The organism is Gordonia hydrophobica NBRC 16057 (assembly GCF_001592365.1).
GTDB classification, from domain to species: domain Bacteria; phylum Actinomycetota; class Actinomycetes; order Mycobacteriales; family Mycobacteriaceae; genus Gordonia; species Gordonia hydrophobica.
In genome coordinates this window covers 1-214,502 of sequence record NZ_BCWU01000009.1, presented here as the reverse complement: position 1 = coordinate 214,502, position 214,502 = coordinate 1, and the positions used below count along the sequence as shown (strand labels likewise).

201 protein-coding genes, 3 tRNA genes, 3 pseudogenes and 1 riboswitch are annotated in these 214,502 nt (G+C 67.0%); of the genes and pseudogenes, 110 read left to right on the top strand and 97 right to left on the bottom strand.

The annotated features are described in order from the left end of the window. The 5 genes from GH2_RS16040 to dnaB all read right to left on the bottom strand — a co-directional run. Nucleotides 1-541, bottom strand: a 541-nt coding sequence (locus GH2_RS16040) for a MaoC family dehydratase (RefSeq protein ID WP_244885403.1), incomplete at its 3' end; no start/stop codon positions are given. Nucleotides 542-564: 23 nt separating this feature from the next. Next, complete coding sequence (locus tag GH2_RS22195; protein WP_066170119.1) at nucleotides 565-810, bottom strand: AMP-binding protein; 246 nt, start codon at nucleotides 808-810, stop codon at nucleotides 565-567. A gap of 32 nt (nucleotides 811-842) precedes the next feature. Next, nucleotides 843-1,031: a hypothetical protein gene (locus tag GH2_RS21900; protein ID WP_204701025.1), complete on the bottom strand. Its 189-nt coding sequence runs from the start codon at nucleotides 1,029-1,031 to the stop codon at nucleotides 843-845. After that, on the bottom strand, nucleotides 965-1,672 hold the full coding sequence (locus GH2_RS22190) for an AMP-binding protein (RefSeq protein ID WP_066170114.1): 708 nt from the start codon (nucleotides 1,670-1,672) through the stop codon (nucleotides 965-967). Before GH2_RS22190 ends, GH2_RS21900 begins: the two co-directional genes overlap by 67 nt. 259 nt (nucleotides 1,673-1,931) lie before the next feature. Further along, a complete protein-coding gene (gene dnaB / locus GH2_RS16025; RefSeq protein WP_066170111.1) occupies nucleotides 1,932-4,145 on the bottom strand; it encodes a replicative DNA helicase in 2,214 nt (737 codons plus the stop codon). Between the two features lie 416 nt (nucleotides 4,146-4,561). Here dnaB and GH2_RS16020 point away from each other — a divergent pair, with 416 nt between their 5' ends. Both GH2_RS16020 and GH2_RS16015 read left to right on the top strand, forming a co-directional pair. Beyond that, on the top strand, nucleotides 4,562-5,125 hold the full coding sequence (locus GH2_RS16020) for a hypothetical protein (protein ID WP_066170108.1): 564 nt from the start codon (nucleotides 4,562-4,564) through the stop codon (nucleotides 5,123-5,125). A gap of 126 nt (nucleotides 5,126-5,251) precedes the next feature. Continuing rightward, nucleotides 5,252-5,839: a TetR/AcrR family transcriptional regulator gene (locus tag GH2_RS16015; RefSeq protein ID WP_066170106.1), complete on the top strand. Its 588-nt coding sequence runs from the start codon at nucleotides 5,252-5,254 to the stop codon at nucleotides 5,837-5,839. A 114-nt stretch (nucleotides 5,840-5,953) separates the two neighbouring features. Here GH2_RS16015 and rplI read toward each other — a convergent pair whose 3' ends face one another. The 4 genes from rplI to rpsF all read right to left on the bottom strand — a co-directional run bounded on the left by rplI (nucleotide 5,954) and on the right by rpsF (nucleotide 7,697). Continuing rightward, a complete protein-coding gene (rplI, locus tag GH2_RS16010) occupies nucleotides 5,954-6,403 on the bottom strand; it encodes a 50S ribosomal protein L9 (protein ID WP_066170103.1) in 450 nt (149 codons plus the stop codon). 20 nt (nucleotides 6,404-6,423) lie between these two features. Next, entirely contained in the window at nucleotides 6,424-6,681 is a 258-nt protein-coding gene (rpsR, locus tag GH2_RS16005; protein WP_066170101.1) for a 30S ribosomal protein S18, read from the bottom strand. 40 nt (nucleotides 6,682-6,721) lie between these two features. Further along, nucleotides 6,722-7,282: a single-stranded DNA-binding protein gene (locus GH2_RS16000; RefSeq protein ID WP_066170098.1), complete on the bottom strand. Its 561-nt coding sequence runs from the start codon at nucleotides 7,280-7,282 to the stop codon at nucleotides 6,722-6,724. Between the two features lie 133 nt (nucleotides 7,283-7,415). Then, on the bottom strand, nucleotides 7,416-7,697 hold the full coding sequence (gene rpsF / locus GH2_RS15995; protein WP_066170096.1) for a 30S ribosomal protein S6: 282 nt from the start codon (nucleotides 7,695-7,697) through the stop codon (nucleotides 7,416-7,418). Between the two features lie 161 nt (nucleotides 7,698-7,858). Between rpsF and GH2_RS15990 the strand changes: the two genes are divergently transcribed. Further along, nucleotides 7,859-9,868 carry a GNAT family N-acetyltransferase gene (locus GH2_RS15990; RefSeq protein ID WP_066170093.1) on the top strand — a complete coding sequence of 670 codons (2,010 nt, stop codon included), beginning with the start codon at nucleotides 7,859-7,861 and terminating at the stop codon, nucleotides 9,866-9,868. 60 nt (nucleotides 9,869-9,928) lie between these two features. Here the strand turns inward: GH2_RS15990 and GH2_RS15985 are convergent, their stop codons facing one another. The 3 genes from GH2_RS15985 to GH2_RS15975 form a co-directional block, all read right to left on the bottom strand. Further along, the gene (locus GH2_RS15985) at nucleotides 9,929-11,404 is read right to left on the bottom strand and encodes a glycosyltransferase family 87 protein (protein WP_066170210.1); all 1,476 of its coding nucleotides are present in this window, start codon (nucleotides 11,402-11,404) and stop codon (nucleotides 9,929-9,931) included. Between the two features lie 8 nt (nucleotides 11,405-11,412). After that, nucleotides 11,413-13,677, bottom strand: a complete 2,265-nt coding sequence (locus GH2_RS15980; protein ID WP_066170090.1) for a transglycosylase domain-containing protein — start codon at nucleotides 13,675-13,677, stop codon at nucleotides 11,413-11,415. A gap of 90 nt (nucleotides 13,678-13,767) precedes the next feature. Beyond that, nucleotides 13,768-14,160 carry a DUF5318 family protein gene (locus tag GH2_RS15975; protein ID WP_066170087.1) on the bottom strand — a complete coding sequence of 131 codons (393 nt, stop codon included), beginning with the start codon at nucleotides 14,158-14,160 and terminating at the stop codon, nucleotides 13,768-13,770. Nucleotides 14,161-14,311: 151 nt separating this feature from the next. Here GH2_RS15975 and GH2_RS15970 point away from each other — a divergent pair, with 151 nt between their 5' ends. Together GH2_RS15970 and GH2_RS15965 are read left to right on the top strand one after the other, a co-directional pair. Beyond that, on the top strand, nucleotides 14,312-14,968 hold the full coding sequence (locus GH2_RS15970; RefSeq protein ID WP_066170085.1) for a PadR family transcriptional regulator: 657 nt from the start codon (nucleotides 14,312-14,314) through the stop codon (nucleotides 14,966-14,968). After that, nucleotides 14,961-16,055: an inositol-3-phosphate synthase gene (locus tag GH2_RS15965; RefSeq protein ID WP_066170083.1), complete on the top strand. Its 1,095-nt coding sequence runs from the start codon at nucleotides 14,961-14,963 to the stop codon at nucleotides 16,053-16,055. Before GH2_RS15970 ends, GH2_RS15965 begins: the two co-directional genes overlap by 8 nt. 61 nt (nucleotides 16,056-16,116) lie before the next feature. On the opposite strand, the gene GH2_RS22020 is transcribed toward GH2_RS15965, so the two are convergent. Then, nucleotides 16,117-16,818 (bottom strand): helix-turn-helix transcriptional regulator, encoded by a 702-nt coding sequence (locus GH2_RS22020; RefSeq protein WP_239589038.1) that lies wholly within the window; start codon nucleotides 16,816-16,818, stop codon nucleotides 16,117-16,119. A 173-nt stretch (nucleotides 16,819-16,991) separates the two neighbouring features. Between GH2_RS22020 and GH2_RS15955 the strand changes: the two genes are divergently transcribed. Both GH2_RS15955 and GH2_RS15950 read left to right on the top strand, forming a co-directional pair. Beyond that, nucleotides 16,992-17,726, top strand: coding sequence for an MSMEG_1198 family transcriptional regulator (locus GH2_RS15955; protein ID WP_066170076.1), 735 nt, complete (start codon nucleotides 16,992-16,994; stop codon nucleotides 17,724-17,726). 49 nt (nucleotides 17,727-17,775) lie between these two features. Further along, nucleotides 17,776-18,957, top strand: coding sequence for a cation:proton antiporter (locus GH2_RS15950; protein ID WP_066170073.1), 1,182 nt, complete (start codon nucleotides 17,776-17,778; stop codon nucleotides 18,955-18,957). Nucleotides 18,958-18,975: 18 nt separating this feature from the next. Here the strand turns inward: GH2_RS15950 and GH2_RS15945 are convergent, their stop codons facing one another. Beyond that, nucleotides 18,976-19,614 carry a hypothetical protein gene (locus tag GH2_RS15945; RefSeq protein ID WP_066170069.1) on the bottom strand — a complete coding sequence of 213 codons (639 nt, stop codon included), beginning with the start codon at nucleotides 19,612-19,614 and terminating at the stop codon, nucleotides 18,976-18,978. Beyond that, nucleotides 19,611-20,465, bottom strand: a complete 855-nt coding sequence (locus GH2_RS15940; protein WP_157086116.1) for a hypothetical protein — start codon at nucleotides 20,463-20,465, stop codon at nucleotides 19,611-19,613. The genes GH2_RS15945 and GH2_RS15940 overlap by 4 nt, the downstream gene beginning before the upstream one ends. A 337-nt stretch (nucleotides 20,466-20,802) precedes the next feature. On the opposite strand from GH2_RS15940, the gene GH2_RS15935 reads away from it, so the two are divergent. The 10 genes from GH2_RS15935 (at nucleotide 20,803) to GH2_RS15890 (ending at nucleotide 32,057) form a co-directional block, all read left to right on the top strand. Next, the gene (locus GH2_RS15935; protein WP_066170067.1) at nucleotides 20,803-21,378 is read left to right on the top strand and encodes a TerD family protein; all 576 of its coding nucleotides are present in this window, start codon (nucleotides 20,803-20,805) and stop codon (nucleotides 21,376-21,378) included. 72 nt (nucleotides 21,379-21,450) lie between these two features. After that, a complete protein-coding gene (locus GH2_RS15930) occupies nucleotides 21,451-22,536 on the top strand; it encodes a DUF475 domain-containing protein (protein ID WP_066170066.1) in 1,086 nt (361 codons plus the stop codon). A 55-nt stretch (nucleotides 22,537-22,591) separates the two neighbouring features. After that, entirely contained in the window at nucleotides 22,592-23,197 is a 606-nt protein-coding gene (locus tag GH2_RS15925) for a TerD family protein (RefSeq protein WP_066170063.1), read from the top strand. 177 nt (nucleotides 23,198-23,374) lie between these two features. Then, entirely contained in the window at nucleotides 23,375-24,451 is a 1,077-nt protein-coding gene (locus tag GH2_RS15920; protein WP_066170060.1) for a hypothetical protein, read from the top strand. Between the two features lie 74 nt (nucleotides 24,452-24,525). Continuing rightward, on the top strand, nucleotides 24,526-25,689 hold the full coding sequence (locus GH2_RS15915; RefSeq protein WP_066170058.1) for an HpcH/HpaI aldolase/citrate lyase family protein: 1,164 nt from the start codon (nucleotides 24,526-24,528) through the stop codon (nucleotides 25,687-25,689). After that, the gene (locus GH2_RS15910) at nucleotides 25,686-28,076 is read left to right on the top strand and encodes a phosphoribosyltransferase (protein ID WP_084247549.1); all 2,391 of its coding nucleotides are present in this window, start codon (nucleotides 25,686-25,688) and stop codon (nucleotides 28,074-28,076) included. The genes GH2_RS15915 and GH2_RS15910 overlap by 4 nt, the downstream gene beginning before the upstream one ends. Beyond that, a complete protein-coding gene (locus GH2_RS15905) occupies nucleotides 28,073-28,918 on the top strand; it encodes an HAD family hydrolase (RefSeq protein ID WP_066170050.1) in 846 nt (281 codons plus the stop codon). Before GH2_RS15910 ends, GH2_RS15905 begins: the two co-directional genes overlap by 4 nt. A 7-nt stretch (nucleotides 28,919-28,925) precedes the next feature. Continuing rightward, nucleotides 28,926-30,383, top strand: coding sequence for a TerD family protein (locus GH2_RS15900; protein WP_066170047.1), 1,458 nt, complete (start codon nucleotides 28,926-28,928; stop codon nucleotides 30,381-30,383). Nucleotides 30,384-30,439: 56 nt separating this feature from the next. Beyond that, nucleotides 30,440-31,018, top strand: coding sequence for a TerD family protein (locus GH2_RS15895; RefSeq protein ID WP_066170045.1), 579 nt, complete (start codon nucleotides 30,440-30,442; stop codon nucleotides 31,016-31,018). Between the two features lie 22 nt (nucleotides 31,019-31,040). After that, the gene (locus GH2_RS15890; protein WP_066170040.1) at nucleotides 31,041-32,057 is read left to right on the top strand and encodes a BadF/BadG/BcrA/BcrD ATPase family protein; all 1,017 of its coding nucleotides are present in this window, start codon (nucleotides 31,041-31,043) and stop codon (nucleotides 32,055-32,057) included. 10 nt (nucleotides 32,058-32,067) lie between these two features. On the opposite strand, the gene GH2_RS15885 is transcribed toward GH2_RS15890, so the two are convergent. Continuing rightward, nucleotides 32,068-32,850 carry a 2-keto-4-pentenoate hydratase gene (locus tag GH2_RS15885; RefSeq protein ID WP_066170037.1) on the bottom strand — a complete coding sequence of 261 codons (783 nt, stop codon included), beginning with the start codon at nucleotides 32,848-32,850 and terminating at the stop codon, nucleotides 32,068-32,070. Nucleotides 32,851-32,970: 120 nt separating this feature from the next. Between GH2_RS15885 and GH2_RS15880 the strand changes: the two genes are divergently transcribed. Then, nucleotides 32,971-33,537 carry a hypothetical protein gene (locus GH2_RS15880; protein WP_157086115.1) on the top strand — a complete coding sequence of 189 codons (567 nt, stop codon included), beginning with the start codon at nucleotides 32,971-32,973 and terminating at the stop codon, nucleotides 33,535-33,537. A gap of 192 nt (nucleotides 33,538-33,729) precedes the next feature. Here GH2_RS15880 and argG read toward each other — a convergent pair whose 3' ends face one another. From argG to GH2_RS15860, 4 genes are all read right to left on the bottom strand, one after another. Further along, nucleotides 33,730-35,145, bottom strand: a complete 1,416-nt coding sequence (gene argG, locus GH2_RS15875) for an argininosuccinate synthase (protein ID WP_066170032.1) — start codon at nucleotides 35,143-35,145, stop codon at nucleotides 33,730-33,732. Between the two features lie 77 nt (nucleotides 35,146-35,222). Next, nucleotides 35,223-36,500 (bottom strand): ATP-binding protein, encoded by a 1,278-nt coding sequence (locus tag GH2_RS15870; protein ID WP_084247548.1) that lies wholly within the window; start codon nucleotides 36,498-36,500, stop codon nucleotides 35,223-35,225. A 219-nt stretch (nucleotides 36,501-36,719) separates the two neighbouring features. Next, nucleotides 36,720-38,168 (bottom strand): NADP-dependent phosphogluconate dehydrogenase, encoded by a 1,449-nt coding sequence (gene gnd / locus GH2_RS15865; protein ID WP_066170030.1) that lies wholly within the window; start codon nucleotides 38,166-38,168, stop codon nucleotides 36,720-36,722. A 169-nt stretch (nucleotides 38,169-38,337) separates the two neighbouring features. Then, nucleotides 38,338-39,639 (bottom strand): TrpB-like pyridoxal phosphate-dependent enzyme, encoded by a 1,302-nt coding sequence (locus tag GH2_RS15860; protein WP_066170027.1) that lies wholly within the window; start codon nucleotides 39,637-39,639, stop codon nucleotides 38,338-38,340. Between the two features lie 36 nt (nucleotides 39,640-39,675). On the opposite strand from GH2_RS15860, the gene GH2_RS15855 reads away from it, so the two are divergent. Beyond that, complete coding sequence (locus tag GH2_RS15855) at nucleotides 39,676-40,614, top strand: quinone oxidoreductase family protein (RefSeq protein ID WP_066170024.1); 939 nt, start codon at nucleotides 39,676-39,678, stop codon at nucleotides 40,612-40,614. A gap of 25 nt (nucleotides 40,615-40,639) precedes the next feature. Here GH2_RS15855 and GH2_RS15850 read toward each other — a convergent pair whose 3' ends face one another. Continuing rightward, nucleotides 40,640-41,548 carry a diacylglycerol/lipid kinase family protein gene (locus GH2_RS15850; RefSeq protein ID WP_084247547.1) on the bottom strand — a complete coding sequence of 303 codons (909 nt, stop codon included), beginning with the start codon at nucleotides 41,546-41,548 and terminating at the stop codon, nucleotides 40,640-40,642. Beyond that, the gene (locus tag GH2_RS15845; RefSeq protein ID WP_066170021.1) at nucleotides 41,545-43,143 is read right to left on the bottom strand and encodes an FAD-binding oxidoreductase; all 1,599 of its coding nucleotides are present in this window, start codon (nucleotides 43,141-43,143) and stop codon (nucleotides 41,545-41,547) included. Before GH2_RS15845 ends, GH2_RS15850 begins: the two co-directional genes overlap by 4 nt. A gap of 40 nt (nucleotides 43,144-43,183) precedes the next feature. On the opposite strand from GH2_RS15845, the gene GH2_RS15840 reads away from it, so the two are divergent. After that, the gene (locus GH2_RS15840; protein WP_066170018.1) at nucleotides 43,184-43,801 is read left to right on the top strand and encodes a TetR/AcrR family transcriptional regulator; all 618 of its coding nucleotides are present in this window, start codon (nucleotides 43,184-43,186) and stop codon (nucleotides 43,799-43,801) included. Continuing rightward, nucleotides 43,798-45,384, top strand: coding sequence for a glycerol-3-phosphate dehydrogenase/oxidase (locus tag GH2_RS15835; protein ID WP_066170013.1), 1,587 nt, complete (start codon nucleotides 43,798-43,800; stop codon nucleotides 45,382-45,384). Before GH2_RS15840 ends, GH2_RS15835 begins: the two co-directional genes overlap by 4 nt. A gap of 12 nt (nucleotides 45,385-45,396) precedes the next feature. Here GH2_RS15835 and dinB read toward each other — a convergent pair whose 3' ends face one another. Then, nucleotides 45,397-46,608: a DNA polymerase IV gene (dinB, locus tag GH2_RS15830; protein ID WP_066170202.1), complete on the bottom strand. Its 1,212-nt coding sequence runs from the start codon at nucleotides 46,606-46,608 to the stop codon at nucleotides 45,397-45,399. A 143-nt stretch (nucleotides 46,609-46,751) separates the two neighbouring features. Here dinB and GH2_RS15825 point away from each other — a divergent pair, with 143 nt between their 5' ends. The 7 genes from GH2_RS15825 to GH2_RS15795 all read left to right on the top strand — a co-directional run bounded on the left by GH2_RS15825 (nucleotide 46,752) and on the right by GH2_RS15795 (nucleotide 52,527). Next, on the top strand, nucleotides 46,752-48,302 hold the full coding sequence (locus tag GH2_RS15825; protein ID WP_066170010.1) for an HNH endonuclease signature motif containing protein: 1,551 nt from the start codon (nucleotides 46,752-46,754) through the stop codon (nucleotides 48,300-48,302). Between the two features lie 48 nt (nucleotides 48,303-48,350). Beyond that, complete coding sequence (locus GH2_RS15820) at nucleotides 48,351-48,623, top strand: Ada metal-binding domain-containing protein (RefSeq protein ID WP_066170005.1); 273 nt, start codon at nucleotides 48,351-48,353, stop codon at nucleotides 48,621-48,623. 128 nt (nucleotides 48,624-48,751) lie between these two features. Continuing rightward, nucleotides 48,752-49,033, top strand: coding sequence for a hypothetical protein (locus tag GH2_RS15815; protein ID WP_066170002.1), 282 nt, complete (start codon nucleotides 48,752-48,754; stop codon nucleotides 49,031-49,033). Then, complete coding sequence (locus tag GH2_RS15810; protein ID WP_066170200.1) at nucleotides 49,033-49,986, top strand: ABC transporter ATP-binding protein; 954 nt, start codon at nucleotides 49,033-49,035, stop codon at nucleotides 49,984-49,986. Before GH2_RS15815 ends, GH2_RS15810 begins: the two co-directional genes overlap by 1 nt. Then, on the top strand, nucleotides 49,983-50,786 hold the full coding sequence (locus tag GH2_RS15805; RefSeq protein ID WP_066169999.1) for an ABC transporter permease: 804 nt from the start codon (nucleotides 49,983-49,985) through the stop codon (nucleotides 50,784-50,786). Before GH2_RS15810 ends, GH2_RS15805 begins: the two co-directional genes overlap by 4 nt. Continuing rightward, nucleotides 50,783-51,910: a sensor histidine kinase gene (locus GH2_RS15800; protein ID WP_066169996.1), complete on the top strand. Its 1,128-nt coding sequence runs from the start codon at nucleotides 50,783-50,785 to the stop codon at nucleotides 51,908-51,910. The genes GH2_RS15805 and GH2_RS15800 overlap by 4 nt, the downstream gene beginning before the upstream one ends. Beyond that, a complete protein-coding gene (locus GH2_RS15795; RefSeq protein WP_066169991.1) occupies nucleotides 51,907-52,527 on the top strand; it encodes a response regulator transcription factor in 621 nt (206 codons plus the stop codon). The genes GH2_RS15800 and GH2_RS15795 overlap by 4 nt, the downstream gene beginning before the upstream one ends. Before the next feature lie 3 nt (nucleotides 52,528-52,530). Here GH2_RS15795 and GH2_RS15790 read toward each other — a convergent pair whose 3' ends face one another. Beyond that, a complete protein-coding gene (locus tag GH2_RS15790; protein ID WP_066169987.1) occupies nucleotides 52,531-53,160 on the bottom strand; it encodes a class I SAM-dependent methyltransferase in 630 nt (209 codons plus the stop codon). A 97-nt stretch (nucleotides 53,161-53,257) separates the two neighbouring features. Between GH2_RS15790 and GH2_RS15785 the strand changes: the two genes are divergently transcribed. Further along, on the top strand, nucleotides 53,258-54,055 hold the full coding sequence (locus GH2_RS15785) for an LLM class F420-dependent oxidoreductase (protein ID WP_066169984.1): 798 nt from the start codon (nucleotides 53,258-53,260) through the stop codon (nucleotides 54,053-54,055). 3 nt (nucleotides 54,056-54,058) lie between these two features. Here GH2_RS15785 and GH2_RS15780 read toward each other — a convergent pair whose 3' ends face one another. Continuing rightward, a complete protein-coding gene (locus GH2_RS15780) occupies nucleotides 54,059-55,468 on the bottom strand; it encodes a phytoene desaturase family protein (protein ID WP_066169981.1) in 1,410 nt (469 codons plus the stop codon). A 150-nt stretch (nucleotides 55,469-55,618) separates the two neighbouring features. Between GH2_RS15780 and GH2_RS15775 the strand changes: the two genes are divergently transcribed. The 4 genes from GH2_RS15775 (at nucleotide 55,619) to GH2_RS15760 (ending at nucleotide 59,871) form a co-directional block, all read left to right on the top strand. After that, a complete protein-coding gene (locus tag GH2_RS15775; RefSeq protein ID WP_066169978.1) occupies nucleotides 55,619-57,343 on the top strand; it encodes a TPM domain-containing protein in 1,725 nt (574 codons plus the stop codon). 115 nt (nucleotides 57,344-57,458) lie between these two features. Beyond that, entirely contained in the window at nucleotides 57,459-57,899 is a 441-nt protein-coding gene (locus tag GH2_RS15770) for a MarR family winged helix-turn-helix transcriptional regulator (protein WP_066169975.1), read from the top strand. Continuing rightward, complete coding sequence (locus GH2_RS15765) at nucleotides 57,896-59,134, top strand: MFS transporter (protein WP_066169973.1); 1,239 nt, start codon at nucleotides 57,896-57,898, stop codon at nucleotides 59,132-59,134. Before GH2_RS15770 ends, GH2_RS15765 begins: the two co-directional genes overlap by 4 nt. Nucleotides 59,135-59,184: 50 nt before the next feature. Beyond that, the gene (locus GH2_RS15760) at nucleotides 59,185-59,871 is read left to right on the top strand and encodes an SDR family oxidoreductase (RefSeq protein ID WP_066169970.1); all 687 of its coding nucleotides are present in this window, start codon (nucleotides 59,185-59,187) and stop codon (nucleotides 59,869-59,871) included. Between the two features lie 19 nt (nucleotides 59,872-59,890). On the opposite strand, the gene GH2_RS15755 is transcribed toward GH2_RS15760, so the two are convergent. Further along, complete coding sequence (locus GH2_RS15755) at nucleotides 59,891-60,286, bottom strand: nuclear transport factor 2 family protein (protein WP_066169966.1); 396 nt, start codon at nucleotides 60,284-60,286, stop codon at nucleotides 59,891-59,893. Between the two features lie 103 nt (nucleotides 60,287-60,389). Here GH2_RS15755 and GH2_RS15750 point away from each other — a divergent pair, with 103 nt between their 5' ends. Further along, nucleotides 60,390-60,737 (top strand): YnfA family protein, encoded by a 348-nt coding sequence (locus tag GH2_RS15750; RefSeq protein WP_066169963.1) that lies wholly within the window; start codon nucleotides 60,390-60,392, stop codon nucleotides 60,735-60,737. A 58-nt stretch (nucleotides 60,738-60,795) separates the two neighbouring features. Here the strand turns inward: GH2_RS15750 and GH2_RS15745 are convergent, their stop codons facing one another. Beyond that, on the bottom strand, nucleotides 60,796-61,986 hold the full coding sequence (locus tag GH2_RS15745; protein WP_066169960.1) for an acyl-CoA dehydrogenase family protein: 1,191 nt from the start codon (nucleotides 61,984-61,986) through the stop codon (nucleotides 60,796-60,798). Between the two features lie 94 nt (nucleotides 61,987-62,080). Between GH2_RS15745 and GH2_RS15740 the strand changes: the two genes are divergently transcribed. Together GH2_RS15740 and GH2_RS21790 are read left to right on the top strand one after the other, a co-directional pair. Continuing rightward, a complete protein-coding gene (locus GH2_RS15740; RefSeq protein ID WP_066169957.1) occupies nucleotides 62,081-63,139 on the top strand; it encodes a DUF2804 family protein in 1,059 nt (352 codons plus the stop codon). 59 nt (nucleotides 63,140-63,198) lie between these two features. Continuing rightward, entirely contained in the window at nucleotides 63,199-63,369 is a 171-nt protein-coding gene (locus tag GH2_RS21790; protein WP_169802468.1) for a glycine zipper domain-containing protein, read from the top strand. A gap of 149 nt (nucleotides 63,370-63,518) precedes the next feature. On the opposite strand, the gene GH2_RS15735 is transcribed toward GH2_RS21790, so the two are convergent. Further along, entirely contained in the window at nucleotides 63,519-66,443 is a 2,925-nt protein-coding gene (locus GH2_RS15735) for a leucine--tRNA ligase (protein ID WP_066169954.1), read from the bottom strand. Between the two features lie 37 nt (nucleotides 66,444-66,480). Then, nucleotides 66,481-66,642, bottom strand: a complete 162-nt coding sequence (locus GH2_RS21660; RefSeq protein WP_157086114.1) for a hypothetical protein — start codon at nucleotides 66,640-66,642, stop codon at nucleotides 66,481-66,483. A 104-nt stretch (nucleotides 66,643-66,746) separates the two neighbouring features. Here GH2_RS21660 and GH2_RS15730 point away from each other — a divergent pair, with 104 nt between their 5' ends. Genes GH2_RS15730 through GH2_RS15720 form a run of 3 tightly spaced genes read left to right on the top strand, consistent with a single transcriptional unit; the run spans nucleotide 66,747 to nucleotide 68,760 of the window. Further along, nucleotides 66,747-67,277 carry an SdpI family protein gene (locus tag GH2_RS15730; protein WP_066169952.1) on the top strand — a complete coding sequence of 177 codons (531 nt, stop codon included), beginning with the start codon at nucleotides 66,747-66,749 and terminating at the stop codon, nucleotides 67,275-67,277. Nucleotides 67,278-67,283: 6 nt separating this feature from the next. After that, a complete protein-coding gene (locus GH2_RS15725; protein WP_066169949.1) occupies nucleotides 67,284-68,270 on the top strand; it encodes a bile acid:sodium symporter family protein in 987 nt (328 codons plus the stop codon). Nucleotides 68,271-68,316: 46 nt separating this feature from the next. Next, complete coding sequence (locus GH2_RS15720; protein WP_066169946.1) at nucleotides 68,317-68,760, top strand: hypothetical protein; 444 nt, start codon at nucleotides 68,317-68,319, stop codon at nucleotides 68,758-68,760. On the opposite strand, the gene GH2_RS15715 is transcribed toward GH2_RS15720, so the two are convergent. Continuing rightward, nucleotides 68,685-70,001, bottom strand: a complete 1,317-nt coding sequence (locus GH2_RS15715; RefSeq protein WP_157086113.1) for an MFS transporter — start codon at nucleotides 69,999-70,001, stop codon at nucleotides 68,685-68,687. The two genes, GH2_RS15720 and GH2_RS15715, sit on opposite strands and share 76 nt — an antisense overlap. A gap of 71 nt (nucleotides 70,002-70,072) precedes the next feature. Between GH2_RS15715 and GH2_RS15710 the strand changes: the two genes are divergently transcribed. Further along, nucleotides 70,073-70,663, top strand: coding sequence for a YqgE/AlgH family protein (locus GH2_RS15710; RefSeq protein WP_066169943.1), 591 nt, complete (start codon nucleotides 70,073-70,075; stop codon nucleotides 70,661-70,663). Between the two features lie 12 nt (nucleotides 70,664-70,675). On the opposite strand, the gene GH2_RS15705 is transcribed toward GH2_RS15710, so the two are convergent. The 3 genes from GH2_RS15705 to GH2_RS15695 are packed head-to-tail and all read right to left on the bottom strand — an operon-like array spanning nucleotide 70,676 to nucleotide 73,913. Beyond that, nucleotides 70,676-71,290, bottom strand: coding sequence for a DedA family protein (locus GH2_RS15705; protein WP_066169941.1), 615 nt, complete (start codon nucleotides 71,288-71,290; stop codon nucleotides 70,676-70,678). Between the two features lie 42 nt (nucleotides 71,291-71,332). Further along, nucleotides 71,333-72,424: an aminotransferase class V-fold PLP-dependent enzyme gene (locus tag GH2_RS15700; protein WP_066169936.1), complete on the bottom strand. Its 1,092-nt coding sequence runs from the start codon at nucleotides 72,422-72,424 to the stop codon at nucleotides 71,333-71,335. A gap of 34 nt (nucleotides 72,425-72,458) precedes the next feature. Continuing rightward, nucleotides 72,459-73,913 carry a CCA tRNA nucleotidyltransferase gene (locus GH2_RS15695; RefSeq protein WP_066170195.1) on the bottom strand — a complete coding sequence of 485 codons (1,455 nt, stop codon included), beginning with the start codon at nucleotides 73,911-73,913 and terminating at the stop codon, nucleotides 72,459-72,461. A 104-nt stretch (nucleotides 73,914-74,017) separates the two neighbouring features. Between GH2_RS15695 and GH2_RS15690 the strand changes: the two genes are divergently transcribed. From GH2_RS15690 to GH2_RS15675, 4 genes are all read left to right on the top strand, one after another. Continuing rightward, nucleotides 74,018-75,172 (top strand): NUDIX hydrolase, encoded by a 1,155-nt coding sequence (locus GH2_RS15690; protein WP_066169934.1) that lies wholly within the window; start codon nucleotides 74,018-74,020, stop codon nucleotides 75,170-75,172. Continuing rightward, nucleotides 75,063-77,819 (top strand): DUF6049 family protein, encoded by a 2,757-nt coding sequence (locus GH2_RS15685; protein ID WP_239589035.1) that lies wholly within the window; start codon nucleotides 75,063-75,065, stop codon nucleotides 77,817-77,819. The genes GH2_RS15690 and GH2_RS15685 overlap by 110 nt, the downstream gene beginning before the upstream one ends. Then, nucleotides 77,806-81,381 carry a murein biosynthesis integral membrane protein MurJ gene (locus GH2_RS15680; protein ID WP_066169931.1) on the top strand — a complete coding sequence of 1,192 codons (3,576 nt, stop codon included), beginning with the start codon at nucleotides 77,806-77,808 and terminating at the stop codon, nucleotides 81,379-81,381. Before GH2_RS15685 ends, GH2_RS15680 begins: the two co-directional genes overlap by 14 nt. Before the next feature lie 101 nt (nucleotides 81,382-81,482). Further along, a complete protein-coding gene (locus GH2_RS15675; RefSeq protein ID WP_066169927.1) occupies nucleotides 81,483-82,175 on the top strand; it encodes a TetR/AcrR family transcriptional regulator in 693 nt (230 codons plus the stop codon). A 16-nt stretch (nucleotides 82,176-82,191) separates the two neighbouring features. Here GH2_RS15675 and GH2_RS15670 read toward each other — a convergent pair whose 3' ends face one another. Next, nucleotides 82,192-82,506: a hypothetical protein gene (locus GH2_RS15670; protein WP_066169922.1), complete on the bottom strand. Its 315-nt coding sequence runs from the start codon at nucleotides 82,504-82,506 to the stop codon at nucleotides 82,192-82,194. A gap of 201 nt (nucleotides 82,507-82,707) precedes the next feature. Between GH2_RS15670 and sigM the strand changes: the two genes are divergently transcribed. The 5 genes from sigM (at nucleotide 82,708) to GH2_RS15645 (ending at nucleotide 86,491) form a co-directional block, all read left to right on the top strand. Continuing rightward, entirely contained in the window at nucleotides 82,708-83,271 is a 564-nt protein-coding gene (gene sigM, locus GH2_RS15665) for an RNA polymerase sigma factor SigM (protein ID WP_066169919.1), read from the top strand. A gap of 136 nt (nucleotides 83,272-83,407) precedes the next feature. Continuing rightward, complete coding sequence (locus tag GH2_RS15660; protein WP_066169916.1) at nucleotides 83,408-83,692, top strand: RsmA family anti-sigma factor; 285 nt, start codon at nucleotides 83,408-83,410, stop codon at nucleotides 83,690-83,692. Nucleotides 83,693-83,835: 143 nt separating this feature from the next. Continuing rightward, nucleotides 83,836-84,780, top strand: a complete 945-nt coding sequence (trxB, locus tag GH2_RS15655) for a thioredoxin-disulfide reductase (RefSeq protein WP_066169913.1) — start codon at nucleotides 83,836-83,838, stop codon at nucleotides 84,778-84,780. 32 nt (nucleotides 84,781-84,812) lie between these two features. After that, nucleotides 84,813-85,169 (top strand): thioredoxin, encoded by a 357-nt coding sequence (gene trxA / locus GH2_RS15650; protein WP_341264540.1) that lies wholly within the window; start codon nucleotides 84,813-84,815, stop codon nucleotides 85,167-85,169. Nucleotides 85,170-85,339: 170 nt separating this feature from the next. Then, on the top strand, nucleotides 85,340-86,491 hold the full coding sequence (locus GH2_RS15645) for an N-acetylmuramoyl-L-alanine amidase (RefSeq protein ID WP_066169910.1): 1,152 nt from the start codon (nucleotides 85,340-85,342) through the stop codon (nucleotides 86,489-86,491). On the opposite strand, the gene GH2_RS15640 is transcribed toward GH2_RS15645, so the two are convergent. The 9 genes from GH2_RS15640 to rpmH all read right to left on the bottom strand — a co-directional run bounded on the left by GH2_RS15640 (nucleotide 86,481) and on the right by rpmH (nucleotide 95,805). Then, nucleotides 86,481-87,206, bottom strand: coding sequence for a hypothetical protein (locus GH2_RS15640; RefSeq protein ID WP_066169907.1), 726 nt, complete (start codon nucleotides 87,204-87,206; stop codon nucleotides 86,481-86,483). The genes GH2_RS15645 and GH2_RS15640 overlap by 11 nt on opposite strands. Before the next feature lie 107 nt (nucleotides 87,207-87,313). After that, entirely contained in the window at nucleotides 87,314-88,378 is a 1,065-nt protein-coding gene (locus tag GH2_RS15635) for a ParB/RepB/Spo0J family partition protein (RefSeq protein ID WP_066169904.1), read from the bottom strand. Continuing rightward, a complete protein-coding gene (locus tag GH2_RS15630; protein WP_084247545.1) occupies nucleotides 88,375-89,322 on the bottom strand; it encodes a ParA family protein in 948 nt (315 codons plus the stop codon). Before GH2_RS15630 ends, GH2_RS15635 begins: the two co-directional genes overlap by 4 nt. 69 nt (nucleotides 89,323-89,391) lie before the next feature. Then, complete coding sequence (rsmG, locus tag GH2_RS15625) at nucleotides 89,392-90,099, bottom strand: 16S rRNA (guanine(527)-N(7))-methyltransferase RsmG (RefSeq protein ID WP_066169901.1); 708 nt, start codon at nucleotides 90,097-90,099, stop codon at nucleotides 89,392-89,394. Between the two features lie 2,973 nt (nucleotides 90,100-93,072). Further along, complete coding sequence (locus tag GH2_RS15620) at nucleotides 93,073-93,627, bottom strand: Jag family protein (protein ID WP_066169898.1); 555 nt, start codon at nucleotides 93,625-93,627, stop codon at nucleotides 93,073-93,075. Nucleotides 93,628-93,675: 48 nt separating this feature from the next. After that, nucleotides 93,676-94,899 carry a membrane protein insertase YidC gene (yidC, locus tag GH2_RS15615; protein WP_066169895.1) on the bottom strand — a complete coding sequence of 408 codons (1,224 nt, stop codon included), beginning with the start codon at nucleotides 94,897-94,899 and terminating at the stop codon, nucleotides 93,676-93,678. A 3-nt stretch (nucleotides 94,900-94,902) separates the two neighbouring features. Then, nucleotides 94,903-95,220: a membrane protein insertion efficiency factor YidD gene (gene yidD, locus GH2_RS21375; RefSeq protein ID WP_084247544.1), complete on the bottom strand. Its 318-nt coding sequence runs from the start codon at nucleotides 95,218-95,220 to the stop codon at nucleotides 94,903-94,905. Next, on the bottom strand, nucleotides 95,217-95,636 hold the full coding sequence (gene rnpA / locus GH2_RS15610) for a ribonuclease P protein component (protein WP_066169893.1): 420 nt from the start codon (nucleotides 95,634-95,636) through the stop codon (nucleotides 95,217-95,219). Before rnpA ends, yidD begins: the two co-directional genes overlap by 4 nt. Nucleotides 95,637-95,661: 25 nt before the next feature. Continuing rightward, on the bottom strand, nucleotides 95,662-95,805 hold the full coding sequence (rpmH, locus tag GH2_RS21370) for a 50S ribosomal protein L34 (RefSeq protein WP_006337454.1): 144 nt from the start codon (nucleotides 95,803-95,805) through the stop codon (nucleotides 95,662-95,664). 321 nt (nucleotides 95,806-96,126) lie between these two features. Between rpmH and dnaA the strand changes: the two genes are divergently transcribed. From dnaA to GH2_RS15565, 9 genes are all read left to right on the top strand, one after another. After that, complete coding sequence (dnaA, locus tag GH2_RS15605) at nucleotides 96,127-97,743, top strand: chromosomal replication initiator protein DnaA (protein ID WP_066169890.1); 1,617 nt, start codon at nucleotides 96,127-96,129, stop codon at nucleotides 97,741-97,743. Nucleotides 97,744-98,300: 557 nt separating this feature from the next. Next, a complete protein-coding gene (gene dnaN / locus GH2_RS15600) occupies nucleotides 98,301-99,503 on the top strand; it encodes a DNA polymerase III subunit beta (RefSeq protein ID WP_066169888.1) in 1,203 nt (400 codons plus the stop codon). An 89-nt stretch (nucleotides 99,504-99,592) separates the two neighbouring features. Continuing rightward, nucleotides 99,593-100,858: a DNA replication/repair protein RecF gene (gene recF / locus GH2_RS15595; RefSeq protein WP_066169885.1), complete on the top strand. Its 1,266-nt coding sequence runs from the start codon at nucleotides 99,593-99,595 to the stop codon at nucleotides 100,856-100,858. Then, nucleotides 100,851-101,453, top strand: a complete 603-nt coding sequence (locus tag GH2_RS15590; RefSeq protein WP_084247543.1) for a DUF721 family protein — start codon at nucleotides 100,851-100,853, stop codon at nucleotides 101,451-101,453. The genes recF and GH2_RS15590 overlap by 8 nt, the downstream gene beginning before the upstream one ends. A gap of 186 nt (nucleotides 101,454-101,639) precedes the next feature. Next, nucleotides 101,640-103,694, top strand: a complete 2,055-nt coding sequence (gene gyrB, locus GH2_RS15585; RefSeq protein ID WP_066169883.1) for a DNA topoisomerase (ATP-hydrolyzing) subunit B — start codon at nucleotides 101,640-101,642, stop codon at nucleotides 103,692-103,694. 98 nt (nucleotides 103,695-103,792) lie between these two features. Then, nucleotides 103,793-106,312 carry a DNA gyrase subunit A gene (gene gyrA / locus GH2_RS15580; RefSeq protein ID WP_066169880.1) on the top strand — a complete coding sequence of 840 codons (2,520 nt, stop codon included), beginning with the start codon at nucleotides 103,793-103,795 and terminating at the stop codon, nucleotides 106,310-106,312. Between the two features lie 49 nt (nucleotides 106,313-106,361). Further along, complete coding sequence (locus GH2_RS15575; protein WP_244885402.1) at nucleotides 106,362-107,489, top strand: DUF3566 domain-containing protein; 1,128 nt, start codon at nucleotides 106,362-106,364, stop codon at nucleotides 107,487-107,489. A 60-nt stretch (nucleotides 107,490-107,549) separates the two neighbouring features. Further along, a tRNA-Ile gene (locus GH2_RS15570) sits at nucleotides 107,550-107,626 on the top strand. Between the two features lie 28 nt (nucleotides 107,627-107,654). Further along, a tRNA-Ala gene (locus GH2_RS15565) sits at nucleotides 107,655-107,727 on the top strand. A 135-nt stretch (nucleotides 107,728-107,862) separates the two neighbouring features. On the opposite strand, the pseudogene GH2_RS21655 reads toward GH2_RS15565, so the two are convergent. Continuing rightward, nucleotides 107,863-107,988: pseudogene (locus tag GH2_RS21655) on the bottom strand (IS256 family transposase); the annotation flags it as partial. Next, nucleotides 107,989-108,102 (bottom strand): annotated as a pseudogene (locus GH2_RS22265) (transposase-like zinc-binding domain-containing protein); the annotation flags it as partial. It lies immediately after the preceding pseudogene. A 241-nt stretch (nucleotides 108,103-108,343) separates the two neighbouring features. Here GH2_RS22265 and GH2_RS15560 point away from each other — a divergent pair. Continuing rightward, nucleotides 108,344-109,213, top strand: a complete 870-nt coding sequence (locus GH2_RS15560) for an SGNH/GDSL hydrolase family protein (protein ID WP_066169876.1) — start codon at nucleotides 108,344-108,346, stop codon at nucleotides 109,211-109,213. A 126-nt stretch (nucleotides 109,214-109,339) separates the two neighbouring features. On the opposite strand, the gene GH2_RS15555 is transcribed toward GH2_RS15560, so the two are convergent. From GH2_RS15555 to GH2_RS15540, 4 genes are all read right to left on the bottom strand, one after another. After that, nucleotides 109,340-109,654, bottom strand: coding sequence for a hypothetical protein (locus GH2_RS15555; RefSeq protein ID WP_066169873.1), 315 nt, complete (start codon nucleotides 109,652-109,654; stop codon nucleotides 109,340-109,342). A 22-nt stretch (nucleotides 109,655-109,676) separates the two neighbouring features. After that, entirely contained in the window at nucleotides 109,677-111,032 is a 1,356-nt protein-coding gene (locus tag GH2_RS15550; protein WP_066169870.1) for a dihydrolipoyl dehydrogenase family protein, read from the bottom strand. An 89-nt stretch (nucleotides 111,033-111,121) separates the two neighbouring features. Further along, a complete protein-coding gene (locus GH2_RS15545) occupies nucleotides 111,122-112,525 on the bottom strand; it encodes an MFS transporter (RefSeq protein WP_066169867.1) in 1,404 nt (467 codons plus the stop codon). Beyond that, the gene (locus tag GH2_RS15540; RefSeq protein ID WP_066169864.1) at nucleotides 112,522-112,968 is read right to left on the bottom strand and encodes a MarR family winged helix-turn-helix transcriptional regulator; all 447 of its coding nucleotides are present in this window, start codon (nucleotides 112,966-112,968) and stop codon (nucleotides 112,522-112,524) included. The genes GH2_RS15545 and GH2_RS15540 overlap by 4 nt, the downstream gene beginning before the upstream one ends. Nucleotides 112,969-113,260: 292 nt before the next feature. Here GH2_RS15540 and GH2_RS15535 point away from each other — a divergent pair, with 292 nt between their 5' ends. Continuing rightward, nucleotides 113,261-113,785, top strand: a complete 525-nt coding sequence (locus tag GH2_RS15535; RefSeq protein WP_066169861.1) for an LppP/LprE family lipoprotein — start codon at nucleotides 113,261-113,263, stop codon at nucleotides 113,783-113,785. 15 nt (nucleotides 113,786-113,800) lie between these two features. On the opposite strand, the gene GH2_RS15530 is transcribed toward GH2_RS15535, so the two are convergent. From GH2_RS15530 to GH2_RS15520, 3 genes are read right to left on the bottom strand one after another with little or no spacing between them, the layout of a single operon-like run. Next, entirely contained in the window at nucleotides 113,801-114,628 is an 828-nt protein-coding gene (locus tag GH2_RS15530; protein ID WP_066169859.1) for a hypothetical protein, read from the bottom strand. Nucleotides 114,629-114,671: 43 nt separating this feature from the next. Beyond that, a complete protein-coding gene (locus GH2_RS15525) occupies nucleotides 114,672-115,496 on the bottom strand; it encodes a PIG-L family deacetylase (protein ID WP_066170178.1) in 825 nt (274 codons plus the stop codon). Between the two features lie 20 nt (nucleotides 115,497-115,516). Beyond that, a complete protein-coding gene (locus GH2_RS15520) occupies nucleotides 115,517-116,449 on the bottom strand; it encodes a LysR family transcriptional regulator (RefSeq protein ID WP_084247541.1) in 933 nt (310 codons plus the stop codon). Between the two features lie 129 nt (nucleotides 116,450-116,578). On the opposite strand from GH2_RS15520, the gene GH2_RS15515 reads away from it, so the two are divergent. The 7 genes and pseudogenes from GH2_RS15515 (at nucleotide 116,579) to GH2_RS15485 (ending at nucleotide 124,870) form a co-directional block, all read left to right on the top strand. Then, complete coding sequence (locus GH2_RS15515) at nucleotides 116,579-118,123, top strand: CoA-acylating methylmalonate-semialdehyde dehydrogenase (RefSeq protein ID WP_239589032.1); 1,545 nt, start codon at nucleotides 116,579-116,581, stop codon at nucleotides 118,121-118,123. Then, nucleotides 118,120-119,232: a zinc-binding dehydrogenase gene (locus GH2_RS15510; protein WP_066169856.1), complete on the top strand. Its 1,113-nt coding sequence runs from the start codon at nucleotides 118,120-118,122 to the stop codon at nucleotides 119,230-119,232. Before GH2_RS15515 ends, GH2_RS15510 begins: the two co-directional genes overlap by 4 nt. Nucleotides 119,233-119,340: 108 nt before the next feature. Continuing rightward, nucleotides 119,341-120,594 carry an MFS transporter gene (locus GH2_RS15505; RefSeq protein ID WP_204701015.1) on the top strand — a complete coding sequence of 418 codons (1,254 nt, stop codon included), beginning with the start codon at nucleotides 119,341-119,343 and terminating at the stop codon, nucleotides 120,592-120,594. Beyond that, a complete protein-coding gene (locus GH2_RS15500) occupies nucleotides 120,591-121,739 on the top strand; it encodes an NAD(P)-binding domain-containing protein (protein ID WP_066169851.1) in 1,149 nt (382 codons plus the stop codon). The genes GH2_RS15505 and GH2_RS15500 overlap by 4 nt, the downstream gene beginning before the upstream one ends. 11 nt (nucleotides 121,740-121,750) lie before the next feature. Then, a complete protein-coding gene (locus tag GH2_RS21650; protein ID WP_066169845.1) occupies nucleotides 121,751-122,221 on the top strand; it encodes an OsmC family protein in 471 nt (156 codons plus the stop codon). Beyond that, nucleotides 122,211-123,939: pseudogene (locus GH2_RS15490) on the top strand (tetratricopeptide repeat protein). Before GH2_RS21650 ends, GH2_RS15490 begins: the two are co-directional and overlap by 11 nt. 4 nt (nucleotides 123,940-123,943) lie before the next feature. Next, nucleotides 123,944-124,870 (top strand): AEC family transporter, encoded by a 927-nt coding sequence (locus GH2_RS15485; protein ID WP_066169838.1) that lies wholly within the window; start codon nucleotides 123,944-123,946, stop codon nucleotides 124,868-124,870. Nucleotides 124,871-124,932: 62 nt separating this feature from the next. Here GH2_RS15485 and GH2_RS15480 read toward each other — a convergent pair whose 3' ends face one another. The 5 genes from GH2_RS15480 to GH2_RS15460 form a co-directional block, all read right to left on the bottom strand. Beyond that, on the bottom strand, nucleotides 124,933-126,327 hold the full coding sequence (locus tag GH2_RS15480; protein WP_084247539.1) for an MFS transporter: 1,395 nt from the start codon (nucleotides 126,325-126,327) through the stop codon (nucleotides 124,933-124,935). Between the two features lie 97 nt (nucleotides 126,328-126,424). Next, nucleotides 126,425-128,128 (bottom strand): tetratricopeptide repeat protein, encoded by a 1,704-nt coding sequence (locus GH2_RS15475; protein ID WP_066170170.1) that lies wholly within the window; start codon nucleotides 128,126-128,128, stop codon nucleotides 126,425-126,427. 290 nt (nucleotides 128,129-128,418) lie between these two features. After that, nucleotides 128,419-129,465, bottom strand: a complete 1,047-nt coding sequence (locus GH2_RS15470; protein ID WP_066169835.1) for a YeiH family protein — start codon at nucleotides 129,463-129,465, stop codon at nucleotides 128,419-128,421. Between the two features lie 101 nt (nucleotides 129,466-129,566). Next, entirely contained in the window at nucleotides 129,567-130,232 is a 666-nt protein-coding gene (locus GH2_RS15465) for a GntR family transcriptional regulator (RefSeq protein WP_066169830.1), read from the bottom strand. Between the two features lie 117 nt (nucleotides 130,233-130,349). Continuing rightward, a complete protein-coding gene (locus GH2_RS15460) occupies nucleotides 130,350-131,456 on the bottom strand; it encodes an FUSC family protein (protein WP_066169827.1) in 1,107 nt (368 codons plus the stop codon). 154 nt (nucleotides 131,457-131,610) lie between these two features. On the opposite strand from GH2_RS15460, the gene GH2_RS15455 reads away from it, so the two are divergent. The 4 genes from GH2_RS15455 to GH2_RS15440 all read left to right on the top strand — a co-directional run bounded on the left by GH2_RS15455 (nucleotide 131,611) and on the right by GH2_RS15440 (nucleotide 136,234). After that, nucleotides 131,611-132,843: an MFS transporter gene (locus tag GH2_RS15455; RefSeq protein WP_066169822.1), complete on the top strand. Its 1,233-nt coding sequence runs from the start codon at nucleotides 131,611-131,613 to the stop codon at nucleotides 132,841-132,843. A 129-nt stretch (nucleotides 132,844-132,972) separates the two neighbouring features. Next, nucleotides 132,973-133,623, top strand: coding sequence for a DUF1326 domain-containing protein (locus tag GH2_RS15450; protein WP_084247537.1), 651 nt, complete (start codon nucleotides 132,973-132,975; stop codon nucleotides 133,621-133,623). Between the two features lie 63 nt (nucleotides 133,624-133,686). Continuing rightward, nucleotides 133,687-134,682, top strand: a complete 996-nt coding sequence (locus tag GH2_RS15445) for a DUF2182 domain-containing protein (protein WP_066169817.1) — start codon at nucleotides 133,687-133,689, stop codon at nucleotides 134,680-134,682. Nucleotides 134,683-134,863: 181 nt separating this feature from the next. Further along, complete coding sequence (locus tag GH2_RS15440) at nucleotides 134,864-136,234, top strand: NADP-dependent succinic semialdehyde dehydrogenase (RefSeq protein WP_372434587.1); 1,371 nt, start codon at nucleotides 134,864-134,866, stop codon at nucleotides 136,232-136,234. Between the two features lie 46 nt (nucleotides 136,235-136,280). On the opposite strand, the gene GH2_RS15435 is transcribed toward GH2_RS15440, so the two are convergent. Continuing rightward, nucleotides 136,281-137,315, bottom strand: coding sequence for a CopD family protein (locus GH2_RS15435; RefSeq protein WP_066169812.1), 1,035 nt, complete (start codon nucleotides 137,313-137,315; stop codon nucleotides 136,281-136,283). 215 nt (nucleotides 137,316-137,530) lie between these two features. Between GH2_RS15435 and GH2_RS15430 the strand changes: the two genes are divergently transcribed. Together GH2_RS15430 and GH2_RS15425 are read left to right on the top strand one after the other, a co-directional pair. Next, nucleotides 137,531-138,205: a YcnI family copper-binding membrane protein gene (locus GH2_RS15430; protein ID WP_066169809.1), complete on the top strand. Its 675-nt coding sequence runs from the start codon at nucleotides 137,531-137,533 to the stop codon at nucleotides 138,203-138,205. 29 nt (nucleotides 138,206-138,234) lie between these two features. After that, nucleotides 138,235-138,768, top strand: a complete 534-nt coding sequence (locus GH2_RS15425; protein ID WP_066169807.1) for a copper resistance CopC family protein — start codon at nucleotides 138,235-138,237, stop codon at nucleotides 138,766-138,768. Nucleotides 138,769-138,795: 27 nt separating this feature from the next. On the opposite strand, the gene GH2_RS15420 is transcribed toward GH2_RS15425, so the two are convergent. Both GH2_RS15420 and GH2_RS15415 read right to left on the bottom strand, forming a co-directional pair. Then, nucleotides 138,796-139,800, bottom strand: coding sequence for an isopenicillin N synthase family dioxygenase (locus GH2_RS15420; RefSeq protein ID WP_066169804.1), 1,005 nt, complete (start codon nucleotides 139,798-139,800; stop codon nucleotides 138,796-138,798). A 148-nt stretch (nucleotides 139,801-139,948) separates the two neighbouring features. Beyond that, the gene (locus GH2_RS15415) at nucleotides 139,949-140,335 is read right to left on the bottom strand and encodes a PLD nuclease N-terminal domain-containing protein (protein ID WP_066170167.1); all 387 of its coding nucleotides are present in this window, start codon (nucleotides 140,333-140,335) and stop codon (nucleotides 139,949-139,951) included. A 143-nt stretch (nucleotides 140,336-140,478) separates the two neighbouring features. Here GH2_RS15415 and GH2_RS15410 point away from each other — a divergent pair, with 143 nt between their 5' ends. Next, the gene (locus tag GH2_RS15410) at nucleotides 140,479-141,465 is read left to right on the top strand and encodes a diaminopimelate dehydrogenase (RefSeq protein ID WP_066169801.1); all 987 of its coding nucleotides are present in this window, start codon (nucleotides 140,479-140,481) and stop codon (nucleotides 141,463-141,465) included. Nucleotides 141,466-141,567: 102 nt separating this feature from the next. Beyond that, complete coding sequence (locus GH2_RS15405) at nucleotides 141,568-142,437, top strand: universal stress protein (protein WP_066170164.1); 870 nt, start codon at nucleotides 141,568-141,570, stop codon at nucleotides 142,435-142,437. Between the two features lie 63 nt (nucleotides 142,438-142,500). On the opposite strand, the gene GH2_RS15400 is transcribed toward GH2_RS15405, so the two are convergent. The 3 genes from GH2_RS15400 to GH2_RS21785 all read right to left on the bottom strand — a co-directional run bounded on the left by GH2_RS15400 (nucleotide 142,501) and on the right by GH2_RS21785 (nucleotide 145,081). Continuing rightward, on the bottom strand, nucleotides 142,501-143,928 hold the full coding sequence (locus GH2_RS15400; RefSeq protein WP_066169798.1) for an aldehyde dehydrogenase family protein: 1,428 nt from the start codon (nucleotides 143,926-143,928) through the stop codon (nucleotides 142,501-142,503). Nucleotides 143,929-144,053: 125 nt separating this feature from the next. Continuing rightward, nucleotides 144,054-144,305: a DUF4190 domain-containing protein gene (locus tag GH2_RS15395; protein WP_157086111.1), complete on the bottom strand. Its 252-nt coding sequence runs from the start codon at nucleotides 144,303-144,305 to the stop codon at nucleotides 144,054-144,056. A 602-nt stretch (nucleotides 144,306-144,907) separates the two neighbouring features. After that, nucleotides 144,908-145,081, bottom strand: a complete 174-nt coding sequence (locus GH2_RS21785; RefSeq protein ID WP_169802467.1) for a hypothetical protein — start codon at nucleotides 145,079-145,081, stop codon at nucleotides 144,908-144,910. Between the two features lie 68 nt (nucleotides 145,082-145,149). On the opposite strand from GH2_RS21785, the gene GH2_RS15390 reads away from it, so the two are divergent. Next, complete coding sequence (locus tag GH2_RS15390) at nucleotides 145,150-145,680, top strand: peptidylprolyl isomerase (protein WP_066169792.1); 531 nt, start codon at nucleotides 145,150-145,152, stop codon at nucleotides 145,678-145,680. 124 nt (nucleotides 145,681-145,804) lie between these two features. After that, entirely contained in the window at nucleotides 145,805-146,548 is a 744-nt protein-coding gene (locus GH2_RS15385; protein ID WP_066169789.1) for a rhomboid family intramembrane serine protease, read from the top strand. Between the two features lie 5 nt (nucleotides 146,549-146,553). Here the strand turns inward: GH2_RS15385 and GH2_RS15380 are convergent, their stop codons facing one another. After that, nucleotides 146,554-146,997, bottom strand: a complete 444-nt coding sequence (locus GH2_RS15380) for a PH domain-containing protein (RefSeq protein ID WP_066169785.1) — start codon at nucleotides 146,995-146,997, stop codon at nucleotides 146,554-146,556. Between the two features lie 88 nt (nucleotides 146,998-147,085). Continuing rightward, the gene (gene crgA / locus GH2_RS15375; RefSeq protein WP_066169780.1) at nucleotides 147,086-147,364 is read right to left on the bottom strand and encodes a cell division protein CrgA; all 279 of its coding nucleotides are present in this window, start codon (nucleotides 147,362-147,364) and stop codon (nucleotides 147,086-147,088) included. A gap of 55 nt (nucleotides 147,365-147,419) precedes the next feature. On the opposite strand from crgA, the gene GH2_RS15370 reads away from it, so the two are divergent. Next, nucleotides 147,420-148,082, top strand: a complete 663-nt coding sequence (locus tag GH2_RS15370; protein WP_066169778.1) for an aminodeoxychorismate/anthranilate synthase component II — start codon at nucleotides 147,420-147,422, stop codon at nucleotides 148,080-148,082. Nucleotides 148,083-148,161: 79 nt separating this feature from the next. Here GH2_RS15370 and pknB read toward each other — a convergent pair whose 3' ends face one another. The 7 genes from pknB to GH2_RS15335 all read right to left on the bottom strand — a co-directional run bounded on the left by pknB (nucleotide 148,162) and on the right by GH2_RS15335 (nucleotide 157,745). Further along, nucleotides 148,162-150,087 carry a Stk1 family PASTA domain-containing Ser/Thr kinase gene (pknB, locus tag GH2_RS15365; RefSeq protein WP_066169775.1) on the bottom strand — a complete coding sequence of 642 codons (1,926 nt, stop codon included), beginning with the start codon at nucleotides 150,085-150,087 and terminating at the stop codon, nucleotides 148,162-148,164. Nucleotides 150,088-150,093: 6 nt separating this feature from the next. Further along, nucleotides 150,094-151,440 (bottom strand): serine/threonine-protein kinase, encoded by a 1,347-nt coding sequence (locus GH2_RS15360; RefSeq protein ID WP_066169773.1) that lies wholly within the window; start codon nucleotides 151,438-151,440, stop codon nucleotides 150,094-150,096. Continuing rightward, a complete protein-coding gene (locus GH2_RS15355; RefSeq protein WP_066169771.1) occupies nucleotides 151,437-152,942 on the bottom strand; it encodes a peptidoglycan D,D-transpeptidase FtsI family protein in 1,506 nt (501 codons plus the stop codon). Before GH2_RS15355 ends, GH2_RS15360 begins: the two co-directional genes overlap by 4 nt. Beyond that, nucleotides 152,939-154,363: an FtsW/RodA/SpoVE family cell cycle protein gene (locus tag GH2_RS15350; protein WP_066169768.1), complete on the bottom strand. Its 1,425-nt coding sequence runs from the start codon at nucleotides 154,361-154,363 to the stop codon at nucleotides 152,939-152,941. Before GH2_RS15350 ends, GH2_RS15355 begins: the two co-directional genes overlap by 4 nt. Next, nucleotides 154,360-155,790, bottom strand: a complete 1,431-nt coding sequence (locus GH2_RS15345) for a PP2C family protein-serine/threonine phosphatase (protein ID WP_066169763.1) — start codon at nucleotides 155,788-155,790, stop codon at nucleotides 154,360-154,362. Before GH2_RS15345 ends, GH2_RS15350 begins: the two co-directional genes overlap by 4 nt. Next, the gene (locus GH2_RS15340) at nucleotides 155,787-156,251 is read right to left on the bottom strand and encodes an FHA domain-containing protein FhaB/FipA (RefSeq protein ID WP_066169759.1); all 465 of its coding nucleotides are present in this window, start codon (nucleotides 156,249-156,251) and stop codon (nucleotides 155,787-155,789) included. The genes GH2_RS15345 and GH2_RS15340 overlap by 4 nt, the downstream gene beginning before the upstream one ends. Before the next feature lie 102 nt (nucleotides 156,252-156,353). Beyond that, entirely contained in the window at nucleotides 156,354-157,745 is a 1,392-nt protein-coding gene (locus GH2_RS15335) for an FhaA domain-containing protein (protein ID WP_066169756.1), read from the bottom strand. Between the two features lie 260 nt (nucleotides 157,746-158,005). Between GH2_RS15335 and GH2_RS15330 the strand changes: the two genes are divergently transcribed. Both GH2_RS15330 and GH2_RS15325 read left to right on the top strand, forming a co-directional pair. Then, nucleotides 158,006-158,088 (top strand) — tRNA-Leu (locus tag GH2_RS15330). 191 nt (nucleotides 158,089-158,279) lie between these two features. After that, complete coding sequence (locus tag GH2_RS15325; protein ID WP_084247534.1) at nucleotides 158,280-159,761, top strand: AMP-binding protein; 1,482 nt, start codon at nucleotides 158,280-158,282, stop codon at nucleotides 159,759-159,761. Between the two features lies 1 nt (nucleotide 159,762). Here GH2_RS15325 and GH2_RS15320 read toward each other — a convergent pair whose 3' ends face one another. Genes GH2_RS15320 through GH2_RS15310 form a run of 3 tightly spaced genes read right to left on the bottom strand, consistent with a single transcriptional unit; the run spans nucleotide 159,763 to nucleotide 162,324 of the window. Then, nucleotides 159,763-160,374 (bottom strand): hypothetical protein, encoded by a 612-nt coding sequence (locus GH2_RS15320; RefSeq protein ID WP_157086109.1) that lies wholly within the window; start codon nucleotides 160,372-160,374, stop codon nucleotides 159,763-159,765. Next, nucleotides 160,371-160,964, bottom strand: coding sequence for a hypothetical protein (locus GH2_RS15315; protein WP_066169749.1), 594 nt, complete (start codon nucleotides 160,962-160,964; stop codon nucleotides 160,371-160,373). Before GH2_RS15315 ends, GH2_RS15320 begins: the two co-directional genes overlap by 4 nt. Beyond that, nucleotides 160,945-162,324 carry a trimethylamine monooxygenase gene (locus GH2_RS15310; protein WP_280513288.1) on the bottom strand — a complete coding sequence of 460 codons (1,380 nt, stop codon included), beginning with the start codon at nucleotides 162,322-162,324 and terminating at the stop codon, nucleotides 160,945-160,947. Before GH2_RS15310 ends, GH2_RS15315 begins: the two co-directional genes overlap by 20 nt. A gap of 281 nt (nucleotides 162,325-162,605) precedes the next feature. Here GH2_RS15310 and GH2_RS15305 point away from each other — a divergent pair, with 281 nt between their 5' ends. Beyond that, nucleotides 162,606-163,646: an NAD(P)-dependent alcohol dehydrogenase gene (locus tag GH2_RS15305; RefSeq protein ID WP_066169744.1), complete on the top strand. Its 1,041-nt coding sequence runs from the start codon at nucleotides 162,606-162,608 to the stop codon at nucleotides 163,644-163,646. A gap of 89 nt (nucleotides 163,647-163,735) precedes the next feature. Continuing rightward, nucleotides 163,736-164,245: a hypothetical protein gene (locus tag GH2_RS15300; RefSeq protein WP_066169742.1), complete on the top strand. Its 510-nt coding sequence runs from the start codon at nucleotides 163,736-163,738 to the stop codon at nucleotides 164,243-164,245. Nucleotides 164,246-164,252: 7 nt separating this feature from the next. On the opposite strand, the gene GH2_RS15295 is transcribed toward GH2_RS15300, so the two are convergent. Beyond that, nucleotides 164,253-164,825, bottom strand: coding sequence for a PadR family transcriptional regulator (locus GH2_RS15295; protein WP_066169739.1), 573 nt, complete (start codon nucleotides 164,823-164,825; stop codon nucleotides 164,253-164,255). Nucleotides 164,826-164,937: 112 nt separating this feature from the next. Here GH2_RS15295 and GH2_RS15290 point away from each other — a divergent pair, with 112 nt between their 5' ends. Beyond that, nucleotides 164,938-165,396, top strand: coding sequence for a nuclear transport factor 2 family protein (locus GH2_RS15290; protein ID WP_372434591.1), 459 nt, complete (start codon nucleotides 164,938-164,940; stop codon nucleotides 165,394-165,396). A 12-nt stretch (nucleotides 165,397-165,408) separates the two neighbouring features. Here GH2_RS15290 and GH2_RS15285 read toward each other — a convergent pair whose 3' ends face one another. After that, nucleotides 165,409-166,191, bottom strand: coding sequence for an SGNH/GDSL hydrolase family protein (locus tag GH2_RS15285; protein WP_244885400.1), 783 nt, complete (start codon nucleotides 166,189-166,191; stop codon nucleotides 165,409-165,411). Further along, entirely contained in the window at nucleotides 166,188-168,224 is a 2,037-nt protein-coding gene (locus GH2_RS15280) for an NADPH-dependent 2,4-dienoyl-CoA reductase (RefSeq protein WP_066170156.1), read from the bottom strand. The genes GH2_RS15285 and GH2_RS15280 overlap by 4 nt, the downstream gene beginning before the upstream one ends. 159 nt (nucleotides 168,225-168,383) lie before the next feature. Between GH2_RS15280 and GH2_RS15275 the strand changes: the two genes are divergently transcribed. From GH2_RS15275 to GH2_RS15215, 13 genes are all read left to right on the top strand, one after another. After that, entirely contained in the window at nucleotides 168,384-169,055 is a 672-nt protein-coding gene (locus tag GH2_RS15275) for a TetR/AcrR family transcriptional regulator (protein ID WP_066169733.1), read from the top strand. Nucleotides 169,056-169,243: 188 nt separating this feature from the next. Then, entirely contained in the window at nucleotides 169,244-170,461 is a 1,218-nt protein-coding gene (locus tag GH2_RS15270; protein WP_066169730.1) for a beta-ketoacyl-[acyl-carrier-protein] synthase family protein, read from the top strand. 32 nt (nucleotides 170,462-170,493) lie between these two features. After that, entirely contained in the window at nucleotides 170,494-172,059 is a 1,566-nt protein-coding gene (locus tag GH2_RS15265; protein WP_066169727.1) for a class I adenylate-forming enzyme family protein, read from the top strand. A gap of 56 nt (nucleotides 172,060-172,115) precedes the next feature. Further along, nucleotides 172,116-173,270 (top strand): ABC transporter substrate-binding protein, encoded by a 1,155-nt coding sequence (locus tag GH2_RS15260; RefSeq protein WP_066169724.1) that lies wholly within the window; start codon nucleotides 172,116-172,118, stop codon nucleotides 173,268-173,270. After that, entirely contained in the window at nucleotides 173,252-174,088 is an 837-nt protein-coding gene (locus tag GH2_RS15255; RefSeq protein WP_204701011.1) for an enoyl-CoA hydratase/isomerase family protein, read from the top strand. Before GH2_RS15260 ends, GH2_RS15255 begins: the two co-directional genes overlap by 19 nt. A 24-nt stretch (nucleotides 174,089-174,112) precedes the next feature. Further along, nucleotides 174,113-174,958: a branched-chain amino acid ABC transporter permease gene (locus GH2_RS15250; protein ID WP_066169721.1), complete on the top strand. Its 846-nt coding sequence runs from the start codon at nucleotides 174,113-174,115 to the stop codon at nucleotides 174,956-174,958. A gap of 1 nt (nucleotide 174,959) precedes the next feature. Then, nucleotides 174,960-176,036 carry a branched-chain amino acid ABC transporter permease gene (locus GH2_RS15245; protein ID WP_066169717.1) on the top strand — a complete coding sequence of 359 codons (1,077 nt, stop codon included), beginning with the start codon at nucleotides 174,960-174,962 and terminating at the stop codon, nucleotides 176,034-176,036. Further along, the gene (locus tag GH2_RS15240) at nucleotides 176,033-177,538 is read left to right on the top strand and encodes an ATP-binding cassette domain-containing protein (RefSeq protein ID WP_066169714.1); all 1,506 of its coding nucleotides are present in this window, start codon (nucleotides 176,033-176,035) and stop codon (nucleotides 177,536-177,538) included. The genes GH2_RS15245 and GH2_RS15240 overlap by 4 nt, the downstream gene beginning before the upstream one ends. A 19-nt stretch (nucleotides 177,539-177,557) precedes the next feature. After that, the gene (locus GH2_RS15235; RefSeq protein WP_084247531.1) at nucleotides 177,558-178,700 is read left to right on the top strand and encodes a CaiB/BaiF CoA transferase family protein; all 1,143 of its coding nucleotides are present in this window, start codon (nucleotides 177,558-177,560) and stop codon (nucleotides 178,698-178,700) included. Between the two features lie 42 nt (nucleotides 178,701-178,742). Then, a complete protein-coding gene (locus GH2_RS15230) occupies nucleotides 178,743-179,519 on the top strand; it encodes an enoyl-CoA hydratase/isomerase family protein (RefSeq protein ID WP_066169711.1) in 777 nt (258 codons plus the stop codon). Between the two features lies 1 nt (nucleotide 179,520). Next, complete coding sequence (locus GH2_RS15225; protein ID WP_239589030.1) at nucleotides 179,521-181,212, top strand: carboxyl transferase domain-containing protein; 1,692 nt, start codon at nucleotides 179,521-179,523, stop codon at nucleotides 181,210-181,212. 46 nt (nucleotides 181,213-181,258) lie between these two features. Further along, nucleotides 181,259-182,011, top strand: a complete 753-nt coding sequence (gene fabG, locus GH2_RS15220; RefSeq protein ID WP_066169708.1) for a 3-oxoacyl-ACP reductase FabG — start codon at nucleotides 181,259-181,261, stop codon at nucleotides 182,009-182,011. 258 nt (nucleotides 182,012-182,269) lie between these two features. Beyond that, nucleotides 182,270-182,953 carry a TetR/AcrR family transcriptional regulator gene (locus GH2_RS15215; protein WP_066169705.1) on the top strand — a complete coding sequence of 228 codons (684 nt, stop codon included), beginning with the start codon at nucleotides 182,270-182,272 and terminating at the stop codon, nucleotides 182,951-182,953. 49 nt (nucleotides 182,954-183,002) lie between these two features. On the opposite strand, the gene GH2_RS15210 is transcribed toward GH2_RS15215, so the two are convergent. From GH2_RS15210 to GH2_RS21645, 6 genes are all read right to left on the bottom strand, one after another. Continuing rightward, nucleotides 183,003-184,208: an amidohydrolase gene (locus GH2_RS15210; RefSeq protein WP_066170143.1), complete on the bottom strand. Its 1,206-nt coding sequence runs from the start codon at nucleotides 184,206-184,208 to the stop codon at nucleotides 183,003-183,005. Between the two features lie 156 nt (nucleotides 184,209-184,364). After that, nucleotides 184,365-185,438 (bottom strand): ABC transporter substrate-binding protein, encoded by a 1,074-nt coding sequence (locus GH2_RS15205; RefSeq protein WP_084247529.1) that lies wholly within the window; start codon nucleotides 185,436-185,438, stop codon nucleotides 184,365-184,367. Next, complete coding sequence (locus tag GH2_RS15200; protein WP_066169703.1) at nucleotides 185,435-186,250, bottom strand: ABC transporter ATP-binding protein; 816 nt, start codon at nucleotides 186,248-186,250, stop codon at nucleotides 185,435-185,437. Before GH2_RS15200 ends, GH2_RS15205 begins: the two co-directional genes overlap by 4 nt. Continuing rightward, on the bottom strand, nucleotides 186,247-187,350 hold the full coding sequence (locus GH2_RS15195) for a FecCD family ABC transporter permease (RefSeq protein WP_157086107.1): 1,104 nt from the start codon (nucleotides 187,348-187,350) through the stop codon (nucleotides 186,247-186,249). Before GH2_RS15195 ends, GH2_RS15200 begins: the two co-directional genes overlap by 4 nt. A 115-nt stretch (nucleotides 187,351-187,465) precedes the next feature. Beyond that, entirely contained in the window at nucleotides 187,466-188,224 is a 759-nt protein-coding gene (locus GH2_RS21355) for a class I SAM-dependent methyltransferase (protein ID WP_084247527.1), read from the bottom strand. 394 nt (nucleotides 188,225-188,618) lie between these two features. After that, complete coding sequence (locus GH2_RS21645) at nucleotides 188,619-188,783, bottom strand: hypothetical protein (RefSeq protein ID WP_157086106.1); 165 nt, start codon at nucleotides 188,781-188,783, stop codon at nucleotides 188,619-188,621. Nucleotides 188,784-188,959: 176 nt separating this feature from the next. Continuing rightward, nucleotides 188,960-189,089, bottom strand: a riboswitch (cobalamin riboswitch). Between the two features lie 102 nt (nucleotides 189,090-189,191). Here GH2_RS21645 and GH2_RS15190 point away from each other — a divergent pair. Continuing rightward, nucleotides 189,192-189,809 carry a TetR/AcrR family transcriptional regulator gene (locus GH2_RS15190; RefSeq protein WP_066169700.1) on the top strand — a complete coding sequence of 206 codons (618 nt, stop codon included), beginning with the start codon at nucleotides 189,192-189,194 and terminating at the stop codon, nucleotides 189,807-189,809. On the opposite strand, the gene GH2_RS15185 is transcribed toward GH2_RS15190, so the two are convergent. From GH2_RS15185 to GH2_RS15165, 5 genes are all read right to left on the bottom strand, one after another. Continuing rightward, entirely contained in the window at nucleotides 189,760-190,989 is a 1,230-nt protein-coding gene (locus GH2_RS15185; RefSeq protein WP_084247526.1) for an SRPBCC family protein, read from the bottom strand. The two genes, GH2_RS15190 and GH2_RS15185, sit on opposite strands and share 50 nt — an antisense overlap. Before the next feature lie 7 nt (nucleotides 190,990-190,996). Next, nucleotides 190,997-192,220, bottom strand: coding sequence for an oxygenase MpaB family protein (locus GH2_RS15180; RefSeq protein ID WP_066169698.1), 1,224 nt, complete (start codon nucleotides 192,218-192,220; stop codon nucleotides 190,997-190,999). A 15-nt stretch (nucleotides 192,221-192,235) separates the two neighbouring features. After that, nucleotides 192,236-193,171 (bottom strand): crotonase/enoyl-CoA hydratase family protein, encoded by a 936-nt coding sequence (locus tag GH2_RS15175; protein ID WP_066169695.1) that lies wholly within the window; start codon nucleotides 193,169-193,171, stop codon nucleotides 192,236-192,238. A gap of 8 nt (nucleotides 193,172-193,179) precedes the next feature. After that, nucleotides 193,180-194,382 (bottom strand): CaiB/BaiF CoA transferase family protein, encoded by a 1,203-nt coding sequence (locus GH2_RS15170; RefSeq protein ID WP_066170134.1) that lies wholly within the window; start codon nucleotides 194,380-194,382, stop codon nucleotides 193,180-193,182. A gap of 77 nt (nucleotides 194,383-194,459) precedes the next feature. After that, nucleotides 194,460-195,281, bottom strand: a complete 822-nt coding sequence (locus tag GH2_RS15165) for a sigma-70 family RNA polymerase sigma factor (protein ID WP_066169692.1) — start codon at nucleotides 195,279-195,281, stop codon at nucleotides 194,460-194,462. Nucleotides 195,282-195,368: 87 nt separating this feature from the next. Here GH2_RS15165 and GH2_RS15160 point away from each other — a divergent pair, with 87 nt between their 5' ends. Further along, on the top strand, nucleotides 195,369-195,827 hold the full coding sequence (locus GH2_RS15160; protein ID WP_066170131.1) for a carboxymuconolactone decarboxylase family protein: 459 nt from the start codon (nucleotides 195,369-195,371) through the stop codon (nucleotides 195,825-195,827). 8 nt (nucleotides 195,828-195,835) lie between these two features. Here the strand turns inward: GH2_RS15160 and GH2_RS15155 are convergent, their stop codons facing one another. Then, entirely contained in the window at nucleotides 195,836-196,351 is a 516-nt protein-coding gene (locus GH2_RS15155) for a DUF309 domain-containing protein (RefSeq protein ID WP_066169690.1), read from the bottom strand. A gap of 162 nt (nucleotides 196,352-196,513) precedes the next feature. On the opposite strand from GH2_RS15155, the gene GH2_RS15150 reads away from it, so the two are divergent. Next, entirely contained in the window at nucleotides 196,514-196,798 is a 285-nt protein-coding gene (locus GH2_RS15150; protein WP_066170128.1) for a DoxX-related protein, read from the top strand. A 25-nt stretch (nucleotides 196,799-196,823) separates the two neighbouring features. On the opposite strand, the gene GH2_RS15145 is transcribed toward GH2_RS15150, so the two are convergent. Next, complete coding sequence (locus GH2_RS15145) at nucleotides 196,824-197,984, bottom strand: glycerate kinase family protein (RefSeq protein ID WP_066169686.1); 1,161 nt, start codon at nucleotides 197,982-197,984, stop codon at nucleotides 196,824-196,826. Nucleotides 197,985-198,028: 44 nt separating this feature from the next. After that, a complete protein-coding gene (locus GH2_RS15140) occupies nucleotides 198,029-199,537 on the bottom strand; it encodes an SLC13 family permease (protein WP_239589029.1) in 1,509 nt (502 codons plus the stop codon). 131 nt (nucleotides 199,538-199,668) lie between these two features. Between GH2_RS15140 and GH2_RS21855 the strand changes: the two genes are divergently transcribed. Genes GH2_RS21855 through GH2_RS15125 form a run of 3 tightly spaced genes read left to right on the top strand, consistent with a single transcriptional unit; the run spans nucleotide 199,669 to nucleotide 202,170 of the window. Then, nucleotides 199,669-200,058, top strand: coding sequence for a hypothetical protein (locus GH2_RS21855; RefSeq protein ID WP_066169683.1), 390 nt, complete (start codon nucleotides 199,669-199,671; stop codon nucleotides 200,056-200,058). Next, on the top strand, nucleotides 200,048-201,517 hold the full coding sequence (locus GH2_RS15130) for a sensor histidine kinase (RefSeq protein WP_244885399.1): 1,470 nt from the start codon (nucleotides 200,048-200,050) through the stop codon (nucleotides 201,515-201,517). Before GH2_RS21855 ends, GH2_RS15130 begins: the two co-directional genes overlap by 11 nt. Further along, a complete protein-coding gene (locus tag GH2_RS15125) occupies nucleotides 201,514-202,170 on the top strand; it encodes a response regulator transcription factor (RefSeq protein WP_066169677.1) in 657 nt (218 codons plus the stop codon). Before GH2_RS15130 ends, GH2_RS15125 begins: the two co-directional genes overlap by 4 nt. 398 nt (nucleotides 202,171-202,568) lie before the next feature. On the opposite strand, the gene GH2_RS15120 is transcribed toward GH2_RS15125, so the two are convergent. The 4 genes from GH2_RS15120 to GH2_RS15105 all read right to left on the bottom strand — a co-directional run bounded on the left by GH2_RS15120 (nucleotide 202,569) and on the right by GH2_RS15105 (nucleotide 206,232). Further along, nucleotides 202,569-203,432, bottom strand: coding sequence for an SCO6745 family protein (locus GH2_RS15120; protein ID WP_066169674.1), 864 nt, complete (start codon nucleotides 203,430-203,432; stop codon nucleotides 202,569-202,571). Between the two features lie 69 nt (nucleotides 203,433-203,501). Continuing rightward, a complete protein-coding gene (locus tag GH2_RS15115; protein ID WP_066169672.1) occupies nucleotides 203,502-205,043 on the bottom strand; it encodes an MFS transporter in 1,542 nt (513 codons plus the stop codon). Nucleotides 205,044-205,051: 8 nt separating this feature from the next. Next, complete coding sequence (locus GH2_RS15110) at nucleotides 205,052-205,591, bottom strand: TetR/AcrR family transcriptional regulator (RefSeq protein WP_066169670.1); 540 nt, start codon at nucleotides 205,589-205,591, stop codon at nucleotides 205,052-205,054. 83 nt (nucleotides 205,592-205,674) lie between these two features. Beyond that, a complete protein-coding gene (locus GH2_RS15105; RefSeq protein ID WP_066169668.1) occupies nucleotides 205,675-206,232 on the bottom strand; it encodes a TetR/AcrR family transcriptional regulator in 558 nt (185 codons plus the stop codon). A 49-nt stretch (nucleotides 206,233-206,281) separates the two neighbouring features. Between GH2_RS15105 and GH2_RS15100 the strand changes: the two genes are divergently transcribed. The 8 genes from GH2_RS15100 (at nucleotide 206,282) to GH2_RS15070 (ending at nucleotide 213,250) form a co-directional block, all read left to right on the top strand. Next, nucleotides 206,282-207,097, top strand: coding sequence for an acyl-CoA thioesterase (locus GH2_RS15100; RefSeq protein WP_066169665.1), 816 nt, complete (start codon nucleotides 206,282-206,284; stop codon nucleotides 207,095-207,097). 226 nt (nucleotides 207,098-207,323) lie between these two features. Beyond that, nucleotides 207,324-207,506 (top strand): hypothetical protein, encoded by a 183-nt coding sequence (locus tag GH2_RS15095; RefSeq protein WP_066169662.1) that lies wholly within the window; start codon nucleotides 207,324-207,326, stop codon nucleotides 207,504-207,506. Then, nucleotides 207,499-208,911, top strand: coding sequence for an amidase (locus tag GH2_RS15090; RefSeq protein WP_066169658.1), 1,413 nt, complete (start codon nucleotides 207,499-207,501; stop codon nucleotides 208,909-208,911). The genes GH2_RS15095 and GH2_RS15090 overlap by 8 nt, the downstream gene beginning before the upstream one ends. Before the next feature lie 334 nt (nucleotides 208,912-209,245). Next, complete coding sequence (locus tag GH2_RS15085) at nucleotides 209,246-209,956, top strand: energy-coupling factor ABC transporter permease (RefSeq protein ID WP_066169656.1); 711 nt, start codon at nucleotides 209,246-209,248, stop codon at nucleotides 209,954-209,956. A 4-nt stretch (nucleotides 209,957-209,960) separates the two neighbouring features. Further along, nucleotides 209,961-210,299 carry an energy-coupling factor ABC transporter substrate-binding protein gene (locus GH2_RS21345; protein WP_239589028.1) on the top strand — a complete coding sequence of 113 codons (339 nt, stop codon included), beginning with the start codon at nucleotides 209,961-209,963 and terminating at the stop codon, nucleotides 210,297-210,299. A 31-nt stretch (nucleotides 210,300-210,330) separates the two neighbouring features. Further along, on the top strand, nucleotides 210,331-211,080 hold the full coding sequence (cbiQ, locus tag GH2_RS15080) for a cobalt ECF transporter T component CbiQ (protein ID WP_169802466.1): 750 nt from the start codon (nucleotides 210,331-210,333) through the stop codon (nucleotides 211,078-211,080). Next, complete coding sequence (locus GH2_RS21340; protein ID WP_307825463.1) at nucleotides 211,005-211,958, top strand: energy-coupling factor ABC transporter ATP-binding protein; 954 nt, start codon at nucleotides 211,005-211,007, stop codon at nucleotides 211,956-211,958. The genes cbiQ and GH2_RS21340 overlap by 76 nt, the downstream gene beginning before the upstream one ends. Nucleotides 211,959-212,176: 218 nt before the next feature. Beyond that, nucleotides 212,177-213,250 (top strand): substrate-binding domain-containing protein, encoded by a 1,074-nt coding sequence (locus GH2_RS15070; protein ID WP_084247522.1) that lies wholly within the window; start codon nucleotides 212,177-212,179, stop codon nucleotides 213,248-213,250. 24 nt (nucleotides 213,251-213,274) lie between these two features. Here GH2_RS15070 and GH2_RS15065 read toward each other — a convergent pair whose 3' ends face one another. Beyond that, nucleotides 213,275-214,369, bottom strand: coding sequence for an ArsB/NhaD family transporter (locus GH2_RS15065; protein WP_169802465.1), 1,095 nt, complete (start codon nucleotides 214,367-214,369; stop codon nucleotides 213,275-213,277). Between the last annotated feature and the right edge of the window lie 133 nt (nucleotides 214,370-214,502).

The following is a 214,502-nucleotide window of genomic DNA, read 5'->3' as shown; positions in this document are numbered from 1 at the left end:
GACCGGCGTCGGGCCGTGACTTCGATTCGCGAGCGCTGATGACCTCGATCGCCACGCGGATCGTGTCGCCTTGGAAGACCGGTGCCGGGAATGCGGCATCGGAGACGCCGAGTTGAGCGACGATCGTGCCCAAGGTCAGTTCCGGCACCGAGATCCCCACGACCAGCGCCATGGTGAACCTACTGTTCACCAGTGGTCTTCCGAATTCGGTGCCGGCGGCATAGTCGGCGTCGAGATGAAGCAGTGCCGGGTTCATTGTCATCGTCGTGAACAGGATACTGTCGGTCTCGGTGGCTGTGCGTCGCACAGCGTGCGCGCAACCAGTCCCGGCTCGAGTTGCTCGAACCACATTCTGGTGGCCGGTCGTCGGGTAGTCGTCATGGTGGCCCTTCGAAGTCGATCGGGTGTTGTTCACTTGAGTGACGATCTGGTCCAGCACGGCCGTGTCTTCCACTGCACTAGTGTCGCCGTGCGGTTCGCCGTCTGCTGCCACGTCGCGCAGCAGACGGCGCATCGTTTTGCCGGTGCGGGTGCGGGGCATCGCTTTTACGACGTACACCTCCCCTAGTGGCCAGGAGCAGGTAGACCGGCCGAGCCGGCCTTGAGCGCGTCGACCCCGTGTATCGGATACGACCACGTTGAACCGGTCTCAGTCTGCCCGTATGCATTCACCACCGGGACACCACCGCCGATGTTCTCGAGTGTCCAGGTGAAAGTCTCACTGTCGAGCGGTTCGCCTTGCACCGTGATCAACCGCAGACCGGGTAGCGGGTGCGCCCGGTTCAGCTCCCCGCCCCAGCCGCGGAGCATTCGTAGCACAGTCGGAGCAACCAATATCTTGGTCACCCCGTAGCGCTCGCAGATTGGTAGAAGCGTTCATTCGTTGGCGTATCGAACGCTCCCTCGTAACAGACGATCGTCATGCCATTGGCCAGTCCGCCGATCACGGCCTGAATGGGAAAGGTCAACCAACCGACATCTGCGGCCACCCAGTAGACGTCATCCGGCTCGGGGCCGACCTGCCAGCGCACATTCGCCCATGTTCCGACGAGGAATCCCCCGACGCTGTGGACCACCCCCTCGGTTTGGCCGACGTTCCGCTCGTGAAGATCAAGAAGGCCGCATCGTTCGGATCCAGCTCAGCCATGGGCGCGGGTTCAGGATGAGCGGACAACACCTCGTGGTACCAGAATTCGTTGATCATCAACGGTTCTCGACCACCGGTCCAGTCGACCACAATTGTGACCGGCTGCTCAGTGAGACCTGTTCGCGCGGCACGCACGGTGTGCAACAGAGGGACTGTCCGGCCTCGCCGGTAGCTTGCATCAGCGACCACCAACGCCTTCGGGTTCGCCTGCACGAGACGTGATCGGACCGCCTCCTCGCTGAACCCGGAGAACAAGATGGTGTAGACAGCGCCGATCCGGTTGCAGGTGTGGACCGCAACGAATGCCTCGACCATGTTTGGCGGGTAAAGTGCGACGACGTCTCCGCGACCGACGCCCGCAGCGACGAGTGCAGCCGCGAAACGGCCCACCTCGTCGGCGAGTTCGACAAAGGTGACGGTGCGCCGGTCACCGGGTTCGCCTTCCCAAATGATCGCGGGTTTGTCCCGCGTAGTGGGATTCTCGGCCCGACGATCGACGCAGCGGAAGACCCACACGACTGACATCCAGCCCGGAAACTGGCAACATCAAGCGGAATGTTCGGATTGCGAACTGACATTCAGCTCGGAAAACTAACACCCTCAGCAGAATGTCTGAATTGCGAATTGACACGTAACCCGGAATTTCGGCGATCGACTGGAATCTCTGCAGGTTTACTGACAACCAGCCCGGAAAACACCCCGTCTACCGACAAATCCACTGAAAACTAGCCTGGAAACTGACAAACCTCAGCGGAATCGACAGCGCGTCGGCGCTACATCCCGCCTAACCCCGCGCCATGTCCACGAATCGAGATAAATGGAGTTGATGTGCCACCGTGATCGTGGCCGTCGGACCGTTGCGGTGCTTACCCACGATGATGTCGGCTTCGCCTGCGCGGGGGTCATCACGCTCGGTCGAATCCGGGCGGTGCAGTAGGATGACCATATCCGCATCCTGCTCGAGCGACCCAGATTCGCGCAGGTCAGAGACCTGCGGGCGCTTATCGGTACGCTGCTCGGGGCCACGGTTCAGCTGGCTGATCGCCACCACCGGAACTTCGAGTTCCTTAGCCAACAGCTTGATCGACCGGGAGAACTCCGAGACCTCCTGCTGACGTGATTCGACCTTCTTGCCCGAGGTCATCAGCTGCATGTAGTCGATCACGACGAGCTTCAGATCGTGCTTCTGTTTGAGGCGACGCGCCTTGGCCCGGATCTCCATCATCGTCAGGTTCGGCGAGTCGTCGATGAACAGCGGTGCATCGGTGATCTCGCCCATGCGGCGCGCCAGTCGGCTCCAGTCGTCGTCGGACATCTTGCCCGAGCGCATGTCGCCGAGCTTGACCTTCGCCTCCGCCGACAGCAGTCGCATGACGATCTCGGTCTTGCTCATCTCCAACGAGAACATCGCGGAGGTGAGGCCGTGATGGATCGACGCCGACCGCAGCCAGTCCATCGCGAGGGTGGAATTGTGCGTGGGGACCATCGCCTCACCGGCGAGGTAGAGGTGGCTGCTGTTGTCGACCTGGACGCAGCGCACCGGCACGGACGGAACGGCCCGGACCGAGACCACGCGCCGCGCGCGCACGCTGCCGCGCATCTCCTTGTGTCGTTGCGCCTTGTCGAAGACGGTGAAGACGTCGTCGGGCGCGTTGACGCGCACCCAGCCGCTGCTTGCCCGTCGGAACGAGTAGCCGAGTCCGGCGGCGAGGTCGCCGACGACCGTCGACATGTGGTTGGTGGCGGCGGGCACGGTGATCCAGCCGTCGTCGTCGACCCGCGCCCGGGAGTCGAGGATTCCTGCGAGCAACGCGCGACGCTGCGATACCGAGCCGCGCAGGTACTCGTGCGGAATCCGACCGCCGAGATCGGTCATCAGCGTCATCACGTCGACTGGGCCCTCGGCGTCGATGCGCGCGCCGATCTCCGGGTCGTCGTACGCCATCCCGGCGAGGGCGCCCACGGTGTAGGGGCCGTACGCGAGAGGCCGGTACGGCAGCTCGAGGGGCTTGGTGTTGGCGATGCTGGCACGACCGCCGTACAGCTGCAGTTGATCGGTGGTGACGACCCGGATCTCGTCGTCGATCTCCACCGTCCACTGGTGCTGTTCGTCGGCGACGATGACGGCGCCGTCGTCGAACTCCACCTGGAAGCAGGGGCGACGCGTCATCACGTCGGTGGTCTCGACGACGGTGGTCGGACGCCCGTCCGGGCCGAGCAGTTTGGTTCCCGTCGCGACGTGCCCCATCGTCGTCCAGCCGGTGGGCGTCGGGAGCGGGGTGTCGAGCGCGAGCGCCTTGCCGACACCGGGGCGGGCGGCGACGATGATCATCTGCCCCGGGTGCAGCCCGTTGGTGAGCTCGTCGAAGTCCTTGAATCCGGTCGGCACGCCGAGCGAGAGGCCGCCGCGCGAGGCGATCGAGTCCAGCTCGTCGAGCGTCGGCTGCAGCAGTTCTTCCAGCGCCACATAGTCTTCGGTCGTCCGGCGTTCGGTGACCTCGTAGATCTCGGCCTGCGCGCGGTCCACCACCTCGGCCACGTCCTGACCGTCGGCGCCCGCGTAACCGTATTGGACGATGCGGGTGCCCGCTTCGACGAGGCGACGCAGGATGGACTTCTCGCCGACGATTTCGGCGTAGTACCCCGCGTTGGCGGCCGTCGGGACGGTCGAGATCAGCGTGTGGAGATACGGCGCACCGCCGACTTTGCGAAGCTCGCCCTTGCGTTCGAGTTCGGCGGCGACGGTGACGGCGTCCGCGGGCTCACCCCGGCCGTACAACTCCAGGATCGCGTCATAGACCGCCTGGTGTGCCGGCTTGTAGAAGTCGCCGGGCCGGATGCGCTCCAGCACGTCGGCGATCGCGTCCTTCGACAGCATCATGCCGCCGAGGACGGACTGCTCTGCCTGCTGGTCCTGCGGTGGCTGCCTGCCGAACTCTTCGGTGGGTGGCTCCGGTGGCAAGTCTGGCTCGCGCCCGAGATCGGCCTCAATAGCCACGCACGTACCCCCTGAGTCCAGCAAGTCCTACTCGTCGGTTTCCAAACGGCAAACCGAACCCTTCAGAAAGGTTAGGGCGAGAAACCCAGCCCTGCCAAACGCGGCCTGTGGACAACTCTGTGGACACCGTGTGGACAGTTTTCGCCGCCGCAGGAGCGAATGTGCACAACCCTGTGGAGGATCTGGGGAATTCTTGCCCAAGTTGCCAACTCTTCGCAGGTCAGAGCCTGTTGACGATATCCACAGAAAATTGATTTCCCGTCGTCGGCGTGTTGTCTTGCGCCACGCCGAGAAGGCGATCTCAGCCCTGTCGGCGTCGTCCGATTCGCCGTTTCTCCACAACCGATCGTCCGCCCCAGCGGCACCGATCCGGTGAACGCCCTCAGCGCGGCTGCGCGACGTGCTGCAATGGGTGCATGCGTGCATCGAGACTGGCGCGAGCGAGCGCCACCGCGATCGTCCTCATCGCCGCTGCGCTGATCGCGGTGACGCTTCCCGGAAACGTCGGCCCGGTCGACGCCGCCCCGCGGTCCGACGCGTTCGACCTGTCCCGCTACCGACCCGTGAATCCCGACACCTACCGCTCGCTCTCGTACGCGAATCGGGGTCGGCACTTCTTCGTCTCAGGCACCGTGCGCTGCCAGATCGGTCCGCAACCGAACGCCGCCGCGTGCCGCGTGAAGCCACGGACAGCGTCACCCGGCGTCATCGGCGTCGCATTGCCCAGCGAGAGCCAGGGCCCGTACTGGGTGCGCCGGGGAAGCAGCTACCAACTGGGCCCCGTCAGCCCCTTCCGGACGCCGACGCTGAAGGCCGGCACTCGAGTCACCGTCGCGAACATCACCTGCGCAGCGCCGAAGACCGGGGTGGTGATCTGTCGGAACTGGAACCGCGGGTTCAAGGTCAGCCGCTCCGCACACACGTTCCGGTATCCGCACGGCGATCGCGCTCACGACCGCAACCCGCGGGTCCGTCGCTGAGCGATGGTGCCCGGTGAGCACCCGGTAGACCCACTTTTCTAATGAAACGGTAGGTTCTAGGGAACAGCGAGACCCCTGGAGAGTTCCATGCCTGCCAACGAGACGACAGATCCCGCACGGTCGCGCATGTCCAAATCCGAGGCCACCCGCGCACGGATCATCGACGCCGCAGCCAAGGTCCTGGCAGAGACCGGCTACCAGCACACGCGACTGTCGGCGATCGCCGACGCCGCGGGCATGCAGGCGGGCAGCCTGTACTACTACTTCGACTCCAAGGACACCCTCGTCGAAGAGGCGCTCGCCGGCGCCACCCATGCCGTCCACACGGCCATCCGCGGCGCGGTGGACGCGTTGCCCGCCGACGCGACCGCGGGGGAGCGGCTGTTCGCCGCCATGCGCACGTTCATCGCCACCCGCTTGGAGTTGGGCGCCGTCTCCCCGGCCCACATCCGGAACTACCGCGACCTCCCCGGCGAGATGCGTGAGCGACTGCGCCCCGAGATGGAGGAGGTCGCCGACCTCTGGATCCGGTTGGTGCGCGACGCCATGGCGTCCGGCGAGATCCGCAGCGACGTCGATCCCCACACACTGCACCAGTTCGTCTTCCACACGTCCGAACAGATCGCGAAATGGCCTCCGGCGCTGCGGGAATCAATACCGGAGACCACCGACGTGATGCTCCGGCTGATGATCAACGGAGTCGTCGGACCGTAGACGTCGCGCCCGGCACCGACCGCGGCTCCACTGACGGCGCCCACCGACGTCGCAGGAAGAGAAGCGTGGCCGGTCATCCCTGAGGATGACCGGCCACGCTTCTCGTACTGTGTGTCAGCTGACGACGGCGAGGCTCAGCTTGGCCTCCACCTTCGGGTGCAGCTTGACGACGACCGGGTACTCGCCAAGAGCCTTGATGTGGCCCTTGGGGAGCTCCACGTTGCGCTTGTCGACGGCCGGGCCGCCCGCAGCGCGGATGGCGCCGGCGACGTCGGCGACCGAGACCGAGCCGAACAGCTTGCCCGAGCTCTGGGTCTTGACGGTCAGCGAGACGTTCTCGAGGCCTTCGATGGCCTGCTTGATCTCGTTGGCGTGGTCGAGGTCGCGGACAGCGCGAGCCTCCTTCGAGCGGCGGATGCCGTCGACCTGCTTCAGCGCGCCGCGGGTGGCGACGATCGCCAGTCCGCGAGGCAGCAGGAAGTTGCGGCCGTACCCGTCGCGCACCTCAACGGCGTCGCCGGCTTCGCCGAGGTTCTCAACGTCAGCAGTCAGGATCAGCTTCATTGTTGTTCTGTCCTTCCCGCTCAGCGTCCGGTCGACGTGAACGGCAGCAGAGCCACCTCACGCGAGTTCTTCACAGCCACGGCGATGTCACGCTGGTGCTGCACGCAGTTACCGGTGACTCGACGCGAACGGATCTTGCCGCGGTCCGACAGGAAACGACGCAGCAGCGCGGTGTCCTTGTAGTCGATAGCGGCGGGCTTCTTGTCCTTGCAGAAGGTGCAGGCCTTGGCCTTCGTAACCTTCTCTACGCGGGGCTTGCGGCCCTTTTGCTTTGCCATGTATTGCTCCAGTTAATGGTCTCCGGGTAGCAGCCCGGAATCAGAAAGGTGGTTCGTCGTCCCCGCCACCGAAGCCGCCGCCCGCAGCGGGCGCACTGCCCCACGGGTCGTCGGCCGGCTGGCTGGCGGCCTGCTGGGGGCGTCCCTGCGGCGCGCCGTAGCCGCCGGAGTTTCCACCACCCTGATTGCCGCCGTATCCGCCGCCCTGGTTTCCGCCGAAGTTGCCGCCGCCGTTGTTGCGCGGCGTGCGGGTGACCTTGGCGGTCGCGTATCGGAGCGAGGGACCGATCTCGTCCACTTCGAGCTCCACAACGGTGCGACGCTCCCCTTCACGGGTTTCGTACGACCGCTGCTTGAGCTTGCCCTGAACCACGACACGGGTGCCCTTCTGAAGGGACTCGGTCACGTTCTCTGCGGCGTCGCGCCAGATGCTGCAGCGAAGGAACAGCGCTTCGCCGTCCTTCCACTCATTGGTCTGGCGATCGAATGTCCGCGGAGTGGATGCCACCGTGAAGTTCGCCACCGGTGCACCGGATGCGGTGAACCGCAGTTCCGGGTCGGCAGTGAGATTTCCGACGACCGTGATGACCGTGTCCGTCATGAGACTCCCCTAATCGTGTCGAGGAACGCCGAGTGTGTGCGCACCTGGAATGGTTGCCACCACCCTATGTGCCATCACCGACAATGTCAGTGATCAATCCACACCGTCTGCAGCGTCCTCGCGGGCCTGTGGATTACTTGCGCAGGACCTTGGTGCGAAGCACCGATTCGTTCAGCTTCAGCTGACGATCGAGCTCGCTCACGGTCGCCGGAGTCGCGTTGATCTGAACGACGGCGTAGATGCCCTCGCTGTTCTTCGCGATCTCGTAGGCCAAGCGGCGCTTGCCCCAGATCTCGACGTCGTCCACCTTGCCGCCATCGTTGCGAACAACGTTGAGGAAGGTATCCAGGGATGGGGCGACGGTGCGTTCGTCCAGGCTCGGATCGAGGATCACCATCAGTTCGTAATGACGCATAAGACCACATCACCTCCTATGGGCTTTCGGCCACGGACGTTCCGTGGCAGGAGGGTCGCCTGCGTCGGCAACCTGTCAAAGATACATGACCGCCGATTGACCTGCGAAATCCTCGGCGACCGGTCCGGGCGGGCCGTACCGGGCTGGACTACTCTGCTCCCATGCCATCGGCTCGCAATCCCCACGCCGCCAAGCGGCTTCACTTCGGCGAGACCACGCTGATCCTCGTCGTCGTCATGCTGTTCACCGCGGCGTCGTCGGCTCTCGCCTACGCGACGAAGGTCGGTTGCACCACGCCGAGCGAGCCCGGCGCGAAGCGGGAATGGCTGTACGCGCATTCCGGCGACATCGTTCCCTGCTATTCGGACCTGATGACGATGTGGCACGGCCGCGGCCTGGCCAGCCACGTGTTCCCCTACGTGCACGGCGGCATCACGCCCGACGGCCACCTGTTCGGCGGCGTCGTCGAGTACCCGGTGCTGTCCGGACTGCTGATGTGGCTGTCCGGACTCGGCGCCGACACCGATCGCGAATTCCTCTGGCACAACCTCCTGATCCTGGCGCCCTTCGCCTTCATCACCGCGATCCTGCTGGCGCTGTTGACCCGCTGGTGGTCGTTGCTGTGGGCGGCCACCCCGCCCCTGATGTTGTATGCGCTCCACAACTGGGAACTGCCGGTGGTGTGCGCGGCCGTCGCCGGCGTCGCGGTGATGGCGTGGGGCGGTTCGGCCGATCCGACCACGGGGCTTCGCCGCTGGTCGGTGCGGACGACGGCGATCATCGCCGCGATACCCCTCGGGATCGGATTCTCGCTGAAGATCTACCCGGGCTTGTTCGTCCTGCCGCTGATGCTGTGGGTGCTCACCCGCGGCGAGGCGACCGACCAGCGGCGCGATCCGCGGCGGGGCGCACGCGACTGGCTGGGTGCCGGCGGCGTGGCGGTGTCGGCGATCGCCACCGTCGTTGTGACGCAGGCGCCGTTCATGATCGCCGGTTACGAGGGCTGGAAAGCGGCGATCGACTTCCAGACCAAACGCGAGGCCAACCTCTCCACCAACTCGATCTGGTACTGGGGTCTGCGCATGGTGACCGGCGGCGAGACGCCGACCTACAACAGCATCGTCGACGTCGCATCGCCGCTGCTGATCATCCTCGCCTTCGCGGTGGCCTGCTTCCTCGGATGGCGCGTCTATCAGCGCGACGGCGTGTTCCCCTGGCTCGGCGTGAGCGGCGCGATGCTGGCCGGGTTCATGGTCTTCCACAAGGTCCACTCACCGCAGTACACGCTCTGGATCCTCCCGTTCTTCATCCTGCTCCGCGTGCGGTGGCCGATCATCGCGCTGTATCTGCTCGCCGACACGGTGCTCGATCTGACGATCTTCCACCTGCTGCTGAACTACTCCCCGACCACGCACGCCTGGGTCATCGGCGGAGTCGTGTTCGGCGTCTGGACGCACGCGGTGCTGCTGGTGGTGCTCATCGTGCACTTCGTCCACGCCGCACCGCGCGAGCCGCTCGCCTCCTATCTGCGGGGCACGGTCCCGCCCTCCGGGCCGCTCACCCGGCTCGCCGCGACCGATGCCGCGGACGCGCGCACCTGGCTCGGCGCGCCGACTCTCGTCGCGGACGGCGTCACCCTCCGACCGCTCGAGCTCTCCGACGCCCAGGATCTCGGCGCAGTGGCGGGCGACGCGGAGCTCTACCAGTGGACCAGCGGTGTCCCACACGGCACCGACGAGGCGATCGGGTGGATCCAGTCCGCACTCGCGAATCCGCATCGGGTGGCGTTCGCCGTCATCGACGCCGACGGCCAGCTCGTCGGAAGCACCAGCTTCTACGACGTCGACGCCGCTGATCAGACCCTCGCCATCGGTTACACCTTCTACGGTCCCGCCGCGATGGGGACCGCGGTCAATCCCGCGGCCAAACTCGCGCTGTGCGAGTACGCCTTCACGGTGTGCGACGCGGTCCGCGTGGTCTGGCACACGCATGCGAGCAACACCCGCTCGCGAGCGGCGATCACCAAGCTCGGCGCGCTCGAGGAGGGCGAACTCCGCAAGCACCGCCGGTTCCGCGACGGTTGGCGGACCACCGCACAGTTCGCGATCGTCGACGACGACTGGCCTGCCTCCCGAGCAACGCTCGAGGCACGACTGGCCGCTCGTAAATGAATCCCCGATCGACCCGATTTCGGCCGCTGCGGGCGGGTAGTCGAGCTATCGGGGATTGATTTACGTCGGGACCGCTGATCGCGGTGATCGGAGCAGCCGTTCGGACGCCGGTTCGTCGTCGTCGCGGCGGACCAGTTGCCACACGACCACCGCGCACAGGCCGACGAGGACCGCTCCGCGCAGAGTGTTGAGCGCGTAGAAGACCTCCGGCGGCAGCCATTTGCGGTCGGCGTCGAGGAACAGGGCCATCCGCGGGATCCAGATCAACGCGTCGAACGTCATCCACGCCAGCACCGCGCGCGGATACGGCACGGCCAGCACCGCGAGCGGCACCAGCCACAGCGACGACTGCGGCGTCCATTCCTTCCCGAACAGCAGCAGACCCGCCACCAGCAGGAACATCAACTGTGCGAGCGTCGGTTCGACGTCGGCGCGCAGCCCGATGTAGATGACCGCGGCGACGACCGCGATGACCAGGAGGACGGCCAGTCCGCCGACCAGCGTCGGTCCCGGGTCCCAGCCGGTCGCCATGGAGATCAGTCGATAGAGGGTGTCGGGTTCCACTCCCCGGTCCCGCCACGTCCGGAACGCCGCGCTCCAGCCGGACGGATACAAGATGAGCAGGGGCAGATTCACAAGCAGCCAGCCACCGACCAGGGCGGCGACGACGACCAGGAAGTCGCGAAGTCGCCTATTGCGGACGCAGAGCACCGCGACGGCGGGAATCAGCAGCAGCGGGTACACGGCGGCCGACGCGGCGAGGCCGGCGAAGAAGCCCGTCCAGCCGAGCTTCCTGCGCGACCAGCACAGCATGCTGACCGCCAGCAGTGCGATCGGCAGCGGCTCGGTCGAGGTGAAGGCGTGGAAGAAGACGATCGGCGAGAGCGCCATCAACGCGCCCAGCCAAAGCCGGCGACGGTCGGTCATCATCGTCGCCCAGACTGCGAGCAGCCAGAACAACGACAGCAGCAGGGCACTGATGTTGAAGTAGTTGACGACGTCGAGGGTCGACGGAAGCCCCACGGCGTCGGCCAGGTTCGCCCATCCGCGCGCCGCCTGCGCGCTCACGTACATGAACAGGCCGGTCAGCGCGGGCTGGGCGAGGTAGGCCTTGACCTGCTCGCCGTCGCCGTTCTGCACCTTCCAGTACGTGCGGTACGGGAGCGCTCCGGCGGCGAGATCGGTCGGAGTCAGCTTGTCGCTGCTGTACGACGCGATCAGGTCCGAATAGCAGAGGCCGACGAACTGCCGCTGGTTGTCCCAGTTGAGCCGGACCTGACCCGGCTGGTTCTCGACCGGCGCCTGCTGGATGCAGCCGGACTTGCCGAACCAACTGAGCGAGAGCCCAACCAACGCCAGTAGCAGGACCACGCGCAGCGGAGTCCACAGTCGACTCCGGCCGACGGCGGCATGGAGTCCCACGGGCCCTCCGATGCTGTCGCTGGCGGTCCGCAACGACGGGCTCGCCCACGAGGGGAGAACGCGTTCGGTGTCGGTGCGCAGATCATCGGAGAGCGGTTCCGGGGAGTCCGTCATCGAGGTCACTAGCGTGTGGGTACCGGTCTCGTCGACTGTCCGTACAAGTTGGTGCCCCGACCACCGGTGTTCCCGGTGTCGCCATTATCAGTCCCGCCGGTCCCGTCCCCGTTTCCGGTTCCATCGCCGTTGCCGGTCCCGCCGTTGCCGTTCCCGTTCCCCTGCGTCGGCCCGTCGCCGCCGCCGAGCGGAATGGTGACGCCCGGCGCGACGACGATGTCGCCGTTGTCGTTGGTTCCCGGCAGACGCGGGCGGCTCCGCTGACGCGTCGTCTCGTAGGTGTCGGTCGGCGTGTACGTGGTGGGCGGCGGCTCGTACGGAACGCCGGCCTGGCCGCCGACGGCGTCGGGGGTCGGGAACTGCTCGATCGGCTGTCCCTCCAGCGCACCGTCCATCACGGACTTCCAGATCTGTGCGGGAAGCCCACTGCCGTAGATCATGCTGCCCGCATAGTTGCGCAACGCGGTGCCCTTGTCGGTGCCGACCCAGGTCGCGGTCGAGAGCTGCGGCGTGTAGCCGGCCATCCACGCGTCCTTGTTGTCACCGGTGTCGCCCAGCTGGGCGGTACCGGTCTTGGCGGCGGACGGACGCGCGCCGTAGGTCGAGTCGTACAGCGAGTTGCCGTTCGAGTACGCCGCGATCGGCTCCATCGCCGCGGTCACGTTGTCGGCGACCGCCGCGGAGACCACGCGCTTACCCTTGTCCTTCTCCCGCTCGAACAGGACGTCGCCGGTCGAGGTCTCGACCTTCTCGACGAAGTACGGCTTGCGGTAGATGCCCGACGCCGCCAGGGTCGCGTAGGCCGAGGCCATGTCCAGGACGCGCGACGGGTACTGGCCCAGGACGACGCCGCCCTCGCTGTGGCCGTTCGACTCCTGCAGGGTGTGCTTGATGCTGCCGAAGCTCTCCGCGATGCCGAGGCTGTGCGCCGTCTTGGCGACGGCGTCGGCCTGACCGTTCAGGTCCATCATCAGCCGGTAGTAGACGGTGTTGAGCGACATCTTGAGCGCGGTGGCCAGGTTGCACGTGCCGCAGCTCTCGCCGTCGGAGTTCTCAACGGTGAGCCCGCCCGGCGCCTGGTACGGATCGGAGCTGTACCGCTGCGACAGCGGGATGTCCTGCTCCAGACCCGCGACCAGCGCGAAGACCTTGAAGATCGACCCCGTCTGCAACCCGGCGGAGGCGTAGTCCCAGCCCGAGCCGTCTTCGCCGCCGTAATAGGCCTTGACGCCGCCGGTCGCCGGATCGATCGAGACCGATGCGGTCCGCAGCTTCTTGGGTTCGCCGTCGAGCTTGCCCCGCGACGCCGACACGGCAGCCTTCTGCATCTTCGGATCGATGGACGTGGTGATCTTCAGACCGGAGGTCTGGACCTCCTGCTCGGAGATGCCCAGCTCTTCCAGCTCGGCGAGCACCTGCCGCTTGATCAGCCCGTTGGGGCCGTCGTTCTCGCTCGACGAGGTGTCGTCCTTGACCTTGGCGACGTCCGGGAACTTCTGGGCGGCGCGGTCGGACTGGCTGAGTGCGCCGGTCGAGACCATGCCGTTCAGCACGTACTCCCACCGGCTGACGGCCAGTTCCGGGTTGACGGCCGGATCGTAGATCGACGGCCCGCGGATCACACCGGCGAGCAGCGCCGACTCGGCGACGGTGAGCTTCTTGAGCGACTTGTTGAAGTATGCCTTCGCTGCGGCGTCGACGCCGTAGGCGCCACGACCGAAGTAGATGGTGTTCAAGTACGCCGCCATGATCTCTTCCTTGGACCACTGGCGGGACATCTTGGTGGCGATCGCGAGTTCCTTGAACTTGCGCTTGTAACTGACCTCGTCGCCGACGATCGTCTTCTTCACATACTGCTGCGTGATCGTCGAACCGCCGCCCGCGCCTTCCCGGCCGAACACCTTGCCGAGCGCGGCACGGGTGAAGCCGCTGGTGGAGAAACCGGTGTTCGAGTCGAAGTCACGGTCCTCGGCGGCCTTGACCGCGTCGATCATCGACGCGGGGATGTCCTCGTACTTGACGTCGGTGCGGTTGCCCTCCGGCGGAACGATCCGCGCGATGGTGCCACCCTTGCTGTTCATGATCGTGGCGACCTGGTTCTGCTTGAGGTCGCCCGGCGACGGCACGTCGACGGTCAGGTAGGTGAACAAGAACGCCACCACCACGGCGACGGCCACCAGCGGGACTGCTCCGGCAAGAAGTCCCAGCACCCATGCCGCGGCCTTCACCGGCGTCGACTTGTCCGACGTCGCAGCACCCTTACTGCTGGTCATCGCTCACCCACTTCTCTGCGCTCCTGCGCGATGTGAAAATTCCACTTCCAACTGTGACGCATGACTGCGGTGCAGCCAACTCCTGTCACATCACTTCGCAACCCGACGACGCCGACGATCGACGTCTCCGGGCAACCCGGCAACGTACGACTGAACGAGATAGTTCCAGCGGCAGGTCCGGCACACCTCGACCACATGCACGGTGAACTCGCGCGCACTCGCGTCGAGCGCGGTGATCTCCGTTGCCGAGCGCGCCGAGCCATGGATTCGTCCGAGGTGCTCGCCGAACACCCACGACACCCAGGTGACCTGCTCTTTTCGGCAGATCGGGCACACCTGCGAGGTCGCTCGCCCATGGAACTTCGCCGCCCGGACCAGATAGGTGTCGGCGTCGCACACCGACGCCACCGACGTCTGGCCCGTCCGCACACGCGACAGGCACTCGCGTCGCGCGAGTGCGAAGTCCACGATCTGGCGGTTCACGACCCCCAGCCTAGACGTGCGCACCTGAAGACTCGCCGTGTGATGGAAATCAATCGGAGCACACTACCGATGAGTTTCGACCGAGTTATATCGATGCGATACATTGGATGCTGCATCAAGGCGCGATAACGCAGCGAAAGGGGGCCGGATCATGCTCGAAATGGCGATTCTCGGCCTTCTGCTCGAATCGCCCATGCACGGGTATGAACTTCGCAAACGACTGACCGGACTGCTCGGAGCATTTCGCGCGTTCTCGTACGGTTCGCTGTACCCGACCCTGCGTCGGATGCAGACCGACGGCCTCATCGCCGAGGACGAGCCCGAGCGCCTCACCGCCACCAAGGTTCGACGCGCTCGCCGCGTGTATCGCCTGACGCCCGCAGGCGAAGAACGTTTCGCCGAGTTGGTGGCCGACACCGGGCCGCAGAACTACACCGACGACGGCTTCGGCGTGCACCTGGCGTTCTTCAGCCGCACCCCCGCCGTCGCGCGGATGCGCATCCTGGAGGGTCGTCGCCGCCAGGTGGAGGAACGTCGCGAGGGGCTGCGCGAGCTGATCGGCCGCACCACCCGGTCGACCGATCAGTACTACACCCGGCAGATGCACGAGCTCAGCCTGGAGACCTCCGAACGCGAGGTCCAGTGGCTCAACAAATTGATCGCCGACGAGGCCTCGGGCTCGGCCGGCACCCAAGAACATCGCTCCGCATCGCCCGAACCGGCGCCGCGGGACGACGGAAGTAAGAACTCGGCGGCACAGCAACCCGCCGTACCGCTGCAACAAGAAGGAGATCCCGACCATGGGTGATACCAACAAAGTGCGCGTGGCCATCGTTGGCGTGGGTAACTGCGCCTCATCCTTGGTTCAGGGCGTGCACTACTACAAGGATGCCGATCCGACCGCTGAGATCCCCGGTCTCATGCACGTCAAGTTCGGCGACTACCACGTCGGCGACGTCGAGTTCGTCGCGGCCTTCGACGTCGACGCCAAGAAGGTCGGCTTCGACCTCTCCGAGGCGATCAACAACAGCGAGAACAACACGATCAAGATCACTGACGTTCCCCCGCTGAACGTGCCGGTCCAGCGCGGCCACACCCTCGACGGTCTCGGCAAGTATTACAAGGAGACCATCACCGAGGCCGACGGCGAGGGCGTCGACATGGTCCAGACGCTGAAGGACCTCGAGGTCGACGTCCTGGTCAGTTACCTCCCCGTCGGTTCGGATCAGGCCGACAAGTTCTACGCGCAGTGCGCCATCGACGCCGGCGTCGCCTTCGTCAACGCGCTCCCCGTCTTCATCGCCTCCGACCCCGAGTGGGCCGAGAAGTTCCGCGCCGCCGGTGTTCCGATCGTCGGCGACGACATCAAGAGCCAGGTCGGCGCCACCATCACGCACCGCGTCATGGCCAAGCTGTTCGAGGACCGCGGCGTAGCCCTGGATCGCACGTACCAGCTGAACGTCGGCGGCAACATGGACTTCAAGAACATGCTCGAGCGTGAGCGCCTGGAGTCCAAGAAGGTCAGCAAGACGCAGGCCGTCACCAGCAACCTGCACGGCAGCCTGGCGAACAAGGTGTACGACAAGAACGTGCACATCGGCCCGTCCGACTACGTCGCATGGCTCGACGACCGCAAGTGGGCCTACGTCCGCCTCGAAGGTCGTGCTTTCGGCGACGCCCCGCTGAACCTGGAGTACAAGCTCGAGGTCTGGGACTCCCCGAACTCGGCAGGCATCATCATCGACGCGGTTCGCGCCGCGAAGATCGCCAAGGACCGCGGCCTCGGCGGCCCGATCCTCCCGGCATCGGCCTACCTGATGAAGAGCCCGCCCGAGCAGGTCGCCGACGACCTCGCGCGCCAGCAGCTCGAGGCCTTCATCATCGGTGCCGACTAGTCACCGACTGAGCCACTTCCGACGCCCGTCCCGGATCTGTTCCGGGACGGGCGTCGTCGTGTCACTCCAGACCGTCGACTCGGCCCAGCGAGCCGTCGAGCCGCAACCAGCCGTCCGAGACCATGGCCAGGAGCAGTTGCGCCTTGTTGGTGACCGGGCGACCGGCGTCGTCGTACCGCCGCGTCACCCGACGGTAGTGGGTCCGCACCGTGCATTCGGCGATGAAGTGGATCTCCGCGGTCTCTGCGACGGTCGCGCCGAGGACATACGTGGCAAGCACTTCCTGTTCCCGCGGCGAGAGCGGCACCGGCTGCGGCGCAGGCGGTACGCCGAGCAGTTCGGCGATCGCGGTGCGGATCTCCTCTCCCGCGCGGTGGTCGTTCCGGATCACCCGCACCGTTCTCGGCACGGTGACCGATTCGGCGCCGTCGACCAGCACGACGACCCGCATCCGCTTCAGTGCCGTCGGCGCCAGCCCCGACAGCGCCTCGGTGCCGCGTACGAGCAGGACACGCGGCAGAACGGTCCGCGCACCGACGCAGCGCGCATCGATCCGCTCCGCGTCGTAGCCCAGCGTCCGAATCCAGGCCACGGTCACGTCGCCGTCGAGCACTGAGGCGGAGACGACCCCGATCGAATCCACCAGCAGCACTGCTCGTTCGGGGAGCGGCCGCCGGAGTGAGCGGGCACTGCGCTTCGACGCCGCCGACTGGACTCGAGACCGATGGTCCCGACCGCGCGCGGAGGTGTCAGTGATCGTCATGTGGTCATCGCTCCCGTTCTCCTGTCCCGACTCGAACAAGCATCGACGGTCGGCACGCCCGATACAGCCGGGTAGACATCCTTTCGGAGGACGATCGGTAGGGATCCGCGCACGATCTCAGCGCGTGCATGCGCGATTACACATGAACAGGGTTTCGAACGTATTCTTCTCCCGTGTCAACCGGACTGCGTATTCTGATCGCCTCACCACTCGGGCGCATCGTCGCGGCCCCGCTGGAGGCGAACTTCCCCGACGTGACGGTCACCGTCGCCGCCACCGAGTCCGAGTTCGACCGCGCCATCACCGGACGCGTCCGCTACGACGTGGTGTGTGCCGATCTGATCTGGAATCAGCCGCAGACCGAGTGGACCTTCGACGGTCTCGACGCGATCGACCGTCTCCGTGCGGTGGACCGGCTGGCGCCGGTCCTCCTCGCGACGCAGGGCCACAGCATGGAGCGCGACCACCTCGATGAGGCGCAGCTCCGCGACGAGGTCTGGGGCGTGTTCCCCAAGTCGAAGGGCCTGCATCCCTTCATGGACTCGATCCGTGCGGTCGCGCTCGGCAACCGACTGCAGACCATCCCGCCCGCCCACGGTGATGAACCCCTGTACACCCATCTGCAGGGCCGCCGCGGTTCGACGGCCGGTCGTCTCGCCGGCGCCATCGCCGCCGGCCGAGCCAGCGACAACGCCTCCCTCGCCGCGGCCGCACGCGTCGCGCCGAGCACCGCGAACAAGGTCACCAGCCACTACCTCGGGCCGATCATGATCGCCCGCGGTGAGCATGACCCGGCGCTGCCGCTCACGCAGGGGTCGGTCTACCGGTGGTGCGGCGTACACGCCCGGTACCTCGTCAGTTGGTGCCGCAGGCACGGGCACGCGGACGTGCTCGACGCCGCGGCCTGACTGACGAGGTCGCGCCGCGCAGGCGGAAGCCCCGGTTTACGCTCAGCACATGTCGACGTCGACGACCGCACTGCTGGTGGTTCCGCTCCTCGTGCTGATCGCACCGATCCTCTCCCGTGGACTGGGGCGCTGGGTCACGATCCCGGTCGTGGTCTTCGAGCTGGTGCTCGGCATCCTCGCGGGGCCGGCGCTGCTCGGGTGGGTCGACGAGGCGGAGTTCATCAGCAAGCTGTCGGAGTTCGGCGTCACCCTGCTCTTCTTCGTCGCGGGAACCGAACTGACCGCGTCCGCCGTGCGCGGACGTACCGCCAGACGTGCGTGGCTCGGCTGGCTGATCAGCATCGGCGTCGGCGTTGCCGCCGGATTCGCCGTCTCACCGGGGCTCGGTGCCATCATCATCGGGATCAGCCTGGCGTCGACGGCGCTGGGCACGCTGCTGCCGATCCTGCGCGACTCCGGGGATCTCGGAACTCCGTTCGGCGATTCGATCGGCGCGCTCGGCGCGGCAGGCGAGTTCGGGCCGATCGTCGCGATCTCGCTCTTCCTCGGCGGCCGGTCGCTCGGCGCCGCGAGCCTGGTGCTGGTGCTCTTCGGCGTCATCGCCGTCGTCGCGATCGTGCAGGCGGGTCGCCGACCGCATCAGCGGCTCCACCGCTTCGTCGAATCGACCCTGCACACCTCGGCGCAGTTCGCGGTGCGCGCCGTCCTGGCCGTGCTGGCGATCCTGGTGTTCCTGACGCTGCAGCTCGAGATCGACATGCTGCTCGGCGCGTTCACCGCGGGCATCGTGTGGAAGCTGCTGATCCGCGACGCCGACGAGAGCACTCAGCGTTCGGTGGAGGCCAAGGTCGACGCGGTCGCGTTCGGTTTCCTTGTGCCGATCTTCTTCGTCTACACGGGCGTGAAGTTCGACCTTGCGGCCCTGCTCGACGCCCCCGCCTCGTTCCTGTGGATCCCCGCCGTTCTGGTCGCGCTGCTGCTGGTCCGTGGGCTGCCCTCGATGCTCGCCGCACCCGCGGGCGCCTCGCGTCGCGAGCAGATCGCGACCGGCTTGTTCGGCGCCACCGGCCTGCCGATCATCGTCGTCGTCACCGACATCGGCGTCCGGCAGGAGGTCCTCACCTCGACGCAGGCGGCGATTCTCGTGGGCTCCGGACTCCTGTCGGTGCTGATCTTTCCGCTGGTGGCGGCCGCTCTGCGGGAGACGCCGAGGGCGTCAGTCGGCGACTGACGCCCTGTTCACCTGCGATCAGTACGGCGCGAACGCCGTCGCGACGGGTTCCGGTCGCCGGTCGTCGAGCAGCGTCGAGATCGCCTGCCAGGCGTTCAGCAGGAAGATGACGGTCAAGACCGCGGCGGGGAGATACAGCCCGGCGCCGATCGAGAAGTCGAGGTCGCCGGTGCCCCCGCTCGTCGTCTGTGAGTCCATGTCGCCGAATTCCCCCGAACCGCTGACCACGATCGACGGCTTGATGGTGGTGAAGGCGAGCACGGCGAGCGCGCTCAGGCTCGCCAGCGAGACGAAGCCGAACACCCGACTGTCCTGCACGCGCCAGGCGGACAGGGCGCCGATTGCGACGGCGAGCGCGAGCGCGACGGGAACGATCGCGCTGACCGCGACGCCTGACGCGATCAGGTCGTAGGCGTTGACGTCGAGCTGTCCGCTGCTCTGACCGGGGCACCGCTCCTGGTACTGCTTGCACAGGAAGTCCCAGTTCTCCTCGACCGTCGCGCCGTCGATCCAGTACCGCCAGAAGGTGTCCTCGTCGAACAACAGGCGCAGCAGCCGTTCACTGGCGCTCACGGTGACCAGCGGTAACAGCGTGAGACCGAGACCGAGCAGGCCGAGCAGGCCGGTCGCCGCGGCGACGATCCGTGCGCGGCTCACTGCGGCCCCGCAGGTCCGCCCCAGCCCTGCTGACCGGGCTGCTGCAGACCGGGCTGCTGCAAACCGGGCTGGGGCTGCGCCACCTGCGTCGGCATCGGGGCGCTGGGCATCCCGGGCACCGTCTGCTGGTCGGGGTGCGGAACGAAGCCGCCGGTCGGCGGGGCGACGGGCGGCTGCGCCACCCAGCCGCGGGGCGCCGACTCACCGCGCGCGTCGTCGCTCCGGATGTACACGAACACCGCGGCCGCCGAGGCGAGAAGGCCGAACACGAACGCGATGATCAGCCCCGCGCCGGGACCGACGTCGACCACGCGGTCGACGAACTCGTCCACCGAGGAGATGCCGAACTCGTTCTGCAGGCTGTCGTTCGCCTCCCGCGCCAGGTCGCCGGTGAGCGCGACCTCGGGCAGCGGGCTCACGAACATCATGACCAGGGCGAGCAGAGTCGCCGAGATCGCGCTGACCGCGGAGACGAGGACGCCCTGCCGACGCCCGAGCACACCCGGCAGCGCCGTCGCCGCCGCAACGACCATCAGCAGCGGGATCGCCATGCCGATGATCGGGGCGTTGAACGGCACCATGGTGTAGAAGCCGATGCCGACGTCGACGGTGCCGTTGACGTCATTACTGACCTTCCCCGGCATCACAGTGACGGTGTAGAGGTTGAGCAGCGTGCAGAACAGGACGACGACACCTGCGACGGCGACCACGATCGACGCGGCACGGCCGAGGTCGAGCGGTGTGCGCTGCGGCTGCGGCGGGTAGCCCGGCATCGGTCCGGGCTGCGCCGGCCCATAGTTTCCGACCGGCCCCTGCGGCGCGGGACCCGGTCCCGGATTGTATGGATTCACTGGCTGTTCCCCTCAGTCGTACCTCGTTGCGGCGCCCACCCCGCATGGCTCTCGGGAACACCGTGGATGGAACGATAGGCGACCGGAATGTCCGTCGCAGTGGGCAGGACCCTCAATTCGGCGTTCTGGCACACGGATTTCAGTCATTCGCATGACGGCGCGGGCGGTGCGGCCCGCGCGCTCGTCGACGACGAGGCCCCTCGAGATCCGTCGTCTGAACGATCGTGGACGTGCGCAGATGTCCGATGTCACGGATAGTGTGGTGGTGCGTCCGATCAGCAGCGGCTGCGCACACAAACGACCCGGGTGACTTCCCGACGACGAAAGCGAGAACAGCATGGGTGTGAGCCTTACCAAGGGCGGCAACGTCTCCCTGACCAAGGAGGCTCCCGGCCTCACCGCCGTGACCATGGGCCTGGGCTGGGACGCCCGGACCACCACCGGCACCGACTTCGACCTCGACGGCAGCGCCATCGCGCTCGGCGCAGACAAGAAGGTCGTCTCCGACCAGCACTTCGTCTTCTTCAACAACCTGCGTTCGCCGGACGGCTCCATCGAGCACACCGGCGACAACCTGACCGGTGAGGGCGACGGCGACGACGAGCAGATCAACGTCGACCTCGCTGCCGTTCCCCCGGAGATCGACTCCATCGTGTTCCCCGTCTCGATCTACGACGCGGACGCCCGCTCGCAGTCGTTCGGCCAGGTCCGCAACGCGTACATCCGCGTCGTGAACAAGAACGGCGGCGCCGAGATCGCCCGCTACGACCTCAGCGAGGACGCTTCCACCGAGACCGCCATGGTGTTCGGCGAGCTGTACCGCAACGGTGCCGACTGGAAGTTCCGCGCCGTCGGTCAGGGCTACGCTTCGGGTCTCGCGGGCATCGCTCGCGACTACGGCGTCAACGTTTAATCAGTTCCACCGCCCCGGTGCGCACCCGCGTACCGGGGTGCATCGTCACTTCAAGAAGGGCCGTCCCGAAACGTGATATTGCGCATCTTCGGCATGTCATTTGTCATCACCATCGCAGCGTTGATCGCTGCCTTCTTCTACGGCGGCCCCACCGCAGTCGTTCTGACCCTGATCCTCGGCGTGCTGGAAGTCTCGCTGTCGTTCGACAACGCGGTGATCAACGCGACCGTCCTGCGGCGGATGAGCGAGTTCTGGCAGAAGATGTTCCTGACCGTCGGCATCGTGATCGCGGTGTTCGGCATGCGTCTGGTGTTCCCGCTCGCGGTGGTGTGGCTGGCCTCGGGTCTCAACCCGATCCAAGCTCTCGACCTGGCGCTGAACCCGCCCGCGAACGGCGCGGAGTACTTCGCCGACGGCTCCCCGTCGTACGAGACGATCATCACCGACGCGCACCCGCAGATCGCGGCGTTCGGCGGCATGTTCCTGCTGATGCTGTTCCTCGGCTTCATCTTCGACGACAAGGAGATCACCTGGTTGTCGTGGATCGAGCGGCCGCTGATCCGTATCGGCAAGCTGGAGCAGCTTCCGGTGATCATCGCGACCGGACTGCTCGTCATCACGGCGACGTTCATCGCCCACGAGGACGAGACCGCGACCGTCATGATCGCCGGCGCCCTCGGCATGATCACCTACATCGCCGTCAATGGACTGGGCGAGATGTTCCACACCGACGACGAGGCGGACGATGACACCCGCTCCGGGCCGTCGGACCTGGCGAAGGTGGCGGGTAAGGCGGGCTTCTTCCTGTTCCTGTACCTGGAGGTGCTGGATGCGTCGTTCTCATTCGACGGCGTCATCGGCGCCTTCGCGATCACCGCGGATCCGATCATCATCGCGCTCGGCCTCGGTTTGATCGGTGCGATGTTCGTTCGTTCGCTCACCGTGTTCCTGGTCCGCCAGGGCACCCTGTCCGACTACGTCTACCTCGAGCACGGCGCGCACTGGGCGATCGGCGCTCTGGCCGTCATCCTGATGTACTCGATCGGCACCCCGGTTCCGGAGATCGTGACCGGTCTGGTCGGCGTCGTCCTCATCCTCGCGTCGTTCCTCAGCAGCGTGCTGCGCCTGCGCCGCGCGAAGGCCGTCGAGACGGTCTGACGTCGAACCGCCGCGGCCCGCGATCGACCCCGCACCCACCACCCAAGGAGCCACCATGGCTGTGAACATGAACAAGGTCACCCTCGACAAGAGCCGTCCGACCGTCTCCCTGACCAAGCGCGGCGAGGTCCAGGGCAACATGCGGATCAACCTGAACTGGACGCAGGGCGCCACCGGCGGCTTCTTCCGGAAGAAGAAGGGGATCGATCTCGATCTCGCCGCGATGTACGAGCTCGCCGACGGCACCAAGGGCATCGTCCAGGCGCTGGGGAACTCGTTCGGCAACCTCCAGCAGGCGCCGTTCATCTTCCTCGACGGCGACGACCGCAGCGGCACCAGCGAAGGCGGGGAGAACCTCTTCATCAACCTCGGCCAGGTCAACGCCTTCCGCCGCATCCTGATCTTCGCGTACATCTACGAGGGTGCGCCGAACTGGAGCAGCGCCAACGGCGTCGTCACCCTCGTCCCGACGAGTGGTCCGCAGGTGGAGGTGCTGCTGGACTCCGCCGACGACCGCGCCATCTCGTGCGCCGTCGCCATGCTCACCAATGTGAACGGTGAGATGCAGGTCAGCCGCGAGGTCCGCTATATCCAGGGCGCCCAGCGCGAGGTCGACGAAGCTTACGGCTTCGGCATGCGCTGGACCGCCGGGCGCAAGTAGCACGATCGGTTGCGGCGTCGGAGTCGGAAGACCGACCCCGGCGCCGTCGATCGCTAGCATCGAATCGTGCCCAGCAATCCTCGCCGCGGCCTCTTCAGTCGACGTCCCGCCGTCGTCCGAGCCTCTGCGGACCAGCTCGCTGGGCTGACGGCTGCCTTATTCGAGTGCGAGCGACGGATGACCGAGATCGACCCGGCGGTCCAAGCGGCTCGCGCCGCTCGGATCCCCGGCGATCCGAGCGCGGACTGGGATCGTCTCCGGGAACAGTACGACGCGATCCTCGGCGTGTACCTGCGCGTCTCGGTAGCCGACTCCGACGACGCGACCCCGCAGGCCGTGAACGGGTGCCTGAACTCGTTCCGGGCGCTCGCCGCCGACATCGATCGGTTCGCGGCACGGCACGGTCGCACGCTCGAGGCGGGTCGGACCGCGATGGCGGGATCGGCCCATGCCGAGCGCGAGGCGCGGACGGCGGCGACCCGCGCGACGGCGGCGCTCGACGCCGCACCCGTCCAGTTCGCGACCCTGGTCACCGTGCGCCGGGCCGCGGACGAGTTGAGCCGACGGATCGGTGTCTTCGACGCCGCGCACGGACTGTCCGAGCGGCAGGCGGCGGCCGACGCGGTCAACGAGGCGGCTCGCGATCTCGAAGCCCGGCTCGCCGCGGCTCCCGGCCTCGCGGACGACGCCGACCGCACCGTCCGCTCGCTGACCACCCGCATCCAGGCACTCGAGAACCGCGTCGAGACGGTCCCCGCGATCATCTCGTCGCTGCTCCGCGAGTTCAGTGCGGGGTGCTCAGCCGATCTCGTCGACGCCGAGGCCGGTGCCCGCACCGCCATCGACGCGGGCCGGGAACTCCTCGCGCAGGCGGCGCCGCTCGCCGCGACCTCGCCCGACGAGTCCCTCGCGATCTCGGAGCGGGCCCGCGAACAGCTCACCGCTGCCAGCGAGATCCTCGACAGCGTGCACGACCGCCAGGTGGAGCTGCGCGAGGTGAAGGCCGACCCGCAAGCCGAGGCGACGCGCGTGCGCTTCCGTCTCCGCGACGCCCAACTGCTCGCCACCAACCGCGGCCTGGTGCGCGAGTGGGGCTCGGTGCTCGATGCGCAGTCCGATCGGATCGACCGCGCGATGACCGAGCTGGAGAGCATCCATCCCGACTACTGGTCGTATCTCGGCCGACTGCGGCGCATCGACGCCCGGATCACCGAGGTGGTCGACCGCATGCGGCACCAGATCGCCAACCCCTGACCCTGCACCATCCCCCGACCTGCCCTGACCGCCCTGAGCTCATCGAGGAAGCCATTGTGCTAGACGCCCACACCATGTCCGGTGTATCGCATTTCCGTCATCTACCCGACGACGTGCTCGACGACTTGTTCCTGCGCCGGCCGCAGACCCTCACCGTCGACTCGTCCCCGCGCCGCATCGCCTTCGCCCTCGGCGCGACGCTGTACGTCCCCGCAACGCGCAGCGATCTGACCTCGGTGATCCGTCGCCGCGCCGACAGCGGTGTCACATCGATGGTGATCGACCTCGAGGACGCGGTCGACGACGATCACCAGCACGCCGCGCTCGAATCGGCGATCACCGCCGTCAACGAGCTCGCCGAGCAGCGGTGGAGCGCCCTGCTGCTCTTCATCCGGATCCGCACCCCGGACCAGATCGCGACGATCGTGGAGCGGCTCGCGCCCGGCCATGCGCTCGCCGGTTTCGTCCTGCCGAAGTTCGAGGCCGCCACCGGGGAGGTCGCCCTCGCGGCCGTCGCCCAGGCGGCACGACAGACCGGCCACCGCCTCTACGCGATGCCCGTGCTCGAGACCGCCGCCGTCGTGCATCGAGAGACGCGCGACGACGAACTGGTCCGGGTCCGGGAGATCCTCAACCGCTACCGCGACCTGGTGCTGGCGGTCCGCATCGGCGCCACCGACATCTGCGGGCTGTTCGGCATCCGCCGCGACCGCGACGTCACCATCTACGACGTCCGCGTGGCCGCCGACGTGATCGCGAGCATCGTCAACATGCTCGGTCGCAGCGACCGCACCGGGTTCGTGATCACCGGACCGGTGTGGGAGTACTTCGCGAACCACGAGCGGATGTTCGCTCCCACGCTGCGCCACACGCCGTTCCGCAACAACGACGCCGTCGTCTTCCGCAAGCAACTGGTCAACCGCGACCTCGACGGACTGCTCCGCGAGATCGCCCTCGACCACGCCAACGGGATCTCCGGCAAGACCGTCATCCACCCCGCGCACGTGGGGATCGTCCACGCACTCTCGTGCGTCACCGAAGAGGAGTACCGGGATGCCCTCGACATCGCCGACCACGAAGGCGGCGGCGCGCAGCCGTCGGCGTTCAGAAACAAGATGAACGAGTTGAAACCACACCGCAACTGGGCACTCGACGTGCTGGACCGCGCCGCCGTCTTCGGCGTCACGAGGCACGACGTGAACTTCGTCGACCTCCTCACCGCATGGAGCGGCGAATGACCGCGCCGAGCTGGGTCTGCGACTCCCTGGGCGTGGAGCTCGCCGCCGCGTCCGCCGACGTCCCGATCGACAGCCTGGTGCAGCTGGGCCTGCGACGCAATCCCAAACGCGCGCACCTGCTGGTGTCGACCGTGCTGGGCAAGCATCTGCCGACGCCGCCGGCCGAGGTCCGCGGCAGCGCCGACGCACTCGGCGACGCCGTCCTCGAACACCTCGGTCCGCGTGCCGCGGCCGCCACCGTCCTCGGTTTCGCCGAGACCGCGACCGGTCTCGGTCACTGCGTCGCCGCCCGCATCGGCGCCGCGCGGTATCTGCACTCCACCCGCCGCGCCGTCGCCGGGGCCCAGATCAGCGGCTCGTTCGAGGAGGGACATTCGCACGCGACCACCCACCTGCTGCAGCCGACGGACACCGCGTTCCTGGCCACCGCCCGCACAGCGCCGGTGGTGCTGGTCGACGACGAGATCAGCACCGGCCGCACCGCGGTGGAGGCGATCGCGTCGCTGCACGCGCTCGCGCCGCACGACGAGTACCTGGTGGCGTCGCTCGTCGACATGCGCGACGAGCAGCGTGAGGCCGAGTGCGGTGCCGCGGCCGCCGAGCTCGGTGTCGTCATCGCGTTCGTCTCGCTCAGTCGCGGCCGGATCCGCCTCCCTGACGATCTGGTCGAGCGCGTCCATGCGCTCGACGCCGCCCCGTTGAATCCGACCGGTCCGCGCGGCGACGTCGTCTTCGCGCCGGCGCCGTGGCCCGCGCACGTCCCCGACGGCGGGCGCCACGGATTCCTCGCCGCCGACGAAGCGCCGTTCGACGCGGCCGTCGACGACCTGGCCGAGCACGTCGCCGGGTTCCTCGCCGCCGACGAAGCGGTCACGGTCGTCGGCCATGAGGAACTGATGTATCTGCCGCTGTGCCTGGCCGAGCGGCTCGCCGCGTCCGGGCGCGACGTCCGCTATCAGACCACCACCCGATCGCCCGCGCACGTGCGGGACGAACCCGGCTATCCGCTCCGCCGCGGCTTCACGTTCCCCTCGCCCGAGGGCCCGGATCCGGCCGCTCGGTTCGTCTACAACCTCGCGGCGCCCGGTGCGGCGGTCCTGCCGACGGTGCTCCTGGTTCTCGATTCCCCCGCGGACACCGACCGACTGCGGGCGGCGGGCGGTCTGGTCGACGTCCTCGCCGCGGCCGGTCATCGCGTCGTCGCCGTGACCGTGCCGGCGACCGACCCGAAACGGTTGGCCGATGCCCGCGCCGGCGCCTCCACGCGGCTCCGTCCCGCCCTCGGCGCGCTGCGCGGCCCACGGTTCGGCTCCTACCTGCCGCACGAGGCGGCGTGGCTGGTCAAGGACCTCTCGGCCGAGCAGTTGGAGGCCGACATCGCGGTCCGGGAGAAGCAGATCCAGGCCGGTCGTGCCCACTACGCGGAGTCGTTGCCGGTGGAGTTCCAGCCCGGTCCCGAGTACCGCGAGCTGTTCGACGAGACGCTCCGGCAGTCCGCGGCGCGGTTGGCGACCGCCGTCGGGACGGTCGCCGAGCTGATCCTGACCGAGCGGACGGCCACTCCGACGCTGGTCTCCCTGGCGCGCGCGGGGACGCCGATCGGCGTCCTCATCGGCCGGTGGATCGAGCAGTTCCACGGTGTGCGGCCGCCGCACTACAGCGTGTCGATCGTGCGCGACCGCGGCATCGACGCCGTCGCGCTCGATCACATCACCGCACGTCACGACCCTGCGTCGGTGGTCTTCGTCGACGGGTGGACCGGCAAGGGTGCGATCACCCGCGAGCTCGCCGACGCCCTCGACGAGTACGCCGCGGCCGGCGGCGTCCGCTTGGATCCGGAACTCGCGGTGCTCGCGGACCCGGGGTCGTGCACGCCGCTGTACGGCACGCGCGACGACTTCCTGATCGCCTCGGCCTGCTTGAACTCCACCGTGTCCGGGCTGGTGTCGCGGACCGTGCTCAACGCAGAGCTGATCGGTCCGGGCGATTTCCACGGCGCCAAGTTCTATCGGGACCTGGCGTCGGCCGACGTCTCCAATCGCTTCCTCGACGCGATCTCCGACCGGTTCGACGACGTCGCGCAGACCGCACGCAGCCGGGCCGTCGAGCTCCGCGGCGCCGATCGCGCACCGTCGTGGGCGGGGTGGCGTTCGGTGGAGCGGATGCAGGAGCGCTACGGCCTCTCGTCCATCAACTTCGTGAAACCGGGGATCGGCGAGACCACCCGCGTGCTGCTGCGCCGCGTGCCGTGGCGGATTCTGATCCGCGACGACGATCTGCCCGAGCACGCGCACATCCGGATGCTCGCCGCCGAACGCGGCGTCCCCGTCGACGTGGTGCCCGATCTCGCGTACTCGTGCATCGGGCTGATCAAGGAGTCGGTGTGAGCGCGCTCGTGGCGACCGATCTGGATCGGACGATGATCTATTCGCGGGCGGCGGGTGCGCGGGACGTCGACCGCTGCGTGGAGGTGTACGACGGCGCCCCGCTGTCGTACATGACCGAGGCTGCGGCCGGTCTGCTCGCCGCGCTCGCCGACCGCACGCCGGTGGTGCCGGTGACCACCCGGACGCGCGGGCAGTTCGAGCGCATCGAGTTGCCGGGCGGCCCGTTCCGGTTCGCCGTCGTCAGCAACGGCGGCCGCATCCTCCACGCCGGTGAGAACGACGATCCGTGGCGGCGACGCGTCGTGGCCGCCGCTGCCACGTCGGCGACCCTCGCCGAGGTGCACGCCGATCTGTTGACCCGCATCCACACCGACTGGGTCGGCAAGGTCCGCGTTGCCGACGACCTCTTCTGCTACCTGGTGGTGGAGCCGAGCCGTCAGCCTGCCGACTTCCTCGCGCAGTGGCACGCCTGGTGCGAGCCGCGCGGTTGGTCGGTGTCGCAGCAGGGACGCAAGATCTACGCGATGCCGCACGCGGTCACCAAGTCGGCGGCGGTCGCCCATGTGCGTGACCGCCTGATCGACGACGGGCTGCTGCGCCCCGATGCGCCGGTCCTCGCCGCGGGTGACGGCCGTCTCGACGCCGATCTGCTGACGTACGCCGACCGCGCCATCCGACCGCGTCACGGTGAACTGGAGGAATCGGGCTGGACCACCGACAACCTCCGCATCACCGATTCTTCCGGCATCATGGCCGGCGAGGAGATCTTGCGTTGGTTCGCCGATCGGTCCACCGAATCGTCTGCTCCAGACGCACCCGTCGTTGTCCACTCCGAGCCATGAGGAAACCATGACATCACTCTCCAAAGGCCAGAACGCGCCGCTGCCCGTCGCCGACGTCGTCATCAGCGTGGACCTGTCCGCGCCCGCCGACGTGTCCGGCCTGCTCGTGACCGCCGACGGCAAGGTCCGCACCGACGCCGACTTCATCTTCTTCAATCAACCGAACGGCCCCGGCGTCGCCCTGCGCGACGGCCGGTTGCACATCTCGACGGCGCAGATCCCCAGCGGGATCGACGCCGTCCGGACCGTCATCACGCTCGACGACGCCTCCCGCAGCTTCGGACAGTTCGCGCCGCCGGTCACCCGCGTCACCGACGCGAACGGCGCACCGCTGTTCGAGTACGTGATCGGCGAGCTCTCCAGCGAGTCCGTCGTGATCGCGGTCGAGATCTATCAGCGCGCCGGAGCCTGGAAGGTCCGCGCCGTCGGCCAGGGATACGCCGGCGGCTTCGCCGACCTGGTCCGCGACCACGGGGTGTCCGTCGACGACGAACCCGCACCTCCGGCGGCGCCCCCGGCCGCACCGCCTGCGCCCCCGGCTGCACCGCCTGCGCCGCCGCAGGCCCCTGCACCCTCGTACACCCCGCCGAGCACCACCGCGCCGTCGTACACCCCACCCAACCCTGACGCGCCGTCGTACACCCCACCCAACCCCGACGCGCCGTCGTACACCCCGCCGGGCAGCACGCCGTCGTACGCTCCGCCTGCAGCGGCTCCCATGTACGACGCGCCGACCTACAACCAGCCGAACTACAACCAGCCGACGTATAACCAGCCCACGTACAACCAGCCGCCGCCCAGCGCGCCGGCCCACCATCAGATGCCTGCCTACAATCAGCCGCCCGCGGCACCCGCCGCGCCGGCCGAGATCAGCTTGAGCAAGAACCGGCCCGTCTCCCTGGTCAAGGGCCAGAAGGTGTCGCTCCGCAAGGACGGCGGGGTGGCGCTGACCCGCATCCTGATGGGCCTCGGCTGGGATCCGATCCGCAAGCGCGGCATGTTCGGCGGAAAGAGTTCCGGCAGCATCGACCTGGACGCCTCGGTGCTGATGTTCTCCGGCGGCCAGTGCGTCGAGGTGGTCTACTTCGGCCAGCTGCGCTCGGGCAACGGCTCCATCGTGCACTCGGGCGACAATCTGACCGGCGAAGGCGACGGTGACGACGAGGTGGTGGCTGTCGACCTGCCCGCCGTTCCCCCGCACATCGACAACCTCGTCTTCATCGTCACGTCCTATCGCGGCCAGACGTTCGCCGAGGTCGAGAACGCCTACTGCCGCTTGATCGACCAGACCACCAACGCCGAGCTGGCCCGCTACACGCTGGCCGGCGGCATGCCCTTCACCGGCGTCACGATGGCCGTGGTCAATCGTGAGGGCGGTGACTGGAAGCTGCGCGCCATCGGCGAGGGCTTCAACGCCAAGACCCCGAAGAAGGCTCTGCCCTTCGTCGTTCCCCACCTGGGCTGACCGAACTCGGCCCGGGGATCCACCCCGCGTGAACATCGATATGAAAGGAGCACTACATGAGTGTCAGTTTGAGCAAGGGCGGAAACGTCTCACTCACCAAGGAGGCCCCCGGACTGACGGCGGTCACGGTCGGACTCGGCTGGGACGTGCGCACCAGTACCGGCGCGGACTTCGACCTTGACGGCAGCGCGCTCATCGTCGGCGCCGACCAGCGGGTGCTGTCGGACGCGCACTTCGTGTTCTTCAACAACCTGCGGTCGCCCGACGGCAGTGTGGAGCACACCGGCGACAACCTGACCGGTGAGGGCGAGGGCGATGACGAGTCGATCAACGTCGATCTCATGGCGCTGCCCCCGAACGTCGCGGGCGTCGTCTTCCCGGTCTCGATCTACGACGCCGATGCCCGCGGCCAGTCGTTCGGGCAGGTCCGCAACGCGTTCATCCGCGTCGTGAACCGTGCCACCGGACAGGAGATCGCGCGCTTCGACCTCACCGAGGACGCGTCGACCGAGACCGCAATGGTCTTCGGCGAGCTGTACCGGCACAACGGCGACTGGAAGTTCCGCGCCATCGGTCAGGGTTACGCGTCCGGCCTGGGCGGCATCGCCCGTGACTACGGGGTGAACGTCGGCTGACGTCGACGGGGTCGGCCGACCCATGACCGACGTCTGCGTCGCCGTCGACTCCGGCGGTACGCACAGCACCGTCGCATTGACTTCCGACGGCGCGCCCGGTCAGGACGCTCGCTTCGAGTGCGACCCTTCGCTCTCCGGCTACCTGCGTCCTGACCGGATCCCGGCGACGCTCCGCGAGATCCTCGGCGAGGTCGAGGCGTTCTACCGGAACGCGGGGCTCGCCGGTTCACCGGTCACCGTCTTCGTCGCCGCGGCCGGATTCACCGAGGCCACCCGCGACGCGTATGCCGCCGCGTTCGACGCGGTCCTCGGCACCGCGTTCGGCGGACACGTGGTCGTCGCCGCGGCCGCGAACGACGCGACCGCCCTGTTGCTGGGACACGACGCCGACGTCGTCGTGGTCGCGGGCACCGGGTCGAACGTCGTGGTGCGGATGTCCGAGCAGGAGATCGTCTCGGCCGGCGGCCATGACTGGGTGGCGGCCGATCAGGGCTCCGCGTTCTGGATCGGCCTCGACGCCATCCGTCAGGTGGCGCACCACCTCGAGGTCGGTACCGCGAGCGAGCTGTCGGATCGCTTCGCCGAGCACTACGACGCGTCGACCGAGTCGGAGGTCATCGCCACGTTCCGCAGACTCAGCATCAGCGACGACGGCACCAAATCGCGCATCGCGGGTTTCGCCCGCGCCGTCTGTGCTGCCGCAGAACGCGGCGACGCCGCCGCGACACGCATTGTGACGTCGCAGGCCGAGGCACTCGCCGACCTGACCGCTCGCGCCCTCGGGCGCCGCGCGCCGTCGACAGCGACACTTCGGGCGGTGGAGTGCGGCGGCGTCATGTCGAGCCCGTTCTTCCGCGAAGTGTTCGAGTCGCGGGTGTCGACACTGCTGACCGCCGCCGGACACGGCCCGATCGCATGGCATCGGGTCGACTCCGGATCAGATGCGGCGACGATCCTCGCGCATCGCCTCGCCGCGCGCTCGGGCGACTGGACCGCCCTCCCGCGTCGATTCCGGCCGATCGTCTGCCGCTACCGCTGATGGCCCGGCCTCACGCTCCCGTGATGGTCAGCTCACCCAAACTGGCGAAGTCGATGCGGACGACGTCCCCGGCGACGAGGTGAACGGCGTCGGTCATGCCACCGGTGAGGACGATCCAGCCCGGTTCAATGGCGAGTCCGCGTTCGGCGAGGACGTTGGCAGCCAGCGCGAGCGCCGCTGCGGGGTCGCCCATCACGTCGGCGCCGGTCGCTGTGGCCACTTGCTTCCCGCCGTGCGACAGGGTGCAGGCCTCGGCTACGGCGTCGACTTCGGCCGCCGGGCGTCCGGCGAGGTTCATCACGAACTTCCCCGACGACGAGTTGTCCGCGACCACGTCGGGCAGGGTGAAGCGGAAGTCGCGGTACCGGCTGTCGATCACCTCGAGACCACCGTGCACCTGAGCGACGGCGGCGCGCGCCTCATCGGCGGTGACGCCCGGTCCGGCCAGCCTGGCACCCATCACGAAGACGATCTCCGGCTCCACCCGCGGGTGAATCAACTCGTCGATGGGTACCGGTTCGTCGGGATCGAGGATCATGGCGTCGGTCAGCCACGCCACGAGCGGGACGTCGATCCCCATCCGCTGCTGTTTCGCTTTCGAGGTGAGGCCGAGTTTGACACCGACGATCTTCTCGCCGCGCTCCTGTCGCCGCCGCAGGGTCTCGTCCTGGATGCGATAGGCGGTCGATAGATCGAGCTCCGGCCACTCGTCCGTGAGCGGCTCGCGGTCAGCGCGTCGGTCCTCCGCGTCGAGCAGGACCGTCGCCGCTCTGTCGATGTTCCATGTCGTCATTCTTCGACCTCTCGACAGACTGTGACCGAATGGTGTCCCTCACCATTCTGACATCCGAAATCTGCGCTCGGCCGTCGTCACATCCCTTGCGGTGAGGCGCGATTGTGCAAGAGTTGTCACATGAGTAGCGAACCGTCCGATGTGACTCCGGAATTCACCGAGCCGACCGACGATGCGGGCAAGACGAGTCGCTGGCCGACGCTCTCGACCAAGACCAAAGTGATCATCGGCGTCGTCACCCTCGTGATCGTCGTGATCGGCTATTTCTTCCTGCAGCGATTCCTCCCCGAGTGGTGGGCGCGGTCGATGGCGCATCGGATCGACGGCAGCTTCGTGAGCGGAACATCGTACGGACTGCTGTTCGGCATCCTCGGCTCCGCAGTGCCGCTGATCCTGGGATTGCTCGCCGTCCTCTCCATCGGCGTCGGTCCCAAGAACGCGCTCTCCTGGGGCCTCGGCGTGATCGCCTTGGCGTTTCTGATCCCGAACCTCCTGACGCTCGGCGTGGTGATCGGGGACGGCAACGGCGCGACCATCGGACGTCGCAACCTCGACGTCTTCGCGCCCGCCTTCCGCGGCGCCACGTTGATCGGCGTGATCGTGGGCATCGCGATCGGCATCGCCGCCGACTTCTATCTCATCGGCAGGCGTCGCGAGAAGCGCAAACAAGCGAAGCTGGCCGCTTAGCGCCGCTCTCCGGCCGTCAGAATCCCGGCCAGTCAGACACCAGGTCGACGAAGCGGCCGTAATGGAGTTGCTGCGCGACCGTCGTCTCGATCGACGACCCGACCTCGTCGCCAGGCCAACCTGGTGAAACGCGACGCAGCCCGGACCCTCACGGGTCCGGGCTGCTTCGTCAGTGTCTGGCTAGGGCGTGCCCTAGTCGACGCCGGAGTCGATTGCCGCGCGGTCGAGTGATTCGGATGCGGCGTCCTCGGGCTGGCCACCTGCGATGGCCTGCGCGCCGCCCGCGGACAGCTCGCCGATCAGATCGGCAGTGGCGCCGCCGACGATGCCGAGCGTCGCGTACTGCTCCAGACGGGCACGCGAATCGGCGATGTCGAGGTTGCGCATGGTCAGCTGGCCGATACGGTCGGCCGGACCGAACGCGGCGTCGCCGACGCGCTCCATCGACAGCTTGTCCGGGTGGTACGACAGCGCGGGTCCGGTGGTGTTCAGGAAGTGGTAGTCGTCGCCGCGACGGAGGCGGACGGTGACCTCGCCGGTGATCGCGGAACCGACCCAGCGGACCAGCGCCTCACGCAGCATCAGCGCCTGCGAGTCCATCCACCGGCCCTCGTACATGAGGCGACCGAGGCGACGGCCCTCGTTGTGGTAGTTGGCGACGGTGTCCTCGTTGTGGATCGCGTTCACCAGGCGCTCGTAGCCGATGTGCAGCAGCGCCATGCCGGGCGCCTCGTAGATGCCGCGCGACTTCGCCTCGATGATGCGGTTCTCGATCTGGTCGGAGACGCCGAGTCCATGGCGGCCGCCGATCTCGTTGGCCTTCAGGACCAGCGCGACGGCGTCGTCGAAGACCTCGCCGTTGATCGCGACGGGGCGCCCCTGCTCGTAGCGAATGGTGACGTCTTCGGTGGCGACCTCGACGTCGTCGCGCCAGGCTGCGACGCCCATGATCGGCTCCACCACGTCCAGGCCGTGATCGAGGTGCTCGAGGGTCTTGGCCTCGTGCGTGGCGCCCCAGATGTTGGCGTCGGTGGAGTAGGCCTTCTCCTGCGAGTCGCGGTAGGGCAGGTCGCGCTCCACGAGCCACTGGCTCATCTCGTGCCGGCCGCCGAGCTCGTCGACGAACTGGGTGTCGAGCCACGGCTTGTAGATCCGCAGGTTCGGATTCGCCATCAGGCCGTAGCGGTAGAACCGCTCGATGTCGTTGCCCTTGTAGGTGGAACCGTCGCCCCAGATGTCGACGCCGTCCTCCTTCATGGCGCGCACCAGGAGCATGCCGGTCACGACGCGGCCGAGCGGCGTGGTGTTGAAGTAGGTCTTGCCGGAGCTGCGGATGTGGAAGGCGCCGCACTGCAGGGCGACGAGGCCTTCTTCGACGAGGGCGGCACGGCAGTCGACGAGACGAGAGATCTCGGCGCCGTACTGACCTGCGCGACCGGGGACCGAAGCGATGTCCGGCTCATCGGCCTGACCGAGATCGGCAGTGTATGTGCAAGGGATGGCACCCTTTTCGCGCATCCATGCAACAGCGACAGACGTATCCAGACCACCCGAGAACGCGATTCCGACGCGCTCTCCCTTCGGCAATGAGCTCAGCACCTTCGACATATGTCCAGCTTAAACAGTACTTCGGCGTCTGACGAAACCCGGTCGCACACTGGTCCGTCGACCGTGGCGGAACTCGCTTACGGAGCCAACGCACGCAGGGGCGCCGTCACGGTCCCGTTGTCCGTCACCAAGGTGGGCCCAGTGCCGGTGACGACCAGGCGGAATGACGGTTCACCGACGGAGTCGGTGTCGATCTGAGAGATTACCGAATCCAGCGACGCCACACCGATGTCCAGCTGACCGCCACCGAGTTTCACTTCGACAGCGCCCCACCGCCCGTCGGGAAGTGTGATGACAGCGTCGATCTCCCGACCGTTCGAATCACGGTAGTGACGAACCTCCCCGTCCAACGCATCGGCGAAGACCGTCAGGTCGTGGACGACCGCGCTCTCGAACAACACCCCGAGCCCCTGCAGATCGGACATGAGATGCGCAGGCCCGGCGCCGAGCGCTGCTGCAGCGAGTGCCGGGTCGACCAAGTGCAGCTTCGGCGACATTCTGACTCTGGCTCGCGACCTCAATGCCGGCGCCCAGGGATTCTGGGGCTCGACGACAAAGAGCCGTTGGAGCAAGTGCACGTACCGACTAACGGTTGCGGCGTCAATGTTCGGCGCCACAGTGCGCACGTCAGATGCGAGCGTCCGATGGGTGACATCCGTAGCCACCGATCGAGCGAGCGCGACGACCAGCTGCCTGATCACGGCCGGCTCGTGACGGACGTCGGCCAGTCGCCTGACGTCGGAACGGGACACATCGTCGATGTAGCCACGCAGCCGCGCGGCTGACTGTCCAAGGGTCAAGTCAGTCATCGCTGGAAAGCCTGGAGTGAGGATTCCAGTTATCACCTCGTCGAGGCCGTCTGCTTGATCAAAAACTGTCGATGGTGTCCGCCCGGCGAACAGGCCCGCGACACTCACTCGCTCACGGTCCTCGTCAAATTTCTCCGACCATGTCATGGTCCGCTGCCGGAGTCTGAGGAACCGGCCGGCCCCGGTGTGCCTGGTGATGTCGTCAGCAGGAACGGCAGAACCCGTCAGGATGAACCTGCCGGCCAGCTGGGCTGCGTCGACTTCCCGCCGCACCAGGTTCCACAACTCGGGTGCGAGCTGCCATTCGTCCAAAAGACGGGGAGCTTCGCCGGAGAGTAAGGAACGCGGCGCGATTCCGAGTAACTGTTGCGGCTCGGGATCGTCCATGAAGACGTACGACTCGGCAGCATGCAGGGCCGTCATGGTCTTGCCGGTGGCACGCGCGCCCTCCACCAGCACGGCACCAGCCGCTTCCAAAGCGCGGACCAATGCGGCGTCCACGATTCTCGGGCGATAGTCGCGCCCCACGACGTCCCTGGTGTCCATACCAGGCGATTCTATCCCTACGCCCCACTTTGCAGTACTTGTACGCCATACTCTGCAGGACTACTAAGCCCTTCTTTGCAGAAGATCTACGCCACTCTCCGCAGACCTCGATGGCGGCGATCTGCGACGCATGCCGAGGAAGGAATCAGACAATAGAACCGCGGGCCGTCGACGGATCAAATTCCCTCGACGGCCCGTGAACGCTGGTGTCTGGCGGCGCTACGCCTCCACCTCGCTGCGGTCCCCGCCCCAGAGGGTGTGGAAGCTGCCGGGCTTGTCGACCCGCAGGTAGGTGTGGGCGCCGAAGTAGTCGCGCAGGCCCTGCGTCAGTGCGGCGGGCAGCCGCTCGGCGCGCAGCGCGTCGTAGTACGACAGCGACGAGGCGAACGACGGCACCGGGACGCCCGCAGCGGTCGCGGTGATGATGACGCGACGCCAGCTCTCGACGGACGTCTCGACGGCGTCGCGGAAGTACGGCGCGAGGAGCAGCGCGGGGAGCTCCGGGTTCTCGTCGTACGCCTCGCGGATGCGGTCGAGGAACTTGGCGCGAATGATGCAGCCGCCACGCCAGATGGTGGCGAGCTTGCCGGGCTGCACGTTCCAGCCGTACTCCTCACTGCCCGCCTTGATCTGATCGAAGCCCTGCGAGTAGGCGACGACCTTCGACGCGTAGAGCGCCTTGCGAATGTCCTCGACGAACGCGGCCTTGTCCTCCGGGGTCTGGGCGCCTGCGGTGCCTGCGACGAGCCCCTGGGCGTTCTTCCGCTGCTCGGTGGAGCTGGAGAGCGCGCGCGCGAAGACGGCTTCGGCGATGCCGGTGGTGGGGATGCCCAGGTCGAGCGCGGACTTGACGGTCCAGCGGCCGGTGCCCTTCTGGCCTGCGGCGTCGACGATGACGTCGACGAGCGGCTTGCCGGTCTCGGCGTCGACCTGCGAGAGGACCTCGGCGGTGATCTCGATGAGGTAGCTGTCCAGGACGCCTGTGTTCCAGTCGCGGAACACGTCGGCGATCTCGGTGACCTCCATGCCGAGGACGTTGCGCATGAGGTCGTAGGCCTCGCCGATCAACTGCATGTCGGCGTACTCGATGCCGTTGTGCACCATCTTCACGAAGTGGCCCGAGCCGTCGGGACCGATGTGCGTGCAGCAGGGGATGCCGTCGACATGCGCGGAGATCGACTCGAGCAGCGGGCCGACGGACTCGTACGACTCGGCGGGGCCGCCCGGCATGATCGACGGGCCGTTGAGCGCGCCCTCTTCGCCGCCGGAGATGCCTGCGCCGACGAAGTTGAGGCCGCGGGCGGCCATCGCCGCTTCGCGACGAATGGTGTCGGTGTACAGCGAGTTTCCGCCGTCGATGATGATGTCGCCTGGCTCCATGAGATCGGCGAGCTCGTTGATCACCGCGTCGGTGGCGTCGCCCGCCTTGACCATGATGAGGACGCGGCGCGGGCGTTCCAGCGCGGCGACGAACTCGGCGGTGGTCTCGGTGCGAATGAAGTCGCCGTCTCCGCCGTGCTCGGCGATGAGTGCGTCGGTCTTGCCGATGCTGCGGTTGTGGAGCGCGACGGTGTGCCCGTGGCGCGCCAGGTTGCGGGCGATGTTCGAGCCCATCACTGCCAGACCGGTGACGCCGATCTGTGCGAGGTGCTGTCCTGCTTCGGCCATGACTCTCCTTGTCCGCCGCCCGCATGTTCGGCGTGCGGCACGGTTCAACAACCAGTTTTCGGTTCTACCGGTTCGATTCTCCCCGTATCGAGTGATCCTCGCGACACGCGGGGGGCACCCGGCGCTGAACTCCGGCGGAGGGGCGCGCGGCGCCCGTGATTCCGCTGACTCAGAAGCCGCCGTCGAGGAACTCGGCGTAGGCGGGCAAGTCGAGTTGGCCGTGCCCGGACAGCCCGATCACCACGACCTCTTCCTTGTCGCTGTTGGCGACGTGTGCGGCGCAGGCGGCGATGGCGTGGGTCGATTCCGGTGCGGGCACGATGCCCTGGGTGCGCGCGAAGGTGATGCCGGCGTCGAACGCGCTGTGCTGGTCGATAGCAACGCCCTCGACCAGCCCGAGCTCCACCGTGTGACTCAGCGCGGGCGCCATGCCGTGGTAACGCAGGCCGCCGGAGTGGATCGGGTCGGGGACGAAGTCCATGCCGAGGGTGTGCATCTTGAGCAGCGGAGTCAGGCCTGCGACGTCGCCGTGGTCGTAGCGGTACTCGCCCTGCGTGATGGACGGGCAGGCCGACGGCTCGGCGGCGACGATGCGCGGCGTCGACCGCCCCTGCAGCTTCTCGCGAATGAACGGGAACGAGAGGCCCCCGAGGTTGGATCCGCCTCCGGCGCAACCGAAGACCACATCGGCACCGCCCGGCTCGACGGCGTACAACTGCTCGACGGCTTCCTGGCCGATCACGCTCTGGTGAAGCACGACGTGGTTGAGGACGCTGCCGAGTGCGTAGCGGGTGTCGTCGTTCTGCGCGGCCACCTCGACGGCCTCCGACACGGCCATGCCGAGGCTGCCGGTGGTGTTCGGATCCTTGGCGAGCATGGCGCGGCCCGCTTCGGTGAGGTCGGACGGGCTGGGGTGCAACGTGCCACCGTAGGTGCGGATCAGGAAGCCGCGGTAGGGCTTCGAATCGTACGACGCGCGGACCTGCCACACTTCGACGTCGATCCCGAACTGGGCGCCGGCGAAGGCGAGCGCACTGCCCCACTGGCCGGCACCGGTTTCGGTCGTCAGCTTCTTGACGCCGTCGATGCTGTTGTAATAGGCCTGCGCCACAGCCGAATTCGTCTTGTGGCTGCCGACGGGGCTCACGCCCTCGTACTTCACATAGATGTGCGCGCGGGTGTTCAGCGCCTCTTCGAACCGGCGGGCGCGGAAGAGCGGCGACGGCCGCCACATCCGGTAGATCTCGCGGACCGGCTCCGGGATCTCGATGTAGGCCTCGGTGGAGACCTCCTGCGCGATCAGACCGGCCGGGAACAGCGCCGCGAGATCGTCCGGACCCACCGGCTCCTTGGTGCCGGGATGCAGGTGCGGCGGGATCGGCTCGTCGAGTTCTGCGGCCAGGTTGTACCAGTGAGTCGGGACGTCGACAGTGACCAGATCGGGGTTCGAAGCATCAACATTGCTTGTCATGCAGGTCACAGTAACCCGCGACGTATTCTGCGTCACATGACAGGCATCAAGTGGGTGGCGAACGGTCTCGGCGGACTCGACGACTTCGCGGCGGTGCCGTGCGAACCGGCAGATCCGGGACCCGGCGAACTGACGGTGCGGATCACCGCGGCGGGGGTGAATCCGGCCGACCTGAAACACGTCGCGCGGATCACCGATCCCTCCGGGTTCCCCGCACCGATCGGCTACGAGTTGGCTGGCGTCGTGACGGCGGTCGGCCCGGACACCCGCGCGGCGAGCGGACGCGTGTCGATCGGCGATCGGATCGCCGCGTTCCGCGTGCACGGGGCGTACGCGACCGCGATGACGATCCCCGCCGAGAAGGCCCTGGTCCTGAGCCCCGACGCGCCCGACGATCAAGCGGCGGGCCTGCTGCTCGCCGGCTGCACCGCGGCCGAGATGCTGACTCGATCGGGCGCCCGGGCGGGCGACACCGTCCTGCTGCACGGGGCGTCGGGCGCGGTCGGCGCCGTCTTCCTCCAGTTGGCGGCGCTGTCCGACGTGGCGGTCGTGGGGACGGCGGGCCCCGACCGGCTCGGCGCCGTCGAGCAGTTCGGCGGCATCCCCGTGGTCTACGGCCCCGGCCTCACCGAGCGCATCCGGGAGGCGGCACCCGCGCCGGTGGTCGCGGCGCTCGACGCCGCCGGTACCTCCGAGGCGACGCAGACCTCGTTGACGCTGGTCGACGACCGGTCGCGCATCGTCACGGTGGTGGACCGTCAGGCCGCCGCCGAGCACGGTTTCATCGCGCTGTCCGGCGCGGCGCCCGCGAGCGCTGCCTATCGCGACGGGGTGCGCGGCGAACTGCTGAAGCTGCTGGGGGCCGGCGAACTCGTCGTGCCGATTGCACAGCGATTTCCGCTCGCCGACGCCGTGGATGCGCTCCGATTGGTGTCGTCGGGCCGGGCGCACGGCAAAGTGGTGCTGATTCCCTGAGCCGTCATCGGGCCCGTTGGTGTCGCTACGCCACCAGGATGGGCAACGCCGCCGACCGCACCGACACCGTGACCGGCGATTCGCCGAGATAGTCGCCGTCGGAGTGCACCGGCACCGGCCGGTCGATGGAGAGTTCCACGCGCTGCCCGGTCAGGACCTGGACGTCGTCGCGGTCGAGGTGCGCACCCGCCTTGGCCTGACCCATCAGGTTGGTGAGACTCAGCCGGGACGACCGCCCGTCGACGACGAGGACATCGAGGTGCCCGCTGTCGACAGAGGCGGTCGGCACCATCCGCAGGCCGTGCCCGTAGTCGCCGGAGTTGGCGATCACCACGAAGTGCGCCGACAGGTCGCGCGACGCGCCGTCGACGGAGAGTGCGATCCGCATCGGCTTCCACGTGACCGCGGCCAGGACCGGTGCGACGCGGTACGCCAGCGGGCCCATCCACCGCAGGTCGTTGATCAACTCGGTGGCCTCGGAGTCCAGTCCCGCGTACACGTTGCCCACCGCGAGGGCGGTGGTCCCGTCGGCGCGGGTCACCTCCAGGACGTCGATCCGGCGGATCTTTCCCGCAGCAAGGACCGCGGCGATGGAGGCCGGCGTCGACGGCAGTCCCAGATGGCGGACGAGGTCGTTGCCGCGGCCCGCCGCGGCGATGCCCAGCCGGGCTCCGTCGACGGTGAGCACGCCGCGCGCGACGTCCCGGACATGACCGTCCCCGCCGACGGCGACGGTGAGTGCCCCGCGGTCGGCGGCTGCGGCCGCGGCCTCGGTCGCATGCTCGGACGACTGCGATTCGACGACCGAGACGTCGTGCACGCCCAGACGTGCCAGCTCTGCGGCGACGGCCGGCCACTGTCGGTGCGAGGCGCCGCCGCCGGAGATGGGGTTCACCACCGCCACGACGGCCGACGTGCCTGGAGACGAGGTCACGGCAGCAGAATTCCCGGGTTCAGCAGGCCCTTCGGGTCGAGCGCGCCTTTGACGGCGCGGAGGGCCGCCTGCTGCACGTCGCCGATCTCCTCCAGGTAGGTGCCCCGGTGGTCGGTGCCGACAGCATGGTGATGGGTGATGGAGGCGCCCGCCGCACGGATCGCCGCGTTCGCGGCGGATTTCGCGGCAGCCCACTGGCCCTGCGGATTCGGCAACGCCTTGGCGATGACCGTGAAGTACAGCGACGCGCCGGTCGGGTAGACGTGCGAGATGTGGCACATGACGACCGCCGGGGTGCCCTGGTCGCCGAGCGCGCGGGTGATCGCTGCGGTGACATCGGCCTTGAGTCTGTCCAGGTTGCTCCAGAAAGTGACCGTCTCCAACGTCTCCACCAGCGCGCCGGCGTCGAGCAGCGGGTCGCGCAGGTAGGGACCGCGGAAGCGTCCGATCCGCCAGGCCTCGCCGGGTTCGGCGCCGAGCGCGGTGCCGCCGAGTTTCTCGAGCTGTGCCGTGACGTAGGTGTCGCGGCACTCGACGTCGGCCTCGTCGCCCTCGAAGCCGACGACCATGAGACAACCGCCGACCGGGCCCGCCGAGGCGCTGCCCGCGCTGGACGGGTTCGCGAGGTTGAGCCCAGTCTCGGCCTCATCCGAGAGGCGCAGGACGGTCGGCTTCACAGCGCTCTGGGCGAGCGTGCGCATGGCCGCGGAACCGGCGGGGAAGTCCGGAAAGTGCCAGCCGTAGAAGCGGCGGACCGTCGGCAGCGGATGCACGCGCACGCGGACCGTGGTGACCACGCCGAACGCACCTTCGCTGCCGAGGATCAGCTGGCGTAGGTCGGGGCCGGCGGCCGACTTGGGCGCGGTGCCGATCTCGGCGAGACCGATGGGCGTCGCGATGGTCAGTCCCACCACCATCTCGTCGAAGCGACCGTAGCCGATCGACGACTGTCCCGCCGAGCGGGTCACCGCACAGCCGCCGATGGTCGCGCCCTCGTACGACTGCGGGAAGTGGCCGAGTTCGAAGCCGCGCTCGGCGAGGAGTCGTTCGGCGTCGGGAAGGCGAGTGCCCGCGGCGAAGGTTGCGATCTGAGAGATCTCGTCGAGATCGATCAGACCGGTGAGTCGACGCAGGTCCAGGCTGAGGACCGGTCGCGCGCGGTCCGGCGCCATGCCGCCGGTCACCGAGGTGCCACCGGAGAAGGGGTTCAGCGAGAGGTCGAAGCGATCGGCGGCGGCGAGGACCGCCCCGACCTGGTCCGGCGTGGTCGGTACGACCACCGCGTCGGGCGCGTCGCTGCCGTCGCCCTCCCGGAACTTCAGCAGGTCGGGCGTCGAGTAGCCACGCATCCGCGACCGTCGAGTCGCGTCGTCGGTGGCGACCGCGGCACCGGTCTCAATCAGTGCGGCCACTGCGTCGGGCCCGATCCGGGTCGGCGGGATCGCCACGTCGACGGCGGCGGGTGCCGGCTCGTCGATGCCGAGCATCGTCAATGCGCCGATCACCGAGTCCGACAAGTGCATCGGGTCTGCGGGGTTGCCCCAGCGGCCGGGGACGAAGTCGACCACCTCGACCGTGGTTTCGCTCTGCGTCATCTCTCGCCTTCCGTTGAGTCTTGCTGATACAGTTATACACATGGTGTCGCAGCAGATCAACGACGACGAGACGGACGCGCCGAGGCGCACGGCCCCGAACGCGATCAGCGAGGACGTGATCCTCGACGCTGCAACGCAATTGATGTCGGCCATCGGCATCCGTCGGACGACGATGGCCGACGTCGCGCGCGCCGCGAACGTCTCCCGAGCCACGCTGTACCGGCGGTTTCCCAACGTGGAAGCCATCGCCGCGACCGTCACGACCCGCGAGTTCGAGAAGGTGGTGGCGCGGGCGCCGATCGCCGACGGCGCCGTCGATCGCGCGTCCCTCGTCCAGACCGTCGTCTATCTGGTCCGCGAAGCGCGCGCACACCCGCTGCTGCGGCGAATCATCGAGCTCGATCCCGAATTCCTGATGCCGTACCTGCTGCACCGCTCGGGACGGACCTCCCGCGGCCAACTCGCGGTGATCACCGGTTTCATCACCGCCGGCCAGGCTGCGGGCGAAGTCCGCGACGGGGTCCCGGCCCGACTCGCGACCACCGTGCTGCAGATGGCGTGGTCGTTCACGCTCACCGGCCCAGTCTTCGCCGACGGCGATCTCGACGCGCTCGACACCGAACTCTCCGACCTGCTCGAAAGGTACCTGCGCCCATGACTGTGAATCACACGGAACTGCTTGCCGCACAATCGGTCATCGATCCGAAGACAATGCTGTCCGCCACGCGCCGCACCGCCGACATCACGGAGCTCGCCGCGTCGCCGTCGGCCGATCTCGTCGTCATCGGCGGCGGCGTCACGGGTGCAGGCGTCGCGCTCGACGCCGTCTCCCGCGGACTGAAGACGGTGTTGATCGAACGTCGGGATCTAGGTTTCGGCACCAGCCGCTGGTCGTCGAAGCTGGTGCACGGCGGACTCCGTTACCTCGCTTCGGGCGCCGTGGGCATCGCGTATGAGAGTGCGGTGGAACGGGATTCGTTGATCTGCCGGATCGCTCCGCATCTGGTCCGGCCGCTCCCGCAGGTCGTCGCACTGCTGCCCGGCATGAAGGCCGCCGACACCGCTCTCACCCGCGTCGGCTTCCTCGCGGGCGACGCCCTCCGCATCGCGGCACGCACCCCGTCGTCCGCGTTGCACCGGTCTCGCCGCATCGACGCCGCCGAGGTGGTCGCTCTGGCGCCGACCGTGCAGCGCGACGGGCTCCGGGGTGGGCTCCTCAACTGGGACGGACAACTGAACGACGACGCCCGCCTCGTCATCGACATCGCCCGCACCGCAGCAGGATTGGGCGCGACGGTGCTCACCCATGCGAGCGCGACCGAGGTCACCGGTACCGGTGTCCGCGTGACCGACGAGCTCACCGGCCAGACCTTCGAGGTGAAGGCCAAGGCCGTCGTGAACGCCACCGGCGTGTGGGCCGCAGAGGTCGATTCGGCGATCGCCCTGCGCCCGAGCCGCGGCACCCACCTGGTGTTCAGTCAGGAGACCTTCGGCGGGCTCCGCGCCGGTCTCACCGTCGCCGTACCCGGCCACTTCGGCCGCTACGTCTTCGCGCTGCCGCAGCCGGACGGCCGCGTGTACGTCGGACTGACTGACGAAGAGACCTCCGGCGAGATCCCCGATGTGCCCCAGGCAGACCAGAGCGAGATCGATTTCCTGTTGGACACCATCAATCTCGCGCTCGGCACACCGCTGACGCGCGACGACGTCCTCGGCACCTTCTCCGGCCTGCGCCCGCTGCTCGACTCGGGTTCGGGCGAGACGTCAGACGTATCGCGCAAGCACGCCGTGCTGACCCGCGACGACGGGCTCGTCACCGTGGTCGGCGGCAAACTGACCACCTACCGTCGGATGGCGCAGGACGCGGTCGACGCTGCTCTCGCCGCCTCCGGACAGACCGCGGCTCCCTGCCGAACCCGCACCCTGCCGCTGGTCGGAGCGCCGACCGGGAAGAATCCGACCGCCGCGCTGCTGCGCGTGGCCACGCCTGACCGCCTGGTCGCCAAGTACGGCACCGAGGCGCCCGCCGTCCTCGCTCTCGCCGAGGCCGACCCGACGTTGGCCGACCCCGTCGCTGCGGGCACCGAGATCACCGGCGCCGAGGTGGTCTTCGGCGCGTTGGCCGAGGGAGCCGTGGACTCCAACGACTTGCTGGAGCGACGCACGCGGCTGTCGTTGACGCCGTTGGTCGCCGAAGCGGCGAAGCCGGTGGCGGAGAAGGTGATTGCGGCGCACCTCTAGCGCGCCGCATTCTCAGTCCGGCAGCATCGGCGTGTCCGGCATGGCGCGACGACCGACCAGCACACCGCGCGTCACCGCTCCTTTTCCGTAGCGAGTGCGCAACGAGTCGATCGCCACGTCGAGCTCGCCGGCGTGGTCGTCGCCGTCGAACGGGATCGCGAGTTGCACGGCGCTGTGGTCGGAGAGATTGGTCAACGACAGTCCGATCAGTGTGCAGCCGCGTTCGCGGATCAGCGGCATCGCCTCATCAAGAAGGCCCCGGCCGACCGCGAGGATCGTCTCGGTGCCGTCCGTCGGTTCGAACAGGGTGCGCGACCGGGTGACGCGCTCGAAGTCCTGAAAGCGCAAGCGCAGCACAATGGTTCGAGTCAGGCGGTCTGCCGATCGCAGTCGCCTGCCCAGTCCGTCGACGATGGCCACGAGCGTCGCTTCGATGTCTGCTTCGGACTTCACTCGCCGGCCGAGCGCTCGCTGCGCTCCGATCGAGCTGCGTCGCCTACCGGTCGTCACCCGGCGCGGGTCGTGCGCCATCGCCAGCGAGTACAGGTGCCGACCCGCACCGCGGCCGAGGAGGGCGCCGAGCCGTTCCTCGCCAAGCGAGGCCATCTGCCCGACGGTCTCGATCCCGGCGTCGTGCAGTCGCTCCTCGGTCTTGGCCCCGACTCCCCACAGTCGACGCACCGGCAGCGGATGCAGGAAGTCGATCTCCATGCCCGCCGTGACGTGCAGCAACCCGTCGGGTTTGCCGACGGCACTGGCCACCTTCGCAACGAACTTGCTGGTCGCGACACCCACGGTGATCGGCAGACCGACGTCCTCGCGGACCCGTGCGCGCAGTCGATGGGCGATGGAGACCGGCGTGCCGCTGATCTTCCCGAGTCCGACGACGTCCAGAAAGGCCTCGTCGACGGAGATGCCCTCGACCAGCGGAGTCACATCGTGAAAGATGTCGAACACTGCTCGACTGGCGTCGGTGTACGCCTGGAATCGAGGGCTCACGGTCACAGCGCGCGGGACCAGAGCCCGAGCCCGGTGGCCGGGCATCGGACACGTGACGCCCAGCGCTTTGGCCTCATAACTGGCGGCGACCACCACCCCGCCGCCCACCAGCACCGGGCGGCCACGCAACGACGGATCGTCACGCTGCTCCACCGAGGCATAGAAGGAGTCGAGGTCGGCGTGCAGAATCGACGCCTGCTGACGTTCACCCGTCTCGATCCTCATGCCTCGCATGGTGCCATCCGGGTATGACATTCCGCGTCCGAAATTCTCGAAAGTATTTTCGATCAAACTCTTGACTGCACCTCAAATTGGAGTAGCGTAAAGCACATCAACAACGAACACACGTTCCCAAGGAGGTAGAGCCGATGTCCACCCCAGCCCCCGCCGACGTCTCGGTCGATCTCCCCGACGACCCGCTCGCCCTGGCTCGCCTCCTCGTCGGCGTCACCGACGCACTCCGCACCGCGAACCTCGACGCCCTCACCGAGAACGACCTGCTCACCGTCACCGAGACCGTGGAGCAGGCCCGCCGGAAGGCCGACTCCACCGACGCGGTCCTGATCACCGCGGTCTCCGACCGCCAGGCCTTCCGCAAGGCGGGCTGGGTCCGCCTGTCCCAGTACCTCGGCTTCGGCCTGCGCCTGGCGCCCGGCGACGTCAAGCGCCGCACCCTCGCCGCCTCCAAGGTCGCGTGCCTCAGCAACATCCGCGGCGAGGTGCTCGACCCCGTCCTGCCCGCCTCGGCCGCGGCCCTGGCCGACGGGGCGATCTCCGACGCCCACGTCCTCGTGGTCAACGATGTCCTGCGTCGCATCCCGGACCGCGTGCCCGCCGACGTCGTCGCCGATGCCGAGGCCCACCTCGCCGACGCGGCCCGCACCCTCGCGCCCGACCAGCTCAGGAAGGTCGGCATCCGACTCCTGGCCCACCTCGACCCCGACGGTCAGCTCACCGATGACCGGGACCGCGCTCGGACTCGCGAGTTGACTCTCGCCCACCAGGACGTCCGGCTGATGTCCCGGCTCACCGCCTGCCTGACCCCGCAGGTGCGCGCCAAGCTCGACGTCATCCTCGCCGCCTGGGCCGCGCCCGGGTTCAACAACCCCGAGGACCCCGAATCGCTGCGCGGGGCCTCCGATGCTCCTGGCGTCGATCTCGACGCCCGCGCGGCCGCCGCATCCCGCGACCAGCGGTCGCCCGGGCAGCGCAACCACGACGCCCTCGAGGCGCTCCTGGACTTCGTCCTGGCCCACGGCGCCCTCGGCGCCCCGGGCAAGCTCTCCTCGTCGCTGGTGATCACCGCAGACGTCACCGACCTCGCCGCAGGCACCGGCATCGCCACCACCGCCACCGGCACTCGGCTGCCCGTCAGCGCGCTGGTCGACCTCGCCGCCGACGCCGTCCCCTACCTCGAAGTGTTCGCCGGCGCGACTCGCGAGATCCTCTACTTCGGCCGCGGCCGCCGCCTGGCATCCAAGGCCCAGCGTCTGGCCCTGTTCGGCCGCGATCGCGGATGCACTGCGCCCGGCTGTGACCGGCCGTTCTCCATGACCGAAGCCCACCACATGCCCGACTGGCAGTACGGCGGCCCCACCGATATCGACCACCTCGGCGCCGCGTGCGGCGCTCACAACCGGGCCGCCAGCACCGGCCACGCCCGCTGGGACACCACCGTCCTGGGCGACGACGCCGGCGAGAACGCCGGGCGCGTGGGCTGGAAGCCGGCCGACCGCGACGTCGCTCCCGCGGTCAACCCGATCCACCACGCCGACCGCCCGCTCCGGCGGCCACCACCCGCCTCTCACCCGCCCACCGGGCGGACCTCCCGGGCGGAGTACCACCTCCTCGGTCTCCTCGCCGCCCACCCCGCCACGCCTCTCGGTGCGACGGACCTGCGGTTCCCACCCGCTGCCTGACTTCTCGTCGGGCAGCGGGCAGGAGCCGTGCGCGCGCATGATGGAACCGTGACCGCCACGACGTACCTGCTCCTGGACGAGAATCGGCAGCCGCTCGTGAGTGCAACGCCCGGGACTCTCGGCGGCCACCATGCCGGACGCATCTACGGGCGGTTGGACTGCCCGTCGGCGCTGCGCGCCATCGCGAAGGGCGGGTACCTCGAGAACCGCGTCTTCTTCGCCGACGAAGCCACCGCGATCGCCGCCGGATTCCGCCCCTGCGCCGTGTGTCTCCCGGAGAAGTACACCGCGTGGAAACGCGCGAACCAGCCCGATCGGTGACCCCGGACCGCGCGACTCTCTGCAAGCTCTCGTGATGACATTTGTCATGCCGAAGCTGTGCAGAACTCACGTGAAGTCATGACTGCGCGCACTACAGGAGGCCGGCGGATCCCGCGAGAGTGAGAAGCATGAACTCCACGGCACAGCACCCCGGCACCGACCACCCCCGACCGGAAGCAGGATTTCGCGACGCCTCCTTCCACGACCTCTTCATGGACTGCTGCCGCTTCGGCCCGGCGCCGACGCGATCACGCGAACTCTTCGTCCTCGCGGTGACCGCGCTGCTGCTCGCACTCATCTTCGCCATCGCGCAACCGGCGATGGGTTTCGTCATCGCCGCGTCGGTCATCGTCGCCGCCTACATGGGCGTCCGCTGGATCATCGGCATCCGCACCAGGTGGGCCGCGTGATGAGCCCGATCATCTCCGCTCGTGGCGTGCACCGCTGGTACGGACACGGCCCCGACGCCTTTCACGCCGTCCGCGGGATCGACCTCGACGTGCAGGCCGGCGAAGTATTCGCGCTGCTCGGCACCAACGGAGCAGGCAAGACGTCGACACTCGATCTCCTAGAGGGTCTGTCCACGGCCGATGACGGCACCATCGCCGTCTTCGGACTCCACCCCGTGCGCGACCGCCGCGCCATCCGCCCCGACATCGGCATCATGCTGCAGTCCGGCGGTCTCCCCGCCGAGCTCACCGTCGCCGAGACGCTGCAGATGTGGCGCGGCACGTGCACCCACCCGACGACGATCGACGACGTCCTCACCAAAGTGCATCTCACGGACCGGGCCGACGTCCGCGTCGGCTCCCTCTCCGGCGGCGAACAGCGCCGCGTCGACCTCGCGTGCGCGCTCCTCGGGCAGCCCAAACTCCTGTTCCTCGACGAGCCGACCACCGGCCTCGACCCAGAGAACCGTCGTGCCACATGGCAGCTGCTGGCCGACCTCAAGGCCTCCGGCGTGACGATGGTGCTCACCACGCATTACCTCGACGAGGCTGAAGAGCTCGCTGATCGGATCGCGATCATGCACGGCGGTCGGATCCGTCGCGAGGGGACCCTGCGCGACATCGTCGCCGACCATCCGGCCACCATCTCCTTCGACCATCCCGGCCTCACGCTGCCGCAGTTGTCGGCGGTCCAGATCAACGCGGGCGCACGGGTCGAGATCAAGACGCACCACCTGCAGGCGCACCTGCTGGAACTGCTGTCGTGGGCGCGCGACAACCATCTGATCCTCGACGGCCTCACCGCCCGCGCCGCGTCGCTCGAGTCGGTCTTCCTGGACGTCGCCGACGAGCCCGGAGACGACGCCACGACCGCCCAACCCACCGTCGACAACACGATCGGAGCGCTCTCATGACCACCGCTGCGACCGGCTACCGCCGGCGGCCTCTCGCCGCGCTCGCGACCGCCGAGTTCACCCAGTTCCGCCGGAACAAGACACTCGTCGTCACCGCTCTGATCTTCCCCGTCGTGATGCCGCTGGGAATGTTCCTGCTGACCAAGCGGGACGGCGTCACCGCCGAATCGGTCGGCGCCACCTTCGACATGTATGCCCTGTTCGCGCTGATGTTCGTGCAGTTCTACACCGTGCTCTCCCTTGTGACGACGCGGCGCGGCGAAGGCGTCCTCAAACGGCTGCGGACCGGTGAGGCCGCCGACTGGCAGATCCTCACCGCGCCGGCGATGCCGGGCGTCGCCGTCACCACCGCCACCGCGATCGTGGTGGCCTCCGTGGTGTACGCCTTCGGCGCCCCGGCGCCGGTCAACCCCGTGCTGATGGTCCTCGGTCTCGCCGTCGGCAGCGTCCTGTTCACCCTTCTCGCGCTCGCCACGACCGCGTTCACTAAGAACGCCGAAGCCGCCCAAATCACGTCGCTGCCCGTGATCGCCCTGGCGATGGTCGGCGCAGGCAACATGCGCGCCGTCCTGCCCGAGCGGGCCGCCGAGATCCTCGGTTACACACCCTTCGCAGCGGTGAGCGACCTGGTCAATCTCGGTGCCGCAGGCAAGACCGCGATCGCCGGATCCGACGCCGCGGCGACCGATTTCGTCGGGTCGTTCAGCGAAATCGGCCAGCCTCTTGTCACACTGGCGGTATGGACCGCCGTCTCGATCGCTCTCGTCTACAAGTGCTTCCGCTGGGACGATCGAGAATGAATCTGACGCCGGACCGCTGGCAACGCCTCTCGAGTCCGGCGAAGTACCGGCTGTACACCAGGGTGACGTTGCAGGGAGTCCTGCTCGGCCTCTCATTGTTCTGGTTCGTCAGTGCCCGCGACAGCATCGGTCTCCTCGCGGTCGCGTCGTCGATCGGCGGCGTCGTCGTTCTGCAGTCGCGCCCCGAACTGACCGGCGTCACCCGGCCGGCGCACGACCGACGACTGCTGATCGTGGGCGCCGCGATCCTCATCGCATCGTGGATCGCGGGGCTGATCGCCGTCCACAGCGGAGCAGGCGACGCGGCACGCATCGTCGGGGTGTTCACCACGGTGATCGCGGCGCTGGCACTCCTGCCGTTCATTCGGTACCGGTGGCCGATCCTGGTCGGCTTGGCCGTCGCCACCACATTCGGATACGGATACGACAGCAAGCCGTTGCTCGGGGTTGTTATTCAGATCGGCATCGGCGCGTTCATGATCGGAACCACCGCGGCGTCGCTGTGGACCCTCCGGATCGTCGACGACCTCGATGAAGCACGACGCACCGAGGCCCAGTTGAAGGTCGCCGAGGAGCGACTCCGGTTCGGGCGCGACCTGCACGACGTCGTCGGCCGCTCGTTCTCGGCGATCGCGGTCAAGAGCGAGCTCGCGTCACGTCTGGCCACCACGCCGGGCAACGCCGAGCGGGCCGCCGCGGAGATGGATGAGGTGAAGACCCTCGCCGTCGAATCGTTGGAGGAGATGCGCGCCCTGGTGCGGGGCTACCGCGGGATCGCGCTGGCCGACGAAGTGGCGGGCGCGCAGTCGCTGCTGAACGCCGCAGGCTGTCGCCTCAAGATTCAAGGCAGTCCCGAATCCGTGCCCGCCGAGTTCCACGAAGCCGCCGCCTGGGTGGTCCGCGAAGGCACCACCAACATCGTCCGGCACTCGTCGGCGACCGCCGCCACGCTCGCACTCGGCCGCTCGGGGCTCACCATCGTGAACGACGGTGCGCCCGCGACCGCGGGAGAGCCGTCCGGCCTCCGCGGCCTCGCCGATCGACTGTCCACGATCGGCGGCACCCTCGACACCCGCTCGGACGGCGGGGTTTTCACCCTCGAAGTTCGCTGGGAGAGCGCATGATTCCGATTCTGATGGCCGACGACGAGACCCTGATCAGGTCGGCGCTCGCCACGATGCTCGGCCTGGAGGACGACCTCGAGGTGATCGCCCACGTCGGAACCGGCGAGGAGCTGCTCGAGGTGTGGCGACAGCGCGTCGACGCCGGCGAGCCCACCGCCGTCGCCGTCCTCGACCTGCAGATGCCCGGGATCGACGGTGTCGAGACGGCGATGAAGGTCCTCGAGCTGTCCCCCGGCGCGGGTGTCCTCATCGTCACCAGCCACGGCCGTCCCGGCTACCTGAAGCGCGCACTCGCCGGCGGCGTCCGCGGCTTTCTGCCGAAGACCGCGTCGTCGAACACACTCGCCTCGGTCATCCGCACCGTGCACGGCGGCGGCCGCTACGTGGATCCCGAACTCGCCGCCGAGGCCATCAGCACCGGCGACTCGGCACTCACCGCGCGCGAGGCCGACGTCCTGGAGTTCGCACTCGACGGCGCGTCGGTCGACGAGATCGCTGCCCGCGCGCACCTGTCCCCCGGCACCACGCGCAATTACCTGTCGGCGGCGATGTCGAAGCTGGGCGTCGCGAATCGGTACGAGGCCGCAGTGAAGGCGCGCGAGTTAGGGTGGATCTAGCCGCTACCCCTCCCGCACCATCCGCAGCACCACGTCGTTCACGTGATTGCCCCCGCCGGCGGGGATGCCGCGCTCGCGGTTGTCGTTGGTGACGACCGACCAGCCCTCGCCCAGAATCCGGACCATGTCGTCGGGCCAGATGAATCCGTCCGGGCTGCGACCGTGTGCTCGCATGCCCTCGGGGTCGTGCATCACCACCAGCAGCGTGCCACCCGGCGCGACGGCGTCGGCGAGCTTGTGCAGCGTCGCCTCATCGTCGCTCGCGATGTGGAAGTAGCTGGCGGTGACGAGGTCGTACTTCCGATCGAAGGCGTCGGCCGTGATGTCGAATGACATCCATGTAATTGTTTCACGTGAATCAATGGACCGAGCCCGCTCGAGGGCGACCTCGGAGATGTCCGCGCCGACGACGGTCCAGCCCTGGTCCGCCAGCCAGCGGACGTCCGCTCCTTCGCCACAGCCGAGGTCGAACGCGGATCCTGGTGTCAGACCGCCGATCTCGGCGATGACCGCCGGGTTGACGTTGGTGGTCCAGAGTCGATCGGACGTCCGGTAGAGGTCGTCCCACTCATCGGCGGTGACCGGATGCACCGGCGTCTGCAGGTCTTCGTGGGTGTGTTGATGTTCGCTCACCTCTCGACGCTGACACAGGCCACCGCCCGCTGTCTCGTGAGTTTGCGCGTGCGGCAAGAACGAGCGAGCACCGTCGTCCGACGGCACACTGGAACCCATGACTTCACGCATCCGCATCGGCGTCCAACTCCAGCCGCAGCATGCCCCCGACTATCAGTTGATCCGCGACGCGGTGGTCCGCGCCGAGGACTCCGGCGTCGACATCATCTTCAACTGGGACCATTTCTTCCCCCTGACCGGCGATCCCGACGGCGCACACTTCGAGTGCTGGACGATGCTCGGCGCGTGGGCCGAGCAGACCTCCCGGGTCGAGATCGGTGCACTCGTCACCTGCAACAGCTACCGGAACCCCGAACTGCTCGCCGATATGGCACGCACCGTCGACCACATCAGCGGCGGCCGCCTCATCCTCGGCCTCGGCGGTGGCTGGTTCCAGCGCGACTACACCGAGTACGGCTACGAGTTCGGCACCAAGGGCACCCGGCTCGACGACCTCGGCGCGTCCCTGCCGCGCATCACCGACCGCCTGTCGAAGCTCAATCCCCCACCGCTGCGCGACCTTCCGATCATGATCGGCGGCAGCGGAGAGAAGAAGACGCTCCGGCACGTGGCCGCACACGCCGACATCTGGCACGGGTTCCTCGACGTGGAGGGGTACCGCCACAAGTCGGCGGTCCTCGCCCAGCACTGCGCCGACGTCGGGCGCGACCCGGCAGAGATCGAACGGTCCATGGCCATCAAGTTCGAGGACGACGACGTCGCCGCCACACTCCGCTTCGCCGACGACATGGCGGCCGAAGGCGTCAGTCTGCTGACCGTCTCGAGCAGCGGACCGGACTACGACCTCACCGGTCTCACGGAATTGGTGCGCTGGCGGGACGCACGCGAGGGCTGAGCGTCAGCCCCCGCGGAGCGCAGTCCTCGCCGCCCGATATCCGCACATGCCGTGGACTCCGCCGCCGGGCGCCGTCGCCGAGGAACAGAGGTAGACGCCGGGCACGGGTGTCGCATGCGGCCGCAGTGACGGGGTGGGCCTCGCCAGCAACTGCTTGAGAGTTGCTGCACCGCAATTGATGTCGCCTCCGACGTAGTTCGGGTTGTGGGCTTCGAGGTCGGTGGCGGTGGTGACGATCCGGCCTGCGATCACGTCGCGGAAGCCCGGGGCGCAGCGGTCGATCTCGGCGACGATCCGCTCGGACACGTCGGTGGGGCACCCGGCGGGCACGTGGCAGTAGGCCCACGCCAGATGCGTCCCGTCGGGAGCGCGCGACGGATCGATGCGGGTCGGCTCGCCGCCGAGGATCCACGGTCGATCCGGAATCCGACCCGCTGCGACGGCGGCCTCGGTGGCACGGATCTGCCTACGATCAGCGGCGAGGTGGAAGGTCGCGGTCGCTGCCGCAGACTCCGCGGCGCGCCCCGCCCACGGGATCGGTTCTCGGAGCAGGAAGTCGACCTTGCACACCCCGCCGCCGTACTCGAACCGCTCGAGTCGCTGCCGGTAGCGCTGCGGCAACCGCTCCCCCATGATCTGCGCGAGAGCCCGCGGCGAGACGTCGAAGAAGATGCGTTCTGCCGACGGCAGATACCCGAACTCGGTTACCCGACAACCGGTTTCGATCCTTCCTCCGTTCTCGATCACGATGGCCGCGAGCGCGTCCGTGATCGCCCGGGAGCCCCCGGCGGCGACCGGCCAGCCCGATCCGGTGAGCATGCCGAGCAGCAGTCCGGCCGCCGTGGAGGCCGCCGACGTCGTCGGGCGGCCCGCATGCGCCCCGATCGCCGCGAAGGCGGTGCGGGTCCGTTCGTCACGAAACGCGGCGCGGACGAAGGTGTCGAGCGGAGCCACCGCGGCCGGCCCGAATCGCGCCATCGGGAGCGGTCGGCGGGGAACGCCGGGCATCCGGAGGACATCGCCCGCGACGTCGGACGGGAAGTCGACGGTCCGCCCCCACCGGGCGGCGTCGCGCCCCAACTCGTCGGCCCGTCGCACCGGGTCCACGTAGACGCCGAGGCCGTCTCGCGCAGAGAAGGCGTGCGACACCGAGACCTCGGGGACGATCCACCCGATCCGATCCGCGAGACGCAGGTCGGCGAACGCCGGCGAGGCGTACCCGGTCGGGTGCACGGCCGAGCACACATCACGGCGAATGCCCGCCCCGAACGCCTCGTCGGTCCGCGCGCCGCCGCCGATCTCATCAGCAGCCTCCAGCACGAGCACAGATCGGCCGGCCCGCGCCATGACCGCCGCCGCGGTGAGCCCGTTGGGTCCGGCGCCGACGACGATGACGTCCCGGTGATCGCCCATCGTGCACCATTCCTGTCGCGTCGTACGTTCAGGTGACATCAGCCGCGCGTTCACCCGCGCCGCGCCGCCTTCATGATCGCATCCGATTCGTTACCGGCGCGCGACGCTCGCACCACGAGCACTGTCGGCCTCACCGGCTAGATTGGGTCCATGATCTCTGCGAGCAACCGACGCCCCGCCGGTGCGGCCCTTCTTGTCTTGATCCTCGCCGTCGCACTCGCAGCGCTCACCTCCATCGCGGGCCCCGCTGGGACCGCGCATGCCCAGGCGCCGCTGCGCATGGCCGACCGGGTCGTCGACACGGCCGGCGTGTTCAACGAGACGGACCACGAGAAACTCGAAGCGGCACTCGATGAGCTCGAGAGCAATCGCCGCATCCAGATGTGGATCGTGTACGTCGACGACTTCGGGAGCATGAATCCCGCCGACTGGGCGCGCGCGACCGGCGATCTGAGCGATTTCGGAGATCGCGACGTCCTGCTCGCGGTGTCGACCACGACCGGCGCCTACCGGTTGACCGCACCCACGCCCATCGACGACCTCACACCGGACGAGATCGACGCGGTCGCCACCGATGCGCTGCAGCCCGAACTCCAGAAGAAGAACTGGGCGGCGGCGGCCGAAGACACGGTCCAGGGCATCGACGACGCCGGCGGGAGCGACTCGCACTTCTGGCTGATCGTGGGCGGCATCGTCGTCGTGCTCGCACTGATCCTCGGCGGACTGTTCTACTTGGCGCGGCGGCGCAGCGGCGACGACATCGACGACCTCACGAAGCCCGACGAGTCGCTGACCGTCGACGAGCTGACCGAAGAGCCGATCGACGACCTGCATGCGTGGTCGCGCGAGGTGCTCGTCGCGACCGACAACGCCGTGCGCACCAGCGCCGACGAGCTCACCACCGCCGTCGTCGACCTCGATGACGCCGACGTCGCTCCGTTCGCAGCTGCTCTGCTCGACGCGCAGCGCACACTCGCCTCCTCCTTCGAACTCCGCCATCGACTCGACACACAGCCCGGCGTCGACAACGAACAGCGCGCCGTCCTGGTCGAGATCATCACCGCGTGCTCCGACGCCGACTCGCGACTCGACACCCAAGTGGAGGCCTTCGACGCCAAGCGTGACCTGATCACGAACGCCGATGAGCGGCTCGACACTCTCGCCGACCGCATCGCCGAGACCGCCGCTCGGCTGCCCGGCACGGCCGCCACCCTCGCAGCCCTCACCACCGCCCACGACGCAGCACCGATCGGCGACGTGACGGCGATCCGCGACAACATCGACCTGGCCCGCGTCCACCTGCAGTTCGCCGAGGACAACGTCGATCAGGGGCGCGAAGCCGCCGCCCTGCCCACCGATCAGCGCGGACCCGCCGGCGCGGCGATCCGGTCCGCAGAGGTCGCGGTCGACACCGCAGACAAACTCCTCGATGCCATCGACTCGGCCGACCACGACGTCACGGGCGACCTCGAGACCGCCGAGGCCCGGATCCAGCTGGCAGCAGACTTCATCGACACCCGACGCGGCGCCGTCGGCGCGCGGCCGCGGACGCTGCTGTCCGTCGCACAAGACCTGGTCGCGGTCGACGACGAGGTGTCCGCCTCGAATGCGCGGCAGGCCGCCGAGTACGCCGATGAGGCCCTCGCCGTCGCGCTGGCCGATGTCGCTGCATGGCGCGACCAGCACGACCACGACGACTCGGCCACCGACGCCGTCCTCACCGGCATGCTCGTCGACAGCGTCCTTCAGGGCTCCCCGACCGACGCCACCTGGCAGGCAGGCGGCCACCTCGGGTACAGCACCGGCGGCCGCAGTCCGGGCTCGTTCGGCGGATCGTCGACGTCGGGGCGGATCGGTACCGGCGGCCGGTTCTGACAGAGGTCCACCGCGTGACATCCGCCACTTCTACGACCTGAAAACCCAGTTCGGCACGATCGTGCCCGAACCGTTCCCTTTTACTTCGTATCCCTAAGTATTAGGGTTATGAACTGTGCCTGACGACCCGACATACACCCTCGCCTCCGGGCTACGCCACACGGTGACGCGGCTGTATCTGACGCTGCGCCGCAACGCTCCGATCCACGAGCTCAGTGCGGCGCAGGCCTCGGCGCTCGCGGTCCTGACCGATCACGGGCCCATGCGGATGGGCGAACTCGCCGAGCGCGAGTCCGTGCGCATGCCGACCGCGACCGCCCTGGTCGACGGCCTGCTCCGCGAAGGGCTCGTGACCCGCGGACCCGATCCGACAGATCGCCGCGCCGTCGTCGTCGCCACCACAGACAAAGCCGCCGCCATCATCCACAGCATTCGGACGAGCCGTGACGACACCGTCATTCGGACATTGGAAACCCTGTCCGACGAACATCGCGCCGCACTGGCAGCAGCTCTCCCGGCCCTGCGCGAACTACAGAGCAGAATGGAACGTCTATGAGCGCACCCAAGCACTCCCTCACCGAGGCCTTCAACGGCCAACCCCGCACCGTGTGGGTGACCGCGTTCGCCGCAGTCATCGCCTTCATGGGCATCGGCCTGGTGGACCCGATCCTCAACACCATCCGCGAGGCGCTCGGCGCCCCGGAGACCAAACTGACCCTCCTGTTCGGCGTCTACATGGGCGTCCAGGTGGTCGCCATGCTCCTCACCGGGTGGGCCGCCTACCGGTTCGGCCCCAAGCGGACGCTGACGACCGGCCTGGTGTGCATCGTGATCGCCGCAGGCGTCTCGGCGTTCGCAAGCAACATCGACCAATTGATCGCGCTGCGCGTGATCTGGGGTCTGGGCAATGCCCTCTTCATCGCGACGGCCTTGGCGTTCATCGTCGGCCAGGCCAAGGGCGGCCAGCAGGGCGCGATCCTGCTGTACGAGGCCGCCCTGGGCGTCGGCCTGGCCGTCGGCCCCCTGCTCGGCGCCGTGCTGGGCGAATGGACCTGGCGCGCACCCTTCGCGGGCACCGCGCTGTTGATGCTGGCTGGCGCGATCCTCTGCGCCCTGATGCTGCCCGCCGACGGCGATCGCTCCGAACGCCAATCGGTGAGTCTGATCGACCCGATCAAGGCCCTCAAGAACCGCACCCTGCTGATCAACTCGATCGGTTCCGCCTTCTACACCGGCGCGCTGTTCACCGTCATCGCGTGGTCGCCCATCGCCATGGGCCTGCGCCCCATCTACGCCGGCATCGTCTTCTTCGGCTGGGGTCTGCTCACCGCCCTGTCCGGCGTCTTCGTCGGCCCCCGCATCGCCGAGGCCATCGGCGCCCGCGGCGGCGTACTGGCAGCCATCGGCGCGTACCTCGTCACCATGGTGCTGGCGGCCGTCGGTGTCCTCGACAGCCAGGTCTGGCTGATCGGTCTGGCCGTGGTCCTGTCCGGCATCCCGTCCGGCGTGTTGAACACCTTGTTCACCGGCGTTGCCATGTCGGCCGCGGACAGTGCGACGCCGCGCTCGGTCTCGAGCGCCGGGTACAGCTTCCTCCGCTGGATGGGTGCGGCGGCGTCGGCGATCATGGTCGCCTACATCGCCCAATGGTTCGGCATGGCCGCACCGTTCTGGTTCGCCGCCGGGTACTGCGCCATCGCCGTCGGCGCCCTGGTTCTGGCCGGCGAAGGCAAGGCCGACGAGCACGAGGTGGCGCCGGAGGCCGCACTGGTCGGCGCCGAGGAGTACTGAGCCGAGGAGTACTGGGCCGAGGAGCACCTGAAGGAATTAGGATCGGCGGTATGCCTACCGCTTTGATCACCGGAGCCAGTCGTGGCGTCGGTGCGCAGATCGCTCGCGCTCTCGCACCGACCCACGATCTGCTGTTGGGCGGACGGGGTTCGGCAGAACTCGACGCCCTGGCCATGGAGTTCGACGGCGCCGTCACCCTCCCGGTCGACCTCACCGACTACGAAGCGCTCGAGACCGCCGTCGAGACCATCGATTCGCTCGACGTCCTCGTGCACAGCGCAGGCGTCGCGTCGAGTCTTGAGGCGGTCGCCGACACCGCCGTCGAAGAGTGGCGGTACGTCATGGACGTCAACGTGATCGCCGCGGCCGAACTGACCCGGCTCCTCCTGCCCGCTCTGCGGGAGCGCAACGGCCATGTCGTCTTCCTGAACTCGGGCGCCGGAATGAACGTCCGAGCAAGGTGGACCCCGTACGCCGCAAGCAAGTTCGCCCTCCGCGCACTCGCCGACGGGATTCGCAACGAAGAGCCGACGCTCCGGGTCACCTCCGTTTTTCCCGGCCGGATCGACACCGACATGCAGCGCGACATCGTCGCCTGCGAGGGCGGCGAGTACGACCCGTCGAAGTACCTGAGGCCCGAGTCCGTCGCCGCCGCCGTCGCATCAGCGATCGCCGCGCCCGCGGACGCGCACCCGACGGAGATCGTGCTGCGTCCGCGCGCGTCGCGGAATACGTAGCAACCCGAGGGCGTGCCTCCTAGAGTTGCTTCAAGTCGGTCGGTTCCCAGACCGCGCGCATGCTGACGATCTTGCCCGCGTCGTCGAAGACCATGATGTCGACCGGAGTGATCTCGAACTTCATGTCTGCGGTGCCGCTGACCAGGGTGAACTCGAAGACCGCCGTGTCGCCCGCGATTTTGGTCCACTTCAGTGTCGCGTCGCGGGTCTCGAGTCCGGTGATGATGCCGTAGAACTCGACGAGCTCGTCGCGAGTACTGCGGACCGGTGCGCCGATCGGATCTTCGACGGTCGCGCCGTCGGCGTACAGATCGGCGATGTCCTCGGCGCTCCCCGAGTTGAGCCCGTCGATGTACGCCTGCACCGCCGCTGCGATCTTCTCCGACAAGCCGGTCTCCTGCTGCTCAGCAGTCATGTCATCTCCCTGAATTGGAACACGTTCTAGTTGGGAGAGTAGCAGCGGCAGCGGGGCGACGCGAGGGGCTGCGCGGACCGAGCGGCCTGGCATCATCGACGCCATGACCGTCACGCGCTCCATCCTGCTGTTCGTCCTGGCCGCCGTCGCCGAGATCGGTGGCGCCTGGCTGGTCTGGCAGGGAATCCGAGAACATCGCGGATGGCTGTTCATCGGCGCAGGCGTCGTCGCCCTCGGTCTCTACGGCTTCGTCGCAACCCTGCAGCCCGATGCCGAGTTCGGTCGCATCCTCGCAGCGTACGGCGGTGTCTTCGTCGCCGGATCACTGCTCTGGGGCATGGCGGTCGACGGTTTCCGCCCCGACCGCTGGGATGTTATCGGCGCGCTGATCTGCCTGGTCGGCGTCGCGGTGATCATGTACATGCCGCGCGACGTCGCACTGGTCGAGTGAGCACGCGAGGAGGCCGACACCCCTCGATGTCGGCCTCAACGCTGTGCTTCCTCAGTACCTACTTGAGGTCGGCACTGCTCTTGCCCAGGACCTTCCGGGCAATGATCAATTGCTGGATCTGCTGGGTGCCTTCGAAGATGTCGAGGATCTTGGAATCGCGTGCCCACTTCTCCAGGAGTTCGGTCTCCGAGAACGCCGCCGTCGCACCGACTTCGACGGCCTTGTTGGTCAGTTCGGTGACCATGCGGCCGGCTTTGGCCTTGCTCATCGACGCCTCGCTGGAGTTCGGCGTCTTGTTGTCGGCCATCCACGCTGCGCGCAGCGCCAGCATCCAGGACGCCTCCCAGTCCGACTCGAGCCTGATGAACTCCGCGACGGTGGCGTGCTGCGCGGCGGCGGGGCGGTCGTAGTCGATCTCGTGACCAGCTTCTTCGAGCATCCGGCGGAGTTCTTCGAGGGCGGCACGACCGAGACCGACAGCCATCGCGGCGACGACCGGTCGGGTGTTGTCGAAGGTCTGCATCACGCCCCCGAAGCCCTTGCGCACCTCGATCTCGGGCGAGCCGAGCAGGTTCTCGGCGGGCACGCGCACGTCGTCGAACACGATGACGGCGGTATCGGACGATTTGAGCCCCAGTTTCTCCTCGAGGCGGGCGACAGTGACTCCCGTACTGTTCAGCGGCACCACGAAGCTCTTGATGGCGGCGCGTCCCACGCTCTTGTCGAGGGTGGCCCACACGACGACGTGGTCGGCGCGCGAACCGGCGGTCACGAAGATCTTCTCGCCGTTGATGACGTAGTCGTCGCCGTCGAGCACCGCGGTGGTCGAGACGGCGGCGGAGTCGCTGCCGAAGCCGGGCTCCGTGATCGCCATGGCTGCCCAGACGTCAGCGAAACGCTCCAGTTGCTCGTCGTTCGCGACGGCGGCGATCGCCGCGTTGCCCAGTCCCTGGTAGGGGATCGACAGCATCAGACCGACGTCGCCCCAACCGAGTTCGCGGGCGTTGAGCACTGACCGGAGGTTGGCGCCGTTGACCGTCCCCGCGGCGGCGTCGGCCGCCTTGTCGGCGTCCTTGTCGCCACCGCGGGCCTGCTTGGCGATCTTGCCGAGATCGTCGAGTTCCGTCGGGTACTCGTGCTCGGCTTTGTCGTACTTACGCGAGATGGGCCGGAAGATGTGCTCGGCAGCCATGCGGGCGCGCTCGACCGTGGAGTTCAACTTCTCCGGGAGCTCAAGGTTGATAGCCATGCCACGACCTTACTACTGAGTAAGTTACTTGCCAAGCCCCACGACCACCGGCTTCTCGCAACGGCCAGAGTGCAGGACACTAGGCTCGAGATCGATGAACACCGTGGTCTTTCCTCCCGCCGCCGTCGCCCCGCCGCAGTCCCTGGTGTCCGGATCCGGGCACTACAACTTCGGCACCTACACGGGGGCCATCCCGACGATCAATCCGCTCGACGCCGCCGGAACGGGACTGTTCGCGTCCGCACGGCGGCGGATTCGCGACGTCGGCCTGAAGGAGTGGGAGGCGTTTCAACTCGGCGACGACGACCACTTCGCCCTCGGCGCCGTCTACAACGCGAAATCCCTTGGGCTGCTGCAGGTTCTGATCGTCGACAAGCAGGCGGCGACCATCAGCAGGTTCGAGACCAAACTGCCGTCGAATCTGCTCGACGTGGCCCGCGGCCTCGACGGGACCGTCTCGTCCGGTGAGTTCGCCGGCCTGAAGATCGCGATCAGCAACGAGTTCTCCGCCGGGTCGCTGACCGTCGACGCCACTCGCCGCGCCACGGCGCTGCGACCGGAGATGGACCTGCACGTGACCGGGGCCGTCGATCGTGCCGGACATCTGGTGATCGTGCATCCGTTCAACGACACCAGCGCGCTCTACTCGCACAAGGCCATGATGCCTGCGACCGGGTCGATCACGATCGACGACGAGCACCTGGGATTGGCCGACGGCCGGGGTTTCCTCATCCTCGACGACCACCACGGCGATTATCCGCGACCGATGAAGTACGGCTGGGTCACCGGCATCCGCCGCACTGCCGCCGGTGTCGTCGAGGGCTTCAACCTGACCGCCAATCAGATCCGCAATCCGGGTGTGTTCAACGAGAACGCGATCTGGATCGGCGATCAGGTGCACCGACTGCCCGCCGTGTCCGTCGAACGGCCCGACGGCCCCTGGGGCACATGGTTCATCCGCGATCGGTCCGGCGCCGTCGACGTGACCTTCACGCCGACGGTCCAGTCGACGCAGCACGTCGGCCCACGGAAGGCGCTCGCCGAGTACTACGCGCCCTATGGCTGGTATGAGGGGACCATCGAGGCAGAGAAGGCGTCGTTGACCGTCGACGGCATGTTCGGCGTGGGGGAGCAGAAGCGGATCTCGGTGTAGGGCGTCGAGAACCCGACCGCGCCGCCCGAACGTGGCGCTTGACGGTTAGGGTCGTCCCTATGACCGACAGCACAGAAGGGTCGCGGAAGAAGAACGAGCGGATGGGAGTGGCGATCGGCGTCGGTGTCGCGATCGGCGTCGCCCTGTTCGTCGCGACCGACAGCGTCGTGTGGATCGCTGTCGGCTTGGCGATCGCCATCGCCTGCGGTGCCGGATGGGCGCGGCGCTAACTGGCGCGACAACCTCTCGACCTGCGGATTGTTAGATTAGGACGCCTCTAATCTAACAACGATTCCGCATGTGGCCGAAAGTCTGTGAGATTACGGCCGCGCAGGAGCACTCACGAGCGTCGTTCCGTCGTACCCGCGGGGAACCGCCGCTACGGGACGATGTTCACCATCTTGCCGGGGACGAAGATGATCTTGCGGGGCTCGCCGTCGAGGAAGGCGGCGATCTTCTCGTCGGCCAGTGCCGCGGCGACGACCGCGGCCTCGTCGGCATCCGCGGGCACGTGGATGCGGCTGCGCGGTTTGCCCTTGATCGCGACCGGCAGTTCGATCGTGTCCTCGACCAGCCACTTCTCGTCGACCTCGGGGAACGGACCGTGGGCCAGCGAGCCGTCGTGCCCGAGGCGGCTCCACAGTTCCTCCGCGAGGTGCGGGGCCAGGGGAGCGAGCATCAAGACAAGGCCTTCGACGGTCTCGCGCGGCGCACCCTTCGGGTAGTTCTTCGTCAGGAAGTTCGTCAGCTCGATCAACTTGGCGCCCGCGGTGTTGGTCCGCAGATTCGCGAAGTCGTCGCGCACACCGGCGATCGCCTTGTGCAGCGCCTTGTTCGCGTCGTCGGACGGAGCGTCGTCGACGACGTGGACGGCGCCGGAATCCTCGTCGACCACCAGACGCCACACGCGCTGCAGGAAGCGTTGCGCGCCCACGACGTCCTTGGTGGCCCAGGGCCGTGACTGGTCCAGCGGACCCATCGACATCTCGTACACGCGGAGAGTGTCGGCACCGTAGTCGCGGGCGATCTCGTCGGGGGCGACGGAGTTCTTGAGCGACTTGCCCATCTTCCCGTACTCCTGCGTGACCTCCTGGTCGTTGTAGAAGTACTTGCCGTCGCGCTCGACGACGTCCGCTGCAGGCACGTACACGCCGCGCGCATCGGTGTACGCGTACGCCTGGATCATGCCCTGGTTGAAGAGTCGGCGGTAGGGTTCGCGACTGGTGACGAAGCCCAGGTCGAAGAGCACCTTGTGCCAGAAACGCGAGTACAGCAGGTGCAGCACCGCGTGCTCCACGCCGCCGATGTACAGGTCCAGCCCGCCGGGATCGCTCTCGCCGTGGATCGACGGCCGCGGACCCATCCAGTACGCCTCGTTCTCCTTGGCGCACAAGGTCTCGTCGTTGGTCGGGTCGATGTACCGCAGCTGGTACCAGGAGCTGCCCGCCCACTGGGGCATCACATTGGTGTCGCGCGTGTAGGTCCGCTTGCCGCGGCCGTCGCCGAGATCGAGCTCCACCGTCACCCAGTCGGTGGCCTTGGCCAGCGGGGGAGACGGCTCGCTGTCGGCGTCGTCGGGATCGAACGAGACGGGCTGGTAGTCGGCCACCTCGGGCAGCTCGATCGGGAGCATCGACTCGGGCAGCGCGTGCGGCGCACCGTCGGCGTCGTACACGATCGGGAACGGTTCACCCCAGTACCGCTGCCGCGCGAACAACCAGTCGCGCAGTTTGTACTGGACGGTGCCGACGCCGGTTCCGTCCGCCTCGAGCCGCTCGATCATCGCGGCCTTGGCCTCGTCGACGGACAATCCGTTCAAGAAATCAGAGTTCACCAGGGGACCGTCACCGGTGTACGCGGCGTCGACGACGCCCGCGTCGGACCCGATGACCTCGATCAACGGCAGTCCGAACGCGGTCGCGAACTCGTGGTCGCGGGCGTCGTGTCCGGGCACGGCCATGATGGCGCCGGTGCCGTAGCCGATCAGGACGTAATCGGCGATGAAGACCGGAACGGGCCTGCCGTCGACCGGATTGGTCGCGAACGACCCGGTGAAGACGCCGGTCTTCTCCTTGTTCTCCTGACGCTCGACGTCGCTCTTCGCGGCGATCGACGCGCGGTACGCGGCGACGGCCTCGCTCGGGGTCGAGGCACGGTAACCATTTGCGCTCACTTCGCTCCCGGCGGGTCCGGTCCACCGCGGATCGGTGCCCTCGGGCCACTCGGCGGCCACCAGCGCGTCCACCAGCTCGTGCTCGGGCGCGAGGACCATGTAGGTGGCGCCGAACAGCGTGTCGGGGCGGGTGGTGAAGACCTCGATGAGCGCGTCGCTGCCGTCGGCCGCCTGCACGCCGGGCACGGGGAACTGGACCTGCGCGCCGCGCGAGCGCCCGATCCAGTTGCGCTGCATGGTCTTGACCTTCTCCGGCCAGTCCAGCAGATCCAGGTCGTCGAGCAGGCGGTCGGAGTACGCGGTGATCCGCATCATCCACTGACGCAGGTTCTTGCGGAAGACCGGGAAGTTGCCGCGCTCGGACCGGCCGTCGGCCGTGACCTCCTCGTTGGCGAGCACCGTGCCGAGTCCCGGGCACCAGTTCACCAGCGAGTTGCTGAGGTAGACCAGACGGAAATCGTCGAGGACCTCACGCCGTTCGACGGCGCTCAGCGCCACCCAGTCGCGACCGTCTTCCAGTTCGCGGCCGTTCTCGAACTCCTCGATGAGCTCATCGATGCGGCGGGCTCTGCCCAGTTCCGGATCGAACCAGGCGTTGTAGATCTGCAGGAAGATCCACTGCGTCCACCGGTAGAACTCGAGGTCGGTGGTGGCGACGCGGCGCCGCTCGTCGTGGCCGAGGCCCAGGCGACGGATCTGCTGCAGGTATCGCTCGATGTTCGCTTCGGTGGTGGTGCGCGGATGCGTGCCCGTCTGGACGGCGTACTGCTCGGCGGGCAGGCCGAAGGAGTCGAAGCCCATGGTGTGCAGGACGTTCTTGCCGACCATCCGCTGGTAGCGGGCGAAGACGTCGCTGGCGATGAAGCCGAGCGGGTGCCCCACGTGCAGACCCGCGCCCGACGGGTACGGGAACATGTCCTGGACGAACAACTTGTCGTCGGCCTCGGGGCTGTCGCCGCCCGCGTAGGCGGAGAAGTCGCCGGCGAGTGGCCCGACGGGGTTCGGCGCCGCGAAGGTCTGGTTCTGGGTCCAGAACTCCTGCCAGCGCCCTTCGATCTCGCCCGCAGTCTGGGCTGTGTACCGGTGGCCGTCGGTATCGGCCGAACGATTCGTCGAATCAGCAGAAGTCACTCGACCAGCGTAAATCCTCATCTCACCTGCGGGGAAATCAGGCTGCATGCCGCCCGCGTCGCCGGGCGCGATCCAGCGCCGTCAAGCAGTCGCGGTACTCCGCGCGATCGCTCAGATAGAAGCGAACGGAGGAGAGCGACGTGACGATCGCGATGATCGCGAACACGGTGACCACCACCGACCGCGCACCATTTCGCATCGAGTCGCACCACTTGCGGTTCCCGCACCTGGTCGCGACCGAGTGCGGGAACGAGAACTGGTGCTTTTTAGGCCGACGGCGACGACCGTCGTAGACTCGCAGGCGTGTCTATCGTGTCTACCGTCATCGCGGTTCTCGCACTGGTACTCGCAGCCGGGTCGCTGGGAATCGGCGTCGCCGGTCTGACCGGCGCACTGCGTCGCAATCGGTGGGCGGGCGTCCGCTCCCCGGAGACGCTCCGCTCCGACGAGGCCTTCACCGTCGCCAACAAGGTCGCCGCTCCCGGTTACCTCGGCGCCGGCGCGATTCTCGCGGCGACCGGCGTCATCGGGCTGTTCGTCGGCGCCTGGGGATTCCTGTTCGCCCTGTTCGGCATCATCGTCGCGCTGCTCGTCATCTCAGCGGCAGGCGGCATGGCTCTGCAGGCGGCCCGCGCCGTCCCGGCCCCGCACACGGGCGGATGCTGCTCGAGCGACACCGGGTCCGGCTGCGCCGACAGCTCCGCGTCGTCGTGCAGCGCCGAGACCGACACCGCCGTCGATCCCGCCGACGACTGCGGTGAGTCGAGTTGCGGCACGTGTGCCCTGAGCGGCATGTGCCTGTCGGAGGACAACCCGGCGCGCCACACCGTCTAGCGGGTCATGCGCAGACTTCTCGATCGTTCCCCGATCGACGGCTTTGTGCTGTCGATCTTCCTCGCCGTCGTCGTCGCGGCGATCCTTCCGGCCCGCGGATCGTTCGCCGACACCATGGACTGGGTCGTCACCGGCCTCATCGCGCTCCTGTTCTTCCTGTACGGCGCGCGGCTGCACCCGCGCGAAGCGCTGGACGGTCTGACGCACTGGCGGCTGCACCTGACGATCCTGAGCTTCACGTTCATCCTGTTCCCGATCGTCGGCCTGCTGCTGCGCCCCGCCCTCGCGCCGCTCATCGGCGACCAGCTGGCGCAGGGCTTCCTCTACCTGACGCTGGTGCCGTCGACGGTGCAGTCGTCGATCGCCTTCACCTCCATCGCCCGCGGCAACGTGGCGGGCGCGATCGTCAGCGCATCCGCGTCAAACCTGATCGGCGTCGTCCTGACGCCGTTGCTGGTGGTCCTGATGATGGGGTCCGACGCGGGCGTCCACATCACCGGGTCGTCGGTGACGAAGATCGTCCTCGAGATCCTGGTGCCGTTCATCATCGGCCAACTGTGCCGTCCGTTGATCGCGGGCTTCATGGCGAAGTACGCGGCCCCGACCAAGTACGTCGATCGCAGCTCGATCATCGTGGTGGTTTATGTGGCCTTCAGCGGCGGCGTGGTGTCGGGCATGTGGTCCATCGTCAGCGCCTGGGACGTGGTGATCGTGACGGTGGTCTCGATCGTGTTCGTGGTCGCCATGCTGGCCCTGACCAGTTGGGTGCCGACGCGGCTGGGCTGGCGTCGCGAGGACGTGGTCGCGATCCAGTTCTGCGGCACCAAGAAGTCGCTCGCGACGGGACTGCCGCTCGCGACGGTCATGTTCGCGAGCGGAACGGTGGGGTTCATCGTGCTGCCGCTGATGATCTTCCATCAGGTGCAGCTGGTGCTCTGCTCCATGCTCGCCAGCCGTTACGAGAAGCAGGCGACCGCCGCAACGGACGACTGATCGGCGTGTCGGGGAACCGAACCGACCGCTGTCGCGTCCAATCGGTATGGACACCGCGATCGAGTACTTCTTCGGCACCGGCGACGGCGCGCTGACCCACTGGACATCGCAGGCCGACCTGGATCTGACCGGCGACGGGACCCTCGACGCCGTGGCGCTCGACTTCGACGGTGACGGACTGATCGACGACGCGATGTGGGATTCCGACGGCGACGGCGTGGCCGACCGAGTGGTCCTGGACTTGGACGACGACGGCACGCCGGAGACCCGATTCGCCGACGGGGGCCGCGGACTGTGGGAACTCGACGCACCGAGCGGCGAGGCCGTCCCGCGGCAGGACGCACTCGACACCGATGGCGACGGTGTTCCGGACGTGGTGCTGATGGATCTGGACGGCGACGGATTCGCCGACACTCACCGGCCGGTGGGCGTCTCAGCCGACACCGGTTCCTCGACGAGAGGTGCGGGCGGCGGTCCCTCGGCGCGCTGACCACGGCGGATCACCCACACCGTGATCGCGAAGTACAGGGCCGACCCGGTGATCACCAGACCCGCGCTGAACCCGCCCTGCGGAACGAGAACCGCCGCCACGAAGATCGCCGCCACGAACGCCGTGTTGAACAGGGCGTCCTGGACCGCGAAGACCTGCCCGCGGTACGAGTCGGCGACGTCGCACTGCATCGCGACGTCGCCGCACAGTTTCACCGTCTGACCGGCCAAGCCGATCACCGCGGCCGCCACCAGGACGGGCACGGGCCGGACGGTCAGCAGGAGGAGTTCGGCGAAGCCGCCCACAATCAGTGCGCTGATGATGGTGCCGCGCCGCCCGACCACTCTGATCGACACCGGCGTGGTGCCCGCGGCGATCAACGCACCTCCGGCCACGCAGCCGCCGATGATCGACAGCGCCCGGACGTCGGCGCCCAGGGCGTCGCCGAGTTCGGTGTTGCGAACCAGCATCAGGAACATCAGGGTGTTGAGCCCGAACACGACGCGGTGGACGCCGATCGCGCTCAGGACGATCGCCACACTGGGCGTCCGCAGCACGGCACGCAGACCGTGCTCGAGCCCCCGCGCCAGCGAGTACACCGCGGTGTGCCCGGCGCCATCCGGCCGGTCCGGCCCCAGTTGTCGTCGCTGGAACCGCCCGGCGAGCAGGGCGCCGAGCACCGCGAAGACAGCGCCGGCCAGCAGCGTGGCCCCGGAACCGCCGTTGTCGGCCCCGAAGATGAACCGCAGGAGCGCAGACACTCCCGCACCGGCGGCCAGCATCCCCGCGCCGACCGTGGTGAAGACGGCGTTGATCTCGACGATCAACGACGGCGGCGTCACGTGCGGCAGACTCGCCGACAGACCCGACGCCACCAGCCGGCTGCACCCGGTGACCAGCAGCGCCGACAGCAAGACGACGGTGTCGGGCGTACTGGTGGTCATCGCGATCGCGACCAGAATGATGGCGGCCGCGCGCAGCAGGTTGACCCAGAGCAGGACGCGCCGTCGATCCCAGTGGTCCAGCAGGGCGCCGGCGAACGGACCGAGCAGCGAGTAGGGCAGCAGGAGCACCGCGAAGCCGCCCGCGATGGCCAGGGGATCGGTGTGCCGATCCGGGTTGAACAGGATCGAGAACGCCAACGCGGCTTGGAAAGCGCCGTCGCTCACCTGGCACAGAAGGCGGACGGCGAGCAGGCGGATCAGTCCCGGAGCACGTATCACCGACCGCAATCTGTCCACCGCCTCGAGTTTACGGCTCAACTCGGGGCCGGGTGCCGCCACGGCGACTCGACGGGTGTCATGATTGAAGGGTGTCCGGTGCCGACTATCTGACGAATCAGCCCGATGTGAGCGCGGGGAGCCTGTTGATCGCCTCCACCGCCCTCACCGGGCCCACGTTCGCGCGCACGGTGATTTACGTGATCGAGCACGACGAGCAGGGAACTCTCGGTGTGGTGCTGAACCGTATGTCCGACGCGGCCGTCTTCAATGTGCTGCCCGCATGGGCCGAACTCGCTGCCCAGCCGCGCGCCGTCTTCGTCGGCGGTCCCGTCTCCACCTCGTCGGCCCTGTGCCTCGGCGTGGCCAAGACCGGCGTCAACGTGGCGGAGCAACCCAAACTGCACCAGGTGCTGGGACCGGTCGCCATGGTCGACCTGGATGCCGACCCCGAGGAATTGGCCCACGTCCTGACCGGCGTCCGGATCTTCGCCGGATACGCGGGGTGGGACGCCGGTCAGCTCGACGATGAGATCGCCGAAGGCAGTTGGATCATCACCCAGGGCCTGCCGACCGATCTGCTCTCCGAGCCGTCCGTCGACGTCTGGCAGCGGGTCTTGGCCCGCCAGCCGTGGCCGCTCCCGCTGCTGTCGACGTACCCGCTGCGCCCCGAGGAGAACTAGTATCGCGGCCGCTCAACCGGCCGGTCTGCTGCGCAGCCGCCGATAGAGCAGGAAGCAGAACGCCAGGAAGGCCACGCCCAATCCGACGATGAGCGCCACGCGGGCTCCGAGCGTCGCGCCGACGCCGAAGGAGACCAGCAGGATGGTCGCCGTCCAGGTGGTGCCGCCGAGCGCGGTGGCGAGAAGGTACCGGTGGAACGGCATCGCCCGGCTGCCCGCGAGCAGCGGGGTGAGGCTGCGGAGGTAGCCGACCCAGCGCGCGGACGCGATCGCGATGACGGCGTCGCCCGCTTCCGGCGGACGATAGCCGGACCGGTGAACCCGGTGCGTGAGCCGACGCCCCAGTCCGGTCCGCGCCAGCCGCGGCCCGGTGAGACGACCCACCCAGTATCCCGTCGCATCACCGGCCAGCGCCGCGACGGCTGCGCTCAGGACCAGGACGACGATGCTCGGCTTGCCGATGGCGGCGACCACGCCGGCAGCGATGAGGATCGCCTCGCTGGGCGCCACCAGGCCGATCACCGCGACGGCCGTCTCCAGATAGACCACCCCGCACGCGATCACGTACACCGCCCAGGCGGGGGCGGCGTCGATCAGATCGGTCAAGCGCGTCGTCAGGTCGTTCACAGTGCTCGGCGGGATTCGAGGTGCGGTCAGTCGGCGGTGTGGTCAGTAGCCCATCGTCCGGATGGCGTTCGCGAGTTGATCGAGCTGTTCGCGACGAACGTCCAGGTGTGGGCTGACCCGCAGCAACGACTGCTCGCCCGCGAGCGGGGCGCGCCACGAGTCGGCGGCCGTCACGAGCAGGCCGATCTCACGCAGCCGATCCCGCGCGGCCAGCACATCGGCAGGTCGCCATCCGGGCGGCGGTGCCAGGGTGACCAGTGCCGACGGCTCGTCGATCGGCTCCATGACCTCCCAGCTGCCGATGCCGTGCAGGCGCTCCCGCGTCATCCGTCCGACGACGGCGAGCTCGCGGTACCCGTGCTGCTGACCCAACGCGAGGAATTCGGCGACCGCCGTCGACAGCGCCAGTTGGCCTGCGATGAACGACTCCGACGACTCCACCTCCACCGGCACCCGGGAGTCCGCGCGGACGGCCAGGAAGCCGACGCCGCGGGGACCGGTGAGCCACTTGCGTGAGGTGCCGTAGACGACGTCGGCTCCGGTGACCGTCGGCACGTGTCCGACGGACTGTGCCATGTCGACCACCACGGGGACACCCGCCGCGTGCGCCACCTCGACGATCTTCGCCACCGGCTGCACCAGGCCGCTCGCCGAGCCGAGGTGGCAGACGTGGATGAAGTCCGGCTGCTCGAACTGCAGCATGTTCTCCAGGGAGTCGACGTCCACGTGCCCGTACACGTCGGCGTCCGGCATGGTCCGGACCGCGAAGTCGCGCCTCTCGAACTCGGTGAGATTGGGACCGAACTCGTTCTTCGCGACCCACACGGTCGGCGACATCGGCAGCGTCATCCCGTTGAGGAGCCCGCGGAGGGCGGCGGTGGCGCTGTCGCGGAACGAGATCTCCTCCGGGAGGTGGCCGATCAGCGAGCCGAGGGCGCGTCGTCCCGCGTGGAGATCATCGGCGCGCTCATCCGCGGCCACATACGAGCCGATCTCGGCTTCGCGAACGAGGTGCCGATGAAGTTCGGAGATGACCGCGGACGACGACCGTCCCGCCGACGCGGAGTCGAGATGCCCGATTTCGGGTTCGACGCGAGCTGCATGCCACTGTTCACCGAGTTCGCTGCAGTACATGGGTCAAACCTACCCTGGTGTGTCAGGGGATCGGTCAGTCGCCGTCGCGCTGCTGCTCCCACCATGCGAGCAACGCCGCCTCGGCGTCGTCGCGGCTCATCGGTCCCACGTCCAGACGCAGTTCCTTGAGGTATTTCCACGCCTGCCCGACCACCGGTCCGGGGGAGAGGCCGAGCAGTTCCATGATCGCGTTGCCGTCCAGGTCGGGGCGCACCCGATCCAGATCCTCGGCCTCCTTGATGACCGCGATGCGTTCCTCGAGGTGGTCGTAGGTCTCCTGCAACCGCCGGGCACGTCGCTTGTTCCGGGTGGTGCAGTCGGCGCGAACCAGCTTGTGCAGCCGATCGAGGAGCGGACCCGCATCGGTCACGTACCGACGCACCGCTGAGTCGGTCCACTTGCCGTCGCCGTAACCGTGGAACCGCAGGTGCAGGAACACGAGCTGCGAGACGTCGTCGACCACGGCGTTCGGATACTTCAACTTCCGGAGCCGCTTGCGGACCATCTTGGCGCCCACCACCTCGTGGTGGTGGAAGCTGACGCCGCCGCCCTCCTCGTGCCTGCGGGTGGCGGGTTTCCCGATGTCGTGCAGGAGCGCCGCCCATCGCAGCACCAGATCGGGATCGCCGGTCTCCAGGTCGATCGCCTGCGCCAGGACGGTCAGCGAGTGCTGGTACACGTCCTTGTGCTGGTGGTGCTCGTCGATCGTCAGTTTCATCCCCGGAATCTCCGGAATCACCCGATCCGCCAGACCCGTCTCGACCAGCAGGTCGATCGCTTCGAGCGGATGCTCGCCGCCGATCGTCTTGTCGAGCTCCACGCGGACCCGTTCAGCGGTGATCCGCTCGATCTGATCTGCCATCTCCCGCGTGGCGTCGAGGACGCGGTCCGCGAGCCGGAAGCCGAGCTGCGAGACGAACCGCACGCCGCGCAGCATGCGCAGGGGGTCGTCGTTGAACGACGACTCCGGCGCGGCAGGCGTGTCGACGACGCCGATGAGCACGTCGGTCATCCCGTCGAGCGGATCGCAGAACTCCTGCCCGCCGTCGGCGAGCAGCTTCACCGCCATCGCGTTCATCCGGAAGTCGCGACGGATCAGGTCGCCTTCCAGGGTGTCGCCGAAGGTGACGACCGGGTTCCGGCTCTGTTGGTCGTAGATGTCGGAGCGGAAGGTGGTGATCTCCACGGTCGCGTCGCCCTTGGCGGCGCTCACTGTGCCGAAGTCGATACCGGTGTCCCAGACGGCGTCGCCCCACTCGGCGAGGATCTCGGCGATCACCGGCGGGCGGGCGTCGGTGGTGAAGTCGAGGTCGCCCGCGAGCCTGCCCAGCACGGCATCGCGCACCGAGCCGCCTACCAGGTACAACTCGTGCCCCCGGTCGGCGAAACGAGCAGCGAGCGGCGTCAGGACGTCGGTGAAGGACGCCAGCGTGGACGCGGCCGACGCCAGCAGTCGGGTACGCCGTGCTGAGCGCTCTTCGTCGCTCATCGACGCTCGTGGCGCAGTCTCCATCATGGGGTAAGAGACTACCGACTACCGACCCGCTCAACCTGTTCGGCTAACGCACGGTTACAAGCGGCTAGCATCGGGGTGTGTCCGCTGACCCTTCGCTGCAGCGCCCGGACGTCGATTCCGACGGTCCGGCGGCCGATGGTGCCTCGGACCAGAACGGTTCCACTCCCAAGAATAATCCCCACCAGCAGCCCGGGGGAAGTGGGCAGTCGTCGCGATCACGACGAAACCGTCGTGGGCGGCGGCGCCGCGGACGGCGTTCCGGTCGCGGCAACGGACCGCAGGCGGGCTCGGAGAACACCGCGGGCGAGGCGACGGCGTCCGGCGACACCACCGACACCGTCTCCGCGGGAGCTGCGAAGAAGCCGCGCTCCGGTAAGCCCGGTCCGGCCAAGCCCCCGCACGGCAAGACGCCGCAGAACAAGAACAATCACCACCGCAACTCGCAGGCCAAGGGCAAGAATCCGCAGGCGACGACGGCCACGGAGACTCCCCAGGCCACCAAGCCGTCCGATCTCGCGGGTCGCGCCGCGAGCGCATCGACGTCGGCGTCGTCGCCCGCCTCGATGCCCCGAACGCGTCGCCGGGCGGCACGCCGCCCGGACACGGAGACCCCGCCGCGTCTGCACACCGTGCGGGAGACCTCGGCCGGCGGTCTGGTGCTGTCGGACATCGACGCACCGTTCAACGAACTGTCGGCCGCACTGATCGGTCGGATCGATCGCCGTGGGCGCATGATGTGGTCGCTGCCCAAGGGGCACATCGAGACCGGTGAGACCGCCGAGCAGACCGCGATGCGGGAGGTCGAGGAGGAGACCGGCATCGAGGGGACCATCGTCGCGCCCCTCGGGAAGATCGACTACTGGTTCGTCAGCGAGGGCAAGCGGATCCACAAGACCGTGCACCATTACCTGCTGCGATTCACCGGCGGCGAGCTGTCCGACGCGGACTACGAGGTCAGCGCCGTCGCCTGGGTGCCGCTCGGCGAACTGCCCCGCCGCCTCACGTATTCTGACGAGCGACGTCTGGCGCGGATGGCCGAGTCGGTGATCGCTGATCTGCAGAGCGACCCTCACCGGTTGGCGCAGTCCGAAGCCTCCTGCCTCCGCACCGAGCCGAACGACTATGAGAAAGCCGCAGCCGCACGCAATCAGCGACGCAACGAACCGCCGCCAGCGCCGAAACCCCGTCGACGCCGGCGGCGCCCGCGTCGCACCGCCGCCGGTGACAGCTGATCGCACCGCGTCGCGAATCGTGCTGCTGCGCCTGGTCGTCGCCGCCGCTGTGGTGATCCTGGTGGCCCTGACGACCGGCACGGCGCCGATCGCGCACGCCCAGCCCGCCGGCCCGACGTCGTACGCCACCCTCGGGCTCACCGAGGTGACGCCCACCACGGTCACCAGTTCCACCGGCGAGACGGTGACCGTGCGCGGAAAGGTGGTGAACACTGCGGGCCGAGCCATCAGCGGTGTGCAGGTCCGCCTCAAGCGCGCCGGACCGGTCACGGCGTCGTACCAACTGCGCAGCGCCCTGACCTCGCCGACGACCGAGTTCGGCGTGGTCAGTCGCTCGGCATCGGTCACCGACTCGCTCGGGACGGGCAAGTCCGCCGACTTCTCGATCGACGTGCCGATCGACGGCCCCGGCGGTCTCGCACTCAGCAAGGCGGGGGTGTATCCGCTGGCGGTGGAGGTGACCGGCAGCCCGACCAATGCCGGCACCCTGTCGATCGCCGAATCCCGCACCATGATTCCGGTGCTCTCACTACCGGCGGACCGCGCTCGGGCTCGCGCCTATGTGGATCCGGCGACCGGAGACGACACCGTTCCGCTGCTGGGGCGCGACGGATCCATCTCCCCCAATACGGCCAGCCCGGCGTCGTTCACGATGCTGTGGCCGCTCGCCGCGAGCCCGCAAGAGGCGCCCGGCATCCTCGGCGGCGGCACCGCCGACCTGCGGCTCATCAGCGACGCACTGGGTCACTCGCTCTCCTCCGACGGTCGGCTGGGCCAGGCGCTGCGTGGGTTGGAAGACCTGGTCGGCCTGAACGGCGACGCCGAGCCCGACACCGCGACCGGGACGGACGCGGCGCCCGAGCCCCAGACCGTCGACCCGGTTCGCGACTCCATCTGCCTGGCCGTCGACCCGGATCTGCTGACCACCGTGAGCGCGATGGCCGACGGCTACCTGGTGACCAACGATCCCGGCGATCCCGATGCCCAGACGCACGACGGTTCGGGCGCCGCAGCGGCCGCAGCGTGGATGAAGCGTCTCAAACAGGTCGCCGCCCGCATGTGCGTCACCGCACTGCCGTACGCGCAGGCGGGACTGGCCTCGCTGCGGTCGATCAACAACGACGACCTCACTGCCCGCGCCCTGCTGCAGCCCGCCGACACGGTCGACGCCGTGCTCGGCGTCAAGAGTGTCCGCGGCCTGGCCGTCCCCGCCACCGGAACCCTCACCGACGAGGGCCGCAACCTGTTGTCCGCGCACGGCATCGGGGCCGCGGCCGTCGCCAACACCTCGCTGATCCCGGTGTCGGCGGCCGACGGCGCTCCCACCGCGGGCACCGAGTCGGGGCGATACACCGATTCGGGCGTCGCCCTGCAGTCGTACGACATCGCGATCAGCGCCGCGCTCGGCAGCGCGGGCCTCACCCCGGTGGTGCCTACGATCATGCCGAACTGGCAGCAGCCGAACCTCAGCGACGAGTCGGCGGTGAGCCGCAGGCAGACCGCCGCCGCCTCGTTGGCGTTCCCGATGCTCACCGCACCGGAACCGACGGCGGACGGCGAACGGCGCCCGCACCGGCTGCCGACGACGGGGCGGTCGTCGTTCATCATGCCGCCGACGTACTGGTCGCCGACGGTCGACGACGCCCGCGCCTTGCGTGAGACGGCACGACTGCTCCTGTCGTCCGGAACTGCTCGCCCGGTACCGCTCGCGACCGTCCTCGACGAGATGCCTGCCGCGGACGCCCGCGCACAGCTCGACGTTCCCGGTGACATCGCCCCCGACGTCGCCGACGGCTATCCGATCACCCAGCACGACGCGGAGACCATCCGGCAGCGGCTGGGGCGCATCGACCAGTTGCAGGCGGCTCTGGTCGGTCGTACCGACACCGTCACCACGCCGGCGGAATACCTGGCGCCGCTGCGCGACGACCTCCTGCGCGCCGTGTCGAGCGCATCGACCACCGATTCCACGGTGGCGGGCGACGAACGGAACCAGCGCCTCACCGCGGTCGGCAAAACGCTCCGCACCATGCAGGAGGGCGTGTCGCTGCTCGATCCGAGCGGCCGTTACACGCTCGCCTCCGAACGGAGCCCGCTACTGCTCGTCGTCCGGAACACCCTGGCCCTGCCGATCCGCGTCCGACTCGACATCGACGCACCCGACACCCTCGACATCGGCGACCTCGGCGTGTTCGAGATCCCGGCCTCAGGCACCCGACAGCTGCAGATACCGACGCATGCGTCGAGTTCGGAACCCGCGACGGTCAACATCAGCCTGGTCACGTCGAGCGATGTCCCCCTGAGCACACCGGTCGAGCTGTCGGTCTACGCGAACGCCTACGGCAAGGGTCTGTTCTGGATCACGGTCGGCGCGGCGATCATCCTCATCCTGCTGACGGCGCGCCGACTGTGGCACCGTTTCAGGGGGAAGCCCGATCCCGCCGACGAGGATCGCCCCGAACCCGACGAGGAGCATCGTGAGCAGGCGACACTGAGCTACCAGGCCCGGCTGGCCGCCAGCACTCGACTCGGGGACGAGGAGCACGTCGACCTGGCGACCGAGCGGGAGCCGAGCCGACAGGAGGACGACAGATCGGACCCGAACGCCACTTCCGACGAGGATGGGGAGCCTCATGAGCGATCGTGACACCACGCACGCTGAGCCGACGACGGTGAAGCGCGACGACTCCGACGCGGGCATCATGCGGACCGGCGGCTCCATCGCCATCGCGACGCTGATCAGCAGGATCACCGGCTTCATCCGCACCGTCCTGGTGTTGGCGATGCTGGGCGGCGCGATCGCGTCCGCGTTCCAGGCCGCGTACGTGCTCCCCAGCATGATCGCGGAGGTGGTGCTCGGCGCGGTGCTGACGGCGATCGTCATTCCGGTCCTGGTCAGGGCCGAGAATGAGGATGACGACGGCGGCGCGGGCTTCATCAACCGCATCTTCACGATCACCGTGGTCCTGTTGGGGGCCGCGACACTGATCGCGGTGGTCGCCGCACCGCTGCTCACCATGCTCAATGTGGGCGACGGCGAGGTCAACCGACCGCTGACCACCGCGTTGGCGTATCTGCTGCTGCCGGAGATCCTCTTCTACGGACTCTCGGCACTGTTCATCGCGATTCTGAACATGAAGGGTCTGTTCAAGCCCGGCGCCTGGGCACCGGTGTTGAACAACATCGTTCAGATCACGACCCTCGCCCTGTACGCGGCGATGCCGGGCGAGATGACGCTCAATCCCGTCAAGATGAGCGACCCCAAACTTCTGGTTCTCGGCATCGGCACCACCTTGGGCGTGGTGCTGCAGGCGAGCATTCTGATTCCCTTCCTGCGCCGAGTCGGTGTCCGACTCAAACTCCAGTGGGGGATCGACGACCGGCTGCGCCAGTTCGGCGGCATGGCCGTCGCCATCGTCGCCTACGTGCTGGTGCTGCAGGTCGGTCTCGTCATCACCTATCGGATCGCGGCGCACGCCTCGGCGGCGGGCATCTCGGTGTACGCGACGCATTGGCAGCTGCTGCAGCTGCCGTACGGCGTCCTCGGCGTCACCATTCTGACGGCCATCATGCCGCGGCTGTCACGCAACGCGGCGGCTGACGACACCGACGCCGTCGTCGACGACATGTCGCTGGCCACCCGTCTCACCATGATCGCGCTGGTGCCGACCGTGGCGTTCATGACCTTCTTCGGACCGGCGATCGGCATCGCGATCTTCAACTTCGGCAAGTTCGACGCCGAGGTGGCCTCGCAGCTCGGCTCCGTCCTCGCGTGGGGTGCGTTCACGCTCATTCCGTACGCCATGACGCTGGTGCAGCTGCGCGTCTTCTATGCCCGCGAGGACGCCTGGACGCCCACCCTGATGGTCATCGGCATCACCGTGGTCAAAGTGGCGTCGTCGTACCTGGGCCCGGTGCTGTTCACCGATCCCGAGCTGATCGTCCGCTGGCTGTCGCTCTCGAACGGGCTCGGCTATCTGGTCGGCGCGATCGTCGGCCAGGCACTGCTCCACAAACGACTCGGCATCACCCGCCTGTCCGACGTCACCCGCACCACCGTCACGACGGTCGGCGTGTCCGTCGCGGTCGCGTTCGCCGTCTGGCTGGTCGCCGATCTGAGCGGCCTGTCGAACATGTCGACGCAGGCGGGCAAGATCGGGTCCGTCGTCTACCTCGGCTTCACGGCCATCGTCGCGCTCGGCGTCACCTATCTGCTGTTGACCGCCCTGAAGATCCCCGAGATGGTCACGATCAGCACCACGGTGCTGCGCCTCCTCGGTCGCGTCATTCCGTCGTTGGCACCCGCGCCGGAACCCGACCGCGACGACCGCGATTCGCGCACTATGACCGTTCAGTTCCCGCGGGTCACCGGAGACGACACGGTCCCGTACTCTGGTCAAGTAGACGTCCGTCGCCGGTTTGATCGGGGTACAGCGACGTGGCAGGAGTATTCGGTGCTGTCCGGCGGGGCGGTGGGCGAGACGATGGTGATTCCCGTCGTGGGAGGGCCACGTCCCTATCCTCGACCGCCCGGAGCAGCGCCCAGGCGAGGAGTACCACCGATGGGCCAGAAGGGCAGCGACACCGGTCGACCGCAGGGTCGGCCCTCGGGCGCGTCGTCGGGTCCGTCCGAGCACGCGACCCGCGTGATGGGCCCGCCGCGCGGACCGCGCCTGGTGCCCGGTGCCGCGATCGCCGGCGGTCGTTACCGGCTCCTGGAGAAGGAGGGCGGCACCCGCGGTCTGGAGTTCTGGCGAGCCCGCGACACCGGCCTCGACCGGGAAGTCGGCCTCACCTTCGTCGATCCCGATCAGAAGGCCCCACCGATCCGGCCGGGCGACCGCACCGTCGCCGAGGGACCGCTCGCGATCCTGGACCGCACGCGTCGCCTCGGGCAACTGCACTCCGCCGGGGTGGCCCGCGTGCTCGACGTGGTCCGCAGCGCATCGGGCGGCGTGATCGTCACGGAATGGATTCACGGGTCGTCGCTCAAGGAAGTCGCTGCCACCGCACCGTCCGCACTGGGCGCCGCGCGCGCCGTGCGCGCACTCGCCGCCGGGGCCGAAGCGGCCCATCGCACCGGCACCACACTGTCCATCGACCATCCCGATCGGATTCGCGTCAGCAGCGAGGGGGACGCCGTCCTCGCGTTCCCCGCGGTGATGCCGGGCGACGATCGAGCCGGGGACGTCCGAGGTCTCGGCGCCGTGCTCTACGCACTGTTGCTGAACCGCTGGCCGCTCGACGCCGCGACCGGTACCACGTTGACCACGGCCGGCCCGGCGATCGGCGGCATCGCGCCCGCGCAGCCCGATCCCGAGGACTCCACGCGGCCGATCGCACCGCGCGCGGTGAAACCCGAGATCCCCTTCGAGATCTCCGCGGTGGCGTCCCGCGCTCTCGAGGGCGACCGCGGCATCCGCACCGCCGCGACGGTGCAGCACGTGCTCGACCAGGCGACGGTCGTGGACATGCAGACCGACATGCTGCCGCGCGTCGAGTCCCGTCAGGCCCCGGTGTCGGTGGCCCCGCTGTCCCGGACCCGCAAGGAACGTCTGATGGGCGAGGGCGAGGCAGGCAAGCGCAACACCGCGTTGCTCGCCGGGGCCGGATTGTTCATCCTGTTCCTGATCATCGCGGTCGTGGTGGCGCTGACCAATGTCTTCGGCGGCTCCGACGACGTCAGCACCGATATCAACGCGATCCTGCCGACACAGTCGTCCAGTGCCGACGCACCGGAACCGGGGTCGTTGGACCCCCCTGCGACCACGCCGGTGAGTCTGCGATCGGTGAACTTGTTCGACGTCTCCGGGGAGCCGACGGAATCGTCTCCGAACCTGGAGCACCTGATCAGCGGTGCGAGCCCGGCGTGGCGGACCGACGCCTACCGGGGGAGCGCCCAGTTCGGCGGTCTCAAGTCCGGGCTCGGGCTGATCTTCACCGTCGGCGGCGCGCAGACGGTGAAGTCGGTGACGATCGAGACGACCACCCCCGGATTCACCGTGGAACTGCGGACGTCCACCAGCCGGAGTCCGGCGAGCTTGGATCAGACCACACAGGTCGGCGGCGGGGCCGTGAATCGCGAATCGACCACCCTGAAGGTCGACAATCCCGGCGCGGCACCGTATTTCATCGTGTGGCTGACCGACCTCCCGACCGGACCCAACGGGGACTATCAAGCCGTGATCTCCAAGGTCACGGCGAACTGATCGCCGGCCTTCGTCGCCGCTCAATACTGTGACACAATCCCGTGTCAGATAGTGCACACTAAGCACAGGCGTCGGCGGGCCGCCACGTAGGATCATCGGTGATGAACACGGTGACCGGCGGGCGTACGTACGGGGGGGTATCCGCTGCTGAGCGGCAGAAACAGCGGCGTAGTGCACTGGTCGAGGCGGGTCTAGAGCTGTTCGGCACGGACGGCTTCCTCAACGTCTCGGTGAAGAAGATCTGCGACGAGGCCGCCCTCACTCAACGCTACTTCTACGAATCGTTCGGCGACCGCGTCGCACTGCTGGCCGCGGTGTACGAGCACTGCGTCGACGACGCCCGCGCGGCAGCCCTGGCGGCCGCCGACGCCGTCCTCCAGCGGTCCGGGGTCACAGGCAGCGAGATTCCGCGGGACGTGATCCCCGCCCTCGCGCACGAAGCGCTCGGCGGCATCATCAAGAATCTGGTGGACGACCCGCGCCGTGCCCGGGTCATCCTCATCGAGGTCGTGGCCGTCGCACCCGAGATCGAGAAACTACGCCTCGGCGCGATTCACGACTGGGCCGACTTCATCGGCGGCTTCGCGGGCGGCGGACGCCCGCTCACCGCCGCGCAGAAACTCGGCGCGATCGGCCTCGTCGGCGCGTTGACGCAGTTGCTCGTCGACTGGCAGATGGCCCTGACCGATCCGGTCAACGAAGCCGCAGGCCCGGAATTCTTCCAGGTCGAGGCGATCCACGAGGTCGTCACCGAGATGTTCATCGCAACGTACGACCGCATCTTCGCCGACTGAGACCGTCCGGCCTCACTCACTTCGTGAGGCGCCCTCGGATCTGGGCGATCGCGGCCTCCAGTTCAGCGATGACGAACAACCATTCCGAGCCGTCGCCCAGGGTGATGCACAGGCGTTCACGTTTGCCGCCCGAGAAGAATCGCCCCGTACCCGGCGCAGGGCCCACGCCGGCAACGAACGTCAGAGCGACCGAGAACCGCGCCCCTGACGTCCGCGCCGACTTCGGCTCGAACACCACGTGCGTCTTCGTCACTTGCAGCTCGCCCGGGACCGCGACCTTGCCCATCGATCGCGCGGCCCGCCATGTCGCCAAGGGCTTCTCGTCGGTCATGCAGACAGAATAGGATGCGGTGCCGAAATGCCTTCCACCTGATCCACCCGCGGCGGTTCCAGCGGCGCCGCACCACTGTGTACACACGACACTATGCATAATCCCGTTCCGCTATGCCCGTTTATCCACAGGTTTCACAAAACTATCCACAATGTGGGAAAAACACCCAAAGCGACTCGCATTCCGGCTTAGGGTCTTCGCATGACTCGGGGGACCATCACGCACGTCAGCGACGAAGTTCTGCTAAACACCTACATCGCCGGTGACCAGAGTGCATTTCGCCAGCTCTACGACCGCCATCGCGACCACCTGTGGGCCATCGCCGTCCGCACCACCGGCAACAGCGACGACGCCGCCGACGCCTTCCAAGACGCATGGATGGCCATCCACCGCACCGCGGACACCTACCGAGCCGATGCGTCGGTATCCAGCTGGATGCATAAGATCGTGCTGAACTGCTGCCTCGATCGACTGCGGCGACTCAGAACGCACGAGACACTGCCGCTCGTCGAGTACGACGCCGCCGTCCTGGCCGACGAGAACGATCGCACCGTCGGCATCGACGTCTCCCTGTCGATCGGTCACGCGCTCGACGTGTTGCCGCCCGATCAGCGCCAGGCGGTGATCCTCGTCGATTACTACGACTACTCGGTGCGCGATGCGGCGGCGATCCTCGGGATCGCGTGCGGGACCGTCAAGAGTCGCTGCTCGCGCGGTCGCAAGAAGCTGGCCCTGGTGCTCGACTTCCTCCAAGACGAGTACTGATCGCGGCCGGTTCCCCGACCATTCGAGTGACGCACCGCTCAGCATCGCGGAACCGATTCGCAGGCCACGTCGTCTCAGTATCCTGGTGTCGGCATCACCTACGCGGACAGCACTCGGAACAGGGGGCGTGACGACCATGACTGGTTCGACCGCGCACAGCTACAACCCAGGACTTCCCGAACCGCCGTACTCGACCGAACTCCTCGCGGATTTCCACGCCGGCGTCTTGGACCCCCGCACACACGACCACGTGCAACAACGACTCCCCGCCGACCCGCACGCCGCCGAAGTCCTCGCGGCGCTCGACCGCGTGCGCAGCGAACTCCGGGCCGAAGGCGCACAGCAACGCGCTGCCACGACGATGCCCGACCACGTCGCCGCGCGCCTCGATTCGTTCATCGACGACCTCACCGCCGAGTAGACCGCACGACCGTTTCGGTGTGGAGCGGACCACCGCAGAGCGACGTCGGGAACATCGGGCAATAGTGTGTTGTTGACTGAATCGTCTGCGCTGCACTCGAACGGAGCAGTGGAGCGGGCGGATACCGCGACAACGGAGGATTGATGACCGACACCGATAACCAGATCCACGACATCATCATCGTGGGATCGGGACCTGCCGGCTACACCGCAGCGATCTACGCTGCGCGCGCCGAGCTGTCGCCTGTCGTCTTCGAAGGCATGTCGTTCGGCGGCGCGCTCATGACCACCACCGAGGTCGAGAACTTCCCGGGCTTCCAGAAGGGCATCCAGGGCCCGGACCTGATGGACGAAATGCGCGAACAAGCGATCCGCTTCGGCGCCGACCTCCGCATGGAAGACGTCGACGCCCTGCGTCTGGAAGGCGACATCAAGGAGGTCGAGGTGGGCGGTGAGGTGCACCGTGCCCGCGCCGTGATCCTCGCGATGGGTGCGGCGGCCCGCTACCTCGGCGTTCCGGGCGAACAGGAACTGCTCGGCCGCGGCGTCTCGTCGTGTGCGACGTGCGACGGCTTCTTCTTCAAGGACCAGAACATCGCCGTGATCGGCGGCGGCGACTCCGCGATGGAAGAGGCGACGTTCCTCACCAAGTTCGCGAAGAAGGTCACGCTGATCCACCGCCGCGAAGAGTTCCGCGCGTCGAAGATCATGCTGGAACGGGCCCGCGCCAATGAGAAGATCGACTTCGTCACCAACGCCACCGTCTCGACGGTGAAGGGCAGCAGCTCCGTCAGCGAGCTCGAGCTCACCGACACGGTGACGGGCGAGACGCGGATCCTCGACGCCACCGGCATGTTCGTCGCCATCGGACACGACCCGCGCAGTGCGCTGGTCAAGGGTCAGGTGGACCTCGACGACGACGGTTACGTGAAGGTCGACGGCCGCAGCACCTACACCAACCTGCCGGGCGTCTTCGCCTGCGGAGACCTCGTCGACCACACCTACCGCCAGGCCATCACCGCCGCAGGCAGCGGTTGCTCGGCCGCCATCGATGCCGAGCGCTGGCTCGCCGACCGGGCCGACGCCTGACCCCATCCGATCATCCGGCCCCATCCGGGTCCATGAACCACCAGGAGGAATCCATGTCCGAGAACACCGTCGCCGTCAGCGACTCGACCTTCACGAGCGATGTCATCGAAGCATCGGGCTCCAAGCCCGTCCTCGTCGACTTCTGGGCCACCTGGTGCGGCCCGTGCAAGATGGTCGCACCCGTCCTCGAGGAGCTGGCGCGTGACAACGCCGACAAGATCACCGTCGCGAAGGTCGACGTCGACCAGAACCCGGTCGTCGCACGCGACTACCAGATCATGAGCATCCCGACCATGATGCTGTTCCAGGACGGCAAGCCGGTGAAGACGATCATGGGCGCCAAGCCCAAGGCTGCGATTCTGCGCGAGCTCGCCGACGTGTTGGCCTAGCCACCGATCCTGCGGTTCTCCTTGACCCACACCCGTCTGACGGGTGTGGGTCAATCGTCACAGATCGATACGATCATTTGTCGCTGTCGGCACCGACTGAGAGAATGATGCAAGAATCGGGTCACGGAGGGCGACCCGAGTCGGTGGTGTGAAGAAAGTGGGATGTACGTATGCAGGTTTTGCGTCTGGGGGACCACGGTTCAGCTGTCGCCGAGATCAGGACGATCCTCGCAAGTCGAGGACTGCTTCCCGAAGCTCCCTCGACGAGCACGTCTCACGACCAGACGCCCTGGTCACCGCCTGACGCAGTCTTCGACGCCGCGTGTGATCGCGCCGTTCGCGCCTTCCAGCAGGAACGTGGACTCATCGTCGACGGGATCGTCGGCTACGCGACGTACACCGCGCTCCGGGAGGCGTCCTACCGACTCGGCGCGCGCATCCTCCTCTACCGCCTGTCGGCGCCCATGACCGGAGACGATGTCGCCACGCTGCAGTCGCGCCTGCAGAACCTCGGTTACTACCACGGACTCGTCGACGGCATCTTCGGCGACGTGACGCACAACGCCGTCTGCCTCTACCAGACCGAGTACGGACTGCAGTCCGACGGCATCTGCGGCCCGTCGACCCTCCGTTCGCTCGAGCGCCTCGGCACCCGGGTCACCGGCGGCTCACCGCACGCGATCCGCGAAGAGGAGTACGTCCGGAAGTCGGGCCCTCAACTCACCGGTAAGCGCATTCTGATCGATCCGGGGGTCGAGTCACCGGTCGGCGACGAGAACGCGATCCTGTGGGATCTAGCGGCCCGTTTGGAGGGCCGCATGTCCGCCGCAGGCATGGAGACGTTCCTCTCCCACGACGCCAAGACGGTTCCGACCGACGACGACCGCGTGCGGGTGGCCAACCTGGCCGACGTGGACTTGATGATCTCGCTCCGGACCGGTCGCTACCCGAACGAGAAGGCCAGCGGAGTCGCGGGCTTCTACTTCGGTACGTCGCACGGATCGTATTCGACGATCGGCCGCAACCTCGCGGGGTACATCCAGCGCGAGATCGTCGCCCGTACCGACCTGCTCGACTGTCGTACCCACCCGCGGACGTGGAACATCCTGCGGGCGACCCGGATGCCGGTGGTCGTCGTCGAGGCCGGCTACATCACCAACTCGCACGACGCGACTGAACTCAGTAGGCCTGACATCCGCGACACCATCGCGGAGGCCATCCTGGTCGCGGTGAAACGTCTGTACCTGCTCGGCGAGAACGACCGGCCGACCGGAACCTACACGTTCGCCGAACTCCTTGCGGCGGAACAGGTCACCGGCTAAAAGCAGCCTCAACCACCTCGACGGGGGTGGCGGGTTCCACCAGCTTCTTCAGGGCGCGCTCCACCTGACTCTTCCAGCCGAGGCCTTCGTCCAACTCCAGCCGTAGGCGCGGGAGATAGGGGTCCTCGGCGACCACCTCGAAGCCGAAGTCCGACAGCAGGTCCGTCGGGAGGATGCAGCGACGGCACACATCCGAGGCCATGCCACTGCCGAGCAAGAGTGTCACCAGATCCATGGCGAGCGAGTCGTCGTCCCCGCTGAATCCGAATGCCTCCACCGCCCGAACTCCGCGGCGAACCAGATCGGCGACGACGGCGTCGATCACCGTGACGGCATCACTTTCGAACCCCGGCTCCATCCGGACAGTCGTGAGGAGTACCGCATCCGCACCGACCGGTGCCGTGGGGAAGTGGGCTGCGCGAGGCACCCGCCCGGGCGGCGAATAGAAGGCCGCGCCGACCACCCGTTCCGTACTCGGTTCGATCGCGACCTGACAGCAGACTCCCCACTCCAAGAGCAACCCGGACAGCCATGCCTCTTTGTCGAACTCGCTCTCCGGTCCGGCGGTCTCACCCGACGACGACGGTGAACTGATCACGGTATCGATGGCCGGCGCAGAACCGGATCGGTCGACTTCCCAGAAGACGCAGCGACGCGCATGCAGCGGCAGGGTCTCGAAGTCCTCGAGCTCCAGCGACACCACCGACACAGCCATCGCTGTCGTCCTCCTTCTCGTCCTTACTCGGTCCAGTTTCGCAGGCCATCATCACCACTGTCACAGTGACGTATTGACCTGTAGACCCTGGCTATCGGTCTGACACCCTATTTCTCGGTGTTCTCGGCGATCACGTTCACGATGCGTTCCAGATCGTCAACTGAGCCGAACTCGATCAGAACCTTGCCTTTCCGCTTACCGAGGCTCACGGTCACTTTCGTATCGAGGCGATCCGACAGGCGGTTGGCGACGTCCTGAAGTCCCGGCATCTCCATCGGACGACGCTTCTTCGGACTCGGCTTGTCATCGACGCCGTCGCGGTTCGCGAGGGTGACCGCTTCCTCGGTCGCACGGACCGACAGTCCCTCGGCGACGATCCGAGCGGCAAGCGCTTCCTGAGCATCGCTACCCGCATCGAGAGAGAGGAGTGCACGGGCATGCCCGGCCGACAAGACGCCGGCGGCCACCCGCCGCTGCACCGGGATCGGCAGCCTCAGCAAGCGAATCATATTGGTGATCACCGGCCGTGATCGGCCTAGCCGATTCGCCAATTCTTCATGTGTCACGTCGAACTCCTCGAGCAGCTGCTGGTAGGCCGCAGCTTCTTCGAGCGGGTTCAATTGCGCACGGTGGATGTTCTCCAGCAGTGCGTCACGGAGCATGTCGCCATCGGGAGTCTCGCGCACGATCGCCGGGATCGTCTCGAGTCCAACGTTGGTGCTTGCCCGCCAGCGCCGTTCGCCCATGATGAGCTGATACTTGGCGCGCCCGGAATCAGGGTAGGGGAGAGCCCGGACAACGATCGGCTGCATCAACCCGAACTCGCGGATCGAGTGTTCCAGCTCAGCCAGCGCATCCTCGTCGAAGACGGTGCGCGGCTGCTTCGGATTCGGCTCGATGTCCGCGGGGTCGATCTCGCGATACACCGCGCCCACCTCGTCAGCCGTCGGCGACGTGTGGTCAGTGCCAGTGGTCGGAGCCAGGAGATCTGTCGCCGGTTTCGTGGTTCGAGCCGGGGTCGCGGCCGTGCCGCCCCCGATGACGACGTCGGCCGCCGCCGATCCCATCCGGGTCGTATTGACGCCGTGGTCGTCCTCGGAAGGACCCGTCGGAATCAGGGCCGCGAGTCCTCTCCCCAAACCCCCACGACGCTGCGTGTCACGCTGACTCATTTGGTCCGTCCTCCCACAGCCGCGCCCCGTTCTGCGACCTCTCGCGATGCATCAAGATAGCTCATGGCTCCACGTGAACCCGGGTCGTACTCGATGATCGTCATACCAAAGCCGGGTGCCTCCGAGACCTTCACGCTACGCGGAATGATCGTCGACAACACCTTGTCACCGAAGTGATTCCGCACTTCAGCAGCGACTTGGTCAGCGAGCTTGGTGCGACCGTCGTACATGGTGAGCAGGATCGTCGAGACATGCAGCCCCTTGTTGAGGTGCGCCTGGACCAGTTCGATGTTGCGCAACAGCTGGCCGACACCCTCCAGTGCGTAGTACTCACACTGAATCGGGATCAAGACTTCTTGTGCCGCCACCATCGCGTTGACCGTCAGCAAGCCGAGGGACGGCGGGCAATCGATCAGTACGTAGTCGATGTTGAGCTGGGACAGCAGATCCATGTCGAGTGCGTTCCGAAGGCGGCTCTCTCGCGCCACAACGGAGACGAGTTCAATCTCGGCGCCCGCCAGATCAAGCGTCGACGGCACGCAGTACAGACGCTCATTGAAGGGCGACCGCTGAATCGCATCGCGCAACGGTACGTCGTCCAGCAGCATCTCGTACACCGACGCAATCCCCGGCTGACGGTGATCGATCCCCAGCGCAGTGCTCGCATTGCCCTGCGGATCAAGGTCAATAACGAGAACCCCGAGCCCGTGCAATGCCAAGCCTGCCGCCAGATTCACCGCCGACGTCGTCTTACCGACGCCGCCCTTCTGGTTCGCGATGGTCATGACTCGCGGTTGCGGAGGGCGGGGGAGGGTACCGGTGCCGCCGGGCGTCAGCACTTCGCTCGCGCGCGCCGCGGCCGTCGCTATCGGGGTGTCGTCGTAACTGGTGGTTGGTGCGGCGGGAGGCGTTTCACGTGAAACGCTCGGCTCGTGTTTCGGCACCCCGGAACTCCTTCGGTCAGTGCTTCCATTGTGCGCCCTGCGTCGAAATGACACCAATTCAGAATCCCCCTATTTCCGTTGGCCAGACTTGCGAGCGCCACGGGCATCGCGCGCACTCTCGATACGTCGTCCGATGATCAACGTCGTCGGCGTCTCCAGTATTGTCCCGCATTCTTCGACTCTCAGGTCTCGAATTCCGAGGCGCAGAACCTTCTCCCAGTCGCGAGCGATCTCGTCCGCCGCTGACCTTCCCTTCAGTGCGACGAGCCGCCCTCCGCCTCGAATCAGGGGAGCGGACCATCGGGCCAGACGCTCGAGCGGTGCGACCGCCCTGGAGGTCACCACATCGGCGGGTTCCACCGCCTTCAGCACTGCCTTCTCTTCTGCGCGACCACGAACCACGGTGACATTCGGAAGCGGGAGCGAGGCCACGACCTCGTCGAGGAACGTCGTTCGGCGCAGCAGTGGATCGATCAACGTGATGGTTAGATCTGGTCGGGCGATCGCCAACGGAATCCCGGGGAACCCCGCACCCGAACCCACGTCGATGACTGTCTCATCTTGTTCGATCACCTCGGACAGCACTCCGCAGTTCAGTAGATGTCTGGTCCACAACTGCGGAACTTCGCGAGGTCCAATCAGCCCGCGGAGTACACCTTCTTCGGTGAGGACGCGTGCGTACTCCTCAGCCAGAGCCAACCGGTCACCGAAGATCTGGCCGGCAATCGGCGGGGTAGCCTCCGGTTGTCCTTCGTGCTGTTCGACGTCGTCCGTCATCGCCCCTCGTCTCGCCGATGTTCCACGTGGAACATCGGCAAGTATGTGCGCGCACCGACCTCGTGTTCCACGTGAAACGTGAACTCGAACGTCCCGCTCGCTTCTCCCGACGAGATCCCACGGAGGAATGCTTGGTTCGAAGTGCCACCGATCAGAGTCGGCAACACTGTCATCTTTGGGACTCGATCAACCGATGAGCCCCATACTTCTTGCCTTCAAGCTTAGTCGCGCAACAGGCTCGTCGACACCGCGGGAAGCGGTATCCACAGTGAACCGCAATCTATCCACAGATCGACATGCAGCGATGCTTCACGCTGTGGATTAACGTCACCCTTTCTGAAACTCTGTGGATGAATAGCTCTTACCTACCCGACCAAGATCCGTGGTGGTTTCCCGCCCTCACCACTGCTCCGGACTGCGAGCGAACACGAACTATGTTTCACGTTGAACACCGGCTCTTTGGAGCAGAACTGAGGCGCTGGCGGGCTGTCGAGCCAGGAGCTTCTGCACGCGCCCATGCGCGCGACTTCCGCTCAGAAGTACATGGCAATCCATTCTGCGGGATCGTCGGATCAGATGCGACCGGGGTCGTGGACGGAGTGGAGCGACAGGCAGGTCGGCCAAGCGGGGGACCGACGAGAGCGTGGCAGTCAGCGACCAACACGAGAGCCAGCGGGAATCGTCGATCAGTCCAGGGCGACGCGCCCTCATCGGAACGAGACGCCTGAGACAGAACGGTGCACCATCGACGCCTCACCGGAGCCATTAACCCGACACGTGGTCATCGACCGCCTGAATGATTGATTCCCGGTCATGGTCGTCCCCACGTTGGTCGAGTGCTACCTGCGACCGAAGCGAACCCAGCTTATCGAGACCTTCGCGAGCTTCCGGCGGCATCGTGGGAAGCGGTGGTCGTTGGCGAGGCTCTCGTCCGACCGATCCCAGCCACGAACGCCGGCCACCAGGAATCAATCGTCTGTACACATAAGTCGCCTCCGACGAGAAGGTGTCACGTGGAACGCCGATGCGATTCCCAGCCCAACTTCAACTTCGGCGACAGAAGTTCAGAACTGGCTATCACATCGACGACGCTGTCCGATGTCAATCGCTCGCGGGGGAGGGGAAGAACCTGCCGGCAGTATGAGTCTCGTCAAGCCCGGCGTTGTTTCCCGTGAAACATCGAGTTCCCCGGTCCACGGCGGCGGGGTCCTGTGGCGTCACCCCAAAGCCTGATGACCCGCCACGACTGAAGCACGAGGCGTCGTGGATGCTGCGGTCGAGAACCGCAGGAGGATCTGCCAGACACATAGACGGACCAGACCGCGATTACAGGATCGTTCGGTACCGACGCGTCGGATCCGCACCTGCTCCCGGCCTGAACTTGAGCGTCCTGCGGCGACGGTCTGGCTGTTGGTCGTCGCGGCGTCGTCTCTCACCGTGTCACCGTCGCAACGCGTCCGGGCCGATATTCAGGCCTACTCTTCGTTTCACGTAAAACATCGGCATCGGACGAAGTCTGATCATCCCCGGAGAATGCCTCACGACCGTACAGCGCGGTCCGCGACGCCGACCGCGTGCCTCCCACCCCTACAGATTCGCCAGTGTAGCCAACCAGGCTGCACCGCTCCTTCTGATCATTCGACGCCACTGTCGCCTCCGTGCAGCACCGCGCGAACCGGGGAGACTTGTCCGACAAGCAGAGACTTCGCCGTCGTGAGCGGTGCTCGTCCTATCCGGCGAGGTCCGATGAGTTCCGACGGTCCCGTGTGGAAGGAAGAGACACGATCTGGCCGAAGTATCTGGCCTGAGCCGGGAGTCGGCGGGCAGCGCAACGATGACTGGAATCCACACCGTCGTCTGGGGCGCTGTTCGCGAGTCGCCGGCAGGGTTCAACTACGACGTCCGCGTTGATCCGAGCATCCGTCGAAACAGGTCTCGGGGGCGTCCAGGGACGCCAGCCATGCTTGCGAGAGCAGCCGGACTGGGACCACCGCGTCGTGCTGTGAGAAGCAGCGTTCGGACGACGGGCCCTCCCAGTTCGCCATACGTCACCGTTTCACGTGGAACATCTGGCGCATGGTGCGGACAGGAAGTGCACGCGCAAACACAACAGCCATATTCAATCGGGAGACCGCGCTCTCTGTTCCATGTGAAGCTTTGAACTGCATCACTAGAATTCAGATCCCGCGAAACGGTTCACTGCGACCGCCCGACGGTACGCCATGTGCGCTAGTTCAGGGGAGTGGTCGCTCCCTATCTGCAGGATCCAATCGTTCACGGTCGCCGACGACTCTTGATCGCCGTGCCGGCCGCACCATCTTCGTGGTGACACCGGTCCGACGAAAGATCGCCTTGATCGAAATCCCGCTTTGTACAGGCGAGGAATCCCGGTTCGATCGCCAACGGAAGTCACGCCCTCACGAGTGCGAAAGGGGTCAACTTTCATCCGCCGTCTGGGGTGGTGCCCACGAGCCTCCGGCAGGGTTCAACTACGACGTCCGCGTTGATCCGAGCATCCACTGCGACACATCTCGCGGGCTACCCAGGATCCGACACTTGCGTGAGGGAGAAGGCGGACCCGGGGGAGGTGACCGCATCGTGCTGCGAGAAGCACCGTTCAGACGACGGTCCCTCCATGTCGAAACCCGTGATCGTTTCACGTGGAACACCTCGGGCATGCGACGGACAGGAGGCGTACACAGGCGACCACGACAGGCGAACCGATCAAGACACGGTTCTCTCCGTTCTACGTGAAACAGCGAATTACATCGATGATATTCGGATCCTTGATCGCGGCAGCTCACGAACGCAGACCCCACCCTAAAAGGTCACAGTGTCGAAAAGATGAAGGACGCACAGCGATGCCCTAGCAGTCGGTATCAGTCCCCGAAAAGGTTCACTGACGGCGACCGCCCGACATACGACAATGCCCCGGACCTGAGTCCGGGGCATTGCGTTAGTCCAGGGGAGTGGTCACTCCTTGAGGACGACCACGCGACGATTGGGCTCTGAACCCTCGCTCTCGCTGTAGACCCCATCAACCGCAGCGACGGCGTCGTGCACGATCTTCCGCTCGAACGGAGTCATCGGATCCAGCGACTCCCGCTCACCGGAATCGCGGACTCGTTCGGCGACCTCGGTACCGATGCGTGCGAGGCGATCACGGCGGTCGGCCCGCCAGCGCGAGATGTCAAGCATCAAGCGGCTTCGATCTCCGGTCACCTGCTGCACGGCGAGCCGGGTCAGCTCCTGGAGTGCGTCGAGGATCTCGCCGTCACGTCCGACGAGCTTCGTCAGATCCTTGCCGCCGTCGATACTGACGATCGCGCGGTCTCCGTCAACGTCGAGGTCGATGTCGCCGTCGAAGTCCAGGATGTCGAGCAACTGCTCCAAGTAGTCGCCGGCGATCTCGCCTTCCTCGACCAACTGATCCTCTTCGTCGACCTCTTCGACCTCTGCGGCCTGGGGCTCGGCCTCGGTCGGTTCGACCTGTTCGGTGTCGTCCGGCGACACGGTCTGGTCCGTCATTTGTTACCTCACTTCATGGAAAACGTCTGGGGGAGGGCAGCGCTGTACTCAGCGCCCGCCTCGCTTCTTCTTGTTGCGCTTGCTGCCTGCCTGGCGTGCGCCGCCCGGACGTTGCCCCGGCGAGGGCTTGTTCCCCGTGGCACCGGCGGCCTTCTTTGCGGCAGGCGCGGTGGAGCCGGTCTTACGCTTCGCGACCTCGGCCTGTCCCTTACCCTTCGCAGTCGACGACTTCTGCGAGTCCTTCGACAGATCGACCGAGCCGTTCGAGTCCTCGACGTCGCCGTCGACGACCGCCACGGCACTCTGACGTTTGGTCTTGTCCGGCCGGGCACCGGGCTTGGGCGCCGCGGCTTTCAGACGCTCTTCCTTCGCTTCCTTCGCGGCTGCCTCTTCCCTGGCGATCTTGCCGAAGACGAGGTGCTGCTGACCGTAGGTCCACGCGTTGTTCGACACCCAGTAGAGGAGGATGGCGACGGGGAAGAAGACACCCATCACGAGAACGCCGAGGGGGAAGACGTAGAGCGCGAGCTTGTTCATGATGCGGGTCTGCGGGTTCTCTTCCGCAGCGGCGGTCTGGCGAGCGACCGAGGCGCGCGAGTTCATGTGGGTGGCGAGCGATGCGATCAGCATCAGCGGAACGACGACGATGACGATGTCGATACGGGTGAAGTCGACCGGAACGAGATTGCTGCTCGTGGCGTCGTGCATGAAGGCCTGCCACTGCGCCATCGGCTGCGTGACGTACGACGACAGCGGGACACCGAAGAGGCGAGCGTCCAGGAAGTCCTGCACCTGCTCGGGGCTGAACGCGTAGTTACCGATCGTGCGGTTCGCTTCGAGCGACAGACTGGGGCCGGTATGCGGCACACCGAATCCACCGCCGTCAGGGATGTAGCGGTTGAACGACCGCAACACGTGAAACAGGCCGATGAAGACCGGGACCTGCATGAACATCGGCAGACAGCCGAGGAGGGGGTTGAAGCCGTGCTCCTTCTGGAGCTTCTGCATCTCCTCGGTCATCTTGACGCGGTCGTTGGCGTACTTCTTGCGAATCGCCTGCATCTGCGGATTGATTTCCTGCATCTGCTTCGTCGTACGGATCTGCTTGACGAACGGCTTGTACAGGATCGCGCGGAGCGAGAAGACCAGGAACACCACCGACAGCGCCCACGCAACGCCCGACCATCCCGGGGAGTTCGGCAGTATGGCGTCGAACAACCAGTGCCAGACCCACATGATCCAGGACACCGGGTAGTAGATGAAGTTGAGCACGGCTCACTTACCCCTATCTGAAGTAGGTGCGGAGGCACCTCGGTTGGAAGTCTTGGTGCGCAGCCACTCCACAGGCCCCAGTTCCGGGACCGGGTCGTAGCCGGGTTTATGCCAGGGCCCGCACTTCAGCAGACGCCAGGTCGCAAGAATCGATCCCCACATGAAGCCGTGCCTGTCGAGAGCTTCGACGGCGTATCCGCTGCACGTCGGCTCGAATCGACAGGTCGGCATGCGCATCGGGGAGATGTACGAGCGATACAGCTCGATGAGGAAGATCAGGCAGACCCGAGGAAGACGATGCACGCGTGACGACCAACTCATCCGTCCACTCCCACGGCCACCTTGTCGACGGCAGCGACCACCTTGCGGTGTCCGAATGCCGATCGCAGCGTCGACTCGAGGTCGGCGCCCGACCGTGCGACGATCCCCGGAAAGGCTCGAACGACGACGAAGGTCTCCGGCGGAAGCATGTCCGGTGCAACCGCCGCGAAGGCATGACGAAGTCGCCGTGCAGTGCGATGACGAATCACCGCATTACCGACCTTCTTCGAGATGATCAGTCCGAGCCAGGGTCCACCGTGCAGGGCGACGTCCGGACGCAGATCCCTCGAATCAGGCCAGTCGGCTCCCACGGGAGCCACATTGACGGTCAGATCACGTGCCGAAACCCGCACGCCCTGGGAGAGTGTGCGGGTGAAATCGGACTTCCGTGAAATCCGCGCCGAGTCGGCCGACACCGATCGCCCGGGCCGGATTCTCGACTCAGGCTGTCAGCTTGGCGCGGCCCTTGGAACGACGACCGTTCACGATGGCGCGACCGGCACGGGTCCGCATCCGGAGACGGAAGCCGTGGACGCGCGCGCGACGACGGTTGTTCGGCTGGAAAGTACGCTTCCCCTTAGCCACTGGGAACTCCTTGTGTTGGTCCTACTCGACGTAGGTACTGCAGGCGGTCTTCGGCCCCTCATGGATCGGCCGGAGCCGGCTCGAGGTGAGCGCATGAAGCAGTCCATGTGTAGGCGACCTTTCGAGGGTACTGGTCCCCGTAATCCAAATCAAACGACGGGTTACCTGCGGTTATCGCGGTCGTTGAATTACACCTGTGGAATTTGTCAACAACTCCATCCACAGGTGTGGACAACTTTGTGGACAACTCGCGCTCGGGCCATCGTTCGTGGCAGAGTCTCTGGCATCGAAGGGCCAGAATCGACGACCGAGGGGGAGCATGTGGCGGACGACCGGGAGAACTTCAGCAACATTTGGAATTCTGTCGTATCGGATCTGTCCAGCGGTGCCGACCCGGCCGTCGGCGAACCCCTGACCCGTCAGCAGAAGGCATGGTTGTCGCTGGTCAGGCCGTTGACGATGACAGAAGGCTTCGCGCTGCTGTCCGTTCCGTCAACGCTCGTTCAAGAACAGATCGAGCGTAATCTGCGCGACACCGTCCGCCACGCGTTGAGCCGTCACGTGGGTCAGAGCGTCGACATCGCCGTTCGTCTCCACGAGCCCGAAGAGATGTCCACAGAGCCGACGCCGAACGGCCCGGCTTCTGGGGATGTCCATCCACAACCACGCGCCACAGGTGCAACACAAGTCACACCCGAAACGTACGGGGTCCCGTCGTCCTACGACCCGTACGCGGCGTCGTCGCCCGTCTATCCGCCGAGTCCGGCGATCCCGTCCGACGAACAACTCGCGGCGCTGAACTACCCCCCGCAGCACTATCAGCCCGTCCCACCGAACCGCCCCGTCGAGCCGCGCGAGTGGTCGAGCTACTTCGAGCAGCGCGAGACCAGTGCGCCGGACAACAGCACCACCTCGCTCCACCCCAAGTACACCTTCGACACGTTCGTGATCGGTGCGTCGAACCGCTTCGCCCACGCGTCAGCCGTCGCCGTCGCCGAGAATCCGGCGCGCGCCTACAACCCGATGTTCATCTGGGGTGAGTCCGGATTGGGCAAGACCCACCTGCTGCACGCCGCAGGCCACTACGCCCAACGACTGTTCCCGGGGATGCGCGTCAAGTACATCTCGACCGAAGAGTTCACCAACGACTTCATCAACTCGCTCCGCGACGACCGCCGCGTGGCCTTCAAGCGCCGCTACCGCGACATCGACATGCTGCTGATCGACGACATCCAGTTCTTGGAGGGCAAGGAAGGCATCCAGGAGGAGTTCTTCCATACGTTCAACACGCTGCACAACGCGAACAAGCAGATCGTCGTCTCGTCCGACCGTCCGCCGAAGCAGCTCGCGACCCTGGAAGACCGTCTCCGCACGCGGTTCGAGTGGGGACTGATCACAGACGTCCAGCCGCCGGACCTCGAGACGCGCATCGCGATCCTCCGTAAGAAGGCGCAGATGGACAACATGGACGTGCCCGACGCCGTCCTGGAGCTCATCGCGTCGAAGATCGAGCGCAACATCCGCGAGCTCGAGGGCGCCCTGATCCGCGTGACCGCGTTCGCGTCGCTGAACAAGACGCAGATGGATGCGTCGATGGCCGAAGTCGTGATGAAGGCGTTGATCCCGGATTCGGGGCCGATGGACATCAGTGCGGCGAGCATCGTCGCCGTGACCGCGGACTTCTACGACCTCTCCGTCGAGGACCTGTGCGGTCCGAGCAAGGTGCGGTCGCTGACGCTGCCGCGGCAGATCTCCATGTACCTGTGCCGCGAACTGACCGACCTCTCGTTGCCGAAGATCGGCGAGACATTCGACCGCGACCACAGCACGGTGATCCATGCGGACCGCAAGATCCGCAAGGAGATGCACGAGAACCGCAACATCTACGACCAGGTGCAGGAGCTGACCGCCAAGATCAAGCAACGGGCCAACCGCTGACGGCTCACAGACACAACTCTCAAGTCCTGCCGCAGACTCTTCTACCGAGTCTGCGGCAGAAATCTTTCGGGTGTCGGCAAGAAGTTCCTCGTCCGACACCCCGAGGAAACCTGCAGGACGCGTCCGCGCGCCGCGTGTGGACAGCGTGGGGACAACCGGGGTGGTTTCTGTGGACAACCAGTGCGTGGTCGTGGAACAGTTTCGCCGATCCACAGCCATCACGATTCATCCACCGAGTTGCTCCACGGATCGTCAACACTGTCGCGATAGTGTTGACCAGCACCGACAGGCTGTTGTCCACAGATCCCACAGCGCCTATTACTAAGAAGATTTCTTCTTTAAAGAACATCTTTTAAAAGAAGCTGTGTGCATACACAGCCGTTCGACGACGCCGGCGCCGCTCGGCGCGGCAACGGTCCGCGTCGGACGGATCGTGATAGCGATCCGATGCGACTTGAAAGCGCCGAGCGCTCTACAGTGGACTCGGCGACCATTCATCTCCCGGCTCCGCTGCCCGTTCGGCGGCCCGGGAACGTCGAGAAGGGGTAACACCACCGATGAAGTTTCGTGTTGTGCGCGACGAGTTCGCCGATGCCGTGGCATGGGTTGCTCGCAGCCTCCCCTCACGTCCTCCGGTGCCCGTTCTCGGTTGCGTGGTTCTGACCGCAGACGATCTCGGGCTCAAAGTCGCAGGATTCGACTACGAGGTCTCGGCCACGCAGACCATCTCCGCTGAGGTCGCCGAGTCGGGCAAAGCCCTGGTCTCCGGGCGTCTCCTCGCCGACATCACGAAGTCTCTTCCGAACAAGCCCGTTGATGTGACCATCGACGGCGCGCGCGTCGCGATCAGCTGCGGCAGCGCCAAGTTCTCCCTCCCGACGATGCCGGTCGAGGACTACCCCGACCTGCCCGAGATCCCCGAGAACACCGGATCGGTCCCCGCCGATCTGTTCTCCGAAGCCGTTTCCCAGGTCGCGATCGCCGCAGGCAAGGACGACACGTTGCCGATGCTGACCGGCGTCCGCGTCGAGATCGAAGGCGACAAGGTGGTTCTCGCGGCCACCGATCGCTTCCGCCTCGCGGTCCGCGAACTGCAGTGGCTGCCCGCCGAAGCCGGCGCCTCGGGTGCCGCACTGGTCCCTGCCAAGACTCTTTCCGAGGCTGCGAAGTCGGCCGGTTCGGACGCCACCGGCAACGTCGACCTGGCCTTCGGCTCCGGACATGCGATCGGCTCCGAGGGCATGCTCGGCATCACGAACAACGCGAAGAAGACCACCACGCGACTGCTCGACGCCGAGTTCCCCAAGTTCCGACAGCTCTTCCCGCCGCACCACACGTCCATCGCGACTATCGAGAGCGCGCCGCTCATCGAGTCGATCAAGCGTGTCTCGCTGGTCGCCGAGCGCGGCGCTCAGGTGCGCTTGGACTTCACCAGCGACTCCGTGCTCCTCACCGCCGGCGGCGATGAAGCCGGCAAGGCCGAGGAAGAACTGCCCGTCAACTTCTACGGCGAGCCGATCATCATCGCGTTCAACCCGCACTATCTGCTCGACGGCCTCGCCGCCATCGGCACCGACACCGTCGAATTCGGATTCACCAATCCGGAGCCGGACGGTTCCGGTGTGCGTCGCGCCGCGATCCGTCCGGCGGTGCTGCGGCCGTCGACCGGTGACGAGCCCGCCGCCGACGAGTCCGGGGCCTACCTGGCCGGCGACAGCGAGTTCAGTTATCTGCTGATGCCGGTCCGACTGCCGGGCTGACCGGCACGGTCGTCAGTTCTGCGAGGTCCCTCGGCGACGGCCGAGACGTCGGTGGCAAGTACGGCACACCAGTGGCGAGGTAGAGGTTCTTGTTTGTTCGTGAGCTCACAGTGCGCGACTTCCGGTCGTGGCCGGAGGCTCAGTTCACGCTGGAACCGGGCACGACGATCTTCGTCGGTCGCAACGGGTTCGGTAAGACCAACCTGCTGGAGTCGTTGTTCTACGTCGCGACGCTGCGCTCGCATCGGGTCTCGTCCGATGCGCCGCTGGTCCGGTCGGGCACCGACGCCGCTCGGGTGATCGCGACCGTCGAGAACGACGGACGCGAGCTGACCGTCGACCTGACGATCGCAGCGCACGGCGCCAACAAGGCCGCCATCAACACCCGACCGGTGCGACGGACCCGCGAGGTTCTCGGAATCCTCCGCGCGGTCCTCTTCGCTCCGGAAGATCTCGCGTTGGTCCGCGGCGACCCCAGTGAGCGACGGCGATTCATCGACGAGCTCGTCGCCCAGTTGCGCCCGCTCGCCGCGGGTGCGAAAGCCGACTACGACCGCGTGCTGCGACAACGATCGGCGCTGCTCAAGACGGCGGGCGCCGCGATTCGACGCGGGCAGAGCGATTCGGTGATGAGCACCCTGGACGTCTGGGACCAGCAGCTCGCAGATCTCGGCGCGCAGGTCACTGCGGCGCGACTCGCGGTGGTTCGACAGCTGGCGCCGTTCGTCGCCGACGCCTATCAGTCGATCGCGCCGCACTCGCGTCCGGCGCACATCGCCTATCGGTCGGCGGCGGGCGACGCGGTGGACGCCAGCCCCGGCGGGGACGACGAGGTCGCGGCGATCCGCGCCGTGCTCGCCGACCGTCTCGTCGAGGTGCGGAGCAAGGAGATCGATCGCGGTCTGTGCCTGGTGGGGCCGCATCGCGACGACCTCCACCTGGGACTCGGCGACGAGCCGGCGAAGGGGTTCGCGAGCCACGGCGAGAGCTGGTCGTTCGCCCTGTCCCTGCGGCTGGGCAGCGTGGAACTGCTGCGCGACGACGGCGTGGAGCCGGTGATCATGCTCGACGACGTGTTCGCCGAACTCGATGTGACTCGCCGTCGCCTGCTCGCGGAGTTCACCGCGAGCGCCGATCAACTGCTCATCACTGCCGCGGTGGCCGAGGACATCCCGGAGTCGATCGTCGGTCGACGCATTTGTGTCGGAGTCACCGACGATGATGGCCCCAGGCGATCGCTGGTGATCGCTGACGAGCAGATCGGCACCGAGGCCGCCGATCGTGACACGTCGGATGCCGTCACCGCCGAGGCAGCACCGCTCGATGACGGAAGGGACGAGGTCGACGATGACTGAGGCAGACGCACGCGACGCGGAGACACCGGCATCGACCACGCCGGGATCGACCACAGCGGGCTCGGCACCGGCCGCAGGACTGTCCGGCTACGACCTCGCCCGGGCCGCGCTCGAGGAGGCACGGGCTGCGGCGCGCGCGCAGGGCAAGGCCGTCGGCATGGGACGGTCGGCGCCGATCCGCAGCAAGCGTCGCTCCGGCGACCGGTCGCGTCGTCGCTGGTCGGGGTCCGGTCCGGACGCGCGCGATCCGCAGCCCTTCGGCGCGATGATCGGGAAGGTCGCCAAACAGCACGGCTGGGAGCCGCGGATCTCCGAGGGCACGCTGTTCGGGATGTGGGGGTCGATCGTCGGCGACGACATCGCCGCCCATGCCGATCCGACCCGTCTGGAAGGCACAGTGCTGCACGTCAGCGCGTCGTCGACCGCGTGGGCCACGCAGTTGCGCTATATGCAGGGGCAGATCTTGGCGAAGATCGCGAAGGTGATCGGCCACGGCATGGTCACGAGTCTGCGCATCACCGGCCCCAAGGCGCCGAGTTGGCGGCACGGTCCGCGACACGTCTCCGGGCGCGGTCCCCGCGACACCTACGGATAGTCGTCCGGGCGGCTGCTCGATTTCGACGTGAGAGCGCTCAAACCGTCCTGAGCCATGATCGGCCCCGTCTATTGCTACGTTCGTCGTTCTCCGTTGCAATCAGAGGCGTGGCAAGCATGCCTGTGGATGCTCCACCCAGTACACTGATGAGTAACTGTCCTCAATCAGAATGGGAGCTGACCCTCCGTGGCAGACACCAGCGGTAACGCACCTAAGAAGTCAAGCAAGGCGTCCTCGGGCGAATACGGTGCCGATTCCATCAGCATCCTCGAGGGTCTGGAAGCCGTTCGCAAGCGTCCCGGCATGTACATCGGCTCTACCGGTGAGCGTGGTCTGCACCATCTGATCTGGGAAGTCGTCGACAACTCGGTCGACGAGGCGATGGCGGGTTACGCCAGCCGCGTCGACGTCACGCTCCTGGCCGACGGTGGCATCAAGGTGGTCGACGACGGCCGCGGCATGCCCGTCGGCATGCACGCGACGGGCGTTCCCGCGGTCGAGGTCATCATGACCCAGCTGCACGCCGGCGGTAAGTTCGATTCGGACTCGTACGCGGTGTCCGGCGGTCTGCACGGTGTCGGCATCTCGGTGGTCAATGCGTTGTCGACCAAGGTGCAGCTCGATATCAAGCGCAACGGCGCCAACTGGTCGCAGACCTACACGCACGCCGAGCCGGGGCCGCTGGAAGAGGGAGCGCCGACCGACGAGACGGGCACCACCGTCAGTTTCTGGGCGGATCCGAACATCTTCGAGACCACCGAGTTCAACATCGAGACGATTGCGCGTCGTCTCCAGGAGATGGCCTTCCTCAACAAGGGCCTGACCATCACGCTCACCGATGAGCGCATCCACGAGGCGGTCCTCGAAGCCGAAGCCGAGGAGACCGAAGACGGCGACGCGAGCATCAAGACCGAGGAGCAGAAGGCCGACGCCGTCGCCAAGGTCAAGACGCGCGTCTACCACTATCCGGACGGTCTGGTCGACTACATCAAGCACCTCAACAACCGCACCAAGGCGCCGATCCACAAATCCGTCATCGGGATCACCGCCAAGGGCACCGGTCACGAAGTCGAGATCGCGATGCAGTGGAACGAGGGCTTCGCCGAGTCGGTCCACACCTTCGCCAACACCATCAACACGGCCGAGGGCGGCACCCATGAGGAGGGCTTCCGCGCGGCGTTGACCAGCACGGTCAACAAGTACGCGTTCGACAAGAAGCTGATCAAGGAGAAGGACGGCAAGCTCTCCGGTGACGACATCCGCGAGGGACTCGCGGCCGTCATCTCGGTGAAGGTCGCCGACCCGCAGTTCGAGGGCCAGACCAAGACCAAACTGGGCAACACCGAGGTCAAGAGCTTCGTTCAGAAGACCTGCAACGAGCACCTCGCTCTGTGGTTCGACGCCAACCCGGCCGAGGCCAAGACCATCATCCGCAAGGCCGCCGACTCGCAGCAGGCCCGGCTGGCGGCACGACGCGCCCGCGACCTGGTTCGCCGCAAGACCGCCACCGACATCGGGGGCCTCCCCGGCAAGCTCGCCGACTGCCGCAGCAACGACCCGAGCAAGTGCGAGGTCTACATCGTCGAGGGCGACTCCGCAGGCGGCTCCGCCAAGTCGGGCCGCGACTCGATGTACCAGGCGATCCTCCCGATCCGCGGCAAGATCATCAACGTCGAGAAGGCGCGCATCGATCGCGTCCTCAAGAACACCGAAGTCCAGTCGATCATCACCGCGTTCGGTACCGGCATCCACGACGAGTTCGACATCGCCAAGCTGCGCTATCACAAGATCGTGCTCATGGCCGACGCCGACGTCGACGGTCAGCACATCGCAACGCTGCTGCTCACGCTGCTCTTCCGATTCATGCGTCCGCTCATCGAGCAGGGACACGTCTATCTGGCCATGCCGCCGCTGTACAAGCTCAAGTGGCAGAAGGGCCAGGCTCCAGAATTCGCGTACAGCGACCGCGAACGCGATGTGATGCTGGAGGCGGGCAAGGCCGCAGGCAAGAAGATCAACATGGAAGACGGCATCCAGCGTTACAAGGGTCTCGGCGAGATGAACGCCAGCGAGCTGTGGGAGACCACCATGGATCCCTCGGTCCGCATCCTGAAGCAGGTCACCCTCGACGACGCGGCCGCGGCCGACGAGCTGTTCTCGATCCTGATGGGCGAGGACGTGGCCGCCCGGCGCTCCTTCATCGCGCGCAACGCCAAGGACGTCCGCTTCCTCGACGTCTGACCGGCGTCACCGACCAGCAACCCGGCGGGCCTCGGAGTTCTTCAACGAGCCCGCCCACCGATGCCACCACAGCGGCGTGCGCCGCGGGAAAGTGATTCATGAGCGACGAAACCGACCAGCCGAACGACGGCGTCGACGAGAACGGGCACGACCGCGTCGAACCTGTCGACCTCGGTCAGGAGATGCAGAACAGCTACATCGACTATGCGATGAGCGTCATCGTCGGGCGAGCCCTGCCCGAGGTGCGCGACGGCCTCAAGCCCGTGCATCGTCGACTGCTGTACGCGTCCTTCGACGCAGGCTTCCGTCCGGATCGCGGTTACGTGAAGTCCGCGCGTCCGGTCTCGGAGACCATGGGTAACTACCACCCGCACGGCGACAGTTCCATTTACGATGCGCTGGTCCGTCTCGCCCAGCCGTGGTCGATGCGGTATCCGCTCATCGACGGCCAGGGCAACTTCGGTTCCCGCGGCAACGACGGCGCGGCCGCCATGCGCTACACCGAGGCTCGGCTCACGCCGCTCGCCATGGAGATGCTCCGCGACATCACCGAGGAGACCGTCGACTTCGTCCCGAACTACGACGGCAAGACGCAGGAGCCGACGGTCCTGCCGTCGCGCGTCCCGAACCTGCTGATCAACGGCTCGGGCGGTATCGCGGTCGGCATGGCCACCAACATTCCGCCGCACAACCTCCGTGAGGTCGCCGACGCCGTCTTCTGGTCGCTCGACAACCCCGAGGCCGACGAGGAGACCCTTCTCGCCGCATGCATGGAGCGCGTCAAGGGACCGGACTTCCCGACTGCGGGCCTGATCGTCGGCACCCAGGGCATCCGCGATGCGTACATGACCGGCCGCGGCAGCATCCGCATGCGCAGCGTCGTCAGCATCGAAGAGACTCGGACCGGCGGCACGCAGCTCATCGTGACCGAACTGCCGTATCAGGTGAACATCGACAACCTGATCCAGAACATCGGTGATCAGCTCAACGACGGCAAGCTCAAGGGCATCAGCAAGATCGACGACCTCTCGTCCGATCGCGCAGGTCTGAAGATCGCGATCACGCTGCGCCGCGACGCCGTCGCCCGCGTGGTGCTGAACAACCTCTACAAGCACACGCAGTTGCAGACCAACTTCGGCGCCAACATGCTGTCGATCGTCGACGGCGTCCCACGCACGTTGCGTCTGGATCAGATGATCCGGCTCTACGTCGCCCACCAGATCGACGTCATCATCCGGCGCACGCGGTACCGCCTCCGCAAGGCCGAGGAGCGCGCGCACATTCTGCGCGGTCTGGTGAAGGCGCTCGACGCCCTCGACGAAGTGATCGCACTGATCCGCGCGTCGGCCAACACCGACATCGCGCGCAGCGGACTGATGGATCTTCTCGACATCGACGAGATCCAGGCCGACGCCATCCTGGCGATGCAGCTGCGCCGGTTGTCGGCTCTGGAACGCCAGAAGATCATCGACGAGTTGGCCGAGATCGAGCGTGAGATCGCCGACCTGCAGGACATTCTGGCCAAGCCGGAACGGCAGCGTGCGATCGTCCGCGACGAGCTCGCCGAGGTGGTCGACAAGTACGGCGACGACCGTCGTTCGCAGATCATCCCCGCAGAGGGCGATGTCACCGACGAGGATCTCATCGCTCGCGAGGACGTGGTCGTCACGATCACCGAGACCGGCTACGCCAAGCGCACCAAGACCGACCTGTACCGCAGCCAGAAGCGCGGCGGCAAGGGCGTTCAGGGCGCAGGCCTGAAGCAGGACGACATCGTCGCCCACTTCTTCGTCTCCAGCACGCACGACTGGCTGCTGTTCTTCACCACCAAGGGCCGCGTCTACCGTGCGAAGGCCTACGAGTTGCCCGAGGCCAACCGCACCGCGCGCGGCCAGCACGTCGCGAACCTGCTGGCCTTCCAGCCGGAGGAGCGGATCGCTCAGGTGATTCGGATCTCCGGCTACAACGACGCCGACTACCTGGTCCTCGCGACCCGCAACGGTCTGGTCAAGAAGTCGCGTCTGGACGCCTTCGACTCGAACCGGTCGGGCGGCATCGCTGCGATCAACCTGCGCGGCGACGACGAGCTGGTGGGCGCCCGCCTCTGCAGCGCGGACGACGACCTGCTGCTGGTCTCGAAGAAGGGGCAGTCGATCCGCTTCACGGCGAGTGACGAGACATTGCGTCCGATGGGTCGCCAGACCTCTGGTGTGCAGGGCATGCGGTTCAACAACGACGACGAGCTGCTCAGCCTCACCGTCGTCCGCCCGGACACGTTCCTGCTGGTTGCGACGTCGGGTGGTTACGCCAAGCGGACCGACATCGAGGAGTACACCGCGCAGGGTCGCGGCGGTAAGGGTGTGCTGACGATTCAGCACGATCCGAAGCGCGGTGACCTGGTCGGCGCGCTGGTGGTCGATCTCGACAGCGAGATCTACGCCATCACCTCCAGCGGCGGTGTGATCCGCACCAAGGCCAAGCAGGTCCGGAAGGCGGGTCGCCAGACGAAGGGCGTCCGGTTGATGAACCTGTCCGACGGTGACAACCTGATTGCGATCGCCCGCAACGCGGACGAGCCCGATGAGGACGAGAACGAGGGCGCGGCAGATCAGGATTGACCTGACGAGCGTTTAGGGTGGGGTAGACCCGTTCAGTGAGGAATCGCCTGTGAGCACACCGAATCAGCCGGACGACAAGAATGTCGAACGCGGGGGCATGACCCCGCCGTGGAAGCGTGGGGAGCAATCCGCTGCCACCGGGCTGACCGCTGGTGAAATGGCCAAGGCCGCTGGCGTGGTCGGAGAAGACCGCGCCGGCGGGCCGCCGCCACGAGGGGTGGTCTCGAGTTCCGGTCAGCGGCCGGAGTCCACGCCGCCTGCGCCGGAGCAGCCGTCGGCTCCTCCGACGAAGGTGCAGCCGAAGCCCGCGCAGAGTCCGCAGACCGGCCCGCAGCCGGTGCTGCCGACGTCGCAGGCGGCCGGGCCGACACCGTCGGGCCCCCACCCCCAGCAGGGACCTGCGGCACCGCCCCAGGGACCCAAGCCGCAGGGACCCAATCCCCAGACGTCTCAGCCCCAGACGCCCAAGCCCCAGGCCGGAGCGGGGTCGGCACCGTCAGGTCCGGGAGTTCCGTCGGCGTCTCCGCAAGGTCCGGGCGCCTCGGCGTCGAAGCCTGCGCCCCAGCCGGTGAAGCCCGCGGCGGCTCCGCCGGTGGTTCCGGCGGCGCAGAGCAAGCCGGGAGCGCCCGTCGCGCAGTCGGGCAAGCCGGCGCCGTTCGTGGAGTCGGAGACACGGAACATTCCGCGTGAGCAGTTGGCGAACAAGGATCAGCTGCCGGACCTGGATTCGATTCACCACACCGAGCAGGCCAAGGAGCAGGCGCTGGCGCGCGCTGCGAGCCAGACCATTCCGGCTCGCGCGTCGTCGAGCGTGCCGCTGCGTGCCGCCGTGCAGATTCGACGCGTCGATCCGTGGTCGGTCTTCAAGGTGGCCGGCGTGCTCTGTGTCGCGGGCTTCTTCATCTGGATGATCGCGGTCGCGATTCTGTACGGCGTGCTCGGTGGAATGGGTATCTGGGACCAGATCAACAGCTCGTTCGGCACCATCGTGAACGGCGACGGCAGCACCAGCGGTCAGGATCTGATCAGTGGTGGCCAAGTGTTCATGTTCAGTGCGCTGTTCGGCATCGCGAGCGCCGTGCTGCTGACCGCGCTCGCGACGATATCGGCCTACATCTACAACGTCTGCGCCGATTTCGTCGGTGGCGTCGAGGTCACCTTGGCTGACCTTGATTAGGCGCTTGACCTGCCGTTTTGGAGATGTTCGGGAAGTCCGGTAATCTTCATTCTCGGTCGAGGGCCTATAGCTCAGGCGGTTAGAGCGCTTCGCTGATAACGAAGAGGTCGGAGGTTCAAGTCCTCCTAGGCCCACCATAATTTCACCGACCGGTAACCCCGGCACGGGGCCTTAGCTCAGTTGGTAGAGCGCTGCCTTTGCAAGGCAGATGTCAGGAGTTCGAATCTCCTAGGCTCCACAGAAGAAGCATATTTAGATAAGCCCCAGACGTTCACTCGTCTGGGGCTTATCTCGTTCTCCTCGTCGACGGGGACCGCAGCCGTGGGTTAAAGGCCAAAATGTGTGTATGGCCCGGGCGTGGCGGCGGGGCGTTTTATCCGTTTCTGCCTCCCCAGCCGTGCTGAATGCCGTTCCCGTCCTCCCAGTTGAAGCCGGTGTCGTAGGCCGCCGGTCCGATCTTCTGGTCGTCGAGCGGCGTTTGTTTTGGCCGCTGCGGTGGCGAGGCGCCGCACTGTTGGCAGCGCCAGCGGGTGCGGCCGGCGCTGGTGGTTCCGTTCTTGACGAGCTTGCGACCGCATACACCACACGAGGGGGAATTCCGAGGACCTGACACCGAACATGCTTTCAAAGCATGTTCAACCCACCATCACACGAGGTCAGGCACCAGAAATCGACGGATCTATACACACATTTTGGCCTTTAACTCGCAGCCGTCCGTTGAACTGACGAGCTCGCCGAGGACCTCATCGGTGCAGTGGATTTCTCGAACTCTCCGTAACGGCTGGCGAAGTGGGTTAGCGTGCAACCCGAAGACGAAGTAGATCAATCGATCGACTGATGAGGCGGTAGCGCCGATGGGATTCGCGACAATGGCCAAGGCGGTGGGGGCGCTCGCCGCGACGGCGGCGCTCGGCGCGGGGCTGATGCCCGCAGCGGCTGAGGCTGCTCCGACTCCGGTGAAGTACGTGAATCTGGGCGACAGCTATTCGGCTGGTTCCGGAGTGCTCCCGCTGGCTGAGGACGTCTCCATCGGGTGCGCCCAATCGGCACAGAACTATGCGAAGATCGTCGCCCGCACCAACGACATGAACCTCACCGATGTCAGTTGCGGCGGAGCAGCGACTGACGACTTCTACACCTCGCAGCAGCCCGGGGTCCGCCCGCAACTCGCTGCACTCGATGACGACGTCGACCTGGTGACCTTCTCGATCGGCGGCAACGACGAGAACCTGTTCGGTGGAATGATCGGAGACTGTGTCATCGCAGGCATCGGCGCGGGGATGCGTGGTTCGCCGTGCGCGCACCAGGATATGGGCACGGCGTCGAAGACCATCCGTGAGATCACCTATCCGAATCTCGTGAAAGCGATGAAGGCTGTGCGAGCTAAGGCACCGAATGCCCGCGTCGTCGCGCTGAACTACCCGTGGATCGCCCCGGATCGCGATGCCCCGTGCAACGGAATGCCGATCGCCGCAGGCGACGGGAAGTTCACGCATCGGGTTCAGTCCTGGCTCAACGACGCGATCGCACGCGCGGCGAAGGAGACCGGCGTGACGCTCGCCGACGTGGCCGCGGCATCCGTCGGACATGATGCGTGCAAGCCGCAGGGCGTCCGCTGGGTGGAACCGCTGCTCTCGACTGCCCAATTCGTACCGGTCCACCCGAACGCTCTGGGTGAGCGGGAAATGGCGAAGGTGACTGCGAAGGCGCTGGGGCTGAAGTAGACGCGGAACGGACCTCTGTTTCCGTCCACCGCCGATTGTGACCCGCTCCGGGTAACGATCGGCGGTGGAGCGGTCAGACTCTGTTTGGGACGGTCGGTCGCCGCGATTCAGATCGCGGCACCGAGGCTATGACACGGCGGATCCCCGAAGCGCGGCTGCGAGTTCTGCCAGGGAGGGAAGGCCCGTGCCGGTGGGGTAGATCCGGCACGACAGCGCGCCGGTGCTCGGCGCGGACGGAAAGGGGTCGACGCCGTCGATCAGGAACGTGGGCGAGCCTGCGAAATCCCACTGGCGCCCCTCGTCTTCCGTCGCGATGACATGGATGATGACCGGTGTATCGACACAGCCGGACTGATCCAGCGCCTCGGCAATGAGCGTGACGGCTCCGTCGTGGTTGGCACAGTCGGGCACGACGAGCAGGTCGACTCTCGACACAGACATTCCTGATCTCCTCTGCTGCGATTCAGATCCCGGCCAGCACCCCGTTGAACATCTCCGATGTCGACGGATGCGTGAAGATCGACGATGCGAGTTCGGGCGCGGTGATGCCGTGCCGCATCGCCAGGGCGACGAGGTTGACGACCTCTTGGGAGTCGACGCAGAACAGGGTGGCTCCGAGGATCTGCTTGCTCGACGCGTCCACGACCACCTTGATGATGCCCGCCGGATTGTTGACGATCTTCGGTCGCGGGAGTGTGGGGATGTCGCGGACCATCGTCGAGGCGACGATGACGTCGAGGCCGCGCTCGCGCGCCTGCGTCTCCGACAGGCCGACGCGCGCCAGCGGCGGGGTGACGAAAGTGGTGGTGGGGACGGCCACTCGGTCGCTGACACGGCGGTCGCCGGCGCCGAGGAGCAGATCTTCCAGGATGCGGTTGTCGTCCAACGACAGGTAGGTGAACTGGGGGCCGCCGTGGACGTCGCCGATCGCATACACGCCCGGTGCCGAGGTGCGGAGCCGATCGTCGACAACGACGGCGCCGCGGTCATCGACGTCGACGCCGGCGGCCGCCAGGTCGAGGTCTGCGGTGTTCGGGCTCCGTCCGGTCGCGAGGAGGACGGCGTCGGCGGCGAACTCACGTGTCTCGCCGCCGATCTCGGCCGTGACGGTGACCTCGGTCCCGGTGTCGGTGAACGCGCGGGCGGCAGCGCCGGTCACGATCTCCACACCGGCGTCGGTCAGCACGTCGGTCAGGACCTGCGCGACGTCCTCGTCGTCGCGGGCGAGCAGGCGGTCGTGCCTGCTCAGCACGCGTACGGACGAACCGAAACCAGCGAACATCGAGGCGAACTCGAGGCCGATCGGACCGTCTCCGACCACGAGCAGTCGCTTCGGAAGCGGGTCGACGTGCTGGATCGACTCCGAATCGTGAACGCGCGGGCCGTCGGCGCCGGGGAGGTCGAGGGGTGTCGGCGTCGCGCCGGTGTTGATGATGATCGTCTCGGCGCTGATCCGCGTGGCGCCGTCGGCCGTGGCGACCTCCACGGTCGATGCGTCGACGAACCGCGCTGTCCCGTCGATCAGGGTGACGCCGTCAACGGTGTCGAGCATGTCGTAGTTCTTGGCGCGCATCGCCGCCGTCAGCGTGTCCCGGCGGTCCACGGCCGCAGCGAAGACGGTCGCGTCGTAATCGGTGCCGTGCGGGACCTGCGAGTCGTGGACCAGGATCTTCGTCGGGATGCAGGCGACGTTGATGCATGCCCCGCCGTACATCGCCGACGACTGCTCGACGAGGGTCACGCTGCGTCCGGCGCGCGCCAGTGTCCCCGCAAGCGTCTTGCCGCCCTTGCCCCAGCCGATGATGAGTACGTCCGTCATTGATCCACCTCTCGTCCCCACGCGATGTCCCAGGAACCACGGTAGTGGCGTGCGCCGGGCGGGGAGGCCTTCATCGCGAAGTCCGGTAATCAGCCCCGCCGCACCTTCGGACCCATGTGCTTCGACCGCAGGACCCCCACCAGGAGCAGGACGCCGACGGCGGTGATGAACCAGCCGATGTGCTTCATGCCGACGTCGTCGATGGCGCTGCCGGCGATCGTCGTCGTGACGACCACGGCGAGGTTGGCTCCGATGAACGCCATGGTGCGGTACATGCCGATCGACGCGCCGACGTCGTCGACGGTGGTGACCGTGTTGATGAGGTTCTGGTTGCCGATGTTGTTGAAGCCGTTGGGGATTCCCATCACCGCGGCGACGATGAGCAGCACCACGACCGGGGCGGTGGACCGTTCGACCGAAGCGATGAGGATGCCGCCGACGACGAGCGCGGTGGTGCCGATGGCCAACGTCGTGCGGACGCCGTATCGGCGATAGGTGCGCGAGCCGATGCTGGTGGCCAGCACTCCGACGCCTGCGACGGGCAGCATGGTGAGGCCCGCTTCGATCGGCGTCATTCCGCGGACGGTCTGCAGCCACTGGGGGATCCCGAAGAACACGCAGTAGAAGCACACGTAGGTTAGCAGGGCGCGGCCGAGGGTGGCGCTCAGCGCCGCGTTGTTGACGAGCGCGCGGACGTCGAGAAACGGTTCGACGGTCCCGCGTTCGTGGATCACGAACAGCACGCCGGCGATGATCGCGATCGGCGCGGCCCAATAGTAGGGCGTGGCGCGCAGCGAGATGAGGAACAGCATGGCGGTGGTGAGGGCGACGACGAACAGGATGATCCCGCCGAAGTCGAGGCCGCGCAGCGACGTCCGCAGGGAATCCGAGCTGCCGCCGGCGAAACCGACGTCGGCGCGCATCACCCACACGGCGCAGATCGCGACCACCGGCAGGTTGACCCACAGGATCGAGTGCCAGCCGAACGTGCCGACCAGCAGTCCGCCGATGGTGGGGCCGAGCGCCGCCGTGGACTGGCCGCACATGACGAGCAGAGCGATCGCGGTCCGCGGATGGCGGTCGTAGCGGTCGGCGTAGGCGCGGAGCATGGTCATCGCATTCGGCGTGTGCACTGCGATGCCGGTCCCGATCAGCACATAGGCGCCGATGAGGACACCGAGGTTCGGCGCGAGCATGCCCACCACAGAGCCCGCGGCGACGAAGACGAGTCCGGCCATGAACACGCGTCGAGCACCAAAGATGGCGCCGAGTCGGCCTGCCATCGGTGCGCAGACGGCCGTCGTGATGTACATCGCCGAGATGATCCACGAGACGCCCGCGGAGGAGCCGAACTCGGCGGCGATCGCGACCACGGCGATCGCGATCATCGACGAGTTGATCGGCTGCAGGATGCTGCCCGACGCCAGGGGGCCGCTCACGCGGACGGGAATGGGTTTGGGAGTGACCGGGACGTCGCTCTGCATGGCGGTCATGCCTCGCCGCCTGACGTCTCGGGTTCGTGGCCGGTCGCGATGCGGCGCAGCAGGGTGCCCGCAAGAAACAGGAGTTCGCGTTCGACGGGCGTGCACGTGGCGTCGATGGCGTCGGCGAGCCAGCGGCTGCGCTGTGCTCGGTCGGTCTCGAGAGTCTGATGCCCGGAATCGGTGATGGTGATGAGGACGGCGCGACCGTCGTTCGGATCGGGATCGCGGGTGACGAGCCCCAAGGCTTCGAGGGACGCCACGGTACGGGCGACGGACTGGGGTGCGATCATCTCCACGTCGGCGAGCGCGCGGGCACTGACCGGACCGATCCGGTCGACGTGCGCGAGGGTCTGCACCTGCGACGGGGTGAGCAAATGTCGCGCAGCTTGGCTGCGGATCTTGCGATTGAATACGGTGATGTCTTCTCTGAGTTGAACGATGTGGTCGTCCACGGTGGCCTCTCACTAGGTACTTAAACAGTGTAGCTGTCTAAATTTCCCAATGATGGGCAAACGACTGCCTAGTTGGTCACAAACTAGGTAGCAATGCTGTTTATCTCGCTCGACTCGGGCCCACTGCCTGTTGAGGCGTCGATCCGGCGGAGCGTGCCGAGTCATTCAATTGAACGACGTCCGCGGAACGCGTGGCAGTGCCGACGCGACAGACCGGGTGCGGGAACCGCGACGTCGTGATCCCGCGCCCAGCGGTCGGGGAGTAGACAGTCGGACACGAAGGAGCACCATCATGCGTCATCGCATCAAGGCCACCGCTGCCGCTCTCGCCGTCGCCGTGACGGCCGCGGTCGGCACCGCAGTCGGCATCGGGCAGGCGTCCGCCGCGCCCGCGAACGGCTCGAGTTCCGCGGCATGCCGCACCGTCCCGACCAGCCGCGTCGACGCCGCGGTGCGACGGCTCGCACCGCCGTTCCCCGGGCGCGACATCCCGTGGGTGGTGACCGACAAGGGCACGACCATCGGCTGCTGGTTCGGGTGGGCGCAGGTCTACCCGCGCGGCGCCACCGGGAGTTCGCCCACCCACATCCTGTTCTTCGACCACGACCGGTTCATCTCGACCGCGACGCCGAAGCCCACCGCCTTCACCCACGTCGTGGGCAGCGCCTGGCCCGGTGAACTCACCATCTCGTACCGGTGGTTGATCGGCGACGACGCCAACGCCCACCCGCGCGGGCACGCGAACGTGCGTTTCCAATCGATCCCGTTCCTCGCCCCGTTCGCCATCGACCCGATCCCTAGGCAGGTCCTGCGGTAGCTGCGGCGAGTCCGATCACTCCGCCCAGCCGTCGAAGGAGGCGTCGTCGAGCTGATCGGGGTCGAGGGTCCGGTGACGGACGCGGACCGTCCGCCCGAACCGGGGGCCGGTGGAGCGCAATTGATCCTCACTCACCACGACCTGCCGCGGGAGGGCGCCGACGTCGGGATGGTCGATGCGGACCGTGCACAGGTAGGCGGCGAGCGAGGCGTCCTGGGGATGCGACGGGTAGCTGACGACCTCGGCGATCCTGCCGATCGACACGTGGGCGTCGGCGAACCACTCCCGCTCGCGGCGGCTCGTCGCCTCGGCGCGCGCCGACCGCGCTGCTCCGGCTCGTCGCGCCGTGCTGACCCGGCGCTCGAAGTGCACGTCGTCGACGTCGTCGGGGTCGAGGACGGTGTGGCGGAACTCGATCGTGTCGCCGACCGAGCACATGATGTGGAAATCCCGGAGCTCGCGACGGAGCGTGATGGGTCCCGGCAACTCCGCCGTCACCTCGACGTCGTAGCTGTCGGGGCCCTCGACGCCGGGACGGCAGACCACTCTGCTGACCCGACCGATCGTCACATGCGCGTCGGCGAAGCGTGCCTCGGTGAGCCGGCCGTCGGCGTGCGAGCTGTAGGCGAAGCAGACCAGAATGAGAATCACCGTTCCGGCCACCAGCCCCCAGAACGTGACACCGCTCGCGTGCTGGGTGACCACGCCCCAGACCACGAACGCGATCCCGCCGACGACCGCGAGTATCAGAGCCGCGAACGAGGCGCCCGCTCGACGCGACCAGTAGCGGATGCGGGCACGGGTCTCCGGTGTGCGGGCCCGTCGCAGCCAGTCGTCGTTCATGTCAGGGAGTCGATGGATGTCGTCAGGCCCGGGGCTCGCGAGGTCAAAACGGCCAGTGCTCCCGAGGCGGTCCGGCCACGTCGGCGGCCATCAGATACTCGGTGCCGAACATGAATCGGTAGAGGCGGGGCGGAAGAGCGAGCATGAGCCCGATGTCGGAGGTCTGGCTGGCGTGGCAGGTCATCGCCTGCCGCTTGCGCGTGAGCGTCTGGTCGTCGAGGGTGATCCGCCACGCGATGTCGGCCTCGGGCATACCGGTCGGCAATCCGTCGTCCCCGAGTTGAAACTTGTCCCACTCGTCGTCGGGCATCCCGTCGGCATAGCCGAAGGCACGCATCATCTCCTGGGCATCGGGATTGGTCCGGGCTTCCGTCCAGTCCTCACGTCGATTCGTCGCCTCGAACAGTCGGACCGGATGCGCGGCCTGTTCGACGGCGAGGCGACCGGCCCGATGAACGGCGATGTGATCGGGATGTCCGTAGTTCCCGTGCCAGTCGTAACCGATCAGATAGTCCGCGTGCTCGGCGTCGATCAGGGCGGCGACAGCCGCGGCGACGTCGGACGAGTCGGCGCGCGCCAGACACGCCGGGTTCGCGTTCTGCTCCCACCCGGTCATCCCGGAGTCCTCGTAGCCGAGCCAGACGATCCGATCGGTGCCGAGCGCGGCGGCCGCGGCTTCGGCCTCCCGGCGGCGGTACTCGGCGAGCGGCGTGTCCGCGGGCAGATCCGGCGGAACCGTGCCGTGTTCGCCGCCCGTCGCGAACACCGCGACGACCCGATGACCGCGATCGGCGGCCAGGGCCATCATCCCGGCCGTCAACGAGGTCTCGTCGTCGGGATGCGCGTGCAGGAAGACCAGGGTGGACATGCTCGCCTCCTTCTCGGGAATCAGACGCCGTCGGCTTCGGGTCGCCACAGCGACGGAATCGGTGCAGGCGGTCCGTTGAGCAGCTGGGCTTCGGCGGCGGCGATCTGCTGGATCAGATCGGCGACGGCGCGAACTCGCGGAAGGCGGGCGTGCTCCTTCGGCAGAATCAGCCAGAAGCGCGCGCTGAACTCCACGTCGGGGAGGATGTGCACGAGTCGGTCGTCGCCCGCCGCGACGAATTGCGGCATGGGCGCGATGCCGACGCCTGCGGCTGCGGCCTGCCAGTGTGCGACGAGGTTCGTCGACTGAATCTTGATCTCCGTGGGGATGCGTTTGGGGATCGTCCGCAGGGGATTCACGTCGAGGAGCTTGTCGACGTACCAGATGAGATCGTGATTGGCCAGGTCGGCCAGGGTTTCGATCGGCGGTGCGTTCCTCAGGTAGTTGGGACTGGCGTACAGCCGCAGTTTGTAGTCGGCGAGCGGGCGTGCATGAATGCGGTCGGAGTTCGGCCGACCGAGGGTGACGGCGACGTCGAACGACCGCACGCTGTGATCGAGCTGCGCGGTCGCGGTCACGAGCTCGATGGTCAACTGGGGATGCTCGTCGGCCAACTTGCGAAGTCGGGGCGCGAGGATGAACGATCCGAACCCGTCGGTGCTGAGAATCCGCACGTTTCCCTGTAGATGACTGGTTCGATTGCCGAGCGACGCATTCGCGTCGCGCACCGCGCTGGCCACGGCTTCCGCCGGATCCACCAGCCGCTGTCCGGCGGGGGTGAGGTGCCAGCCCTCGGGCGTTCTGTCGAATAATCGCTGACCGGTGTCGCGCTCCAACGCGTTGATCCGACGTCCAACGGTCGAATGGTCCACGCCGAGATCTTGTGCGGCGCGCACCAAGCGTCCGGTGCGTGCGACCGCGAGGAAGTACTGAAGATCATCTGCCGACAACATATGTGCATTCTTGCACACACCGGGGTCGCCTTGGCGATTGTCGTCACAGTGCTCCATCCATACGTTGGAAGTGTCCCCAGCAGGCTCAACTGCAGGGAGTTTCAGTCGATAGAGCACACGGAGATTCTCATGAAGCCGATCATGACCATGACGCACTCGCACCAAACGGAGTCCGACGCAGCGCCGACATCTGCAGATCTGCCCGGTCAGGGTGGGATCCGCGCGCCGCTCAACTTCGTCAACGGAAGCGACAGCGCCGGCACCGGTGAGCGCGAGCTGACGGTGTACAACCCGGCGACGGGTGAGGTAGAGCACGTCTTCAACGTGACGACGCCCGAGCAGGTCGGCGAGGTGGTCGCGGTCGCCAAGGCAGCACAGAAGGAGTGGGGCGAATCCGCAGTCGCACATCGTGCCGCTGTCATGTACGAGGTGCGCGACGCGCTGCGTCGGCACGCCGATGAGCTCGCTGACCTGATCGTCACCGAGAACGGCAAGACCAAGGTCGACGCACTCGGCGAGGTCAACCGCGGTCTGGAGAGCATCGAGTTCGCCTGCGGCGTCGCTGACCACACGGCAGGTCGTTACAGCCGTGACGTCTCGAAGGGCATCGACGTCCACCAGGTGCGCGAGCCGCTCGGCGTGGTCGGCTGCATCACTCCGTTCAACTTCCCGGTGATGGTTCCCCTGTGGATGATCGCCAATGCTCTGTCGACCGGTAACGCCGTCATCCTCAAGCCGTCGGAGAAGTCCCCGACTGCCACCACTCGCCTGGCCGAGATCATGACCGAGGCGGGTATCCCCCCCGGTGTGTTCAACGTGGTGCAGGGCGACGCGGCTACCGCGGGCGCGCTCATCGAGCACCCGGACGTGGCGGCGATCAGCTTCGTCGGCTCGACGCCGGTAGCCAAGGCGATCTACGAGCAGGGCACGAAGCTGGGCAAGCGCGTGCAGGCCCTCGGTGGCGCCAAGAACCACATGGTGGTGCTTCCCGACGCCAACCTCGACGACGCGGCCAATGCGGCCGTCGGCGCCGCGTTCGGTGCCGCGGGCGAGCGCTGCATGGCGGTCTCGGTCCTGGTGGCGGTCGGTGACGTCGCCGACCCGTTGATCGAGAAGATCAGCGGACTCATGAGCAAGTTGACGGTGGGACCGGGCAACGAGGGCGGCAGCGACTTCGGCCCCGTGATCTCGCGTGAGCATCGCGATCGCGTCGCAGGCTTCCTCGACGCCAGCGGCGAAGCAGGCGGGGCCCTGGTGGTCGACGGCCGTAAGAACGAGCGTTTCGAGCAGGACGGCTACTTCATCGGCCCGAGCCTGATCGACAACATCACCCCCGGTACCGCCTGCTACGACAATGAGATCTTCGGACCTGTCCTGGCAGTGATGCGCGTGTCCTCGCTCGACGAGGCCATCGACGTCGTGAACGAGAACCCGTACGGCAACGGTGCTGCACTCTTCACCGAGAGCGGCGGCGCAGCACGCCGCTTCGAGGCCGACACCAAGATCGGCATGCTCGGCATCAACGTCCCGATCCCGGTTCCGGTCGGCTGGTACAGCTTCGGTGGCTGGAAGTCGTCGCTCTTCGGCGACTCGCACATGTACGGCGAGGAGGGTGTCCGCTTCTTCACTCGCGCGAAGGTCGTCACCTCGCGTTGGAAGGACGGATCCAAGTGAGCCGCGGCGACATGAAGGCGGCCGTCCTCGACGACGCCGGCCTGCACATCGAGTCGATTCCGGTTCCGACGCCCGGTGTGGGAGAGGTCCTCGTCGAGGTGTCGGGTTGCGGCGTATGCCACAGCGACCTGCACGTGGTCCGCGGCGGGATCCCGGTGGCCAAGCCGCTGGTTCTCGGTCACGAGACCGCAGGCACCGTGGTGGAGCACGGTCCTGGCGTACCGCCGTCCACGCCTCGCGTCGGATCGCGGATCGTCGCGTCGTTCGTCATGCCCTGCGGGTTCTGCCGCGAGTGCGAGCGTGGACGCGATGACCTGTGCCTCAACTTCTTCAAGATGAACCGTACCGACGGCACCCTGTACGACGGCACGTCGCGGCTGGCGCGCCCGGACGGCGAGATGCTGCACATGTTCTCGATGTCGGGCATGGCGCAGTACGCCGTGGTTCCGGCGCTCGCCGTCTTCGAGCTCCCCGAGCAGATGCCTTCGGTGGAATCGGCGCTGCTGGGTTGCGCGACGCTGACCGCATACAGCGCGGTGGAGCACGGCGCAGGCGGGGTGCGCGGCAAGAACGTCGCCGTGGTCGCCTCCGGTGGAGTGGGGCTGAACCTGATTCAGATGTCCCGGATCATGGGCGCCGAGAAGGTCATTGCGATCGACATCAGCGACGAGAAGATCACCACCGCCCTCGGCGCGGGAGCGTCCGACGGAGTGAACGGCGCGGACACGGATCCGGTGGCAGCGGTCAAGGAACTGACCGACGGGCTGGGCGTGGACGTGGCCTTCGAGGCGCTCGGAACGCCCGGAACGTTCAAGCAGGCGTTCTCGATGGTCCGATCCGGCGGCTGCACGGTGCCGGTGGGGCTGAACACCGGAGACGTGTGCCTGCCCATCAATGGGATGGTCCGGTCGCAGGTGGGAATCAAGGGATCGTACGGAGCGCGGTCGCGGGTCGACATGCCCGCACTCCTCAAGATCCTCGACGACGCGAAGTTCGATCCGCGGAGTCTGGTCAGCACCACCGCATCGCTCGATGAGCTGTCCACCATCCTCGATCGACTCGAGGCCGGGCAGATCGAAGGCAGAGCGGTCATCGACGTCCAGCGCTAGCTCGACACTTACCGACCATGACGATCGGGACGACGCAGTCGCCCCGATCGTCATGGCCTATCTGTCGTCAATCGTCGGCGGACGGCGTGGGCGAGAGGAGACAGGACGGTGCCCGGATGGGATATGCCTGGTCGGAACCAGGATGAGGCGCCCACTGATGCGGACGCGAACGGTGCACGCGGTCGGTGGCAACGAGGGGTGCTGGCGGCCGCGCTGATCATCAGTCTGTCGGTGTGGTTCTCAGCGACGGCGGTCGGCCCGAGTCTGCAGGCCGAGTGGGGCCTCGGCGCGATGGGCCTGGTCTGGCTGACCGCCGCCGTTCAGCTCGGTTTCGTCGTCGGCGCGCTGGCCGGCAGCGTCTTCAACCTTCCCGACCGCGTCGATCTTCCACTCCTGATCGCGCTAGCCGCGGTCGGCGCCGCACTCTGTACTCTCTTGTTCGCCTTCGCCGCCAACGGTTTCGCCTCCGCAGTGGTCATGCGAGCCTGCACCGGAGTGTTCCTGGCCGGGGTCTATCCGACCGGTATGAAATTGATGGCGACATGGTCGGCGCCTGCGATCCGCGGTCGCTCGTTCGGAATGTTCATCGCGTGTCTCACCATCGGCTCCACGCTTCCGTACCTGCTGGCGACGTGGCACGGCCCGTCGTGGCGCGTCGTCATGGCCGCGGCGGCGGTGTTGGCGCTCCTCGGTGCCGCGATCACCATCACCTGCCTGCGGACCGGCCCGTACGCGGCACCGTCGCCACCGTTCAATCCGCGCCATGTCCTCGTTGGATTCCGGTCGCGGGCGCCGCGAGCTGCCAACCTCGGATACTTCGGTCACATGTGGGAGCTGTACGCGCTGTGGGCGTGGCTGCCCGCACTCGTGGCGATCTCGCCGCAGTTGACGGCGTTGCCGATCGCCTCCGGGCTGCTGGTCTTTCTCGTGCTCGGCGTCTCGGGCGCCGTCGGATCGATCATCGGCGGCCGCATCGCGGACCGGCGAGGTCGTCGTTTCGCGGCGGTGTCCGCACTGATCGTGAGTGGAATCTGCTGCTGCCTGTCGCCACTGGTCCCGGTGATGCCCGCGGTGGTGGCGCTCGTGGTCCTGGTGGTCTGGGGTGCCGCCGTGATCGCCGACTCCGGCGTGTTCTCGGCCGCGCTCAGCGAGACCGTCGACTCGTCGTACGTGGGTACGTCGCTCGCCGTCCAGACCGCGATCGGTTACGGATTCACGGTGATCAGCATTCAACTCGTCGCGGCCGTCGCCGACCTCGGCTCATGGCGCGTCGCGTTCGTGATTCTCGCGATCGGACCCCTCATCGGCGCAGTGGCAATGTCACGGTTCGTGGAACCGCGAGAGATGGGAGCAACAGCATGACCGGATCGACAGCTGATGGCGACATCAGGGACGTGGTCGTCATCGGTGCGGGACCAGCCGGGATCGCCGCCGGCATCGAATTGCGGAGAAGGGGAATCAGCCCGCTCCTGCTGGAACGAGATCGAGTGGCGTCGAGCTGTTTCAACGCCTACCGTTCGCTGCGCATCAACACGCATCGGTGGCCGTCCTCGTTGCCCAGGCATCGGATGCCGTGGACCCTGGGCAGCCACCCGTCGGCGCAGCGCTACGCAGGCTACTTGACCGCGGTTGCGCGCCCCCTGGACGTGCAGACGGGATTCGAGGTGAAGAGGGTCGACCGGATGCCGGACGGGACCCTGCTGGTCCGAGGCTGCGGCGGTGACCTCCGAGCCAGGCACGTCGTCGTCGCCACCGGGATCGCGCGGGCGGCGAAGTGGCCCGACTGGCGTGGTCGTGATGAGTTTCCCGGCCGACTGACACACGCCCGCACGTACTACGACGGCGCCATCGGCGTGGGACGCGATGTGCTGGTGGTCGGCGGTGGCAATACAGCGGCCGACATCGCCGTCGATCTCGCATCGTCGGGCGCGTGGAGCGTGGCGCTGTCGATCCGCCGACCGCCGCACATGGTGCCGCGATCACTGGGCCCGCTGCCGATCCAGACTTTCGGAGATCTGGTCGCCCGACTGCCGATGGGGCTCGGCGATCGTGCCATGGCGGTGGCGCGCAGGGCATGGCTCGGCGACCTTGCACCGCATGGGCTGCCCGCACCGACGACGTCGCTCGCCGCAGATTTCGCGGCGACCGGAACGATACCGATCGTCGACCGAGGTCTCGCCCGCGCCGTCCGCAACGGAACGGTGAACGTGGTCGACGGCGTGGCCGATGTGGGGGCGGCCGGCGTCCAGTTGCGCGACGGCTCTGTGCTGCACCCGGACCTGGTCATTGTGGCCACGGGCTACACCACCGATCTCGCTCGACTGGTGGGTCACCTCGGCGTGGTCGATTCCGAAGGGATTCCGTTGGGCGCCGAGCATCCTCGCAACCTCGACGGACTGTGGTTCCTCGGGTTCAACGACTCTCTGAGTGGGCAATTGCGACAGATCAGCATCGATGCGACAGCACTGGCGCGACAGCTGTCGGCCGACATGCGGACAGCGGGATGAGGAGAACAGGAATGCAGAATTCAGGATCGGGCGGACTTCAGGCCGAAGCCACCGTCGAGTGGTCCGGGTGGGGCGGTCGGGTGCGCGGTGCGGGAGGAGAGCTCGACGTCGCGACGGCGTCGCAGGTGGAACTCGGCGGACCCGGGGGCGGCACCAACCCCGAGGAATTGCTGGCCGCGACGCTGGCCAATTGCTTCAGCTCGGAGTTCAACGCGGTCGTCCGGGCCCGGGCGCTCCCGGTGTCGTCGGTCCGCACCCGAGTTCGCACCACGCTCGGCGTCGTCGACGGTCGACACCGCATCGTCGCGGCCGCGATGGACATCGTCGTGACGTCGACTGCGCCGAGCATCGATGTGGAGGCTGCGGCGCGGTCCGCTGCGGACGACTGCCCGGTCTGCGCGGTGCTGCGGCCGACCGTGCCCGTCGTCGTGTCGGTCTACGTCGTGGAAGAAGGAGAAGGGAAGGATATTCATGAACTCTGACAACAATGGAGCCGGGGCCGTGCAGGTCCGGGCCGATGCCGTCGAGCCGTACTTCGACCTGGGCGACTACGGTCGCACCGTCGCGAGCAACAACGCCGTGGCGCAACTGTGGTTCGATCGGGGGCTGGTCTGGTCGTACGGATTCAACCACGAGGAGGCCATCGCTTGTTTCGAGCGTGCAGTGAGCGCCGACCCGACGTGTGCGATGGCCTACTGGGGTATCGCGTATGCGCACGGCCCGAACTACAACAAGCCGTGGGAGGCGTTCGACGAGACCGAACTGCAGACTGCCGCCGCGCGGACGCACGAAGCCGTGCTCCTCGCGGTTGACCATGCCGAGGACGGGACGGTCGAGGCTGCGCTGGCCGGTGCGCTGCTCGCTCGGTATCCGCGCGCGCAGGGGCCGAACGGCGCCGAACAGTCGGTGTGGAGCGTCGCGTACGCCGAGGCGATGGGGCGGGTGTATCACGCTCACCGCGACGACCTCGACGTTGCCGCGTTGTATGCCGATGCGTTGATGAACCTGACGCCGTGGGAGCTGTGGGACACCATGACGGGCGAGCCGGCAGCCGGCGCGCGGACCCTCGAGGCCAAGGAGGTGCTGGACGCCGCGCTGCAGCTTCCCGGCGGTACCGAGCATCCGGGCGTGTTGCACTTCTACATTCACTTGATGGAGATGTCGGCGAGGCCCGAGGATGCGTTGCCGGTCGCCGACCGACTGCGCGGGCTGGTACCCGATGCCGGACACCTGGAGCACATGCCGACCCATCTGGACATCCTCTGCGGTGACTACCGTCGGGCGATCGAATCGAACGGAGATGCCGCTCGTGCGGATCGGCTCTTCGTCGAGCGCGAGGGGCCGCTGAACTTCTACACCCTGTATCGGGCGCACAACCTGCACTTCCGTATCTACGCGGCGATGTTCGCGGGTCGGCTGCAGCCGGCGCTCGAATCAGCAGCGGACTTGGAGGAGGCCATCCCGGAGTCCCTTCTGAGGGTCACGTCGCCGCCGATGGCGGATTGGCTCGAAGGATTCCTGACCACTCGGCTGCACGTCTACGTGCGGTTCGGACGCTGGGACGAGATCCTTGCGACGCCGCTGCCGACCGATCCGGAGCTGTACTGCGTCTCGACCGCGATTCACCGGTATGCGCGCGGCGTCGCACTGGCCGTCCTCGGCCAGGTGGAAGCGGCACGGGCCGAGCAGGGTGCGTTCCGAGAGGCGGTGCGCCGGGTTCCAGAGACTCGCACCTTGTTCAACAACGTGTCTGGACATCCTCGGGGTCGCCGAAGCCATGCTCGACGGTGAGATCACTTACCGCGAAGGCCGTTACGACGAGGCGTTCGCCCTCCTGGTCGAGGCAGTCCGGCGTGATGACGCACTGCCTTATGACGAGCCGTGGGGGTGGATGCAGCCGACCCGGCACGCGCTCGGGGCACTTCTCCTGGAACAGGGCCGACTCGCCGACGCCGCCGCCGTGTATGCGGCGGACCTGGGGCTGATCGAGTCGCTGCCGCGCCCGCAGCAGCATCCGGACAATGTGTGGGCGCTCCACGGTTACCACGAATGCCTCACGGGACTCCGGCTCACCGACGACGCCGACGACGTCGCAGATCGTCTTCAGGCGGCCCTCGAGTTCGCCGACGTCCCGATCCACGCATCGTGCTTCTGTCGCCGCAGCGTGCAGCGCGATCAACAATGCTGCGAAGCGGACTGATCGCTTGGCGCAGCTCATTCTGGGCGCGGTCATCCCTATCGTCGCGCTCCTGGCATTCGGCTCGTTCCTCCGTCGCCGGGTCCTCACGGACTCCGGCTTCTGGCGAGGACTGGAGTGGCTGACCTACCACATATTCACCCCGATGCTGTTCGTCACCTCCATCTCTGTGACGGACCTGCACCGGGTGTCGCCGGGTGCGGTCATCGTGTCGATCGTCGTGCCGATCCTCACGGTCACCGCCATCGTGCTTCTGCTGAAGCGACCGCTGAAGATGACCGGACCGGCGATCTCCTCGCTGGTGCAGGGCGGCACGCGGATCAACACCTATCTCGGCCTGGTCTTCATGGACGCGCTGTACGGAGCCGACGGTGTCGCCCTCTTCGCGCTCGCGGCCGCGGTGATGGTCCCGTTGGTCAACGTGGTCGCGGTCAGCACCCTGACCGTGTACGGAGACCGGCGCGTGAACGGTGCCCGCCCCCGCATCTTCCGTGAGATGGTGACGAACCCGTTGATCCTCGGATGTGCGGCGGGCCTGGCGATCAATCTCCTCGCGATTCCGGTGCCCAAGCCGGTTGAGGCCACCTTGACTCTGCTCGCGGCGCCGGCACTCGTGGCGGGCACCCTGATCGCCGGTGCGCCGATCACCTTCGCTCTCAGCCGCGTCGACCTCGCGGGAATCGCGACGACGTCGATCCTCAAGCTCGCGCTCCTGCCGATCGGTGCGGCAACGCTCGGCGGTGCCCTCGGGTTGTCGGGAGCGGCGTACGCGGCGGTGGTGGTGATCTGCGCGGTGCCGACGTCTCCATCGGCGTACGTGCTGGCCAACCGCCTCGGCGGCGACAGTCGGCTGATGGCGTCGATCACCGCAGTACAGACCGTCACTGCTGCGGTGACCCTGCCGCTGGTCCTTCATCTGACGTCAGTGGTCTGAGGGGAAACGACACGGCCGCAGCGTGATCCACACGCTGCGGCCGTCTCTGCTCTGCACTGGATTCAGTCGACGACGTGCAGATCGTTCTCGGCGTCTCTGATCGCGTCCATGTCCTTGGCCCGGATGCACCAGATGGACACCAGGGTCACCAGACAGGTGACGATCACGTAACCGAGCGCCACGGCGACACCGAAGGCACCGTCGAGCCAGGTGAGGATGACCGGCGTGGGCCCGACCGAGATGATGCCGGACAGCTGGTAGACGATCGAGATGCCGCTGTACCGGGTGGTCGGCGGGAAGAGTTCGGAGTAGAACGCGGCGACCGGTCCGTAGAGCATGGGATAGATGATGCCGAGCGCGACGACGAGGACAGCGGTCAGCGCAACCCAAGATCCGGTGTGGAGCAGCCAGAAGGCCGGGTACAGGAACACGGCGAAGGCCACCGTTCCCGCCGAATAGACCACACGGCGAGGAATCGAGTCGGACACCCGGCCCCAGAAGGGGACGAACACGACGAGCACCAGTGCGGAGATCATGAGTGACACCAGCACCTCGGTCTGCGTGAAGTCCAACGAACTCGTCGCGTACGCGATGATGAAGACCGCCCACACGCTGTACGCGACGCCCTCGGCATACCTGGTCCCCATGCCGAGAAGCAGGTGCCTGCGCGAAACGCGATGCGAGAGCAGTTCTTTCAGCGGGATGTCCTGTTCCAGGCCTGCCATGCCCGCCTGGGCCGCCTGGAAGCTCGGAGTCTCGGCGATCTTCGACCGGAGGATGACGCCGACGACGACGAGCAGGACGCTGACGAAGAACGCGAGCCGCCATCCGTACGAGAGGAACGCTCCGTCGGACATCAGGGTGCTCAACAAGGTGAACGCTCCGGTGCCGAGGAACAGCCCGAGGGCGAGGCCCATCTGGGGGAAGCTGCCGAACAGCCCGCGGCGGTTCTTCGGCGCGTACTCGACGCTGAGCAAGACGGCTCCGCCCCACTCACCGCCGATGGCCAGACCCTGAGCCAGACGGAGAACGGTCAGCAGGATCGGCGCCCAGATGCCGATCTGGTCGTACGTGGGAATGGCTCCGATGAGGAACGTGGCCACTCCCATGATGTACATCGTGGCGACCAGCGTCTTCTTGCGCCCGATGCGGTCGCCGAGGTGTCCGAACAGGATTCCACCGAGTGGGCGGGCGATGTAGGCCACGAAGAAGGTCGAGTACGAGAGGATCAGCGCCAGAGCCGGATTGTCCTGCGGAAAGTACAGGTGATTGAAGACCAGCCCGGCTGCGGTGGCGTACAGGAAGAAGTCGTACCACTCGATCGTGGTGCCGATGGTCGCCGAAGCGACAGCGGTGCGGGTCTGCTTCTTGGTCACCTGAGTGCCGGTCGTGCCCGCCGCAGCAGCGGCCGCAGGCGGTGATCCGTCGTGTGTTCCGGTGTTCGTGAAGGTCTTCATGGAGCGACGTCCTTGTTTTCGTTGGGTGATGGAAGCGGGTGAAAAACGAACTGCGCCGGCATCGTCGGATGCCGGCGCCGTTCAGTGAACGGATGAGTCAGTGGCAGCAGCTCTTCTGTCCGGCCGATACGGTGGCCGGACCGGTCGTCACGGCGCAGAAGCACGACGTCTGTATCGACTTGTCGGCGCGCGCCAGAGCGATGTCGAGCTGTGGCTTGATCGCCCTGGCCTCGTCGGTGCGGCCGAGGGCCTCGTAGCACCGGTGCAGGCCGAGGAGCGCCCAGACGTTGTTCGGGTGGCGATTCTGCCGGATCACGTCCTCATTGAGTCCGAGGTCGGTCTCGTAGGCGTGTGCCGCCTCCTCGGCGTGACCCTGCTCCAGCAAGAGGGCGCCGAGAGCGTGACGGCTCGGCATCATCCATCCCCACGGCTCGTCGAACGGGAGGGAGTCCTCGTTGGCCACGGCCTGCCGAAGGTGCGCGAACGCTTCGTCGTAATCGCCGTGATGGTAAGCGATCTCGCCTGCCAGCATCTCGCGGGCAACGCCGAGGATGTCCGGGCACGGCACCACGTGAAGGATTCTCGTCGGCGGCACCTTGGCGGCCGCCTCCTCGAACTGCTGCTGCGCACGCAGTGCGTTGTCGTGCTGCTTCAGTGCTGCGTACGCGATGCCCTTGCCGTAGTAGTTCATCGCGGTCGTCATCAGGTACAGGTCCTGATCCTCGGGGAGCGGATCATCGATCAGCTCCTGCCACTTGCCGAATCGGACGAGCGCGTGCGTGCCGATCGACATGTACGCCTCCTGCCAGTCGGCCATCGGCGGATCTTCCATCCGGATGAGCGCATCGGGGATCGTCTCGTGCATCGTCGTCGCCGCTTCGATCGCCGGATCGAACTGACCGAGGAACATCGCGCCGTAGAGCTTGAAGTGGTAGTTGTGCACCCGGTAGTTCGAGTAGAAGTTCAGGGCGCCCGCGTACTCCCAGTACTTGACGTCCTTCTCGATACCGATGTGATTCGAGTCGACGACGTCCTGGTAGTAGCCGCACTGGATGTCGATGTGGGTCGGCATGTGCGCGAGATGTCCGGAGTCGGGCACCAGATGCCGGATCTCGTCGCCGACGCGCAGGGCCGCCTCCGGCGTCTTCGACATCTCCATGAGGTGGATGTAGAGGTGCCAGACACCGGGATGGGGATCGCGGCCTGCGGCGCGGTTCTTCTCGATGGCCGCTTCGAGGACGGTTCGACATTCGTCGGCGTTGGATCCCTCGGTGGCTGCGCCCGTCTCCAGACTCCACATGTTCCACGGGTTGCGGTTCATCATGGCCTCGGCGAACAGCCCTGAGACGTCCATGTCGTCGGAGTGCTTTGCGTAGACCTCGCGCATGGCGACGGTGTACTCAGCGCTCCACTTGTAGAGGTCCTCCGGCGGAGCGTCGTCCTGGTAACGCACCTCGAGAGCCTGAATGAGGTCCCTCTCGACATCGGTGAGCCGGTCGGACAGCGCACCCGCAGCCCGCAGGTTGCGACGGCATTCCGGCAGCAACCCGAGCACGTCGGTCTCCTCGATGCGTTCCCACGGCCGGTTGTAGTTCGGGCCGGCGATGTACGCGAGGCCCCAGTACGCCATTGCGCAGTCGGGGTCGTGTTCGAGAGCGTTCTTGAAACAGACGCCGGCTTCCTCGTGGTTGTACGCCCAGATCCAGTTCAGCCCACGGTCGAACCAACGCTGGGCGTCGGCCGAAGAGGTGGTGATTGGTCGGCTGTAGGACCCGAGATCGAAGATGTAATCGTCAGCCATGATCACTCCTTTGGTGAATAGACGACCCCGCGGCGCCGACGTGAGGCGAGCGGGCTGACAAGCAGTGTGCTTGAAACCACAATCGATGATCCCGCTTGGGGAAACAACAATCAGAACCTCCCACTGATGTGCACTCCTGCACACGCTCATGGGCCGGACTGGGAGACGGCGGAGGGGAACGGACCGCGTTGGTGTGGACCTGACGATGCGGTGTCGATCAAAGAGTTCAGGGGGCCGACGTCAGAACGGTGTGCAGACTCGCAGGGCGAGTCTGCACACCGTTCTGGAGATCAGGCGACGAGGAGCACGCCGACCAACGCGATGGCGGCGACCCAGACGGTGGACACCGCGGCGAGCGCGAACGGCCACAGGCCCACGCGCCGCAGCATCGAGATCTTGACGCCGATGCCGAGGGCGAACATGGCGGCCGTCAGCAAGATCAATTGCAGGGTCTTGCCGATGGAGACGAGGCTGTCGGGCACGATGCCGGACGAGCGCAGCGCGACACATGCGATGAATCCGATGACGAACAACGGCACCAGCGGCGGAAGTTTGCCTGCATCGCCATTCGGCGTACGCCGACGTTGCATCAGACCGAGGACGGCCATCACCGGCGCGAGCATCATCACGCGGGCCAGTTTCACGACCACGGCGACGGCGAGTGCGGTGCTGCCGATGGCCCCGCCGGCGGCCACGACCTGGGCGACCTCGTGGATGGAACCGCCTGCCCACAGACCGGCGTTCTCTTCAGAGAGCCCGATGCCGCTGGAGATCAGCGGCACGATGGGGATCATCAGAGTGCCGAAGAGGACCACCAGGGCGACGGCGGTCGCCACTTCTTCGTCCTTGGCCTTCACGACGCCGTCAGCGGCGGCCACTGCTGCTGCACCGCAGATCGAGAATCCGCAGGCGATCAGAATCCGCTGCCCGACGGCGATGCCCATCCATTTGCCGACGAGCACGGTGCCGATGATCCCGAGTACGACGATCACGACGACCACGCCGAGGATGCCCCAGCCGAGTTGCAGAACGTCACTGAGCACGAGCTGCAGCCCGAGGAGGGCGACACCGAGACGGAGGAGCTTCTTCGCCGAGAACTGCAGTCCCGGCGAGAGTTGCTGGGGGAGCGACACGGTGTTCGCCAGGACCGCACCGAGGACGATCGCGATGAGGAGCGGGCTGACGGTCGGCACCAGCTTGTTGATGCCGATGGCCAACGCAGTCCCGACTCCGCACAGCGCGAGTCCAGGTACCACTCCGCGCACGGCTCCGATTGCCTTTGGCTGAGCGACAGGCTGCGGAGGACGTTGTTCGGTATTGACTGTTTCTTGGTCCATGCTTCACAGCATCTGAGCGCGCGGGAGTTGCCGGTACTGCCGTTCCGGGCATAGCCATATATCAAGTCGATATGGCTACAACGGCGTGCGGACCCCCATTCTCATGCCTCCGGTCGCTCGGTGCGGCCGTCCACGACATGCACGGTGGTGTCGTATGTCCGGACGAGGTGGTGGTGAAGCAGACCGCCGAACGCCTCTCGATCGGATGTCTGAAACCGGTCGTTGAGCGCCTCGTGTTCGGCGATGATGTCCGCGGATCGTTCCAGCAGTCGAGTGCCGTGACTGTAGAGCAGGAATCGCTGGCGGTCGGCCAGTCGGTCGTACAGCTCGAGGAGAACCTCGTTGCCGCCCGCCTCGACGAATCCGCGGTGGAAGGCGATCGTCGATTCGACGAACCGCGGCAGATCGCGATCGGCGAGGGCTGCGCGGTGCTCGGCGATGACCTCCCGCATCGCACCGTCCGATTTGCTCGGCGGCCGTTGTCCCGGCACCTGGACCGCGGTGGTCTCCAGCACCCATCGGGCTTCGGCGAGATCGGCGATCTGAGCCTCATTCAGGCCTGTGACCAGGGCTCCTCGTTTGGGCAGGATGCGGATCCAGCCTTCGTCCTGCAACAGTGCCAGGGCGGTCCGGACCGGCGTTCGGCTGCATCCGATCTCCGCGCCGAGCACCACTTCGCTCAGCAGGGTGCCGGGCGCATGGGCGCCGTTGAGGATCTTCGCGAGAATGGCGTCGTACGCTCGCCGCGTTGCGCTGGTGGCTTCCACGGGTACCGGACTTCCTCTCGCTGAAATCGGCCGACGCGACTGCGTGCGCGAGACGGTCCGATGTGTCATCGTCGTTCCTTTTCGAGCTTGCCATGCCGACCGATTCTCAAGGGCGGGTCACGTCGGCATGCCCGGAACCAGTCGGAGTGCCTCGCGTTCGGTGCACCCGGTGAGGATCAATGCGTCGATGACGAGCGAGCGTATGCTGACCAATGCCGCCACTGCCACCGGGGCGCTGTGTCGACGATCCACATCAAGAGTCTGATGTGCAACCGCAACCAGGCCTGTGCGAAATTGCTCCAGGTCGCCGCTGCTCTGAATCCGCGCTGCGATCGTGCGCAACGACGTCGCGAGGTCCCGGTACAACGAGCCCCATGCGGGGTCGGGTGATTGGTCGCGACGCACGCTGGTCGTCGTCAGTCGAACCATGTGCTGCGTGCTTCGGGTGACCTCGTCGAGTGCGTCCATCATCGAGGCGACACGTGCCGCAGATTCCCGCATCGCTTTGTACGTGGGCGGCTGGCGTGCGCTCGCCACGGACTCGGTCGCGGCCTCGGCGAGCTCACTGTACGCGTCACTGAGATCGTTCGCCGTGTTGTCGATCCGGGGTACCGCCTCCGGCGAGGGTGCGGCGACGAGGGCACCGCAGTCGGAGACCACCGCGGCGACCGATTCGAGGTAGCGGGCGATCTGCACCCGCACGAGTGAGATCGGATTCGGCGGACGGAGGACGGCGATGCCGAGTGCGACGACCCCGCCGACCCCCGCATCGATCCAGTGATCGAGCACGGCGCCGTCGGCTCCGGTCAAGGTGCTGACAGCGATTGCCTGGGTGCACGCCTGCAAGGCGAGGGTCGGCCCGCCGCCCCACCGCAGGGTCAGCGCCATGGCGGCGGCGACCATCGCCGTCACCTGGATCGGTCCGGTACCGACGGCGAGACTGACCACGCTCGCGATGACCACGCCGACAGTCACCCCGGCACACACTTCGACGACGCGTCGTAGGCGGCGGTCGAAACTGACGCCGAGGCCGACCGTTGCCGTCACCGGTGCGAAGTACGGAAGGTCGTGGTGCAACAGCTCCGTCGCCACCAACCAAGCGATGCCTGCGGCGACTGAGCACTGAAGGATGTGCCACGTGGTGCTGCTGGTCTGAGGTAGCCGAACGAGCCGGCCGACGCGGCGGACGAGGGGCTCGCTCGCGGGTTGATCGCCTGCGGGCATCGCTCCATGGTGGCAACGAGTTGATCCGACACCTAGCGCGTCGATCAGGGCAATTGTGCAGAGCCGTGTGCATCATCGCAGGATCGGGATCGACATCCCCACGATAACTTGGATACAAGAGCTTGTATCCAAGAAGAACTCCGGAAGGAGCACGATGACTTCGACAACGCCGAGGGATGTCGAACTGCCGGCGCAGCAGGTCGGTTCGCGACTGCCTGCGATTCTGTTGCTGCTGTTCGCCTCGGGATGGGGCGCCAATCATTTCGCAGCGGTCCTCCCGATCCTTCAGAACACCGAGGACATGTCGCGGGCTGCCCTGGACGGCGCATTCGGCGTATATGCGCTCGGGCTCCTGCCGTGTCTTCTCGGAGGCGGAAGTGTGTCGGATCGGGTCGGACGACGCATCGTCGTGTTGATCGGCGCGGCCACAGCGGGCTTGGGCAACTTCGTCATGATCTTCTGGCATGTGGAGCTCGGGGTCTTCGTCGGTCGTTTCGTCGTTGGCTTGGGAGTGGGTCTGGCGGTGAGTGCCGGCACCGCGTGGACGGCCGAGGTCGCGGGCAAGAAGGGCGCCGTGCTCGCCGGCGCGGTCCTGACCTCCGGATTCGCGGTGGGCCCCTTCGTGTCGGCCATCGTGGCGTCGACGTTCCCCTCGTCCGCGGAGTACGTGTCCTTCGCCGTCTCGGCCGGGTTGTCGGAATTGGCGGTCGCAGCGGGCGTGGTGTGGACGACGTCGGCGCCGATTCCGCAGGCCGACGTCGCGGCGGACGACCGCAGTCGGCACCAGGACGCGGCCGGAGTCGGATTGGCGCTGCGCACGTCGCTGCCACTGGCGATCTGGGTGTTCTCGACGGTGACCGCGTCGATCGTCGTTCTCGCGGCCCGAATGACGGACCGCTTCGGTGGTCCGATGGTGCCGGGTGTGGCGTCGCTCCTCGCCCTGGGTGGCGGTCTGGTGATCCAGATGATCGCGCGTCGTCTCGACTGGGGCGCGTACGCGGGGATCGCCGGGATCGGTCTCGCCGTCCTCGGTTTCGGTGCGGCGGCCGTCGCGGGCCCACATCCCTCGATCGGGATGTTCGTCGCCGCTTCCTTGATGCTCGGTGCGGCGTACGGCCTGTGCCTACGTGAAGGACTGATCAACGTCGAACTGCACACGCCGCCGACCGCACGGGGGATGGTGACGGGCATCTTCTACGTCTTCACCTATCTGGGATTCGGACTGCCGGTGTTGATGGCGACCATCGAGCAGAGTGTGGGCGGATCGCTTCCGCTGGTGGTTCTCGCCGTCCTGGCGGCCTGCTCTCTGGGCGTGTGCCTCAGGCAGATACGCACTGGCACAGTGAATTCCAGGAATGTGGTCGGCATTGTGCGTTCACGCACATGACCGGGCCTCGATGGCCGTTGTCTCCTTTGTCACCCCCTTCTAGCGTGGTGTACGTCACGGATCAGACCGTGCATCACGACGATGTACCCGAGATCCGACGACGTTCAACCAGCCGAATGAGGAGGCGCAATGTCCGAATGGAAGCTCCAAGGTGTGTGGACTGAGTCCTGCACCTGTGACATCACCTGTATCTGCAACCTTGACCCGTCGCAGCCGCCGACTCAGGGATACTGCGATGTGGCGTTCTGTTTCCACATCACCAAGGGTGAGATCGACGGCATCGAGATCACCGACCTTCCCGTCGTGTGGGCGGTCAACCTGCCCGGCACCTTCGAAGGCGGCAACGCCGAAGCGCGCCTGTACATCTCGGACAAGGCGACGCCGGAACAGCGCACGGCGCTCGACCCCATCTTCCACGGCGAGGCCGGCGGTGTCTGGCAGGTCTTCTCCGGGATCGTCAAGAAGTGGTACGACACGGAGTACCTGCCGATCGACGTCCAGCAGGACGGTGACAAGCGCACCATCACGGTCGGCGACCGCGGAACGATCGTCGCCGAGACCATCCGCGATCACCGCGGCAACGACGTCGCAGTGATGGACCCGCCGCTGCTCGCACCGGCGAGCATCCACCGCTTCGTGGTCGCGCGCGGCGACGGATCTCAGTGGACCGACCCGGACCTCCGGAAGTTCACCGGCAAGCACGCTGCACACTCCGAGTTCCTGTGGAGCTCGGACACCACCGACAACCCGCCGTACGTGCCGGGTTGCGTCCCCGCGTGACCCTGCGTCAGTACTGAGAGCCCGAATTGAGAGCCCGATGAGTATCGTGGCAAGGAGGAAACTGTGGTCAGCAATCTGATCAACGGCAGCATTGGCGAATCGGCACCCGAGCCGCCGGATGCGCACGCCGCCTGTCATTCGACCGGGACAGCGACCGCTGATCCCAAGGTCACGGCTACCGTCCGGACCGGAGCAGCAGATGCTGCGGATCGGGACAAGCGTCGGCCGATACTCGTCGGGCTCTTCGGACTGGCAGGCTTCGCCTGGATCCTGACGATCGTCGCGAGCCTGGTTGCACCGAATACGTCCGGAGGCACCTTCGCCACCCTCGCCGCGATCGGCGGACACAGCCACGCGCTGACCGCCGACGTCGGCTCCGGTGGAATGGCCCTGTGGGTCGCGCTGGTGCTCACCGCGGTGTCGTGGATCGTCATGACGGTGGCGATGATGCTGCCTTCGTCTATCGCGATGATGACGATGTTCGCCGCCACGGCCAAGCGAGGGCCCCGATGGAAGCGCTCATACGCATCATTCATCGGCGGATACCTCGCGGTCTGGTCGGCGGCCGGCATCGCCGCGTTCCTGTTCAGTCTCGGCGTCGCGTGGATCGGTGAGACCTGGACGTGGCTCGGCGAACACTGGCAGGTGGTTCCGGCGGCGGCCCTCGCCGCGGCGGCGCTCTGGCAGCTCACACCGCTCAAGGACGCCTGCCTCAAGGCCTGCCGTACCCCGCTGTCGTTCATGATGCAGCACTTCAAGAGCACCAAACCCGGGCCCAGCTTCATGCTCGGCGCCCGACACGGCAAGCACTGCTTCGGATGCTGCTGGGCGCTGATGCTGGTGATGGTCTTCTTCGGCACCGCGCACCTGGTGACCATGGGCGTGCTGGCCCTGATCATGCTCGTCGAGAAGGCTGCGCCGTGGGGCGATCGACTGGTGCGTCCCATCGGTGTGGCGCTCGCGCTGGCTGCCGTCGCCGTGCTGTTCCTCGGTGGGCAGTCCGGTGGCGAACACCATCATCACGCGGCGGTCGCCGTCTCTTCGGACGCGGTTCGCTGATCACTCGCGGAGGTGAGTGCCGCGAGTCGATCAGACACAACGCTCGGCTGGATGTCTCCAGCCGAGCGTTGTGTCGTCGGCATGCATCCCGACGATGGTCGAGCGCCGACTCACGCGCGGAACGTCCCGTCCGAGTGGCAGACTCGAGAGCATCGACGTCCGCATGTGAGAGGTGCTTCCCGTGATCGCGACCATCAACCCCGCCACCGGTGAAACCGTCAAGACCTTCCAGTCGGCGACCGCAGACGAGATCGAACGCGCCATCGCCCGCGCCGCCGACACCGCACGCACGTATCGGACGACGACGTTCGCGCAACGCGCCGCATGGATGCACGTGACGGCGGATCTGCTCGAGGCCGAGGCCGACGACGTGGCCGCGATGATGACGCTGGAGATGGGGAAGACGCTCGCGTCGGCGAAAGCCGAAGCCCTGAAGTGCGCCACGGGCTTTCGGTTCTATGCCGACAACGCAGAGGAGATGCTGGCCGACGAGCACGCGGACGCCGGTGCGGTGAACGCGAGCCAGGCGTTCGCGCGCTACCAGCCACTCGGCGTGGTGCTGGCGATCATGCCGTGGAACTTCCCGCTCTGGCAGGCGGTCCGCTTCGCCGCACCCGCATTGATGGCGGGCAACGTGGGCCTGCTCAAGCACGCGTCCAATGTTCCGCAGTCGGCGCTCTACCTCGCTGATGTCATCAGTCGTGGCGGCTTCCCCGACGGCGCCTTCCAGACGTTGCTGATCGGGTCGGGTGCGGTGGAATCGGTCCTCCGCGATCCCCGGGTGGCGGCCGCGACGCTGACCGGAAGCGAACCCGCGGGCCGGGCGGTCGCCGCGATCGCCGGCGACGAGGTGAAGCACACGGTGCTCGAACTCGGCGGCAGCGATCCGTTCATCGTCATGCCGTCGGCCGATCTCGATGCGGCGGTGAAGACGGCGGTCACCGCGCGCGTCCAGAACAACGGACAGTCGTGCATCGCCGCCAAGCGCTTCATCGTGCACACCGACGTCTACGACGAGTTCGCGACCGAGTTCGTCGAGGCGATGAGTGCGCTCACGGTCGGTGACCCGACCGATCCGGCTACCGACATCGGTCCGCTCGCCACCGAACAGGGACGCGCTGACGTCGAGGAACTCGTCGCCGACGCGGTGGCCAACGGGGCCGAGATCCTCTGCGGGGGAGCACGTCCCGACGGGGCGGGCTGGTACTACCCGGCGACGGTGGTCTCCGCGATCACCCCGGCGGCGCGGATGTACACCGAGGAGGTGTTCGGTCCCGTCGCCGGCCTGTATCGAGCCGCGGACATCGACGAGGCGGTGACGATCGCGAACGCCACGTCGTTCGGGCTCGGCTCCAACGCCTGGACGACCGATGCGGCCGAGATCGATCGGTTCGTCGCCGACCTCGACGCGGGCGGCGTCTTCATCAACGGCATGACCGTCTCGTACCCCGAGCTGCCGTTCGGTGGCGTTCGGCGATCAGGGACCGGCCGCGAACTGTCGGCTCACGGGATACGCGAATTCTGCAACATCAAGACCGTGTGGATCGGCTGAGACGGCCTGATCAGCACCGCGGCGCAGGACGCAAGGCCACTCAGCGTCAGTTCGGGGTGCTCGTCGCGAGGACCCCGGCGACGCCGAATGCGAGGGCCATGACAATCGCTTCGAAACACAGCCAACGAAGGACGTGCGCACGCGAGACGTCGGCGAGGTGCGGCAGCAAGCGGTAGCGGAGCTGCGTCGCCGATACGCCGATCAAGCCGAGCAGAACGAGTTTGGCGAGCAGAAGGACGCCGTAGCGGGTCGTGACGATGGCGCCGATGGACTGGCCGTGATTGATGAGGATGAGCCATCCGTCGAGCAGGCCGGTGGCAGCCACGACGGCAACGCAGATCGCTGCGATCACCGAGAATCGTGGCAAGGCCGTCGCCAGCAGGTGAGGCCGGGACATGGCGAGCGCCGAGAGTGCGACCAGGCCACCGACCCAGCACATGGCCGCGAAGACGTGACCGATCATGGCGAACACCATGACTTCGGCGAAGCTGAACGACGAATGCGATGCGTGTCCGGAGAGAGTGATCGGCGCCAGCGCGCCGATCGCGACGACGATGCCCAGATGTCCGCGCCACGGTGCCGCACTGTTGCGCGCCGCCGCCAGCACGTCCATGACGACGTACAGTGTGCCGAAGAGACAGCCGGCGGCGGTGGCCGCGCCGAGGCTGAACTTGCTGGTGAATCGGACGATGTTGGCGATGGAGGCCTGCCCGCTGGGATCGGCGTCGACGGTCAGCATGCTCAGATAGAAGCCCGCAGCCAACGACCCCGCCAACGCGAACCATCTGGCCATCACGCGCGCTGAGCCGAGGGCCGCTCCGCGTCCGGCGAGCAGCGTTGGAATCAGGCATGCGCCGGTGAGCAGGGTGAACGAGGTGAAGGTCACCGATCGACCGATCGCCAAGCCGGCATTCGTCGGGGTCACCGGGTTCGCTGCGATCAGAAACGCAACGATGAGGGCGACGAAGCACGAGAGCACGATCCAGCCTGCGGTCACCAAGGGCGTGCCGGGCGCAGCGGCGGCCGGCTCAGATCGCTGCTCGGGCGTCGAGTCCTCGGCGGGTGGTCGCATCAGTGTCATTTCGGCCCCAGTGTTCGTCCAGTACTGACGTTGTAGTGGATGGAAATGTACCGAGAAACCCCAGGTCAGTAAATAGGGAAAGCCTCCCCGCGTTGTGCGCGAATGCACAGGCTTGGGCATTCTGCTCCGTTGACGAAGCCGAGGGCGAGACCCAGAATCGATCGGAACAGCGGCCGAGAGCACTCGCCGTTGATACTACGACGAGGAGGCTGGCGATGTCCGGCTCTATCAAGCGAATTCTGGTGCTGGCGGCAGCACTGTTCCTGACGGTTGCGGCGTCGATGATCGGCGTGGGGGCGGCCTCGGCGCATGTGACCGCTCAGCCTGGTGAGGCGAAGCAGGGCGGGTATGCGGTCGTCACCTTCCGGGTGCCGAATGAGTCGGACACGGCGTCGACCACGCGGGTGGAGATCTCGATTCCGACCGAACATCCGCTGACATCGGTGCGCACCACCGCCGTTCCCGGATGGTCGGCGCAGGTGACGAAGACCAAACTCGACAAGCCTGTGGACAACCACGGCAAGTCGATCGACGAGGTCGTCTCGTCGGTGATCTGGACGGCTGACCAGGGCAATGCGGGGATCGCGCCGGGCCAGTACCAAGACTTCCCGCTGTCCATGGGACGGCTTCCGGAGACGGATCAGTTGATGTTCCCTGCCACGCAGACCTACAGCGACGGCAAGGTCGTCAAGTGGGATGAGCCGTCGACGGGCGACGCGGAGCCCGAGCGGCCGGCACCGACCGTCGAGCTGACGGCCGATGATGCCGACAGCGATGCCGACGGCGGCGTCGACGGCCTGGCGATCACCGCGATCGTCCTCGGTGCCCTGGGTGCGCTGATCGGAGTGGCGGCGTTCATCCGCAGTGGCGGCAGCCGGACCGGCGCCTAGTCATGCGACGGTGGAGTGTTGGACGGTCGGTGCGCCTGGTGGGCGCGCCGACCGTCGGCGTCTTGGCGGTCCTCGCACTGCTTCTGATCGTGCCCGCGTCGCCGGCGAGTGCGCATTCGTGGCTGGTGTCGAGCGTGCCCGCCGACGGTGCGACGGTGCAGAGCGGACCGTCGACGGTCGTGTTGACCTTCTCCGAACCGGTGGCCGACGACTACTTCGAAGTCGATGTGGTGGGTCCGGACGGGCGGTCGTACCTGGCGGGTCGTGATCGAGCCGAGGGTGCGTCGGTGACCGTCCACGTGGCTCCCACCGGCCCGGCCGGGAAGTACCGAGTGGAGTATCGCCAGATGTCGGAGGACGGACACCGTGTCACTGGGAGTGCGACCTTCACGGTCACTTCTCCGGGGACCGGTGAGGGCTCGGTACGCGATGACAGCGAGACGCAGTCGTCGTCGATGAGCGGCTATCTGGTCGCCGGGGGCGTCGTGCTGGTCGTGGTGGTGGCAGCTGCTGCGATCTGGCTGTTGCGGCGCAACAGGATTCGCAGCGACCGACCGTCCTGACGCCCGTCGGCCGAGGCGCCGACCGGCTCAGCCGAGCAGGTCGGCGTGGTGGCGTGCGGCGACGTCGGGGTGCGCGCGCAGGCGGGCCTTCAACATGTTCTCACCGAAGGTCCCGGAGATGACGTTGTCGGGGTCCTGGGTGACACCGGGCGCCTGCGCGGCCAACTCGGGCGGAAGCGTGATCTGCGGCATCGTCGACGACAGCGCCGGGTTGAAGAAGAACGGCACCGACAGTCGTTCTGAGCCCGCAGACGGGGACACGACGCGATGCAGCGTCGCCTTGAGGTAGCCGTCGGTGGCGAACTCCAGGAGCTCACCGATGTTGACCACGAACGCGTCGTCCACAGGCGGCGCGTCGATCCACTCGCCGTCGTGGTCCACCTGGAGACCGCCCTTGCCGGGTTCGACGAGGAGAAGGGTGAGGACGCCCGGATCCTTGTGCGCGCCGACGCCCTGCTGGTCCTCGGACTCATCGCGGCCGGGGTAGCGGACCACCTTCAGCAAGGTGGACGGGCGCTGGGCGAACGCCTCGTCGAACACGTCCGACGGTGCGCCGAGGCTGACCGCCCACTCGCGCATCAGACGCAGACCGATCTCGTTGCACCGCCGCTGCCAGTCGACGATCACCTCGCGGAGCGCGGGCAGCGCTTCCGGCCACGCATTGGGTCCGTCCAGGCGAAGGTAGGCGGGATCGTCGCCGAGGGGCTCGTACTCGGCGGCGAGGTCGATCTGTTCGCGCCAGTCGATCGCGCCGTCGGTGTATTCGCCGCCGAAGCGGGTGTAGCCGCGGAACTGCGGGCTGGCGAGCATCTCGATGCTGAACTTGTCTGCGTCCGGCAGAGCGAAGAACTCGCGGGCGGTCGCGAAGAGCCGGTCCCGAACGTCGCGGTCGATGCCGTGGCCGACGAGATAGAAGAAGCCGAACTCGTGCGTCGCGGACCGCAGCGACGCACGGAAGGCGTCGGCATCGGCCTGATCGCCGTCGAGAAGTGACAGGTCGACGATGGGGAGGCGGGTACGGGTCTCGGACATTCTGATTCCTCTACTGACCGGCGGGACAGTCCCGGGCTCTGCACAAAGACCACAGCGGACGGCCGGCGCCACCGGATGTGACGTTCTGTCACCAGGATAGCGGCCACCGCGGTGGCGGCCGGTGCGGGGAGGTCACTGCCCGCACCGGTCATCGACCGCCGGAAGCGTCCGTGTCTCCGGCCTCTCCCTCGCCGGCTTCACGCGCCTTCCGTCGCTGTTGCTCGGCCCGTTCCCGGACTCGGCGCCGGTACTCCTCGTCCTCCCGGGCGGCGACGGCGGCGCGGTACTCCGGCGGCTCGGCGGGCGCCGGGCGCCTCTGCTCGCCGACGCCGGTCGGCCGCGGCCCAGGCGTCGACGGCGGACCCTCCGGGCGGCCGACGATGAACCAGATCACCGAGCCGATCAGCGGGAGCAGGATGACGATGAAGACCCAGGCGAGCTTCGGGAGCTGACGCACCCGATACTCCTCGGCGAGGATGACGTCGATCAACGCCACCACCCACATCGCGAAGATGATGAGACCGATGACCGGCATGGCGACCCCCGTGGCACTGACGACAGTCCGCTGATCGTATCGCGGGCCGGTCCGCGGCTCCGGACCCGCGGTCGACGGTCGATACACTCGGGGCACGATCGGCCGGAACGGTCGAAAAAGGACAACCTGAAAAGGATGATCACGTGACCACACGGATCCGCATCGGCATCGTCGGATACGGAAACCTCGGCCGCGGCGTCGAGACCGCGATCGGCCTCAACCCCGACATGGAACTCGTCGGCGTCTTCACCCGTCGTGACCCGGAGACCGTCGAGACGGTCGGGCAGAGCACCCGGGCGTACCCGATGTCGGACTTAGACCGCGATCGCGACGACATCGACGTCCTCATCCTCTGCGGCGGCTCCCGCAGCGATCTGCCCGAACAGAGTCCCGCCCAGGCGGCGCGCTACAGCATCGTCGACAGCTACGACAACCATGCGCGCATCCCCGAGCACTTCGCTGCCGTCGACGCGGCCGCGCAGCAGGGCGGCACCACCGCGGTCATCTCGACCGGCTGGGATCCGGGCCTGTTCTCCCTGAACCGGGTGTTCGGCGAAGCGATCCTGGCGCAGGGCTCCACGTACACGTTCTGGGGCCGCGGCCTCAGCCAGGGCCACTCCGATGCGGTCCGACGCGTCGCGGGCGTGGCCGCGGGCGTGCAGTACACGCTGCCGTCGGAGGCGGCGATCGATCGGGTGCGGGCGGGGGAGAACCCCGACCTCTCCACGCGCGAGCGGCACACGCGCGAGTGCTTCGTCGTTCTGGAGGACGGCGCCGACGCCGACACGGTGCGCGCGGAGATCGTCGGCATGCCCGACTACTTCGAGCCGTACGACACCACGGTGCACTTCATCAGCGCGGAGGAACTGGCCCGTGATCACCAGGGCATGCCGCACGGCGGCTTCGTGATCCGCAGCGGCACCACGTCCGCGGGGACCAAGCAGGTCGTCGAATACAGCCTGGCGCTGGAGTCGAATCCGGAGTTCACCGCCAGCGTGCTCGTCGCGTACGCGCGGGCCGCGGTCCGGATGAATCGTGCCGGCGACGTGGGCGCCAAGACCGTGTACGACGTCGCACCCGGGCTGCTGTCGCCGCTGTCGCCGGAAGAACTTCGCGCCGGATACCTCTGACCGGATAACGAACGGTCGTCGACTTCGGTCAATACGGCCCGATCGGGCACCGTCGATGGCACCGTGGAGGGTGCCGGGGGCGCTACGGAAAGGGTCGTGGAGATGACGGTTCATTCGGCAGTGTCGGTCGCCGTCGACGGATCGGACCAGGCGTTGGAGGCGGTGCAGTGGGCGGCGGCCGCCGCCCAACGACTTCAGCGTCGACTGGACGTGGTGTCCGTGGTTCCGCCGGTCGCCATGCCGTTCGGTCCGCTGTCTCTGCAGTCCGACGAAGACGCGATGCTGGCCGCCAGACAGAAGGCCGAGACGGCGGTCTCGGTGGCGGCGCAGGTGGCGGTCCGGACGGCGAATGTTCCGGTCGAGACCCGGGTGATCGAGGGCAAACCCGCGCTCGCCCTGCGAGCGGTCTCGACGCGGGCGCACATGCTCGTCGTCGGACGCCGCGGGCTCGGCGGTGTGCGCGGCCTGCTTCTCGGCTCGGTGAGCACCGATGTCGCCGCCCACGGCGACTGCCCGACTGTCGTCGTCCCGGCCGGCGGAGACCGCACCACCGGACCCGTCGTCGTCGGATTCGACGGGTCACCGTCGGCCGACGCCGCCCTGGAACGGGCCTTCGACGCGGCGTCGACCATGAAGACGTCGCTCACGGTGGTGCACGGGTACGGCGGTTTCACCGACGAGGTGTTCCACGGCTACTCCGGGCAGGTTCTGGAGAACCTGCGCGGGAACGCCGAGATCGCTGTCGCCACCCGCATCGCCGGGCACAGCGAGCGACTGCCCGACGTCGAGGTCACCATCGACCTCACCACCGAGCCGCCGGCCGAGCATCTGAGCGTGCTGTCGGAGACGGCGCAGCTGGTGGTGGTCGGCACGCGAGGTCGTGGCGGATTCCGTGGCCTCACTCTCGGATCCACCAGCCAGGCGCTCCTGCACGTTGCACAGAGCCCGGTGATGGTGGTGCAGAACCGTTGACGCGACAGCGGAGCGCAGCGACGTCGCTGCGCTCCGCCTCTCGTGTCGGTCAGGTGTGTTCGGTCAGGCGCCGTAGCCGAGGACCGACTTCACCTCGAGGAATTCGTTGAATGCGTAGTCGCTCCACTCGCGACCGTTGCCGCTGCGCTTGTAGCCGCCGAACGGCGCCAACGGATCAATGGCCGCCGAGTTCAGCGTGATGGTGCCGGCGCGGAGTTTGGCCGCGACGCGGCGCACCTCCTCCTGGTCCTCACCGGAGACGTAGCCCGCCAGCCCGTACTCGGTGTCGTTGCCGATCTTGATCGCCTCGTCGACCGAGTCGTAGCCGATGACGACCAGGACAGGGCCGAAGACCTCGGTGCGCGCGATCTCCATGTCGTTGGTGACGTTGGTGAACACGGTCGGCTTCACGTAGTAGCCGGCGTCGAGGCCGTCGGGGCGTCCGGCGCCGCCGACGATCGGCTTGGCGCCGTCGGCGATGGCGCGTTCGATCAGTCCCTGGATCTTCTCGAACTGCGGCGCGGACACCACGGGACCCAGCCGCACACTGGTGGTGGGATCACCGACGGTGAGCGCCGCTGCCGCCTCGGTGGCCGCCTCGGCGACCTCGTCGAGCCGGTGCGACGGCACCAGCATCCGGCTGGGAGCGTTGCACGACTGCCCGGAGTTCACCATCATCGCGCCGACGCCCGCCGCGACGTTCTTGGCCAGCGACGCGTCGTCGAGCAGGATGTTGGGGCTCTTGCCGCCGAGTTCCTGGGCGACGCGCTTGACGGTCGGCGCCGCGGTCTTGGCGACCTCGATGCCTGCCCGCGTGGATCCGGTGAACGAGATGAGGTCGATGTCCGGGTGCGCCGACAGTGCGGTGCCGACGCCCGCGCCGTCGCCGTTGACGAGGTTGAAGACACCGGCGGGCACGCCGGCGGCGTCGAAGATCTCGGCGACGATCGCGGCCGAGAACGGCGCCACCTCGCTCGGCTTGAGGATCATGGTGCAGCCGGTGGCGAGTGCGGGCGCGACCTTGCACATCACCTGATTCAGCGGCCAGTTCCAGGGGGTGATGAAGCCGCAGACGCCGATCGGCTCCTTGACGATGCGTGACGTGCCGCGGTCTTCGGCGAACGAGAAGGTCTTCAGGGACTCGGCGGCCGTCGCCAGGTGGGCCATGCCGATCGGAACCTGGGCGGCGCTCGCGAGTCCGGCGGGGGCGCCCATCTCGGTGGTGACCGCTTCGGCGAGGTCGGCCGCACGGTTCTGGTACTCGGCGAGGATGGCGCCGATCAACGCGATCCGGTCGTCGACCGTGGACATCGACCACCCTTCGAAGGCGTGGCGCGCAGCGATCACCGCGGCGTCGACGTCGGCGCTGGTACCGAGCGCGACGGTGCCCGCGGGTTGTTCGGTGGCCGGGTTGATGACGTCGAGGACGGTGAGTTCTCCCGCCGGGTCCACCCACTGGCCGTTGATGTAGAACTTGGTCAAATCTGTCATTTTCGCTCGTTCCGTGAGGTGCGCACCGCCCCGCAGGGCGCGGACACCCTCCAAGCTACATCGGCGGTGGACGGGACTTCAGAACTTGTTTCGATTCGGGTTCCGAAGTGGTTTGACCTGCGGTTTCAGATCAAGATCCACAGGTAGGCGAGCAGTCCGAGCACGAAGAACGTCAACCACAGCCAGCCGATGATGATCGCTGCCGTGGCGAACTCGCGGCCGTACTCGCCGTTGCCCTTGTCGATGCGCGCACGGGTGCGGTAACCGAGCCACAGGCCGAACGGGAACAGCAGGCCGATGGCCGAGAGGACGAAGGCGATGATCGCGTTCACGCTGAGGCGTTTGGCGGGTGCGGAGCTCGCGGTAGCAGAAGCCACTGGCTTGGAATCCTTGGTGAGGGAGGGAGACGAAGAGGACGCCGCGGGGGCTGCGGCGCCGGGCGCGGGCCGGGCGGGTGCGGCGGCGCTGTCGACCGCCGAGTAGGCGAGGGGCGCCTTGGACGCGCTGTCGGCGGTCGTCGGCGAGCCGCCTGCCGGGCGCGGACCGGGAGTGTTCGGTCGGGGCGTCGCCGCCTGCGATGGCGGTGTGGTCGCGGCCTGGTTGCCCGGGGCGGGAGTGCTCGGCGGGCGGGTAGTGGGAGACGGGCTACTGGGAGGCGGGGTACTCGGGGACGGAACGTTCGGGGACGCGCCGCGCGGAGACGGGGGAGTCGACGGCTGCGGTCGGCTCGGCGCAGGAACCGGGTGCGCCGGTCCGGGACCGCTGCCCCGATGGGTGGGCTGCGGCGGAACCGGAGGCACCGGCGGGACCGAGTGCGTCGACGGCCTCACCGGGGGTGCCGAATTGGGCGCCGACGGCGCCTTCTCCCAGGGAGCGGCCGCTCGACCGGATCGCTGGGGTGAGGGCTGCTCGGGCGGCAGAGCCCCGGGACCGTGCGGTCGCGTCGGACTCTGCTCGCGGGGTTCGTCAGTGCTCACGCCTACAAATTACCCGCAGAAGCGGAGTCGTTGGTGAGGCCACGCACGTCTTCGATGCGGGGAACGGTCGGCGACACCGGCGGATGAGCAGTCCGTGACCGTCGCAGCACCACGGCGAGGCCGGCCACCAGCACGACGAGCGCGGACGCGAGAACCACCAGAAGTTTGTTCGGCATCCACCAAGCGTGCCAGGCGGGACGGGGACGACGCCAGTGCAGGCGGCCAGGCGGCCGGACATGGTTTCATGGACGGTGTGAGTGAGCAGAACAAGACCGCGACCCTGCACACCAATCGCGGCGACATCATCATCGAACTCTTCGGCAATCACGCGCCGGTCACCGTCGAGAACTTCGTCGGCCTGGCAGACGGTTCCAAGGAGTACTCCACCAAGAACGCGAAGGGCGAGGCCAGCGGTCCGTTCTACGACGGCGCCGTGTTCCACCGCGTCATCAACGGCTTCATGATCCAGGGCGGCGACCCGACCGGCACCGGTCGCGGCGGCCCCGGCTACCAGTTCAAGGACGAGTTCCATCCGGAACTGCAGTTCGACCGCCCGTACCTGCTGGCCATGGCGAACGCCGGCCCCGGCACCAACGGCTCGCAGTTCTTCATCACCGTCGGCGCCACCCCGCACCTGAACCGTCGCCACACCATCTTCGGTGAGGTCAAGGACGCGGCTTCGCAGGCCGTCGTCGACGCGATCGCGACCACCGCCACCGATCGCACCGATCGCCCGGTCGACGCCGTCGTCATCGAGAGCGTCGAGCTCAGCTGAGTTGACCGCCACCTGCTACCGGCACCCCGACCGCCCGACAGCGCTGTCTTGCACACGCTGCGGGCGGTCGGCCTGTCCGGACTGTCTGCGCTCGGCGTCGGTCGGGCAGCACTGCCTCGACTGCGTGGGTGAGTCGTCGGCGTCCGCCCGCGTCAATGCGGCTGCCCCGACCATCGACGTCGCGGGACATGCCAAGCCGTACGTCACCTATGTCCTCATCGCGATCAACGTGCTCGTGTTCGGCGCCGTGGTCCTGCAGGCAGGCGGTTTCACGAATCTCGGGCGCTCGGCGATCATGCAGCAGGGCGCGCTCATCAGCGGCGGCGGGTTCGAGAACGAGTACTGGCGGCTGGTGACCTCCGGCTTCCTGCACTGGTCGGTGATCCATCTGGCGGTCAACATGTTCTCGCTGTACGTCATCGGCGCGGACCTGGAACGTCTCTTCGGCCGCGGCCGCTACCTCGCGGTGTACGTGATCGGGCTGCTCGGCGGCAGCGCGGCGGTGATGGCGCTGGAACCCGGGCTGAAGGTCACCGCAGGCGCCTCGGGCGCCATCTACGGTCTTCTCGGTGCCCTGTTGATCGTCATCCTGCGCCTGAAACTTCCGGCGACCACGGTCATCGCCGTGATCGTCATCAACGTGGTGCTCTCGATCAGCATCCCGGGGATCTCGCTCCTCGGACACCTCGGTGGATTGGTCTTCGGCGCCGCCGCTGCCGCCGCCGTGATCTGGCTGCCGGTCAAGATCCTGCCGCCCGAACGCCAGACCGCACAGCAGGTGACGAAGATCGGCTGGTACGGGCTGACGGCGCTCGCGGTGATCGCCCTCGTCATCGGCACCTCGTTCGCGGTGGAGGCGAGCCTCTAAATCATCTAGCCCACGTCGGCGGGAAAGCCCGCGCGTTGCAGCTTCTCGACCACGACGGTCGGTTCTTCGCCCAGGTCCCAGCGGCCGAACACCAACAGGCGGTCGTCGGGTAGATCGATGATCAACTGTCGCGTGCGGCCGACGAGCCGTCGGCTGTGCAGGAGCGATACCTGCTCGACGTCGTCGACCGTCAGACGGCGCGTGCCGCGCACCGTCTTGACGATCAGGGCGGGTCCGGCGACCAGCGCCAATCGTGGTCGTCGGACCAGGGAGATCACGCCGACGACGGCTGCGGCTAGTGCTGCGATGCCGATGAAGAACGCCGCGGGCGGATCGGTGTACGACGCGGCCGCGGCCGCGGCGAGTGCGATGCCGACGCCGAGCAGGGCGATTGCCGCGGGAAGCGGCGTCGCCCACTGGTCATGCACAGCCGAGTCGGAGTTATCCACAGGGGTTATCCACACTGGGGATGAATTACACACATGTAAGTCACGAGTCCATCACTCACCACAGAACGATCCGCCGATCAATCGAGGGTCAGCGCCACCCCATGGTCATCAACAGGCCGGCCACCATGAGGCCGAATCCGATGAGCATGTTCCAGGGACCCAGAGCACTCATCCAGTCCAGTGCGGAGTACTTGTTGGTGGACGCGCCGAGGTAGTACACCATGAGCCAGATCAGGCCGAGCAGCATCAGCCCGAACATGACGGACTGGTAGAACACCCCGGACGGACCGGCCTTCACCTTCACCGGCGTGCGATTCGCGGTGTTGATGGTGTAGTCGGTCTTCTTCCGGACTTTTGACTTAGGCATATCCCTACGGTAACTGAGTCGAGGCCCAGGAGGGGAACCCGTTAATCTGGACGACGTGCGCATCCTCGTCATCGACAATTACGACAGCTTCGTCTACAACCTCGTCCAGTACCTCGGACAGCTCGGTGTGGACGCCGTCGTCTGGCGCAACGACGACGCGCAGTTGGCCGACCTCGACGCGGTGGTCGGCCAGTTCGACGGAATCCTGTTGAGCCCCGGCCCGGGCACCCCGGACCGCGCGGGAGCCACCGAACCGATCATCCGGGCGGCCGCGCAGGCGGGCACTCCGCTGCTGGGCGTCTGCCTGGGCCATCAGGCCATCGGCGAAGTCTTCGGCGGCACCGTCACCCGTGCGCCCGAACTCCTGCACGGCAAGACCTCGCTCGTCGAGCACGACGGCACCGGCGTCCTCGCGGGACTGCCGCAACCGTTCGTCGCGACCCGCTACCACTCGCTGACCGTGGCCCCGGAGAGCATTCCGGACGAGCTCGTCGTGACCGGTCGAACCGAGAACGGCATCGTCATGGCGATGCGCCACCGCGAGCTGCCGATCCACAGCGTGCAGTTCCACCCCGAGAGCGTTCTCACGCAGGGCGGTCACCGGATGCTCGCCAACTGGCTGGGCGTCTGCGGCTTCGATGTCCCGGAGGCCACGGTCGCCGAGCTGGAGGCCAAGGCTGCCGCTGCCCTGGGCACCACCGACGCACAAACGCCCTGAGCGTCGACCTTCGCTCAGACTCTGAGCCCGGGCGAAGGTCGACGCCTAGGGCGTTCATCGCCCGTGGCGGCTGACCCGGCTAACCCGGGATCAGGCTCGCGCGGCCGATCACGACGTCGACCGACGCCGTCTTGCGCAGTTTGCTGCCTGCGGTGGGACTCTGTGCGAGGACCTTGCCGTCGTCCTTGCTGGTGAGGCCCACACCGCGCTCGCGCTGGGTCAGGGTGGTGGCCTCCCAGCCCGCGTCCTCCAGCGCCGACTGTGCCTCGGCGAGGGTCATCCCGCGCAGATTCGGCACCACGAACAGGTTGCCGCGCGAGATCTGCACCTGCACGATGCTGCCGACCTCGATCGACGTTCCCGGCTCCGGCGACGTGCTGACCACCTGACCGGCGGGCATCTCGGAGTCGACGGCCACGGTCGTCATCTCGAGGTCGAGCCCGGTGAGCGCCGCCTTGGCCTCCTCCTCGGTCTGGCCGCGCACGTCCGGCAGAGTCACCTCGCGGGGACCGGTGCCGACGTAGAGGATCACCCGAGAGTTCACCGGGGCGGACTGGCCGGTGCGCGGATTGGTGCGGACCACCTTGCCCTTGAGCTTCATCGTCGACTCGGTGTCTTCGGTCTTCACCTCGGTGAAGCCGAGGACGTTCAACTGCTTGCTGGCATCCGAGGGCGACTTGCCGCGCAGGTCCGGCACCGACTGTCGTTGCGGGCCGGACGAGATGTAGAGCGTGACCTCCGAGCCCTTCGGCGTGGGGACGTCGTCGCCCGGCGCGGTGCGGGTCGCGAGCCCCTCGGCGATGTCGGTGCTGGGCTCGTTGGTCTGCTTCACCGCGAAGCCCGCCTGCTCCAGATTGGCCTGCGCGGCGTCGGCCGCCAGCCCGGCGACTTTGGGCACGGCGATGAGCGGCGCGGACGACGACCACGGCGACCACGAGAACAGCCCGATCAGAAGGACCAGGATCGCGGCGATGGCGACTGCGACGAGGGTTCGACGATTGCGGAAGATGCCGCGACCGGGTGGGACCTCCGACTCGCCGTCGTCGGCCGAGCGCGCATGGCGTCGACTGGGCATCGACTCGTCGCGGACCGACACCCGGGGTGCGTCGATCAGCGCGGTCTGCTCCTCGTCGGTCAGCAGCATGGGCGCCGACGGTTTGCCGCCGGCGAGAACCTTAATCAGGTCGGCGCGGAAATCGGCCGCCGTCTGATAGCGATTGGCCGGGTTCTTGCTCATCGCCTGCATGATCACCGAGTCCAGCTCCGGGGTGATCTCCGGGCGGATCGACGACGGCCTGCGCGGATCCTCGTGGACGTGCTGGTGGGCGACGGCGATCGGCGAGTCGCCGGTGAACGGCGGTTCGCCGGTGACCAACTCGAACAGCACACAGCCCATCGAGTAGATGTCGGAGCGCGGATCCACCTTGATGCCGCGCGCCTGCTCCGGCGACAGGTACTGCGCGGTGCCCATCACCGCCGAGGTCTGCGTCATCGTCGCCGACGTGTCGTCCAAGGCGCGGGCGATGCCGAAGTCCATCACCTTGACCGCGCCCGTGCGGTCGATCATCACGTTGGCCGGCTTCATATCGCGGTGCACGATGTTGTTCCGGTGCGAGAAGTCCATGGCGGCGGCCACGTCGGCCATCCATGTCATCGCCTGCTTCTGAGCGATGTGCCCGGACTCCGACGCGCGGAGGATGTCGCGGAGCGTCTCGCCCTCGACGTACTCCATCACGATGAACGGCAGCGGACCCTCGTCGGTCTCGGCCTCACCGGTGTCGAAGACCTGGACAATCGTCGGGTGATTGAGCTTCGCCGCGTTCTTCGCCTCGCGGTGGAACCGCAGGTAGAACATCGGATCACGGGCCAGGTCGGGGCGCAGGATCTTGATCGCGACGTCGCGGTGCAGCAGTAGGTCGCGGGCGAACTGCACCTCCGACATCCCGCCGAACCCCAGCGTATCGCCGAGTTCGTAGCGGTCAGACAGGTAGTGGGGGTCGGTCACGGTCGCTCACCCCCCGACGCCTGGAAGGCCCGGAAGGGTGAACGTCGGCAGGCCCGGCTGCGTGGTCGTCGTATCGGTCTCGGTCGGCTCCTCGGTCGGTTCCTCGGAGGTCTCCGTGGTCGACGTCTCGGTCGTCTCCTCGCTCGTGGTCGTCGACTGCTCGGTGGTGGTCTGCTCTTCGGACGTGGTCTCCTGCGTCGTCTGGTCCGGCGTCTGGGTGACCGTCCGCGTCTGCGTGGTCGACGGCGTCGGGGTCCGCTGGGTGGGGCTCGAGGTGAGCCAGTAACCGACCAGGACGATGGCCGCGAGCAGCAGCAGTGCCGCGATCGCGGTCAGCACCTTGTGGGTGGTGCTCCAACCGCCGTCGTCGCCGACGGGCTGACGCGGGGTGGCGGCGGTGCCCACTCGCGAGGACTGCGGCGAGGTCATCGGCGGCTGCGGCGAGGTCATCGCGCGCGTCCCGACCGCGGCCGCCGCGGCGCCTGCGCCCGCTGCCGTCCGCGGAACCGGCGGTCGATGACCGGCGCGCACTGCGGCGACGGCGTCCGCGAACTCGCCGCCGGTCGCGTACCGCTGGGCCGGGTCCTTCGACAGCGCGATCTCGATCAGTTCGCGGACCGGCGCCGGAATGCTGTGCGGCAGCGGCGGCGGGGGCTCCTGAATGTGCTTCATCGCGACCGTGATGGCGCCGTCGCCCAGGAACGGGCGACGACCGGTCAGGGCCTCGTAGCCGACGACGCCGAGGGCGTACACGTCGGAGGCTGCGGTGGCCTCACCGCCGGTGGCCTGCTCGGGCGAGATGTACTGGGCGGTGCCCATCACCATGCCGGTCTGCGTCACCGGTGCCGCGTCGACGGCCTTGGCGATGCCGAAGTCGGTGATCTTCACCTGGCCGGTCGGGGTGATGAGGATGTTGCCGGGCTTCACGTCGCGGTGGACCAGGCCTGCGGTGTGGGCCGCTTGCAGGGCCCGACCGGTCTGTTCGAGCATGTCGAGGGTGTGCGGCAACGACAGCTGGCTCATCCGCGAGATCACCGAGTTGAGCGGCTCGCCGTCAACCAACTCCATGACGAGGTAGGCCAGCGGGTCGCCGCCGTTGCGATCGGGCGTCTCGCCGTAGTCGAAGACACCTGCGATGCCGGGATCGTTGAGTCGCGCGGTGGTCTGCGCCTCCGTGCGGAAGCGTCGCAGGAACTCCGAGTCGTTGGAGTACTCGGCCTTGAGGACCTTCACGGCCACTCGTCGGCCGAGTCGGGTGTCGAGGGCTTCCCAGACCTGGCCCATGCCACCCGTGGCGATCAACCGGACCAGTCGGTACCGGTCGGCGATGATGGTGCCGTTCTGCAGGCTCATCGAGCACCTCCCGCGTAAGCGTTCATGACAGCGCGTCCGATCGGCGCGGCGGCCACGCCACCGTACGAACCCTGTCCCCTATTTCCATTTTCTAGAATGACTGCGACCGCGATCCGCGCGTTGGAACTCGGCGAGAATGCGATGTACCAGGCGTACGGCGTCTCGCCGCCGCGCGAGGTGTCGGAGTGCTCGGCGGTGCCGGTCTTCGACGCGATCCCCGACTGCGCATTGGCGGTGTGCTGCTCGGACAAGACCATCATCTCGGTGATCTGATCGGCCTGCTCGGCGGTCAGCGGGCGACCCAGCGACGACGGCGACGTCGTCGAGATGGTCCGCAGGTCGGCGGTCTGCAGCTTGTCGACCAGATACGGCCGCATGCGGACGCCGCCGTTCGCGACGGTCGCGGCGATCGACGCGTTCTGCAGCACCGTCAGGCGTACGTCGCGCTGGCCGATCGCGGACTGTCCCAGCGCGGCGAGGTCGTTGCCGATGTCCCCGACGGTGGACTGTGCGACCCTCATCGGCACACCGGGCGGATTGTCGCCGACGCCGAACAGCTTCGACGTGGCCGTGAAGTCGCTCGCCGCGTCGCCCGGCATCTTCTCGGTCATCAGTTGGGCGAACGCGGTGTTGCAGGAGTACTCGAACGCCTGCGTCAGGGTCACGGTGCCGCCCGACGAGCCCGGGCAGGTGCTGCCGCTGTCGTTCGAGAGGGTCGCGTTGCTGCCGGGCAGGGTGATCTGCGACGACGCCGTCAGGCGGGTCTGCGGGCCGCGGCCGGCCTTCAGCGCCGTCGCGGTGGTCACCACCTTGTACGTGGAGCCCGGCGGGTACAACGCGTCGATGGCACGGTTGGTCATCGGCTCGTCGCCGCCCTCGGCGTTGTACGTCTTCCACGCCTTCTCGGCGTCGCCGAAGTCCTGCGACGCGAGTTGGTTCGGGTCGTAGCTGGGTGTCGACGCCATGGCCAGGATCTTGCCGGTGCTGGGCTCCAGTGCGACGACGGCGCCGCGGCACGGGCCGTCGCACCCCGCGTTGGTGAGTTCGCGGTAGGCCACGCTCTGCAGCCGGGGGTCGATCGTGGTCACGACGTTGCCGCCGCGCGGATCGCGACCGGAGAACATGTCCATGAACCGCTGCGTGAACAGACGGTCGTCGTTGCCGTTGAGGATGGTGTCCTCGGAGTACTCGATGCCGCGGTCGGAGCGGTACACGAACGAGAAGTAGCCGGTGACCGGGGCATATGCTCCGGGATTGCGGGTCGGGTAGCGCCGCAGGTACTTGAACTTGTTGTCCGTCGGCACCGACTCGGCCAGGACGGTGCCGTCCGCGGCCACGATGACGCCGCGCTGGCGGGCGTACTCGTCGAGCAGCACGCGCGAGTTGCGGGTGTCCGAGCGGAGTTCGTCGGCCTTGAAGACCTGCACGTACGTGGCGTTCGCGAGGAGTGCGATGACCATGATCATCGCGGCGATGGCGACCTTCTGGATGGGGCGATTCACTGCTTACGCACCACCCGCGTCGACATCGACTCGACGGGCGCGGCCTGCTGCTTGGGTGCGTCGGGCTCGCGGGCCGCGTTCGAGATGCGGATCAGCAGGGCCAGCAGGATGTAGTTGGCGAGCAGCGACGACCCGCCGTACGCCAGGAACGGGGTGGTCAGGCCGGTCAGCGGAATCAGCTTCGAGACGCCGCCGAAGACGACGAAGACCTGGAAGATGATCGTGAAGCTCAGACCGGCGGCCAGCAGCTTGCCGAAACTGTCGCGGACGGCGATCGCCGACCGGAGGCCGCGGATCGTGATCAGCAGGTACACCATCATGATCGCGGCGAGGCCGACCAGGCCGAGCTCTTCCGCGAACGAGGTGAGGATGAAGTCGGTGTTCGCGAAGGGGACGATGTTCGGCCGTCCCGAACCCAGGCCGGTACCGAACATTCCGCCCGTCGCGAACCCGAACAGGCTCTGGGCGATCTGGTAGCCGAAGGTGTCGTACTGGGCGAAGGGGTCCTCCCAGATCGCGACGCGGACCCGCAGATGCTCGAACAGCTGGTAGGCGATGGTCGCACCCAGCACGAACAGGGTGACGCCCAGCATCAGCCAACTGACCCGCGACGTCGCCACGTACAGCATGGTCAGCACGGTGGCGAAGATCAGCAGCGGCGTGCCGAGGTCGTTGGCGAGTGCCAGGACGCCAGTTGCGATGGCCCACGCGGCCAAGAGCGGTCCGAGGTCGCGCAGGCGCGGGAAGTCGATGCCCGCAAACTGCTTGCCCGCGGTCGTGAACAGGTCGCGTCGGGACACCAGGAACGCCGCGGCGAAGATGATGATCGCGATCTTCGAGAACTCACCCGGCTGGATGCTGAATCCGGGAATCCGGATCCAGTTGCGCGAGCCGTTCACCTCGGCCATCGACGCGGGCAGGACCATCGGGATCGACAGGAAGATCAGACCGCCCAGACCCAGCGTGTACGCATAGCGCGACAGCGTGCGGTGGTCGCGGACCACGATCAGCGTGAGGCTGAAGACGATGACGCCCAGGACCGCCCAGACCAGCTGCTGGTCGGCGTTGTGCGTCATCTCGTCGGCCTTGACCAGCTCGTCACGGCGCGACGAACCCAGATCGAGGCGGTAGATCATCACCAGGCCCAGACCGTTGAGCAGCGCGACGCACGGCAGCAGCAGCGGATCGGCGAACGGCGCGAACCGGCGGATCACCAGGTGCGCGACGGCGAACAGGACGATGAAGGCGCCCGCGTACTTCAGGGTCTGCACGCCCAGCGTCACGTCTTGCGCGCCCTGCACGATCAGCAGCGCGGCGATGACGACGCACACCGCGAACGAGAGCAGCACCACCTCGGTGGTGCGGCCTGCGCTCTTGGGCGGCGGCGTCGGCGGCGCGTGCATGGACGGCGCCGACGTCATGCGTCGCCTCGACAGGTGGGATGGCCGTCGGCCCCGGTGGTCTGTGTCGGGGTCGACGACGGTGTCGGTGCTGCCGACGACGTCGTCGTCTCGGACTCCGGACGTCGGTCGGTGGGCTTGCGCTCCGGTTCCGGTGCGGGCGGCGGCGCGCACTTCGGCAGGAACTCCAGCTGGCGGACCCGCTCACGCGTGGTGACGAGGTCGTCGTTCTTGATGCTGTTCGACGTCACGGCGCTGCGCCCGATGCCGGTCAGGTACGCGACCTTCAGCGGCGTGCAGTCCTTGGTCGAGTCGGCGGAGACGAAATCGATCTGCGGAACGTCCGCGTTCGGGTCATCGACGCAGGCGCGCTCGTTGGGGGACTGCACGGTGAAGAACAGCAGAGTGTCGGGCGTGCCGGAGAAGATCTCGACGTTGCCGTCGACGGCGGTCACGAAAGTGCTCGCCATCGCTTTGGAGCGGACGACGAAGAACGCGGTCACCAGCAAGGCGAGTGCGGCGAGCGCGGCGATGATCACCAGCGGCCAGCGCCAACTCCGTTTTCCGGAGTGCTCGGGCTCGTCGTCGTGCAGAGTAGGCCGCGCAGGCGTGGGCGCAGGCGGTCGGAGTGCGGCGGCGCGTCCGGCAGCGGTCGCCGGATTCGGCACATAACCGGCGGCGTCGTCCGAGCCCGCAGCACCGCCGACGATCGGCGTCGAATCGCCGAACTCGGTGTCGACGACGTCGGCCACCACGACCGTCACATTGTCGGGTCCGCCGCTGCGCAGAGCGAGCTCCACCAGGCGATCCGCGCAGGCGTGATAATCGTCGATGGAGCCGAGGGTGTCGGCGAGCGTCTCGTCGCTGACGACGTCGGAGAGCCCATCGCTGCACAGCAGATAGCGGTCGCCGGCGCGGGCCTCCCGCATGATCAGCGTGGGCTCCACCTCCTGACCGGTGAGGGCGCGCATGATCAGCGACCGCTGAGGATGCGTGTGCGCCTGCTCGGCGGTGATGCGCCCCTCGTCGACGAGGCTTTGGACAAAGGTGTCGTCGCGGGTGATCTGGCTCAGCTGACCGTCGCGGTGCAGATATCCGCGGGAGTCGCCGACATGGCACAGACCGATCCGGTTGCCTGCGAACAGGATGGCCGTGAGCGTGGTGCCCATGCCGTCCAGCTCGGGCTGTTTGGCTACCTGTGCGGCGATGGCGGCGTTGCCCGCGGCCGTCGCGCGTTCGAGGGCGGAGAGGAGGTCGCCCCCGGGTTCGTCGTTGTCGAGCGGGCGCAGGGCTTCGATCACCAGTTGGCTGGCGACCTCGCCGGCCGCATGGCCGCCCATGCCGTCGGCCAGAGCCAGCAGCCGAGCGCCTGCGTAGACCGAGTCCTCGTTGTTCGAGCGGACCAGACCGCGGTCGCTTCGCGCGATGTAGCGCAGCACAAGGGTCACGGGCGCAGCTCAATCACAGTCTTGCCGACTCGGATCGGCGTGTTGATCGGTGCGCGGACGGCGGTGGTGACCTTGGTCCGGTCCAGATAGGTGCCGTTGGTGGAGCCCAGATCTTCGACGTACCAGTCGTCGCCGCGTGGGGAGAGGCGAGCGTGGCGTTCGGAGGCGTAGTCGTCGGTCAGGACCAGCGTCGAGTCGTCGGCCCGGCCGATCAGCACGGGCGCCGTGCCGAGGGTGATGCGCGTGTTCGCCAGCGCGCCCGCCGTCACCACCAGGTAGCGCGCGGTGCCGCGGGTGCGGCCGCTGCGCTGTTTGCGTTCGGCGCGACCCGAACGCAGTGGCATGCGGTTGCCGCTGGCCGCGGCGAGATCAGAGCGCATTGCTCGGATGATGGCGTACACGAAAAGCCAGAGCAGGATCAGAAACCCGAATCGGATCACCTGCAGCAGGATGCCCTGCATCTACCCCCATCACCTCCCTCACAGACGGGTATCCGGTCCTCCCGGATGCATTCAGCGGCCGAGTGACCGAAAATCACTCGACCGCATCTTATGCGGAATCTACTACTGGAACCGGACAGTGATGTCGGAGTGACCCAACCGCACGCGATCGCCGTCGGCCAGCTCCCACGAGCTCACCTGCAGGTCGTTGACGGTGGTGCCGTTGGTGGAGTTGAGGTCGGTCAGCATGGCGGTCTGACCGTCCCAGCGGATCTCGACGTGACGGCGCGAGACGCCGGTGTCGGGGAGTCGGAACTGGGCGTCCTGACCGCGGCCGATGACATTCGAGCCCTGGCGCAGCGAGAAGGTGCGGTTGCTGCCGTCCTCGAGGACGAGGGTGATGGCCGACGGCGCGTAGCCCGCGGGCTGGCCGTAACCGGCCGGTGCGGCGCCGTACTGCTGGTCGTAGGCGGGCTGCTCGTAGCCGCCGGGCTGCCCGTAGTCGTACTGCGGAGCCTGCTGACCGTATCCCTGCTGGTCGTAGCCCTGGGGCTCGTAGGACTGCGGCTGCCCGTAGCCCTGATCAGCGGGCTGGCCGTATCCCTGGTCGGGCTGGCCGTAGGCCGGCTGCGCGTAGCCCTGGTCGTACCCGCCCTGCTGGTCGTACGCCGGAGGCTGACCGTAACCCTGGTCGGCGGGGCGACCGTACTGCTGGTCGTACTGGGGTGCCTGCTGCCCGTACTGCTGGTCGTAGGCGGGCTGCTCGTAGCCGCCGGGCTGCTGGCCCTGCTGCCCGTAGTCGTACTGCGGAGGCTGCTGTCCGTAGCCCTGGTCGGCGGGCTGGCCGTACGCGGGCTGCTGTCCGTAGCCCTGTTGGTCGTAGCCGCCCTGCTGGTCGTACTGCGAAGGCTGCTGCCCGTACGCGGGGTCGACGGGCTGCTGCCCGTGCTGCGGGTAGCCGCCCTGCTGGGGGTAGTCGTACTGCTGGTTCGGATCGCCCTGCGGGGCGTAGCCGTAGTTCTGGCCGCCCTGGTCGTTTCCGGGGGGATTGGTCATGGCTCGGGCTCCTCGGTCGTGACTTTCGGGTCGGTATGGTTGCTGGGTCGCCGGTACGTTGGGCGGTGCCACAGGCCGCGCCGAGACGTCTGGGTCGACGACGCCGCGCGTGCGGAACTGCCCGGTGTGTAGAGACGGTTCTGGATCGAACTCTACGACGACAGACCCGTAAGTCTGCCATCCATTGTCGCGAATGAAGTCTTCCAAGTGGCGAGAGAAGATCTTGCGGTTCAATTCGTACTCGGTCGACACCTCGTGCAGATCCGAGTCACTCAGGATCACCGTGTAGCTGTTGGCTACCAGGGTCGCGCCGTCACCCAGGTCTTCGGCCGAGGTCTCGGCCTCCCGCTGCAGCGAGTGCTCGATCTCCTGGGGTGCGACTTTGCCGCCGAAGACCCGGGCGAAGCCGCCGTCTACAGCGGACTCGAGCTTTCGCTCGATCCGGTCGAATAATCCCACGAGTTACCGGGCCCTTCTGTTCTGTGGCGTGTCGACGTGCATACCTCGTCTGCCCATGTTACCGGCCAGAAAGTCCTGGCGGTTGCCGACGAGTGACTGCTGTACCGCTTGTCACAACTGTCACAGCGTCCCAGTCTGGACACAGCCTCGTCAACCTGCAGGTCAGAGGCATGGAGGGAGTCGATTTTTCTTTTGCCCCCGGATGCGTGCTATCTTTTCTGGGTCCACACGGACGCCGGTCAGTCGAATGACCAAGCCACGGGCGAGTGGCGGAATGGCAGACGCGCTGGCTTCAGGTGCCAGTGTCCTTCGGGACGTGGGGGTTCAAGTCCCCCTTCGCCCACAATGAGCGGTTCAGAACGAATCGCATGAAGAGGTCAGGTTGCGAATCGCTTCCTGACCTCTTCGTTTGTATGGGAGCGTGCTGGTGGCTCCGTGCTGGGGGCTGACAGCGAAACGTTGGCTCCCGAAGCTACCTTCAATAGCGGGTTCGGGAGCCGAAGTTCTCGCGATGCGATGGCACACTCGTAGTCGATGACGACCTCACCTGCACTCACCTTGGCGCGAGCCGACGGCTCAGTGGCCACTCGTTCGCAGCGCGATTGTCTCGATCGGGCGGGGCGCCTGGCGGCGGCGCTGCACCAGGAGGGTTTGGTGGCGGTAGGCGACAACGTCGGCATCCTGTCCCGCAACAGCATCGAGTTCGTCGAGGCCTCGATCGCGGTGGCTTCGGCGGGCGGGCGCCCAGTCCCGGTGAACTGGCATTGGACGGCGACCGAGATCGGATATGTACTCAGCGACGCGGACATCGCAGTCGTGTTCACCGGGCCCGAGTTCGTCCAGGTCGCCCAGGAGGCCGCGGCGCTCGTCGGCAGGCCGGTGACCGTCGTCCCGCTGGCGTTGACACCCGGCCGGGTGGACGTCGAAGACCTGATCTCAGGGCACCACAGCACGCTCGAGCACGTCGACGGCGCCCTCGCCGCCTCTCTCGGTCTGATCTACACCTCCGGTACCACCGGTTCGCCCAAGGGCATTGTGCGAGAGCCGATGACCGCAATGCAGATCCTGTCCGTCGCGGGGAGCACCGCGAACCGGATGGGCCTGCGGGACGGCGGGACCGCGCTGGTCCCCGGCCCGCTCTACCACACCTCACCGAATGCTATTGCGACGTTGGCGCTGCGCATGGGCTCAAATGTGGTGCTCATGGAGAAGTTCGACGCTGAGCAGATGCTGTCGCTGATCGACCGGTTCGCGGTCGAACACGTCAAAGTGGTGCCGACGATGCTCTCGCGTCTCCTGTCGCTCCCCGAAGCGGTGCGCCGCTCGTACGACACCTCGTCGCTGACGCACGTGGTGCATTCGGCAGCGCCGTGCCCACCGGAGATCAAACGTCAGACCATCGCATGGCTCGGCGACGCGGTCACTGAATTCTACGGATGCTCCGAAGGCGGGACGATCACGTGGATCAGCGCCTCGGAATGGTCGGCGCGTCCGGGATCGGTCGGGCGGCCCGCAGACGGGGCAGGCGTGATGATCGTCGACGACGGCGGCGCCCCGGTTCCTGCCGGCGTCGACGGTCACGTCACGGTGCGCGGCGCCGACTACTGGCCGCGGTTCCGGTATCTGCATCACGCCGACGCCGCCCCCGCGTTCATCGACGTCGGAGACATCGGGCACGTCGACGACGACGGGTACCTCTACCTGACGGGCCGGTCCGCCGAGATCGTCAACATCGGTGGCACCAATGTCTATCCTGCAGAGATCGAGTCCGTTGCGCTCGGTCATCCCAGCGTGGAGGACGCCGCCGCGGTCGGGCAGCCGGTAGCGGACAGCGACCTCGGTGAACAGATTGTGCTGTACGTGGTCGCGCGACCGGGCGGCGAGCTGGACTCCGACGACCTCAACGCGTGGCTGCACGATCGCCTGGCGACGGTGAAGCTTCCGAGCCAGATCATCGTTCGGGCGCAACTGCCGCGGGACGACAACGGCAAGCTCTACCGGCGAGCGCTGAGCTAGCTCAGCGCTCGCGGTCGGGCCAGCCGTCGAATCGCGCGTCGTCGAGCGCGTCGGGGTTGAGCGTGTTGTGCCGGAATCGGATTCGGCGACCCACCCAGGTGTCGTCGGGGCGATCTGAACCCCGCGCTGTGCTTTCGAGGTGCCGATGCAGGGTGAGATCGTCGGAGAGTCGGGCGGTCACTGCGACGCAGTGCACGATGGCGACGTCGCCTTCGGCATCGCGCTCTTCCCGAGTCGCGACGCTCTCAATGATCCCGATAGCGCTGTCGGCGTCGGCGTACTGGGCTCGGTGCAGACGATTGCTCGCGATGGTCTCCGGGACCACTCCGATGAGGAAGACGCCCGTCGCGATTCCGAAGCCCCAGGCGATGATCGTGTCGCGTTCGCGCGTCAGCCAGAGCCCGGTGCTGAGCACGATGGTCACCAGGATCATCACGACGATCAGTCCGATCCCGGTGACCACGATTCCGAGGGAGATGTTCCGAATCCGCGACAGTCGACGGATCCGGGCGCGAGTCTCGGGCGTCTTCGCCAGTGCGGCCCAGTGCTCGGCGAACTCATCATTGGTTGGTCTGCTCCACCTGTCGCGTCGGGTCCAGGCCCTCCCGCTCACGATCGTTTCCCGTCCCCGGCCGGCCAGCCGGCCAAGTGCACGTCGTCGAGCGCGTCGGTGCGGAGACTGTTGTGCCGGAAACGGATCGGCCTTCCTACCCGGCGGCCGAGGTCCTGACCCTCGAGATGCAGTCTGCGGTGCAACGTGATCCCGTCAGCGAGTACGGCGCTGATCCGCAGATCGAACCAAGTCAGGTCGTCGCCGCTGCCCGGATGCTCGATCGCCCGGTCCACCGTCCCGACGGTGACGTGGCCGTCGGCGAAACATGCCCGCTGCCGCAGGGCCATCGCCGTGGCGAAGGCCACGGCCCCGAGCGCCGTGACCCCGAGTGCGATTCCCCAGATCCACCAGTACAGATGTCCGCTGCGATTGTCGGAGACGACTGACCAGACGGCGACGGCGATGGACGCGAACGGCCCCAGGATCGACAGCGCGAGGCCCGCCAGCAGGATCGCCAGACCGATGGCCTCGGCGCGCGACCACCGCCGGATACGTGCCCGAGTTCGGGGAGTGCGCGCCGCGGCCGTCCAGTCGGCGATCTGCTGGTCGGTGGGCAGCAGGCTGCGGATGTCAGCGAGGCGGCTGAGCACCTACGCCCACCGGTGTCGAGAGGTAGCGTTCTCGCGAGTCGTCGAGCTCGTCCATCCACGCCGTGTGATGGACCGCGGCCATCGTCCCGGTCATCACCGAACGGTACACCTTGTCGCGGTAGGTCAGGATGTCGACCTTCTTGTCGGCCTTCCAGGCGAGGAAGGTCTCGACCACCTCGTCGAGGTCGAACATCGGGTAGTCGGTGAGCTCGATGAGGTCGCGGATGTAGTCGCCCTGGAAGCGGACGGCGGCGTCGTCGTCGACGACCGCTGCGTACTTGCGCTTCCACTCGTCGATGTGCGCTTGCCGTGCCTCGGCGTCGGGCAGCGTGAAGCGCTGCAGGATCACATCGCGGACGAACCACGCCTGCGCGTCGAACATGTTGAACGTGAACCACTGATCCTGGGCGCCGAGGTAGTGCAGACGCGGATTCCGTTGCCAGGTGACACCCCGGTACAGCCCGTCGGGGTACAGGTTGTTGGGGGAGTCGATCCGCGAGTCGTGCGGCAGGAACGGGTAGTGGTGCAGGTAGCCGGTGCACAGCACGACGGCGTCGAACTCCCGCGACTGTCCGTCGACGAAGTGGGCGACTGAGCCGTCGAAGCGTTGCACCTGCGGGACCTCGTCGACCCCGGCGGGCCAGGCGAAGCCCTGCGGCCCCGACCGGTAACTCATGGTGACCTGGCGAGCGCCCATCTTGTGCGACTGGATGCCGATGTCCTCGGCGGAGTACGAACCGCCGATCAGCAGGAGGCGCTTGTCGGCGAATCGTTCCGCGCCGCGGAACTCGTGGGCGTGGATCACCTCGCCGGGGAATGTCTCGATACCGTCGAAGTCGGGAACGTTCGGGAAGGTGAAGTGGCCGGTCGCGACGATGATCTCGTCGAACACCTCGGTCAGCGTCGTCTTGCGGCGCAGGTCGTCGACAGTGACGGTGAAGCGCTCAGCGGGCTCGTCGAACTCCACGCGACGCACCGCGTGAGCGAACCGGACCGACTCCTTGACGCCGGACTCCATGGCGCGGCCGTTGATGTAGTCCCAGAGCACTTCGCGGGGCGGATACGACGAGATCGGACGGCCGAAATGGTGATCGAACGTGTACTCGGCGAACTCGAGGGCCTCCTTCGGCCCGTTGGACCACAGGTTGCGGTACATGCTCGAATGCACCGGCTCCCCGTTCCGATCAGTGCCGGTGCGCCACGTGTAGTTCCACTGACCGCCCCAATCGTCCTGCTTCTCGTAGCAGACGACGTCGGGCACCTCCGCGCCGCTGGACTCCGCCGCCTTGAATGCTCGCAGGGCGGCCATGCCGCTCGGCCCCGCGCCAATGATTGCGATCCTCTTCCGCTGCTGCACTATTACCTTTCCAAACCGGGAGAACCTCTCCCGGGTCTCCGGCCCGCTCGCGGACTGGAACCTGTTCTTAGGTGCTTCTACTGTCTTCAGCAGTCGTCATGGAAGTCAAACTCGCGTCGTTCGTCAGGTTTGGCGATCCGACCGCCGGCGGTGCGCTCTCCAGCCGCGTCGGTCGGACACATCACTACGATGGAGGGAGGGCCGTCGCTGAACAACGTCGGCACTGCCAGAGCCGCCATCGACGCCCCGTTCCCACTCACGATCAGTTGCCCCAGGAGATTTCCTTGCTGACTGTCAAGGCGTATGCCGCCACGTCCGCCACCGACCCGCTCGTCCCCACCACCATCGAACGCCGCGACGTCGGCGCCGACGACGTGCTGATCGCGATCCGCTACGCCGGAATCTGTCACTCGGACATCCACACGGTCCGCGAGGAGTGGGGTGAGATCACCTTCCCGCAGGTCGTCGGACACGAGATCGTGGGCGAGGTCGCCGAGGTCGGCGCCAACGTCACTGCCTTCGCGGTCGGCGACCGGGTGGGCGTCGGGTGCATGGTCAACTCGTGCCGTCAGTGCGAGAACTGCGCCGCGGGTATGGAGCAGTACTGCCTCGAGGGCAACACCGGGACCTACGCGTCCGTCGACCGGGACGGCACCATCACGCAGGGCGGCTACTCGACGCACGTCGTCGTCGACAAGGACTTCGTCCTGCGGGTGCCGGAGTCGATCCCGTACACGGCCGCCGCCCCGTTGCTCTGTGCGGGCATCACCACGTATTCGCCTCTCGCGCACTGGAATGCGGGACCGGGCAAGAAGGTCGCCGTGGTGGGCATGGGTGGTCTGGGACATATGGCGGTGAAGATCGCGGCAGCGATGGGCGCCGAGGTGACCGTCCTGTCGCAGGGGCTGTCGAAGAAGGACGACGGCCTGCGGTTCGGTGCACAGCATTACTACGCCACCAGTGATCCGGAGACGTTCACGACGCTGCACAGCACCTTCGATCTGGTCATCAACACCGTCAGCGCCCCGCTCGACTTCGACCGCTTCGTCTCACTGCTGCGCCTCGACGGCGTGTGGGTCAACGTCGGTGCGCCGGCCGAACCGGTTGCGCTGCGGTTGTTCTCGCTGTTCACCAACCGCCGCTCGTTTGCGGGTTCGAGCATCGGCGGCATCGCCGAGACCCAGGACATGCTCGACTTCTGCGCCGAGCACGGCATCGCCCCGGAGGTCGAACTCATCGGCGCGGACCAGATCAACGACGCCTACGAGCGCGTGCTGGCCAGCGACGTGCGCTACCGCTTCGTCATCGATACGGCGACGCTGTAGCAGGCGCCGGTCGGGCCGTCGCGCGCTCGTCGCGCGCGGCGGTTCGTTCAGTGCGACGATGTGGGGCAGGGGGCTGCGAAGGGTGCGTGATGCGGTACCTGCCGGAACATCGGTACTACTGGAGAACGCCGACCGAAGGCGGGTCGCTGGCGAAACAGTGGGAGTTCGGCCGGGCGGAACTCGACACCGAGGGCGAGCTCACGAGGTACGAGCGCTTCACCCGCGGGATCCTGAGCGGCATGCTGAAACCGTCCGCGCACGACGCTCGAACCGTCTTGGAGCGCACCGCGATGACCGCCGCGCGGCGCCACGAACAGGCGCGGGCACTGGTCGCCGGCGGTGTTCCGGTCCGGGAGTCGACCGTCGTCGACATCGTGGACTCCGGGCTCACGCTCGAGACGATCGGCGACGCTTCCCGGTCCGCGACGCCTCGCGCTCCTCTCGCCGATGCGTCGATCGTCACCGTCCGGATCGTCGACGGTGGTCGCACCGTCGACGCCGTGACCGTGGTTCCGCGCACCGTGGTCGTCGACCGCGCGCGGCCGTTCTACGTCGTCGACCACCCCGATGATCCGATTCCGATGTGGGCGGGGCGCTGAGTCGGGCTCATCCTGCCGATCGGCTCTCCGGGGAGCGGGCGTCGAGTGTCTCCAGCACGAAGTCGCACCACGCGATGTTCTCCTCCTCGAACAGGATTCCGCGGCGCAGGGTCAGGTACGGCCCGACGCGGGGGCTCTCGGCGAGATGCTGCTCTTCGGTGCGGCCGTCGAGGAGGTAGTCGCGGGTCCGGTGATAGTGCGCGAGCTTGGTCTGCGCGGCGATCTTCTTGCGCACCACGTTCTCTCGAACCGCTCCCGGGTCGCCGGAGTCGAGTGCCTCCACCTGCACCAGCAGCTCGTCCCGGATGGCGGTGGGTTTGGGTTCGCTGCAGGTGTACTCGTGCAGCGCGTCGCGACCGGCGTCGGTGAGGGAGAAGATGCGTTTGTCGGGTCGTTTGGCCTGGCGCACCACCCGCCCCTCCACCAGACCGGCGGCGTCGAGCTTGTCGAGCTCCCTGTACATCTGCTGGGGGGTTGCGGTCCAGTAGTTGGCGACGGTCACGTCGAACGCCTTGGCCAAGTCGTATCCGGAGGCTTCCTCATTGGCCAGGGCGGCCAGAATCGCATCGCGCAGTGCCATGGTCTCGATCCTACTGCGACTAATCCACAAATTGAATAATCACATCTAGACAGCGAGTGAGCCGCGCCATAGGATCGTTTCGTCCACTAGTAAACAAATTGACTATGGAGGAATCGTGGTCACGTTCAGTCAGGCGGTCGTCGCCAAGGATCTCGACGCGGTCGAGGACATGCTCGCCGACGATGTGGTGTTCACCAGCCCGGTGGCGCACAAGCCGTATCCCGGCAAAGCCATCACCATCTCCATCCTGCGGGCGGTGGTCGAGGTCTTCGACGACTTCCAGTACGTCCGCGAGATCCACGACGACGGCGGTCGCGAGCACGCCTACGTCTTCACCGCCACCGTCGACGGCTGGGCGGTGACCGGCTGTGACTTTCTCACGCTGAATGAGGACGGCAAGATCGTCGACTTCATGGTGATGGTCCGGCCGCTCAAGGCTGCTCAGGCTCTCTCTGCCGCCATGGGCGCGCGCTTCGCGGACATTCAGGCGAATGCGGTGGCGTGGATGCAGGCGCACCAGGGAGTAGATCGTCAAACGCGAACTCTGGGAACACCTTCCGGTGCGCCGTGACGGAACGACCCGTCACCGGCGCACAGGAAGAAGCTCCGGACGCTTAGCGGTACGACCGTCGCCCGACGATGCGCCTCGCAGCCGTCGGCCGAGCCAGGGCGCGACGTGCCGATACACCCAGCGCAGTTCCCCGGCGGCTGTGCGGGGCGGCGGCGGACCGTCGGGCGCGGCCAGGTGGTCCGCGGACACCGGCAGGCCGAGGGTCGCCGCGGCCGCCTCCGCCAGGCGCTGGTGACCGAGCGGCCCCAGGTGTAGACGGTCATCGGCCCACGCGCGGGGGTCCTCGAAGACGGTGCCTGCGGTCGGCGTCAACGGGAGCACTCTGTGGTCGTCGACGAGTTCGGAATAGATCGCGTTGAGCGCGCGGCGTCGACCGTCGACGAGCCGACCGGCGGGCGAGACTCCCGAGACGTCCGGGATGGGCACCACCACGACCGCCGTCCCGGCCTCGGTGAACGGGTCGACCAGCGCGGTCAGGTCGGTGCGCAGGCGGTCGAAGTCGACCCGCGGTCGCAGGATGTCGTTCATGCCGGCGGTGAGGGTGACGACGTGCGGCGCCACCTCACGCGCGGCGGCCAATTGCGTCTGGAGAACCTGCCGGGCCTTCTGCCCGCGGATCGCCAGATTCCCATACTGCACAACGGTTTCCGGGTACTGCGCGGCGAGCAGCCCGGCCAGCCGGTCGGTCCAGCCGCGCGGGACGCCGTCCGACCACGGGGCGTCGCCGACGCCTTCGGAGAGACTGTCGCCGATCGCGACGTAGCGTAGGGCCCCGTCGGCGGGAGTGGCGATCACAGGGCGGCCGCGAGTCGGGTGCCCTGATCGATCGCCCGCTTGGCGTCGAGTTCGGCGGCCAGGTCGGCGTCGCCGATCAGATGGGCGTGGACGTCGCGGGCGCGCAGGTCGTCGTACAGCGTCGTGTTGGAATCCTGACCCGTGCACAGGATGACGTTGTCGACGGCCAACACCTGCTTCTCATCGTCGTGGACGAAATGCAGGCCCTCGTCGTCGACGCGGTCGTATTCGACGCCCGCAAGCATGGTCACGCCGCGATGCTTGAGTTCGGTGCGGTGGATCCAGCCGGTCGTCTTGCCCAGTCCCGCTCCGACTTTCGTGGTCTTGCGCTGCAGCAGGGTCACCTCGCGAGGCGATTGCGGGCGCACCGCGGTCGCCAGTCCGCCGGGCGTGGCGGTACCGGTGTTGACGCCCCATGCGGCCAGGAACGCCTGCACGTCGCGGCTCGGGTCGGCGATCGCCGGGTCGGACAGACTGGCGTCCGTGAGGAACTCGGCGACGTCGAAGCCGATGCCGCCTGCGCCGAGGATCGCCACCCGTCGGCCGACCGGAGCCTTGTCGCGCAGGACGTCCAAGTAGCCCAGCACCATCGGATGGTCCACACCGGACAGCTCCGGGGTGCGTGGACGCACGCCGGTGGCCACGACCACCTCGTCATAGCCGGTCAGGTGCTCGGAGGCCGCCACGGTACCGAGTCGCACGTCGACGCCGGCGGCGACCAGTTGGTGCCGGTAGTAGCGCAGGGTCTCGTCGAACTCTTGCTTGCCGGGCACCTGCCGCGCGACGTTCAATTGGCCGCCGATCTGGTCGGCGGCGTCAAAGAGAGTCACCCGGTGGCCGCGGCGGGCCGCTGTGAGTGCGCACGCCAGGCCGGCCGGTCCCGCGCCGACCACCGCGACGGTCTTGGCGGTGCGCGTGGGGCCGAGGGTCAGTTCGGTCTCGTGGCAGGCGCGCGGATTGACCAGGCACGAGGTGATGCGGAGCGAGAAGGTGTGGTCGAGGCAGGCCTGGTTGCAGCCGATGCAGGTGTTGATGGTCTCCGGCATGCCCGCGGCCGCTTTGTTGACGAAGTCCGGGTCGGCGAGGAAGGGGCGAGCCATCGAGACCATGTCGGCGTGCCCCTCGGCGAGCAGTTCTTCGGCTTTGTCCGGGGTGTTGATGCGGTTGCTGGTGACAAGTGGGACGGTGACCTTCTCCATGAGTCGTTTGGTGACCCAGGCGTAGGCGCCGCGCGGCACCGAGGTGGCGATGGTCGGGATGCGCGCCTCGTGCCAGCCGATTCCGGTGTTGATGATCGTGGCGCCCGCCGCTTCGACGCGATGAGCCAGGGTCACCACCTCGTCGAAGGTCGAGCCGTCGGGCACCAAGTCGAGCATCGACAGGCGGTAGACGACGATGAAGTCGTCGCCGACCCGCTCTCGCACGCGGCGGACGATCTCGACGGGGAAGCGCATGCGGTTCTCGTAGCTGCCGCCCCACTCGTCGGTGCGACGATTGGTGTGCCGGACGATGAACTCGTTGATCAGATAGCCCTCCGAGCCCATGATCTCGACGCCGTCGTAGCCCGCGAGCTGCGCCAACCGTGCGGCCTCGACGAAATCGGCGATGGTCTGCTCCACCTCGTCGGAGGTCAGGGCGTGCGGGACGTGCGCGCTGATCGGAGCCTGGACTGCGCTGGGGGCCACCAACTCCGGGTGGTGGGCGTACCGGCCGAAGTGCAGGATCTGCATGGCGATCTTGCCGCCCGCGGCGTGCACGGCATCGGTGACGATGCGATGCGCCGCTGCGTCCGATTCGGTGGCCATCATGGCCCCGCCCGGGTACGGCCGGCCGGCCTCGTTGGGAGCGATGCCGCCGGTGACGATGAGTGCGGCGCCGCCCGCGGCACGTTCGGCGTAGAAGGCCGCCATCCGGTCGAACCCGTCCGGCGCCTCCTCCAAGCCGACGTGCATCGAGCCCATCAGAACTCGGTTGGGCAGGGTTGTGAAGCCCAGGTCGAGCGGCTCGAGTAGGTGGGGATAGCGATCGCGCATGTTCACTCCGTTAATAATCAACAAATTTAGTAGTTGCGATATTAACTAGGTGGTGACCTGGATGTCTAGTGTCGTGAATGGCCTGGGGTAGCATCCATCGGAGCAGGTGCCCGTCCGGGTGCACACTGCGGTGAACTATCACAGGCTCCGAGGGACGTCATGCCGCGCGACACCAGCATCCATGCTTCAGCGGCGGCGCGCACCGCGAAGTCGCTCGACGAACTGAGCGAGAAGGGAATCCGCACGCGCGCCAGGCTGATCGTTGCCGCACGTGTGGTGTTTGAGCGCGACGGCTTTCTGTCGTCACGGATCTCGGACATCGTCAAGGAAGCCGGCGCGGCGTACGGCACCTTCTATACGTATTTTCCGTCTAAAGAAGCTGCGTTGCTGGCCGTCATCGAGGAGCAGCAGCGCTCGGTGGAAGAGGCTGCTCGCGTGGCGTTGGAGGCCGCGCCTCGGACTGCACGCGGCGCGGTCGAGGCGTCCAACAGGGCCTATCTCGAGGGATATGCCCGGCACTTCCGACTGATGGAGTCGTGGGTCGAAGCCGCCGCCGTCCACCAGGAGCTCGATGACCTCCTCGAAGGGCTCATTGAATTCAATGTCGAGCGAACAGAGCGGTTTCTGCGGACGTTGCTCGACCGTGGTGAGATCTTTGCGGACATCGACCCGTCCTACGCGGCGCAAGCGCTCAACGCCATGATCATGCAGTACTCGATTCGTGTGTTTCGGCACGGGCCGGATGCGGTTGATCTCGACACAGCGACGCGCACTGTCACCGACATCTGGTGTCGCGGTATCGGCCTCGTGTCAGAGGCCCCTCGCGGCTGACCGCACATATTCCGGGGTGGATTGCTGCGCCCGTTAGCCCTGCGTAGACGCTATTTTTGACCCGCGTGACCAGTGGTCTCACGGCCGTCCCGGCAGTTGACAAGAAGTGATCTTGACATCGGTGTCACTTTTGCCTAGCGTTGCGTGTGTTGGTCATCACACGGCATGCAGAAAGCGCGAGGTCCCACATGAAGAACGTTGCGATCACCGGACAGGGAGTGATTTCGAGTCTGGGGATGACACTCCCAGATTTCTCTCGTGGCCTCGACGAGGCGCGCGTCGCCGCCGCAAGAATGCCCTGGTCTGACGAGACGGGCGGGAACCTCTTCGCCGCGCTCGTCGACGACTTCGATCCAGCGTCATGGATGGACGACCGGACCGTGCGCGGCACCGACCGCTTTGCTCAGCTCGCCGTTGCTGCGGCGGTCGAAGCGGTGAAGGACTCCGGAATCGACGAACTCCCACCGTTGCGTACCGCCGTCATCATGGGAACGTCGATGGCGGGAGCGGCGACGTTGTACGACGCTCAGCACGGGTACCAGACCGGTGGATTCGATGCAGTTCCGCGCAAGCTGCAGTTGATGGCCTGGCCGAACATGGCAGCCGGCCAGATCGCGTTGCGATGGAAGCTGCACGGCCCGTTGCTGACAGTCTCCACCGCGTGTGCCTCCTCTCTCGATGCCATCGGTATGGCCGCACAGATGATCGAGGCCGGCATCGTCGACGTGGCCATCGCCGGGGGCACGGACAACGGGCAGGCCAAGGTGAGTGGTTTAGGCGCAGCGCAGTTCGGAATGACCCCGCTCGATGTGACTGAACCGACCATGGTGTGCCGTCCGTTCGACGTCAATCGCAAGGGCGTGCTGGGTGGTGACGGCGCCGGTGTCGTTGTCCTCGAACGGCTGGATCACGCCCGATCTCGGGACGCACGCATCGATGGGATGATCCGCGGATACGGATCGCTGTCCGACGCATACCACCCGTCGTCGCCCGACCCCAGCGGTGAATGGGAGGTGGCGGCCATGCAGGCGGCGCAGCGCCAAGCCGGCCTGACCGCTCACGACGTCGGCGCCGTCATCGCGCACGGCACCGGCACCCCGGTCGGTGACAGCGCGGAAATCGCGGCTATCAACCAGGTGTTCGCTGGAACCGAGGTAGCGACGACGTCCATCAAGGGCCACGTCGGCCACACCGCCGGAGCCGCAGGCGTCATGGGCGTGATGGCCGGCCTGCATGCCATCGACAAGCAATCGCTGTCACCGACCGCCTCGACCACCGACCTCGACCCGAACATCGAGTTCCAGGTCCCGCTCGGCGAACCGCTGCCGCTTCAGCTGGACGCCGTGCAGGTGAATGCCTTCGGGTTCGCCGGCCAGAACGCTTCGCTCGTGATCTCAGGACGATGAGCAGCACGCTCGAGAAAGAGGCACGTACTGCCATGAAGACCCCCACATTCACCGGGAATCTCGGCGAGATCACCGACTTCGGCCTGCACTTTCATCCGGACGAGCCCGCACTGCTCCAAGACGGACTCACCCTCACCTACCGTCAACTCGATGAACGCATCAACCGCGTGGCGAGCGGTATCCGGGCCGCGGGCCTCGGCAAAGGGGATCGTGTTCTGATCCTGTGGGAGAACGATCTGCGGTTCGTGGAGGTCACCCTCGGCGTGATCCGGGCCGGTGCGATCGCCGCGCCAGTCAACCCGACCCTACCCCTCGAGAAGATGCGCGAGCACCTGGAAGACAGTGCTGCCAGTGCGCTGTTCGCCAGTAGCGCCACCGCCGCGTTCGCAGGCATTCTCGCGCGCGAGTTCCCATTGCGAGTGGCTGCCGCAGCCGACAGTCGGACGCAGGGTCTCGTCGACTATGAAACGTGGCTGGCCGCGTCGTCGGCGGAGCGGGTCAGCTCGGACGTCACACCCGACGACATCGCCTGGCTGCCGTACACCTCCGGGACCACAGGTCGCCCGAAGGGGGTGGCGATCCCGCATCGCATGCTCCTCCGCGATGCGCAGCTGCTGAGCCAGAACCTCTTCCTCAACACCGGCGACCGCGTCGTGATCTCAACGCCGCTCTTCCACATGAACGCTGCGGCATGCGGGCTGCTTCCTGCGCTCTACACGGGCGGATCCGCATTCGTTCTGCCGGGGTTCAACCCCGTCGAGACGCTGCGTGCGATCGAAGAGCACCGGTGCACGTTCTCTACCGGCGTGCCGGCGATGTACAAGCTGTTGGCCTCACAAGCGGAACAGGCCGCCGGCGACTACAGCTCGCTGCGGACGATCACCTGTGGTTCGGCGCCGTTGCCGCCGAGCCTCATTGCACGGTTGACGGACGCATTTCCCGCGGCGCGGTTCGTCGAAGGATACGGAATGACCGAGTGCGGCCCCGCTGCCACCCTGACCCCGCTGCACGCACCCGCACGGCCGGGCAGTATCGGCCCGGCCCTGCCCGGATTCGAGATCCGGGTCGTCGACGACGCCGGGCACGACGTGCCGACCAACGACGTCGGCGAGATCTGGATCCGCAATCCGATGTGCACGGCGCTCGGCTACTACAACCGCCCCGAGGAAGACGCCAAACGCTTCAAACCCGACGGTTGGTTCGCCACCGGCGACCTCGGAACCAGGGACGCCGATGGCTGGTTCTACTTCCGTGGACGTGCCGACGACCGAATGAATGTCGGCGGCGAGAACGTGTATCCCGCTGAAGTCGAAGCAGTCCTCACCCTGATCCCGGCGATCCGCGATGTTGCAGTCGTGGCGCTGCCGCACGACACCAAGGGAGAGGTGCCGGTGGCGTTCGCGGTGCTCGAAGACGGAGCTGACATCACCGCAGACGCCGTCAAAGAGTTCTTCTTCGCTCACGGCCCCGCCTACGCCCACCCGCGGCACATCCTGTTCGTCACCGCATTGCCGCACACGGCAACCGGCAAACTGGACCACCGGACGATGCGCTTACAGGCAGACCGCGAACTCCGACACGAACCGACCTCGCTCTGACTGTCGGCCCACCAACACCTCCGCTTCTTCGCACACCACACGAATCGAGCACATCCATGAGTACCCCCTTCCCAAAAAAGGCCTTTGCAACGCTCCTGGCCGCCTCCGTCTGCGCCCTCGGCCTCTCGGCGTGCGGCGCCGGAGCCGGAAGCAGTGGTTCCGGCGATGAACTGCGGATCGGTCTCATCGCCGACATCACGGGAACCACCGCGGCCATCGGCATCCCCGAGCGCAAGACCGTCGAATACTTCGTCGACCAGGCGAACAAGGACGGTGGCCTCAACGGCTACAACGTCTCGCTTCACTTCAAGGACGGAAAATCCAGCCCGACCGAGGCGGCCAAAGCTGCTCGCGAACTCACGACTCAAGACAAAGTCCACGTGATCCTCGGTCCGACCACCGGCTCCGAGACGTTGGCCGTGGGTCCCATCCTCAAGTCCAACCGCGTCCCCGCGCTCGTCCCCATCGGCACCATCGGTCCCACGGAGAAGGGGAGCGAATCCTACGACTGGATCTTCCGGACCACACAAAGCGATGCGCAACGCGTCGACGATCAGGTGACCCTCATGAAGAACCGCGGTTACAAGAATCTTGCGGTCTTCTACCAGCAGGACTCCTACGGCGAGAACAGCACGAACGACCTGAAGAAGGCGCTCGCAGGTACGGGAATGCGGATCGCTGTCGAGGCGTCCTCGGCGCTGGACGCCTCGGATCTCACCACGCAGGCCACGAAGTTGGCAGCGGCCAAGCCCGACGTCATCATCGTTCAATCCTCTGTGCCGACGCTCGGCGCCGCGCTGTTGCGCGGCCTGCACCAGGCCGGCTCCAACGCGCCCATCATCGTCGCAGGCGGACTCACCCAGCAGGCCTTCGTCGATGCCGCAGGCAGCACCGCCGAGGGTGTCACCGCCGTCGGTTCGGAAGGCTGGGACAAGCCGTCCGCTGAGCAGGCCAAGTTCATCGAGGGGTACGGCCAACCGGAGAGTTACGCGGAGGCGCTCGCAGGAACCGGCTTCCTGGCACTCCAGGCCGCCATGGACAAGATCACCGGCGACGTCACCGGAGAGAAGGTCCGAGACGCACTTGAGAACACCTGCGGTTTCCCGACCTTGCACAAGGGCGACGGTTGCTACAGCGCGGACGATCATGACGGTGCCTTCAGCGCCGCGGTGGTGGAGTTGAAGGACGGGCAGTGGGTGACGGTCCAGTGACACGCGAGACGACGAAGTCCGCCGCCGACGACATCCGCGTCGACCAGTGGGCCGGCGGTGTCCGCCGCATCACGATCACTCGGCCGACGCTGCGCAACGCGTACCGTTCGCAGACCGCCGTCGAGATCGCCGCCGCGATCGAACAGTTCACGGCGGACGACGCCGACCAAGTCCTGGTGATCACCGGGGCCGGAGGCGCCTTCTGCGCGGGTGGTGACTTGACCAGTAGTTACGAGTCGACGCATGCCGATGCCGTCCAACTCGGTCACGGCGTGGTGATCCGCGAAGGAATGCATCGCGTGATGCGTGCGCTGGCGCTGTGCGACAAACCGGTGATCGCCATGATCAGTGGTCCGGCCGTCGCCGGAGGGCTGGCCCTCGCTCTCGCCTGCGACCTGCGGATCGGTGACGACACGGCGCGTCTTGGCGACACGTCCGGGATGGTGGGACTGCTCCCGGACGAGGGCGGCGCCTGGCTGTTTCCCCGAGCGATGGGAACCGATCACGCGTTGCGCATGCTGTGGGGCTGCGAACTGTACGACGCACAGCAGGCGCTGGAACTCGGGCTCCTGACCCAAGTGGTTCCCGCCGCGGAGCTGGAATCTGCAGTGCTGGCACTGGCGACCCGCATCACTCGGACCGCGCCGTTGACCACTCGAGTAGTCAAGCGCATGGTGCGCAATGCGATGAGTCAGTCCCTCCACGCCTCGCTCATCGAGGCCGAGTACGCCGTCGCTGCCATCAATGACACGGCCGATGTGCGCGAGGGAATCGCTGCTTTCCTCGACAAGCGCACGCCGCGGTTCGTCGGACGCTGAGAACGAAGCACGAAGGGCAGAACCATGGACCTTTTCCTCCAGTACATCGTGCAAGGCATCTTCCTCGGCGTCACCTACGGACTCATCGCAGTCCCGCTCGGTCTCGCGCATTCGGCGCACGGCATCGTGGATGCTGCGGTCGGCGGTTACGCGGCGCTCGCCGGCATCGTCGCACTCGCCATCGGCGGCGCTGTCGGCGTGATGGCAGGGCTTGGCGTCGGGGTCGCCGCGGCCCTTGTAGTGGCAGTCATCTACCGACTTCTCGTTCGACGTGGCGCGAGCGATCCGGTGATTGTCGTCGCGGCCACCTTCGGCGTCGGTCTCGCGATCGAATCGATCATTCTCACCCAGTTCGGCAAAGACGCCAGAATCCACCGACTGTTCACTGATTCGGTCGATCTCGGGCCGGTCTTCATCGACCCGCAGTACCTGATCAATCTCGCCACGGGCGTCGTCCTCGTCGCAGCCGTCATCGTCCTGCTCTACAAGTCGACGATCGGCCGCCAGATCCGTGCGGCCGCGGACAACAAGGCCGCAGCGCTCCTCGCCGGAGTCTCGGTCACCCGCTTGCAGTATCTGGTCTTCATCCTTGAAGGCCTGCTCGCCGGAGTGGCGGGAATCCTCCTCGCCTACACCGTCGGACTCGACTTCACCTCGGCCGTCACGCTCACCCTCAACGCCTTCGGCGCCGCCATCATCTTCGGGATGCGCGGGCCCCTGGCATGCTTCGCCGGCGGAATCGTCATCGGCGTCATCGACTCGCTGGTCGCCGGTTATGTCTCGGGCGGGATGCTCACCGCCCTCCCGTTCATCGTCGTCATCGGAGTCCTGATCCTGATGCCACGCTCGACTCTCGTGGAAAGGCCCTGACATGACCGACATTCGGTCGACCGGGATCGTGCGGATTCTGCGGAATCAGCGCCCCGCACTCGCTGTCGCCGGCATCGCCGCGGTGGCACTCGCGTTCGCTGCCGGAGCGCCGACAGCAGAGAACACGCTCATCCTGATCGGAATCTACGGGTTGATCGCCACGGCTCTGGGGATGGCGTACGGGCAAGGCGGCATGATGTCGCTCTGCCACGCGAGTTTCGCGGCGCTCGGCGCGTACGCCACCGCCATCGCGACCACCCAGTGGGGACTGAGTCCCTTCCTCGGGCTCGTCCTCGCTGTGGCGGTGCCCGCCGCGGTGGCCTACATCGTCGCGAGATTGATCGTGCGCATGTCCTCGCTCGCACTCGCTCTCGCGACCCTCTTTCTCGGCAGCGTCGTGAGCATCCTGCTCAACCAGGGCGGGGATTTCACGGGCGGATACGACGGCATCGGTGGCGTTCCACCATTGCCATTCGTCCAGACGCCGCTCGACCTCGCCATGGTCGTGTGGGTGTGCATCATCATCGCGGTCGTGCTGTACACGAACATGGTTCGGTCCGCCGCCGGTCGCGCGACCAACACCGTCCGGGTCGACGCCGTGCGTGCCCAGGCAGATGGAGACAACGGACCCCGGCGGCTCAGCGCGCTGTTCGCGTTCTCAGCAGCTGTCGCCGGCGTCGGTGGCTGGCTCTACGCGCATTACATGACCTACATCTCGCCGGAATCGCTCTCCCTCAATCTGTCGCTGACGCTGCTGCTGATGGTTCTCGTCGGCGGCGCGCGACACGTACTCGGGCCCGTTCTTGGGGCGGCTCTGCTGACCTACCTCCAAGACACGTTGCCCGATGAGATGCAGGGCCTTCTTCTCGGCATCGCCGTGGTGCTCGTGTTGGTGATTGCTCCACGCGGGATTCTCGGCACCGCAGAGACGGCCTGGTTGAAGCTGCGTCGTTCCCGACGCACTTCCGGTCCAGCAACACCGAAACCGACCGTGCTGCCGGACTCCCCATCGAAGACAGGCGGCGCGATGCCGACCACGGACCCGGCGTCCTCGTTCCGAAAGGCGGTCCAGTCATGACGCTCCGCGCTCACTCCATCGGCGTCCGCTTCCGCGGTGTCGTCGCGCTGGACGGCGTCGACATCGCTGTCGAGCCCGGCCAGGTGGTCGCCCTCGTCGGGCCGAACGGTTCCGGTAAGAGCACGCTCTTCAACGCCATCACGGGATTCGTCGCTCTCCACAGCGGAAGCGTGTTCGTCGATGAGGAAGACATCTCCGACGATCCGGCAGACGCCCGGATCCGCCGGGGCGTCGCCCGAACCTTCCAGACTCCGCGGATCGACGCCGACCTGACCGTCGCCGACAGCGTCCTGTGCGGGTTCCTGCCATCGCTGCGCACTGCACTGGTTCCCGCTGCGGTGGGGATCGGCGGGACGAAGGAGCGTGATGCGCGCGCTTCCTGCGAGCGACTGCTCGACTCCTTCGGACTCGCTGACCATGCAGACACTCCTCTGGGCGAACTGCCGCTCGGCACTGTCCGGATGGCGGATGTGCTCCGAGCGATGGCGATGAACCCCCGCTATCTCCTTCTTGATGAGCCGGCAGCGGGCCTGTCGCAGGAGGAGCAACAACTGCTCACGTCGGGTATTCGCACCATTGCCGACAGTGGGGTCGGGGTCCTGCTGGTCGAGCAAAACTTCCCGCTCGTGCGAGACATCGCCGATGTGCTGGTAGTCCTCGAGAGTGGAAAGGTCATCGCGTCGGGCGAACCGGAGCACGTCGCTTCGGACGCGCGGGTCGTCGAAGCCTATCTGGGCTCCAGCGGAGAGTCCGGGTTCACGAAGCACACCCCGGCTTCCGCAGGCGGAGCCCCGGCACTCACTGTGAACGGCTTCTCCGTCTCGTACGGCCGCGCTCGAGTGTGTCACGACGTCGACCTCACCGTCGGCCGCGGCGAGATCACGGCCGTCCTCGGCCCGAACGGAGCCGGAAAGTCCAGTCTGATGGCTGCGCTCGCGGGCATCCGCCTCGACGGTCGTCGGTGGAGCGGCACGGTGGCGCTCGGTGACCACGACATCAGCGAACTGGGTGCACAGCATCGTGCCGGTGTCGGCCTCGCGTTTGTCCCGGAACGGCGCGGGAACACCTTTCCAGGGCTCAGCGTCGAGGAGAATCTCACCCTGGCGCTGCAGGTCCTGCCTCGCGCCGACAGTGCCGAGGCACTGTCGGAAGTGCACGAGATCTTTCCGAAGCTCACCACCCTCGCCGGGACGCAGGTCGGCCTCCTGAGCGGCGGTGAGCAGCAGATGGTCGCGATCGGCATGGCGTTGTGCACTCGACCGTCTGCACTGCTCCTCGACGAGCCGACGCAGGGCCTCGCACCGGCGATTCTGGACGACCTCATCGAGACGTTCGCCGCCTTGCGCGACAAGGGCCTCGCGGTTCTGCTCGCCGAGCAGAACCAGTCGTTCGCCGCGGCGCTCGCCGACAACTTCCTGGTGCTGTCCCACGGCGAAGTCGCCGCACGGGGCGGCCACGCCGAACTCGCTGACCGTCGAGCCATCGCCGATGCATACCTGTGAATCGAAGGAGGAGAATGCAATGACCACCGGTCACGGTGCCAACGGGCCGCTGGCAGGCATCCGCGTCGTCGACATGTCGCGGCTTGCGCCAGGCCCCTACGCCACGATGCTCCTGGCAGACATGGGCGCGCAGGTCACGGTGGTCGGCGGCGGCCGCGCGGGCACGCAGCTCGACGCCGTCGCTCGCGGCAAACAGTTCATCGCACTCGATCTCAAGAGCGACGACGGCCGGGACGCACTGCATCGGCTGGTGGCCCGAGCGGACGTGTTCGTCGAGAGCTTCCGTCCCGGTGTTGCAGACAAGCTCGGTGCGGGTTACGCCCAGCTCCGGGCTGTACGCCCCGATCTCGTCTACTGCTCACTCACCGGATACGGGCAGACCGGCCCGCTCAGCTCGGCGGCAGGCCACGACATCAACTACATCGCGCTCACCGGAGTGCTCGGGGCGATGGGCCCGGCCGGCGCACCGCCCGCCCTTCCTCTCAACCTCGTCGCCGACTTCGCCGGCGGATCGCTTCTGGCTGCGTCAGCGATCACGGCAGCTCTGTACGAACGCTCCCAGTCCGGTGACGGCCAGTACCTCGATGTCGCCATGATCGATGGAGTCCGCTCGATGATGGCCATGCACTACGAGATGTGGGGCACTTCGGCAGCACCGGGTCAGGGAACCGGGATGATGAGCGGCGCCGCGCCGTTCTACCGGTGCTATGCCACGTCGGATGGACGATTCGTCGCCGTCGGCGCACTGGAACCGCAGTTCTTTGCAGCGCTATGGCGCACGCTCGGACTGGGCGAGCCTCCCGCCCAGTACCCCCGAAGTCAGTGGCCTGCCATCGAAGAAGCCCTCGACGCAGCATTCCGTACGCGCACGCGTGACGAATGGGCGGAGTTGTTTCACGGAACAGACGCGTGCGTGACGCCGGTTCTCGCGCCCGATGAGGTTGCGGCGCAACCGCACCTGCATCACCGACACGGCGGTGGATTCACCGACACCGTCCCGCCGGTGCCCAGGATGTCGCGGACTCCGGCCCGTGCTGCTGCGACCGACCGCGCTGACCACACCGTCGCTGTCCTGCAAGAGCTGGGCCTGAGCGCCGAGCAGATCGTCCGCGCGCACGACAGCAGCACTCCGGAAGGGCTGACGGGGTGGCCGGACATGTGACCGACTGCGTGAGAAAAGACCACACCACTGAGGAGATACACCATGCCTGAAGTCATTCTGGATCGCTGCGGCGCCGTCGCCACGGTGACCCTCAACCGCCCCGATGCCATGAACGCGATGAACACTCCACTGCTCGATCAGCTAGTCGGGACACTTGAGACGCTCAGCGACGATCCCACCACGAGAGTGATCATTCTGACCGGAGCCGGCCGCGCCTTCTGCGCCGGCGGCGATCTGCACGCCGATTACAGCGGAGGGAGCAACGCGCAGGCAGAGAGCCGACTGCGTCATCACGTGCGCGCCGCGGAGATCCTCCGAGAAGGCGACGCCGTGAGCATCGCCGCGATCAACGGACCCGCCGCCGGTGCCGGATTCTCGCTGGCGGCGGCGTGCGATCTCCGCTACATGGCCGATACTGCGGTCCTTCGCTCAGCATTCCTCACCGCTGCGATGTCCGGCGACTTCGGCCTCGGCTGGTCGCTGTCGCGGCTGCTCGGCACTGCGCGAGCGACGGAGATCCTCTTGCTGAACGAGAAGATCACGGCCGACCGCGCTCTCCAGATCGGACTCGTCACCGGCGTCACGTCCCATGCCGAACTCGACGAGACCGTACGAGCGGCAGCGCAGAAACTCGCCGCTGGGCCGCCGCTCGCTATCGCCGGCATCAAGCAGAACCTTCACGACGCCACGACACTGCCGTTCACCGAGTGCCTGCGCCGTGAAACATCCACACACGTGGCGGTCGCACGCAGCGCCGACGTCGCCGAGGCGGGCGCGGCCTTCCTCGCCAAGCGTGCACCGCACTTCATCGGGAGTTGACATGACTGTTTCTGAAACACTGCCCATGGGCGGCTACGCCGGCGACGTGCCGACCGTCGAGATCACCGCCGAGATCGCCGCCACCGTCTGCACGGTGGACGCCGCCCCGGGCAGCCGAGTGCTGCCGGGCGATCTCCTGATGGTGCTCGAATCGATGAAGATGCAGATCCCGATCCGCGCTGATCGGGCCGCGACTGTCGTCGATGTCGCCATCGAGGTCGGCGATACCGTTCGCAACGGCGACGTCCTCTGCCGACTCACCGCAGAGAACGCGAGTCTGGCCGACGATGCAGGCGGAGACGCGTCGGTGTCGTCGACGCCGGAGGCACGCCTGGCCGCCCTGTTCGACCCTGGATCCATGCGGCTGCTCGATGCTGACGACGGTTCCGGCGTTCGGACTGCCGAAGGCGCCGTCGAGGGAATCCGAGCACTCGCGTACGCGTCCGATCGTGCGGTCCAGGGCGGCGCACTGGGCATGGACGGTTGTATGCGGATCACCCGACTCACCGATCGTGCGGTGAGTGAGAACGTTCCGGTGCTGGGGGTGTGGCACTCCGGTGGAGCACGATTGGCTGAGGGCGTGTCGTCGCTCGACGGGATGGGCCAAATGTTCGCGTCCATCACGCGGGCCTCGGGACGAGTCCCGCAGATCTCCGTGATCCTGGGTCCGGCCGCTGGTGGAGCGGCCTATGGCCCGGCACTGACCGACGTCGTGGTGATGGCGCGCGGCGCCAAGATCTTCGTGACCGGTCCGGGTGTGGTCGCGTCGGTCACCGGCGAATCGGTCGACATGGAGACGCTCGGGGGTGCGGATACGCATCTGAACCGTTCCGGCGTCGCGCACATCGTCGGCGAGGACGATGCTGATGCGGTGGCACGCGCCCGCGCGGTGACCGTGTTGTTGAGCGGTCAGCGTCGATCGTCGTGGACTCGCTCAGTCATGGACCCGGGTTCGCTCCTTCCGGACCAGGCGGACGTCGCCTACGATGTGCACCCGGTCGTGTCCGCGATCCTCGACGAGAACGCCGATGACGCGCCCGCATGGCATGAGCTGCAGGCGGGATGGGCGCCGAACATAGTGACCGGGCTAGGTCGCCTCGAAGGCCGCCCGGTGGGCGTACTCGCGAACAACCCGATTCGCCGAGGTGGATGCCTCGACTCCGAGTCCGCCGAGAAGGCGTCGCGGTTCGTGCGACTCTGCGATTCCTTCGGCATTCCACTGCTCGTCCTGGTCGATGTTCCCGGCTACCTACCGGGTGTCGATCAGGAATGGAATGGCGTGGTACGGCGTGGCGCTAAACTCTTGCACGCGTTCTCGGATGCGAGCGTCGCCCGGATCACGGTCATTCTCCGCAAGGCGTACGGCGGCGCCTATATCGCCATGAACTCCCATTCGCTCGGGGCATCCGCCGTCTTCGCGTGGCCGGGTGCGGAGATCGCGGTCATGGGCGCGACCGCTGCTGTCCGCATCCTGAAGCGACGTGACCTGGCAGGTCTTGCCGGTGACGAATTGGCGGCGAAAGAGACCGAGCTCGCCGAGGCCCACCTGCGCGAATCAGGTGGGATCGATCCGGTGATCGAAGCCGGCTGGGTCGACGCCATCATCGAGCCCGCGGCGACCAGAGACGCCGTGGTCGAGGCCTTCCGGGGTGCGTCCCATCACCGGAACGGAATCCGCAACATCCCCCTGTGATCGACACGGGCTGCCCTGTTCGAACCACACACGAAAGAGAAGAATCATGACTGAATCACGCACCGCCATTGTCACCGGCGCCGCTCGCGGAATCGGCGCCGCCGTCGCCGAACGCCTCCTTGCCGACGGACTGCGCGTGGCGCTCGTCGACAGTGACGCGGATCTGCTGGAAAGCACATCTAAGCGGCTGTCCGGAGGAGGGCGGCTCTGCGCCGTCGTCGCTGACGTCCGCGACCCCGACGCCGTCGACCAGGCAGTGGCCCAGACCGCGCAAGAGCTCGGAGCGCCGACCGTTCTCGTCAACAACGCCGGGTACACCCGGGACAATCTGCTGCACAAGATGTCACTGGACGATTGGGACTCGGTGATGGATGTGCACTTGCGCGCCGCATTCATGATGACGCGCGCCGTGCAGACTCACATGGTCGACGCCGGGTCGGGACGAATCGTCAACATCTCCTCCATCGCGGCACTGGGAAACCGAGGCCAGGTCAACTACAGCGCGGCGAAGGCCGGCGTCCAGGGATTCACGCGGACGCTCGCCATCGAACTCGGACGGTTCGGTGTCAACGCCAACGCCATCGCGCCCGGGTTCATCGAAACCGCGATGACGCGCGCGACGGCGGAGCGGATGCGGATGACCTTCGACGATATGAAAGCCCATGCGGAACAGCAGATTCCGCTTGGACGTGTGGGTCAGCCCACCGATATCGCCGACGTGGCGTCCTTCCTCATCGGTCCGGACTCCTCGTATGTCTCCGGTCAGGTGCTGTACGTGAGTGGAGGACCCACGGTGTGATGCTCGGGAGGTGGAGGGCAGCGCGGATAGGGATTCGCGCTGCCTTCCGAGGCGAGTACCAGTTGAACGACGAGGTCGGACGTGGGTATGCGTGTCCATGTGAACTGTGATCGGGGCGCCGGTCTCGAGGTGCGCCTGTCCTATCGTCCGCATCACCGCTCGATGCCACCGGTCAGGTCGGCTTCCTCGTCGCGCGCTTCGGGAACGCCGCTTTCACGTCGGTGCCGTCGTTCCGAATGTCGTTGATAGAGTTCACCCATGTCCAGCTCAGGAGAAAATGGGGAAGTCGACGACGGCATTCCGTCGATGGCGAACCAGTCGCTCCTGCGCGACCTCCCGACGACAGCGCGTGGACTACGCACTCGTAGTGCATTGATCGCCGCGGCACGCACAGTCTTCGAGCGGGACGGATTCCTGGACGCGCGACTGGCCGATATCTCGGCCGAGGCACAGTGCTCAGCCGGTACGTTCTACACGTATTTCTCAAGCAAGGACGAGATCTTCGCGGCGGTGCTCGCCGTCGCACAGGAAGAGATGCTGCATCCCGGCATGGCGCACGTGGCCGGTGCAGACAACCCCGTCGCAATCATCGACGCGAGCAATCGGGCCTATTTCGAATCGTATCGGCGCAATGCGAAGCTGATGGCATTGCTCGAACAGGTCTCGCACGTCGATCCACAGTTCCGGGAATTGCGACAGAAACGAACCGATGCCTTTGTACAGCGCAATGCGCGCAGCATCGAGTCCTTGCAGAAGCGCGGATTGGTCGACCCCGCAATGGATCCGCTCTTCGCCTCCAGAGCGCTGTCGAGTATGACGAGTCGACTTGCGTACGGGTACTTCTGCAACGTTGACTCCGCGGAGATCACCGAGGACGACATGGATCTGCTCACCCGCAACACCACGCGCATCTGGACCAACGCACTCCGAATCGAGTCGTAGCGGCGGGGTCACGCTCACCTGCGCCTCGCTGCGGCAAGTCGCCGGTTGCTCATCCGAGATAGGCGAGTGCCGCCGCGACCAAGGCGCGCACGCCGGTGTCGAGCGTCGGCTGGATGACCGGCGCGTAGAACGGCGAGTGGTTGACGGGGATGTCCTGAGCGATCCGCCCGGCGCGCTCCGCCTCGGCGAAGGCGGCGGCGTCCACACCGCCGAGACCCCAATAGGTGTACGGCGCCCCGAGTGCGCTGGGAAGGTCGCTGAAGTCCTCACTCGCGGTCTGCAGTGGCAGTTCGGTGCAGTGGTCGCCGAACTGGGCGTCGAATGCCGCCCGAATCCGGGCGGTGACGTCCGCGTCGTTGATCGTGGGAGGGAACCGGTCGAACATCTCGAACTCGGGTTCCCTCGGCGAGCCGGACGCCTGGCACTCGGCGGTCACGATGCGGCGGACGGCGTCGAGCACGTAACTGCGGGTCTGTTCGTTGTACGTGCGGACGTTGAGTTCGAGGACCGCGTGGTCGTCGATCACGTTGCTCTTGGTACCGGCCTCGATGCGGCCCACCGTCAGAACTGCGGGTTCGGTCGGCGGGAGTTCGCGGGCGACGATGGTCTGCAGTCGGAGCACGATCGCCGCCGCGAGCACGACGGGGTCGACACTCGCCTGGGGCATGGAGCCGTGCGAGCCCCGTCCGTGCACGGTGATGCGCATGCTGTCCGCCGCCGACAGGACCGGCCCCTCCCGAACACCGACCGTGCCCGCGGGCATCGGCAGCACATGCTGTGCCAGCGCCACGTCGACCGGTCCGACGAGCTCGGCGAGACCGTCGTCGACCATGGTCTGGGCGCCGTCGCCGAGTTCTTCTGCGGGCTGGAACAGGGTCACGAGCGTCCCGCTCCAGTGGTCGAGGGCCCCGGCAAGCAGGGCGGCGGCACCGAGCAGCGCGGTGACGTGCACGTCGTGTCCGCAGGCGTGCATCACCGGAATCGGGACGCCGCGGTCGTCGTCGACCGTCACCGAGCTGGCGTAGTCCAGCCCGGTGGCCTCCGACACCGGGAGGGCGTCCATGTCGGCGCGCAGCAGGACGGTCGGGCCCCCACCGTTGCCGTTGCCGAGGATCCCGACCACACCGGTGCCGCCGACGCCGGTGGTCACCCGGTATCCGAGCGAGTCGAGGCGTTCGGCGACGGCCGCGGCGGTTCGGTGTTCGCGGTGAGAGAGCTCGGGATGCTGGTGCAGATCCCGATAGAAGCCCGTCATCGTGTCGCCGAGGTCGGTGAGGCCTGCGAGGACGGCGGCGGTCGCGGAGTCGTTCACGAGTACTCCTTCGAGTCGGATTGGACCGACGATCGGGGTGTACTTCGACTGTAGGCCCGTCGGGCCGATGACGATGTCGAGGACCGAACCTCGAGCCGGCTACTTCGTCAGCAACTGATTCCCGTCCAAGTTCAGCGACGTGATGTCGAGAGCGGGGGTGATGGACGACGTCGGCAGCGCTCCCGTCGTCTCCAGCGCTTTCCGGAGGGTTTCGGCGGCGTCGATGTTGAGAGGACTGGACACCCACATCGCATAGGGCAGGTTGATGAAGCGATTCTCCTGGACCGCCCGCAGCGAGCGGCTCGCCGGGTTGCTGCGGAGGGCGGCGATCTTCTCACCGACCGACTGTCCGGGGTAGTCGACGAAGGCGATCACGTCCGGATCGGCGGTGGCGACGCGTTCCCAGCTGACAGCAGTCCAGGTGTCCTTCACGTCTTCAGTGGCGCTGCGGGCTCCGGCGGCATCGATGATGCCCTGCGGGCCGCCGAAAGCGCCCGAGGTGAAGACGGTGTCGCTGCCGCTGTCGAACACGAACACCGTGGGCGGGTTCTCGGCCTGGGGCGCGGCACGCAAGGCTGCGAGCCGCCTCTTCACGTCGTCGGCCGCGGCCGCGCCCTCCTCCGCGTGGCCGGTGATGGTACCGATGTTCCGCAGATCGGTGTCGAGCGCCGTCCAGGGGTCCATGGTGCCGCGCTCCGGTGCGCCGTCGGCTTGCCGGCAGGCCTCCGAGAGCTGATAGACGTCGATTCCGTGCTGATTCAGGATGTCGATCGTGATTCCGCGCGACTCGCTCATCCCGTAGTTGTAGCCCGCGTACACGACCTGGGGTCTGGCGGCGACGAAGTTCTCCAACGTCGGCTGCTTGGTGGTCACCTCGTTGAGGTCGTCGACCTGCGATCCATAAGCCAAGCGCAGGACGTCTTTGTCCCGGGACAGCGAACTGACGGCCGTGATCGCGTCGTGCGCCCCCGCCGCCAGGGCAATGGCGATCATGCCGCCGTCGTTGACGAAGAGCCGGTTCAGCGGCTGCGGGAACGATGCCTCCTTGCCGCAGTTGGTGACGGTCACCGAGTCGCCGCCCGCCGAGTCCGACGTGGTGGAGCAGGCGGCCGTCGCGGTGACGGCGACGGCGCAGGCGAGTGCGGTGACGGTACGCAGGGCACGTGAAGTCACAAGGTCTCCTTCGTTAAAGCAGGGATGGGGGTCGCCTCGGTGAGCAGCAAGTGCGGCTGTGAGGTGGTGGGGTGCGTGACGATGTCGCCGCGCACGGCGAACACGTCGTGGATCAGGTCCGGGGTGAGGGTGTCGGCGGGCGGGCCGAAGGCGCGCAGGGTGCCCGCGTCGAGAACAGCGACCAGGTCGAAACAACGGACGGCGAGATCGAGATCGTGAATGGCTGCGATGGTGGTGCAGTCGAGGTCGTCGATCAGGCGCATGAGGCGCAGCCGCCACGCGACGTCGAGATGGTTGGTCGGCTCGTCCAGGACGAGCACGGGCGCTTCCTGTGCGAGCGCGCGGGCGATGGTGACCCGATGGCGTTCGCCGCCGGACAACTGGGTGCACGGGCGGTTCCGGTAGTCCGCCATGCCGACGGCGGCCAAGGCCTCCGCGATCACCGACTCCTCGGCGCCGTCGGACACCGACCACGGTCCGCGGTGCGGCGTCCGGCCGAGGGCGACCGCTTCGGCGACGGTCAGTTCGGCGCTGGGATGTTCCTCCTGACCGACGAAGGCCACCGCGAGGGCGCGCTGCCGGGCGCGCAGGGCGCCGATGTCCACACCGTCGACGCGCACCGTTCCCGCTGCCGGTGGTCGAATGCCCGCGATCGCCCGCAAGAGGGTGCTCTTACCGGTTCCGTTGGGTCCGACGACGGCGAGCCGAGCGCCCGCCGGGACGTCGAACGTCACGTCGGTGACGACCATCGCGCCGCCGGCGGCGCACGACAGCCCGGTCGCGGCGATGCGAGCGGCGCCCCGCGAGGTCATTTCTGGCCGCCGAACGAGTAGCTGCGCCGATTCATCAGGAACAGGAAGACGGGCGCGCCGATCAGGCCGGTGACGATACCGAGCGGCATCTCCCGCGGCGCGGCGGCGACACGGGAGATCACGTCGACCCAGATGAGAAACAGTGCGCCGCCGAATACGGCGACGGGAATGACGGCACGATGCGTCGCACCGACGAGCAGGCGCGCCGCATGCGGGACGATCAACCCGACGAACCCGATGCCGCCCGCCACCGCCACCAGGACGCCGATGAGCAGGGCCTGAATGGCGAACAACGCATTGCGGAGCGCGACGACGGGAACGCCGAGCGACGCCGCGGTGTCACTGCCTGCGGCGTACGCGTCGAGCCACGAGCGCATCGCAAGCATGGCGACCGCCGACGCCCCGACCACGACGACCGTGATCGGCAGTTTGGCCCAGGTGGCGCCGGACACGCTGCCGAGCATCCAGAACATGACGCTCTCGGCCGCGTGCGAGTCGCCGACGGTGAACACCAGCATCGACGACAACGCCATGAACGCCGACGACAGCACGACACCGGACAGGACCAGTCGCAGCGCAGTGAGTTCGCCCTGCGCCCGCGCGACCGAGTACACGAGTGCGGTCGCGGCGAGGGCGCCGATCAGCGCACCGCCGGACAACGCCCACACACCCAGGGCGGAGAAGGCGCCGATCGTGAGAACCGCGGTCGCGCCGACGGCCGCGCCCGACGAGACCCCGAGGAGATACGGGTCGGCGAGCGGATTGCGAACCAGTGTCTGCATCAGCGTGCCGGCCAGGGCCAGGCCGGCGCCGACCAGTGCGGCCAACAGCGAGCGGGGGAGTCGGAGATCCCAGACGATGACCGAGTACGCCGAATCCGACCGCTGCCCGACGAGGCCGTCGTACACGGTGCGCCACACATCGCCTATCGGAATGTGTTCGGCGCCGAACGCCACGGAGATCACCGCGCTGACGGCGGTCAGCAGAGCCAGCACCAGCGTGAGGGGAAGGAGGGGCAGCCGGCCGGTGGGTTGTCTGCGTGCGCTCGATCGGTCGGCGCGGGGTCGCGAGCGGACACGATCGATGTCACGGGGACGCATCGAGAGATTCGATGGCATGGGAACCTTATTTCTGTCGAGTATCTGTGCCGGAACTAGCCATGAGGAAGACGATGTGTCGGCGGCGAGTATGAAGTGGCTGCGAAACGACTTGTCTCTATTTCACTCCGTAGACAACGAAGTCGTCGAAAAACTGCCACAAAGTACCCGATTCAGAGAAGCCAGATTGCGCGAGTGCTGCGATCTGAAACTCGACCGTAGTGTCCGGTGCGCCAGAATCACCGGTGGTAATGTGGTTTCTTAGCGCAACAAGATCTTTCATTCCAGGCGCCGCACCTAATTCTTCCCACCACTCCTGCCAACTCAATACACCATTGTCGAATCCGTTCTGCTGAGTACGTTGATCGTGGCGACGAGACCAGCCCTCGATGAGGGGGGTGCGCGGACCGAATCGGAAGTGATCTCCATTGAGCAGAATTCCGTTCGGGTCTAGAATGTCGTACGCACGTCCGTAAAGCCGAAGCAACTCGTCGGGTTGCAGCCAATGCAATGCCGTCGTTGAAACGACTGCCTGTACGTTATCGAACCCCAACGAGTTCACTTTCTCGATCCACGAGGTGTCAGCCAGGTCAGCCTCCAACAGCCTGAGTCGATCGCCATTGTGCGGTGATGTGCGACGAGCAAGCTCTAGCAGCGCCCGGTCGAAATCTATGCCGATGACCGTAGAATTCGTAAATCTGTCCAGTATTCGGTTGCTAAGCGACCCCGGCCCGCATGCAAGGTCCACTATTGTGGGTGAGTCGGTGTCGATTCCGACTTCGAGCGCATCAAGAATCGCAGTGAACCGAAACTCGCGATTAGCGATGTACGCTTCCTGCTGACGATCCCAAGAAATTAGCAAGGCATCGAAATTCATTATTTCTCTCCAAGGGGCTGCGCTAGCCGTAGGGTCCAGAGTCTGTACGTTTGAGCTTCGAGTTGGGTTAAAATACGATCGAGTTTTCCGAAGGAGCCCTTCTTCAGCAGTTCGTCAGCCAACGTGATCGCCTCCCGGAATATCGCGGAGCGAGATATCCGAATCTGCTACCGCGATGTGCCCCAGATTCCCGTTGAGAGCGATGATCTCTGCCCACTTGGCTTCGATCCTCGACGACCCTTCGGCACTCGGGAAGCCCTTTCGTCGCCAACGCGTCCTTGAGTGACAGTGTCATCGGTCCTCCGCCGCGGTCGAGCCGACTGCGTCACCCGCCGAGCGTCGCGACCGGGTACATTAATTCTGTTTGAAACTGTTTCAAACATAGTGCATCAGCTCATATCCATGCAACGAAATGGCGAAGATCATCCGCATTCGTGGGCATGCCTTGCCGCTCAGGCGAGAACGCGACCAGCAGGCGGTTCAGTTCACGCGGGAACTTTGGGATCGTTGTAGTAGGCACGTTGATGAGCGCGCTGACGGCGGTCAGCACGGCGAGCACCCACGTGAGGGGAACGACGGGCAGCCGACCGGCGGGTTGTCGGCGAGCGCCGGATCGAGCAGCGCGGACCGTGAGCGGACACGATCGACGTCACGGGGACGCATCGAGAGATTCGATGGCACGGGGCCTTATTTCTGTCGAGTATCTGTGCGCGAGATACGTGGCGGACGAAAACGAGCACAGCCAGTGATCGGACTTAGGCCTCTGTCGAAGGGACCCTCACCGTTGCGCGCCAGTCTCGGATTCTCACCGAGTTCCCTGCTGCACTCTGTCGACACCATAGCAACCCGCTTGCTGCCCGACCTCGTCACTCAGGGCGGAGGAGGCGGCGGGGCAGAGTTGGCGGGCCCCTACGATGATGGGCACAGGCGACGACGATGCGGACGCGGCGGCGGAGAGGAGACCGAGATGGCTCGCGAGGTCTCGGCGCCGCGGCGTGGGCGGGGGCGCCCCCCGGGCCCGCCTCTCGATCTGGAACAGCGGCGCGCCGACCTGCTCGACGCCGCCGAAGACGCGATTCGCACGGTCGGGCCCGACGTGGGGTTGGGCGAGGTCGCGAAGATCGCCGGGCTGTCACGGTCAGCGGTGTACGCGGCCTTCGCGGACCGGGATGCGCTCCTGGACCGTCTGGCGGCCAGGCAGAGCGCGCGCATCGTCGAGCGACTCGGCGCGGTGCTGGCGACCATCGACGACCCGCGGGCGCAGACGCGGGCCGCCATCGACATCCTCGCCGACTGGTTCGAGACCGAACCGGTGCTGGCGCCGCTCTTGAGCACGCGGCTGAGTCATGCCGGCGGCGCGTCCGGATCGATCCTGAACGCCCTGGTGCAGATTCTGCGCGACGGCTTCACTGCGCGTGGCGCCGACGACGCGGGCGCCGAGCCCTGGGCGCACGCGATCGTCGGCGCGGTGTCCGCCACCATCGGCTGGTGGTCCAGGACGGAGACCATGCCGCGGACGGCTGTGGTCGACCATCTCACCGATCTGATCTGGGCGGGTTTCTCCGGGGTGTCGGCGTCGGACTGAGGCGATCGATCTCGGCTGGGTCCCTGCGCCCACCCGCATCGTCGGCCTGCAGATGGACCGCCGCACTGAACGCCCGGAGTCGGTGGCCCGCGACGTCGTATCCGGTGCGGGCGATCGCGGCGTCGAGGAAGTTCGGGTGGAGCCGTCGTACCGGGGCCACCCACCAGGGCTTGTACGCGTCGGGCAGGTCGTCGAGGAGCCGGTCGGAGGCAGTGCCGAAGATCGGTGCGAGCCGCAGATAGTCGGGGCGGAACTCGCGCAGGTCGCGGTCGGCGAAGTCGGTGTCGTGCACGCGGGCGATGGCGCGCGGGAGATCGGCCTCGATGTGCGCCGCCACGCCGGCGAGCAGTCCCTTCATGATCGGCAGCGCGGGATTCTCCGGGTCGACGCGCTCGCACGTCGACCACGCCTTCTGCCACGCGGGTTCGGCAGGCCGACCGGCCTGATACGCGTCGAGGTTGGTGGCGAAGTACTCGTGAAACGTCGGGATCAGCGCGAGTACCCAGTCCGGGTGCTCCAGACCCAGGCGCGACGGGGCTGCGGCGTTGGCGATCATCTCCTCGGAGACGTACTGGTACACGCGGGCGAACCATCGCTTCGGGTCGTCCGCCGCGGCGAGTCGGTCGGCGATAGCCCGTTGCTCGGCCAGCGCGCGGTCGGCGGCGGCCCGCAGCGCGGCGAGACGGTCCGGTGAGGGCCGCCGGCCGGTGACGGGAGCGGGATCCGAGGCGGGGCCGATCTCCAGATCGGCGACGAGCGTCCGCAGTACGGTGAGCGACGACCGCACCTCGCGCCGCAGGTAGGCGACCATGCCGCGGCCGAGCAGCGGGGCGACGAGGGCGACGTCGACCGTCCAGTCGACGCGGCACCGATCTGCGGTGAGCGGGGTGATCCGCTGCTCACCGCGGTGATGATGCAGGAGCGGTCCGGCGCGGAAGACGCGATAGCGGAACACGTGCGGACGTGCGCTGGCTTCGACCACTTCGAGGAAACCGATACCGCCGTGCGGCAAGGTGGTCCGGCGGAGCGCACCGACGCCGTCCGGGCGATCGCCTACGCCGCCTTCCTTGAGGGTGACGCGCGCCGACGACCACGTGTTCATCCGCGTGGGGTCGGTCAGCATCGCCCACGCCGTGTCCGCGTGGCACGGCAACTCGTCGCTCAGCGTGAAGGTGGTCATCGGACGTTCACGCGACCGAGTCCATCCGGCCTTCGTCGACGTGCCGGTAGCGGTTCCCGAAGTCGGCGTAGTCGCCGTCGTCGATCCCCAACCCCCGGGTCACCAGCCGGAACTCACGTTCGGCGATGGACCGTTCGGTTCCCAGGATGCCGAGCGTGCGAATCACCTCGCGAGAGCGGACGATCGGCCGGGCCAAGCCGACGACATGGTGCAGCGGTGTGGATCGAAGTCCCATGCCGCGGACCACCTCGGGATCCACCCACCGCGCGCTGATCGCGGAGAAGAGCGGTCGGAGAAAGGGTTTCGTGAGCTGGTGCAACACGGCGTCGAGTGGCCCGGGGAGGCCGACGGAGGTTCGGTAGCCGTCGTCGAGGAGAGCTTTGACCAGCACGCGGGACGCTTCGACGGGCTGGAGTCGGAACTCGCGGGAGATGGACCGGATCTCGGCGGCGTCGGCGAAGTCGACGGGCAATCGCTCCGGCTCCACTCCCATCGCCCAGCCGATATAGCGCCAGAGATGGGTGATGGCCTCCAGTTCGGCGCCCGAATAGCGGATGCCGAGATCTTTGGCGATGGTCAGCGGCAGCACGAGGAATCCCGCGGTGATGGTGAGCTGCGCATACGTCTGGTTGATCGGTGCGCCCCACTGCTCGCTGTCCCACTCGCCGGCGAGCAGATGATGGCGGACCATCGCGTGCACCAGGCGGATGCGGATGGTCTCGACCCAGCCGGGAGCGCCGGGGTCCATCATGCCGGGCGCGGTGGCCAGGGTGACCCACCGGCCGGTGGCGACCGCCCGGTCCCACGTGCCTTCGCTCAATCGGCCGGTCTCGATCAGCGGGCGCACGAATCCCTGCGCCTGGTAGCCGTAGATCAACGATTGGTACAGGGTGCCGACCTGCAGCGAGCCGAAGCGCCACCAGGCGGCGGCGCCCGCACGGGCGATGGCGGGGTCGAACCACTCCGGGGTGGCGGTGACGTGGGCGAGGAACTGGCGCAGGGCCTGCGACTCCGTCACCGGGTGCGTCGGTGTTTCGAGTGCGGCGAGGACCGCTGTCCACGTCAACGCCGAATCGCTCATCACGTCGGCGATGACGGCGTCGGCGAGCGGATCGCCGATCAGCAGTCCCTGCGCCATCTGGTCGACGCGCGCCGGGAACCGACGCCGCACCGAGTCCCAATTCTGTGCGCCGGTGATGGCGGCGGCTCGTGCCGACAGCATGTCCTCCATATAAAAGACAGTATGTCATTTATTGGGTTCCGGCAACGACCGGCGGGTCGTGCCGCCGGCGGTGGGCCCTGCGTCCCGGGTCCACTCCTCGTAGAACTCCGGCAGCTGCGAGGCCTTCGAAGTGAAGTCGGCGGGACGCTTCTCCAGGAACGCGCGGACCCCGTCGGCGCCGTCGCCGATGCTGGTGTAAAACATCGCGAGCGAATCGATCCGGTGTGCTTCGACGGGGTGGTCCTGGGCGGAATTGCGGTACAGCATCTGCCGGGCGAAGGCGACGGCCATGGGGGAGCGGTTCCGCGTCCAGGCATTCGCGAGTTCCACGGCGGCGTCGAGCAATTCGTCCGGCTCATGGACGCTCTGAGCCAGGCCGGCGTCGAGCACGGCCTGCGCGTCGAGGACATCGGCGCGATAGACCAGGTCGAGGGCCTTCGGCAACCCGACCACGCGAGGCAGGAACCACGACGACGCCGCTTCCGGGACGATCCCGAGCCTGCCGAAGACGAAACCGATCCGGCCCTTGGTGGAGATCAGACGGGCGTCCATCGGGAGCGTCATGGTGGCGCCGATGCCGACCGCGGCGCCGTTGATCGCGGCGATCACCGGCTTGCGGCAGGCATGGATGGCGAGGGTGACGCGGCCGCCGGTGTCGCGGACCCGTGCGATCTCGGGATCGTCGAGATCGGCCATGTCGGCCAGTCCCGGCCGCTTGCTGTTGTCGAGACCGAAGACGTTGTCGCCCTCGGTGCTCGCCAGATCCATGCCCGCGCAGAATGCGCGGCCGTTTCCGGTGACGATGACGGCGCGGACGGCGTCGTCGTCGTTCACGGCTCGGAAGATGTTCTCGAGGTCGCGTGCCATGTCGACCGTGAAGGCGTTGAGATGGTCCGGGCGGTTGAGCCGGACGATCAGGATGCCGTCGTTGTTCTCGTGCGTCAGCGTCGTGTAGTCCACGCGGTCGATTATCGGACACCGACGATGCGGGCGTCTGCGTACTCGGCGGTCTGCGCCGCGCTGTACCCGAGTTCGGCGAGCAGCGCGGCGGTGTGCTGCCCGAGCGCGGGGACATCGCCCATCGCCGCGGCGGCGTCACGGAAGGTCGCCGGCGGCAGCAGCGCTTTCACCGGGGCGAATTCGGTGCCGACCGTGCGCCAGCGGTCGCGGGCGGCGAGTTGCGGATGGTCGGCGACATCGCTCAGCTGCTTGATCTGTGCGGCGGGGACGCCGGCGTCGGCCAGTTTGGCATCCAGGTCGGCGGTGGTGAAACGGCGCGTCTGCTCGGCGACGACGGCGTCGCACGTGGCGCGGTTCTCCACCCGATGGATGTTGGTGTCGAAGCGGGGATCGGTGCGCAGCTCCGGCAGATGCAGGACGTCGGTCAACGCCGCCCAGCCGGCGTCGCTCTGGACGCCGATGAGGATCTGGCCGTCCGCGGTGGGATACGCGTCGTAGGGCGCGATCGACACATGACTGACGCCCATGCGCTGCGGCTGGGCGCCGGTGTACATCTGCGTATAAAGGGAGTGGCCCATCCACTCGACCGTCGCCTCGAGCATCGAGACCTCGATCGACGCGCCCTCGCCGGTGCGGTAGCGGCGCAGTAGTGCGGCGAGAACCGCTTGGGCGCAATACATTCCGGAAGCGATGTCGGCGGTGGGGATGCCGGTCTTCACGGCGTCGTCCGGAGTGCCGGTGATGGAGATGAGGCCGCTCTCGGCCTGGATCAGCATGTCGTAGGCCTTGCGGTGTTCAAACGGTCCGCCGCTGCCGTACCCGGACAGATCGACGGTGACGAGTTCGGGATGGTCGGCGCGGAGGTCGTCGGACCCGAACCCGAGCCGAGCGGCCGCACCGGGTGCGAGGTTCTGCAGGAAGACGTCGGACCGGTCGATCAACGACCGCACCAGAGCGCGCCCCTGCGCCGACTTGAGGTCGACGGCGAGCGACTCCTTGCCCCGATTCAGCCACACGAAGTGGGCTCCGGTGCCCGCGACGGCGGTGTCGTAGGCGCGGGCGAAGTCGCCGCCGTCGGGCCGCTCCACTTTGACGACGCGGGCGCCCAGATCGGCGAGCTGACGGGAGGCGAGGGGGACGGCGACGGCCTGCTCCAGGGTGACGACGGTGATGCCGTCGAGTGGAAGCGGCGGAGCCGGGTGCGGGGCCATGTGCTTCACTATCGCACCGCCGCGCGGTGAGTGGTGCGGGCGGTCGCCTGCGGGTTGACGCACGACCGCCAGGCGCGTCACGACACGTCGACGACCAGCAGTTCGTCGGCGCGCAGGGTCGCGTCGATCGCGGCGATCGATCCCGACGGGGCGAACGAGACATCCATGATCAGGAGCAGTTCGCCCGCTGCGCCGCCGGGGCGTGGCACCACGACGCCGACCTTGCCGTCGAGCAGCGCGGCGCGCGCGGTCGTCGCGCGGAACATGAACGCCTCCGCGATCGCCGAGGCACCGTGCACCAGGGCGGGCGGATCGTCGTCGGCGAACGTCCGGAACATCGCGTCGGGGTCGAGCAGGTCGACGAGGGCGCCGAAGTCGCCGTCCCGAGATGCGGAGAGGAAGGCCGCCACCGCTCGAGCGGGGTGTGACTGCGACGGTGCGGGTTCGGTGGTCACGCGCCGACGCGCACGGCTCGCGATCTGCCGCGTGGCGGCAGGTGATTTCCCGAGGATGTCCGCGATCTCGTCGAACGGAACCCCGAAGACGTCGTGCAGGACGAAGGCGACCCGTTCGGCGGGCGCCAGCGTGTGGACCACCGCGCTGAGCGCGGTGCCGACGGCGTCCGACAACTGGGCCTCGTCGGCGGGGCCGGCGTGGGTGTCGGGCAGGTCGACGGTCTCGATCGGGGCGGTGTCGCGTCGGGCCCGGAGCTTATCGAGGCAGATCCGGGAGACCACCGTCGTCAGCCACGCCGTCGGATTGTCGATGGTCTCGTCGGCCGAGGCGGTTCGGAGCCACGCATCCTGGACGGCTTCCTCGGCATCGGCCGGGGAGCCGAGCAGCCGGGTGGCCACCGCCAACAGGCGCGGTCGTGCCGCGACGAAGATCTCTGTCTGCATGTGTCACATTCTTCCCCGCTGCGGCGTCATATGAGTGTCGGGCGCCGACCCGAACCGATCGATCCCACTCTGAACAAGGAGAACCTCATGACCGCACGGATGACCAACCCGGCGATGCTGCTCCCCGGCGTCTTCGACGCGCTGATGGCGATGCACAAGTCCGTCGCCGACACTGGACTGCCGCAGGACCTCTGCGAGATGGTCAACATGCGCGCCAGTCAGCTCAACGGCTGCAGCACCTGCCTCGACGGACACTGGCGGCTGGCGCGTCGTTTCGGTGTCAGCGACGAGAAGCTGTTCGCCGTCGGCGCCTGGCGCGACGCGCCGTACTTCACCGATGCCGAACGCATCGCGCTGGAGATGACCGAGGAGCTGACCCACCTGTCGAGCAAGCCCGAAGCCGTTCCGGACGAGCTGTGGGAGCGGGCCGCCGAGGAGTTCGACGAGGCACAGTTGGCGGCGTTGATCGTCAACATCGCGACCATCAACTTCTACAACCGCGTCAACCACGCGACCCGGCAGCCGGGCGGCTCGTGGAAGCCGTAGGCCCCTCGTCAGCCCGCCGAATGGACGAGGCGCGGCACCAGTTCGCTCGCCGCGGGATCGACGCCCCGGTCCAACTGGGCGATGAGGGACTCGGCATAACCGATCAGACCGGGGACGTCGATCGCGTAGGGGGCCGGCCCGTCGTCGAAGCCCATGCGGGCGATGGCGCGGCGCAGCAGCGTCGTCGCGCCCTTGGGATTGCCGCGCTGAATGTGGGTGATGCCGACCGCGAGTTGCGCCAGTCCCTGCCACAGAAAACGTTCGTCGTCGGGACAGCTCTTCCACGCGCCTTCGAGGACTTCGTGGGCGTTGAACGCCAGTCCCCGGTCCAGCAGATCCTGTGCCCACGTCAGGGTCTCGGCCGGCGGGAGGTCCAGATCGTCGGGGATGCGTTCGACGCCGATGCTCCCGAACGGCAGCGGCCGCCCGAGCGCGTCGCGGGGGCGGGCATTCCGTGCTCGACCGTCCTCGTCACGGTCGCGATCCCTGCTGTCTGGCGTACCTATGCCTTCATGATCGCCCATGCCTTCATGATCGCACCGCGTGCGTGACTGCACCGCCCTCATGACTGCACCGGCACGCGGACGGCCGACGCGATCGGTGAACGGGCCATCGCCGTCCGGGGTTCCGGTAGACAGGACAGGAACCGCCGCGGAGTGCGGCACATCGACGAAAGCGAGATCGCAGTGGCCGAGTCCACCTCCACCCGTCCGTCCAAGCTCGTGACGATCGCGGGCGCAGGCCTCGCGGCGACCGGCCTGGCGCACTTCGTCGCACCGGACCTGTTCCGTGGCATCACCGCCCCCGCATTCCCGACCAACACCGATCAGGCACTGCAGGTCAACGGTGCCATCGAGACGGCCGTCGGCACCGCGATCGCGGTGCCGCGCACGCGCAGGGCCGGCATGATCGGCCTCGGCGTCTACGGCGCCTACCTCGCGGCGAACATGGCGAAGGCCCAGTTGAGCTGACGGGCGCCTGGCCGGAGCGCTCGGATCAGGCGGAGAGGGTGGCGCCGACCAGCAGCAGACGCAGCACTCGCTCGGGCGCGTCCGTCAGATAGCGGGCGCCGCCGGCGATCGCTTCGTCCCACGGCAACGCGGTCGGGAGGATCGACGCGATCGCATGGATGCCGGCGTCGTAGTTGAGGTGAGCGCGTTCGCCGATGGTGCCCGCGAGCGCGACGACCGGAACTCCGTGGCGGCTCGCGAGGCGGGCGACCTCGGCGGGGATCTTGCCGCGCGGCGTCTGCTGGTCGATCGCGCCTTCCGCCGTGAGGACCAGATCTGCGTCGGCGATCGCGCCGTCGAGGTCCACGTGATCGAACATCACCTCGTAGCGCGGCAGCAGCACGGCATCCAGACCCGCGGCGAGGCCGGCACCCAGCCCGCCCGACGCGCCGGATCCGGGTGCGGTGCGCAGGTCTCGATGCAGATCGCGGTCCAGTACCTTGGCCCACCGCTCCATCGCTGCGGACAGCAACTCCACCTGCGCAGGTGCCGCGCCCTTCTGGGGACCGAAGACGCGGGCGACCCCCTGTTCGCCGCACAGCACGTTGAACGGATTGACCGCGACACGAATCTCGGTGCTGCGGATACGCGGGTCCAGGCGCGACAGGTCAATCGACTCGACTTCGGTGAGTGCGGCACCGCCCCGGCCCACCGGAACGCCCATCGCATCGGTGATGCGGGCGCCGAGCGCCTGCAGCGCGCCGGCGCCGCCGTCACAGATTCCGGAGTCACCGCAGCCCACGAGGATGCGCTGCGCGCCCGCGTCGAGGGCGGCCCGGATCAACTCGCCGACACCGTGGCTGGTGGTGGCGCCCGGGTCGCGGAGGTCGCGGGGGACCAGCGAGAGCCCCGCCGCGGCGGCCATCTCCACGACCGCGGTCCGGGGTCCGGAGCCGCCGAGCATCGCGAAGTGCGAGTCGACGACGGTACCGACCGGTCCGGTCACGCGAACGGAGTGCACCCGCCCACCGGTGGCCTCCGCCAAGGCTCGCGCCGAGCCTTCGCCGCCGTCGACGAGCGGCAGCGACTGGACGTCGGCGTGCGGCAGCACGCGCTGGACACCGGCGACGATGGCGGCGGCGGTGTCCGGCGCGGACAGGCACTCCTTGAAACCGCTGGGGGCGACAACGATGCGATCGATGGACATGATGACCTCCGGGTCGAGATGGGTGGATGGGATGGCGGGCCTGCTCACGAGAGCGGCAGACCCAGGAACGGCCAGACGAACACCGCGAAGACGGTGACGAGGACGGCGACGATCGGAGCGAGCCAGGCAGCCAACCGGAGCAGATCACCGCGCGAGTAGGTCTCGACGCCGTCGATGGCGGAGAACATGGCGACTGGTTTGGCCGAGGACGTCAGGGTGTGGCAGAAGCCGGCAGCAGCGGTCGACGCGAACGCGACGGCGACCGGATTGAGCCCGACGCCGACGGCGATGGGGATCACCAGTGGAACCAGGACCGACGATCGCGCGGTGCGAGACTGAATGAACAGGTGAGCGGCCACGCTCACGCCGACGACGGTGGCGACGACCGCCCAGGAGGGCGCCGCGCCGAGCGCTCCGAACAGGCCTTCGGCCAGCCAGGTCGCCGCGCCGGACAGGGCGAGCGCGCTGCCGAGGACCGCCGTCGCGGCCATGAACAGCAGCAGCGACCACGGCACCGTGCGCAGTCCGTTCGCCAGTGTGGTGGTGCCGATGCGCGGTGCGGTGATCACCAGTGCGCCGATCAACGCGATGAACGCCGGGTGCGCGCCGTGGAGCGGCTCGGCGGCCCACCCGAGGGCGACGAGACCGACGACGGTCAGGGCTCGCCTCTCGGGCGCGGTGAGCCGTCCGGTCACGGGCGTGGCCGCGTCGACGGCCAGCGTCGCGGCCGTCAACGCCAGCGGCAGCGCGCGGTCATCGCGGGTCGTGAACAGTCGGAGCACCAGTTCGGCGGCGAGGTGGGCGGACACCAGGGCCAGCGGGGTGCCGAGCAGGAGCCAGTGCCCGAACCCGATCTGTTCGCCGGTCGTCGCCGCGAGCACGTCGTTGGTGACGAGATGCGCGCCCGCTCCGAGGAGGGTCGCGACCGCGGTCAGCAGAATGACGGTGGGAAACAGGATCGAGAACGCTCGCACCACCCGCGGGCGGTGGCCGAGTGTGGCGGCGAGCGCGGTGAACACGGGGACGGTCAGTGCCGCGCGACCCGAGGTGGACGGCACCGCGAACGCGGTGAGGAACAGTGCGAAGGTCGCCAGGTGCGCCAGCTGCCGCACGGTACCGGCTCGACTCAGGAGCGCCGTCGCCAGCCGCGCAGTGATTCCGGTCGCGGCGACACCGGCGGCGAGGACGAAGGCGGCCACCAGCAGCCACACCGTCTCGGAGCCGAGTGCGGCGAACAGGACGTGGTCATCGATCACGCCGGCCGCGACCAGTGCCAAGGCCGCGCCAACCGCTACCGACGTATCGTCGAGCCGCGTTCCGACCCACAGCGACACGGCGCAGACGAAGATCACCAGGGCGAGCCGGGCGTCGCCGCTCGGGCCGTTCGGCGCCGCGAGCAGGATCACCATGAGTGCGCCGACCGAGCACACGGCGGCCAGCCGGCCGATGGACGGCGGCGTCAGGCGACTGCGTGGACGAATCGGCAGCGGCGCACGGTGCCACGGCGGCAGGGACTGCGTTGTCCGCATGGGGGCGGTGATGACTTCTGGCATGGTGACCACCCTTCGGCGGCACCATGAACCGTCGATGAGGGGCAGATGATGAAACCTTCACCTCGGCCCAGGTGAAGACTTCTTCATCTGGCTTTCATCGACCCCTCAGACACCGCCGTGACAGTGGTGGCATGAGAATACGGACCCATGGGGCGACGCTGATCGGCATCGCCGTGCTCGGCATCCTCGTCGGCGCGATCGGCGCCGGGTATCTGCTGCTTCGCTCTCCAGAACCGGTGCAGGCACCGCCCGCGTACGTGAAGATCGGCGAATCCATGACGTCGGATCCGGACGGCTCGTCGAACGATCCGTCATCATCGCGCCCGCCGCGGACGGCGCCGCAGAAGCCGTCCACGACCACGGACCAGCGCTCTCGCGTCGAGGTGGTGCCTCCGCCGGCGCCTGTTGAGCAGTTGCCGAACGGCGGCGACTACGACGACGATGACGATGACGACTACGACGATGACGACGACGATGACGACGACTACGACGATGATGGAGACGACGACGGTGACGACTGATTCCGCCGGGGCTCGTCCACGTCGGCGGATACCGGCTCGTGTCCTCATCATCGGCTGGGTGATGCTGCTGATGTTCGGCGTGCTGCTGCTGGTGAACGTGGTGACCCGCGGGGAACTGCACCGCAGCGTCGAGAACCAGGTGAATCAGGCGCTGGCGCAGGAGATCGAGGAGTTCGTCGGAGTGGCGGCGCGCGGTGTCAACCGGTCCACCCAGCTGCCGTACACCAGCGTCGAGGAGCTGCTGGACAGTCATCTGGAGCGACAGTTCCCCGATGACGACGAAGTGGTCGTCGCCGTGTTGCCCGACGGCCGGATTCTGCGGCAGGACCGCGGCGAGCCCTACCCATTCGCGCAGCGTTCCGAGCGGGTGCGCGCGGTCGTCGACGATCCCGCGGAGGCGGGCTCCATGAAGACCGGGGACGGCGAACTGCTCTGGCGGAAGGTGCAGGTGCAACCGCGTGCCGAAGGTGAAGGCCCCGGCTACTTCATCGTCGGCTTCGCCATCGACCGCGACCGCGCAGAGGTCGCGGACACGATGCGGACCCTCACGGTGGTCAGCGTGGTCGGCCTCCTCCTGGCGGGGCTGGGCGCCTACCTGGTGTCCGGGCGCATCCTGGCTCCGATCCGGTTGGTGCGCAACGCCGCTGCGGAGATCAGTGAGAAGGATCTGACCCGCCGGATCGACGTCCGGGGCCACGACGACGTGTCCGCGCTCGCCGAGCAGTTCAACGCCATGCTCGACCGTCTGGCGGAGGCCTTCGCGACTCAGCGCCGCTTCCTCGACGACGCAGGCCACGAGTTGCGGACGCCGATCACGATCGTCCGCGGACATTTGGAATTGATGGGCGACGATCCCGCCGAGCGTGCCGCCGTGATGCGGCTGGTGACCGAAGAACTCGACCGGATGAGCCGGATCGTGGAGGAACTGCTGGTCCTTGCGAAGTCCGAACGCCCGGACTTCGTGACACCGCAGCAGGTGTCGGTGACGGAGTTGACCGTCGACATCCACTCCAAGGTCCGTGCGCTCGGTGAGCGTCGCTGGCTGCTCGACTCCGTCGGCGAAGGCGACGCACGCGTGGATCCGCAACGAGTGACCCAGGCGATCGTGGCGTTGGCGCACAACGCGGTCGGTCATACCGGTGACGGCGACGAGATCCGCATCGGATCGTCGCTGTACGCGGGGCCGGACGGCGCGCCGACGGTCTCGTTCTGGGTCACCGACACCGGTCCGGGCATCAGTGCCGAGGACCGGGAACGCATCTTCGAACGCTTCCAACGGGGGCCGCGAAACGCGGGAGCCTTCCGCTCCCGCACAGGTGCGGGGTTGGGGCTGGCGATCGTGCGCGCGATCGCCGAGGCACACGGTGGCACGGTCAAGGTCCATTCGGAACCCGGGCACGGCGCCACGTTCGGAATCGAGATGCCTGCGGGCATGCCGCTGGAGAGGATCTCACTGTGAATCGCATCCTGATCGCCGAGGACGAGGAACGGATCGCGTCGTTCATCGAGAAGGGCCTGCGCGCGAACGGCTTCGTCACCACCGTGGTGGGCGACGGCGACAGCGCGCTGGAGGCGGCACGGCAAGGCGTGGACCTGGTGGTCTTGGACCTGGGGCTGCCGCACCGCGACGGATTCGAGGTGCTCGACACGATGCGGGGCGAGGGGGTCTCGACGCCGGTCATCATTCTGACGGCGCGGGACTCGGTGCACGACACCGTCGCTGGCCTCGAAGGCGGCGCCGACGACTACATGACCAAGCCGTTCCGCTTCGAGGAACTGCTGGCCCGGGTGCGCCTGCGACTGCGCGGTGGGGAAGCGGTCGCCGAAGTCGGTGTCCTGACGCACGGGCCGCTGTCGTTGGATCTGCGGACGCGGCGGGCCACGGTGGGCGGAGCAACGATCGACCTGACCGCCCGCGAGTTCCTTCTCTTAGAACTGTTTCTGCGACATCCTGGGCAGGTGCTGGCGCGCGAGCAGATCCTCTCGCACGTGTGGGGTTACGATTTCGACCCCGGATCCAACATCGTCGACGTCTACGTCCGGGCGCTCCGGAAGAAGCTGGGTGCCGAGCGGATCGGGACCGTGCGGGGAATGGGCTACCGGATCAGTTGATCGGAACGCCGGGTGCTGTGACGGGCCGTTCGGTGAAGTCGGTGGCACGAGAGCGGATGAAACGAGACCGCACCACTGACTCGACATGAAGTGGTGCGTGACCGCGAGTCTGGCGGCGGTTTCCTCGGTTTTGTCTGAGCGTGATGCGTGCAGTGCACCCGTCGTTGACGACCACCGCTGCCCGCCTTGCGATGGACTTGTCTGGATAGCGAGATTCACGTCCCCGTGAGGGGTCGCCGAGGGCGATTTGACCTCGGCGGATGCTGTCGGGGACGCGAATCTGGACGAAGTCACGTGTTCGCTGTTACGCGCCCGTGGGGCACCGGCCTGTTGGGGATGCAGACGATCGACTGGTTCGCCGCCAACCTGAAGAAGTAGCCGGACGACGGCCGCGGGGCTCAGTCCTTCTTCGTGGTCCCCGGCAGGATGCCGGCGTCCAGAATCGGCTTCACCAGGTGCCGCGTCTGGTTCACGAGATCGGCGAAGTCGGTGCCGAGATGGGCGCCGGTCACCTCGTCGGTGCGCGTCTCGATCCGCTGGTAGAGCTCATAGCCGGCGGCGGTGAGGCGGTGGCCGTCACCGGTCCGCTCCAGCAGTCCGCGGTCGGCGAGGCGATCGATGGATGCAGCCCAGTCGTCCTCGGTCCAGCCGCGCGTCAGCAGAAACAGTCTCTTGCTCAGCAGTCGCCGCCGGACGGTGGGATCGGGCACATCGGCTTCGTGGAAGACGCCGGCATCGATCCCGTTCAGGCCGTGGCTCACCAACTCGGCGATGTGGTTGTCGCCGCGCCACTCGCGCAGCACCGAGAGGTGACGCCACAACGCCAGGTGGGGCACGTCGGGGACGGGGGTCGCCGCCCATGCGGCCCCCAGCGGTCGTCCCGACAGCGGCAGGCCCGACACCGTGGCCTCGTACCGGGCGAGCAGGGGAGTGATCTGTGCGGACACGTCGCCGAGGATGGTGCGGTACTGCTCGTCGAGCATCGCGTAGCGGCGGTCGTCGATCGCGGCGAGACCGGCCGCACGAGCGTGATTCCAGGCCGAAGCGATCAACGCGGGCGAGAAGTTGAAGAACGTTGAGCTCACCACCGCAGCGGTCGTCTCGCCGAGCGGACACGCCCGCGCACCGACGTAGAAGGCGTGCCCGTCCAACCCCAGATCGTGTTGCGCTGCACCGACTCCGGGATTGAAGTAGGCCACGACGTGGAAGGGCTCGAGTGACTCGTAAGCGTGGCGGGCGACGGCCGCGGAATCGGTGCTCATCCCTTCACTGTGCCAGCACCCCGGCGGCGGAGGCGGTGTTCCCCGTGAAACATGGCCTCCGCCTGCCGGTCAGTGTTGGGCCGCGTCGATGCGAGTGTTCTTCGGTACCAGAGCGAAGACCGCGGCTGCGACACCGAGCATGAGGAAGCCGCCGACCAAGCTGGTGATCTGCATGGACTCGGTGAACGCTGCGCCTGCGTCTCGAGCAAGAGCGGGCAACCCCATCTCCTCTGCGGTCGCAGAGGCGGAGCCGATCGACTCGCGAACGGCGTCGCCGACCTGGTCGTCGAGCGCGGCGATCGCGTCGGAACCATCGAGTTGCTGCCGGTACAGCACCGACGCGATGCTGCCGAGCAGTGCGACGCCGATGACGCTGCCGAGCTCGTACGAGGTTTCTTCCATGGCTGCGGCGTTGCCCGCGCGGTCCTCGGGGCTGCCGGACATGATGAGCGCCGAGCCGATGGCGAGGGAGCCCATGCCGATGCCGATGAGGCACAGGGACACCACGGCCGAGGCGTAGTGGAGCTCCCCGGGAATCACGTAGACGATGATCATCCCGAGGCCCGCCAGCGCGATGCCGGTCGCGATCACGGTCCGCGGTCCGATGCGTTCGGCGAGGGCGGGCGCGACCAGCGACGCGATCGCGGCGGCCAGTGCGAGCGGCACCAGCTGTACACCGGCTCGGATCGGCGAGCTGCCCTCGACGGCTTGCAGCCACTGAGCCAACAGCAGCAGTGCGGCGGCCATGGCGAACATCGACCCCAACGCGGCGGCGATACCGCCGGTGAACACCCGATTGCGGAACAGATCGAAGTCCATCATCGGGCGGTTCTGACGCAGGCTGCGTCGGACGAAGAGCGCCAACAGTCCGGCACCGACGATCAAAGCGGCCCACCCGGCGGGGACCAGGAGGCTCGCCTGCGCGCCGAAGTGCTTCACCGCCCACATCACCAGGACCATGCCGGTGAACGAGAGGAGAACGCCGGTCCAGTCCCATACCCCGGGGTCAGCCGAGCGTGACTCGGGGATCAAGAACAGACCTGCGATGACGGCGAGGGCCATGAGTGGAACGTTGACCAGGAAGGCCGACTGCCAGGAGAAGTGCTCGACGAGGAACCCGCCGATCAGCGGGCCGATCGCGGCGCCGATGCCGGCGATCGACGCCCACACGGCGAGCGCGCGGGCCCGTTCGCGGGCATCGGTGAAGACGACGCGGATCGTCGACAGCGTGGTGGGCATGATGAACGCACCGCCGATGCCGAGCAGGACGCGAATCCCGATCACCATCACGGCCGACTCGGCGAACAACACGAGCAACGACGCGAGGCCGAAGATCGCGTAGCCGGTCATCAGCATCCGCTTGCGTCCCCACCGGTCGGCGAGCGCTGCGGCAGGCACCAGGAGGCCTGCGAGGACGAGGGAGTACACGTCGACGATCCACAGCACCTGGTCGGCGCTCGGCGTCAGGTCGGCGGACAGCGCAGGCAGCGCGACGTTGAGAATCGTCATGTCCATGACGATCACCAGCAGGCTCGCGCTGAGTGCCGCGGTGGCGAGCCACGCGCGCCGACTCGAGTAGGTGGGGGATTCGGTGGTGAGTTCGGTGCTCATCCGTCCGTTCATTTCTGCGCCATGAAAGGCGCGACCAGGGTGTACAGGAAGTCTTTGGAGACGGCGGTCTTGTGCAGTGCGGCGTGCACCACCACGCCGTCGGTCAGGATGGCCAGCGCGAGCGCGTTGTCGGAGCCGACGTAATCGGTGAGGACCTCGATCAGGGTGTTCTGCCAGCGGAGGGACAGATCGCGAAGGTCGTCGTCGAAAGCCCCGGCGGACATCAGACACACATCGGCGGCGATATTGCGGCTGTTCGTCAGGTAGTCGTGCATCTGCTCGACCAGCGCGTCCGCCGTTCCACTCGCCTCAGCCAGGGAGGCGCGGACGTCGTCGAGGTCGTCGTCGATCTCTTTGGCGAGCAGTGCCAGTGCTTGAGTGCGGAGGTCGTCGATCGAGCTGAAGTGCTGCGTCGTTGAGCCCAGGGGGACCTGGGCGCGTCCGGCCACCATTCGATGCGTGATGCGGTCGGGTCCGACCTCGACCACGAGGTCGGCCGCAGCCTTCACGATCGCCGCGCGGCGTGCAGCGGGGTCTCGTTTCGCCATGTCTCATTCCTTGTTCTGTACTTTTGTACATGTACTTTTGTACAGGGGCGCACGCGACGATGGCAACGATGCGGCGTGTGACGTCAGTCCCAGGTCTGACGAATATGCGCCTCGAGGGCGTCGAGCGGTTCCGTCGAGCGCAGTGCGCGGGAGGTGATGATCGCGCCCTCCAGGGATGCGAACAGGAGATGTCCCGCGCTGCGGGCGGCGTCGGGGTCGACGCCGTCACCCGCCAACGCGTCGGCGATCACGTCGGAGAGGGTGGCGAATGCCGCGGCCGCCCGCGCAGCGGCAGCGGGGTACTCGGCCGTGGCGAGCGACGCCGCGACCAGTGGGCAGCCCAGTTCGTAGTCACTGTCGGCGAGGGTTCGCTTCCATGTCTCGATGACGGCGGCGAAGCCGTCGGGCACGCTCTCGTGGGACGCGATCGTGGAGACCTGGCGCACGGCGATCCGGCCGGCGGCCGCGGTCGCCTGCTCCAACAGTTGGGCCTTCCCGTCGGGGAAGTGCAGGTACATGGATCGGCGAGCTACGCCGCTGTGCCTCATCAGTTCGGACATGCCGAATCCGTCGGCGCCCTTGCTGCGCAGGAGGGCGATGGTGGAGGTGAGCAGGCGATCGCGGACCGATGCGGTGGTCATGCTCACAGAGTACTCGTAAGTAGAACGATCATTCTGTTACCGTCGCGTCATGACTCACGTTCTCGACGAGGCGATCGCCCTCACTCCGGTCGGCTCTGACTCCAGGGTGTTCCGGGCGCAGACCCATCCCGCGTACGCCAACATGGTCGGGCCGTTCGGCGGAATCACCGCCGCAACGGTGATCCACGGACTCCAGCAACACCCGGATGTCCTCGGCGAACCACTGTCCCTCACGATCAACTTCGTGGCGCCGATCGCTTACGGCGAGTGGGATCTGCATCTGGATCCGGTTCGGACCAACCGAACCAATCAGCACTGGGTGTTCAGCATCCGCCAGGAGGGCGTGACTGTCGCCACCGGTTCGGCGGTCTTCGCTGTCATCCGGGACACCTGGGCCGATGTGGAGGCAGCGCCGCCGGAGGCGGTGCCGGCTGCCGAGGTGGAGCCGACCGACTTCCTCGACTTCATCGCCTGGGCCAAGAACTACGACAAGCGTTTTCTGGTCGGCGGGATCGTCGACGGCGAGACGGCCGACGACTCGACGTCGACCCTGTGGGTTCGTGACCAGCCGGAGCGGCCGATCGATTTTCCGTCGCTCGCGTCGATGGCCGACTGCTTCTTTCCGCGGATCTTCCTTCGCCACGGTGTCTATATGCCCGCCGGAACCATCTCGATGACGACCTACTTCCATGCGACGGCCGAGGAGTTGGCGGCGCACGGCACCGACCATGTCTTGGCGACCGCCCGCGGCAGTCGATTCGGTCACGGACACTTCGATCAGTTCGCGGAGCTGTGGTCGGGTGAGACGCTCCTCGCCACCACGCATCAACTCGTCTACTACAAGGACCCCAAGGTCCCTGCGTGACCTGATCCGTCTGCTGTCGCGACCGCGCCCCACGCTTCGGTGTGGGGGCGGTCGCGTCTTTTCTGCGAGGATGACCAGGCCTTTTGGGGAGTTGCCATGATATGCGCCATTTCGTTGCACGAGTGTGAGCTGATGCACTATGTTTGAAACAGTTCCAAATGGAACAAATTCAAATGATCGTGATGCCGACGGGTGACGCAGTCGGCTCGACCGAGACGGAGGACCGATGACCCTGTCAATCAAGGACGCGTTGGCGGCGAGGGGAGTCTCCCCGAGCGCCGAGGAGTTGACGAAGATCGAAGCCAAGTGGGCCGAGATCGTCGCTCTCAAGGGGGATCTGGGGAACATCGCAATTGACGACGCGGACATCTCGCTCCGCAATATTCCGGGAGGCGATCACGTTGGCTGACGAACTGCTGAAGAAGACTGCCGTCGAGGTGGGCGAGCTGATCCGCACCAAGCAGGTCTCGCCCGTCGACGTGACGCGCAGCCTGCTGGATCACGCCCATGCGCTCAACGACACGGTCAACGCCTACGTCAGTTTCCGCGACGACGCGGCGATGGCCGAGGCCGAGAAGGCAGAGAAGGAGATCGCGGCCGGTGAGCATCGCGGTCCGCTGCACGGCGTTCCGATGGCACTCAAGGACAACCTCTACGTGGCGGGCGAGGTCACCACGATGTCGTCGAAGATCCACGGGGACTTCGTCTCCAAGGACGACGCCAGCGTCGTCACCAAACTGCGCGACGCAGGCATCGTCCTGACCGGCAAGCTGAACATGCACGAATACGCGTGGGGCATCGACAACAACAGCCCGCACTTCGGTCCGGTGCACAACCCCTGGAACGTCGACAAGGTGCCGGGCGGCTCCAGCGGTGGTTCGGGTGCGGCGGTGGCCTCCGACATGACCTTCATCAGTCTGGGCACCGATACCGCCGGCTCCATCCGCATCCCCTCGTCGGCGTGCGGTCTGGCGGGTCTCAAGCCGACGCACGGTCGCGTCGCGAAGTTCGGCTGCTACCCGCTCGCCTGGAGCCTCGACCACATCGGTCCGATGGCCAAGACCGTCGAGGACGCTGCCGTGATGTTGCAGGCCATCGCCGGTTTCGATCACCGCGATCCGACGTCGGTGGACGTCCCGGTCGGCGATTACCGGGCCGCACTCGGCGGCGATCCCAAGGGTCTCGTCATCGGTGTGGAAGAGGACTACTACTTCCGAGACGTGGACTCCGACGTGGAGCGTCTGGTCCGAGCGCGGATCGACGACCTGGTCAGCCGTGGCGCCACCGTCAAGAAGGTGAGCATCCCGGCACTGAAGTACTCCGAGTGGACCGAGCTCGCGACCAGCCTGTCGGAGGCGTCGGCCATTCACCACCGAGACTTGGAGACCCGCGCCGAGGACTTCGGCGCAGACATCCGCTTCCTGTTCTACCTGGGTGAGCTGTTCTCCTCGGTCGACTACCTGCAGGCGCAGCAGGCGCGCAGGCAGATCAAACGAGAGTTCTCCGCTGCGCTGGCAGACGTCGACGTGCTGATCGCGCCGACGCTGCCGGTCATGGCGCCGGACATCGGCTCGGCCGTCGCCGATCTTAACGGCAACCCCGTGGATCTGGTGGACAATTTCATCCGCTTCACCGGACCGAGCAACCTCACCGGCCTGCCCGCGATGACCGTCCCCGGCGGCCTCAACAATGGACTGCCGGTCGGCGTGCAGATCGTCGGCAAGGCTTTCGACGAGGCGACCGTGCTCAAGGTCGGCCGCTTCATCGAGGAGTCCGATCCGATGCAAGGCCAGCGCGCACCCGTCGGCGCGTGATTGTCGATGACAGACCGGCCCGCGGACGAGGAGTCGCCTCCGCCTCGTCCGCGGGTCGTTCGTCGGGTGTCGAGACCTAATCCGGTAGTTTGCGTGACGCCTGTTAGTCAATCGACCCACATTCGTCAGCCGGGAGAAATTCCGATATCTGAAATTAAAGAAGTAGGCCCCTTCCAACTGCTCGACTGAAAGTGGTCGTGGACGAGATTTCCGCGATCGTCTCTGCCGATCGACGATGCCGACAAACCGCCGTTAAGTACCGTAACCAATAACTTTTTCGAATTGATATCCGTCTCCTGGCGCCTATCAATCCTATTTGGCCTGGAGATTTGACATGCATATAGCTGAAGGATTTCTCCCACCAGTGCAAGCCGTGGCCTGGACAGTTGCGGCGACGCCGTTCGTCATTCACGGCGCAGTCGCTGTTGTGAGACAAGTTCGTGAGAATCCCGAGAGTCGGTTGCTTCTCGGGGCCGCCGGCGCATTCACTTTCGTGCTGTCTGCGATCAAGTTGCCGTCGGTGACCGGCAGTTCCAGTCATCCCACGGGGACTGGATTGGGCGCGGTCCTTTTCAGACCGCCGGTGATGGCCTTTCTGGGAACAATAGTTCTGCTTTTCCAAGCCCTGCTACTAGCTCACGGAGGGATCACGACCCTGGGTGCCAACGCCTTCTCTATGGCGATCGTGGGTCCTTGGATCGGCTACGCTACGTGGCGATTGGCGAGACTCCTGCAGGCTCCAATGGCCGTCGGGATATTCGCCGCCATGTTTACCTCTGACTTAGCCACCTATTGCATGACGTCCGTCCAACTCGGTATTGCTTTCCCAGATGCTTCGAGTGGGATACTCGGCTCAGTGGTCAAGTTCTTGTCCATTTTCGCAGTCAGTCAGATTCCGCTCGCCGTGATTGAAGGATTTCTAGGAGTGTTGGTATTCCAAGTGCTCACGCGTATTGCGGGTCCAGAACTCGAGCGACTCAAGGTCTTCGCGAAGAAATCACCCGCAGTTTCTGACGATCCGAAAGTGGCGAACGATGTCTCGTAGGAAATTGATTACCACCGCGGCTGGGCTGCTCATCGCGATCATCGCAGTTTTTGCTCTCTCCCTGTGGTTGAATCGAGGTGCTCCGGAAGAAGCCAGTTTCGTTGGGACTGACTCGGCCGCAACCGAACATATCGAGGAATCGCACCCCGGCTACACGCCATGGTTCACCTCAGTCTTTACTCCGGGTTCGGGTGAGATTGAATCAGGTCTGTTCGCGCTGCAAGCCGCAATCGGCGCCGGGATCTTTGGATTTACGGTCGGCGCTCTATGGTATCGACATCGCCTGAATGGACAAATTGTGCAGCTCTCGGGTGAGAGCGCCAACACTCGGGTTCAACGGTGATTTCGAGGAGTTGGCCTGGGAGGTCCTTCCGATGGGGTTGAGCATCTCGACGGTCGATACTGTCGCCTGGCGCAGCACCTGGCGACAGCGGTCGGTGGCCGAGAAGACTGCACTGTATGGAGGCGTCGTCGTGGCAGCGCTGCTGCTTCCACCCTGGCCGACAGCCCCGCTGCTGTTCGTGCTCTGTCTCTCTACAACCAAGTTCGCGGGTGTGCCGATCAGCCATCTCTTACGTTGTCTTCGCGCACCGGCCGTCTTCATCTCGTTGGCAGCGGCATCAACTGCCCTCACACTTGAGATCGCGCCGTGGCGGCTCGGCGTCGACGCGAGTGATGTCGTGAGGGCGGTCGGCCTCGCAGCGCGGGCTCTTACCGCATCTGCGGCAACCTTGATGTTCGCGTCAACGACTCCGATGACGGCTATCGCTGCCGCCCTACGCCGGATACGTGTTCCAGCGGCGTGCGTAGACATAGTCACCGTCATGTACCGGCTGGTCTTCGTGCTGATCGACTCTTTGACGATCATTCGCCAGGCTCAGGTATCTCGGCTCGGTTACGTAAACCTGCGTCGAAGTCTGAGTTCATCTGCGATGCTCACCGCAGCGGTGCTGACTCGCGCCTGGACTCATGCCCGCAGACTTGAAGTTGGACTGGCTAGTCGTGATTTCGGAACGGCACTCCCGATGCTCGATACACCCGCGGTCGCATGGCGGTTCGTGGCCATGAGCGGTGGATTGCTCGGAACGTGCGCAGTGATATCGCTGATGATTGGAGCTGGGTGATGGGTCATCGATCCCTGGGCGGGAACAACCTGTCATACCACTACAGCAGCGGCGTCGAGCCACTTAAAGATGTAACGGTCGACTTGACTGGCGGGCTCCGAACAGCGTTGCTTGGAGCCAACGGATCCGGTAAGACGACGCTCTTGAGGATCCTGGCGGGGTCCCTGGCACCGGCCGGAGGTCAAGTAACGGTAGACGGGGTACCACTGCAGCAGGATCGTCGAGGCCTCCGATCGCACCGTCAGACGGTGCAGCTGGTGCTGCAGAATCCAGATGACCAGTTGTTCTCCGCTGATGTCAGCCACGATATCGCGTTTGGTCCAGCGAATCTCGGCCTGACGCCGCACGAGATCATGGAGAGGGTGCAGGAGACACTGTCCCTGCTCGCTCTTGAGGAGCTCGCTCAACGTCCGACTCACGAATTGTCGTACGGCGAGAGAAAGCGGGTGACGATCGCTGGTGCCATGGCGATGAAACCCTGCCTACTGTTGCTCGACGAGCCGACTGCCGGGCTTGATCCAGCGGGGGTCGAGGAAATGTTTGATGCCCTTGAACGGCTAGAACAGAGTGGTACGACTGTCATCTTGTCGACACACGACACGTCTTTGGCGTTCGGGTGGGCTGACTGTGTCAGTGTCCTCGAGTCTGGGTATGCGCATCAAGGATCGACTAGTGCAATCTTCCGGGATCTCGAACTTCTCCAACGTGCACGTCTGCGTCCGCCTTGGCCAGTAGACCTCATGCGCGAACTCACCTCGCGTACAGGTATTGCTGAAGGTCGGCAGGTGCCACGAAACGCGCCCGACTTCGCTCGATGGATCGATGAGGCTCTCGCTCGCCGCCCCACACAATCTGGGTCGCAGGGCGGTGCTCGGTGAGGGTTGCATGCTCATGACGGCGCTGAAAATAGATGGGATTGGTTGAATGTCCGCAGAAACTGGTGGGCGGGCGCGCCGAGAGACGTCGTTCAGCCGAGTGCGCAGGGCGTGCTCTCGATCTATTGAAAGCGAATCGTTCGCCAGCGTAGAGTACAGGTGTCTGAGAGAGCCTGGCGACGGAGCGAGGCCTTCGCCTGAGCCGTCGGCGAGGAGAGCGCATGTCGAGGATGTCATTTGCTAGTCGGACGCCGCTTCAAATCGGTGTGGTGGTTCCGATGCAGGGCCCAGGAGGAATCTTCGGGCCGTCTTGCATAGCGGTCAGCGAAATGGCTGCTGCAGAGTTGAACGCTACCGATGGTATCGATGGGCGTCCCGTGGAGATGGTTTACATTGACGGTGGTCAACAGCCGTCTGCCGTTGCAGCGGAAGTAGAAGACCGACTGCGTCGATCGGAGATCGACGCGATCACTGGGTGGCACATATCCTCGGTACGTCGTGTGCTGGAGCCCGTCGTGCGAGGCCAGATACCGTACGTTTACACGTCGTTGTTTGAAGGCGAAGAACGGGCCCGTGGCGTCTACTGCAGTGGAGAGACGCCTGACCAGCAGATCTTCCCGGCGATCGCTTGGCTCAGGGAGAACCTCGGCATCCGGAAATGGCATGTCGTCGGTGCGCAGTACGTATGGCCGGTCGAATCGCTGCATCAGTTTGCGCGACACGCAGCAGAACTCGGCGTGGAGATCGTCGGTACGTCGTTCGTACAAATGGGCAAGGGTGCCGATCCGCGACTTCCGGCAGAAGTTGCGGCGAGTCAGTGCGATGGCGTTCTGATGCTTCTGGTCGGCCAAGACGCGGTTGAGTTCAACCGCTCATTCACGGAGTCAGGCCTCGCCGAGCGAGTTATGCGGTACAGCCCCTTGATGGACGAGAACATGCTGCTAGCGAGCGGACCAGAGGCGACGGCGAACCTGTACTGTTCAGCGGCATACTTCAGCAGTTTGGCCACAGAGGATGCGTTGGACTTCCTCGGACGCTATGTCGACCTGGCCGGCGGGCCGTCTGCTCCGTCACTGAACAACATGGCGCAATCGTGTTACCAGGGTATCCAGACACTCGTCGAACTTGCGAAGAAGTCGGGTGCGTTCGGAGTCGATGATTTCGACCGAGTAATCGATGGGTTGACGTTCACCGGGCCGCGAGGGGTCGTGCGTTATGACGGAAACCAAGCGGTTCAGGCTGTGCACATGGCTCGAGCGGACATCTTCAATTTTGACGTCATGGGAGCTCTGTAATGGCATCCAGGCCGCGTGCAGCGGTCATATCGTGAAGACTGCCGCACAGATTACGAGTGGAGCCAACACGCACCCGATACCGATGTACGACGCCCATGGAACGGCGATATCGTTGCGCCGCAGTTGATCCCGCCACAGCAATGTCGCGAGAGAAGCCCACGGTGTGATCACAGGTCCGGCATTGACACCGATCAAGAGCGCTAACATTCCGTCCGCGCTGTCGATGCCGACCTCGAGAATAAGATACGCCGGAATGTTGTTGATCAGATTCGCGGCCAGTGCGCCACTACTCGCAATCATCAGTAATCCGGCGGTGGAGGACTGACCTGACGAAATGTAGGCGGCAAGGTCCGAGGTCGCGCCGGTTGCATGGACGAACGTCGTGAGGGCGGAAAGAAGTGTCACGAGCGAGAGCGAGCGCCACGGAATCATCGACATCCATGAAGGCATGTTCGGTCGCGCGACAATGAGCAGGACGGCCGCGGCTACACTCGCCGTTGCCCAATACGGGACGGGTGACGCGAGCAGTGGAAGCACAGCACCCAGGGTGATCAATGAAATGCGGAGCCGGGGTCCGGAAGGCAATCGCGGGCCGGGGGCGGAAGCACTGAGAGTGCCATGATTGCGCAGCCAGTAGACGAGTACAGCTGCGACAACAGCGATACTCGTTGCTACCAACGCCGGTAGCCACGCAGCCGCTGTGTACTCGGCCGGGCCGCTGAAGACCCCGGACGTAGCTGCCAACAGGTTCGTCAAGTTGGACACAGGCAGCAGCAGTGACCCGAGGTTGGCGATCCAGACCACTGTCAGCGCCGATGCCCAGACGCTGGCACCTGTGCGCTGGGCTAGTGCTACAGCCAGCGGAGTCACAAGGATTGCAGTGGTATCGAGTGACAGAAACACCGTGGAAACGGTGGACAGCAGTACTACTGCACACCACGCGCCGATGAGCGGTGACATGCGTGGTGGCACTCGGTTGCGTATCCACTCCGCGACGGAGTCGAATGCCCCAGCGTCCGCTGCGATGTTCACAACGATCGACATAGCGGCGACGAACAGAAGGATCGGGGCCATCCGCAGCGTTAAGCGATGCGCGTCAGGTGGAAAGACCCAGAACAAGGCGACAATAGCGACGAGTGTCGCTCCTCCGAGAGCGGCTGTCACCGTGGCGGATCGAGGCCGAACGAGATGACATATCTTACGGTCTCGTGGGGTCCTCATTCGCGGAATCGCGAACTATGTGCGCTTGACG

What these genes read in the sequence shown, in the direction of transcription:
- GH2_RS15620 (WP_066169898.1), bottom strand. Translation starts at nt 93,627, where the DNA reads ATGACGGACCAGACCGTGTCGCCGGACGACACCGAACAGGTCGAACCG.
- GH2_RS21855 (WP_066169683.1), top strand. Translation starts at nt 199,669, where the DNA reads ATGAGAATACGGACCCATGGGGCGACGCTGATCGGCATCGCCGTGCTC.
- GH2_RS15670 (WP_066169922.1), bottom strand. Translation starts at nt 82,506, where the DNA reads ATGACCGACGAGAAGCCCTTGGCGACATGGCGGGCCGCGCGATCGATG.
- GH2_RS15795 (WP_066169991.1), top strand. Translation starts at nt 51,907, where the DNA reads ATGATTCCGATTCTGATGGCCGACGACGAGACCCTGATCAGGTCGGCG.
- GH2_RS15480 (WP_084247539.1), bottom strand. Translation starts at nt 126,327, where the DNA reads ATGAAGACCTTCACGAACACCGGAACACACGACGGATCACCGCCTGCG.
- GH2_RS15420 (WP_066169804.1), bottom strand. Translation starts at nt 139,800, where the DNA reads ATGTCCGAGACCCGTACCCGCCTCCCCATCGTCGACCTGTCACTTCTC.
- GH2_RS15640 (WP_066169907.1), bottom strand. Translation starts at nt 87,206, where the DNA reads ATGGCTGTGTCGGTGGTGTCGCTGGAGCTCGAGGACTTCGAGACCCTG.
- GH2_RS15675 (WP_066169927.1), top strand. Translation starts at nt 81,483, where the DNA reads ATGAACACGGTGACCGGCGGGCGTACGTACGGGGGGGTATCCGCTGCT.
- GH2_RS15560 (WP_066169876.1), top strand. Translation starts at nt 108,344, where the DNA reads ATGGGATTCGCGACAATGGCCAAGGCGGTGGGGGCGCTCGCCGCGACG.
- crgA (WP_066169780.1), bottom strand. Translation starts at nt 147,364, where the DNA reads ATGCCTAAGTCAAAAGTCCGGAAGAAGACCGACTACACCATCAACACC.
- GH2_RS15145 (WP_066169686.1), bottom strand. Translation starts at nt 197,984, where the DNA reads ATGTCCATCGATCGCATCGTTGTCGCCCCCAGCGGTTTCAAGGAGTGC.
- GH2_RS15170 (WP_066170134.1), bottom strand. Translation starts at nt 194,382, where the DNA reads ATGGCCCCGCACCCGGCTCCGCCGCTTCCACTCGACGGCATCACCGTC.
- GH2_RS15810 (WP_066170200.1), top strand. Translation starts at nt 49,033, where the DNA reads ATGAGCCCGATCATCTCCGCTCGTGGCGTGCACCGCTGGTACGGACAC.
- GH2_RS15855 (WP_066170024.1), top strand. Translation starts at nt 39,676, where the DNA reads ATGACAGGCATCAAGTGGGTGGCGAACGGTCTCGGCGGACTCGACGAC.
- GH2_RS22020 (WP_239589038.1), bottom strand. Translation starts at nt 16,818, where the DNA reads ATGACGATCACTGACACCTCCGCGCGCGGTCGGGACCATCGGTCTCGA.
- GH2_RS15415 (WP_066170167.1), bottom strand. Translation starts at nt 140,335, where the DNA reads ATGCCGGTCATCGGTCTCATCATCTTCGCGATGTGGGTGGTGGCGTTG.
- GH2_RS15265 (WP_066169727.1), top strand. Translation starts at nt 170,494, where the DNA reads ATGAAGACCCCCACATTCACCGGGAATCTCGGCGAGATCACCGACTTC.
- GH2_RS21650 (WP_066169845.1), top strand. Translation starts at nt 121,751, where the DNA reads ATGCAGAATTCAGGATCGGGCGGACTTCAGGCCGAAGCCACCGTCGAG.
- GH2_RS15235 (WP_084247531.1), top strand. Translation starts at nt 177,558, where the DNA reads ATGACCACCGGTCACGGTGCCAACGGGCCGCTGGCAGGCATCCGCGTC.
- GH2_RS22190 (WP_066170114.1), bottom strand. Translation starts at nt 1,672, where the DNA reads ATGTCAGTCGTGTGGGTCTTCCGCTGCGTCGATCGTCGGGCCGAGAAT.
- GH2_RS21340 (WP_307825463.1), top strand. Translation starts at nt 211,005, where the DNA reads ATGGCGGTTCGTGGCCATGAGCGGTGGATTGCTCGGAACGTGCGCAGT.
- GH2_RS15785 (WP_066169984.1), top strand. Translation starts at nt 53,258, where the DNA reads ATGACTTCACGCATCCGCATCGGCGTCCAACTCCAGCCGCAGCATGCC.
- GH2_RS15165 (WP_066169692.1), bottom strand. Translation starts at nt 195,281, where the DNA reads ATGCAGACAGAGATCTTCGTCGCGGCACGACCGCGCCTGTTGGCGGTG.
- GH2_RS15245 (WP_066169717.1), top strand. Translation starts at nt 174,960, where the DNA reads ATGACCGACATTCGGTCGACCGGGATCGTGCGGATTCTGCGGAATCAG.
- GH2_RS15190 (WP_066169700.1), top strand. Translation starts at nt 189,192, where the DNA reads ATGGCTCGCGAGGTCTCGGCGCCGCGGCGTGGGCGGGGGCGCCCCCCG.
- GH2_RS15275 (WP_066169733.1), top strand. Translation starts at nt 168,384, where the DNA reads ATGCCGCGCGACACCAGCATCCATGCTTCAGCGGCGGCGCGCACCGCG.
- GH2_RS15765 (WP_066169973.1), top strand. Translation starts at nt 57,896, where the DNA reads ATGAGCGCACCCAAGCACTCCCTCACCGAGGCCTTCAACGGCCAACCC.
- trxA (WP_341264540.1), top strand. Translation starts at nt 84,813, where the DNA reads ATGAACCACCAGGAGGAATCCATGTCCGAGAACACCGTCGCCGTCAGC.
- GH2_RS15920 (WP_066170060.1), top strand. Translation starts at nt 23,375, where the DNA reads ATGACCGAGATCGACCCGGCGGTCCAAGCGGCTCGCGCCGCTCGGATC.
- GH2_RS15110 (WP_066169670.1), bottom strand. Translation starts at nt 205,591, where the DNA reads ATGGCGAAACGAGACCCCGCTGCACGCCGCGCGGCGATCGTGAAGGCT.
- GH2_RS15880 (WP_157086115.1), top strand. Translation starts at nt 32,971, where the DNA reads ATGAGTAGCGAACCGTCCGATGTGACTCCGGAATTCACCGAGCCGACC.
- GH2_RS15295 (WP_066169739.1), bottom strand. Translation starts at nt 164,825, where the DNA reads ATGGCACTGCGCGATGCGATTCTGGCCGCCCTGGCCAATGAGGAAGCC.
- rplI (WP_066170103.1), bottom strand. Translation starts at nt 6,403, where the DNA reads ATGAAGCTGATCCTGACTGCTGACGTTGAGAACCTCGGCGAAGCCGGC.
- GH2_RS15980 (WP_066170090.1), bottom strand. Translation starts at nt 13,677, where the DNA reads ATGACCAGCAGTAAGGGTGCTGCGACGTCGGACAAGTCGACGCCGGTG.
- GH2_RS15095 (WP_066169662.1), top strand. Translation starts at nt 207,324, where the DNA reads ATGACCCTGTCAATCAAGGACGCGTTGGCGGCGAGGGGAGTCTCCCCG.
- GH2_RS15240 (WP_066169714.1), top strand. Translation starts at nt 176,033, where the DNA reads ATGACGCTCCGCGCTCACTCCATCGGCGTCCGCTTCCGCGGTGTCGTC.
- GH2_RS15755 (WP_066169966.1), bottom strand. Translation starts at nt 60,286, where the DNA reads ATGACTGCTGAGCAGCAGGAGACCGGCTTGTCGGAGAAGATCGCAGCG.
- GH2_RS15720 (WP_066169946.1), top strand. Translation starts at nt 68,317, where the DNA reads ATGGACACCGCGATCGAGTACTTCTTCGGCACCGGCGACGGCGCGCTG.
- GH2_RS15210 (WP_066170143.1), bottom strand. Translation starts at nt 184,208, where the DNA reads ATGACGGGCTTCTATCGGGATCTGCACCAGCATCCCGAGCTCTCTCAC.
- GH2_RS15140 (WP_239589029.1), bottom strand. Translation starts at nt 199,537, where the DNA reads ATGCCAGAAGTCATCACCGCCCCCATGCGGACAACGCAGTCCCTGCCG.
- GH2_RS15225 (WP_239589030.1), top strand. Translation starts at nt 179,521, where the DNA reads ATGACTGTTTCTGAAACACTGCCCATGGGCGGCTACGCCGGCGACGTG.
- GH2_RS15990 (WP_066170093.1), top strand. Translation starts at nt 7,859, where the DNA reads ATGCCATCGGCTCGCAATCCCCACGCCGCCAAGCGGCTTCACTTCGGC.
- GH2_RS15825 (WP_066170010.1), top strand. Translation starts at nt 46,752, where the DNA reads ATGTCCACCCCAGCCCCCGCCGACGTCTCGGTCGATCTCCCCGACGAC.
- GH2_RS15325 (WP_084247534.1), top strand. Translation starts at nt 158,280, where the DNA reads ATGACGACCTCACCTGCACTCACCTTGGCGCGAGCCGACGGCTCAGTG.
- dinB (WP_066170202.1), bottom strand. Translation starts at nt 46,608, where the DNA reads ATGAGGATCGAGACGGGTGAACGTCAGCAGGCGTCGATTCTGCACGCC.
- GH2_RS15530 (WP_066169859.1), bottom strand. Translation starts at nt 114,628, where the DNA reads ATGAACGACGACTGGCTGCGACGGGCCCGCACACCGGAGACCCGTGCC.
- GH2_RS15760 (WP_066169970.1), top strand. Translation starts at nt 59,185, where the DNA reads ATGCCTACCGCTTTGATCACCGGAGCCAGTCGTGGCGTCGGTGCGCAG.
- GH2_RS15500 (WP_066169851.1), top strand. Translation starts at nt 120,591, where the DNA reads ATGACCGGATCGACAGCTGATGGCGACATCAGGGACGTGGTCGTCATC.
- gnd (WP_066170030.1), bottom strand. Translation starts at nt 38,168, where the DNA reads ATGGCCGAAGCAGGACAGCACCTCGCACAGATCGGCGTCACCGGTCTG.
- GH2_RS15780 (WP_066169981.1), bottom strand. Translation starts at nt 55,468, where the DNA reads ATGGGCGATCACCGGGACGTCATCGTCGTCGGCGCCGGACCCAACGGG.
- GH2_RS15515 (WP_239589032.1), top strand. Translation starts at nt 116,579, where the DNA reads ATGAAGCCGATCATGACCATGACGCACTCGCACCAAACGGAGTCCGAC.
- GH2_RS15430 (WP_066169809.1), top strand. Translation starts at nt 137,531, where the DNA reads ATGTCCGGCTCTATCAAGCGAATTCTGGTGCTGGCGGCAGCACTGTTC.
- GH2_RS15390 (WP_066169792.1), top strand. Translation starts at nt 145,150, where the DNA reads ATGGACGGTGTGAGTGAGCAGAACAAGACCGCGACCCTGCACACCAAT.
- GH2_RS15230 (WP_066169711.1), top strand. Translation starts at nt 178,743, where the DNA reads ATGCCTGAAGTCATTCTGGATCGCTGCGGCGCCGTCGCCACGGTGACC.
- rsmG (WP_066169901.1), bottom strand. Translation starts at nt 90,099, where the DNA reads ATGACGGACGACGTCGAACAGCACGAAGGACAACCGGAGGCTACCCCG.
- GH2_RS15180 (WP_066169698.1), bottom strand. Translation starts at nt 192,220, where the DNA reads ATGGAGGACATGCTGTCGGCACGAGCCGCCGCCATCACCGGCGCACAG.
- GH2_RS15870 (WP_084247548.1), bottom strand. Translation starts at nt 36,500, where the DNA reads ATGGACACCAGGGACGTCGTGGGGCGCGACTATCGCCCGAGAATCGTG.
- rpsR (WP_066170101.1), bottom strand. Translation starts at nt 6,681, where the DNA reads ATGGCAAAGCAAAAGGGCCGCAAGCCCCGCGTAGAGAAGGTTACGAAG.
- GH2_RS15270 (WP_066169730.1), top strand. Translation starts at nt 169,244, where the DNA reads ATGAAGAACGTTGCGATCACCGGACAGGGAGTGATTTCGAGTCTGGGG.
- GH2_RS15535 (WP_066169861.1), top strand. Translation starts at nt 113,261, where the DNA reads ATGCGTCATCGCATCAAGGCCACCGCTGCCGCTCTCGCCGTCGCCGTG.
- GH2_RS15545 (WP_066169867.1), bottom strand. Translation starts at nt 112,525, where the DNA reads ATGACCGCCATGCAGAGCGACGTCCCGGTCACTCCCAAACCCATTCCC.
- GH2_RS15680 (WP_066169931.1), top strand. Translation starts at nt 77,806, where the DNA reads ATGAGCGATCGTGACACCACGCACGCTGAGCCGACGACGGTGAAGCGC.
- GH2_RS15520 (WP_084247541.1), bottom strand. Translation starts at nt 116,449, where the DNA reads ATGTTGTCGGCAGATGATCTTCAGTACTTCCTCGCGGTCGCACGCACC.
- GH2_RS15740 (WP_066169957.1), top strand. Translation starts at nt 62,081, where the DNA reads ATGAACACCGTGGTCTTTCCTCCCGCCGCCGTCGCCCCGCCGCAGTCC.
- GH2_RS15340 (WP_066169759.1), bottom strand. Translation starts at nt 156,251, where the DNA reads ATGCAGGGCATCCTGCTGCAGGTGATCCGATTCGGGTTTCTGATCCTG.
- GH2_RS21785 (WP_169802467.1), bottom strand. Translation starts at nt 145,081, where the DNA reads ATGCCGAACAAACTTCTGGTGGTTCTCGCGTCCGCGCTCGTCGTGCTG.
- sigM (WP_066169919.1), top strand. Translation starts at nt 82,708, where the DNA reads ATGACTCGGGGGACCATCACGCACGTCAGCGACGAAGTTCTGCTAAAC.
- GH2_RS15900 (WP_066170047.1), top strand. Translation starts at nt 28,926, where the DNA reads ATGACATCACTCTCCAAAGGCCAGAACGCGCCGCTGCCCGTCGCCGAC.
- GH2_RS22195 (WP_066170119.1), bottom strand. Translation starts at nt 810, where the DNA reads ATGCTCCGCGGCTGGGGCGGGGAGCTGAACCGGGCGCACCCGCTACCC.
- GH2_RS21355 (WP_084247527.1), bottom strand. Translation starts at nt 188,224, where the DNA reads ATGAATTTCGATGCCTTGCTAATTTCTTGGGATCGTCAGCAGGAAGCG.
- GH2_RS15950 (WP_066170073.1), top strand. Translation starts at nt 17,776, where the DNA reads ATGTCGACGTCGACGACCGCACTGCTGGTGGTTCCGCTCCTCGTGCTG.
- GH2_RS15160 (WP_066170131.1), top strand. Translation starts at nt 195,369, where the DNA reads ATGACCGCACGGATGACCAACCCGGCGATGCTGCTCCCCGGCGTCTTC.
- GH2_RS15660 (WP_066169916.1), top strand. Translation starts at nt 83,408, where the DNA reads ATGACTGGTTCGACCGCGCACAGCTACAACCCAGGACTTCCCGAACCG.
- GH2_RS15910 (WP_084247549.1), top strand. Translation starts at nt 25,686, where the DNA reads ATGACCGCGCCGAGCTGGGTCTGCGACTCCCTGGGCGTGGAGCTCGCC.
- GH2_RS15200 (WP_066169703.1), bottom strand. Translation starts at nt 186,250, where the DNA reads ATGACCTCGCGGGGCGCCGCTCGCATCGCCGCGACCGGGCTGTCGTGC.
- GH2_RS15100 (WP_066169665.1), top strand. Translation starts at nt 206,282, where the DNA reads ATGACTCACGTTCTCGACGAGGCGATCGCCCTCACTCCGGTCGGCTCT.
- GH2_RS15835 (WP_066170013.1), top strand. Translation starts at nt 43,798, where the DNA reads ATGACTGTGAATCACACGGAACTGCTTGCCGCACAATCGGTCATCGAT.
- GH2_RS15800 (WP_066169996.1), top strand. Translation starts at nt 50,783, where the DNA reads ATGAATCTGACGCCGGACCGCTGGCAACGCCTCTCGAGTCCGGCGAAG.
- GH2_RS15260 (WP_066169724.1), top strand. Translation starts at nt 172,116, where the DNA reads ATGAGTACCCCCTTCCCAAAAAAGGCCTTTGCAACGCTCCTGGCCGCC.
- gyrA (WP_066169880.1), top strand. Translation starts at nt 103,793, where the DNA reads ATGAGCGACGAAACCGACCAGCCGAACGACGGCGTCGACGAGAACGGG.
- GH2_RS15750 (WP_066169963.1), top strand. Translation starts at nt 60,390, where the DNA reads ATGACCGTCACGCGCTCCATCCTGCTGTTCGTCCTGGCCGCCGTCGCC.
- GH2_RS15685 (WP_239589035.1), top strand. Translation starts at nt 75,063, where the DNA reads ATGAGAAAGCCGCAGCCGCACGCAATCAGCGACGCAACGAACCGCCGC.
- GH2_RS15350 (WP_066169768.1), bottom strand. Translation starts at nt 154,363, where the DNA reads ATGACGTCGGCGCCGTCCATGCACGCGCCGCCGACGCCGCCGCCCAAG.
- GH2_RS15470 (WP_066169835.1), bottom strand. Translation starts at nt 129,465, where the DNA reads ATGGACCAAGAAACAGTCAATACCGAACAACGTCCTCCGCAGCCTGTC.
- GH2_RS16020 (WP_066170108.1), top strand. Translation starts at nt 4,562, where the DNA reads ATGCGTGCATCGAGACTGGCGCGAGCGAGCGCCACCGCGATCGTCCTC.
- GH2_RS15435 (WP_066169812.1), bottom strand. Translation starts at nt 137,315, where the DNA reads ATGACACTGATGCGACCACCCGCCGAGGACTCGACGCCCGAGCAGCGA.
- GH2_RS15815 (WP_066170002.1), top strand. Translation starts at nt 48,752, where the DNA reads ATGAACTCCACGGCACAGCACCCCGGCACCGACCACCCCCGACCGGAA.
- GH2_RS15985 (WP_066170210.1), bottom strand. Translation starts at nt 11,404, where the DNA reads ATGACGGACTCCCCGGAACCGCTCTCCGATGATCTGCGCACCGACACC.
- GH2_RS15455 (WP_066169822.1), top strand. Translation starts at nt 131,611, where the DNA reads ATGACTTCGACAACGCCGAGGGATGTCGAACTGCCGGCGCAGCAGGTC.
- GH2_RS15805 (WP_066169999.1), top strand. Translation starts at nt 49,983, where the DNA reads ATGACCACCGCTGCGACCGGCTACCGCCGGCGGCCTCTCGCCGCGCTC.
- GH2_RS15925 (WP_066170063.1), top strand. Translation starts at nt 22,592, where the DNA reads ATGGCTGTGAACATGAACAAGGTCACCCTCGACAAGAGCCGTCCGACC.
- GH2_RS15555 (WP_066169873.1), bottom strand. Translation starts at nt 109,654, where the DNA reads ATGTCTGTGTCGAGAGTCGACCTGCTCGTCGTGCCCGACTGTGCCAAC.
- GH2_RS15745 (WP_066169960.1), bottom strand. Translation starts at nt 61,986, where the DNA reads ATGGCTATCAACCTTGAGCTCCCGGAGAAGTTGAACTCCACGGTCGAG.
- GH2_RS15700 (WP_066169936.1), bottom strand. Translation starts at nt 72,424, where the DNA reads ATGTACTGCAGCGAACTCGGTGAACAGTGGCATGCAGCTCGCGTCGAA.
- GH2_RS15935 (WP_066170067.1), top strand. Translation starts at nt 20,803, where the DNA reads ATGGGTGTGAGCCTTACCAAGGGCGGCAACGTCTCCCTGACCAAGGAG.
- cbiQ (WP_169802466.1), top strand. Translation starts at nt 210,331, where the DNA reads ATGGGGTTGAGCATCTCGACGGTCGATACTGTCGCCTGGCGCAGCACC.
- GH2_RS16015 (WP_066170106.1), top strand. Translation starts at nt 5,252, where the DNA reads ATGTCCAAATCCGAGGCCACCCGCGCACGGATCATCGACGCCGCAGCC.
- GH2_RS15185 (WP_084247526.1), bottom strand. Translation starts at nt 190,989, where the DNA reads ATGACCACCTTCACGCTGAGCGACGAGTTGCCGTGCCACGCGGACACG.
- GH2_RS15105 (WP_066169668.1), bottom strand. Translation starts at nt 206,232, where the DNA reads ATGACCACCGCATCGGTCCGCGATCGCCTGCTCACCTCCACCATCGCC.
- GH2_RS15965 (WP_066170083.1), top strand. Translation starts at nt 14,961, where the DNA reads ATGGGTGATACCAACAAAGTGCGCGTGGCCATCGTTGGCGTGGGTAAC.
- GH2_RS15300 (WP_066169742.1), top strand. Translation starts at nt 163,736, where the DNA reads ATGCGGTACCTGCCGGAACATCGGTACTACTGGAGAACGCCGACCGAA.
- GH2_RS15725 (WP_066169949.1), top strand. Translation starts at nt 67,284, where the DNA reads ATGCGCAGACTTCTCGATCGTTCCCCGATCGACGGCTTTGTGCTGTCG.
- rpsF (WP_066170096.1), bottom strand. Translation starts at nt 7,697, where the DNA reads ATGCGTCATTACGAACTGATGGTGATCCTCGATCCGAGCCTGGACGAA.
- GH2_RS15475 (WP_066170170.1), bottom strand. Translation starts at nt 128,128, where the DNA reads ATGGCTGACGATTACATCTTCGATCTCGGGTCCTACAGCCGACCAATC.
- GH2_RS15550 (WP_066169870.1), bottom strand. Translation starts at nt 111,032, where the DNA reads ATGACGGACGTACTCATCATCGGCTGGGGCAAGGGCGGCAAGACGCTT.
- GH2_RS15590 (WP_084247543.1), top strand. Translation starts at nt 100,851, where the DNA reads ATGACTGAGGCAGACGCACGCGACGCGGAGACACCGGCATCGACCACG.
- GH2_RS15085 (WP_066169656.1), top strand. Translation starts at nt 209,246, where the DNA reads ATGCATATAGCTGAAGGATTTCTCCCACCAGTGCAAGCCGTGGCCTGG.
- GH2_RS15360 (WP_066169773.1), bottom strand. Translation starts at nt 151,440, where the DNA reads ATGAGCCTGCAGAACGGCACCATCATCGCCGACCGGTACCGACTGGTC.
- GH2_RS15405 (WP_066170164.1), top strand. Translation starts at nt 141,568, where the DNA reads ATGACGGTTCATTCGGCAGTGTCGGTCGCCGTCGACGGATCGGACCAG.
- GH2_RS15400 (WP_066169798.1), bottom strand. Translation starts at nt 143,928, where the DNA reads ATGACAGATTTGACCAAGTTCTACATCAACGGCCAGTGGGTGGACCCG.
- GH2_RS15885 (WP_066170037.1), bottom strand. Translation starts at nt 32,850, where the DNA reads ATGACGACATGGAACATCGACAGAGCGGCGACGGTCCTGCTCGACGCG.
- GH2_RS15970 (WP_066170085.1), top strand. Translation starts at nt 14,312, where the DNA reads ATGCTCGAAATGGCGATTCTCGGCCTTCTGCTCGAATCGCCCATGCAC.
- GH2_RS15115 (WP_066169672.1), bottom strand. Translation starts at nt 205,043, where the DNA reads ATGAGCACCGAACTCACCACCGAATCCCCCACCTACTCGAGTCGGCGC.
- yidD (WP_084247544.1), bottom strand. Translation starts at nt 95,220, where the DNA reads ATGAGTTGGTCGTCACGCGTGCATCGTCTTCCTCGGGTCTGCCTGATC.
- dnaN (WP_066169888.1), top strand. Translation starts at nt 98,301, where the DNA reads ATGAAGTTTCGTGTTGTGCGCGACGAGTTCGCCGATGCCGTGGCATGG.
- GH2_RS15840 (WP_066170018.1), top strand. Translation starts at nt 43,184, where the DNA reads ATGGTGTCGCAGCAGATCAACGACGACGAGACGGACGCGCCGAGGCGC.
- GH2_RS15695 (WP_066170195.1), bottom strand. Translation starts at nt 73,913, where the DNA reads ATGAGCGACGAAGAGCGCTCAGCACGGCGTACCCGACTGCTGGCGTCG.
- argG (WP_066170032.1), bottom strand. Translation starts at nt 35,145, where the DNA reads ATGTCGAAGGTGCTGAGCTCATTGCCGAAGGGAGAGCGCGTCGGAATC.
- GH2_RS15195 (WP_157086107.1), bottom strand. Translation starts at nt 187,350, where the DNA reads ATGCGTCCCCGTGACATCGATCGTGTCCGCTCGCGACCCCGCGCCGAC.
- GH2_RS15155 (WP_066169690.1), bottom strand. Translation starts at nt 196,351, where the DNA reads ATGGGCGATCATGAAGGCATAGGTACGCCAGACAGCAGGGATCGCGAC.
- GH2_RS15250 (WP_066169721.1), top strand. Translation starts at nt 174,113, where the DNA reads ATGGACCTTTTCCTCCAGTACATCGTGCAAGGCATCTTCCTCGGCGTC.
- GH2_RS21790 (WP_169802468.1), top strand. Translation starts at nt 63,199, where the DNA reads ATGACCGACAGCACAGAAGGGTCGCGGAAGAAGAACGAGCGGATGGGA.
- GH2_RS15895 (WP_066170045.1), top strand. Translation starts at nt 30,440, where the DNA reads ATGAGTGTCAGTTTGAGCAAGGGCGGAAACGTCTCACTCACCAAGGAG.
- GH2_RS15070 (WP_084247522.1), top strand. Translation starts at nt 212,177, where the DNA reads ATGTCGAGGATGTCATTTGCTAGTCGGACGCCGCTTCAAATCGGTGTG.
- GH2_RS15915 (WP_066170058.1), top strand. Translation starts at nt 24,526, where the DNA reads ATGTCCGGTGTATCGCATTTCCGTCATCTACCCGACGACGTGCTCGAC.
- GH2_RS15890 (WP_066170040.1), top strand. Translation starts at nt 31,041, where the DNA reads ATGACCGACGTCTGCGTCGCCGTCGACTCCGGCGGTACGCACAGCACC.
- trxB (WP_066169913.1), top strand. Translation starts at nt 83,836, where the DNA reads ATGACCGACACCGATAACCAGATCCACGACATCATCATCGTGGGATCG.
- GH2_RS15215 (WP_066169705.1), top strand. Translation starts at nt 182,270, where the DNA reads ATGTCCAGCTCAGGAGAAAATGGGGAAGTCGACGACGGCATTCCGTCG.
- GH2_RS15450 (WP_084247537.1), top strand. Translation starts at nt 132,973, where the DNA reads ATGTCCGAATGGAAGCTCCAAGGTGTGTGGACTGAGTCCTGCACCTGT.
- fabG (WP_066169708.1), top strand. Translation starts at nt 181,259, where the DNA reads ATGACTGAATCACGCACCGCCATTGTCACCGGCGCCGCTCGCGGAATC.
- GH2_RS15525 (WP_066170178.1), bottom strand. Translation starts at nt 115,496, where the DNA reads ATGTCCACCCTGGTCTTCCTGCACGCGCATCCCGACGACGAGACCTCG.
- GH2_RS15120 (WP_066169674.1), bottom strand. Translation starts at nt 203,432, where the DNA reads ATGAGCACCGATTCCGCGGCCGTCGCCCGCCACGCTTACGAGTCACTC.
- GH2_RS15460 (WP_066169827.1), bottom strand. Translation starts at nt 131,456, where the DNA reads ATGCCCGCAGGCGATCAACCCGCGAGCGAGCCCCTCGTCCGCCGCGTC.
- GH2_RS15860 (WP_066170027.1), bottom strand. Translation starts at nt 39,639, where the DNA reads ATGACAAGCAATGTTGATGCTTCGAACCCCGATCTGGTCACTGTCGAC.
- GH2_RS15845 (WP_066170021.1), bottom strand. Translation starts at nt 43,143, where the DNA reads ATGACGCAGAGCGAAACCACGGTCGAGGTGGTCGACTTCGTCCCCGGC.
- GH2_RS21660 (WP_157086114.1), bottom strand. Translation starts at nt 66,642, where the DNA reads ATGCGAAATGGTGCGCGGTCGGTGGTGGTCACCGTGTTCGCGATCATC.
- GH2_RS15635 (WP_066169904.1), bottom strand. Translation starts at nt 88,378, where the DNA reads ATGAGTCAGCGTGACACGCAGCGTCGTGGGGGTTTGGGGAGAGGACTC.
- GH2_RS15280 (WP_066170156.1), bottom strand. Translation starts at nt 168,224, where the DNA reads ATGCGCGATCGCTATCCCCACCTACTCGAGCCGCTCGACCTGGGCTTC.
- GH2_RS16000 (WP_066170098.1), bottom strand. Translation starts at nt 7,282, where the DNA reads ATGACGGACACGGTCATCACGGTCGTCGGAAATCTCACTGCCGACCCG.
- GH2_RS15645 (WP_066169910.1), top strand. Translation starts at nt 85,340, where the DNA reads ATGCAGGTTTTGCGTCTGGGGGACCACGGTTCAGCTGTCGCCGAGATC.
- GH2_RS15775 (WP_066169978.1), top strand. Translation starts at nt 55,619, where the DNA reads ATGATCTCTGCGAGCAACCGACGCCCCGCCGGTGCGGCCCTTCTTGTC.